The following is a 227,011-nucleotide window of genomic DNA, read 5'->3' as shown; positions in this document are numbered from 1 at the left end:
TATGTCGAAGCTGGGTTTCAGAAAAGCTGGATGGCCGTGCTGGTCGGTCTCGCGGTGGCCGCCTCGGGCATCATCTCGGCCTCGGCCGTGGCTATCGGGGCCGCGTCGTACCTTCAAACGCTTACAGGTTTAGGCATTTCAAGTCTGACAATCGGTGTAGTTCTGATCATGGGGCTGATCGCCCTATGGGGGATCACGCAGTCGGTAATGGTGGCGGCAGTCATTACCATCATAGAAATCAGCGGGCTACTTGTCGTTATTGGTTGGGGCCTGTCCCTTCCTGAGCCTCAGGGCTATGCGCTCACCCAGATGGTTCCCGGGCTGGACCCAACCGCCTGGAGAGGGATATTGGCCGCTTCGCTTCTGGCGTTTTTCGCCTTTGTCGGTTTCGAGGACATGGCGAATGTCGCTGAAGAAGTTAAAGACCCCGCCGGAACAATCCCGAAAGCGATCCTGTTGACGCTTATTCTGGCCACGGTCTTGTATCTTGGTACGTCCATGACTGTTCTGTATGTGGTGCCGATCGATGTCCTTTCGACGTCCGCCGCACCGCTGGCCCTGATTTTTACGGACGCGCCCGAGGTTATCCAGCAGGGGTTTTCGACCATTGCCATCGTAGCCACGATCAATGGTGTTCTGATCCAGATGATCATGGCATCCCGCGTGATTTACGGGCTCGCGGATCGGGATCATTTGCCTAAGTTTCTGGCTACGGTATCTCAGGTCACTCAGACGCCAACGGTAGCGACAATCATGGTCACGGCGATAATCCTGTTGCTGACCCAAACGCTTCCAATCGCCATTCTGGCCGAGCGCACGTCGCAAATTGTTCTGGGGGTCTTTGTGCTGGTCAATCTTTCACTGATCCTTTTGAAGACCCGGGCTGAAACCGATGAACCGCAGTTCCGCGTGCCTCTTGTTGTTCCCCTCTTTGGGGTGGTGACCAGTTTGTTGCTTTTTGCGTCCGCGTTTCTGTAAGCCTGTATCATTGGGTCAAGGAAATCCTGCGATGCGATTTACGTGAACATGACCACTGACCAGCCTTCTACAGGAGCGCCGCTTTCTGCATGGTGGCAAAGAACCTTTGTTGATCTGGCGCGACAGATGCGATGGTCCTACCTGCCACCGCTCATGGTCTACTTTGCCGCCGGGGTTTCTGGCCTGACATCGGTCGTCGGCGCTTTTTTTCTTAAGGACTATCTTAACCTATCCGCTTCCTTTGTAGCCGGGTTGGCGTTTTGGGCCGGGCTTCCCTGGATCTTGAAAATGCCACTGGGTCATATCGTTGATCTGTTTTGGCGGTGGAAGTCATTGCTGATCCTATTGGGGGCAACCCTGATCACCTTGTCCCTGCTCACCATGTACGGGCTTGTGGCCTTTCCCGGACATATGGTTGATGTCATACCGCTGGAACACTGGTATATCATTGCCCTGCTCTTGGCGCCTTCCGGCTATGCCATTCAGGATGTCGTCGCCGACGCGATGACGGTCGAGGCCGTTCCAAAGATCAATCCCCACGGGCAGCCGTTTTCGCCCGAGGAAACCCGTGCGCAGCATACAACAATGCAAACACTGGGCAGGATCGCCATTTTCTCGGGATTCGCAGCCGTAGCCGCGGTCAATATCTGGGTGTTCTCGGGAACCGAGGGCATGCAGAAATCAGACCGTCTTGCATTGTATGGCAACGTCTATCTGATCGCGCTTGTCATTCCCCTGTTGTCCGTCAGCGGTGTGGTTTTGCACGGTTTGATACAGCGTCAACATCTTCGCCTAGGTCATCCCCCGCATACTCCTGACGAAACCACCGAGGTCAAATGGCCAATCCTGCTGGGCGGTCTCGCCTTTGTTGTACTGAGTATCGTGTTGGGAACATCGAATTTCCAACTCGCCCAGGAAACTATTTTTGTAGTCTCACTGAGTGTGATCTTGTACCTGATGTCGCGCTTGGTGAAGGAACTGAACCCAAATCAGGCAAAGGCTCTGATTGGTACGGCGATAATCATTTTCGTGTTTCGTGCGGTTCCTTTGCCCGGGCCGGGGCTGACCTGGTTCGAAATCGACGAGTTGGGGTTTGACGAGCAGTTCCTGGCAATCCTGGCGCTTCTGACGTCCCTGCTTGCACTGGTCGGGCTCATCGTTCTGAGACCGTTTATGGCCAACCGCTCGATTGCGCAGGTCGTTATCATTCTGACCATCGCGTCGGGGGTCCTCGCCCTGCCCAACCTTGCGCTGTATTACGGCGTGCATGAATGGACATCTGCGCATACCGGCGGGATCGTAGACGCGAGGTTCATTGCAATCCTCGACACCGCAGTTGAATCCCCGCTGGGTCAAATCGCGATGGTTCCGATGCTGGCCTGGATCGCACGTAATGCTCCTGTGCATCTGAAGGCAACTTTCTTTGCCGTCATGGCGTCATTCACCAACATGGCCTTGTCGGCCAGCAGTTTGGCAACGAAATACATGAACCAGATTTTCGTGGTGTCGCGCGCGGTAACCGACCCGGAAACCGGTGTCGTCACATCGATTGCCGATTACGGCCAACTTGGACACCTGTTGATCGCCGTGGCCCTGATTTCTGTGATCGTTCCGTTGACGGTCGTATTCTTTGTTCAAAAATCGCCTTTCCAGACCAGTGATTGATCACTGGCTGACAGTTTCATTCAGCAAGGTTTTCAGGTGCAAAACCGGAACCCCGATGTTTGAACCCCCGAACTCTGGCAGGATCGCGGCGTTAATCGCGACCACCTCTCCCTTGCGGTTCAGGGCCGGCCCTCCGCTTCCTCCTGAGGTTGTTTCTGCGTCGTAAACGACTGCACCCGGGCTTGTCTGCGCCACGATTCCTCGGCTGGCGAGAGGTTGAACCTGGTTTTGCGCAGATAACCGTGCGGCGATCGTCCAGAAATTGACGGACCCGTCTTTCTCGAGCGTTTTCAGAAATTCCGGCCCCGCCTGCGCAATTAACGCTTTCAGGCCAGTAGGATACCCCAGAAGAAAGACTTCGTCACCGCTGCGAGGAAGGTCATCGGCCAGTCGTAATCCCAGCCCCTCGATACGGTTTGGATCAACCGACAAAAGCGCCAGATCAGCGGTCTCACTGAACCGGTCCAAAGTGGCCTCGATCGGGTCGGCCTGACCTGGCAGATAGGCCAGCAACCGCAGCATCTCGGCCTCAAGACCTGCGTTTTTCAGTGCCTGAGCCTTGTCGCCGGATGTCCAGGGCAAGGCAACGTGGCGGTTGGTGGCCAACCGCGGTGTACCCTCCAGCAGAAATCCGGTGCCTGTGAACTGGAACTCTGCGGGCTCACCTGTTGCCTCCGGTTCGATCCAGGGTTGACCGAAGGGTGTTTGCAACTTCTCTCCGTTTGGCCCCAACACATGGCGCAGCAGTTTACCGCTTTCGATATGACGTAATCCGTAGGCGCCCTGAATGAAAGCCACGGATTGAGTAGAGGCGGTGATAACCCGGGTGGACGCCCCCGCGCGCTGTTCAAGGGTACCCAACCGCTGCTCGGTTGATATCAGCTGGTTCTGAAAGGCATCCCTCAACGCCACAAGGTCTTCTGGAGTCAGCACATCTTCCCGCGTCTGGCTAAGCATGGCCGACACCGCTTCGATCTTGCGGGCTTCCTGTTGCAGGCTGTCGGCCAGTCTACGGTCGTTTTGATAAAGCAGGAACAGCAGACCTGCGATCAGCGCAATCGCTACAACCACCGTAATCCTGAAGAACATAGTGGTTTGAGAAACAAGCCTTCGCCCACTCTCACGCAGCGCACCCGACATTCTTTGGGCAAAGGGCCGGCGACTTGACCGCGCATAAGCATAGGCGTCACTCAGGATATCCTCGACCGTGTGACGAATGGGAAACCTCTGAGTACAAATGCGGTATCGGGAGATCGGCCCCAATTCGCCAAACTCGATCATGTCGCCGTGTTTCAGCGTTGCCGACACAATCTTGTGGCCATTGACCCAGATGTCTTGCCCCGCCAGCGCGTTGAGCACATAGCCCCCCTCGGACCACTGAAGCGTTGCGATATCTTCGTCATGGGGCGGTGTGTTGTCTTTCAGGCGCAGACCTAGAGCACGGCCTTCGCCAACAGAAACAGTCAATGCGCTGTCAACAAGCCAGGAAACCGTTCCACGGGACGGGCCGGTCAGGCTCTCCAGAAAGGCATGAACATCACCTGCGCAAGGCTCTTGGGGTGTACTCGTACCGGTCTGATCAATTTCCCGCATAGTTGGGCTCTGCTCAACAGTGATGGCGTCACTCTATCATAAGACGCCCGGAATCCTACCAATCGCGAGAGGGATGCCCAAAACCGGAAATATCCACTGGCACAAGTCAATTTGGTGGAACGTCCCGATACGACCCCCATGCCTGCCGGAGCAGGCCTTCACCGGAAATCGCCGTCTGACCTGAAAGTTCTGGAGCGGGTAGCGGGAATCGAACCCGCGCGTTCAGCTTGGGAAGCTGACAGGCTACCATTACATCATACCCGCCGCACCCCTGAGATATAACCAGAGTTCCCTGACACGCAAGCCGGATCGTTTCAGGTTGCCCGGAAAAAGTCACTCGGTCCGCGCACGAAGACTGTCGATCAGCGAGTCATCTACATCCAAAGCCTGGATGGCCGCCTCAAGCGTGCGGCTGTCCAGATGTTGCGGGTTCAGATCGACCCCGGCTGAAAACGCTTTGACAATGGCTTTCATGGCGCTGATGCGCGCGTATCTTTTGTTATTGGCCGGTATCACGTGCCACGGTGCCAGATCGGTCGACGTCCGGGCCAGCATTTCATCCACGGCGATCTCGGTAACATCCCATTTCTCGCGATTCCTGAAATCTTCGTATGTCAATTTCCAGCGCTTCAGCGGGTTTCTCAGCCGTTCAGTAAACCGCTGCATCTGTTCATCTTCAGAGATGTGGAAGAATAGCTTGACGATCCGGGCACCATCGTCGACCAGCATGCGTTCGAAATCATTGATTTCCTGATAAGCAGCGCGCCAGCGTATTTCCGGGGTCAGGTTCTCGATCCTCTCGACCAACACGCGCCCGTACCAGCTGCGGTCGAATGCGGATATTGCTCCGGACGGTGGCAAACGTTCCCAAAACCGCAGCAGGTAATGCCGGTTGAGGTAGTAGTTCCGGGGTGCCCCAATTGGCCAGACCTTAAAGCTGCGCGGGTCCAGAGCCTGGCTGATCCTGCGAATGGTTCCCCCCTTGCCTGCCGCATCCCAACCCTCGAACACCAGCACACCCTTGAGCCCGTGAAACAGATACGCTTGTTGAATCCTGGCCAGCTTGGCCTGAAGATCAATCAGTTGCTCGAAATACTCCTTTTTGCCCAACCTCTTGGTCAGATCCGCTTCTGAGAGTTTCGGGGGGTGATATTTACGCATGGTGCCACCTGATCGTTGCGTCCCGGATCAAGATATCCTGAACCCTTGCGCAAAATCGACATTGATCAGGGGCAAACGAAAAAGGCCGGGCACAGTGCCCGGCCTTTGCTGTTTTTTGTTGATGCAATCAGGCGCGGCGACGACGGCCACCGCCGCGACGACCACCGGCTGCGCCACCGGCCTCGTCAGGTGATTTGTTGAACCTGATCCACTCCCCACCATGCGGGTCGTTGTTGGTCAGCAGGTTGGCGGCGCGGATGGCCTCCATCTCCTTACCGGCGCGCGGCTTGGTGGAGCCCAGGCCGAACATCTGAACGAACGCCTCGTCATCCATGCCTTCGGGCAGGATGATGCCAGCTGCGGCAACGGCTTCTTTTTTCTCGGCAATTTTTGCCTGCGTCACTGGCAGAGCCACCGGGTTCATGATCGCCGAGGTCATGCCGGCACCCATTGCCATCGGCAGGAAGGCATTGTTGATGCCGTGTCGGTTCGGCAGACCGAACGAGATGTTGGACGCGCCACAGGTGGTGTTAACACCCAGCTCCTCGCGCAGGCGACGGACCAGAGCAAACACCTGCTGACCGGCAGTTGCCATCGCACCGATCGGCATGACCAGCGGATCAACAACGATGTCGTGCGCAGGGATGCCGAAATCAGCGGCACGTTCAACGATCTTTTTGGCCACTTCGAAACGGACATCGGGGTCTTCCGAGATGCCTGTGTCGTCGTTCGAGATTGCCACAACAGGAACATTGTATTTTTTGACCAGCGGCAGAACCAGTTCCAGGCGCTCTTCCTCACCTGTGACCGAGTTCAGCAGCGGGCGACCTTCCGCCGCCTCAAGACCCGCTTCCAGAGCACCGGGAACCGACGAGTCGATACACAGCGGAACTTCAACCAGCCCCTGCACCAGCTCAACGATCTTGCGCATAAGCGGCGGTTCGGTCTCGTTCGGGTTTGGGTTCGAGTTGTAGACGACGCCCGCATTGATATCCAGAACGGTTGCGCCCGCCATCACCTGTGCCAGCGCATCTTTCTCGACGGTCGAGAAATCGCCTGCTTCCAGTTCGGCCGCCAGCTTTTTCCGACCGGTCGGGTTGATCCGCTCGCCGATCACGCAGAACGGTTCGTCAAAGCCCAGAACGGCGGTTTTTGTTTTTGATTCTACGACTGTACGGGTCATGTCCGTTCCTTAGGAGTTTGCAGGCTGCGCCGAGGCGCCGCCATTATTGATCGCCCAGTTGGCGTTGGTTTTGATCCCGCCCAGCGGGAAGAAGTGCACGTTGGTGATGTTGAAATCCGGGTTGGCCGCCTTGTGGTTGGCCAATTCAGTCACAACATCATTCGGCTCATAGGGCAGCAGAAGCTTCGACACATCCATGGCGCGCTTTTGCAGAACTTTCAGCGACGGGCCGACGCCGCAGGCAATTGCGAACTTGATCAGGGTCTGCAGTTTGGCCGGACCGGCGATACCGATGTGGATGGGCAGGTCGATACCCGCCTCTTTCAGACTATCTGCCCAGGCGATGATCGGTTTGGCATCGAAGGCAAACTGGGTTGCCAGCGCCATCTCGGCATCCGTGGTCTCGTTGAATTTCTGTTTCCAGCGCAGGGCGTCATCGACATTCTTGGTGGACCCATCGGGATCGATGTCCTTGTTCCCCTCGGGGTGACCGGCAACATGAAGACGTGTGAACCCTGCCTTGTCGAACAGACCGGTTTCCATCAGCTGCATGGAACTGTCGAAATCGCCATGCGGCTTTGTCACGCCACCGGCCAGCAACAGCGCCTGTTCGACGCCCGCCTCGCCCTGGTACATCGAGATCCAGTTTTCCAACGTCGCCGAATCCTTGATGATCCGCGCCGGGAAGTGGGGCATGACAGGATAGCCTTCGGCTGCAATCCGCTTGGCTGTCTTGACCATATCTTCAATCGGGGTGCCTTCGATATGGGCAATGTAGACGCGTGTGCCTTCGGGCAGCAGCGCGCGGAAATCCTCGACCTTTTCGGCGGTCCGCGGCATGACCTCGATCGAATAGCCTTGCAGGAAGGCTTCGACGGTCGGGTTCACAGGGCTGTTTTCGACCACATCACGTTTCTTGAAGTTCAGCAAAGCCATTGAGGCCTCCCATTAAGATCCGGGCTTATGCCCAACCGTCATTTGCGATCAGCGCTTTAATGCGGTCCTGATCGTATTCCTTTTCCAGACGCAGGGCCTCGGCCTCGGCTACTTCTGCCGGGTCGCCATCAACCGCAAAAGGCTCGGCCTTGCGCCATTCGGCCAGATAGGCATCACTGTCCTTGGCGTTTACCTTCATGGCGGCGCGGTCGATGGCTTGCTCGAACCGTTCTTCCAATTGCCGCTTCGCGCCGCGACGGCCTTTGCCGACGATGACCTGAGCGGGAATGTCGCGCCAGTACACGATGGTGACGTCAGGCATTACTGTGATTCCTCCTAACCCGATGGGCCGGTTCTAAACTTCAATGTGGGGATGGGTCGGTCGGTTTTCGACACCCGGCGCTTTTCAAGCGACGTTTTCGCCCACGGTGGCGTGGCGGGGTTTTAACCCGTCTCGCGACGAAAACGCATACCAAAATTCTCATTGTCACTATGAGAGCGCTGCATAATGAACAAAAAGCCCCGGACGGCATGACCCGCCCGAGGCTTGATTCAGCGCGTCTTGCCAGGGTTAACCGACCAGCCCGCCGTCTAGACGAGTAACCGCAATGATGGCTGAACGTGGAACCGAGTTACCACCGTCGGGCCAGTGGCTGTTGCCGTCTTCACCGGGGTGCTGAATACCAACAAACATGGTGCGGCGATCCGGCGACCAGCTGAGCCCAGTGATCTCACACTCGTTCGGTCCAACCAGAAAACGACGGATTTCACCGGTAACCGGGTCGCCTGCCAGCATCTGGTTGTTCCCCTGCCCTTCGAAGTCGCCCTCGTTGCTGTATTTGCCGTCGGTCTGGATCCACAGCAGGCCGTTGCTGTCAAACTTCAGCCCATCGGGCGAGTTGAACATGTTGTCGGCGTTGACATTATCCGAGCCGCCATAAGCATCCTGATGCACGGTCGGGTTTCCGGCCAGTACATACAGGTCCCATTCAAACCCCGATGCGCCATGATCACCGCCTTCAGGACGCCAGCGCACGATCTGACCGTATTTGTTCGCATCGCGCGGATTCGGCCCGTTGACCGAAGTGTCGTCGCCACCGGCATTCGGTTTCACACCGCGGTTCTTGTTGTTGGTCAGGCAGCAATAGACCTCGGGCGCGTTCGGATTGGCCGCAACCCATTCCGGGCGGTCCATAGTGGTCGCGCCCACGGCCGACGCTGCCTGTCGCGTATGGATGCAGATTTCGGCCTGCGACGTCATACCAGTTGTTTCGGGGGTCAGGTCCAGCCACTCACCAGTCCCGTCGTCGTTGAACTTTGCAACCGACAACGTACCGTTCTCAAGCAGCGCATTCGTATCCACACCAGCGGCATAAACACCTTCCGAGACGAAGCGATACAGGAACTCGCCCCGTTCATCATCGCCCATGTAGACGACGACGCGACCGTCATTGTTCACAATGGCCTCGGCGTTTTCATGCTTGAACCGACCAAGCGCGGTCAGCTTGCGAAGCGTCGAGGCCGGATCGGTTGGGTCGATTTCGACAACATAGCCTGCGCGGTTCGGCTCGTTGGGGTTTTTCGAGACATCGAAACGCTCGTCAATTCCGGCCCATCCGTATCCCCAGTCTTTGGACGAAACGCCATAGCGCTGAAGTTCGGCGCTGACTTCATGGTTTTCGTCTTCAGCCGAGAAGTAGCCGTTGAAATTCTCTTCACAGGCCAAATACGTCCCCCATGGGGTCATGCCGTTGCCACAGTTGTTCCAGGTGCCCTTAGAGGTGGTGCCTGTCGGATCAGCGGCAGTTTTCAACAGATCATGGCCCGCGGCAGGGCCCGTCAGTGACATGTCTGTCTGCGGCGTGATGCGGCGGTTATACGGGCTATCCTTAACAATGCCCCACTTGCCATCGGTAGCTGCAATCTCGACCACCGTCACACCATGCGCCATCATGCCTTTGGCAACATCGTCATCCGAGGCGGCCTTGGCGTCCGGGTTGTTTCCCCAAAGGATATCGCGATTGGTGTATTCGTTGTTTACGACCAGCAGAACGTGACCCTCGTGCAGAAACACATCCTGACCGTCGGTGTTATCACCGAATGCACGTTCCTGACTGGCGGCAGTTCCACGGGTGGCCGGATCGAATTCGGGCGCATCAGACCAAAGCGGATCACCCCAGCGCACCATCACCTCGGCCTGGTAGCCCGGCGGCACGATGACGTCATCGGCAGTTGACGCCGGAATCGCCTCGAACGCAAAGCGATCTGCGGCTGCACGTACACCAGTCGGAAGCAGCGCCCCACCCAACGCCGTGAAACTTCCCATCGCCAATACGCCGCCCAGAAACCCACGACGTGATAAGGCACGCTCAACGACGCGGTCAAACTCACATACCTCTGGGCGCGGATTCACCACTTCATCGAATTCGTCAAAGGTCAGGACACGTTCATCTTTCATGGCAGGCTCCGTCTGCGGCTAATTGCGATCAAGAATCCCTCAACCGGGATCAAAGTTCAAATCGCACCTCAGTATGAACGGCGTGTGACATCCAGACTAAATTCGAAATGGAAATCGCTTGCACGTCGGCGATGCGCCGCCTAGGGTCAAATCAACTCGAAAATCGGAGGGCGTTACGATGGCGCCCAAGCGTCCCAAAGGTGCGGGCGCGTTCCCGCAAGCGGTCGAAAGCCCCGCGCCGGCAAGACCCGATCCGGATGCCCTGTATGCGGCTCTGGATTTGGGAACAAATAGTTGCCGCATGTTGATAGCCCAGCCCAAGGGCAGCGGGTTTCATGTGGTTGACAGCTTCTCCAAGTCCGTGCAGCTGGGCGCGGGTCTGGAACGCACCGGACGTCTGTCGCGGGCGTCGATGGCACGCACCGTTCAAGCGCTGCGAATCTGTCAGCAAAAGCTGAAACGGAACAAAGTGAAACGGATGCGTCTGATCGCAACCGAGGCCTGCCGCCGCGCCAAGAATTCCCGCGAATTCATCCGACAGGTCAAACGCGAAACCGGGCTGACGCTTGAAATCATCCAACCCGAAGAAGAAGCCCGTTTGGCGGTGATTTCCTGCGCCCCGCTGGTGTCCACCAAGACCGAACAGCTGTTGGTTGTCGATATTGGCGGCGGTTCGACCGAGCTGGTCTGGATCGACATTTCGTCTGTCCCTCGCCGTGACCGCCCGGCTGCGATCATGCGTTTGCATAACGGATTTCACACGGTCGACAGCCCTTTTCCGGCTGCAAAAGTCGTGGACTGGATCAGCGTGCCGCTGGGTGTTGCCACGTTGCGGGATCAGTTCAATGACGTCGAAAACGACGCCGCGCGGTTTGCGTTAATGAGCTGGTTTTTCGAAGAAAACCTGGCCGATTTCGCACCTTACAAAGATGAACAAACCCGTGAAGGTTTTCAGATCGTCGGCACCAGCGGAACTGTCACTACGGTTGCGGCATCGCATCTGGGGCTCAAGCGGTATGACCGGACCAAAGTTGACGGGCTGCGTATGACCAGTGACCAGATTGACAAAGTGATACGCGGGTATTTAGAACTCGGCCCTCATGGGCGCCGCCGGGATCCTCGGATTGGGGAAGACCGGCAGGCCCTGATCATGTCCGGCTCGGCCATTTTGCAGGCATTGTTGCGCTGTTGGCCCACTGATCGCCTTTCCGTGGCAGATCGGGGGCTGCGCGAGGGCCTGCTTTATGCACAGATGAGCGCGGACGGGGTACTGGAAGACGGACCGTTCTGATGGCGAAGACACCAACTGGCAAAAACAACTCGGGGCGCGGGCAACGTGACCTGAAGGTAAAGGTAAAAACCGCTCGTGGTCGCAAGCTGAGTTCGACCCGCTGGCTCGAACGGCAATTGAACGACCCGTATGTCAAGCGCGCCCAGACCGAAGGATACCGTGGGCGGGCCGCGTATAAGATCATGGAACTTGACGACAAGTTCCGCTTTCTCGTACCCGGAGCACGGGTTGTTGATCTGGGATGCGCACCCGGTGGCTGGTGCCAGGTTGCAGTCAAACGGGTAAACGCGCTTGGTGAAAAATCGGGGAAACGGATCGGAACGGTGCTGGGCATCGACTTACAGGAAGTCGAACCGGTTGCGGGTGCCGATACCCATGTGCTGGACTTCATGGAGGATGACGCCGACCAGAAGGTCAAGGACTGGCTGGGTGGCAAGGCGGATGTTGTAATGTCGGACATGGCCGCAGCGTCCTCGGGTCACAAGCAGACCGACCATCTGCGGATCATCGCGCTGTGTGAAACTGCGGCCCATTTCGCCTTTGACGTGCTGGAAGAAGGTGGCACATTTGTAGCTAAGGTTCTTGCTGGCGGCGCCGAGGGCGATTTGCAAAAACTTCTGAAGCAGAAATTTCAGAAAGTGGCGCATGTGAAACCGCCCGCATCCCGTTCGGACAGCTCCGAGAAATTCGTTATAGCAACCGGGTTTCGCGGCTGAACTTAATCTTCCAAACGGATACGGTTTCCGGTCAGACGTTGTTCACGCAACGACGTGGCCGCCATACCCTGCAACATCAGAGTATCCCCGTGCGAAACATATACAGGCTCGCGATTGCGCAGCTCTTCAATGCGCTGCGCCAGCGTAGCAGGGTTCGGCCCGGTTGCTTTCTGTCTTGTTGACTCAGTGGACATGCATCACCTCAATACAACAGTTCTGAAATGCTGTTAGCGTAAAATCTTGCCGTGAAGATGGAACAAATCGGGCAAGCCTGTGCCGGATCAGGGGCCCAGTTGTTGCAACAATTGCAGCAAGGCCGGGTCATCGGGCAACCTGATCAAGGCTTCGTGTAAGGCGATACGTGCGGCTTCCGGGCCGCTGTTGATCTGAGCCAGCTGTACCACCATGGGCCACGCTTCGGCGCGCTGAGGGTCCAGCGCGACAACCTCGCGAAAGGCCCGTTCGGCGGCCGGGGCGTTGCGCAGCGTCAACGCCATGCCCCCCAGAACCAGATGCGTTTCAGGGGCATCCAGCCTGTTCGAGATCGCCGCCTGCCACTCGGCCATACCCTGCCCGGCCAGACCCTGTTGCTGAGGCGTCAGAGCTTGAGGAGGGATACTCAGATACTCCTTGGCGGCGGCAATGCGAACGTTGCGAAAAGGATCAGACAAAAGTGGCTCTAACCTTTGCGCACGATCCGTAGGGCTCGCCTGACGCTGCAAGGCTGCTGCATTTGCGCGTATCAGCGGATCGTCTTCCTGCAACAGTGGCGCTGTGCGCGCGGCAACTTCGGGCGAGCCAAAAGGTTGCAGCAAATACGCCGCTGTTGCGCGCACGATAGCGGGTTGCGAGGGATCCGTTGCGACAGAAATCAAACCCTCTGGCGTATTCAACTGACCATCGGCAGCAGCTTTGAATACCGTACCAAAATGTGCGCCCCGATTGGCTGTGTCAGGAAACCACCCTTTGATCCGGCTGGCAGCCCAGACCTGATCCTTATTCTGGTGGCAATCAGTGCAGGCATCAGCCCCTAATCCCAAATCCGGTCGCGGCACGCGAAAGCTGTGATCCCGGCGACCGTCCACTCCCATATAAGTGCGTTCGATCATGTGGCAGCTTTTGCACTGGGCACCCGCGCTATCCATAACGTGATGATGGTGACTGGGGGTATCGTATTCCTGTTTCGCTAGCGTCGGGAATTCAGGGTTTGCGGCCGTGGAATGACATTGCGTGCAAATACCGTTGCCTTCGGCCTTCAACTGCGCGCTGTGTGGCTCGTGGCAGTTCATACACCCGACCCCTCGGGCATACATTTTGGATTGCAGGAATGAGCCGTAAACGTAGACCTCATCAAGTATTTGCCCGTCCGGATGATACGAACCGGGCCGCAACACAGCCAGGTTATAGGCATCATGATACGGGGTTCCCGGCAAAGGATTTCCGTTGCCGTGCGCCTCGCGCCGCGAATGACATCCGGCGCATTGCTGGATCTCGGCCTCGGTCTGGCCCTTGCCCCAGCTCATCGAAAAGCCTCTATCACTCAGACCCCCGGCAACGCCCTGCCCTTTGGTCCAATCGATATGTGCCGACCCCGGTCCATGGCAAGCTTCGCAGCCAACTCCAATCTCAGCCTGTCGGGAAGAGTATGTTCTGGATTGCGCGTCGTAGTTCTTTTCAAACCCTGTGGCGTGACATTCGGCGCAGCGCGCGTTCCAGTTCTTGTAAGGGCCCGTCCAGTGCAGCCCGTCTTCTGGCGGCAGATCCTGATCGGGGTATAAGTGATACCAGCGCTTCTGCTCGGTATCCCAGACCACATCAAAACTTTGCAACCGCCCCGGTTCGGTTTCAAACAGAAATTGTTGCAGAGGCGTAATCCCAACGACGGAATGCACATCATATGCCGTCGTCGCACCGTCTTTTTCAGTTACACGAGCTGTGAACCTGTCTGCCTGTTTAGTGAATTCAACCGTCATCCCGTTCTGCACGAACCGGGTTCCATCGAAATCGGCGACCAGATGGCCGTCGCCAACTTCCGTCCAGGCCAAGGCATGATGAGACGAAGCCCATGCCTCGGCCTCGCGTTGATGGCAGTCCGAACATTGATCCGACCCGACATATTCCAGTGACTGCGCCTGCCCTTCACTTGCGAGGGTTAAGCAAGCCGCCAGAATGGCAAATCTCATGCCATATCTCCTTCAGCGGCGTTCCGAAGGTCGATTAATGCGCCGTTGTATTCAGCGCCAAGGATCAGCATCGCAGAACACAGATACAGGAAGATCAGCGCAGCCATTGCCCCGGCCAAACCCGCATATGTGGCACTGTAGGTGGCGAACTGGCTGATATAGACTGAAAATGCCCATCCGCCAGCTGCCCACAAAACCAATGTCAGTATGACGCCGGGCAGGATCTGGGTCAGGCTGTGCCTGCGGGTTGGCAGGATTAGATGAGCCAGCAGGACGGTGCCTGCCGGAACGGCCACGGTAAACGTCCACCGCAGGCGATCTACGGACAGCCAGTCCGCTACCGGAGCTTCGGTATGCTCTGCCACCAGTTTCGTGTAGACCGGCAAGACCACCTCGACCGTTGCAATAACAAGGATTGCCGAACCGCCAAGGATAACCAGAACCAGACACAAAAGCCGGGTCTTCCAAAAAGGCCAACTGTCCTGATCGTGATAGGCCTGATTCATCGCAGCGCGAACTGCGGCAACCCCGTTGGAGGCAAAGTAGATCGCAAGTAAGCCACCCAGCGTAATCACACCCGACCCTGCCCCGGCCAGAACGGCACGCAATTCGGCCACGATAGGGTCCGCAACATCCTTGGGCCATGCCCCGAACAGCAGATCAATCAACTCATCAGTGACATAGTCCTGCGACAATGCCCCGGCCAGCGCCACGGTGAACAACACAAAGGGAAACAGGGCCATCATCAGCGACATGGCGACGTGGCTGCTCATGACAGGTCCGTTTTTCCTGACGAACCGGCGAAGTGCCAGCCACAGTGCCTGAAGCGGGCGGCCAAACGGGGGAATCGTGGGCTTTGTCATCCTGCAACCCTAACCTGCCGAAATAAAACACAGAACCCGTCATCGGTATCAAAGTGACAAATGCCGATCTGCAAACGGCTGACTGCATTGCTAAAAACGGATTGCAGGTGCAGGATTGGAAAAAGCGGGGCGATCACCAGCCTGCGTAAGAACAGATAAACAGGATACTGAATGATCCCGGATCAGGAAGATTTCACGGCTCGCCCCAGGCTAAAACTGTCTGTTGTCCGCGACACCTGCATTATCGCGACGCTGATAGTGTTGGGGCTTTATGCGGGGGCGAACTTCCTGATCCCTCTTGCCATGGCGCTGCTGGTCAACGTTCTGATCATTGCGCTGAGCGACCGCGTTACCGCGCTGACCCGTGCTCCGGTCTGGTTGGCCAATATCGCCGGAGTGACCGTGGTTCTGGTGGGATTGTTCATGATCATGTACGTGCTGGGCAGTCAGGCAACGCAGTTTGCTCGGTCCGTCAGCACCTACGAAAACCAGTTCGACGGGGCGGTTGAGCGCATAACCGGTCTTGTCGGCAACGATGTCACCACTTTCATCCGCGACAATCTGGTCAGCATCGACATGACCTATGTCGCACGCCTGTTGCTGGGCAGCGCTACGTCCCTGCTAAACCAGTTCTTTCTGATCAGCCTCTATGTCGCGTTCCTGATGGCCGAGCGTCTGGCCTTTCGCAAGAAAATTCAACTTGCGGCTGGTGACCCCCAAACCGGCGCAGATTTTGCGACCATGCTTGATGCCATATCGATCAGCCTGCAACGATATGTTGGGGTAAAGACGCTGATCAGCCTGATCACAGCGGGCATCAGCTATTTTGTATTCAGGGTTCTTGGCTTGGAATATGCGGAAACCTGGGCCGTTTTGACCTTTGCTCTGAACTTCATACCCTCGATCGGGTCGATCATAGCGGTGTTTTTCCCAGCCATGATCGCGCTTGTTCAGTTTGATACGATCGTTCCGTTTTTGATTATCTTATTTGGGTGCGGCACCCTTCAATTCCTGATCGGTAACTTCCTTGATCCGGCCATGCTGGGACGTTCGCTGAACATGTCGACATTCCTAGTTATTCTGGCATTGACCTTTTGGACAACTGTCTGGGGCCTGATCGGTGCTTTCCTGAGCGTGCCACTGACGGTCTGCATCCTGATCGTGTTCAGCCACATCCCTGCTTTACGCCCGGTCGCAATCATGATGTCTCTGGACGGCCAATTGGGCGAGGAGGACAGTCAGGCGCGTGCGAAAAACTGAACCACGGCGTGGCGTAGGCTTAAGTTCGTCGGGTACCGTACACAGCGGCCAGCCTGTCCGCGTATATTGAACCGCATGCCGGTGTCGCTACCCGAAACCTCAGGTCTGACAACTGGCTATCAATGCGCCCCGATCCAGCAGTCGAACCCGGCCATATCCCAGTTCGATTAACCCCAAATCCACAAGCCGGTGAAGGTTCCTGTGCAAAGTCGGCTGCGATACAGCAATCATCGCTGCCAGATCGTCTTGCGAAACATCAATCCAGCCTTCGGTTTTCGAGGTCCCTTCGTCCAAGTGAAGCAACCTCAAGACCAGCCGCTTCTCCGTTCCCGTCACAGCCAGATTTGCCATGATGCGCAAAGCGGTCCGCATATTCTCATGCGTCAACGCATAGAAATCCCGGATGTAGTCAGGATTGTTCTGAATCAACCGCGAGATGCTCAGGTTAGGGAAAAATAAGGCTTGAGTGGCTTGCGTCGTGACAACACTGACCAGACGCAGTGCACCAGCAAACAACGCAAGATCGCCGATCCAGAACCCAGCGCCATCGCGGTGCAAAACGAACTCCTGACCATCGTCCGCTGGGGCCGTTATCTGCACACCACCGCTGAGAATCGCGTAGATTCCATTTGCCGGATCACCGTAGTGGTACAGCGTCTCTCCCGCCTCTACCGATTTCGGTATGCCAAGGGCTGCCAAATCGGCCTGAAACTCTGACGAGCGTTCACTGAACCATCCGGTGTTTCGTAATAGCTTCAGATTATTCATTTTGTCTCACATTTGTACTTTGCGATATAATCATATGATGAGTTTCCGACGCAAGAAGTAACCTATGCTAATGGTGTTCGATTCCTGCTACCAAAGATTTTCAATATGGGAATCAACACTTTGCTGCCGCGTTGTTCATGCATTTGAACGCCGGGTGATTCATTTCCTTTGGGGTCGCCAAGATCCTCTCAGATCAGGAGCAAACCATGTTACCTCCACGTTCGCTATCCGGCACCTGGCGCAGTAACTTGCGCCGACTTGCCGTGGTAACCGCCACGTTGACACTGGCCATACCCGCCTGGGCGCAGAACCAGAAACCGAATATCCTTGTGATCTGGGGCGACGATGTTGGTCAGTCCAACATCTCGGCCTACACGCGGGGGTTGATGGGGTATCAGACACCCAATATCGACCGTATCGCCGAAGAAGGTATGATGTTCACGGATTACTACGGTGAACAGTCGTGCACGGCTGGGCGATCATCTTTCATCATGGGGCAATCCGTTTTCCGCACGGGCCTGTCCAAAGTTGGCCTGCCGGGCGCTGAGGAAGGCATGCAGATCGAAGACCCGACCATTGCGGGCCTTCTGAAAGCGGAAGGCTACGCCACGGGTCAGTTCGGAAAAAACCACCTGGGCGACCGGGATGAACATCTGCCGACAAACCACGGTTTTGACGAATTTTTTGGCAACCTCTACCATCTCAACGCCGAGGAAGAGCCGGAAAACATCGACTATCCCAATGATGCTGTTCTGCCCGATGGCAGAACCTTCCGACAAGCTTTTGGCCCGCGCGGTGTAATCAAGTCGACAGCGGGTGGTGAGATCGAGGATACCGGCCCGCTGACCAAGAAGCGTATGGAAACGGTCGACGATGAAACCGCGGCAGCTGCGATTGAATTCATCCGCAAACAAGAGGAAAGCGGCACGCCGTGGTTCGTCTGGTGGTCAGGCACCCGGATGCATTTCCGCACGCATGTTTCCGAAGAGAAATGGGCAAAGGCCAATGAAATCGTCGGCAAGCAGGTAGATGAGTATACGGCTGGCATGATCGAACATGATATGCATATTGGCGACTTCCTGACTGCGCTGGATGAGCTGGGCATCGCCGACAAGACCATCGTGTTTTACTCGACCGACAATGGTCCGCACATGAATACCTGGCCAGATGCCGCGATGACCCCGTTCTGGGGTGAAAAGAATACCCAATGGGAGGGCGCATGGCGCGTACCTGCCATGGTTCGGTGGCCCGGCAAGATTACCGAAGGTGCTGTGTCGAACGAGATCGTGCATCATATGGATTGGTTACCGACATTCCTGGCTGCAGCTGGCAACGAAACCGTGAAAGAAGATCTTCTGGAAGGTGTCACCGTGGCCGAAGTTGGCGGCGGGCGCGACTATCGCGTGCATCTGGATGGCTACAACATCTTGCCGTTGCTGACCGGCGAAACAGACAAGAGTCCGCGCAGGGAAATCTTCTATTTCACGGACGATGGTGACCTTGCGGCACTGCGCTTCGGTGATTGGAAAATCACCTTCCTGGAACAGAAGGCATGGGCAACTTTGCGCGCCTGGATGGAGCCACTGACCCCTCTGCGCGTGCCATTGATCACCAACCTGCGACGCGACCCGTACGAGCGTGGCTACCGCACATCGAACACCTACTATGACTGGATGCTCGACCGTGCCTACATGCTGGTACCTGCGCAGGCCTATGTCGCGCAGTTCCTTGAAACCTTCAAGGAATACCCACCCCGACAGGAAGCGGCGAGCTTCAGCCTCGACAAGGTGATGGAGAAGTTGACGTCACCTCCGGGCGCACCGTGAACCTGACTGTTTGATCCAAGACACAGCAAAGCCGGAGTCCCGATACCGGGGCCCCGGCCCTTCTCATTAGCGGTTGAAAATTGAGGAATAATCCGTGCGTCTATTTTTGATATTGTGCAGTGTGCTAGGAGCGACGGTCGCCATCGCTGACCCCTTGCCGTCATGGAACAATTTAGAATCTAAAGCGAAAATCGTTTCGTTTGTTGACGAGGTAACCGACCCTGCCTCAGCTCATTACGTGACGCCTGATGATCGGATCGCCGTATTCGACAATGACGGAACGCTTTGGGCCGAACAGCCGGTGTATTTTCAGTTCCTTTTCGCCATGGATCGTCTGGCCGATCTGGCCAAGCGGGACCCGTCGATCCTGACAACTCCTGCTCTGGAAGCTGCTGCAAAGGGTGATCTAGCGACCGTTCTTGAAGGCGGGCATGAGGCGCTGATCGAAGTTGTCAACGCATCGCATTCTGGCACCAGCGTCGAAGAATTTCAGGCAGCTGTTGCGCAGTGGCTGGAAACCGAACGCCACCCCAACACCGGCCTTCGTTATGACCAGATGACCTATCAGCCGATGGTCGAGTTGCTGCGTTATCTACGTGACGAAGGTTTCAAGACCTACATCGTATCCGGCGGTGGCATTCATTTCATGCGCGTCTTTGCCGAGGATGCATATGGTATCCCGCCGGAACAGATATTGGGGAGCTATGCAGACAGCACCTATAAGGTGATCGACGGCAACCCGACGATCATCAAGGCACCGGGGCTAGCCTTCATCGATGACAAGGAAGGCAAGCCGATCAATATCGAACGCACGATTGGCAGACGCCCGATTCTGGCCGCAGGCAACTCGGACGGAGATTTCGCTATGCTGGATTGGACAACGTCGGGTGATGGCCCGCGTTTGGGAATTCTGATCCACCACACGGACGCCGAACGCGAATGGGCCTATGACCGCGAAAGCCCAATAGGAAAGCTGGCAGACGGGCTGGATCAGGGTTCTGACAAGGGATGGATCATTGTCGATATGGCGCAAGACTGGTCACGCATCTACACTGGGGCAAACTGAACGGCCCGAAAGATGTAAGACCCCATGTGGACAGCGCTGGTATCTATCTTTGTATTCACGTTGTACGTGGCTGCATTTGTGTTTTCGATCCGAGCAGCACAAACCGCGCGAACACCGCAAGGTGCAGTTGGGTGGGTGGTCTTTCTGGTATCAGCACCTTTCCTGGCGGTGCCGTTGTATCTTTTTCTGGGACACCATCGCTTTCACGGATATCGCATCGCGCGCCAGAAAAGTGAGCGGGTTGTTGAAGGGATCAAAACCTTTGCCGATTACTCAAGGCCCGATCCCTCGTCTATGTCGATCAATCCGCGCCCATTCGAGTTTCTGGCGCATCTTCCTGTGTCCAGCGGAAACGGTGCCCGGCTGCTGGTTGACGGGCACGCCACATTCGACGCCATTTTCGACGCCATCGACAAGGCCAAGAACTATATCCTCATTCAGTTCTACATCATCAGAGACGACGCACTGGGCCGCAAACTGCAATCCAAGCTGATCGAGGCGACGAAACGTGGGGTTCACGTCCGTTTCATGACCGATGCAGTCGGCAGTTATGGTTTGCCGCGCGCGTATCTGGATACCATGCGTGAAGCCGGGATTGATGTCGCCGACCCTCGTCAACAACGCGGCCCGAATTTTCGGTTTCAGCTGAATTACCGAAACCACCGCAAAACCGTCATTATCGATGGCGAGACAGGCTTTATCGGTGGGCACAATGTAGGCGAGGAATATCTGGGCAAACACCCGCATTTCGGCCACTGGCGCGACACTCACATCATGATGTCCGGTCATGTCGTCCGGCAATTGCAGCTTATCTTCACCGAAGACTGGCATTGGGCACATAACGAAGACCTGATCGATGAACTTGACTGGGCGGGCAGTGAATCCGAACAGAACATGAATGCCCTGCTGGTTGCGACCGGGCCCGGAGACGAAACCGAAACTGGCGCCATGATGTTCTTTGCGGCAATCGCCGAGGCAAAAGAACGGTTGTGGATTGCGTCGCCTTACTTCGTACCCGACATCGATGTCATGACAGCCCTGCAACATGCCGCGATGCGCGGTGTGGATGTACGCATCCTTGTTCCTGACATGATCGACCATCGCCTGCCCTGGCTGGCCGCGTTTGCCTATTTCGATGAAATCCGCGACTGCGGCGTACGCGTGTTCCGCTATACCGGTGGGTTCATGCATCAAAAGGCGTTCGTTGTTGACGAGACGCTGGCCGCTGTTGGAACAACAAACCTCGACAACCGATCCTTCCGCCTCAACTTCGAAGCAATGGCGCTGTTCTTTGATGCCCGGGCTGCGCAGGCCGTCGACCAGATGCTACAACAAGATTTCGAATCTAGTTACGAACTGACCCGCAGGTTGCGTCAACAACCGGCCCACATCCGCTTTGGTGCGCCACTGGCGCGGTTGTTTGCACCGATCCTTTAGGAAAAGAACTTCTCCTGAAAAACGCGGGTCATCAATGCGACCAGATACGCGGTCGACAATCCAAACGCCAACAGCCCGGTGACCGAAGCAAACGAGCCGAAGATGCGCAGCCCTTCACCCAGAACGATGTCGCCGTATCCGAGCGTCGTAAACGTCACCAACGAGAAATAGATGGCCGAGTTCCAGTCCGGCAGCACATTCAGCAATACCCAGACGATAGCCCAAATCCAGACCTGTATGGTGTGCGTCGCGATAATGAACCCCAAGGCAACAGCAATCGGCCCCGCGGTTGCCACAAACACCCCGCGTGTGACCCATTTTTTATCCATCTTGATTATGGACATCGTGCACCAGGTCAGAAAGAGAATCTCGATCAGGATGCAAATACCCAGAAAGGTACTGCCCCAAACGATCTGATGCAGCAACGTCATGTATTCTCACCCTGAATTTCGACCATGGATTGCCTGGGCACAATGACCTTTAGAACCACAAGGCACAACCCCGCCGCCAGATGAAGTAGCCTGCGGCGAAAGGAACCGGAGTAAGGTCTGCACTGGACAGTTGGGAAGTCCAACGCACATCCTGTGCAAAAAAGGGCGCTTCATGCTGTTGATCATCGACCGAGTTCAGAAAACCTACCCCGGCGGGCGGCCCGTTCTGCGCGATGTGTCTCTGACACTGGATCAGGGACAAACGCTTGCTCTGACCGGTGAAAGCGGCAGCGGTAAGAGCACCTTGCTGAATCTGGCCGCCGCCCTGGACAGTTTCGACAGAGGCGAGATTACGCTGGATGGCACGCCCCTGTCCCCTTTGGATGATGCGGGCCGGGCCGGGTTGCGGCGCAGAAAGGTTTCGCTTGTGTTCCAGCAGTTCAACCTGATCCCATCGCTGACCGTGGGGCAAAACCTGTCCTTTCATGCCCGCCTTGCAGGTACCGAAAATGCCCAATGGTCCGGGCAATTGGCAGACCGGCTTGGGCTTTCGGATCTGCTGGACCGCTACCCCGAAAGCTTGTCGGGCGGCCAGCAGCAGCGGGTGGCCATAGGACGGGCCATGGCCGCGCGCCCGAAACTGTTGCTGGCGGACGAGCCGACAGGCAATCTTGACGAAACCGCCAGCGCCAAAGTGCTGGACCTGATGCTGTCACTTGTTTCTGATACTGGCGCGGCTTTACTACTGGTGACGCATTCCCCGCAGATCGCGGCCCGTCTGGACACGCACCTACGGCTGAGCGGCGGGTGCATCCAATGACATTGGCCGTCGTCCAGGCCCTGCTGTCCCATTGGCGGGTGCACCGGTTGCAACTGGCAACACTGCTAATCGGTATCGCCCTGGCAACTGGTTTGTGGTCCGCTGTTCAGGCCATCAATGCCGAAGCCCGCGCCAGCTATTCCCGTGCCAACGCCCAGCTGGCACTTGGGCAGTTTGACGAGTTGCGAGATCCAGCCGGTTTCATCCCCATGTCCCGCTATGTCGATCTGCGTCGCGCGGGATGGCAGGTGGCCGCCGTACTGGAAGGCCCTTATCGGGTCGCTGGACGTACGTTGCGTTTGATGGGCGTGGATATGGTGGCCTATCCCGCCTTGCCCGCAATTACCGAGGCCCAGCAAAGCGGTGCGCCGCCCGACCCGGCGGACATATTGACTGCTCCGGGCCGCCTGCTGGTTTCGACAGAATTGGAGCCCTTGTTGCGCGATCAGGACACTCTGCCCCCGGTTCTCAGTACTTCTGCGCTGCCGCCGGATGTGATCCTGACGGATATCGGCGTTGCCGAACGTCTTCTGAATCAGCCCGGTGCAATCTCGCGGCTCATTATTCTGCCCGATCAGCCGCGCGGGCTTCAGTCCCTAACCACGATCACGCCTGAGCTGGAACGTACCAGCCCTTCACAAAAGATCGACACTGCTCGGCTGACCGACAGTTTTCATTTGAACCTGTCAGCCTTTGGATTGCTGTCCTTTGCGGTCGGCCTTTTTATCGTGAACGGCACGGTCGGGCTGGCCTTTGCACAACGCAGAGGCATCATCCGTTCGCTGCGGGCACTGGGTGTCTCGATGCGATTACTGGTCTGGCTGATCCTTGCTGAACTGACTTTTCTGGCCCTGATCGGTGGGCTCGTCGGGTTGCTTTTGGGCTTCTTTCTGGCCGGAGCACTTCTGCCCGATGTCGCGGCCACGTTGCGTGGCCTTTACGGCGCACCAGTAACAGGGCAACTGACGCTGCAACTGGAATGGTTTTTGGCTGGGATTGCCATGGCAGTCTTTGGCACATTGCTGGCCAGCGGCCACGCATTGTGGCGCCTGTCGCGTATGCCCCTGCTGACAAGTTCGGGCGTTCAAGCGTGGCGGGGCGACCCCCGTGCGCGCCATCTTGCAGCGGCATTCGGATTGGTGATGATCCTGGGTGGCGGTTTGGCCTATGTCAGTTTCGGGGGGCTGATCGCCGGGTTTACCCTGTTGGCTGGCTTGCTGACCGGTGCAGCGCTGATGCTGCCTGCGCTTTTGTCAGTAGTGCTTTCATTCTGCGCCAACACAGCGCGGGGGCCTGTTGCCCAATGGGTCTGGGCGGATATGCGGGCACAACTGCCCGGATTGTCACTTGCCCTGATGGCCCTGTTGCTGGCTTTGGCGGCGAATGTCGGCGTAGGCACGATGGTGTCCAGCTTCCGGCTGACATTCGTCGGGTGGCTTGACCAGCGCCTGACGTCAGAACTCTACCTGACTGCCAGCGACGACGATCAGGGGCAGGAGATTACCGACTGGCTGCGCCCTCAGGTCGAAGCCATTCTGCCAATCCGAAATGTGGAATTGTCGCACGAAACGGGGCCTCTGTTTCTTTACGGTGTCGTGGATGATCCGGTCTATCGGCAGAACTGGCCGGTGATCACCTCAAGCCCGAATGCATGGGATGACGTCATGGCCGGACGTGCGGTTCTGATCAACGAGCAACTGGCCCGGCGTGCCGATCTCTGGCCCGGCGGTGCTTTGGCCTTATCGCGGGACCACATCCTGACCATCGCCGGGGTCTATTCGGATTATGGGAATCCTACCGGGCAAGCCATCGTATCGATGGACCAACTGAACCGGATCGCTCCGGGTACGGAGGCCCGCCGCTTTGGCATTCGTCTAAACCCCGAAAACGCAACCGAAATGGTGCAAACCTTAAGGGAACGGTTCAATCTTCCACGTCAGTCTGTCGTACAGCAAGCTGCAATGAAGGCGCAGTCGTTGTCGATATTTGAGAAGACTTTTGTCGTGACCTCGGCCTTGAATGTGCTGACCCTCGGCGTGGCAGGATTTGCCATTCTCACCAGTCTACTGACCCTGTGGACCCAGCGCCTGCCACAGATCGCACCGGTCTGGGCGCTGGGGCTAAACAGGGCGCAACTTGCAGGGCTGGAACTGTTGCGCAGCTTATTGCTGGCGGCATTGACCGCCTGTCTGGCGTTGCCACTTGGGCTTGTTCTGGCATGGGTTCTGCTGACGGTGATCAACGTTCAGGCTTTTGGTTGGCGCCTGCCGATGTTCGTCTTCCCCTGGGATTGGCTGTGGCTGTTTCTACTGACCCTTCTTGCTGCCCTGCTTGCCGCCGCCCTGCCCGCGCTACGGATGCTGCGCCTGCCACCCGCCGATCTGCTGAGAGTGTTCGCCAATGAACGTTAGGACCCTCCTGTTCCTTCTTATGTGGCTCTACCCGATACCGCTTTGGGCGCAGGGCTACGCAGGTCTCGGCGGGTCGGCCGAAGGCTTTGACGTGCCAGTAGCCGGGTATGAGTTTGATTTCCCAAGAGACTACGGCCCCCACCCGGCCTACCGCATCGAATGGTGGTATCTGACCGCCAATCTCCAAGGGGACGACGGTCTGGACTATGGCATTCAATGGACCCTGTTCCGGTCAGCCCTGAAACCCTATGACAATGACGGATGGCAAAGCCCGCAACTTTGGATGGGTCATGCTGCCGTGACGACCCCCAAGGCTCATTTCTTTTCCGAGCGATTGTCACGCGGGGGGATTGGGCAGGCGGGTGTGACAGCACAACCGTTTGAGGCCTGGATTGATGAATGGCGCATGGCCGGATCGGATTTGGACAGCCTGTCGCTGACGGCAAATGGTAAAGACTTCGGCTATGACCTTTCGCTGACTGCGCAAGGGCCATTGGTTCTTCACGGAGACGCGGGCTATTCGGTCAAATCTTCTGATGGGCAGGCAAGTTACTATTACTCGCAACCCTTCTATACAGTCCAAGGCGTGCTGCATTTGCCGGATAGTGAAGTCCGTGTAAACGGTCAGGGCTGGCTGGATCGGGAATGGTCCTCACAACCTTTGGCGACGGATCAAAGGGGCTGGGATTGGTTCTCGCTCAGTTTTGAGGACGGCGACAAACTGATGGCTTTTCGCCTGCGCGGGGATCGTGGCGATTTCACCGCGGCCACCTGGATCAATTCAGACGGCAGTACTGAAGCCATCCCCAACGGCTCAATCAGCCTCTTGCCGCTGAGTACTGATGAGGTCGCCGGACGCAATATCCCGACACACTGGCAAATCAATCTTGCGGACCGGGGCATAAATATTCAGGTCTCAGCCCTGACACCTGATGCGTGGATGGGGACCAGTTTCGAATACTGGGAAGGTCCTGTCACTGTAACCGGCAGCCATGAAGGCGTTGGCTATCTTGAGATGACAGGCTACTGAACCCACCCGATATTTGTTCACGACCAGCGACGCGATCTTTTGCGTGCTGGAAAATCAGTCAGCGAACGACATACACCGAGACGTTGGAATGCCGCACCACTCGCGCTGCATTCGGACCAAGCAGATAGTCCTTAAAATCCGGCTTATGCGCGCCGATCACAATCAGGTCGGAACCGGCACTTTCGGCGGTTTTCAGAATTTCCTGATAGGCTGTGCCTGTCGCAACGACATGGCGGATGCTTTCATTGCGCTCGGCCCCCAATGCCGAAATACACAGCGCCGTCAGCTTGGCCTGCGCCTCGGCCAACGCCTTGTCGTGAAAATCGGATTCAAAGAACCCGGACACCCAGCTTTCCCCGAAATCGGGCAACACAGTCACAACATCCAACTGTGCCCCTTCCAGATCCGCCAAATCAGCGGCTTTTTGCAGGACCGGAGCATCAATCTCACCATTGCTGATATCAATGGCACACAGAACAGAACGTGTCATGCGGGCACCCCTTGTCTGGCGGCACGGCCGCGTTGCAGGAACGCGATGAGACCCAAAAGGATCATCGCTGGGATATACACCAGCTGCTTGGGCAGCTGTTCGGACGGTAAGCTGACCGAGGCCAGGCGTACGGGTTCATCGCTATAGTAGTCAAAGATGCCCAGATCGTCGGCCACTGGCGTGCCAAACAGCGGCTCGTCAAGCTTGACCAACCCGTCCTCGGGAACCAGCAGCAGGCCCATCGCCTCGACCCGTGCGACCCCTCCTTCTTCGTCGCCCACAGTGACAACAACAGTTGTATCCACCATCTCGAGCGTATCGAAATCGGGGCCCGCGACGACCAGGCGTACATCGGTTCCCGGTGGTGTCTGACCAATGGTTTCTTCGAATGCAGCGGGTTCAACCGATTTGAACGGAGGCGAGATACGATCCATGAAAAAGTCTGGTCGAAACAAAGCAAATGCCACCAGAACGAGCGCGACACTTTCATAGATACGGCTGCGGGTCAGGAAATACCCCATCGTACCCGCCGTGAAGACCAGAATCGCTATGGTCGCGAAAACGGCCACCGTGATCCCTTCAAGCCATGTAACGTCGATCAAAAGAAGATCAGTGTTGAAGATGAACACAAAAGGCAGTGCCACAGTGCGCAGGCTGTAGAAGAACGCCGTGAAACCGGTTTTGATCGCATCACCGCCCGACACAGCAGCCGCCGCGAAGCTTGCAAGCCCAACAGGCGGTGTAACATCGGCCATAATCCCGAAGTAAAACACAAACAGGTGCACAGCGATCAACGGTACAATCAGCCCGCTTTGCGCGCCCAGTTCAACGACGACCCCGGCCATCAACGAGCTGACAACGATATAATTCGCCGTGGTCGGCAGACCCATGCCCAGAATCAGGCTGAGCAGCCCAACCATGACCAGCATAAGGATAAGATTGCCGCCTGAAAGGAACTCGACCAGGTCAGCCATTACCTGACCAACACCCGTCAAAGTCACTGTGCCGACGATCACGCCCGCAGTGGCAGTTGCCAGCGCGATACCGATCATGTTCCGTGCACCATCAATCAACCCCTGCCACAGGTCAGCGACGCCATCGACAAAGGTGTTCTTGAGATTGCTCTGCCCCCGGAAAAGAGCCTTGAGCGGTTTCTGCGTCAGCAGGATTACGAACAGCAAAGCGGTCGCCCAGAACGCCGACAGTCCCGGCGATTTCTGTTCGATCATCAGGAAGTAAACCAGAACGATGATCGGCAGCAGGTAATGCAAACCTGCCTTATAAATATCAGCGATAACAGGAAGCGTGACCTCTTTTGCATTCGGATCGTCCGGCTCAAGGTCCGGCACCTGAGCGGCCAGATAGAGCAATCCGACATAAACCGCGCAGACGATCAAGCTCAGCACCAGGCCTGCCGCAGACGGTACCCAGCTTGTTACAGCATCGACCGGGAATTGCGAGCCGTAACAAAGCCCTGCAAACACCAGGAAGAAAGCCAACATACCCACAACGGTTCGCGCCAGATGCACGTCACGGTCGCCCAAAGTCGGCATGTTTCGCTTCACAGCTTCCAAATGCACGATATAGACCAGCGCGATGTAAGAAATCGCCGCAGGGAGGAAGGCGTGGGTGATCACCTCGACATATGAGATGCCCACATATTCCACCATCAGGAAGGCAGCCGCGCCCATCACAGGTGGCATGATCTGACCGTTGACCGATGAGGCCACTTCGACCGATCCGGCCTGTTCACTGCTAAAGCCCACTCGCTTCATCAGCGGAATGGTAAATGTTCCGGTTGTCACAACGTTGGCAATCGACGAGCCCGAGATCAGGCCGGTTGCGGCAGAACCAACAACGGCCGCCTTTGCCGGACCACCGCGCAGATGCCCGAGCGCACCAAAGGCCATCTTGATGAAATAGTTCCCTGCCCCGGCCTTATCCAGCAGCGCGCCAAACAGCACGAACAGGAACACGAATTTGGTGGAAACGCCCAATGCGATGCCAAACACGCCTTCTGACGTGATCCACATGTGGCTCATCGCCTTTTTGAGACTCGCACCTTTCCAGCGGATAACTTCCGGCACCCATTCAGATGCGCCAAAGAAGACATAGGCCAAAAAGATCGTCGCGATAATTGCCATGGCCGGGCCAAGCGCGCGTCGCGCGGCCTCGAACAGTAGCACCAAGCCAAGCAACGCGACCCATTTGTCCGTATCGTCGGCCAAACCGCCCGCATTTACGATCTTGTTATAGAAAAAATAGCCATACAGCGCGACGAACGCACCGACCAAGCCCATGATCCAATCCTGAGTCGGGATAAAGCCACGCGGGCTGGACTTTAGTGCCGGATAAGCTGCAAAGGCCAGAAACAGAGCGAAGGCAAGATGGAATTGCCGCGCATTGTTTACCACACTGCCCGGCAACACGTAGTTCGCGAGCGGCGACGCCAGGATAACCTGAAAAATCGACCAGATCGCGGCTACAATCGCCAGGAAGACACCTACATTCCCGACAGGATTACGCCCGCCCGCGTCGGATGATGCGACCAGATCCTGAAGCTCTTCTTCGGAAAGCGGACGATTGGATTGAGTGTCGGAATTCATCAAATGTCTCCCCGTCGCGGCCATTTTTGACCTTCTAACTCACCTGCTTGGTACAGGCGTTGTGCAGGGCGCCCTAAAAAGCGCCCTGCTTCAGGTCTGGTTTACTGAATCCAGCCTTTTTCTTTGTAATACTTCTCGGCCCCCGGATGCAGCGGCGCCGACAGGCCGTCCGCGATCATTTCTTCGGGCTTGAGGTTGGCAAACGCCGGGTGCAGTTTTTTGAAGTCTTCGAAGTTTTCAAAGACCGAGCTGACCACCGCATATACCGCGTCGTCCGACACATCTGCCGAAGTCACAAAAGTCGCACCTACGCCAAATGTCTGGGTGTCGCCGTCAGAACCACGGTACATGCCACCGGGGATGGTTGCAGTACGGTAGAACGAATTGTCGTTGACCAGCTTGTCCACGGCTTCACCGCTGACATTCACCAGAACCGAGTCACAGGCTGTGGTGGCTTCCTGGATCGAACCAGACGGGTGACCAACGGTATAAACCATAGCATCGATCTGGTTGTCGCACAGGGCAGCCGATTGTTCAGCCGCTTTCAGCTCTGTCGCCAGTTCGAAATCATCGGTCGTCCAGCCCATTTCGCCCAGAAGAACTTCCATGGTGCCGCGCTGACCGGAACCGGGGTTCCCGATGTTCACGCGCTTGCCTTTCAGGTCTTCAAAGTTTGTGATGCCTGCATCGGCGCGGGCCACAACGGTAAAGGGCTCGGGGTGGACCGAGAAGACGGCGCGCAGATTTTCGAAAGGACCGGCCTCTTCAAATTTCGAGGTGCCGTTATACGCGTGATACTGCCAGTCGGACTGGGCAACACCGAATTCCAGCTCGCCTTCGCGAATTGTGTTGATGTTGTAGACCGAGCCACCGGTCGATTCGACCGAGCAGCGGACACCGTGTTCTTTCCGGCCTTTGTTCACCAGACGGCAGATCGCGCCACCTGTCGGATAGTAAACACCGGTCACGCCGCCGGTACCGATTGTAATGAACTCTTCGGCATAAGCCGCCGGAGCCAACATGGCTGCGGTTACAAACGCGCCGAGGCTCAATTTGCTGCTGTTTCTCATTTCAATACTCCCACATTTTTGTCTGGCAGTTGGAATTCAAATCGATCATCTGCCCATAAAACTGTGCCGATAACGATGATCGGCCCGCCTTACAGCAGGTGCAACCTGTTGAATTTTCCAGTTTCTCCCAACCCCTTTGAGGGTTCATTCAGATACTTTCAATGTCAAGGCCAGCGCCAGCCTGACTCGCATCAATCCGCATATATGAGCGCAAATTTCGAATTTTCCCCTCTGGCACACAGGAATACCCGCCAGATCGGTCTTCCTGATCTTTGCTCCCAAATTTGTTCAGGTCGGTTCAACAGCGGGTCGTATATGGTGCCATTTCGCAGGGAGAAGTTGATACCAGAGGACTGAAAGGAACCAGACCAGATCGAAAAGTAAGAATTAAGTGTGCGAACACGCAAGTGGCCCGAAAAGAAAAAACAGGAAGCAGGTTCCCCTAACTCCCTGTTTTTACTTTGGTACCCAAGGCCGGACTCGAACCGGCACGGTATCACTACCGGGGGATTTTGAATCCCCTGCGTCTACCATTCCGCCACTTGGGCCACGGACACTGGATTAGCGCCCATCAAAGGGAAGGTCCAGAGGCAAAAATCATCCAATAATCCATTTGTTTCCACTGCGATGGTTGACGGGCCGTCAGGTGCGTGGTTTGGCTTTCCCGGGTCGAGAACGGGATTTGAGTGCTAAATGTTGCGATCGCTTTATGACTGGACAATTCGTCTGGCGGAACACCCTCATGCGCTGTGGGCGCTGGCCGTAGTGGCTTTTGTCGAAAGCTCGTTCTTTCCAATCCCCCCCGACGTTCTGATGATTCCGATGATCCTTGCGCGCCCGTCGCGCGCCTGGCTGATTGCAACTGTTGCTCTGGTGGCTTCGGTTCTGGGAGGGATGCTGGGCTATGCGATTGGTGCGTTTTTCTATGAAAGTCTGGGGCAGCCCATTCTTGAATCCATGGGCAAGGCCCATGCGATGGAAGAATTCAACACCCGCTTCAACGATTTCGGGTTCTGGGCGGTCCTGGCCGCCGGAGTGACGCCTTTCCCGTACAAGGTCATCACCATCATGTCCGGCTGGACAGGAATGCCGCTTGGGACATTCATCGCAACGTCGATACTGGCACGAGCGCTCAGGTTCTTCCTTGTTGCGGCCTTGCTTTGGGGCTTTGGCGAGCCGATCCGTGAATTTATTGAAAAACGCTTGGGGCTGATGTTCACCTTGTTCATCGTCCTCCTGTTCGGCGGCTTCCTGGTGGTGAAATACCTATGACGAGACGTTCACAACTTATCGCACTGGCAAGTCTTGGGTCCCTGGCCCTTCTGCTGGCAGCTTTCGGCTTTCAATATCTGGGCGGCCTTGCCCCCTGTAAAATGTGTATCTGGCAGCGCTACCCGCATGGGGTCGCAATCGCGATTGGCGTTTTGGCGTTGGCCTTACCAAGGCTAAGTTTCCTGCCCCTCTGTGGCGCAATGGCCGCCGCCGCCACTTCGGGCATCGGGTTCTATCACGCCGGCGTTGAGCAGGGGTGGTGGGAAGGTCCGACCAGTTGCACATCCGGCAGCATCACTGGGATGTCGAATGACGATCTGTTCGATCAGATTATGTCCGCGCCTTTGGTTCGCTGCGACGATATTCCGTGGGAAATGTTCAACATCTCGATGGCTGGGTGGAATGCCATTGCCTCGGCTGTTCTGGTGCTGATCTGGCTCGCGGCGTGGAAGTCAGAGCGGGCCTAGAATTCGTCCAGCTCCGCGTCCCAATACAGAAAATCGATCCAGCTTTCGTGCAAGTGATTGGGGGGGAATTTCCGACCAACATTGCGCAGTGCTTCGGCGTCAGGCTGGCGCGGCGGCTTACGCAGGTTCATTCCTGCCTGACGCAGTGATTTCGACCCTTTGCGCAGGTTGCAAGGGCTGCACGCCGCCACAACGTTCTGCCAACTGGTCACCCCGCCAGCGGCGCGTGGCACCACATGATCAAAGGTAAGATCACCGCGACTGCCACAGTACTGGCATCGGAACTCGTCCCTCAGAAATAAATTAAAGCGCGTGAAGGCCACGCGCTTTCTGGGTTTTACATAGTCTTTCAAAACAACGACCGAAGGTATTCGGATCTGCGTACTCGGGCTGCGAACCACTTCGTCGTATTCGGCCACGATGTCGACCCGATCCAGCCAAGCGGCCTTGATCGCCTCTTGCCAGGGCCACAGGGACAACGGGTAATAAGACAGGGGGCGATAATCGGCGTTCAAAACCAATGCGGGATGATGCTTCAGCGCACCAGGCTCCCTGACAAATTCGGTCCTGAAGTCTCCGTCCATATCAGAATCGCTCCTCGCTCTGCTCTGCCTGTTTTTGACATCAGAGCGGGGAACACCCGCCCCGGCCTTAGTATAACTATATATCGTGTTAATACTCTGACAAGCCCTGATTTTCCACAATATGTCGCAAACTGGGTAATGCGAATCCGTAACAAGCGCATGACAGTTATCCACAGCTTGCGCGGGGTGCACTCTTCGGGGTATGCGCACGTCATGTCCTGGTTCATTCGCTTCAACAAACCTTATGATGTGCTGCCGCAGTTCACCGACCGCGACAATGCGGATACTCCGCGCAGTACACTGTCCGATTTCATCGATCTGCCCGGGGTTTATCCCGCCGGTCGACTGGACCGTGACAGCGAAGGTTTGATGCTGCTGACTGACCACGGCAAGTTGCAGGCGCAGATCTCGGACCCCAAGCACAAGATGGCAAAAACCTATTGGGTTCAGGTCGAAGGTATTCCGGACGAAACCGCCCTGAAAGCGCTGCGAAACGGCGTCGAGTTGAAAGACGGCCTGACCCGTCCGGCGAAGGTGCGGCAGATCGACGAGCCAGACAACCTGTGGCCCCGCACCCCGCCAATCCGCGAACGCGAGACTGTACCAGACAGTTGGATAGAACTGTCCATACGCGAGGGCAAAAACCGTCAGGTGCGTCGAATGACGGCCGCCGTGGGCCTGCCGACCCTGCGCCTGATCCGCTGCCGCATCGGTGACTGGACATTGGACGACCTGGAACCGGGCCAGTGGGACAGCCTGCCCATGCCGTCCCTGAACTCCACACCGCAACGAAAACGCGACCGTCGACCGCGCCGGTGACATACCCTGCCCTGATCTGCTAAACTCGGGTCATGAAACTAACCCCCGGAATACCGGCCCCTTCGGCGATTCTGGAAGCGTCGCTTTATGTCGATGATCTGGACGCAGCGGAACAGTTTTACGGCGAAGTACTGGGCCTGGAACGCATTCAGCGTGTCGCCGACCGCCACGTGTTTTACCGAATTGGCGGATCGGTCCTGTTGATCTTTAACCCGGAACAGACGGAACAGCCGCCCCTGAACCCGGACATGCCTGTTCCGTCCCACGGCGCCCGTGGTGCAGGACACGTGTGTCTTGTACTGACCCGAGATGAAATCGCGGTAATGCGCAAGCACCTTTTGGACTGGAATGTCCCCGTAGATGCAGAATTCGACTGGCCCGGAGGCGCACGTTCCTTGTACGTGCGCGACCCGGCCGGAAACTCAATCGAATTTGCGGAAGCCCATCTTTGGTCTTGAACCCATACAAAACGACCGTGTTCCGCTGAACTGACCTTACTGGCTAAAGGCTCAGCTTGTCGCGCATGAAGGCCAGAGCCACACTCAGCCCGTCCGGGGCGATTCCGTGCCCGGTGCCCTTCATGACATGGGCATAGACCTCTTTGAAACCGGCGGATTGCAGGGCCTCTGCCGCTTCGGGCAAGGATTGCGGCGGGACGACGTCGTCGGCATCGCCATGCACCAGCAGTACAGGCATCCGGCTGACGGTTTCGTCTGCCAGAAGGTCCGCCTCTAGCAAACGGCCTGAGAAAGCGACAATTCCGGCCACGGGGTCTTCGCGGCGGGGCGCGACATACAGGCTCATCATCGTGCCCTGGCTGAAACCAAACAGGACAACCTGTTCTGGCAACAGGTCTTCATCCACCATCAGAGCATCCAGAAAGGCGTTGAAATCCTCGACCGCCATTTCCATGCCCCTGCGCGCCTCTTCTTCGGACGACCCGTCAATCCAGGGAATCGGAAACCACTGAAAACCATTGGGCATTCCGGGGATCTGCTCGGGCGCGTCCGGGGCCACGAACAATGTGTCGGGCAGATGTTCACCCAGCGGGTCGGCCAAACCCAGCAGATCGGCACCGTTTGCGCCATAGCCGTGCACGAACACCACAACCGAGCGCGTGTCGCCCGAAACAGGCTCTTTCCGGAGCGCATTCAAAACCCGTGTCATCTGATCCCTTCTCTTTGCTTTGCAACCCGGTAATAGGCCCACAGCACCCGCGCCGCAACCGAGCGCCAGGGCGACCAGGCCTCGGCCATCTTGCGCAGTTCTTTATCCGTTGGGCGGTTGGGCAGGTCATAAAGGATGCGCGCGGCTTCTTGCAGCGCCAGATCACCAGGTGCGATCACATCAGCGCGACCAAGCGAGAACATGGCGTATATCTCCGCAGTCCAGACGCCAATGCCTGACACTTGCGTCAGCGTGGCCACAATTTCTGCATCAGAGGCATCACGTAACGCTTTGTAATCTATACGCGCTTCTGCCAGAGCCTTTGCATAGCGGATCTTCTGACGGCTTAACCCTACGGCCCGCAGATCGTCATCCGTTGCCCACATGATCTTTCGCGGACCCGTCAATTTGGCATCTTGCAGGCGTTTCCATATTGCATTGGCCGAAGCCACGCTGACTTGTTGGCTGACAATGGCACTCAGCAGTTGCGCGAACCCGTCGGGACGGCGACGTAACGGCAATGGGCCAGTCTGTTCCATTGCATAGGCCATGCGCGGACAGCTCTGGGCCAGCCAGTCGGCCCCTTCCGCCACACAATCCGGCGTTTCGATGATGCGGCCAACGGGCATCTGTTCTCCTTGCTCGGTTGTCACTGGCACGTTAGGCGCATGTGCCGCAGATGCAACCGGCTTGTGCCGCAAACACTTAGCCGATAACCATTCCGCCATGACCATGATCTCGACCCTTCCCGATGACCGTCAGGCCAAACGCAACGTTGCCGTCTTGGTGGCGGCGCAGGCCATTCTGGGCGCACAGATGCCAATGATGTTCATCGTCGGAGGGCTGGCGGGTCAGTCGCTGGCGACCAATCCCTGCCTGGCAACATTGCCCATTTCGCTGATTGTTCTGGGATCGATGCTGGCAGCCACGCCGATCTCGGCCATCATGCAAAAATGGGGGCGTCGGGTCGGGTTCCTTGTTGGCGCAACATCCGGTGCGTTGGGCGGGCTGATCGGAGCCTATGGCCTGTTTCTTGGCTCTTTCCCCGTCTTCCTTGTCGGCAGCCTGTTAACAGGCATCTACATGAGCGCCCACGGATTCTACCGGTTCGCCGCAGCGGACACCGCATCGGACGAGTTCCGCCCCAAAGCGATTTCCTATGTCATGGCTGGTGGATTGGCAGCTGCCATCATTGGCCCGCAGATCGTAAAGCTCACGTCCGAAGCCTACGTCATCCCGTTTCTGGGCACCTATCTGGCTGTTATTGGGATCAATGTTCTGGGGTCCGCCCTGTTCTTCTTCCTTGATATCCCAACACCTGCAAAACCCACCGGCACCGAGCCCAAGGGGCGGTCGCGACTGGAATTGCTGAAAACACCCCGCATCGCCGTGGCCATCATATGTGCCATGGTATCTTACGCGCTGATGAATCTTGTGATGACTTCGACGCCGTTGGCCGTGGTAGGTTGTGGTTACTCGGCCAATGACGCGGCTGACATCGTCACCAGCCACGTGCTGGCTATGTATGTGCCCAGTTTCTTTACGGGTCACCTGATCGCCCGGTTTGGCATCGAAAGGATTGTGGCGCTGGGTCTGGCAATTCTTGCAGCCGCTGGACTGGTCGCCTTGCAGGGCGTTGATTTAGGGAACTTTTTCGTCGCTCTCATTCTTCTTGGTGTTGGGTGGAACTTTGGCTTTATCGGCGCGACCACGATGCTGGCCGCATCGCATGAGCCGCAGGAGCGCGGCCGGATGCAGGGCCTCAACGACCTGCTGGTGTTTGGCGGAGTGACTATGGCCTCGCTGGCTTCGGGTGGATTGATGAACTGCTCGGGCGGTTCCCCGGTCGAAGGGTGGACAGCAGTCAATCTTGCTATGATCCCATTGCTGACACTGGCAGGCGGCGCCCTGTTGTGGCTGGTTCTGCGACCGGCCGACCCGGAACGGGCCTGATCACCAGCGCCCGCTGCCCGCAGTCCACATCAAGGACAGCCGTTGCTGTATTTCTCCCGGAACAAGATCACCGGAGGCAACACGTTCTGGGCTAGCTATTGCTTGCTTCAAAATCCGTTCGGCCAACCACCCGGAAAATAATGCTGGCCGTGCCTCGGCCGAAATCTCAGCCCGATGCGATCTGGCTTTTTGCAGGCGATTTAATGCGGTTCCGGCCAAGGCACGCACCCCTTCAGGGGTACCGTCCAAAAGCGGTATCCGCCCGCGTTGTTCCAGTTCAGGAATAGCCCTGAGCCAGTTCGCCACCCCAACCGCATATCCAAAGTCACGCAACACAGTTTCATCGGCCACCCCCAGCGCCTGGGCTGATGCAACAACCAATGAGCCCGTGCTGTGATCGATGTAGGCGTCAAAGTGCTCCTGATCCTCGAACGGATCACGATATATATCCCAACGCCTTACGGCCACATATTCATCCAAAACACCAGCCAGATGGGGCGAAAGAACCTGTGACAAGGGTGTTACTACCTCGTGCCGCCGTACGGTTGCCCCTTCAGCAATTTCCTGTAGCGCGTCACGCCACCATTGCAGCCGCATCTCGGCGATCATCGGCTCTTGCGTCACCCAGGGCGCGCGGGCAACTTCGACGTTTAACGCGTAAATCGGGAATAGGACTGCACGGTCTGCCACCGGTGCAGCCATCGCAGCGCGGAAACGATCTGGATCAGCCCGTTGCACAAGTTCCGCGCAGGCCTTGACGTCTTGGTCAAAGACCACGCTCACTCGGCTGCTGCCTTTTTCGGATCACAATCGCGCACCAGTTTCCATTGAATCGCATCCAGAAGCGCCTCGAAAGACGCATCGACTATATTCGCGCTGACGCCCACGGTGGACCAGCGCCGCCCCTGCCCGTCTTCGCTGTCGATGATGACACGCGTGACCGCTTCGGTGCCGCCTTGCGTAATCCGCACCTTGAAGTCGACCAGACGCATATCTGACAACACCTGTGAATACTGGCCCAGATCCTTGGCCAAGGCTTTGGCTAAGGCGTTCACCGGCCCCCTGTCGCTGCCTGACTCGTCCATGGATTCGCTGACAGACAGCTTCTTTTCACCATCCACTCTTACTACAACAACGGCCTCGGACAGGCTGACCATCTTGTTGTATTTGTTCTTACGCCGTTCAACGGTGACTTTGTAACGCTTGACCTCGAAGAACTCAGGCAATTGACCCAGCTCTTCCCGCGCCAGCAGTTCAAAACTGGCCTGAGCGGTGTCATAGGAATATCCATCCGCCTCGCGGGCCTTTATCTGGTCAAGGATGCGGCCAAGTGCGGGGTCACCTGCCTCAACACGCAAACCAGCCTCGGTCAAACGCTTGCGCAGGTTTGACTGACCAGCTTGGTTCGACATCGGAATGATGCGGGCGTTCCCGACGCTTGCGGGGTCCACATGCTCATATGTCGATGGGTCCTTGAGGATCGCGCTGGCGTGCAGTCCGGCCTTATGTGCAAAAGCCGACGCCCCGACATAAGCCGCCTGCTTGCTGGGCACCCGATTCAGGACATCATCCAGCATCCGGCTGATCCGGGTCAAACCAGCCAAAGCCTCACGGCTGACACCAATATCAAACTGCGACGCATAGGGTTCCTTCAACAACAGCGTCGGGATCAAAGCGGTCAGGTTCGCATTGCCGCAACGTTCGCCCAAACCATTCAATGTACCCTGAATTTGCCGTGCACCGGCCTCAACAGCAGCCAGAGAACAGGCAACGGCATTTTCGGTATCGTTATGGGTGTGAATGCCCAGCCGATCACCGGGCAGCCCGGCTGCGATCACCTCGGATACAATCCGCCCGACCTCGGACGGCAAAGCGCCACCATTTGTGTCGCACAGGACAACCCACCGCGCGCCAGCCTCAAGCGCTGCGCGACAAACATCCACGGCATATTCCGGATTGTCCTTGTAGCCGTCAAAGAAATGTTCCGCATCAAACAGCGCTTCTCGCCCCTGCGCGACGATATGCGCGACCGAGGCGCGCACGTTTTCTGTGTTCTCTTCCAGTGAAATACCAAGCGCGTGGGTGACGTGATAATCATGCGACTTGCCGACCAGACAAACAGCCTGCGTTCCCGCATTCATCACGGCTGCCAGCACATCGTCATTCTCGGCTGATCGTCCTGCGCGTTTGGTCATGCCGAACGCCGTCAACCGGGCCGCGGTCTTTGGGGCCACCTCGAAAAACGCGCTATCGGTCGGGTTGGCGCCGGGCCAACCGCCTTCGATGTAATCCACGCCCAAAGTGTCCAGCGCCTGCGCGATCTGCACTTTTTCTGCGGTCGAAAACTGCACGCCCTGCGTTTGCTGCCCATCGCGCAGGGTTGTGTCGTAGAGGTAGAGGCGTTCCTTAGTCATCAGACCTCCTCCAGCTTGGCAGCATCAAAACCAGCGCCAGGCACCAGTTCGACACTGTCCTTGCTCATTCGAACCTCAAGCCCCGCCGCAATATATGCTGCCTTCAAGCGATCAACTTCTGAGAAGTCCTTGCTTTGCATCGCGATTTCGCGTGCCTTCGCTAAACGGTCCGCATGAGAGGTCAAATCGACAGATGCGGTATCTGCCCAGTCGCTCATCTCAGGTAAAAGCAAACCCAGCAGTTGCGCACTGGCCAGCAGACCTGCGGCGTCACCGTCTGAAGCCAGACGATAAAGCTCGCTCATGGCACCTGCCGTATTCAGATCGTCACTTAGTGCTGCGATGACTTCAGGTGCCGCGCTGGCTGCGGGCTCGATGCCCGCTGTCAGCGCCCGCCACTTGCGCAGCGTCGCCTCGGCCTCACGCGCCTTTTTCTCGGTCCAGTCCATCGGCTTGCGATAGTGCGTCTGCAGAAAGACGAAGCGGATTACCTCGCCCGGCACACCCTGCTCCAACAGATCATGCACGGTAAAGAAATTGCCCAGCGATTTGGACATCTTCTTGCCCTCAACCTGCAACATCTCGTTGTGCATCCAGACCCGCGCAAACTCCCCATGCGGGTGAGCGCATTTGCTCTGGGCGATCTCGTTTTCATGATGCGGGAACATCAGGTCATTGCCACCCCCGTGGATATCAAAGCTCTCGCCCAGCAGTTCATAGCTCATGGCCGAGCATTCGATGTGCCAGCCCGGACGTCCCCGGCCCCACGGGCTGTCCCAGCCCGGCAGATCATCAGTCGAAGGCTTCCACAACACGAAATCCATCGGGTTTTTCTTGTATGGAGCCACCTCGACCCGCGCGCCCGCAATCATGTCATCGACCGACCGGCCAGACAGTTTGCCATAGCTTTCTTTCCAGCTGTCGACCGCGAACAGAACATGACCTTCGGCGGCATAGGCGTGACCCTTGGCAATCAGGTCTTCGATCATCGCGATCATCTGGGCGATATACTGGGTCGCGCGTGGCATCTGGTTGGGTTCCAACGCTCCCAACGCGCCCATGTCGTGCAAGTACCAATCGATGGTCTCGTCCGACCGCTCCTGCACCAATTGCTCAAGCGTGCCTTCTGCGCCCGCCTGTTTGCGCGCCAATGCCGTTGCGTTGATCTTGTCGTCCACGTCGGTGAAGTTGCGCACATAGGTCACGTGCTCTGTGCCATAGACATGGCGCAACACGCGGTAGAGCACATCGAACACAACCACCGGGCGGGCATTACCCAAATGGGCACGATCATAGACCGTTGGGCCACAGACATACATCCGCACGTTTTCAGGATCGATCGGTACGAAGTCTTCCTTCGTCCGCGTCCGTGTGTTGTGCAGCTTGATCGTCGTCATCGGTCGGGCTCCTAAGAAACAGTAAAGGCTTACGCGTTGGCGCGGGCTTAGCAACTTGTCTCAGGGATGAAAACGAAAGAAACCGGCCCGCTTGATAAATCAGCAGGTAATGCAGCAGATAATAATGATGCAGGTCACCGGGTTCATGGGACATCGGTTAGCATGGGATCATTCCCAAGCCAAGTGTTGAGTTTGCCATCCCCGTTCGGCACAGTGCCGAACATGGACCGAGATTTCGTCAATTCCATCTGCAAAACGCTGCCCGGCGCTGAACTGTCCGATCCCTGGGGCGGTGGCCATGACGCCTGGAAAATTGGTGGCAAAATGTTCGCCTGTATCGGGATCGCAAATGACGGTGTTTCCGTAAAAACGCCCGATATCGAAACGGCGCAGATGCTGATAGACACCGGGATCGGCGTAAAAGCCCCCTATTTCCACCGCAGCTGGGTGCGTCTTCCGTTTGACACCGGTGCAGACGAAATGCGCCATCGTTTGACTGTGTCCTATGACCTTGTCCGCGCATCATTGACCAAAAAACTTCAGGCCTCGATAGCGCCGCGAAGCTGATTGACAAACGTCCGCCGCTCTGCCCCATTCAGCGCAGAGTAACCGGGGCCCTTGTCATGGAATTGTCCAAGCGCATCACGCAGATCACCGGCGGCAGCGACGGGTGGGAGGTGTTCAATCGGGCCCGACGGATGCTGAATGAAGGGCATGCCGTGACAGAATTGACAATCGGCGAGCATGACGTTCGTACCGACCCGTCGATCCGGCACGCTATGGACCTGTCGGCCCGCAACGGTCACACCGGTTATGCCACGGTGCCCGGAACAGATTTGCTGCGCGATACGGTTGCTGCCCGGGTTCAGTCCCGCACAGGTATCCCAACGACGCGTAACAATGTACTGATCACGCCCGGTGGGCAGTCCGCCCTTTTCGCCGCGCATATGGCGGTGTGCGATCCCGGCGACACCGGGCTGTATCTGGACCCGTATTATGCCACCTACCCCGGAACGATTCGCGGTGCCGGGGCCATTGCCCGCGCTGTTCGAACCACCGCAGAAGATGCATTTCAACCGCGCGCAGATTTGATTGATGCAGCGGCGGAAGGCGCGGTTTCGCTGTTGATCAACACGCCGAACAACCCGACCGGAGTGGTGTATTCCCGTCAGTCACTTGAATCCATTGCCGATGTTTGCCAACGCCGTGACCTGTGGCTGATATCAGACGAAGTCTATGACACCCAGATCTGGGAGGGCGAGCACCTGTCTGCCCGCGCGCTGCCCGGAATGGCCGACTGTACCTTAGTGGTTGGATCAATGTCCAAATCACATGCCATGACCGGGTCCCGATGCGGGTGGATCGTTGGTCCGGAATACGTGATCCGCCACCTGATAGATCTGGCTACTCATACAACTTATGGCGTTCCGGGGTTCATTCAGGACGCGGCCAGCTTTGCACTGACCGCAGGACACGAACTTGAAAACAAGATCGCCGCGCCATTCCGTCGCCGCCGTTCATTGGCGATCGACATATTGGCGGCGCAGAACACAGTGGGGCTCGTCCCGGCGCAGGGTTCTATGTATCTGATGCTGGATATACGGGCGACCGGGCTGACGGGCGAAGGGTTTGCGAACGCCCTGCTGGACACTCATGCGATTGCCGTCATGCCGGGCGAAAGCTTTGGCAAAGCCGCAGCGGGTCACATTCGGGTTGCCATGACCGTGGATGATGAGAAATTTGTCAGTGCCTTGAGAACCCTGTGCGCGTTTTCAGCGCAGCTCGCCAAGCGACACGCGGCTGAATAGCCGCATCTAAAACCGAAATGTCGTACGCAGGTTGAAAACATTGGTGTCCAGACTGCCGCTGGATCGGGTGACATCGTCGAAATTCTGCCGCAGCGCTTCACCGCTGATAACGAAATTCTCGCCAATCGGATAGGCCAATCCGATTCCGTAAACCGCTGCCGTGTCACTGTCGATCGACGTATCAGCCCGCGCCGCGCCTACGACCACGTATCCCAGAGCGTTACCGAATTCATATCCGCCACGCAGTTTCAAGCTGGTCATGCTGTCGAGACTGCCCTGAGACTGGCCAAGGTTCAGGGACAGCCGGTTATATTCCAACTCACCGCCCAGAACGAAATTCCCAAAGTCCTGATCATAGCCCAGATGCGCACCAAAGGCCGTATCATCGCCATTCGCACCGCCCGGACCGTCGGCATCTGCAAATCCAAAACTGAAGCCTGCATACCCGCCAGTCCAATCCTCAGCCGCAACAGGGCTAGCTCCGGCGATCAATATCGCAACAACAAGGACGGAAAAAGGGTTCATAGTCGGGCTCAATGCAACACCGCTCTGGTTTCGATCAGAGGCATGACTTCAATTCAATCTGTGACCTGCTGGTCATAATTCAACTCCGCTCAGCAGACCTTGGAAGTAAGTGAATGCAGTATAACAGATTTCTTCCAAAACGTGTGAAAATCTCGGCGTTTGGTTCTCTGACCCCAAAAGCCGTGAGAATTGTCCATGTGAATAATTATCAAAGGTCGCAAATAGAACAGATTGTGTCGCCGCGTTTTGGAATGGTCGCGCAAGACGTTGAGGGGCAAAATGGCAGACGACGACTGGAAAATCAGCCTGATCAGCCGCACCATTGGGGCAGATCGCGGTCGTGCCGCACGAGGACGGCCGTAAAGGTGTGCTTGCTGACACCTTAAGACATCACTCAACGACCGGATTCTTGAAATGAACGACCAACCCCGCAATTCATCGCGCAGTGGCGGCCGCGCCGCGCGCCGTGCTGCCCGTGCAACCGCGCTGCCCGAACACCTGCGACCAGTCCGCCCCGGAATGGAAGGCGGCGTCCTGAATGTACTGACGCAGGCGCAGATCGAACGCATCCACGAAGCAGCACTGACCGCGCTTGAAACCATTGGCCTGGCGGACGCCCCGCAAAGTGGCATTGACTATCTGGTCGGTGCGGGCTGCACCTTGGGCGACGATGGCCGTATCCGTTTCCCGCGCGCCCTTGTCGAGGACACGATTGCAAAGGCGAACCGCTCGGTCACTTTGTACAGCCGGGATGGAAACACCGATCTGGAATTGTCCGGCACCAAAGTGCACTACGGTACGGCCGGAGCCGCCGTGTCCATGGTTGACGTGCACGGTCGGGAATATCGCCATTCCACCGTGCAAGATCTGCACGATGCCGCACGTATCTGCCAACAGCTTGATAACATTCACTTTGTGCAACGGCCAATGGTCTGTCGTGACATCGCCGACAACCTCGAAATGGACCTCAACACGATTTACGCCTGCTGTTCGGGGTCCTTCAAACATGTCGGGACATCCTTCACCGAGCCAAGCCACGTCGCTCCGGCGATGGAGATGATCTATATGATTGCGGGCGGTGAAGACAAATTTCGCGAGCGACCCTTCATTTCGAACTCGAACTGCTTTGTTGTTCCTCCAATGAAATTCGCAACCGAAAGCTGCGAAGTGATGGAAGCATGCATCAAGGCCGGTATGCCTGTCTTGTTGCTATCTGCCGGTATGGCCGGTGCCACAGCGCCGTCGACCATCGCCGGTGCGATCACGCAAGCAACTGCGGAATGCCTGGCGGGATTGGTTTATGTTAATGCCGTAAGTCCCGGTGCCCCGGCGATTTTTGGCACCTGGCCATTTGGTCTGGACCTGCGGACCGGTGCCATGTCGATCGGGTCAGGGGAACAGGCCCTTCTGACTGCCGGATGTGCCCAGATGCACCGGTTCTATGACCTTCCGGGCGGTGCTGCGGCTGGCGCATCGGATTCGAAACTGCCCGATATGCAGGCCGGCTGGGAACAGATGTGTTCGAATGTCATGGCAGGTCTGTCCGGTCTGAACATGGTATATGAGGCGGCCGGGATGCATGCCTCGTTGCTGGGGTTCTGCCTGGAAAGCCTGATCCTCAGCGACGATCTGATCGGACAGGCGCTACGCTGTGTACGCGGGATCGAGGTGACGGATGACACGCTGGCACTGGATCAAATGGCGGCGGTATGCATGGGCGGCCCAGGCCACTATCTGGGAACTGACGCAACGCTGAGCCGGATGCAGTCAGATTACGTCTATCCAACATTCGGAGATCGCTCCTCGCCGAAAGAGTGGGTGGAGCTTGGCAAGCCCGATCTGGTGGAAAAAGCCGTAGCCCGGAAAGAGGAAATCCTTTCCACCCCTTCCCCTGCAAGGTTCGACCCGGTTCTGGACGCCGAGATTCGGAAAAAATTCAAAATCCATCTTCCCGCCTAAGGTGATGGAAAAGGCGGCCCGAAATGGATCGGGCCGCCTGTTCACTCGATGCCTACCCGTCGCTGGGCGGCAGCAATCCTGCCTCCTGCGCGATCGCGACCTCGTCTGCATCCAACGCTCCGTCACCATTGGCATCCATGGCCGAGAAAGTGTCAGCGTTGATTTCCGGTACGACTGCCTGAATTTCCTCGATGGTCAAAAGACCATCACCGTTGGTATCGGCTGAGGATTGGGCCGAAGCAACGCCGGGCAAGCCCAGAACGGCCACGGAAAGCCCGATCAAATAATGCGATTTCATTTCAGTGCCTCCTGAAAGGTGTGTTTGTGTTTACGTCCGGACAGCGCCCAGAAGCACATGGACACCCCGGCGCGTCACGCGCTTTGGTAGAGTTTCGTGATTTCACGCCAATCTTCGCGTGTTTGCCCGAGTCGGGTTTGCGGCCCTCCGCCTGAAGAAGGCGGCAAAACCTGTATCGGCGGCTCTTGCCCGACAGGACCACCTCAATCCGGCAATGTGGCGCTTATTCGGGACGACTCGGCGGGTAAAAAGAAAGGGGGCCGAAGCCCCCTGTCAGTTTCGCCTTCCAGGCTCATTTCGTTGACCGCCCGGTGTTTTTTTGCCTGCGGCCTGGACTGCGCATGGGGCGAGCGCACCCGCCCCGTGAAAGAGTGGGAAGGAGCAAATATTCCGCCCCACCCTGTTCCCGGCCAACACGGGCATGTCGGCCGAGTGGAGAATGGTCAGTCGGTAAGTCTCAGACCTGTTCTCCGTATTCGTCGGGGTCGGTTACTTAGGGCAGCGTCCGACCCCTACGCCCCGGGGTGCCGGGGCGTTATTACTAGAACTGCTTCATTGCAATTCGAATTGTGATTTCGGAAACGCCAAAATGCTTCGACAGTTTCTTTAGATTATTTCCGTACAACCCCATTGCTGCCGCCAACGCTCCATCTCCGAAGAGCAAAACAGCGGCAAATTCGTTAGCTTCTACTTCTTGGCGCGTATCCACATAAAATGCGTATCCGGAACGATCCAAATACAATGGATCAGCAAGAGGGTCGTTATGAGTAGCGTGAAGGAAAAAGTGGCCCATCTCGTGGAGCACCGACCAACGCTGGCTTTCAACGGAATGTGCTTCATTTACTTCAATGCAATACCCGTTGTCCGAAAACGGGTCCTGCACCAAACGCCCGGCCATTCCAGCAGGTAGCCTTCTTCGCTCCACCGCGAACCCAAGACTCTCTGCAAGTTCCTTAACCGACTTCGCTTTGCCATTCACCTTGGGTGCCAAATTGAATTTTCGAAGCGCGTCTCTTACGGCTCCATTTGTAGGCAGTCGTTTAAAAAGCTCTCGTAGAGTTTTCATCGTCCTTACCTCCAGTTTCTCAGCTGCACCCGCTTGTCGCGCCGCAGGTGTTGCACTTCATGCAAGTGCCGTTACGCACCAGCGTGTAGTTTCCGCATTCGCCACAGGGGTCGCCCTCATAGCCCTGCATCTTGGCTTTGGTGCGGGCGTCCATTCCGGTTGCCACTGCCGTTTCGGTGGCAGGCGCTTCGAACACAGTTGCTGTTTCCGACATTCCGGCCACGTCGCCATAACTGCCGTTGAACATCATCAAATCCTGCGGCAGACGCTTGCGCAGATACCCGGTCGAGCTGATTTGTTTCAACACTTCCAATGACTTGGACGCCGCAGTTTCACTGATTTCCGAGACGTTGGAAACGCCTTCCTCTTCTCCGCGGCCAAGATCATCAAAGGTAGCACCCTCGGGTTTCACATGGGCGAGATCGGTACGGTCCAGATAAGACACGGCCAGTTCGCGGAAGATGTAATCCAGGATCGAGGTTGCGTTCTTGATCGAGTCGTTGCCTTGCACCATCCCTGCCGGTTCGAACTTGGTAAAGGTGAAGGCGTCGACAAACTCTTCCAGCGGCACGCCATATTGCAGGCCGACCGACACGGCGATGGCAAAGTTGTTCATCATCGCCCGGAAGCCAGCGCCTTCCTTGTGCATGTCGATGAAAATCTCGCCCAATTGACCGTCTTCAAACTCACCCGTGCGCAAGTACACCTTGTGGCCGCCAACGATTGCCTTCTGAGTATACCCCTTGCGGCGATGCGGCAGTTTCTCGCGATGGCTGCGGATGATTTCCTTGACCACAACCTTCTCGATCACCTTCTCGGCGAGAACGACGGCTTTTTCCTGTGCTGAGCCGCTTTCCAGCACCTCGGCCGCCTCGTCATCATCCTCAACCAGCGCAGCCGCAAGGGGCTGAGACAGTTTCGAGCCGTCTCGGTACAGCGCATTGGCCTTCACACCCAGCGACCAACTGAGTTCATAGGCTTTCTGGCAATCCTCGATGGTCGCGTCATTTGGCATGTTGATCGTTTTGCTGATCGCGCCCGAAATAAAGCTTTGCGCTGCGGCCATCATGGTGATGTGGCTGTCAACCCCAAGGAAACGCTTGCCTTTCTTACCGCACGGGTTGGCGCAGTCGAAGATCGCGTAGTGTTCTTCCTTCAGATGCGGTGCACCTTCCAATGTCATGGTTCCGCAGACATGGTCGTTGGCCGCATCGATATCCGCGCGGGTGAACCCCAGATGGCGCAGCAAATCGAAGGTCGGGTCATTCAGCTTTGTCGCCGGAATACCCAGAACGCCGGTACAGAAATCTTCACCCAAGGTCCACTGGTTGAACACGAACCGGATGTCAAAGGCGCTTTCCAACGCGGCGTCCACCTTGGCCAACTCGTTCGGGCCAAAGCCATGACCCGTCAGTGAGGTGTGGTTGATCCCCGGCGCGTTGCCGATGGTGCCGTGGCCGACCGCATAGGATACAATCTCTTCGATCTGCGACGAGGAATAGCCAAGCTTTTCCAGCGCAGAAGGTACCGAGCGGTTGATGATCTTGAAGTAACCGCCGCCTGCCAGCTTCTTGAACTTCACCAGCGCAAAATCGGGCTCGATTCCCGTGGTGTCGCAGTCCATCACCAGACCGATGGTGCCGGTGGGGGCAATCACAGTAGCCTGTGCGTTGCGGTAACCGTTCTGCTCGCCAAGGCTCAGCGCTTCGTCCCACGCCGACATGGCCAGATCGACCAAACGCTTGTCGGGGCAGTTACCATGGTCCAGAGGCACCGGCTTGACGGCCAGCTTCTCATACCCCTCGGTCACACCCTGCGCCGCGCGGCGATGGTTGCGGATAACGCGCAGCATATGGTCGGCATTGCGCTTGTATCCCTTGAACGGGCCAAGTTCACCGGCAATTTCAGCTGAAGTGGCATATGCCACACCGGTCATGATCGCGGTCAGGGCACCGCAGATCGCCCGGCCCTCGTCCGAGTCATAGCTGTAGCCCATGTTCATCAGCAGGCCGCCAATGTTTGCGTAACCCAGGCCCAGAGTGCGGAAGTCGTACGACAGCTGCGCGATTTCCTTTGACGGGAATTGCGCCATGGTTACCGAGATTTCCAGCGTCAGGGTCCAAAGGCGTGAGGCATGCATGTAATCGGCTGCCTTGAACTCACCATCCTTGAGGAAGGTCAGCAGGTTCATCGAGGCCAGGTTACAGGCCGTGTCATCCAGGAACATGTATTCCGAACACGGATTCGATCCGCGAATTTCACCATCTTCGGGGCATGTGTGCCATTCGTTGACAGTGTCGTGGAACTGGATACCCGGATCAGCACAGGCCCATGCAGCGTGGCCGACTTTCTCCCACAGGTCCCTCGCCTTAACCGTCTTAGCAACCTTGCCATCGGTGCGGTTGATCAGCTCCCAATCGGCGTCTTTCTCAACAGCGGTCAGAAACGCATTGGTGACGCGGATGGAGTTGTTCGAGTTCTGGCCCGAAACCGAGCTATAGGCTTCCGAGTCCCAGTCCGTGTCATATGTCGGGAATTCGATGCTGTCGTGACCCTGCTTGGCATAATCCAGCACACGCTTTACGTAAGCCTCTGGTATTGCTACCTTTTTCGCCTCGCGGATCGCCTTTTTCAACGCTTCGTTCTTGTTGGGATCATAGGCATCCTCGGCAGCACCGTCCCAAGAGCGAATGGCCTCGAAAATACCGTTCAGCATCTTCTCGTGCATCTTCGATCCGGCAACGATCGAGGCCACTTTCTGCTCTTCGATTACCTTCCATTCGATGAATTGTTCGATATCGGGGTGATCCGCATCGACAATAACCATCTTTGCTGCCCGACGGGTTGTCCCGCCTGATTTGATCGCGCCGGCGGCGCGGTCGCCGATCTTGAGAAAGCCCATCAGGCCCGAGGATTTGCCGCCACCTGACAGTGCCTCGCCTTCCGCACGCAGATGGCTGAAGTTGGTCCCGGTGCCCGAGCCGTATTTGAACAACCGTGCTTCGCGCACCCACAGATCCATGATGCCGCCTTCGTTCACCAGATCATCATCGACGGACTGGATGAAGCAGGCATGTGGCTGCGGATGTTCGTAGGCGGATTTGGATTTGGTCAGTTTGCCGGTCTTGTAGTCGACATAGTGGTGCCCTTGCGCCGGACCGTCGATTCCATAAGCCCAGTGCAGGCCAGTATTGAACCATTGCGGGCTGTTTGGGGCGGCGCGCTGAGTCGCCAGCATGTACCGCATTTCGTCGAAATAGGCGCGTGCATCCTCTTCGGTCGAAAAGTAGCCACCTTTCCACCCCCAGTATGCCCACGCACCGGCCAGCCGGTCAAAGACCTGCTTGGAGGAAATTTCGCCTTCGAATTCAGCATCTTCAGCGGGAACCGACCGCCACAGGAATTCAGGAACGTCTTTTTCCTTAACTTTGGTCAGTTTGGACGGGACACCAGCCTTGCGAAAGTACTTCTGGGCAATCACATCGCTTGCCACCTGCGACCAGGTTGACGGAACTTCGATCCCTTCCAGGCGGAACACAATGGTTCCATCGGGGTTTCGGATTTCAGATGTCGCAGACACAAAATCCAGTTCCGAATAGGCATCCTGATCTGGTTTGGTGAATTTTCTTTCAATCTTCATGTCCGCAGCCCTAGTTAAATTCCGCTTAATTTTCGGTTCACGGCACTACATTTTGAGTTGCGGAGCACCACCCGCAACGCCGACAGAAGCGCACAAAGGTACTGGTCGCTGTTTTGGACAGCGAAAAAGCCGTTACAACGGCTGCACGTTAATAGACTGTGCTTATCCGACCCTCGCCTGTTGCCGTCCCGGCTTGAACACCAGATATTGTGGCAATCTCTTCGGCTCATACAATTTGACGTATATTGCCATAGAAGGTCAACGCCCTTTTTCAGCCAAATTTGAAATCTTTTTTGTTGACCAGACCCAGACACGAGGAGTGTGAAACTCAAGGTCCGATTCCTCCACAGGCTCGCCTTCGGTAAATTTTCGGTCACAACTCGAAGTCTCAAATCGAATTACCGTTTTTACCAGCATAGTTATCTGTATTTGATCAACCAACGCCGCGCTGGTTAGGCTGTAAAGGAATCATCTTCGCCGGGTCTGTCGAACCCACGCTGAACGACCAAAGGTTCACTTCGGAATGAGAAAGGCCAAATGAATGAAGTTGCTTCGCTTTATCCCCGCGTTGGCCTGTATCGTGGCCTGCACGCCACAAGAAACGCCCACCCCGTCACGTAGCGCGCTGTTCGAAACGCAGCCTCAAAGGTTGTTTGAGGCATTTGAATCCAGTTGTTCTGGACCCGGCAAGGTATTTGAGAAAATCGGCAAACAGGCTTTTGAGTGCAGCGAATACCTGCCCCCAAAAGCGGCAGCCTATTTGATTCTGAACTATGACGGGTTTCCGCAGGACCTGCCCCAAAGTGTCATGCGCCTGACATCGTCAAAAACAGGTTCCGGCTATCGCGTCGACGCACGATCGTACTATAAAGTGCCGCAGAAAACCGGAGCAATCGTTGAGGTTCCACTGGAAAGTGACGCGCTGGATCAGGCGATCAGCTCGTTGTATCTGGCGATGGGCGGAACGCCCACATGAGAATGTGAAGGAAGTGGTCGGGGCGGCAGGATTCGAACCTACGACCCCCTGTACCCAAAACAGGTGCGCTACCAGACTGCGCCACGCCCCGGACCGTGCGCCTTCCTAACGATGACAATCTGATTTGAAAAGCCCTAACAGGGCCAAATCGCAGGACCTTGCGAAAAAATTTCGTGCTGCATCTGAGTGCCGACGCCGATAGAGTAGCGCGCGGACAATCCGGCATTGATTTCCAGCACCGCAAAAACGGCATCCCCACCTTCAATCGGTGTCAGATCGCCGGGAATCGCACGCTCATGCACGTGTGACACTGTGCCCGTACGGTCCAAAAATATCATGTCGAGCGGAATCAGTGTGTTCTTCATCCAGAACGCGACAGGTTGCGGTGGATCGAACACGAACAGCATACCGGATCGATTCGGCAACGACTCGCGAAACATCAACCCCTTTGACCGTTCCTGAGGCGTAACCGCAATTTCCACGTCAAATCGGATTGTCGCGCTGTCGTTTCGGAGAGTGATATGATCAACGCTGCACGCAGCAAACGCCCCCCCTGTCCACAGTGTGATCAGAAGTGTCCAGAATACCAGAAAACGAGTCATCGAAGTGTCAGCCGTCCAGCGCGGCTTCCCAGGCGAGAACCTGCGCCGCCATTCGGCCGCGCTTGCCATCAATTACGCGCATCGCAAGCGCCTCTCCGGGCTGGAGGTCAGCAAGCCCCGAGCGCCGCAACACTTCGATATGCAAGAACACGTCTTCACCGCGCCCAAAAACATTTGCGAACCCGAAGCCCTTGCCTTTGTCGAACCACTTCACCCGCGCGGCCTCCAGAGGGGCTTCTGCAATAGCGTCCGGATCCAACTCGGCGAAATCGGCCAACATCATCGACTCGGCGCGCGCTGGCGGGTCAATTGCAACAACCTCAACCGCCTGAACACCTCTGTCCGTGCGGTGTGTCATGATCTCGATACCCGCTCCGTCCGCGACGGAACTTTGGCCGAAATTGCGCAATACGTTCACATGCAACAGAATATCCGGGCCGCCTTCGTCAGACACAACAAAGCCGTATCCCTTGGCGGGATCGAACCATTTCACGTGTCCACGGACGCGATACATGTTGTTCAGGTCTTCTGGCACGGTTTTCCCATCGCGAATTTTAGCAGTTCGTTAAGGGTCTGTTGTTTATGGGATTGGCGGGCAAATTCAAGCTGAAAAAATCGTTTACTTTCTGCCTGTTGCATTTCACGACACGTGAACGTCATGGATTCAACCTTTCAACATGCCATGCCGATCCCGGCTCAATTCGTTTCCATCTGAACCGGTCATGCAAGCGAAATGCTCCATCAGCCCAGAACTCAATCTCTGTCGGCGTTAATCGGTACCCGCCCCAGAATGGAGGACGAGGTGGATTCGGCCCAAGTTTAGCGGTCACTTTCGCGACCTCTGCCATCAAAGCTGTCCGACTTGAAAGCGGTTGTGACTGCTTTGAAGCCCAGGCACCCAACCGGCTTTTCAATGACCTTGATGCATAATACGCATCAGCCTGGGGCCCGTTTTCACGACATACTGTACCACGAACACGAAGTTGACGCCGCAAAGATTTCCAATGCATTACAAATGCAGCTTTTTCCGACGTATCCAGCTCATTCGCTTTGACGCTTTCGTAGTTTGTATAGAATACAAATGAATCCGCTTCGATTTCTTTCAGCAAAACCATGCGTGCATTTGGCAAACCATCCGGGTCAACGGTTGCAAGCGCAATCGCATTCGGATCATTCAATTCAGTTTCTTCAGCCTCAGCTAACCACCGGGCCGCAATTTTAAACGGATCGGAGCCAGCAAAGATGCCATCACGCTCGGTCATTTCCATCCCCTGGAAAGTATTAATGACGAGCCTAAGGCGAGAACCCGCTGCGAGCAAGAGCGCACGGCCTTGATGCAGCGCTACCAATGGCATAAACCATGCCAATCTAACGCGAAGACAGGCGGAGAACCAAACATGTCAAATCAGTTGATGGCCGGCAAACGTGGCCTCATCATGGGACTGGCCAATGACAAATCAATCGCATGGGGAATCGCCCGCGCCTTGTCCGAAGCCGGAGCTGAACTTGCCTTTTCTTATCAGGGTGACGCTTTAAAAAAACGTGTGGACCCGCTGGCTGCGCAATTGGGCAGCGAAATCGTTCTGCCCTGCGACGTGAGCGATGAGGCTTCAATTGATGGGCTTTTCTCGGCGCTGGAAGAGAAATGGGGCAAGCTGGACTTTATCGTTCACGCCATCGGTTTTTCTGACAAGAACGAATTGCGTGGACGTTATGTGGATACCAGCCGGGCCAATTTCACGCTGACGATGGATGTCTCCGTCTATTCGTTCACCGCGGTTATGCAGCGCGCGGAAAAGATGATGTCCGAAGGCGGCAGTGCCATAACACTGACCTATTACGGAGCCGAGCAGGTGATGCCCCACTATAACGTGATGGGTGTTGCCAAGGCCGCTCTGGAAGCGTCGGTCAAATACCTGGCCGAGGACCTGGGCAAGGACGGTATTCGCGTGAACGCGATCTCGGCCGGCCCGATCAAAACCCTGGCTGCCAGCGGCATTGGCGATTTTCGCTACATCATGAAATGGAACGAGTACAACTCTCCGCTGCGCCGCAACGTGACCATTGACGATGTCGGCAAGTCGGCCCTGTACCTGCTGTCGGACCTCAGCAGCGGCGTCACCGGAGAGAATCTGCACGTGGATTCGGGTTACCATATTGTCGGAATGAAGGCCGTTGACGCCCCTGACGTGGAAAAAGGTTAAGAACATGAGCGCTAAGGACCGCCTGCCGCACGAAAAAGGATTTCACATCAGCTGGGACCAGATCCACCGCGACTCGCGCGCATTGGCGTGGCGTCTGGACGGGCAAGGCCCCGATGATGGCAGCTGGCGTGCTGTTGTGGCGATCACCCGTGGCGGCATGGCCCCTGCTATGATCGTCAGCCGGGAACTGGATATTCGTACCGTCGATACGGTCAGCGTCAAATCCTACCACCATCAAGCTCAGGGTGAGGCGGAAGTTCTGAAAGCACCCGATGCCAAGTTAATGGGCGACGGAACCGGAATTTTGATCATCGACGATCTTGTGGACAGCGGGAAAACCCTGGAACTGGTTCGAGAGATGTATCCGAACGCGCATTTTGCGACGGTTTATGCCAAGCCCAAGGGACGCCCTATGGTGGATACGTTCATCACCGAAGTCAGTCAGGACACATGGATCTTTTTCCCGTGGGATATGGCCCTTCAATATGTCGAGCCCTATCGGGGCACCGATTGAATTCAGATCAGTAGGCAGCACATGACGCTCAGCCGGACCGCCGCAACATTCGCGCCGCCAGTGATGGAAGCGCGCCGATGGCTCGAGGGCGTTACGTTCCCACCCGAACGCCCGCTGATCAACGTCAGCCAGGCGGCACCGGTTGACCCGCCGCCGCTGGCGTTGCGCGAGGCTATGGCCGAATTTACCGTGCGCGAAGACCATGCGCATCTTTATGGCCCTGTGCTGGGAAATAATGATCTTCGCGCAGAACTGGCTGCGCAGATCAGCGCGCATTACGCAGCAAGTGTTGAGGCATCTGAGGTTGCAATTACCTCAGGCTGCAATCAGGCGTTTTCAGCAGTGATTTCGGCCATCACCGGCGAAGGGGATGAGGTTATTCTTCCAACCCCATGGTATTTCAATCATAAAATGTGGTTGGATATGTCCGGTGTCCATGCAGTTGGCCTGAAGACCGGCGACGACTTACTGCCCGACCCTGAGCGCGCACGCGCGCTGATCACGGACAAAACACGTTCCATCGCTCTGGTCACGCCCAACAATCCCGGCGGCGTTGAATACCCGGCGGACCTTGTCCGCGCCTTCTTTGAGCTGGCGCGCGAAACCGGGATTCACCTAATCGTCGACGAAACCTACCGTGACTTCGACAGCCGCAGCGGGCCGCCACATGACCTGTTCCAACAACCAGACTGGGATCAGACGCTGATCCACCTTTATTCCTTCTCTAAGGCCTACAGGCTGACGGGTCACAGGGTCGGCGCCATTGCAACGGGCCCTTCCCTTTTGGCTGAGGTCGAAAAGTTTCTTGACACCGTTGCCATTTGCCCTGGTCAGATCGGACAGTTCGCCGCGCTGTGGGGTATGCAAAACTTGTCGCAATGGTTGGCAGGGGAACGCGACGAAATACTCGACCGTCGTGCTGCCATCCTTGAGGGTATGCCCGCGCTGGAATCCGAAGGTTGGCGCCTTTTGGGACTTGGGGCGTATTTCGCCTATCTGGAGCATCCGTTTGACATTCCGTCTGACGAGCTTGCCCGGCGTTTGGTGCGTGAAGCCGGTGTTCTGTTATTGCCCGGTACCATGTTCATGCCCGCTCACCACCCGGACGGGAAACGGCAAGTGCGCATTGCCTTCGCCAACCTCGACCGCACAGGTTTGGGCCAATTGTTCAAACGATTGCAGGGCCTGTCCTTCTAAGCTTGCCCCCCGGCGGTGTGCGTCGTATTCAAGGCAGCAACCGACAGGGCAGAACGCTGCCGTAATAACAAGAGGGCACCATGGCCGCAGGCGCTAAAAGTCTTTCGAAAACCTTTGTCTGGATTCTGATGGGCATGCTGATGCTGGGGCTTGCGGGGTTCGGCGCGGTCAACCTGAGCGGCACAGTCCGTACAGTGGCGCAAGTTGGTGATGAAAGCATCTCGATCGATGATTTTGTCCGCGAGTTGCAGCGCGAGATCCGAGCGGTTGAAACGCAATCGGGTCAGCCCCTGCAAATGTCGCAGGCACGCGATCTGGGGCTGGACCGAAACGCGCTTGCCCGCCTGACGGCCTTGGCGTCGCTGGACAACGAGGTGAGCCAGCTTGGGATTTCCATAGGGGATGAAAACCTGCAAAAAGAGATCGTGTCTGTCCCGGCCTTTCAGGGCGTAGACGGCAATTTCGACCGCGAGGCATACCGCTTTCAGCTTGAACAGGTCGGCATGACGGATTCCGAGTTCGAGTCGGACCTGCGCAAAGAATCTGCCCGTACGATCGTTCAAGGTGCGATCATGGGGGGTGTGGAAATGCCCTCAACCGTGACAGACACAATGGCCAACTATATCGGCGCCCGTCGCAGCTTTACCGTTGCGACGGCAGGGGCCGAGGCATTGGAAACCCCCATGGCCGAACCGACTGACGCGCAGATTCAGACCTTCTATGACGAAAACGCTGAACAGTTCACCCTGCCCCGTACCAAACAGCTGACTTATGCGATTCTGTCTCCGGCCATGTTGGTGGACACGGTTGAGGTTGACGAAGAATCCCTTCGCAAGCTTTTTGAAGAGCGGTCGGACGAATATAATCAACCGGAACGCCGTCTGGTCGAGCGCCTGAATTTCCCGGATGAACAAGCAGCCAACGACGCCAAGGCGCAACTTGAGGTCGGCGGAACGACCTTTGAACAACTGGTTCGCGATCGTGATCTGGAACTTTCCGATATCGATCTAGGCGACCTGACACGTGAGGATCTGGGCGAGGCCGCCGACGCCGTGTTCGCGGCAGAGCTTGACGCCGTTGTTGGCCCTCTGCCTTCGGTATTTGGCCCAGCCCTGTTCCGTGTCAACGGATCCCTGGCTGCAAACAGCGTTCCCTTTGAGGAGGCCGAACCGGCCCTGCGCGAAGAACTGGCGACAGAACGCGCCCGCCGCCTGATCGAGTCTCAGTCCGAAGACATAAACGACATGCTGGCTGGCGGTGCGACCCTGGAAGAACTGGCAAGTGAAACCGAAATGGAACTGGGTCAGATCGACTGGACCCGAGACAGCGCCGAGGACATAGCGGCCTATGACGGGTTCCGCGCGGCCGCCGAAGCCGTGCAAGAAGGAGATTTCCCTGAAATCGCATTTCTCGAAGATGGATCGATCTTTGCCTTGCGCCTGAACGACGTTCTGCCGCGTCGCCCTGAACCGCTGGAAAGCGCACGCGACCGTGTCGCCGCTGCCTGGGTACAGGCAGAGACCAACAAAGCCTTGCTGGACAAAGCAAACGCCGCACTGAGCCAACTGGCCACTGATGGTGACTTCGCTGCGACTGGCCTGCCCTTCCGCGTTGAAAACGCACTGACGCGTACCGCGTTTCTTGATGACGTCCCCGCCAGTTTCATGAATGAAGTGTTTCAGATGGAACTCGGTGAGTTGCGCGTCATTGGTGGAAATGGTGCAGCCTTGCTGGTGCGTCTGGACGAGGTTCTGCCCCCCGAGGATTCCGACGAGCTGCGCCGGTTGCGCGACGCACTGGCAACGCAGATGGATCAGGCGCTGTCGCAGAATATTTTTGACGCATACGTACGGGACGCTCAGACCCGCGCCCGCCCGGTCGTGGATCAGCAGGCGCTAAACGCCGTGCAGGCGAGCTTTTAAGCGAGACCAAGATGGCCCTGACACCCGATTTCGATACCTTCGCACGCGCCTATGAAGCGGGCGAAAACCAGGTGGTTTACACACGTCTCGCCGCCGATCTGGACACACCCGTATCGTTGATGCTCAAACTGACGGGAGCGCAGAAAGATGCGTTCATGCTGGAGTCGGTTACGGGCGGTGAGGTGCGTGGCCGCTATTCGATCATCGGCATGAAACCGGACCTGATCTGGCGCTGTCACGGTGAAACGTGCGAGTTGAACCGCTCGGCGCGGTTCGACGCCGACGCCTTTGCTGCGCAGGACGGCAATCCGATGGACAATCTGCGCGCCTTGCTGGCCGAAAGCCGTATTGAACTGCCAGACGACCTGCCTCAGGCTGCCGCCGGATTGTTTGGATATCTGGGCTATGACATGGTCCGGCTGGTCGAATACCTGCCGAACGTGAACCCCGATCCGCTGGGACTGCCAGATGCGATCATGTTGCGCCCGTCTGTTGTCGCAGTATTGGATGGCGTCAAAGGCGAGGTGACGGTGGTTTCACCCGCCTGGGCCAGCGACGGTCAATCTGCCAAATCTGCCTATGCGCAGGCGGCCGAGCGTGTGATGGATGCGGTCCGCGATCTGGAACGTGCGATGCCCGCCGAAACCCGTGATCTGGGCGACGCGCGCGAAATTGCGGCGCCGGTGTCGAACTTCACCAAATCCGGCTATTTGGAAGCGGTTGAAAAGGCCAAGGAATACATCCGTGCTGGCGATATCTTCCAGGTAGTTCCAGCGCAGCGTTGGACGCAGGAATTTCCGCTGCCGCCTTTTGCGCTTTATCGTTCGCTGCGGCGCACCAACCCCTCGCCGTTTATGTTCTACTTCAACTTCGGCGGTTTTCAGGTCGTTGGGGCCAGCCCCGAGATTCTGGTGCGGGTGTTCGGCAGCGAAGTCACCATTCGCCCGATTGCAGGCACACGTCCCCGTGGCGCGACCCCCGAGGAAGACAAAGCGAACGAGCTTGACCTGCTGGCCGATAAGAAAGAGCTAGCCGAACATCTCATGCTTCTGGACCTCGGGCGCAATGATACCGGCCGCGTGTCCAAAATCGGCACAGTTCGCCCGACCGAAGAGTTCATCATCGAACGCTACAGCCATGTGATGCACATCGTGTCGAACGTGGTGGGTGAGCTGGCGGAAGACAAAGATGCGCTGGACGCCTTCTTTGCCGGGATGCCTGCGGGCACCGTCTCGGGTGCGCCGAAAGTGCGGGCGATGGAGATCATTGACGAGCTTGAGCCGGAAAAACGCGGCGTCTATGGCGGTGGTGTTGGCTATTTCAGCGCAGGCGGTGACATGGACATGTGCATTGCCCTGCGCACGGCCATCGTGAAGGATCAGAAACTCTATATTCAGGCTGGCGGCGGTGTTGTCTATGACAGCGACCCCGAGGCCGAGTTTATGGAGACTGTCCATAAGTCAAACGCCATTCGGCGCGCGGCGGAAGATGCCGCTCGGTTCACCGGAAACGGCAACAGTTAAAAAAACAAGGGCGGCTGATCAATTGATCACCGCCCTGTTTCAAGCTGTCACTGTACCTGTTTCATCAAGACGGCCGAGATCGGCGCCATCGCTACCCGGCTGCCGCGATCCTCAAGACCCCACAGCAACAGGGCCGAGATTGTCTCGGGCCGTACCCGCCCCAGCATGACAACGGTTCCTTCCTGACCCGCCCGGAACGCGGCCTGATCCAGGAACCGGCGCATGATTCTGGGATCCTGTCGCGCCCCATCGATATCGCGGAACACTACGCTGGACGGAATGCCATTGCGAACCGCCAGCTTCTGGACAGTGTTCAGCCCATTGTCCTGTGTGATCAACCCGCGTCCGGTTCCGGCGGCAATCGCCGCGACCTGATCGGCCAGCTTGCGATTTCCTTGAATGCCGCTGTTCACGCCTTCCAGAATACCCACTGTTTCAGGCAATGTATCCAGCCATACGGACAGGGAAACTTCGGCATCCTGCGCGCTTGCTGCCTCGGGCAAGTCCGCAAGGGCCAGAACTTCGAACCCGGCCGCGCGGTGCCGTGCCATCTTTTCCGCCGCATCCGGATCAGACGGGTTTACGGCAAAGCTGATCGGGTAAGGGAAATCCTGCAACGCTTCGGCACCGAATGCGCCTTCGTCATCAATCAGAATGATCGACATCAGCGGCTTAGCTTCCGGGTTCTCGAACTTGGCGGCAAAACGTTCAATCGGTTTTTCCGCAGATGGCTGTTCGGAAATCGCCTGTTCTGCAACAGGCTCATCATCTCGTTCCGTCAACGGCAGGATACGTTTTCCGACGATCGAACTGGTACTTTCTTCCTGTTCTCCCCCGATCTGAGGCAGCGCAGCAATGCGCGGAAGCTCGCGGGGCAAGGTGTCTTCATCCCCTTCCACCGCAATCGGACTGCTTTCAAATGAATTATCAGTCGTGGCGTCATTTGTTTGTGGATCAGCCTCGACCTGTGGCAACGGATTTGGTTCGGGCTCAAGAACTGCGACCTCGGTTGTGTCGGACTCGATCGGCGGTGTGGGGGTTTCATCAATTACAACCGGCAACGACTGTTCCTGCTGAACTGCGGGCACCTGGCTGGGCTCGGGCGGCGCAGCGGGGGCTTCGGTCATGACAGACACTTCGGTCGCCACCGTTGCAGTGGGCTCGTTCGGGGCCTCAGCCGCTTTACCAACCTCGGGCTGCGGCTCGGATGACGCTTCCAGCCCGGACAGGTCGGCCAGATCTTCGCTGGCATTATCGGCGGCTTCTGGCGCACGCGGGGCCAGTTCCACCAGATCGGCATCAGAAACGTCCTCGGCAAGTTCACTAGGCGCCTCTGGTGTTTCTGAAATCGTCGGCGCTGGTGCTTCGGTCGCAACAACCGGCGTATTGACCATCGGCGTGTTGAGCGACACGACCGCACCCAAGATCAAAACAACGATCGCCCCTGCGACCATTCCTCCGAAAAATCCGCCCATATTTCCTGCCTTTCGCCTCTTTTCCCTGCCTCGCCCTGCTCTGCGCCATCTGGTGTGGCGCTCGGTCAATTGGAGGCGTCAGAAACCGTATGTCCTCTTGACGCTGCCGCCCAAGCCTGAGCATGTATGTGCGGACATTATACCGTGGCCCGGGGTTGCATCGCCAGCCCGAAATGCCCAAGCGAAGATAAGTGCCCATATGCTGCTGCTGATCGACAACTACGACTCGTTTACCTACAATTTGGTACATTATTTGGGCGAACTTGGTGCCGAAATGGTCATTCGCCGCAATGATGCGCTGGATGTACAGGAAGCAATGGCCATGAACCCGGCTGGCATCTTGCTAAGCCCCGGCCCCTGCGACCCGGATCAGGCGGGCATCTGTCTGGCTCTGACCGAAGCGGCGGCCGAGACCAAAACACCCCTTTTGGGGGTTTGTCTTGGGCATCAGACCATTGGACAGGCGTTCGGTGGCAAGGTGGTTCGGTGCCACGAAATTGTGCACGGCAAAATGGGCATCATGCACCACACCGGAAAAGGCGTCTTTGCTGGCCTTCCATCGCCCTTTGAAGCCACACGCTACCATTCGCTGGTGGTCGAGCGTGAGACGCTGCCCGACTGTCTTGAGATCACAGCCGAGCTGGAAGACGGCACGATCATGGGGCTGCAACACAAGGAACTGCCTATTCACGGTGTTCAGTTCCACCCTGAATCGATTGCTTCCGAGCATGGTCACGCCCTTCTCAAGAACTTCCTGCAAGAACTGAAAGTCCCCGCATGAGCGACGCGCTGAAACCGTTGATCGGAGCAGCCGCCGATCGTCCGCTGACCCGTAAAGAGGCCGAGACCGCCTTTGGCATCCTGTTCAACGGCGAAGCCACGCCAAGCCAGATTGGCGGGCTGTTGATGGCCATGCGTACAAGGGGGGAAACGGTTGATGAATATGCCGCGGCCGCGGCTGTGATGCGCGCCAAGTGCAATGCCGTGCGGGCGCCCGAAGGGGCGATCGACATCGTTGGCACGGGCGGAGACGGGAAAGGCACCCTGAACATCTCGACCGCGACTGCATTTGTCGTCGCAGGTGCTGGCGTGACAGTCGCAAAACACGGCAACCGCAACCTAAGCTCCAAATCCGGCGCAGCGGATGCACTGGGGCAAATGGGTATCAACGTTATGGTTGGACCACAAGTTGTTGAAAGTGCTCTGAAAGATGTCGGTATCGGTTTCATGATGGCACCGATGCATCACCCGGCTATTGCGCATGTTATGCCCTCGCGGCAGGAACTGGGAACGCGCACGATTTTCAATATCCTGGGCCCGCTGACCAACCCTGCCGGTGTCAAACGGCAACTGACGGGTGCCTTTAGCCGCGAGCTGATCCGCCCCATGGCTGAAACACTAGGCTTGCTGGGGTCAGACCGCGCGTGGCTGGTACACGGATCGGACGGGACAGACGAGTTGACGATCACCGGTATCAGCTGGGTCGCCGCTTTGGAAGATGACGTGATCAAAGAGGTCGAGCTGCACCCCGAGGATGCTGGCCTGCCTGTGCACCCTTTCGAAGACATCCTCGGCGGAACCCCTGAAGAGAACGCCATCGCATTTCGTGCGCTGCTGGACGGCGCCCCGTCCGCGTATCGTGACGCAGTGTTGCTGAACTCTGCCGCGGCATTGGTTGTCGCTGATGCGGCAAGTGATCTGCGCGAAGGTGTGGCCATGGCCGCCGAGAGCATCGACTGCGGTGAAGCCAAAAACAAAATTACGGCCTTGGCCGCCAAGACTCAGGAGGCCGCATGACCGAAACCGTTCTGGACAAGATCAAAGCCTACAAACTGGAAGAAATCGCAGCAGACAAGGCTCAGAAGTCCTTGGAAACGCTGGAAAGTGAAGCACGTGCCGCTTCGGAAACCCGCGGGTTTGCCGCAGCGCTTCAAGCTGCGTCCCGGCAAGGTTACGGCCTGATCGCTGAGGTCAAGAAAGCCAGTCCCTCCAAGGGTTTGATCCGGCTTGATTTTGATCCGCCTGCCTTGGCTAAGGCATATGAAGAAGGCGGTGCTGCGTGTTTATCCGTGCTCACCGACACGCCCAGCTTTCAGGGTGCCAAGGAATATCTGACACAAGCGCGTAACGCGACATCTCTGCCCGCTTTGCGCAAAGATTTCATTTATGACCCTTATCAGGTGGTTGAGGCACGTGCTTTGGAAGCCGACTGTATTCTGATCATCATGGCATCCGTCAGCGATGATCAGGCAGCCGAGTTGGAACAAACCGCTTTCGATTGGGAGATGGATGTTCTGATTGAGGTGCACGACGAAGCCGAGCTTGAACGCGCAGCCCAACTGAAAAGCCCATTGATTGGCATAAATAACCGCAATCTCAAAACCTTCGAGACCACTCTTGATACAACACGACGCCTGTCCAAACTGGTACCGGCAGACCGTACTATCGTGTGTGAAAGCGGGTTGGGCAACCCGGAAGATTTGCGGGATATTGCGCGCTATGGCGCCCGGTGCTTTTTGATCGGCGAAAGCCTGATGCGCCAGGACGATGTCGAAGCGGCCACCCGCCACATCCTGTCCAATCCGCTTATCCCCGGAGTGATGTGATGCCGCTGACCCATTTCGATGCTCAAGGTCAGGCGCACATGGTCGACGTCTCGGGCAAAGAGGTCACAGATCGCATAGCCGTAGCTGTAGGTCACGTGAAAATGGCGCCGGAAACCTATGGAATCATTTCAGAACAACGCGCAGCAAAGGGCGATGTTTTGGGCGTTGCCCGCCTGGCCGGTATCATGGGTGCAAAGAAGACGCCGGATCTGATCCCGCTCTGCCATCCTTTGCCAGTGACCAAGGTTGCCGTTGAACTGACCCTCGACCCGGATCTGCCGGGTGTTCAGATCGAAGCGACAGTCAAGACGTCAGGTCAAACCGGAGTTGAAATGGAGGCCCTGACCGCCGTTTCCACCGCAGCCTTGACTGTGTACGATATGACCAAAGCCGTCGACAAAGCGATGGAAATTGGCGGCATTCATGTAAGCCTCAAAGACGGCGGAAAATCAGGGCGTTACGAGGCGAAATGATTACCGTCGAAGAAGCGCGCGCCCTGCTGTTCGATCTTGTCGGCCCTCTACCTTCGGAACAGGTTCCACTGGCCCAGTCCGCGGGACGTGTTCTGTCGCACGCGGTTGTGGCAACGCGCGACCAACCTCCTTTCGCCGCATCTTCGATGGATGGCTATGCCGTCAAAGCCGACGAAGTCGAGCTTCATGCCATGTTCAAAGTGGTGGGCGAATCCGCTGCGGGTCGTCGTTTCGACGGCTCGGTGGGCCCCGGTCAGGCCGTGCGTATATTTACCGGCGCTCCGGTTCCCGATGGCGCGGATTTCGTTGTGATTCAGGAAGATACCGACCGGCGTGGCGATCTGATCACGATCACAGACCACCCCGGCCCCAAAACGAACATCCGCCCTGCCGGTGTGGATTTTATGGCAGGCACGCCCATCACGGCACCGCGTTTGATCCGCGCCGAAGACGTTGCCCTGATGGCTGCGATGAATATCGCGTGGGTCCCGGTCTCTCGAAAACCCGTCATTGCTCTGATCTCGACCGGCGACGAACTTGTTATGCCCGGCGAAGAACCGGGACCGGACCAGATTATCGCGTCTAACACGTTTGGATTGCGGGCATTACTTGAAGGGCTCGGTGCTGTGGTTCGTGTCCTTCCGATTGCACGGGACACGGTTTCATCGCTTGAGACTGCGTTTGATCTGGCGCGAGGGGCCGATCTCGTCGTGACAATTGGCGGCGCGTCGGTTGGTGACTACGACCTTGTGTCTGATGTATCGCAGGGCTTGGGGATGGATCGGTCTTTCTACAAGATCCGAATGCGCCCCGGAAAACCCCTGATGGCTGGTCGCATTGGTGGCACCGCGATGGTCGGACTTCCGGGAAACCCGGTCAGCGCGATGGTCTGTGGCTACCTGTTCCTTGCCCCGATGGTGCGCCGGATGTTGGGGCTGGAAATGGTTCTGCCGCCGTTTCGGTCTGCCCGCTTGACCGAACCACTGACAGAAAATGGCCCGCGCGAGCATTACATGCGCGCGGTTCTGGGCGAAACGGGTATCCGGGCCTGTGCAGATCAGGACAGCTCTCTCCTTAGCGTTCTGGCGCAGGCGAACGCCCTTTTGGTCCGTCCCCCGAACGATCCCGCCCGCAAGACCGGGGAAACGGTTCAGTACCTGCCGATCTGAACTTCGCCCAAATTTATTGACACAAAACGTGAACATGCGTAGAACAAAAGAAAACGCATGAGCGACGAGGTATGAGCGATGCTGACCAAGAAGCAATTGGATTTGTTGAAATTCATCCAAAAACGCGTGCAGGCGGACGGTGTTCCACCCAGTTTTGATGAAATGAAGGCCGCGCTTGATCTTCGGTCGAAATCCGGCATTCACAGGCTGATCACTGCGCTGGAAGAACGCGGCTTTATCCGTCGCCTCGCGCATCGTGCCCGCGCGATTGAAATCGTAAAGCTTCCCGAAAGCCTAGGCGGTGAACCAACTACCGGATTTTCACCCCGCGTGATCGAAGGCGACCGACCCAAAGGCCCCCGCCCGACCAATATTGAGCCGGTTGCTGTGGACGCGCTGGAATTGCCGGTGATGGGCCGGATCGCGGCGGGTGTCCCCATTGAGGCGATCAGCCACGTGTCGCATCACGTGGCGGTCCCCGGCCCCATGGTGTCCGGGAAGGGCCAGCACTATGCGCTTGAGGTTCGCGGCGACTCGATGATCGACGCGGGCATCAATGATGGGGATGTGGTTGTCATCCGCGAAACCGCGACTGCTGATAACGGTGATATCGTGGTTGCACTGGTAGAAGATCAGGAAGCAACGCTGAAACGATTTTTCCGCCGCGGCAACGCTATCGCTCTCGAAGCGGCCAACCCGGCTTATGAGACGCGCGTTCTTCCCGAAGAAATGGTCAAGGTTCAGGGTCGCCTAGTCGGTCTGATCCGGACCTATTAATCTTGCTTCAAACGACGGTCCCCGGCGGGCTTCGGGGACCAGAGCCGTTGGCCTGTCAGTTCTGCGCTGGAAGTCAGCTTTCCGTCCGACAATGACAGGCTGCCGGTTTCGCTCAGGTGATCCGGATCGAAGATGGCGCACGCGCCCGCAAGGGGCAGCGCGACCGTCGAAACAATGATCTGGTTGTGTTTGCATTCGTCGAACGCGCGCGCAGCCTTTTTGCCCGAAATATGGATGATTTCCATATCCTGATAAGGGTATCGCTGAACGGTGCTGCTATCCGGCCATCGGCCTGCTGCCGCAATCTGATCAACACCGTCACCGTCATTCTCCAGCCAGACGCTGGCGACAAACCCACTGCCTTTGCTTTTACTCAGGGCCCGACCCTGAGAGGTCATCACGCCGACCAACCCCCCGTTTTCTGCAATCAGAACATCTGGCCTGTGGCCCGAATTCCAAAGCAAAAATGAAAGAATGACGGGCCCGACCCCGTACCAACGCGCGCGCCCTTGCCACAAGGCCAGCCACAAAGCCCCAACAGCAACAAGTGGCAATACATACCAGGGCGGACTGACTACAAAACCCTGAGCACCGCCGAGATGCGACACCCAGTTTGACACCCACAGGATCCAACGCAGAGCCCAGCCCATAACGGTCAGCGGGACAGCCTCCAACCCAAATGGGGCCGCCAGTGCGGCGACAACTGCCGCAGGTACAACAACAAGGCCCATCACGGGCACGGACAGCAGATTCGCCAGCAATCCATAGTGAGACATCGTATTGAAATGCGCAGCGCCAATTGGGGCCGTGGCAAGCCCGGCCATCGCCGAGGACATAACCACGCCAGCAATCGGCTTTAACCAATTCGGGCCCGGTAACGGACCCACCTTTTGCAATGCGCCGAAGACGGCGACCAAGGCTGTCGTTGCTGCAAAGGACATCTGAAACCCCGGGCTCAGCAGCGACTCGGGCCAAAGAACCAGAACGATCAGCGCAGCAACAGAAACCGCACGCAACGAGATCGCACGCCTGTCGATCAACACGGCCCCCAGCATGACACTGACCATGACATAGGCGCGTTCGGTTGCGATATTCCCGCCGGACAACAGTAAATAAAGCGTTGCCGCGATCAGCGCGAACACAGCCGCAACTTTTCGAACAGGTAGCCTCAATGCCACGTAGGGGATCAGTGACAAACCAATGCGACAGGCCACAAAAACAAAACCCGTCAGTAACCCCATGTGAAGCCCGGAAATGGCAAGCAAATGCGCCAGGTTCGACGCGCGCAGGGACAAGAGCGTCTCTTGCCCCATACCACTGCGATCACCTGTGGTGACGGCAGCAGCAAACCCACCGATTTCTCCGGGCAGGATTTGTTTCACTCGCCGCGATATCGCCATTCGGATTGCGGTAATCCGAACACCGCCAATACCGTCTTTGGCTGGCGCAATCGTCAAAACAGGAACGCGGGTATACCCGACTGCACCCAGCCCCTGAAACCAGGCATGGCGACGAAAATCGAACCCTCCAGGTTCAACCGGGCCCTGCGGCGGCGAAAGATGCGCTGTGGTCATGATCCGTTGCCCAGGCGCAAATGGGTCTGTCGCGCCATGAACAGAAAGACGGATGCGTCGCGGCCTGCGCTCATTCGGTACGTCCCCTACGCGCACCTGATCGAGCGTCAACCGCAACGCATCCGAGGCAGACCGATCCATGGCGACGACCCTCCCCTCGACAGGGCCATAGTACCGCCAGGACAGAACCGGTTCTGCCACCATATGGGCGCGAGTACCTGCCAGTATGACACCGACCGCAATCAGCGCCCCCCCGGTCGCTAACGTTCCCACCCCCGGTGGCAGCCGGCGGCTTAAGGCAAAAAGAGCCAGGAACAAGCAAAACAGACCTGCGTATACCGGCCAGCCGGGCTCGCTCCGGGCACCGAAATAGAGACCGATCCCCGTTGCCAGCATGACTGGCGTCCACGGAAACAGGTACCCTGTCTGGTGCAGCAGCGCGGCCTCGACCCGTGCAAGAACACGCATGGTTGCCCCCGTCCTTCGGGCTCGTTAGACAGGCGTCAAACTATGCCAGATACGGTTACCAAAAGGTTAATCCTCAACATGTCCGAACAGGTCGTCACACGTTTTGCCCCCTCGCCCACAGGTTTTCTGCACATCGGTGGCGCGCGCACCGCATTGTTCAACTGGCTTTACGCCCGCGGACGTGGTGGAAAGTTCCTGCTGCGGATCGAAGACACCGACCGGGAACGCTCGACCCCCGAGGCGACCGCCGCGATCCTTCAGGGCATGGAATGGCTTGGACTGGATCATGATGGCGATGTAATCAGCCAGTTCGAAGGAGCTGCCCGGCATGCTGAAGTCGCGCACCAGCTTCTGGCCGAGGGAAAGGCATATAAATGCTTCTCGACGCAGCACGAAATTGCCGCCTTTCGGGAACAGGCACGGGCCGAGGGCAAGTCGACCCTGTTCCGCAGCCCCTGGCGTGACGCTGATCCTTCAGCACATCCCGACCTGCCATTTGTCGTTCGCATCAAGGCTCCGCAGGACGGCACAACAGTGATCCGCGATCAGGTTCAGGGCAACGTGACCATTCGCAACGACCAACTGGATGACATGGTTTTGCTGCGTTCCGACGGGACACCGGTCTACATGCTGGCGGTGGTGGTCGACGATCATGATATGGGTGTTACCCATGTCATTCGCGGCGACGATCACCTCAATAACGCGGCGCGCCAGATGATGATTTACGAGGCGATGGGCTGGGATGTTCCGGTCTGGGCCCATATTCCGCTGATCCACGGGCCAGACGGTAAGAAACTGTCCAAACGCCATGGCGCGCTTGGCGCGCAGGAATACCAGGCCATGGGCTATCCCGCCGCTGGAATGCGCAACTATCTGGCCCGCTTGGGCTGGAGTCATGGTGACGATGAATTCTTTACGGATGCACAGGCAAAGGACTGGTTTGATCTGAACGGCATCGGCAAAAGCCCTGCCCGGTTTGATCTGAAAAAATTGGAAAACCTGTGTGGTCAACACATCGCCATCTCTGATGATGCTGCGCTGCGGCGTGAAATCGAAGCGTACTTGGCCGCAGCCGCTTTACCGCCCCTGACAGATTCACAATCCAGTGATTTGGAACGTGCGATGTATTGCCTCAAGGATCGGGCACGGACTTTTCCTGAACTCCTTGAAAAGGCTCATTTTGTTCTGGCAGGTCGCCCGATTGTTCCCGACGGGAAAGCGGCAAAGGCGCTGGCATCTGTATCCGACGGTATACTGGGAGAATTGACGCCGCAGCTGCAAAATGCTAGCTGGTCTCGGAACGAACTGGAGGAGACCCTGAATTCCTTTGCCGAGTCAAAGGAGCTCACGTTCGGCAAGCTGGCTGGCCCGCTCAGGGCCGCGTTGGCTGGTCGGGCCGTCACGCCTTCGGTTTTTGACATGATGCTTGTGCTGGGACGGGATGAAACCCTGGCGCGGCTTTCAGAAGCAGCGAAGTAACCCGAATTTCATAAACGGGTAACGCTGCTCCGCTAACACCCGGACTGCGCGAAAGCGCGCAGTCGTTGCCCGCACTGCCCGAGGTTTCTTTGGCATGCGTATGAATGAAGAAGGGATAACCATGACAGACAGCAACAAAACAGCCACTCTGACCGTTCACGGCAAAGAGTATGAGTTGCCGGTTCATACCCCGACCGCCGGTCCGGATGTCATTGATATTCGAAAGCTTTACGGTCAGGCAGGTGTATTCACCTATGACCCCGGTTTCACTTCGACAGCAAGCTGCGACAGCACCATAACCTTTATCGATGGTGAAAAAGGCGAGTTGCTGCACCGCGGCTATCCAATCGACCAACTGGCCGAAAAATCGCACTTTCTTGAGGTCTGCTACCTGCTGCTCTACGGAGAGCTGCCGGTCGCAAAAGATCTGGAGAAATTCGAAACCACAATCACACGCCACACCATGCTGCATGAGCAGATGCAGTATTTCTACCGTGGTTTCCGCCGCGACGCGCACCCGATGGCCATCATGGTCGGTGTTGTCGGCGCAATGTCGGCCTTCTATCACGATTCGACCGATATCGCGGACCCGCACCAGCGCGAGGTCGCCTCGCATCGCCTGATCGCCAAAATGCCGACAATCGCAGCATGGGCTTTCAAATACCACACAGGGCAGCCTTTCGTGTATCCGCGCAACGATTTGGATTATGCGTCGAACTTCCTGCGCATGTGTTTCAGCGTTCCCGCCGAAGAATATGAGGTCAACCCGATCCTCAGCCGCGCGATGGACCGTATCTTCACGCTTCACGCGGACCACGAGCAGAATGCGTCAACGTCTACCGTGCGTTTGGCATCGTCATCGGGCGCAAATCCGTTTGCATGTATCGCCGCTGGTATTGCCTGCTTGTGGGGGCCGTCCCACGGCGGCGCCAACCAGGCATGTCTGGAAATGTTGGAAGAGATCGGTACCGTAGATCGCATTCCCGAATTCATCGCCCGTGCCAAAGACAAAAACGACCCGTTCCGCCTGATGGGCTTTGGCCACCGCGTGTACAAAAACTTTGACCCACGCGCAAAGGTGATGAAGCAGTCGGCCGACGAGGTTCTGGATCTCCTGGGCATTGAAGACAACCCGAAACTGCAGGTCGCTAAAGAGCTGGAACGCGAAGCGCTGGAAGACCCGTATTTCGCCGACAAAAAGCTGTTCCCGAACGTTGACTTCTATTCGGGTATCATCCTCGAGGCGATGGGGTTCCCGACCTCAATGTTCACACCAATCTTCGCACTTTCGCGGACTGTTGGCTGGGTAAGCCAGTGGAAAGAAATGATTGAAGATCCACAGAACAAGATCGGCCGTCCGCGTCAGCTGTATCTGGGTGAGACGCTGCGCGACTACGTAGACATCGAAAACCGCTGAGCCGTTTGAGTTCGCAATCAATCCAGAAGGCCCCGGTTAAACCGGGGTCTTTTGCTTTCGTTACTGAAGCAGCGGACGGTTCGGCGTTTGGTTTCAGAACAAGCTCATTTGATCCCCGGGTTGCGGCGGAACTGCAAACCGGTCGCATCGTAACGGAGCGGATTTGATCGAAAGCCCCAGTCTTTTGCAGGTTTTAGCAAACCTCAGGGCGATGAGCTCGGCGTATTCCCCCTCACCCCGCATCCTGTGCCCCCAGCGTGGATCATAGTCGCGCCCGCCATGCATTTCACGCAGCTTGGACATGACCTTTTCTGCACGGGCGGGTTCATGCTCTGCCAGCCAGTCCTGCCAAAGCTGAGATACTTCGCGGGGCAATCGCAACATGATCCAGCTTGCCGCATCTGCGCCCGCCTCTTTTCCAGAGTCCAACAGGTTCTCCAACTCATGATCTGTCAGCCCAGGCACAATAGGCGAGGTCATTACGCGAACCGGAACGCCCGCATCGGTCAACGCTTTGATCGTCTGCAACCGACGCGCCGGAGACGGTGCGCGAGGCTCCATCCGCCGGGACAGACCTGCATCCAGCGTGGTGAGCGATATACCAACCCGCGCCAATCCCCGGCTAGCCATGTCAGCCAGAATATCCAGATCACGCTCAATCAATGCTCCTTTGGTCACGATTGCGACCGGGTGGTTGAATTCTTGCAAGACCTCAAGGCACGACCTTGTAATCAGGCGGTTTTTTTCGATGGGCTGGTAAGGGTCGGTGTTTGTCCCGATCGCGAGCGTGGCGACCTTGTAGGACTTCGCCGACAGTTCCTTGCGCAGAACAACGCTCATGTTGGGGCGCGCAACAAGGCGGGTTTCGAAATCCAGTCCTGCGGACAAGCCCAGATAGGCGTGGCTTGGTCTGGCGAAACAATAGACACAGCCATGCTCACACCCCCGATATGGGTTGATCGAACGATCAAAAGGCAAATCAGGTGAACGGTTAAAGGTGATGGCACTGCGCGCCACCTCATCCCGCGTCTCGGTTCGCAAGGGCGGCAACTCTTCATCGATGTCCCACCCGTCATCAACAGCCTGCGTTGCAAACCGTTCAAAACGCCCGGTCGTATTGGACGTCACCCCCCTTGCTTTGATGATATGCCCGATGCTCACGGCACATGTGTTCCCTTTTTGTTCCTACCGCACGATAAGCCTGAAACGAATCCTGTGCAAGCCAGCCCCGCGAAGAAGCCGGGAAGCATTGATGAAAAATAAACAGGATAATATTGCAGACTTTTCAATCGAGCCGGTGCCATTTTTGGCATATAGGTCGGTCCCGAAACGACCAACGTCGCAATCGTCACAGTCAGAATGCGACGTTTTGGCCAAAACGGAAAAAATGCCACCACGGGCCGATGGCCCGCCCAGCACAGGGAATACCCCATGTCCGACGAAGAAGATATCGTCCTGTCCGAACTGAATGATGACGAACTGGTCGATCAGATGTTCGACGATCTCTATGACGGATTGAAAGAAGAGATCGAAGAAGGCACCAATATCCTGCTGGAACGCGGATGGACGCCGTATGACATCCTGACCAAAGCTCTGGTTGGCGGCATGACCATTGTGGGCCATGACTTCCGCGACGGCATTCTGTTCGTTCCCGAGGTTCTGCTGGCAGCCAACGCGATGAAAGGCGGTATGTCGATCCTCAAGCCGCTGCTGGCCGAAACCGGTGCTCCGCGTGTTGGCAAGATGGTCATCGGCACCGTGAAGGGTGACATCCACGATATCGGCAAGAACCTTGTGTCGATGATGATGGAAGGTGCAGGATTCGAGGTTGTAGATCTGGGAATCAACAACCCGGTCGAGAATTACCTGGAAGCACTGGAAACGGAACAGCCCGACATTCTGGGCATGTCCGCCCTGCTGACCACCACGATGCCCTACATGAAAGTCGTTATCGACACCCTGGTCGAACAGGGCGTGCGCGACGATTACATTGTTCTGGTCGGTGGCGCGCCGCTGAACGAAGAGTTCGGCAAAGCCATCGGTGCAGACGCCTACTGCCGTGACGCTGCGGTTGCAGTGGAAACCGCCAAGGATTTCGTGGGCCGCAAGCACAACCAACTGGCTGGCTAAGACCTTTAAGGTTTTTCTTAAAAGACCGCCCATTTCGGGCGGTCTTTTTCGTTTTAGCGCTCCGCCCCTTCATGAGGTGTATCGTTTATCCGTTTGTAAACGAAAGTGCGGTTAAAAAACCGAAACGTCCAAGTTTCGGGGGTTCCGTGCCGCAGTCTTTCACAGCCATTTCGTTGGGCAAACTTGCCGATATCGATATCGCCGAGGGCAACAATGTCGCCGAAAACGCCTCTGCCCTGGTTGGGCAAACCTTCGGTCACGCGGACGCGCCGTTGGCGCATAACAGCGTGACGTGGAACGTGGTTGGAAACTCCGGCTCTGCCTATGACATGAACAACATATCTGCCAATGATCGGTTTTCGATCGACGGCGGCGCGCCGCAAACCTTTGATGGCACATCAGTGTACCACGCCACCGTCACTTATTTTGACGGCACAAGTGCAAACATTACTGCCGTTGTCGCGCAGGATGTGGATGGCAACACATATTTGGTGCCTGAGTTCTCGGCCAATGCAGATCAAGCCGCTCTGGAAGCGGGGCCTATACATTCGATCACCTTCAACAGCCTTGCTGGCAATCGATATTCAGGCATGGTGTCCAGCCGTGAAGACTGGGACCTGGTCCCCTGCTTTACCTCTGGCACGCTGATCAGAACCCGCAAAGGGGAACGCCCAGTGGAAACGCTGCGCCCCGGCGACTGGGTGGAAACCCTTGATCACGGGTTTCAAACGGTGCGCTGGGTCGGGCAGCGGCGGGTTCAGGCGGTTGGCGTGTTCGCGCCGGTCCTGTTCAAGGCAGGCGCGCTTGGGAACACCCGCGATCTGCTGGTGTCGCAGCAACACAGGATGCTGATCCAGAGCTGGCGCCTGGAACTGCATACCGGCCAAAACGAAGCACTGGCCCCCGCCAAACACCTGATCAACGGACATGACATCATCCTCAAACCCGGCGGGGTCGTAACCTACATTCACATTCTGTTTGATCAGCATGAGCTGCTCTGGTCGGAAGGCTGCCTGAGCGAGAGCTTTCATCCCGGTGCCCAAAGCTGGAACGCCCTTGAACAGTCAGCCCGACAAGAGATCCTGTCCTTGTTCCCCGAGATATCAAAGCAAGGTACTGTCGCCTACGGCCCGCCCGCTCGGCCTCTGTTATCGGCATTCGAAACACGAACGTCGGCAGCCTGACACGAGATGTCGGAAGAAGGCTTGCCTGCAAGCTGTTTTCATTCTCTTGTGCTATGAGCCCATAAGGATGCCGATCCATGCCAAGCGATACGTTACCAGATGATGCAAGCCTGACGACCAAAGGCTATGACGGCGTGGAAAACGCAAGCATCCTGCTGATCGCCTGCGGGGCGCTTGCGCGCGAAATTCTGGATATCAAAACGCGCAACGGCTGGGATCACATGGCGCTGACCTGCCTGCCTGCAATCCTGCATGTTCATCCGGAACGGATCACCCAAGCAGTTGAAGACAGCGTGGCCAAACACCGCGACAGGTTCGAAAAAATCTATGTGGTTTACGCCGATTGCGGAACCGGAGGTCTGCTGCAATCCGCTTGTGAAAAACTGGGCGTCGAGATGGTAAAAGGCCCTCATTGCTATTCGTTCTTCGAAGGCAATCAGGCCTTTCAGGAACGCGGCGAGGACGAAACAACTGCCTTCTACCTGACTGATTTTCTGGCCCGCCAGTTCGACGCATTTGTCTGGAAACCACTGGGTCTGGATCGCCACCCGGAACTGCGGGACATGTATTTCGGCAATTACACCAAACTGATTTATCAGGCCCAGATCGACGATCCGAAACTGACCGAACGCGCACGGGAATGCGCGGACCGCATGGGATTGGCGTTCGAACGGCGTTTCACCGGCTACGGCGATCTGGAAACCACTTTGTCAGACTGGGCAAACCGCCCTGAGTGACCTCAGGCGTTTTCCTGCGCGACCTGGCGGATGCGTTCAATCATGGCCCGCAGACCATTGGACCGCTGCGCTGACAGATGATCGTTCAAGCCCAATCGGGCCAGTTCCGCTGCCGCATCGACCTGCGGCACCTCGGACACCGGCAGACCGTTGTATAGGGACCGAAGCACGGCGATCAGCCCGCGAACGATCAGCGCGTCACTGTCACCATCAAACTTGAACACACCTGCTTCGATCATCGGGTGCAGCCAGACCTGACTGGCGCAGCCGTGAACCTTTGTCGCCGGAACCTTCAACGCGTCATCCAAAGGCTCCATCGCCTTGCCCTGTTCGATGACATGGCGATACCGGTCTTCCCAGTCTTCGAGAAACTCGAAATCCTCGACAATGTCTTCAAAGGCAGGCGTGGCCATGGCGCAGTGATCCTTTCGTTGAAATCACAATGTGACCTATGCCGACGACCACCTGCTGTCCAGCCCCAGCTGTGGCTTTTCAACGCGAAGAATATACGCTAACCCATTGTCTGAATTCGTGTGAAAAGCAGTGGGTCTATGCAAAAGTCTCTGTTCGTTCTTATCATCGCCATGCTGACCCTGACTGCCTGCGGCAGCTGGCGCGACTCGCGGGTGAATCCGTCAAACTGGTTTGGCTCCAGCAAGTCTGTGAAGTCTGAAACACCGCCGGACCCAAATGCCGCCGATGCGTTGGTTCCCAAGGCAAGAGAGGGAAGCGGCCTGTTTTCGCGCCCAGATGCCGAAGACACCAGTGTTCCAATCGCCAAAATCGATGAGCTGCGGATCGAGCCAATACCGTCAGGCGCGATCATTTATTCCTCTGGCACCGCGCTTCGGCAGGGTGCCTATAACGCACGCTTGGTTTCGGTTAATTCAGAAGAAAACAAAGAAAAGGGAATTCTGGAATTTGTATTCCGCGTGAACTACCCCAACTCAGAGACCCCGCAAGGATCTGAACGAACAAGAATGGTGTCTGATGCCATAAATGTTTCGACTCAGGATCTTGAAGGCATTCGCCTGATCCGTGTCGTCGGGCAACAGAACACCTTGGAATCGCGGCGGCGGTAATCGCCGTTAAAGTGAGACGACCTTGACCGCCTGCCCTTTGGCCGCCAGCGCGATTTTCCCCTCGCACAGTTTCAGCGCGTCTTCACCAAAGACTTCGTAACGCCAACCTGACATCGCGGGCAATTCTCGCTCGCCCGCGGCAATCTGGTCCAACTCGGAACTTGTTGCGATCAGCTTGGCCGCAACGCCCGAACTTTCGGTTTTGGATTTCAGCAGAACCCGAAGCAAGTCGGCCAAAGCCGGGTTGACCTTCAGGTTGTCACGGGAATTGTCGATCTTCGGCAGATTTTCCTGCGGACAATTTGTGCCCTTCGTCACCGCAGCAAGAATACCTTCGGCAATCGGTCCTTTTCGCGCCTCGCGCAACAAAAGGCGCGATCCACCGAGATCGGCGATTGTCTTGGGCTTGGTCGACGCCAGTTCGATCAAGGCGTCATCCTTGAAGACCCGGTTGCGCGGTACATTATGTTCCTGCGCATACCTTTCGCGGAACTGCGCCAGCTCGCGCACAACAGCCAAGAACTTGGCCGAGTTGGTTCGCGTTTTGACCCGCTTCCACGCCTCTTCGGGGCGAATGTCATACGTGGCAGGCTGTGTCAGCGTCCGCAGCTCTTCAGCCACCCAGTGGCTGCGCATCGTCTTTTTGAGTTCCGCAGCAAGATATTCGTAGATCTTGCGAAGATGCGTCACATCCGCCAATGCATATGTTTTCTGGGCTTCCGTCAAAGGACGACGGGACCAATCGGTGAACCGCGACGTCTTGTCGACGCCCTGTTTGCAGATTTTCCGCACCAGCGTCTCATAGCCGACCTGCTCGCCAAACCCGCAGACCATTGCGGCGACCTGTGTGTCGAACAACGGGTTGGGAAAAACACCGGCCTCGACCCAGAAAATCTCAAGATCCTGACGCGCGGCGTGAAACACCTTGACCACGTTCTCGTTTCGGAAAAGCTCATACAGCGGTTCGAGAGACAGGCCATCAACCAGCGGATCAACCAGAACCGCGCTGTCTTCATCATCAGAGGGAAGCGCCAGTTGCACGAGGCACAGTTTCGAATAATAGGTCCGCTCGCGCAGAAACTCGGTATCGACTGTGATGTATGGATAGCTTGCGGCCGCCTTGCAGAAATCAGCCAGTTCTTGCGTCGTCGTCAGAGTTTTCATGCGCCGTACTAGTTTTGCTCTTGCTCTTGTGAGTGCCCGTAATTTCCCTCGCCCCCAAGCGATACCGACGACCATAGGACGATTTTCAGGCGAGTGTAAATCACCCTCGGAACCTCACTGCATGAGAACGGGTGACCTGTTGCCTTCGGCAATGCGGCGCAGCACCGCTGGATAAAGTTCATGTTCCCGGATCAGAACTTTTGAAGCCAGAGTTTCCGGGGTATCCGCTGGTTCGATATCCACCCGTGCCTGACCCAGAATTGGGCCATCATCCAGAGCCGCCGTCACCTCATGGACCGAGCAGCCATGCTCCGTATCGCCCGCTTCAATTGCGCGGGCGTGGGTATGTAACCCCTTGTATTTGGGCAGCAATGAGGGGTGGATGTTCAGCATTCGCCCCTGAAAGCGCGTTACGAAATCCGCGGTCAGGACCCGCATGAACCCGGCCAGACAGACAATATCCGGCCGCGCGTCTTCCAAAGGCTTTAGCAACTCAGCCTCAAAGGCTGCGCGATTGCCCTTGAATGGCCGGTGATCGACCACTGCGGTCGGAATGCCACGGTCCGCAGCTTTTTTCAGCCCCCCCGCCTGCGCATCGTTGGACAGGACTAAACAGGGCCGCGCCGGATGATCACCGGTCATGCTGTCGACAAGCGACACCATGTTGGACCCGCCCCCGGAAATCAGGATCGCGACGCGCTTGTGGTTCACAGCAGTTTGCCCGAATAGGCAACTCCGGGCGTTTCGGTGACCGTACCGATCCGCGACACCGTCTCGCCAGCCTCGGCCAGCAAGGTCGAAAGCTGATCGGCCTTATCTGGATCGCACACCATGATCAGACCGATGCCACAGTTGAAGGTCTTGAGCATCTCAGCTTCCGCGATACCGCCAATCTGCGCCATCCAGCTGAAAACAGACGGCAATTGCCAGCTGTCCAGATCAATCTGGGCCCCCAACCCTTCCGGCAGTACGCGCGGCAGGTTCTCGGTCAGACCGCCACCGGTGATATGGGCCAGTGCATGAACTCCACCTTCGCGGATCGCGGACAGGGCCGGTTTGACATAAAGGCGCGTTGGCGTAAGCAGCGCCTCGCCCAGCGAACCTTCACCAAAGGGGCACGGTGCATCCCAGCCCAGACCAGACAGTTCGACGAGTTTACGTACCAGTGAATACCCGTTGGAATGCACTCCGTTCGAGGCCAGACCAAGCAGCACGTCCCCCGCCTGCACTCCGGAAGGCAGGTCAGCGCCGCGTTCCATTGCCCCGACCGAAAAGCCGGCCAGATCGAAATCGCCATCAGGGTACATGCCTGGCATCTCGGCAGTTTCGCCACCAATCAGAGCGCAGCCGGATTGTGCACACCCTTCGGCAATTCCTTCAATGATCCGTGCGGCTGTATCCGTGTCCAGCTTGCCTGTCGCGAAATAGTCGAGAAAAAACAGGGGCTCGGCCCCCTGACAGATCAGGTCATTGACACACATGGCCACCAGATCGATGCCAACCCCGTCCACGACGCCGGTATCGATCGCAATTCGCAGTTTTGTACCAACCCCGTCCGTGGCACCAACCAGAATGGGATCCTGATACCCGGCAGCCTTCAGATCGAACAGTGCGCCGAAACCGCCCAGACCGCTCATCACGCCGGGGCGGTTGGTTCGCTTTGCTGCGGGCTTGATCCGGTCAACCAGAGCATTGCCCGCGTCAATATCCACGCCTGCATCGGCATAGGTGATTCCGTTCTTGCCCGCTGTCATGGCCAGTTCCTTTTGAATGCTTTGCGGGCGGGTTATTCGATTGTGGCGTTTGTTGCAACGGTCAGGCTTGACGCGGCTGTTCACCGTGATACGCAATGCGCCTAGGCGGGCCTGTAGCTCAATTGGTTAGAGCAGAGCGCTCATAACGCTTTGGTTGGGGGTTCGAGTCCCTCCGGGCCTACCAAATCACCGCCACGTGCCTTGAACACCTCGCACATCCCACTGTTTTTGTTTGCGTTTTTGAAAATAAGCATTCATCCTGACCTGTGCAACCAGTCCATATGCGGTTCGAATTCAAAGGCATTGGTTCAGTTCGCAGATTTCCAGTTTCGATTTAATCGCCGTGGGATGACAGGTCTTGCGGAATAACTCTGAAATCTTTTCGCGAGAATTGAAGCCCCTCGGCTCAGAATATCGTCATGTTGGCGCGACTTTGAACCGTTGAAGGTGTCAGTTTACCGGCCGATTATGATATCGGCGCACAATCCACCCAAGCGTTCACTTTTGGCCAGTCGCAGAGTGCCACCATGGGCGCGCGCAACGTCCGCCACGATCGCCAACCCCAAACCCACGCCACTACCCTGATTCTGATTGCGCGCTGGGTCGAGCCGCGTAAAGGGTTTGACCGCCTCTGTGCGCTGCTCTGCGGGAATTCCAGGGCCATCATCTTCAACACGGATGCGCAATGACTTGGTGTTCAGTGACAGGCTGACCTCGGCCCGGCTGCCGTAGCGCACGGAATTGCCGATGAGGTTTTCAACGGCCCGACGAACAGCCATGGGGCGCAGCATTGCCGTTCCCTGCCCCTCGACAGCGACCAGTTCGGCTTGATGCCCGGCTCGTGTCGCGTCATCTACAATCTGTCGAACAAACTCAGCCGGATTGATTTCCTCCGGCGATCCTTCGGACGCCCCGCGTGAGAATTCGAGGAATGCATCAACCAAGGACTGCATTTCCGCAACGTCCTTTAGCAAAGGTCGTGCCTCATCCTCGGGTAACATTGCCAGTCCAAGTTTCAGGCGCGTCAGAGGCGTGCGCAGGTCATGACTGACGCCGGATAACATCAGCGTCCGTTGTTCGATCTGACGTTCGATCCGTGATCGCATATCCAGAAACGCATTCCCCGCCGCGCGTACTTCGATGGCACCGCCCGGCGAGTATGGTACGCTCCGCCCTCGTCCAAACGCCTGCGCCGCATCGGCCAGCCGTGTGATAGGGCGCAACTGGTTTCTCATGTACAAAAATGAAATCGAAGTCATGATGATCGCGAAAAACAGCATCGTCACGATCAACTGATGCGGCGCCGCTGGCGACAATCTACGCCGGTCGAAGGTCAGTTCCAGCACCCCTAGATGCGAATCCAGGTACAGACGCGCTTCGCGGCTGCTTGGCAACGCAACAGCACTCAGCTCTGGCAACCTTGCGCGAAGCTCGGCCTCGACCTGCGGCGCTATGAAGTCGTACCACCGTGGACGATCTAATTTGGGAGTTTCGTTGGGGGGCAGAAATCTGGCCTGCATTTCCAGCGCCAGAAGATCCGGGCGCACTTCGGCCAAGGCCTGGTGCTGCGTCTCGGCCCTGTCCATCATGGTGGTGATCAGCATCACTTCCCTTGAGGCTGCGCGCGTCATCTGGTCAGTGACATCTTCCAGATGCTTTTGAAGAAAGGCAACTCCTACAACCAGCAGCAACGCGATCACAGGAAGAACCAGAATCAGCGCTGCTCGGGCATAAAGGCTGCGTGGCATATATGGTTTGAGCCAGTGCGTGGACATGCGCTAAACCTAGCGGGCTGCACGGACAAGAGAAAGAGCACAGAATGCAGGCACCAGACGAATTCAATCCACCCGCTGGTGTTGCGACAGAATTGCAACCGGGTCTTCGGCGCATTCTGGCCCCCAACCCGTCACCGATGACCTATCGCGGCACCAACACCTATCTGCTGGGCGATCGTGACATTGCCGTCATTGATCCCGGCCCCGCAAGCGAAGAGCATTTGAACGCGATCCTGAATGAACTGCGACCTGGCCAGAGAATCAGCCACATACTCGTCACGCACACACATCTGGATCACTCACCCTTGGCAGCACCCCTTGCTGCGCGAACAGGGGCTGCGATCTATGCGTTTGGTGGTCCCGAATCCGGTCGCAGCGCTGTTATGGCGACCCTTGCAGCGCGTGGATTGGCCGGAGGTGGCGAAGGCATCGACACCGCGTTTCGTCCGGATATCGAGGTTGCGGATGGTGAGGTCATCTTTGGCGATGACTGGCAGCTTGAGGTTATTCACACTCCGGGGCATCTGGGAAACCACATTGCCCTGGCATGGCAGGATACCTGTTTCACCGCCGACCATGTGATGGGATGGGCCAGTTCGCTGGTGTCACCACCGGACGGAGACCTGACCGATTTCATGACAGCCTGCCACCGCCTGCGCGCGCGCGACTGGTCGGTTTTTCACGCGGGCCACGGTGCGCCAATTTCAGACCCTGCCGCGCGATTGGACTGGCTGATCCGACACAGGCAAAACCGCGAAGCTCAGATTCTGACTGCCTTGGAGGATGCAGACGGAACGGCGCGGCAATTGGCCAAGCGTATCTACACCGACACACCCGCAACCCTGCTGCCAGCCGCGGAGCGGAACGTTTTTGCCCACCTCGTTGATCTGACTGGAAAAAAACAGGTGTCACCACACGGCGAACTATCTGCCACCGCAATTTTTCGCAGAGATCCTTGACGCCCGAAAAAAAATTTAAGTTCGCGTGCTTAACCTCTGGACGCCGGGAATCCGGATTGCTATACGCCCCTCAGTTCCGGCGTAGCTCAGCGGTAGAGCAGTTGACTGTTAATCAATTGGTCGTAGGTTCGATCCCTACCGCCGGAGCCAAAACTTCCCAATATTCAACCTTTTGTCAGGGTCAGAAACCACATCGGTATTCTGGGGCTTTTTCGTTGAAAAAATAATATCCGCCCTCTGGACGCCGGATACTCCGGTTGCTATACGGCGCGGACCGTTCCGGCGTAGCTCAGCGGTAGAGCAGTTGACTGTTAATCAATTGGTCGTAGGTTCGATCCCTACCGCCGGAGCCAATTCAGCCCGCTAAATCAAGTCTCATCCCACAAGGGCATCCTTGAAATCCGCACGCAGGTTGCGTTTCAGCACCTTTCCGGTTGCGTTCAGCGGCAGCGCGTCAACAAAAACAACCTTTTCCGGAATCTGCCATTTGGCAATTTTCCCTTCGAAGAAGGCCAGAAGTTCCTTTTCGCTTGGGTTTTCGCCCTCGGCCCTTACTGCAACTAGCAAGGGGCGTTCGTCCCATTTCGGATGCGGAACACCGACCACGGCGGCAGTTGCCAGTTTCGGATGCGCAACAGCGATATTTTCAAGTTCGACCGAGCTGATCCACTCCCCTCCGGACTTGATGATGTCCTTGGATCGATCCCGTATGGTCATGTAACCATCGGCGTCCAGCGTTGCGACATCGCCTGTGGCGAACCAACCGTCTTGCAACAGATCCTGATCCTGCATCAGGAAATAGCTGTCCAGTACCCAATGCCCTCGCACCATCAGATCGCCCTGCGTTTCACCGTCATGTGGCAGATCTTTGCCGTCATCATCCACGATTTTCAGTTCAACCCCAAACGGTGGCCGACCCTGACTCAGACGGATAAGGTGTTGTTCTTCAAGCGGCAGCACCAGATGTTTGGCCAATGGGTAGTTGGCCGTACCAAGTGGGCTCATCTCGCTCATTCCCCACGCATGTACCGTATCTACGTCATATTTATTCCGGAAAGTCTCCATCATCGAAGGTGGGCAAGCGGCACCTCCAATCACGGTCCGTTCGAGGCTATTCAAACTCGTCCCGCATTTGGCCGCATGCGCCAACAGTCCCTGCCAGATGGTTGGCACCCCCATGGCCAGCGTCACGCCATAGGTGTCGATCAGATTGACCAGCGCCTCGCCATGCAAATCCGGGCCGGGTAAAACCAGTCGCGATCCGGACATGGCGCAGGCATAAGGCGAGCCCCATGCATTAACGTGGAACATAGGAACGACGGGCATCACGACATCCATCGCCGAAAAGCCGATCACATCGCGCGTATTCGACGCGAAACTGTGCAGGACCGTCGATCTGTGGGAATAAAGAACCCCCTTGGGATGGCCGGTTGTACCCGACGTGTAACACAGCCCTGACGCGGTGTTTTCATCCAGTTCAGGCCAATCAAAGGCCGCATCACCGTTTTCGATCAGCTCATCATAAAATTTCAGGTCGGGTATCTTTGCTGCAGCGTCATCATTGCGGGGGCCCATCAGAACAAAATGGCGAACATCCGTCAGCGCACCGTGCAAGGTGGCAACCAGCGGGACGAAGGTTGCATCAAAGAACAACACCCGATCCTGAGCATGGTTGATGATATACGTCAGTTGTTCAGGAAAAAGCCTCGGATTGACCGTGTGACAGACATATCCCGCACCCGAGGTGGCATAATAGATCTCCAGATGCCGACGATTATTCCAGGCCAGCGTCCCGACCCTGTCCTGCGGCTCCAGACCCAGCTGCGTCAGTGCCGACGCCAAACGCCGGGCGTTCACGGCTATCTCGGACCAATTGGTTTCGGTCACCGTTCCATCCGTTTCGACCGAGATGATCTCGGTCTGACCGTGGTAACGCTGTGCGTGATCAATCAGCGACGAAATCAGCAAAGGCTGCGTCATCATCTGTCCCAGCATGGACATCCTCCCGTCATGGGCGGGGCCTTGCCTGGCCCCTGCCTGTTCTGTCTGGCACTGACAAGCAGGGGTGTCTCCCGTACCGTCAGTTCAGCCGTTTCCTAAGACGGAACCCTGCCAATCATTTAATTGTCTGACAATAGAAGAATGCAGCCCACACCGATAGCGGACTACATTCCCACCGCTTAATCCCGGTGTTTCAGCGCGTAGGCGACCAATGCTGCGGTCGACCCATCCTTGCCCTCGGCGCTTTCTTCACCGTCCACGATGGGACCAAGCGAGTTGGCCAGCTCCTTGCCCAGCTCAACCCCCCATTGGTCGAAAGAGTTGATGCCCAGCAACACGCCTTCGACAAACACCCGGTGTTCGTAAAGCGCAATAATCTGACCCAACACAAACGGTGTGAGTTTGGGGTAAATCAATGTTGTCGAGGGACGATTGCCGGGGAAAACCCGGTGCCGGGCCTGCCGGTCCAGTTCATCACCCAGATACCCCTGCTGCGTCATGCGTTGGCGCGCTTCTTCGAACGAACGGCCACGCATCAGGGCCTCGGACTGCGCCAGACAATTGGCCAAAAGCAGACGGTGGTGATGGGTCAGTTCGGGTTCATGCCCCTCGGCCGCAACCATGAATTCGCAGGGAATGACATCAGTACCCTGATGGATCAGCTGATAAAACGCGTGTTGTCCATTGGTGCCCGGCTCACCCCAGACGACAGGACCTGAAGGCATGGCGAGGGTTGAGCCATCCATCGCCACGGATTTGCCATTCGATTCCATTTCCAACTGCTGGAAATATGCGGGCAGGCGCAAAAGCCGCTGGTCATAAGGCAGCACCGCACGGCTGGTATGCCCCAGAACCTGACGATGCCAGATGCCAACCAATGCCAGCATCACAGGCATGTTTTCATCCCAGTCAGCCGAGCGGAAATGCAGGTCCATCGCCTGCCCGCCGCGTAATAACGCGTCAAATGCGTTTGAACCAACTGCAATCATGACCGGCAAGCCGACCGGACCCCAAACCGAATAACGCCCACCGACCCAATCGGCGAATCCGAAGACATGCGCCTCGGGAATACCGAAGGCTTTCGTCTTGTCCAAAGCGCTGGAAACGGCGGCAAACTGGCGCGACGGATCGCCCCCGCCTTCGGACATCCACGCGCGGGCGGTGCGTGCATTGGTCATCGTTTCGATTGTGGTGAAGGTTTTTGAGGCGACAATGACCAGCGTACGCATCGGGTCAAGCTGCCGCAACGTGTCCGCGATATGCGCCCCATCCACGTTCGAGACGTAATGCACCCGTGGTCCATCGTGATAAGGTGCCAGCGCCAAAGTGGCCATGACAGGGCCGAGGTCTGACCCGCCGATGCCGATATTGACCACATCGGTAAAGTTGCCCCCCGCCCCAGCGATAGCGCCGCCGCGCACCTCTTCCGCGAACACGCGCATCCGTTGCAGCGTATCCAGAACCTCGGGCATAACGTCCTGACCGTCCACTTCAACCGGCCCGCCATCAAGGTTGCGCAAGGCCGTGTGCAACACCGCGCGCCCTTCGGTCTCGTTGATCTTCTCGCCCGCGAACATCGCATCACGCCGAGACGCAAGACCAGCCTCTGCACACAATTGAATGAGCGCGGATCGCACCACATCATCGATCTGCGTTTTTGAATAGTCGAAAACCATATCCCCGGTTGAGGCTGAAAATACTTCGGCCCGGTTTGCATCTGCCGCAAACAGGTCAAGGATACGACGGTCACTTGTCGTCTGAGCCAGTGTTCTCAAAGCATCCAGATGCATTGCCTTACTCCGCCCAGTGTACGGTCATGCCACCAAGAACTGCGGCGATCGGTGCCTCTTCCGGTGGTAGCGACATGGCTTTTTCAAGAACGGCGCGTTTTGCCTGTCCATAGATGATCAGATGTTTCGACAGCGCCCCGTCCAGGACCGGAGCGGTCAGGGAAATTCGCGCCTCTGGCTGCGTTTCGGTCCGGGCGACGATCAACGTAGGTGCATCACTGCGCAATGCCTCGTCCAGCCCCTCCATCCCCGGAAACAATGAGGCCGTGTGCATGTCTTCGCCCATTCCCAGTACCAGCACCGACAATGGCAATACCGGCGCAATCAGCGATTCGATTTCGGGCAACGCTGCCTCAGGTTCTGAACCAGGGACATAAAGCGGAATGTATTGCGCCACTGAAGCCCGGCTGGTCAGCAACCTTTCGCGGATCAAACGTTCGTTCGAGCGGTCATGATCTGCTGGCACACAGCGTTCATCCGTCGGCAACACACGCACACGATCCCACTCAAGATCGGCAGCACACAGGCTGTCAAAAACGGGGCCCGGAGTTGTTCCCCCAGGAACGGCCATTGCAACGGTATCATGGTGCAGCAATGCGGCCTCAAGGTCGCCCGCCAGCACGTTGGCCACGTCGATGGCAAGCATTTCGCGATCAGCATATTCCTGAATTTTCATGGCTTTATCCCTTGCCAGTGACGTCCGTCACGTTTCATCAGAAGTTCGGCGTCGCCCGGCCCCGTGCTGCCGCTGTCATAAGGCTTGGGCACATCCCCACGTGCCAACCATCCGGCGATGATCGGATCGGTCCAGGCCCAGGCGGCCTCGACCTCATCCCCGCGCATGAACAGGGTCTGGTTTCCGCGGATCACGTCCATCACCAGGCGTTCATACGCATCTGGCGGGTCCTGATTTTCGGGGCCCAGGGCTTCGGCAAAGCTCATGTCCAAGGGAACGTCGATCAGTCGCATCCCCCCCTGCCCGGGTTCCTTGATCGTCACCTTCAGCGTGATCCCCTCGTTCGGCTGCAACCGGATCGACAACGTATTTGCATGGCGCCCCGCCTCTTCCCCGAATATCGAATGCGGCGCGTCCTTGAACATCACGTTGATCACCGACGAGCGCGCCACCAGACGCTTACCGGTGCGCAGGTAGAACGGCGTACCTGCCCAACGCCAATTGCTGATATGGGCCTTCAACGCCACATAGCTTTCGGTGGTTGATCGCGGATTGCCAACGCAGTCCCGGTACCCCGGCCCGTCTGGACCGACCGCAAACTGCCCCCGCACGATGTGGTGCGGTTCAACCGGATCAAGCGCCCGGATCACTTTAAGCTTTTCATCCCGAACTGCGTCAGGATCAAACTTGGCCGGAGGTTCCATCGCAATCAGGCAGAGCAGCTGCATCAAGTGGTTCTGCACCATGTCCCGCATCGCACCCGCCCGCTCATAATAGTCTTCGCGCCCTGCGACACCAACAGTTTCCGCAACCGTTATCTGGATATGGTCGACATACTGGCTGTTCCACAGCGGTTCGAACAGCATATTGCCAAACCGGACCGCCATCAGATTCTGGACGGTTTCCTTGCCCAGATAATGGTCGATACGGTAAATCTGATTTTCATCAAAATGCGCGGCCAGTGTTGCATTCAACTCCCGTGCGCTCGCCAAATCATGTCCAAACGGCTTTTCGACCACAATACGGGTTTCTTCTGTCACCAGATCATACGCCCTAACCCGCTGGGCCAATGGTCCGAACAGGCTGGGACCGACTGAGAAATAGAAAGCGCGAACCCGGTCGGGCGATAGTTTTTCACTCAGTACATCCCAACCATCCGTCGTCAGGGCATCCAGCGACACATAGTCGACCCGTTGCAGGAAATGGTTCAGGGCTTGCGAATCCTGCGCCCGTTCCGAAGCGTGCCGATGCAGCGACGCAGCTACCATGTTTCGAAAATCATCCGCCGAATGACCGGCACGCGCGGCTGCTATTATCCGGGCATCCTCGTGCCACTGACCCGCACAATACCGACGGTAAAGCGCAGGCAGGATTTTGCGCTGCGCCAGATCACCGGTGCCGCCGAAAATGATCAGATCAAATGGATCAACAGGGATGACACGTGAAACCATGAGTTGTCCTTACCCTGACACTTCCAGCATGTCCAATGTTAGCGCAACCAAAATTCAATAAATCTCGCTGTTCAAAACTCTGTCAGAACCCCTGTGCCAGACTTACCAAACCCGCGACAAAGGGCTAGATCAGTTCGACAACTTCAACGAACCGGATGTGGGAATGAAAGACAACGCCCCTCAGCTTGCCAATGTCGGCAAGTTTCAGCGTAAGCGGGTGACAGCCGATGGCCAGACCCGTGCAAAAGTTTCCCTAACCAACCCTCAGACCCTGTGGTTCAACACCGGCACGCTGTGCAATATTGAATGCGTAAACTGTTATATTGCCAGCAGCCCGACCAATGACGCACTGGTTTATATCACTGCGGACGAGGTTCGTGACTACCTGGATCAAATCAAAGCCCGCAATTGGCCGGTGCGTGAAATCGGTTTTACAGGCGGCGAGCCTTTCCTGAACCCCGAGATGATCGACATGACACGTGCCGCGCTGGAGCGTGGATACGAAGTTCTGATCCTCACCAACGCGATGGCCCCGATGATGCGCCGCAAGATGCGTGACGGGCTGCTGGCATTGCAACGGAAATTCAATGACAAGCTGACCCTGCGCGTTTCCGTCGATCATTACCGCGCAGAACTGCACGACCTTGAACGCGGCAAGGGGAGCTTTGAAAAAACCCTGACGGGTATGAAGTGGCTGCGCGATCACGGCTTTAACTTGGCTGTCGCCGGACGCACCGTTTGGGATGAGTCTGACACGGAAAGTCGCGCGGGTTATGCCGCATTCTTTACAGAGCACGGCTTTGACATTGACCCGCATAACCCGGCACAGACCGTCCTGTTTCCCGAGATGGACGAAACTGTCGAAGTACCCGAGATTACAACGGCTTGCTGGGGAGTACTGAACAAGTCACCCGACGCATTGATGTGCGCCAGCGCCCGCATGGTGGTGAAACGGAAAGGCGCTGACCGGCCCGCCGTGTTGGCCTGCACGCTGCTGCCCTACGAGCCGGAATTCGAGATGGGTCATTCTCTGGCCGAATCCGAGGCTGACGTTCACCTGAACCACCCCCATTGTGCCAAATTCTGCGTGCTGGGCGGCGCCAGTTGTTCTGGCTGATTGGGTCAGGAAGTTCCTGATTTCATTTCAGACGCATCATCAGGCACGCGCCGACCGCTTCGGTTCATTGTTTGAAGAGCATGCACCAACGGAAACTGCGCCTGCGCCTCGCTCAGTTCACACGAAACTCGCCTACCATGTTGCGCCACTCACCCGGTGCGATCATTTTGCGATGGGTGAATTTGACGGAATGCAGCGGGCCTTCGATTTCGCGCTGCCAGAAGTCGATGAATTTGAACAATTTCGGATGATCCGGCGCAAGGTCGTAATCCTGCCAGATGAACGTGTTCAAGACGTGGATATAGTCTGGCATATGATAGAAAAACTCCGCCGTCGTCAGCCCGTACCCCTTGAGCATCAATTCGGTTTCGCTTGGATTCATGCAGACCTCCTGTTTGATACAAGGCCTGTTCAAGATACCACGAAAACCTTCTAATACTTATATAACAATATGTTACTTGAGTATTACCGGGGAATTTCCCCGTAAAGGCGCTGCTTGCTTGCACCTTATGTGCCGGGTCTGATAAGATACACCCACAAGATATAGACCCAGAACAAGACACGGGCAGTTTACGTGAGCGATACGCCAGAAATTCCTGAAAACATGGATGAAACCCCGCCCGAGCGCCCAGTCTATGACGGCCCGACGGTTTCCATCGAATCCGAAATGCGCACGTCCTATCTGGACTATGCCATGTCGGTCATCGTCAGCCGCGCGATCCCTGATTTGCGCGACGGGCTGAAACCTGTTCACCGGCGTATCCTTTATGCAATGCACGAGACGGGGAACACGCACGATAAGGCGTACCGCAAATCGGCACGCCCGGTGGGCGACGTGATGGGTAAGTATCACCCGCATGGTGACAGTGCGATCTATGACGCACTGGTGCGGATGGCGCAGGATTTCTCGATGTCGCTGCCGCTGCTGGATGGTCAGGGCAACTTTGGCTCGATGGACGGCGATAACCCGGCGGCTATGCGGTATACCGAAGTGCGGATGGACAAGCCCGCCGCTTCCCTGTTGGCTGATATCGAAAAAGAAACGGTCGATTTTCAGGACAACTATGACGGCAAGGACCGGGAACCGACAGTTCTGCCGGCCCGTTTCCCGAACATGCTGGTCAATGGTGCAGGAGGTATCGCCGTGGGGATGGCGACAAACATTCCGCCGCACAACCTTGGCGAAGTGGTCGATGCGACTCTGGCGCTGATCGACGATCCCGACCTTACATCAGAACAGTTGATCGAATACGTCCCCGGCCCCGACTTTCCAACCGGCGGTGTGATGCTTGGGCGCTCAGGTGCGCGTAAGGCCTATCTGGAGGGCCGCGGCAGCGTCATCATCCGCGCCAAGACCCGGGTGGAAGAAATTCGCAAGGACCGCTATGCCATCGTTGTCGACGAGATTCCCTATCAGGTGAACAAGGCCGCGATGATCGAAAAGATCGCCGAGGCGGTTCGCGAGAAGCGGATCGAAGGCGTGGCCCATGTACAGGACGAATCCGACCGCAACGGCGTGCGCGTTGTGGTTGAGCTCAAGCGCGATGCGACGCCCGAGGTGGTGCTGAACCAGCTCTACCGCTTTTCGCCGATGCAGACCTCCTTTGGCTGCAATATGCTGGCGCTGAATGGTGGCCGCCCCGAACAGCTGACCCTGCGCCGGTTCCTGACCTCGTTCATCGACTTCCGTGAAGATGTCGTTGCCCGCCGTACGGCCTATGACCTGCGCAAGGCGCGTGAACGCAGCCACATCCTGTGTGGTCTGGCTGTGGCGGTGTCCAATGTCGATGAAGTGGTCGCAACGATCCGGTCGTCTGCAGACGCCGCCGAGGCCCGCGAAAAACTGATGACCCGCCGTTGGCCTGCCTCCGACATCGAAGGCTATTTGCGCCTGATCGATGATCCTCTGTCCAAGATGAATGACGATGGCACCTATAATCTGACCGAGGTTCAGGCCCGTGCCATTCTGGAGTTGCGCTTGCAACGCCTGACCCAACTGGGCGTCAAAGAGGTCACGGACGAGCTGGAAGAACTGGCGGCCAAGATCAAGGAATACCTTGATATTCTGTCCTCACGCGAACGGATCATGGGCATCATCGCTGATGAGCTGCGCAGCGTGCGTGAACAGTTCGCGGTCGACCGCCGCACTGAGATCGTCGACTGGTCCGGTGACATGGAAGACGAAGACCTGATCGAGCGTGAAGACATGGTCGTGACCGTCACTTCGGGCGGGTACATCAAACGCACACCGCTGGCAGATTTCCGCGCCCAGAAACGCGGTGGCAAGGGCCTGTCGGGGATGCAAACCAAGGAAGAGGATGTTGTGACCAACCTCTTCGTTGCGAACACCCATACACAGCTGCTGTTCTTCACGACGGACGGGATGGTCTACAAGCTCAAGACCTGGCGCTTGCCCCAATCCGGACGCACCGGCAAAGGTAAGGCCATCGTCAACATCCTTCCGATCCCAACTGGCGTTTCCATCGCCGCGATAATGCCCGTGGATGTACCGGACGAGGAATGGGAAAACCTCCAGATCGTCTTTGCCACCAGCGCAGGTGACGTGCGTCGTAACCGGTTGTCGGACTTCACCAATGTCCGGCGCAACGGCAAGATTGCCATGAAGCTGCCCGACGGCATTGAACTGGTGAATGCGCGCATCTGTTCGGAAGACGAAGACGTGATGCTGGTCACCAATTCCGGCCGCGCGATCCGCTTCCGGACAACTGACGTGCGTGTCTTCAACTCGCGCGAATCCACAGGTGTCCGGGGGATCAGGCTGACCAACGGTGACCGCGTCGTTTCGATGTCCGTGATCCGTCATTTCGAGGCGACACCCGAAGATCGTGTGGCCTATCTCAAGATGCGGCGTGCGGTTGCGGGGCTTACCGAAGAAGACGCTGGTGAAGACGAGGAAGCCGCAGCAAGCAGCGATTTCAGTCAGGAGAAATACGCCGAGATGTCGGCTGCCGAAAACCTTATCCTCACTATCACCGCTGGTGGTGCAGGCAAGTTGAGTTCAAGCCACGACTACCCCGTGCGCGGACGTGGCGGCATGGGCGTAGCCGCGATGGACAAGGCGATGCGCGGTGGGGATTTGGTTGCATCATTCCCGGTCGAGATCGACGATCAGATCATGCTGGCCACATCGAAAGGCCAATCTATCCGGGTGCCGGTCGATGGCATCTCTTTCCGCTCACGTTCCGCAGGTGGCGTGAAAGTGTTCAATACCGGCAAGGGCGAAGAAGTCGTCAGCGTCGCCTGGATCGCCGACCAAGCCGACGAGGAAGAATGACAGTAACCCCGGGCACCGGTTCGACGGTTCCCGGAGTTCACTTCATGTCAGGTAGGCATTGAAAAAAGCGATGGTCCGGCTCCATGCCAGATATGCCGCAGCTTCGTCATACCTGGGCGTCGTATCGTTGTGAAAACCGTGATTGACGTCCGGATAGAAGTGCACGCTGAATTTCTTTTGATTGGCTTTCAACGCCTCTGAATATGCAGGCCATCCAGCGTTGATACGCTCGTCCAGACCGGCATAGTGAATCATAAGAGGTGCTTCGATGGACGGAACATCTTCGGCTGGTGGTTGCCGACCGTAGAATGGCACCGAGGCAGCAAGGTCCGGATAGGCTACGGCCAACGCGTTGCAAACACCTCCGCCATAGCAGAAGCCGACAGCACCAACTTTGCCTGTCGAAAGTTCATGATCACGAAGGAATTCAAAGGCGGCGAAGAAATCCGCCATCAGTTTTTCCAGGTCCATCGAGCGCTGCATCTCGCGCCCTTCTTCATCAGTACCGGGATAGCCGCCAAGGGGCGACAACCCATCAGGTCCAAAAGCCAGGAAACCGGCCTTGGCCGCGCGGCGCACAACGTCCTCGATATAAGGGTTTAGACCCCGGTTCTCGTGCACGACCAACACCGCAGGCAGTTTACCTTCGGCATTTGCCGGCATCGCCATCAGGCCGCTGGTTTCGCTATGCCCATCCGGGCTGTCATATGCGACCACCATGGTTTGGATCGCGGGATCGTCCGGGGCCACCTGTTGCGCCCAGGCGTAATTGGGTTGCAACTGGTCCAGGATCATTGCGCCTGTCATTCCGGCAGCCGTGTATTTACCGGCTTTTGAGATGAACTCACGCTTGGACATCGTGCCGTGCACATATCCGTCGAATATCTCGAGGATACGCGGATCAAAATCACTGGCTTTCTTGCGGGCGTTTCCGGTCATCGTTGCCTCCCAGGCGATGGTATCGGTGCACCGATTCTAACGCCTGAGCTGCAATTCGGAAACTCACAAATCGTAGAGCGCGCCGAACTTGGTCTCGAGATAGCTTAGCAATGGGTCCGGTCCGGGCTCGATGCCGCTTGCACGGGCAATCACCTCGCGCGGTGCATAAAGGCCGCCATGCTGCTGCACATGCTCGCGCAACCAGCCGGTTGCACCGGTGGTGTCGCCGCGAGCCAGTTGCGCATCAAGATCGGGCTCTGAACCGCGCAAAGCCTGATAGAGGCACCCAGCATAGACATTGCCCAGCGAGTATGTCGGGAAGTAACCGAACAACCCAACCGACCAATGCACATCCTGCAAACAACCGTTCGAGGGCTTGTCGACCGCATAACCGAAATCTGCCTTGAACCGATCATTCCAGGCGGCTTCCAGATCGCCGACCTGCAAGTCTCCGGCCATCAGCGCGCGTTCCAGATCAAACCGCAGCATGATGTGCAGATTGTATTGAACCTCATCCGCCTCGGTGCGGATATAGCCGTTATGGACGCGGTTGACCGTCGCATAAAACGCATCCGGATCGGCAATGCCGAACTCGCCGAACGCCTCTTTCATTTGTTCGAACAACCAACCGGTAAAGGCCCGCGACCGACCCAACTGGTTTTCGTAGATCCGGCTTTGACTTTCATGCACGCCCATCGACACACCAGACCCGAGCGGTGTCAGCAGGTATTTCCTGTCGATCCCCTGTTCATAGGCGGCGTGGCCCACCTCGTGAATGGTGGAATAGAAACAATTGAACGGGTCCGTTTCGCTGGTTCGCGTGGTGATGCGGACATCAAGACCACTGCCTGAACTGAACGGGTGAACCGCCTTGTCCACGCGGCCATTGTTCAGGTCATAGCCAAAGGCGACCGCCAGTTTTTGTGTCAGACGCATCTGGGTCTGCTCATCAAAACTGCGGTTCAGGGCAGCGGGCTCGGGCCGCTCCAGCACAGCGGCGCGCAGGGCCACCAGTCGTGGGCGCATCTGGTCGAAGATATCCGCAATCTGTGCGCTGGTCGTGTAAGGCTCGTAATCTTCGACCATGGCGTCGTATACGTCGCCCCCTTGCGCCAGCGCCTCGCCTTCCTGTCGTTTCAGCGATACGACCTCTTCCAGAACCGGAAGAAAGGCCGAGACATCTTCGTCCGCGCGCGCCTGCGCCCACTTTCCCTGCGCAGCGGATGTCACACGGGCAATCGCCGTCGCCAGATCGGCAGGCACCTTCACCGCGCGATCATATGCGCGCCGGATTTCACGCATCTGCGCCTTGCCGACCTCATCCTGAGGCGCGGCCTGATCCAGCCATTCGGCAACACGAGGATCAGAACGACGTGCGTGCAGGACAGATTCGATAGCTGCCATTTCTTCGGCGCGCTGTGGCGCAGCGCCGCGCGGCATGACGGTTTCCTGGTCCCAGCCAAGCCGACCGGCGATCTGGCCCAAAGCCGAAGTTTCCCGCTGAAAGGTCATCAGTTCATTGAAAGCGGTCATAATTTCAAACTCCGCGCACAGATGTTGCGATTGGATAAGCCGTGAGGAACCGCGCGCGCAGGATCAGCGTCCAAACGATGACGGCCATAAACTGGTGGAAGATAGCGACCTGCCATGGCGCGCCGTAAACCACGGTCACGATGCCGACGACGACCTGTAACGAAAGCGCGGCGAAAGCAGCGTTGAAGGCAAAACGCGTCTGCGGATGCGCGCTGCCGCTGCCACGTCGCCAGACGACAACGGCGAAGATGAACAGCAGATACCCTGCACATCGGTGGATGAACTGTACCAGACCGGGGCTTTCAAAGAAGTTTCGCCACATCGGCTCCAACATAGTCGCATCCGGTGGAAGCAACTGCCCTCCCATCAGCGGCCAGTCGGTGTAAGACCGCCCGGCGTCGATCCCGGCGACAAGCGCGCCAATGAGTATTTGTAAAAAGGCGAAGTGCATCAGCCCTGTGGACAATGAAAACAGCCTGACCTCTTTGGCCCGGCGCGCCTGCATCAGGTCACGTTCTTCCCGGCCGAGTTCAAAGATGTACCAGGCCAGGACTCCCAGGATCACAAAAGCCAGCCCCAAATGCGTTGCCAGACGGTAACTTGCAACAGCCGTCATGCCTTCACCCTGGGTGACGCCCGAGGCCACCATCCACCAACCAACAGCGCCCTGCAGACCGCCAAGAAGACCCGGAACGATCAGCTTTCCCATCCACCCTGTCGGGATCTTGCGGGTGAGAAGAAAGGTCAGAAATCCAACGGCCCAGACCAAACCGATCATGCGGCCCAACTGACGATGGCCCCATTCCCACCAATAGATGGATTTGAAATCACCCAGTTCCATCCACTGGTTCTGGATGCGCCATTGGTCAATCTGCTTGTACTTGTCGAACTCTGCCTGCCAGTCCGCTTCGGTCATCGGCGGCAAAGCTCCGGTGATCGGGCGCCATTCGGTGATCGAGAGGCCGCTGTCAGTCAGGCGCGTCAAGCCGCCAACCGCGATCATCACAACGACCAGAGCAAACAGGATCATCAGCCAGACGCGGATCGCATTGCGCGCGCCGCCGCGCCCCCGGTCGATCATACCGGGTTGAACCGCCTGTTGTTTTTTGGTGTCCGTGACCTCTTCGAAGATGCTGCGCTTACCGCTCATGCTGTCCTCATGTCCTGATTTTGTCGCAAGCTAGGGCTTGGGTGAAGATAGGTCCAGCCTCAGCCTTTATCCTTCCAGCGGACCATCTGACGCATGATCCCGTGCAACATCTGCACATCGGCCCGTGTCATTCGCATCCGCGACCACAGGTTGCGCAGGTTAACCTTCATCCCTTCGGCCTTTTCGGGAGGGTAGAAGAACCCCGCCTCCTCCAGCCTATCCTCGTAATGCTCGACAAGTTTTTCGACCTCGATCCCAGTGGCCCAGTCACCTTTGCCCAGGTCGGTCGATTCATGCACCACATCCCCGGTCTGGCGCATCCACTCATAGGCGGTCAGCAATACGCATTGACCAAGGTTCAGCGAGGCATATTCCGGGTTCACCGGCACCGAGATGATCGCGTTGGCCTTGGCGATGTCTTCATTCTCTAGCCCCGCGCGTTCAGGGCCGAACAGAACGGTAACCTTCTCGCCTGCCGCGATCTTTCCGGCGGCAATCTTCATTGCGTGTTCTGGGCTGTAGACAGGTTTGGTCAAGCCCCGCTGACGGGCTGTCGTGGCGAAGACAAACGTGCTGTCGGCCAGCGACCCGGCCAAGTCGTCAAACAGCTGCGCCTCATCCAGCAAGCGCCCTGCGCCGCTGGACATTGCCACCGCTTTGGGGTTCGGCCAGCCGTCACGCGGGGCCACGATACGCATCCGGTCAAGCCCAAAGTTCCACATCGCCCGCGCAGCAGCACCGATGTTTTCACCCATTTGCGGGCGCACAAGCACGAAGGAAGGCTGGGGTTTGTCGCTGGGCATGGCTCACCTTAAGAAAACTTGGCCTGCTGTAATTGGCAGGCTCTTGCAGGGCAAGGCGCAGGGGCGTTATTTGCAGGCTCTGATCCATAAAAGTTTGCTTCCCAGCCGCAATCCGCTAAACCGCGCCAAAGACTGAAAGCCGAAGGACGCGCCCATGGACACCCCCGAGCAGCCGCAGATTTACCTGATCACGCCTCCGACCATCGAGTTGAGCACGTTCACGAACAAGCTGGCGACTGTGCTGGACGGGGTCGAGATTGCCTGTATCCGCCTCGCGTTGGCCGGAAGCGACGAAGATACCATCGCCCGTGCAGCGGACGCTTGTCGCGAAGTCGCCCATTCGCGCGACGTGGCCATCGTGATCTCGAACCATGTATTGCTGGCGCAGCGTTTGGGGCTGGACGGGGTGCACCTGGATGATGCTGCACGCTCGGTCCGCACCGCGCGCAAGGAACTGGGCGCCGATGCAATCGTCGGAAGCTTTTGCGGCGCGTCCAGCCATGATGGCATGACTGCTGGTGAAAACGGGGCGGATTATGTGGCTTTCGGTCCTGTCGGCTCGGCCAAACTGAGGGATGGGACCCGCGCCGAAAAGGACCTGTTCCAATGGTGGTCCGAGATGATCGAGGTTCCGGTTGTGGCCGAAGGTGGGTTGACGCCCGAATTGATCCGCGATCTGGCCCCCTGCACCGATTTCTTTGGCATCGGCGATGAGATCTGGGGCAGTGACGATCCGCTTGGCGCACTGAAAACGCTGCTGGCCGCGTTGCCTTAACCCTGCACCCAAGGCTCGACTATCCAGTAGACCCCGGCACCTGCAATCAGCATCGAGGCCAGAACCGATACCCGGCCTCGTATACGGTGTGAGCCGCCAGAAAACAAAAGCGCCAGAGCAAGCCCGGCAAGGGCCACGGCAAAAAGCGGCAGAATATTCCCGGCGCCAAAGCCCAAGATGGCCGGGGGCAGATGATCTGGCGGCACTCCGATCCCGACCAGGGCCGAGGCAATTACCAGACCTTGAAGACCGCCAATGGCGAGAACCGCCAACAAACGCCAGACCTGCAATCGCCGGGCAACCAGGTTCCACAGCGCCAGAACGATGGTCGAAGCCACCAGAACCGGGGCCTCGCTCACTTTTCCTGCATCCAATACGCCATGCAAACCCAGCCCAAGCCCGATCAGAGCGCCCGCTGACAGGAACACCAGTTGAGATACCACTGGGCGCAATTTCAAAGACAGAAACACTAGCGCCAAAACAAGAATGGATGGCTTAATTGGGTTTCGGAGAAACTGATCGACCCCTTTTGTGAAATATGTCTGCAATGTTTGTTGCGTTGTCAGAGACGCCCCGCCTTGCAAGGGGATCAGCGGGCTGGCTTCACCGGCAGCCAAATACCCGGTGTATGGGGCCGCGACATTTTGCTGTCGCAGAACGATGGGTCCGCTTTCTGACGGCCAGGTCAGACGCAGGTTTGACGCCTGATCGGGCAAAGGAGCAGTCAGCAACAGTTTGGAAACCCGCACTTTCTCCGTTTCTCCTACAACAGGAATACGCACACCTTCATAAGACAAACTCAATCGCTCTGGTGCCTCCACGATAAGATTATGTTTCCAGAGCTGAACGAACTCTCTGATCTGGGGTTCCAGCTCAGAGGAAACCAGTCGCCGCAAGGATTTGTAGTTTGGATCGTCGGAAAACGCAGCGGGCTGCGCGGGATTGTTCCCGGTTAATATGGCCTCGGCATTCCATTTCAACTCTAGAAACAAAGTGTCGGACTTGACCCAGAAATCAACGACGGTCGGCGGGGCGGATTGCGCTCTGCCGGATCCGGGATGCAAAGCTACAAGAACAAAAAAACTCAGGGCACAGGTTTTGAGGGTTCGAAAGATGGCGCGGAAAACAGGGCCATTCATACGAAAAGCTCCAACAGGAAAATCAAATCACCAATCATTGCTATCGATTGTTCCCGCGAAGGCCGCAGATCGCAAGCCCAAAGGGCATATCGGACCTGTGCACCGTAAATCTCTGATTGCGGTAACGTTCTGACTTGCATGGGCATCACCGCTGCGGCATGACGTCCTTTATGACTCAGAACAGTAATATCCTGTGTATCGGTTCGGTCCTGTGGGACGTGATCGGACGATCGGCCAGTGCCATGCGGCAAGGCTCGGACGTGCCTGGCCGGATTACCCGCCTGCCGGGTGGTGTTGCTATGAACATAGCCATGACGCTGGTGCGTTTTGGTATGACGCCAACCCTGCTGACCGCCATTGGCCGCGACCCCGAGGGCGACGAGCTGATTCATGCCTGTTCCCGCCTCGGTATGATCACGGATCACATCTATCGCTCGCAGGACCTGCCGACCGACCGATATATGGCCGTCGAAGGTGCCAACGGGTTGATCGCGGCCATTGCCGACGCGCATTCGCTGGAAGCCGCTGGCGCTAAGATACTGCGTCCGCTGATGCACGGCCCGCTTGGCTATGAAAACACGCCCTTTGAGGGGCCCATTGCGCTTGACGGCAACCTGACCCTGAACCTGCTGGAAGAAATCGCCCAAAGCCCTGCATTTGCCCGTGCCGATCTGCGTGTTGCCCCGGCCTCGCCAGGTAAGGCCGAGCGCCTGTTGCCCTTCCTGAAACATGCCCGCGCCACGCTTTATGTGAACCTCGAAGAAGCAGGAATATTGTGCCAGCGTGAATTCACCGATTCTGAATCTGCCGCAAAGGGCCTTCTGGATCGTGGCGCACTGCGCGTGCTGGTCACCGATGGCGGCAGCTCGGCCACGATCGGCAGTTCGGACGAAATTCTGACCCAAACACCCCCCTCCGTTCTGGTCACCCGTGTGACCGGCGCCGGGGATACCTTCATGGCGGCTCATATCGCCTCAGAATCCGGCGGCGCATCGAGTGATGAGGCTCTGACCCGCGCTCTGCATGCCGCAGCAACCTACGTTTCCGGAGAAACCCCACTGTGATCGACATTCAATATTCAGCCGAGGTCCGCGCTGCCAAGGACGCAGGTCATCCCATCGTTGCGCTGGAAAGCACCATCATCACCCATGGCATGCCCTACCCGCAAAACGTCGAAGTTGCGGCGCAGGTCGAACAGGACATCCGCGATGCGGGGGCGGTTCCGGCGACCATGGCGGTGATTGAAGGCAAATTGCATGTGGGGCTCGAGCCTGGCCAGTTGCAATGGCTGGGTCAGGCGCAAGGCGTTGCCAAAATCTCGCGCGCAGATATGGCGGCCTGCATCTCGACCGGTGGTACCGGAGCCACAACCGTCGCCGCCACCATGATCGCCGCGCATTATGCCGGGATCGAGGTATTTGCCACCGGCGGCATCGGGGGTGTGCATCAGGGCGCTGAAACCACGTTCGACATCTCGGCTGATCTGCACGAACTTGGCCATACACCAGTCACCGTCGTCGCAGCCGGGGCCAAGGCCATCCTTGATCTGGCCAAAACTCTTGAAGTTCTGGAAACGCTGGGGGTGCCTGTCATCGCCCATGGCCAGGATGCGTTTCCTGCCTTCTGGTCTGCAAAATCACCCTATGCTGCCCCCCTGCGCATGGACACTCCTGAGGCTATCGCCAAGGCCCATGCAACGCGTCGCGCGTTGGGCCTGCCCGGCGGGCAGCTTGTGGCGAACCCGATCCCGATCGCGGATCAGATCCCTTCCGAAATACTGGCCCCCATCATCGCCGAGGCACAGGCTGATGCAGATGCGCATCGGATCACCGGAAAAGATGTGACGCCCTATCTGCTGCAACGTATCTTTGAAAAGACCGAAGGACGTTCGCTTACCGCCAACATTGCCCTCGTGCGCAACAATGCGCGCCTTGCTGCGGCGATTGCACGGGCACTGGCAGAATAGGGATAACGCAAGCCTATTGTGCCATGGCTACCGATTGACTACCTAAATCCCGATAACCACTCGGAACCAAGATGAATACACCGTTCGACGAAGAACCGCATCATCGCCGTCCTGGCATGCTGGCACGGCTGCGCGCATCTTTCCTGACCGGCCTCGTTGTCATTGCACCGGTCTGGCTGACGGTTTGGCTGATCTGGTCGGTAGTCGGCTGGATCGACAGTGCCGTTTTGCCACTGGTGCCTCATCAGTTCCAACCGGAACAATACGTTGGTATCAACCTGCGCGGTGTGGGCGTCGTGATCTTCCTGATCTTTACCGTGATTGTAGGGTGGATCGCCAAAGGCATTCTGGGCCGGTCCCTGATCCTGTTCGCCGAAAGCGTGGTAGATCGGATGCCGGTCGTCCGCTCGATCTATTCCGGGATCAAACAAATCTCGGAAACCGTATTTGCCCAAACCGAACGCTCTTTTGAAAAGGCTTGCCTGATCCAGTACCCCCGCCGCGGGATCTGGGCCATTGGGTTCGTCTCGACAACCGCCAGGGGCGAAATCAGCAAACGCGCAGAGACCGGAGGAGAGCTGCTAAGCGTCTTTGTTCCGACCACCCCCAACCCGACCTCGGGCTTTTTGCTGTTTTTCCCGGCGGAAGACGTAATTTTGCTGGACATGACAATTGAGGATGCCGCGAAACTGGTGATCTCGGCCGGGCTCGTTTATCCTAACGAAAAAGACCCTACGCAACCACCCGAGTGATTAACCGAACATGGTCGGCAGATCGACTGTACTGGTCTGGCCCAGATCACTCTTGTGCTTGGCCAGAAAACGATCCGCTGCCGCCCGCCCCGCCTGTTTCAGCTTGTGCAAAATAACCGGGTTGGGCACGGTTTTGGTGGCAACAGACAGGCTGCTCATCAACTCGTTATCCGCAATCATATGCACCAGAACGCGGCTCATGTCCCCGGCCTTCAGCTTGCCCTCTTTCAGAAGCCGCTGAACAAAGCTGATTGCCCGCAATTCGCGAAACAGGGAGGAATTGAAGCTGATCTCGTTGATCCGGTTCTGGATCTGCTGCGGTGTGACCGGTACCGCGTCGCGCTCCAACGGGTTGATATTCACGATCACTACGTCATCCGGCAGGTCATTGTTGAACAGCGGATAGAGCGCCGGATTACCAGTATAACCGCCATCCCAGTAGGCTTCGACCCGGTTAGTATTTGGATCAAATATCTCGACTGCCTTGAACAGGGTCGGCAGGCAAGCTGAAGCCAGAATGGCATCTGTCGAGACCTCCTCGCCAGTAAAGACGCGGATTTTCCCACTTCTCACGCAGGTGGCGCACACAAACAGGCGGGGTCCCGCATCGGCGCATACTTCCGCAAAATTGAACCTGTCCACCACCGGCTCCAGCGGATTGCTGTAGAATGGACCATAGGCATAAGGCGACACCATCCGCGACCAGGCATCACCGATTGAAAACGGCACCGAATATTCCATCGCCTGCGCGATTGCGGCCGGTTCCAACCCGCGAAACCAATTGGCTATACGCATGTCTCCAATCGCACCCATACGCCTCCAAAGCCCGTCCAGCTGCGCACGCGCACCCTCACGTCCTGAATGAACCATCCCCGATTTGAACGCCGCACCGTTCAACGCACCGGCGGATGTACCGGTGATCGCGGCAACCTCGATGTCTTCCTCATCCAGCAGTCGGTCAAGCACACCCCAGGTGAACGCCCCATGCGCACCGCCGCCCTGCAAAGCCAGATTGATCCGTACCACCGCCTTCACCCTTCATCTTTTCAGAAATACTCCGGGGGTTTGGGGGCAGCGCCCCCAAGGCCAATCACAAGGCGGTCCAGCCGCCATCGACAGAAATCGTGGTTCCCGTGATCTGCGCCGCTGCGTCCGAGCACAGGAAAATGGTTGTCCCGCCCAGTTGCTCAACCGTGGCGAATTCCTTGGAAGGTTGCCGTTCCAGAAGCACGTTTTTTACAACCTCCTCGCGGCTCATATTGTATTCTTTCATCGTGTTCGGGATTTGGGCCTCAACCAGGGGTGTCAGCACATAGCCCGGGCAAATGGCGTTGCAGGTGATAGGTTCTTGCGCGGTTTCCAACGCAACGGTCTTGGTCATCCCCACCACCCCGTGCTTGGCGGCAACATAGGCTGCCTTGAATGGCGACGCCGTCAGGCCGTGGGCCGAGGCGATATTCACGATACGACCCCAACCCGCCTTGCGCATCATCGGCAGTGCGGCAGCGGTCGTGTGAAAGACCGAGTTCATGTTGATCGCAATAATCGCATCCCATTTTTCCGCCGGAAACTGATCGATCGGGGACACAAACTGAATGCCCGCGTTGTTCACAAGTATGTCGCAAGCTCCGGCCTGCTTAATCAGCGCCCGGCACTCTTCGCCTTTTGACATGTCCGCCTTGATGTAACGCGCTTTGGTTCCGGTCTCTTTGGCAATCTCAGCGGCCAGCGCGTGATCTTCGTCTCGGTCCGTAAAGGAATTCAGGACAACATCTGCTCCGGCCTTCGCCAGCTCGCGCGCGACCCCCAGACCGATGCCAGAATTAGACCCCGTGATGATTGCTGTTTTGCCGGAAAGGCTCATGACCGTTCTCCCTGAAGCGATGATTTGGTGCACAATGCCATGCTGCACCTGCAAAGAAAACGGGGAAACACAACTGCCTGAAATCCCAGCCTGACACTTCTCAAGCAGCCAAAAAAAACGCCCGCACGAAGCGGGCGTTAAGTTATTGAGGCAGGTTTCATACAGGCAAGAAACCTATCGAGCAGTGCATCCTTTATAAGCAATTCCACGCCTTCGTCCAAGCTAAAAGTTTGATAATATGAAAAATCATCACTACGGTGAATCCCAACAAAATAAGGCCAGAGCAGGATTGTTTCCAAAATGAGCCCGGATTTTCTCCGACCGTTTCGACCACTTGCGGCGGGAATCGCAAGCATTTTCATGATCTCTGTCGCCCATGCAGAATCGTCACATGGCATAGCTATGTATGGGGACCCGGCCCTACCACCGGATTTTGTGTCCCTACCCTATGCCAACCCCGATGCCCCCAAAGGAGGCAAAGTCGTTTTCGGAAATACCGGCGGCTATAACAGCCTGAACCCGTTTTTGCAAAAAGGCACCTCGCCTTGGCAATTGCCATTTTGGACCCATGAAAGTCTGATGGGGCGATCCTGGGACGAACCTTTCACACTTTACGGGCTGTTAGCCGAATCAGTTGAGACGGCGCCGGACCGGTCGTGGGTTGAATTTACCCTGCGGGAAGAGGCCCGGTTTTCTGACGGCAGCCCGGTCACGATTGACGACGTGATTTGGTCATATGAGACGCTCGGCACTCAGGGGCATCTGCGCTATCGCGGTTTTTGGGACAAAGTCGACAGGATCGAACAGACCGGCCCGCGTTCGGTTCGGATTACTTTCAACGTGCCTGATCGCGAACTTGCCCTGCTCGCAGGGATGCGTCCGATCCTGCAAAAGGCGCAGTGGCAGGACAAAGATTTTGCCGACGCCGCCTTGCAAGATGTCCCAATCGGCACCGGCCCCTATGTGATCGATAGCTACGAGGCGGGGCGCTATGTGAACCTTCGTCGCAACCCCGAATATTGGGGGCAGGATATCCCGTTCCGCCGCGGCACCATGAATCTGGACGAAATGCGGATCGAGTTCTACGGCGACGGCAGCGTCCTGTTCGAAGCCTTCAAAGCCGGTGAACTATCAGCGGTGCGTGAGTTCAACGGCGACAAATGGGACACGCAATACAGCTTCCCCGCCGTTCAGCGCGGTGATGTCATCAAGACCGAGATACCGCATGGCAAACCGTCAGGCATGACCGGGTTCGTGATGAACACCCGCAAAGCCCCGTTTAACGACTGGCGCGTTCGCGAGGCCCTGACGCTGGCCTTCAATTTCGAATTCATCAACGACACGATCACTGGTGGGACGCAGCCAAGGATCACGTCCTACTTCTCGGGCTCAGACCTGGCCATGCAGCCCGGACCGGCCCAAGGGCAGGTAAAAGCCCTGCTGGAACCCTTTGCCTCGGATCTGATCCCCGGCACGCTGGAAGGGTATGAACTGCCGAAGGGCGACGGTTCAGCCCGCAACCGCGCAAACATCCGCAAAGCCACCAAACTGCTGACCGAATCGGGCTGGACCGTTCAGGACGGGGTTTTGCGCAACACGAATGGTGACCCGTTCAAAATGACGGTCTTGCTACAGCAGGGGGATAGCGAGATGGCGTCGGTGGTCGAGATTTATTCCCGCGCGCTGGAACGACTTGGCATTCAGATCACAGCGGAACAGGTCGACAACGCGCAGTATGTCGGGCGCACCGGAGAGCTGGATTTTGATGTTACGCCTTTCCGGCGTGCTCTTTCACTGTCTCCCGGCAACGAACAGCGTTTGTATTGGGGAAGCGAGAATGCGGACACACCCGGTACACGCAACCTGATGGGCGTGGCCTCGCCCGCTGTTGATGCGATGATTGACGCCATGCTTGCCTCGGAAACACCTGAAGATTTCACCGCGGCAACCCGCGCGCTTGACCGGGTTCTGACGGCCGGTCGTTATGTCATCCCGATCTGGAGTTTTGATGTCGGGCGGATTGCCCATATCCGCGAGCTCAAGTTCCCTGAGACTGTGCCAATCTATGGCGACGGACCGCAATACATGCCGGAAGTGTGGTGGTACGACGCCGGGTAATCACTTGAACATCAGGGCAGCCGGGCTTTGCACGACACCGGCTGTTCTCCGCACGGTGTTGGCGGACCCCTTGAAAAACGCGATTCCTTCGCGCTTCCAGCACGATTGGCCCCGGAAAACCACGCCTGTCGGCGGAATTCAGCACATGGCCGTCACACTAGGGATACGTTTCGCGACAGCAGGTCGCAGCATCAGATGCAGGCCATATCGGATGCCGGATGATCCCATGAGACGCACCTTCAGCCTGCTTCGGTCAACGTTAAAAGCTGCATTGAATTGCGGTAGTTAGACATTGCCCAAAGATGGAGGTCGCCTTTGCAACCTGCGCGCCGGGAATACCCGGTTCCGCACCAAACAGGTCTCCTGATCCGCAGGTACTTTCAACAGTTTCGAGCCTGCCGCCCTGTTGCCGCAGGTATTGCAGAGGCACAATCTTGTAAAAGGAATGCCGAGACATGCTGCGACATTTTGTCATGTCTTCCCTTACGGCACCCATTACGTACCCTAAAGAGGGGGAGAGCAGTCCTAATCGCTACATAAGGAAAGCTCATACATGATGAACTGGACGGATCTGACACAAGACTGGAATGCGGCCTACGCACGTGCAAAGCGGCGTTTTCCGAATTTGCGTGACCAAGACATGATGCGCGTATCAAAAGACCGTAAAGGGTTCGAAGCCTATCTGGCAGAGCGTCACCAGTTGACCATGAACGAAGCTCATGAAGAGGTCGAAGATTTCCTGTTCACCGAAGGTCTGAACAGAGAATTCTGCCGCGCGTCGCTAAGCAAGTGATGTGACCCAAAGGATTGTCGCGTCTTCGTCGCTGACGGAGATCACGTTGTGGCCCATGCTGCCATCGTAATAGGCGCTGTCACCCCTGCGCATTTCAACCGGCTCATAGAATTCGGTATAAAGCCGGACAACACCGGTCAGAACATACATGAACTCTTCGCCATCGTGGCGCACCCAGCCGTCGAATTCGTCCATGGATCGCGCCCGAACCCGCGCACGGTAGGGCAGCATGTGCTTCTTGGTCAGGGTTTCGGCCAGCAACTCATGCTCGTAGGTCGTTGTCGCGTGGGCCGCCCCTTCGCCCATCCGGGTAATCGCCATCCGTCCGATGACCTGGTCCCGCTGCGGCGGTGTGAAAAGCTGAGGCACCGAGATTTCCAACCCAACCGCAAGCTTTTTGAGCGCGTCATAGGTAGGTGACATCTGCCCGTTCTCGATCTTGCTGAGCGTCGAACGGGCCAAACCGGCCTGACTGGCGGCCTGCTCCAGCGTCCATTTCCGCGCTTTTCGCAATTCGCGCACGCGCGCGCCAAGGTCCAGCGGTTCAACTTCGGTGTGATCGCCGGAATCGCGGGCAATTCGGATCAGGGATTTGGGATCTTGGGTGCTCATGCCATTCTCTATAGGCTTGGCCAGCCGCGCTTGCAACGCGCCAGACACCGCGTTAGCCAATGGCCATGTTATCTGTCTTCGATCAGGGGGCGCCCGCGCCCTGCCCCGCACCGTTCAATCTGGCGGCGCATGTCCTTGGCCGTGCCGATCAGGTCCCTGACAAAGTGGCGTTGTCGGTACTAATGCCCCACGGCGCGCAGGACTGGACCTATCGCGACCTGCAATCTGCCGTGTTGGGCACAGGCGCGGGGTTGCTGCAATCAGGTCTGACACCCGGCGATACCGTTCTGATGCGGCTCGGCAATACGGTGGATTTCCCGATTGCCTATCTGGGCGCGATTTCAGTGGGTATCATTCCGGTGCCGACTTCGTCGCAACTGACGGAACCCGAAACCGCCAGAATGATCGACGATCTGTCCCCGGCTGCGGTTCTTCGTGATCCCGCTGTCTCATGCGCGCCTCATCCCAGACAGATCGAGTTGGATGCATTAAAGGCCATGCGCGAAATTCCACCCGCCAGCTATGACCTGGGCGACCCCGAGCGCATGGCATATGTCGTCTACACCTCGGGAACCTCGGGCAGTCCGCGTGCCGTGGCCCACGCCCATCGGGCAATCTGGGCGCGGCAGATGATGGTTGATGGTTGGTATGGTCTGCGCGCGTCCGATCGGCTGTGTCACGCCGGAGCGTTCAACTGGACCTATACACTTGGCACCGGTCTGATGGACCCGTGGACCATCGGCGCAACCGCCTTGATCCCGGAACCGGGCACGGACATCTCCGCCCTGCCCGCTCTGCTCCGCCAGCATCGCGCAACGATCTTTGCGGCGGCACCGGGGGTCTTTCGAAAATTGGTGCAAGAGTATGAGCAAATCAGCTTACCTGACCTGCGCCACGGTTTATGCGCGGGGGAAAAGCTGTCGCGCGCACTGCACGAGAAATGGCTAAGCGCCACCGGTACGGAATTGTTCGAAGCCTATGGTATGTCCGAATGCTCGACCTTCATATCCTCCAGCCCGGCCCACCCTGCGCGCGGCGACGCATTGGGGCACCCGCAACCGGGCCGTCGCGTGGCCATTCTGGGCCCGGACGGCCCGGTGCCGCAGGGGCAAGAAGGCACCATCGCCATTCATCAGTCTGACCCTGGATTGATGCTGACCTACCTCAATGCACCGGATGAAGTTGAAATCCGGATGCAAGGCGAATGGTTCCTGACCGGAGATCAAGGGGCAATGGCTGTGGACGGCCAGATCAGTTATCTGGGCCGGGACGACGACATGATGAATGCCGGAGGCTACCGCGTATCCCCGGTCGAGGTCGAAGCCGCCCTGTCCCGTTTTCCCGGTATCACGCAGGTCGGCGCGGCCGCGGTCGAGGTCAAACCGGACACATTTGTGATAGCAGCCTTCTATACCGGCCCGGAAAAGCTGGACGATGCGGCCCTGCGCGCCTATGTCGAGGCCAATCTGGCACGTTATAAACAACCGCGCGCCTTCATCCACCTGTCTGCGCTGCCCACCGGCGGCAACGGCAAACTCCTGCGCCGGGCGTTGCCGGCCTATTTCGAGGCACCAGCCACATGACCCAGACCGTCAAGCTCGACATCCTGTCTGATCCGATCTGCCCGTGGTGCTATATCGGCAAAACGCATCTGGACAAAGCATTGGCCAATGTGCCCCAGCACCCTTTTGTCATCGAATGGCATCCGTTTCAGTTGAACCCTGATATGCCGGACGCAGGTATGGATCGTCGCGAATATCTGGAACGCAAGTTCGGTGGCAAGGACGGTGCCCTACGTGCTTATGCGCCCGTGGTTGAACACGCTGAAAACGCCGGTCTGAAGATCGACTTCGAAGGCATGAAACGCACACCCAATACTCTGGATGCACATCGCCTGATCCATTGGGCCGGGATCGAAGGCAAACAGAATGCTGTCGTCGATGCGCTGTTCGATGCCTACTTCGTTCAGGCCCGCGATATCGGCGACCCCGAGGTCCTGTCCGACATCGCAGACAGTGCCGGAATGGATGCTGCGGTGGTCATGAAGCTGCTGAAATCCGACGCTGATCGCGAGGATATTCGCAACCGCGATACTCATTCTCGTGAAATGGGCGTCAGCTCGGTCCCGACCTACATAGTTGCCAATCAACATGCCGTTCCGGGTGCTCAACCGCCTGAAATGTGGGAGAAAGTGATCAGTGAGATTATATCTCAACTTGACACTTATCCTGCAGAATAGCACAGAGGTCTGTGCGAATTTCCAGTCTGGTCTAACCTGACCCGCCATGATAGCGCGAACAGGTTAGGAGTGCTTCATGGCCAACCGCATGTCGAAGGCGGAATTCATTGCGCTGATCGCAATGATGTTCGCCACTATCGCGTTTTCGATCGATTCAATGCTGCCCGCCCTGCCCGAAATCGGCGCGCAGCTCAGCCCTGATGACGTCAATCGCGCCCAACTGATCCTGACGTCCTTCGTTCTGGGAATGGGCATCGGTACATTCTTTACCGGCCCGCTATCGGATGCGCTGGGGCGTAAGCCGGTGATGTTTTGCGGAGCGCTTTTGTACATTGCGGCTTCGGCTGTTGCCTGGGCCAGTTCTTCGCTGGAACTGGTACTGATTGCGCGTGTTGTGCAGGGTCTGGGCGCTGCCGGGCCACGTGTCGTGGCGATGGCCATCACGCGTGACTTGTATTCGGGCCGGGAAATGGCACGCATCATCTCGATTGCCATGATGATCTTTACGTTGGTACCAGCAGCGGCTCCGATGCTGGGCGCTGGTGTTATCGTTCTCTTCGGTTGGCGCGGGATCTTCGTGTCCTTCATCCTGTTTGCTCTGATCGTCGTGTTGTGGATGAGCACACGACTTCCCGAATCTCTGGCTGTCGAGGACCGCCGCCCCTTCCGTCTGCATCTGATGATTGCGGCTGTGAACGAAATGTTTGCGCATCCCACTGTGCGTTTGTCTATCTTCGTGCAAACCTTGTGCATGGGGACCTTGTTCACCATGCTGACTATGGTGCAACCGGTCTATGATGTGGTCCATGATCGGGCCGACAGCTTTCCCTTCTGGTTCGGATTTGTCGCCCTGATGTCAGGTTCGGCCAGCCTTTTGAACGCAGCTTTGGTGGTGCGCGTCGGGATGCGCCGGATGGTCACATTCGCCTTCGGCGCGCAGATAGCCATCACGTCTGTCGTCATCATCCTGAACATGGCGAACCTTTCGCCCGCGATGTCATTTGCCCTGTTTGTCTTCTGGCAGACGATGGTCTTTTTCATGGCTGGTGTAACCATCGGCAATCTGAATGCCATTGCCATGGAACCCATGGGCCACATCGCGGGCATGGCCGCGTCGGTTGTCGGGTCGATTTCAACCGTACTGGCCGCGGCAATCGCCGCGCCGATCGGGCTTCTGTTCAACGGGTCCATCGCGCCTTTGACAATTGGCATCCTGAGTATGTGCGTTCTGGCGTTTGGCCTGATGATCCACATGGGTCGCATCGAAGAACGGCTGCCAGCCTGACCTGTGAATCGCGGGTGAAACACGCTATCCTACCCAGAACTTAAGGGGAGGAACTGCGATGTGCGATTACTACGATCTGGGCAGCTATTCCTGCGCGATTTCCACATCCAGTCCCGAAGCTCAGCTGTGGTTTGACCGTGGCCTAAACTGGACATACGGTTACAATCACGAAGAGGCGCTGGTCTGTTTTCAACGCGCGGCCGAGCATGATCCGAATTGCGCGATGGCCTATTGGGGTGTCGCGTATGCCGCCGGACCAAACTACAACCTCCCGTGGGACCTGCTGGATGAGAGAGGTCGGGAAGAAGCGTTGGCACGGTCTTACGACGCGATGCAGAAAGCCCTTGGTCTGCTGGCAAGGTGCACTGCCGTCGAACAGGCCCTGATTCAGGCCCTACCTGCGCGTTACCCGCAACGTAGTCCGGTGGAGGACATGCACCAATGGGACCACGGTTTTGCCGACGCGATGCGCACGGCATTTGCGGCACACCCGGACCACCTCGACTTGCGTACCATTTATGTCGAAGCGCTGCTGAACCTGACACCATGGCAGATGTGGGATCTGAAAACGGGCCAACCCGCCCAGGGCGCGGCAACGAAGGAAGCGCAGGATGCGCTTGAATGGGCCATGGCAAACGATCCGTCTGCGATGTCTCACCCAGGCCTGCTGCACCTCTATGTTCATCTGATGGAAATGTCTCCAACACCAGAGAAAGCCCTGAAAGCAGGGGATGTCCTGCGCACATTGGTTCCGGATGCAGGCCACTTGGTACATATGCCGACGCATATCGATGTGCTTTGCGGACACTATCACAACGTTGTACACTGGAACGAAAAAGCCTCGGAAGCCGACCTGAAATATTACGAGCGCGAAGGCGCGTTCAACATCTACACAGGCTATCGCCAGCACAATTATCACTTTGCCATCTACGGTGCGCTTTTTCTTGGACAGATCGAACCCGCCCTACGTGCAAATCAGGGATTGTGGGATACAACGCCCGAAGAATTGCTGCGCGTCGAAAGTCCCCCGATGGCCGATTACTTCGAAAGCTACATGTCCATGGGCCCTCACATCCTGATCCGGTTTGGCCGCTGGGACGAGGCTAAGACACTGAAACTGCCCTCAGATCCTGACCTGTTCCGCACTCTGACCGCCACAACGCACTACGCGCGCGCCATCGCTCATGCAGCAACCGGTGATATCGCCAATGCCGAGGCCGAAGAAAATCTGTTCCTTGCTGCCAAGGAATGCGTTCCGGAAACACGCAGGCTGCACAACAACCGTGTGATTGACCTGCTGGAAATTGCGCGGGAAATGCTGCGCGGTGAGATCGAGTACCGCAAGGGCAACTTTGAAATCGCTTTTGCCCATCTGCGCCGCTCGGTCGAGTTGGACGATACCTTGCCCTATGACGAACCCTGGGGATGGATGCAGCCGACCCGCCACGCGCTTGGGGCGCTTCTTTTCGAACAAGGACGGCTGTCCGAAGCTGAAAACGTCTATCGTGAAGATCTGGGTTTGGGCGGCACGCTAAGTCGCGCCTCGATACATCCTGACAACGTATGGAGTTTGAAGGGCCTTTACGATTGCCTCAAGGCACGCAGCGAACAGGTCGAAGTCCTGCAGATCAAACAGCGGCTCGACCAGGCGTTGGCCCGCGCCGACCGAATGGTAGCTGCGTCCTGCTTCTGTGCGCAGGCGGCAATGCGTAGCTAAAATGTCTTGATCGTGCTGACACACGATGCCTCCGGCGGGGATATTTTTAGCCAGATGAAGCAGGGATCCGCTTCTTCATCTGGCCGTAAATATCCCGGGGGAGATGCGCGGAACGCGCAGCGGGGGCAGAGCCCCCTCCCACATCTCAACCTGCTTTAACCTTTTTCTGCGCGGCGACCACTTTTTCAGCAAGATCGCGGGCAATTGCAAAAGCCCCTTTAATCTTGTCGCTGTCTTTTTTCCAGTCCCGGCGCACGACGATCTTGTTGTCTTTGACCTTGGCCATACCGCGTTGATTTTGAATGAACTCAACCAGTCCCTGCGGCGAAGCGAATTTGTCATTGTGAAACTGGATGGTCGCGCCTTTCGGTCCGCCGTCGAGCTTTGCGATCCCTGCGCGTTTACACATGGCCTTGATCCGCACAACCAGCATCAAGGTATTCACCTCCTTCGGCAATTTGCCAAAACGGTCAATCAATTCCGCAGCAAAGCCTTCCAGTTCGACCTTTGTCGACAGCGATGACAGGCGGCGATAGAGCCCCAGGCGCACATCCAGATCTGGCACATAGTTCTCGGGGATCAGAACCGGCACACCCAGATTGATCTGCGGGGCCCATTGATCGTCTGCATCCGACAGCCCCTCCATCTCGCCGGCTTTGATCTTGGCAATCGCCTCTTCCAGCATGGATTGGTAAAGCTCATAGCCGACATCGCGCATCTGGCCGGATTGTTCTTCACCCAACAGGTTGCCCGCACCACGTATGTCCAGATCCTGCGAGGCCAAAGTAAAGCCGGCACCCAACGTGTCCAGCGAGCCCAGAACACGCAGGCGTTTTTCGGCGGCAGCAGTCAGTTTCTGGCGCGGTTTGGTGGTCAGGTAAGCATAAGCACGGGTTTTCGAGCGCCCAACGCGCCCCCGGATCTGATAGAGCTGGGCAAGGCCAAACATGTCCGCACGGTGCACGACCATCGTGTTTGCGGTCGGGATGTCCAACCCGCTTTCGACGATTGTTGTGGCCAGCAGCACATCGTACTTGCCGTCATAAAACGCGTTCATCCGATCATCGAGCTCACCCGCTGCCATCTGGCCATGGGCAACCACGTAAGTGAGCTCAGGCAGTTGATCTTTCAGAAATTCTTCGATCTCAGGCAGGTCCGAGATGCGCGGTACAACATAGAAACTTTGCCCCCCACGATAGTGTTCACGCAGCAGCGCTTCTCGGATTGTGACTGCATCAAACTCGCTGACATAGGTGCGGATTGCCAGTCGGTCGATTGGAGGTGTTCCGATAATCGACAGGTCGCGCACGCCGGTCAACGACAGTTGCAGCGTTCGCGGGATCGGTGTCGCGGTCAGGGTCAGCACGTGAATGTCTGAGCGCAGCTGTTTCAGCCGTTCCTTATGACCCACGCCAAAATGCTGTTCCTCGTCAATGATCAGAAGCCCCAGATTGTTGAACCGTATGTTCTTGGCCAAAAGCGCGTGCGTTCCGATCACGATGTCCACTGTCCCGCGGGCCAGCCCGTCACGGGTTTTTTGGGCTTCTTTCGCCGAAACAAAGCGTGACAATTGCCGCACCTCCAGCGGGAACCCCCGAAAGCGTTCCCTGAAACTCGCGGCATGCTGGCGGGCCAGCAGGGTGGTGGGCGCTACAACCGCAACCTGAACGCCCGACATGGCTGCGACAAATGCGGCACGCATGGCAACCTCGGTCTTGCCAAAGCCGACGTCACCGCAGATCAGACGATCCATTGGTGCGCCGGAATGGATATCTTCCATTACATCCGAGATCGCCCGCAACTGGTCTTCGGTTTCCTGATACGGGAATCGCGCGCTGAATTCCTCCCACGCGTGGGGCGGCGGATCCATGACCGGGGCTTTGCGCAGCGCGCGTTCAGCGGCGATGAGGATCAGCTTATCGGCCATCTCGCGGATGCGCTCTTTCAGCTTGGCCTTCTTTGCCTGCCACGCGCCGCCGCCCAAACGGTCCAGCAGACCTTCGTCATGTCCGTATTTCGACAGCAATTCTATGTTTTCGACCGGCAGGTACAGCTTTGCCCGCTCGGCATATTCCAGCAACAGGCATTCATGGGCAGCACCGGCTGCGGTGACGACCTCCATGCCCATGTAACGACCTATGCCGTGATCCACGTGTACAACCAGATCACCGGGGCTGAGCGATTGGGTTTCGGTCAGAAAGTTCTCGGCCTTGCGGCGTTTTTTGGGCTGACGGATCAGCCTGTCGCCCAGCACATCCTGTTCAGCGATCACCGCTAAATCAGGAGTTTCGAACCCATGCTCCAACGCCCAGACGGCAAGGTGCAAGCCGCGTTTTCCAATGCGGGTGCCATTGGCCACATGTATCGCCTCGGCCAACCCTTCGTCTTCGATCAGGCCGGTCAGGCGTTCCCGCGCGCCATCGGAATATGAGGCGATCAGCACCGGTCCTTTGTCGAGCTTTGCAGTGATGTGACTGGCCAAAGCACCGAACAAGCTGATGCTTTCCTGCTGGCGTTCCGGTGCAAAGTTGCGTCCGATACGTCCGCCCGCGTCTATGACACCGGGGCCAGAGGCTTGCGGCAGCGGGCTGAACTGCAAAACCCGACGATCCGCGACCGCCGCCTCCCAGGCGGTATCGTCAAGATACAACAACCCCGGAGGTGTGGGTTTATAGACCGTGTCCATACGGGATCGGTTTTCCAGCGCCAGTCGCCGGGTTTCGTACTGATCGGCAATCGTATCCCAACGCGCCAGACGCGCGGGCGTCACCTGATCATCGACAGTGATCACCGCATCCGGCAAATAGTCGAATAACGTCTCAAGTTTTTCGTGGAAGAACGGCAGCCAATGTTCGATCCCCTGATGTTTGCGGCCCGCGCTTACGGCCTCATACAATGGGTCATCTGTACCGGCGGCACCAAACTCGATGCGATAGTTCTGACGGAACCGGGTTATGGCGGCCTCGTCCAGGATGACTTCGGACACCGGTGCAAGTTCAACGATGTCCAGCTTTTCGGTTGTTCGCTGGGACGCCGGATCAAAGCGTCGCGCACCGTCCAGAACGTCACCGAACAGGTCCAGCCGAACCGGGCCCGTCTCTCCCGGAGGGAAGATGTCGATAATGCCGCCACGGATGGCGTAATCGCCGGGTTCCATCACCGTTGGACTTTGTGTGAACCCCATACGCACCAGAAAGTTTCGCAGAGCGGTTTCATCTATGCGATGGCCAACTCGGGCAGTAAACGCCGCCTCTCGCAAAACCTCTCGTGCCGGGACGCGTTGGGTCGCGGCGTTCAGCGTGGTCAGCAATACATACTGTTGGGGCATCTGGTGAACCAGCGCCGCCAGTGTGGCGACGCGCGCCGCCGAGATATCCGCATTGGGCGAGACCCGATCATAAGGAAGGCAATCCCAGCCCGGAAACACAAAGACAGGCATCTGAGGCGCAAAGAACGCCAGTGCGGAACGCATCGCTTCCATCCGCTTGTCATCGCGTGCGACATGGGCCACCGGCCCCTTGCTGCGGGCAATCTCGTTCAGCACCAGCTGCGCGTCAAACCCTTCGGGGGCGCCGCCAACTGTCACGTGGTTCGGAGCCTTCATCGCCTCGCCTTTCAGAATCTTCTATCCCAGAACGCCAATCGAAAGGTTCTGATACATGCCCCAGAACGAAGTGACCAGTATCGAGATCATGCCAATGATCTGGGTATACAGTCGGCAGCGGGAAATTGTTTTTGAGACAGTTTCAAGCGTCAATTCCTGCCGCCGAAGACGCCTTGCATGCACGATATTGATCAAAAGCACCAAGGTCATTGGGAACAAAAGTAAAAACAGGGCCTGCGCGAATTCGACGTCATAATAGAACCCAAGCGTGGCCATCCCGGTAAACAGAAAACACCCAAACGCCAAAAGGATGGTGCCAGACATCTCGACAATCAGCAGAATCCGATTTGTATGGATGCGAACGATGTCGAGCAGATCGGTTTCGACCTGACCTCCGATCCGGCGGGCACGGACAACCAGATCATATGGGATGCCCATCACCCAGTGGCTGGCCGACGACCAGAGTACCGCCAGTACGATCCAGAACCACAGATTCGAAAAGCTGCGCATGTCGATGAGTTCAAAGATCGAAGAGTACCAGTCCAAACCCAACCCTTTATTCACACTACTCAGGGGGGTTCCATCTAGGCGCGCGTCCATTGATACCCTTGAGACCTTTGTGAATTCATGCCACCCAATGCACGAATGTTCAAGGAGAACGCGCCATGAAACCGACCATTGCCCCATTTCCCATGACCCGCTTTCGCCGCGCCCGTCAATCACAGGCAATTCGTGCGCTGGTGCGTGAGAACACTCTGACAACGGATGACCTGATCTGGCCGGTTTTCGTACGCGATGGCGAAGGCATTGAAGAGCCCGTGCCCTCGATGCCTGGTGTGGTTCGCAGATCGGTTGACCTGATTGCCAAAGCGGCGGTCGAGGCCAAGGCCCTTGGGATTCCTGCGATTTGCATCTTTCCCTACACCGACCCGGCACTGAAAACCGAAGACTGCGCCGAGGCATGGAACCCCGACAACCTGTCAAACCGGGCCATCCGGGCAATCAAGGCAGCGGCTCCGGACATTGCCGTAATGACGGATGTGGCGCTTGACCCGTATAACATCAACGGTCACGACGGATATGTCGTTGACGGCGAAATCGTCAACGACCAGACCGTCGAGGCACTGGTAAAGATGACGCTGGCACAGGCCGACGCCGGTGCGGATATCATCGGCCCGTCGGACATGATGGATGGCCGGATCGGGGAAATGCGTCGCGCGCTGGAAGGTGCAGGCTATCACAACGTGATGATCCTCAGCTATGCCGCAAAATATGCCAGTGCGTTTTACGGACCCTTCCGCGACGCGGTCGGCGCATCGGGGGCCCTGACGGGCGACAAGAAGACATACCAGATGGACCCTGCAAACTCGGACGAGGCTTTGCGCCTGATCGAACGCGATCTGACCGAAGGCGCGGATATGGTGATGATCAAGCCGGGCATGCCTTATCTGGATATCTGCCGCCGCGTGAAAGACAGTTTCGGTGCGCCGACATATGCCTATCAGGTATCGGGCGAATACGCGATGATCCAGGCCGCAGCCCAGAACGGCTGGATCGATGGCGAGAAGGTGATGCTGGAAAGCCTTCTGGCCTTCAAACGCGCCGGTTGCGATGGAATTCTGACCTATTTCTCTCCTCAGGTTGCGCGCATCCTGCAGGGATAAAGCCCGCAAGTTTCGCGATATTTCGCCGATAAGATTGCCCGATCGGGCAGCTTTCCCGTGACACATCGCCCTGATCGGCGTATCCTTGCCGCCAAGACCGGGATCACCCGGCATATCAGGCACAGTTACAGAGATATAAAACCATGAGCAGTTCCAACTCCCCCCGACTGAATCGTCGCGGCTTTGCCTTGGGCATGGCAGGTCTGAGCTTGACCGCCGCCTGCGGCAACGGTGTCGGCAATTCCAACGCAGCAACAATCGACGCCCGTGTCGACGCCACCCTGACCGAGATGTACAGCCGCTATCCCAATACGGTTGAGATTGCGAACAAGGCCAACGGCATGCTGGTCATGCCGCTGATTACCGAAGCCGGTTTCGTGTTCGGTGGCGGTTACGGTCGCGGCGCGCTGCGCATCAACGGTGCAACAGTTGACTTTTACTCGGCCGTCAAGGGCACGGCCGGGCTACAGATCGGTGCGCAGCAATATGCGCATGTTCTGTTTTTCATGACCGAAGACGCCCTGAACGACTTCCGTCGCTCCAGTGGTTGGACAGCCGGAGCGGATATTGGCTATGTGGTCAGCGATCAGGGCGATTCCCTGTCGACAGACACAACGACACTGCGCACGCCCGTTCTGGCTGCCATCTTCGGACAGGCTGGGCTTCAGATCGGTGCGACCGTGGAAGGCACGAAATATACCCGCATTATTCCATAATTCGGGCTTCCCACTTCTTCTGACAAACCCCATCACGGCGGAATGCTGCGGTGGGGTGTTTGTTTTCATCCTTTCCGCACAGGTTCTTGCCGCGTTCCTCTTTCGGTTGGACCCGCCATCCACTAATCTCCGCGCAACCTTCATGTACTAGAATTTGGGGCAGTAATGGGTCTTGTTTTCCGCTGGCTGGTGCGCATCGTGTCGGGTCTGATCATGCTGATCCTCGCTGCAATGGGCCTTGTCTATTTTCTGGCCAGCCAATCCCTGCCGGATTATGACCAGACGCTCGAAGTCAACGGGTTGACCGCTCCGGTCGAGATCGTGCGCGACACCGCCAATGTGCCGCACATTCTGGCCCAAAATGACCCGGATGTGTTTTTCGGTCTTGGATATGCCCACGCGCAGGATCGGTTGTGGCAGATGACGGTCATGCGCCGCACTGCACAGGGTCGCTTGTCCGAGATCTTTGGACCGCGCACCCTGCGCGTTGACAAGCTGCTGCGCCGGTTGGATCTGTACGGCCTTGCCCATCGCTCGGTTGAGGTACAGGACGACTATACTAAGGCCGCCCTTCGTGCTTATGCGGCCGGGGTCAACGCACGCCTGACCGAGATCAACGACGAGGCATTGGGGCGCGGCGCGCCTGAAATGTTCCTGTTCAATGCCCCCGTCTCACCCTGGCAACCGGGCGACAGTATTGCCGTGATCAAACTTATGGCACTGCAACTGTCCGGTCACCTGACAGACGAGGTTCTGCGCGCGCGTACGTCTTTGATGCTGAGCAATCCTGACAGACTGGCAGACATTCTGCCCGATGTTCCCGGCCCCGGCATTGCTGCGCTGCCTGAATACGCTTCGCTGTTTCCCAACCTTCCGCGCTATGCCGCTGGTACGAGTTTTCCTGAAACGCCTCTGTCACCCCTTCCCAAACGCGGGCTGGCGGGGGCATCAAACGCCTGGACTGCTGCGCCTTCGCGCTCGGCAAGCGGTGGGACGTTGCTGGCCAACGACCCACATCTGGGCTTCACAGCACCCGGCGTGTGGTATCTGGCGCATCTTGGTCTGGCAAAGGGAAGCGTCATTGGGGCCTCGATCCCAGGTATTCCCGCAATCATGACCGGCCGCAGTGACCGGTTGGGTTGGGGGGTGACGTCATCCTATCTTGACGATCAGGACATTCATATTGAGCAGCTGAACCCGGAAAACCCCGAAGAATACCTGACCCCGGATGGCTATAAGGAATTCCAGACCCGTCCTTCGATCATTGAAATCAAAGGGGAAGCTCCGGTTACACTGACGCTGCGCTGGACTGAAAACGGGCCAGTGTTGCCCGGTACGGATTACAAGCTGGAAACCATCACACCGCCGGGCCATGTTGCGTCTTTGTCCTGGACGGCGCTCAGCCCGCAAGACACTTCGATGACGGCGTCCATGGCCCTGATGAACGCGGACAACGTGCAGGACGCCGTAACCGTGGCCCGGCAATTCATTGCGCCCTCGCAAAACCTGTCACTGGTCGACAAAACGACAATAGGGATGAAACTGATTGGCGCCATGCCCCGGCGTGATCTGCAAAACCAAAGCCGCGGACGCATTCCGACACCCGGCTGGATCGAAGCAAACCGCTGGCAAGGCCGCCTGCCCTACGCCAACAACCCGGAATTCGTGGCCCCAGCCGGTGGCGTTCTGGGCAACACCAACAACAAGATCATCGACCGCCCGTTCCCGGATCATGTGTCCTACGAGTGGGGTGACACTCAGCGCGTACATCGCTGGGAACGCCTGATGCAATCGCGTGAGGTGCATACCCGCGACAGTTTCATTGAGGCGCAACTGGATACGGTCAGTTTCACCGCGCGCTCTCTGCTGCCGCTGATCGGTGCTGACCTTTGGTACACCGGTGCCTCGGCCCCTGAAGGGACGCCCGAACGACAGCGCCAGATTGCGCTGTCGCTGCTGGCGGACTGGAACGGCGAGATGAACGAGCACCTGCCCGAACCGCTGATCTATGCAGCCTGGGTGCGGGCGCTTCAGATCCGCCTGATTTCGGACGAGCTTGGGCCGCTGGCCAGCGAATTCAAACATGTCGAGCCCCTGTTCATCGAACGGGTCTATCGTGACATTGATGGCGCCGGTGTCTGGTGCGATGTACGACAAAGCGCGCCGGTTGAAACCTGCACCGAAATGGCTCGACTTGCGCTGGATGATGCGCTGATCTGGATCACTGAACGTTACGGTAGCGCACTGGAATCCTTACGCTGGGGTGATGCCCATCAGGCAACCCACGATCACCCGGTTCTGGGGAACGTGCCGATACTTCGGTATTTTGTGAACATTCGCCAATCGACCAGTGGCGGTGACAACACCTTGCTGCGCGGGCGCACGTCGGGCGAAGGGCTCGACCCGTTTCAGAACGTGCACGGGGCGGGGTATCGCGGTGTGTATGACTTTGCTGATCCCAACAGTTCGGTCTTTATCACGGCTACCGGCCAATCGGGCCATTTCCTGTCGCGCTATTACGACGATCAGGCGCAGCTGTGGCGGCGTGGCGAGTATATTCCCATGTCGCTGGACCTTGACCTTGCCCGCGCCGCTGCTGTCGGAGTGACCAATCTGATCCCACGTTAAGCATCAGGGTTTCGGCGACTCCCCGCCCCTTTTTGTCCGGACCGTGGACGCCATGCGGCAGTTTCGCCTACCATCACCGGGCGAACTGTTTCGGACCAGGGGGAAACTATGGCCAGCATTCGGGATACTCTGAACAACCTTGCCCGGGATTACGCAATTGCCTGGAGTTCAGGTGACGCAGATGCCGTCGCCAGCTTTTTCGCGCTGGACGGACGGATTACAATCAACAGAGGTGACCCGATCGAAGGGCGCGCAGCGATTGCCGATATGGCCCGGGGTTTCTACGCCGATTTTCCTGATCTGGAGGTGCGATGCGACATGATGCGATGGGCCGGATCTCATGCCCTATTTGTCTGGACGCTGGAAGGGCACCACTCACAGACTGGTAATCATGTCGTTGCGCGCGGTTGGGAAGAATGGGAATTGACACCCGACAATCTAGTTCAGTCATCCTTGGGTTGGTTCGACCCTGATGACTATCAGCGACAGATAGACGGGCGATAATCTAGTCCAGACGGTCGCTTGCGGTTTCAATTGTGTAACTTCGCGGTATTCCCTGTGTAATCAGAAACCACTCGGATGCCTTCGTCCGCTGCTGATGCGCATCAAAGGCCTGCTGATTCACAAAAACCTCTGAAACAGTGAACCGTCCGGGTGTGATCTGATCCTCGACAACGTCGAACGACAGGCAACCCTCTTCCGCCTTTGTGAGGGCAATATGCGTGGGCAGAGCGGCGCGCACATCTTCAAGGCGGTCCGCCGGGACATCAATAAATCCGGTCAGGAATACTCTTTGATCCATTGTATCAGCCATCTTCCGCAATTTCACTGTATCTATAGTGTGTCGAATTGGGCGGCCTGCTTATCTGTCCAAAGGACCGTGATACGGAACCCTTCTTCGGTCTGCTCTTCGGATTGTACAACATCCTGCCGGAACAACCACGCCCGCTTGTTCCCTTCCGCAAAGGTCAGGTTCAGAACAACCTCGTGCCGGGCCCCTTGCAGAATTGCTGCAATCTCGGACAGTAAAGGGGTCACGCCTTCGCCGGTAACTGCCGAAATGGCAAATATGGCCGGATCGCGATCCGCCCTCGCCAACACCGCGTCTTTTTCTTCCGTGCTCAGCAAGTCAGTCTTGTTCCAAACCTCAAGTCGGGGGCGTTCTTCGTCGACACCAAGCGAGGTCAGGATTGCTTCGACATCCTGCGCCTGTGCTTCGGTTTCTTCATGGCTGATATCGCGCACGTGAACAATCAGATCAGCACCCAACACCTCTTCAAGCGTGGCCCGAAAAGACGCCACAAGCTCGGTCGGCAGGTTCGAGATAAAACCCACCGTATCCGACAGGATCACTTCCGGGCCATCGGGCAGTTGCACGCGGCGCATGGTAGGGTCCAGCGTGGCAAACAGCATGTCCTTGGCCAACACTTCGGCCCCGGTCAGCCGATTGAACAGAGTAGATTTCCCGGCATTGGTATATCCAACCAACGCAACGATTGGATATGGCACCTTGGCCCGCGCGGCACGGTGCAACGTGCGGGTCTTGACCACTTTCTGCAGTTGGCGACGCAAACGCACCAGTTGTTCGTCAATGGCGCGGCGGTCGGCTTCGATCTGGGTCTCGCCGGGTCCGCCGACAAATCCCAAACCGCCACGCTGACGTTCAAGGTGGGTCCAGGCCCGCACCAGCCGTGTCCGCTGATAGCTGAGCGCAGCCATTTCGACCTGCAACACCCCTTCACGGGTACGTGCGCGGTCGCTGAAAATCTCAAGGATCAGCCCGGTCCGGTCGAGGATCTTGACCTTCCATGCCTTTTCCAGATTGCGCTGCTGAACCGGTGTTACCGGTCCATCGATCAGAACCAGCTCAACCTCGTTTTCACGAAGCCGCTCACCCAGTTCTTCGATCTTGCCACTGCCAAACAAATAGCCGGGTTGGGCGCGTTGCAGGCGTACGATTTCAGACCCGATCACATCCAGATCGGGCAAAGCGGCGGCCAGCGCAACCGCCTCGGCCAGCGCGGGTTCGGGAACGCGGCGCTGTTCATCTGATTTGATTTCGGGATGCAGCACCCAGGCCCGGGTGCGCGTCCGGTCATGTTCCATCAAGAGGCGTCTTCGCCCTCATACAGGTTGATCGGCTGTGATGGCATGATGGTTGAAATCGCGTGCTTGTACACCAGCTGCGACTGTCCGTCGCGGCGCAACAATACACAGAAATTGTCGAACCAGGTGATCACACCCTGCAATTTCACGCCATTGATCAGGAAAATTGTAACCGGAACCTTAGCTTTCCGTACATTGTTCAGGAAAGCATCCTGAAGATTCTGTCTGTCCGAAGCCATATTATGATAATCTCGCCATTGTTCTTGCTACGCGTTGCGGACCAACGCGCTCCCTCCCGGTGAGTATGGAGTGCCGCGGTAAGATATTCCAGACGAAAAATTAAGCACTAAAGACGACGGGATCCAACCGGTTCAATCCCGCCACAGCGAAGGGGTGATCAGGGCGATGATCGCAAGCGTCTCGAGCCGGCCAATGACCATCGCCGCGCACAGCGTCAGCTTGGCCCCTGCGGACAGGTCGATCAACCGGATTGGAACATCAGTGGCCAATTCAATCAGCGGACCCGTCGTGCTGAGCGTTGCGACGCTGAGCACCATGGCCTGTTCGAACCCAGCCCCCATTGCGGCCAGCAAAAGGTTGAACACCGCCAGTGTCAGCGCAAAGAGCATCAGAAAGATCCAGGCGATAAACGCGCCGTCCCTTTGAATGCGTCGGTTGCCACCTCCAACCCCGCTGACGGATGAGGGATAGATCAACCGGTCGATCTCGCGCGCACCGTTCAAGTACAGGGCAAAAACCCGCAGCAGTTTCACGCCGCCAGCCGTGGTCGCAACCCCTCCACCGATCAGGGCCAGCCCCATCAGCAACAATCCGGGCGTTCCCAGACCAGATAATTGCTGCGCATCATCCCAGTTTGCGCTTTCAAACCCGGCGGTTGTCAGAAAGGCCAGAACGGTGAACAGCATACCCCAAATGACCTGCAATGCCTGTAAAGGCTCGATTTGCCCACCGATTTCCGTAACACCAGCAATAACGCGAAAGAACAATAACGCCGCAACGGCCAGAACAATCATCAGGCCAATGCGAAACTCCGGGTCCGTATCCAGTCGGGAATAACCGGATGTCGCCGTGTCGGTCGAAAATGTCAGGCGCGAAAGGGCAAAGAATAGGAACAAAAACAAGATCGCCTCACCCGTGAAGCCCGCCTGCGCGCCTTCCATGCCGCCCACCGGAGAAATTCCGGACGTCGCCATGACCGACATTGCGTGGCAAACGGCTGTCAGTCCGGTTTCGCCTGCGATCAGAAGAAGGATCCAGATCACAGCCGTCAACCCGGCATAGACCGGGGTCAGTCCCTTTGCCACACGGATCAGTCGACCGCGCGGATCAACGCGTTCGCTTTGCGCAACACCCGATACCGGGCGACCCGGCTGACCGCGGGCCGTGACCTCGAACCCACCCAGCGACAAAGGCGCAAGGATTGCCGCGGCGGCAATCCACATCAGCAAACCGCCCATCCATCCAACCAAGGCGCGCCACAGGTGCAGCGGGGCCGTCAGGCGGTCTGGATCCGGAAACAGATCCGCCCCCGTGGTTGTCAGGGCACTGACCATGTCAAAATAGGCGTTCAGGAATGTGGTCGTTCCCAGCGCATCGTGAAATGGAATCGCAAGAAAGACAGGCAGAATGGTGAAACATGCAAGCATCACCGCCAATTGTCCCAAAGTTCCGCGCCTTGGCACACGGTTGGACGAGGCCAGTGCGACACTGACGACCAGAAACAACCCTATGATACCGGAGTACAAAAACGACCGCGATGTATCGTGATCATCCAGCGCCAGCGCGTAAACTGCCGGAATCCACATGGCCAGTGACGCAATAGCCCAGATCAGAAGAAACAGCGGCAACCGCCGCAATAGCCCGATCTGTTGTATCCCCGCATGCGCCATCAGAAGAAATCGATTGAAACCTGCATCAGGCGTTCGACCTCAGGCACGTCGTTGGCCATGGCAAAGATCGCGACGACATCCTTTTCATCGATCCTGAGGCTGCCCGTCGGTCGCATAACCTCATCTCCTTTGCGCACGGCCCCCACCAGTACGCCCTCGGGAAAATCGATATCGCGCAGCTTTTGACCCGCCATGGGAGAGGTTGAAAGAACCTCAGCCTCGATCACTTCGGCCTCAGCATCTCCGATCGAGTAGACCTGTCGCACCCGGCCATGACGGATGTGGCGCAAGATCGAACTGACGGTGGTTGCCCGCGGATTGATATACGCATCAATCCCCAAAGGTCCCATCAGGGCCACCATACTGGGATCATTGATCAAAGCGATCGCCAGGGCACAACCCTCGGCCTTGGCGCGTACAGCGGCCAGCATGTTCGTGCGGTCGTCATCCGTAACCGCCAGCATTGCATCCGCTCTGTCGATACCGGCTTCGCTCAACAAACTGGCATCAAGGCCATCACCGTGCAGCACAATCGTTCGTTCCAGCGCCTCGGCGGCGATCTCGGCGCATCGGCGATCCCGCTCGACGATTTTGGCGCGCACGCGGCTTTTTTGTTCTTCCAGAGTTCGCGCCACTTCAAGCCCGACATTGCCCCCGCCCACGATCACCACACGATCCTGACGCTTTTGGGTCTTGCCAAACACCTCCATAGTGCGATCCACGTCTTTTACATTGGTAAAGACGTAGCATTCGTCGCCCACAAACAGCTGATCCTCGGATTCTGGTGCAAACAGCGTGCCATCGCGACGCACCCCCACTACGATCGAACTGAGCGTTGAGAACAAATCGGTCAGTTGCCGCAAAGGTGTGTTCACGATCGGGCAGTCTTCATCCACGCGAATACCCAAAAGCTGCGCCTTGCCGTCCATGAAAATCTCGGTGTCAAAGGCGGACGGGGCCGACAGGCGGCGCATCGCAGCAGCGGCAACTTCGCGTTCGGGGCTGATCACCACATCAATCGGCAGATGATCGCGCCGGTAAAGGTCCGAGTGGATCGCCTCAAGATATGATTTCGACCGCAGTCGCGCGATCTTGCGCTGGATCGAAAAGACCGAATGCGCCATCTGGCAGGTGACCATGTTCACCTCATCCGAATGGGTCGCAGCGATGATCATGTCCGCATCGCGCGCGCCTGCCCTTTCAAGCACATCGGGGTAACTTGCAAACCCGGCGATCCCCTGCACATCCAGCGTTTCGGTCGCCCGCCGTACCAGATCGGGATTGTTGTCGACAATGGTGACGTCGTTCAATTCACCCGAAAGGTGCCGCGCAATCTGCCAACCGACCTGACCCGCGCCGCAAATAATGACCTTCATGTTTCTGGCCCTTCTGCCTGAAAGGATTGAATGACAGATGGCCCCAAAGCGGTCAATTGAATTGTCATCGCCGATCAGCTGCGGCAAGATAAGCATATGAAAACGCTGTTTCCTATGCTCGTGCCTCTGATGGTGCTGTCCTCGTGCGGGCCGCTCTCGCTTTACTATCGCGAGGGTGAAACCGTATCACGTCTGCAAAAAGAGACCACCCAGTGCCAGCTTAGGGCGGTTAAAGAGGTGCCGGTTGCCAATCAGATCCGCCAAAGCCCGCCGACTTATTGGCCCGGGCGCACATATTGTGACGGCAGAGGTCGTTGCTATCAATCCCCAGGCTGGTGGCAACCCGGCAGGGTATATACCGTCGATGTGAACCAGGGCCTGCGAAACACGGTCGAGGCGCAATGCATGGCCGAAAAGGGATTTCGCCCTGTCAGCTTGCCGCCCTGCAAGCAAAATGTGAAATCGCGAGTGCCACTGGCGCGAACAACGACGTTGCCGCCCCTCAACAGTGCCTCATGTTTTGTGAAGTTCGATGACGGGTCGTTTCAGATCATCACACCGGGGCAATCCGGATAAGAAGAACCACGGTACCGCGCGATTGATCATTCCAGTCCGGTTGAAGCGCGTTTGCGCCGCGCGGCAAGCCACAGATGAAGCGCCATGGCAACAGCATAGAACCCGACCACGGCAATCAACATGCCCGCTTCACTAGTACGCCACAGTATTGCAAGCAAAACAGGTGTGCCCAAAAGGTTACCCGCATTCCCCATCTGCGCCATGGCACCATAGCTCAGCGCCTGGTTTTCGGGTGTCGAGTTCAACTGCGGCACCGCCGCAAAGCTGCCGCCCTGAACAAGCCCCAGCACCGCAAAAAGCGCAACGCAGACAACGGGCAACGGGGCACCAAGAAACAGGGCGCCTATCGTAAGGATAGACAGCCCGAAACCGAGGTTAATAACAAAAACACCAGAACAAACGCTCAGCAAAACCGGGACGGTAAGCCAGGAAATCACGATCCCGGCCAACGGCATCAGACCAGCAATCATCGCACTGACATCGTCCGGCAATCTTCCCGGAAGAATGGCCAGCAACGAGACAAAGGTCAGCGTGTAAAAGAACCACCCGAGCGCCGGAGCGGACACAAACGCAGAGCGATAGGTCTGTACGTGTATGTCAATCAGTATTCGCACGCTCCAAAAGGGATTGTTTACCAAATCCGATGCACTGTTGGGACGGAAAGATACGATCAGGACGGCGATCAGAAACATCAGCGCGCCATGGGTAGCAAAATAAACCGGCAGCCCGACCTGAGCGATCAAGGGAAGCCCAAGCCATGCGTTCAGGGCAAAGGCGACACCAAAGAAACTGCTCCACAAAACCATTGCCGCGTTGCGCCATTTTCCAATCGTGATTTGCGCAATCAGTGTTGGTGCTGCGACAACGATAGCCAGATGAGAGACCCCTTCGACAACGCGGCTGACCAGCATCAGGCCCAAACCGGGGATACTGGCCTGAAACAGGGACACCGCCCCGCCAAGGGTCAAGCCAAACATCAGCAACCGGACAGGCCCAACCCGCCCGGCTATCGCGCCGGACAATGCACCAAGAATCGCGCCAATCAGGCTGATGACTGACAAAAGCCAGCCAATCTTGTCCGCGTGCGCAGGATAGAGGGCTGCGACCTGAGCAAAAGGAACCGCAATCTTGGCGAATTGGGTCGCCGCACCTAGCCCGGCAAGCCAAAGCAACAAAACCTGTAACAAGATGCGTAATGGATGGGGCATAAGCCGGTTCTACTGCACCCGACCGCACAGGAATACGCATAAATTATGCGCGTCCCGACCGTGCCCCACTGACCAGCCGGACCGGCGTTCCATCCGACAGGTACAACCGTTCCCAGGTGATCTGTCCGGCACTGATCCGGATACGGTCGTGCCGCGCTTCGGAGGTTACAAACGACTTGGGGTTGGGCGCTTGCAAATCCCACCATCCCTCGTCCTGTAGCTCGGCCTCAGCCTGACGGATTTCGTCCGTCGCAAATTGCCAGAGGGACACGCCAAGCAGTGCCCGTTGGGTGGTTTTCCAGTCCCGCGCCCGCCTGCGGGAATAGGCCAGGCACAGGTGGCTGGCCTCCTCAACCAGATGGATGCAGTCTGCCGAGTTCACGACAAGCCGTCTTAGCGCGTTGTCATCCGCCCTGAAAGGAGCCAGCGCAGCAAACACCGAGTGTTGTTGATCAGGCGTTGGAAGCTGAACCCCGTTCTCCCATCTGGAAACCGTGGTCTGATCGACCTGCAGAACCTCGGCCAGCGCAGCTTGTTTCAATCCGATCGACCGTCGAAGTCGCTTTAACCGCCTGCCAAAAGCCGGGTAGCCTTCGACGAACCGGCCAGACAGATCAGAGTTCACCGTTCTCGCCATCAGTTCCTCACATCCGTCTGCCCGTGAACTATGCCCCCAGACTCACTCTGCCGGTTCGGGTTCGTCGATTTGCGCGACCCGCGCACCAGATTTGTTCGAGGTCACAACACCCAGCGACTTTAACTTGCGATGCAGCGCACTGCGTTCCATGCCGACAAAGCTGGCGGTGCGGCTGATATTGCCGCCAAAGCGGTTGATCTGGGTCAGCAGATATTCCCGCTCGAACGCTTCGCGGGCCTCGCGCAGCGGCAAAGTGGCCAGCGCACCCGACAAGACAACGCGGCCCGACTCTTCGGCCTTGTCTTCTTCATTGGGCAGCTCGCGCGCCTCAATCGGGCCGGTGCCGTCGCCCAGAATCAAAACACGTTCGATCAGGTTCTTCAACTGGCGCACGTTACCCGGCCAGGTCATTGTCTGCAGCAAAGCGACCGCCTCGTCCGACAGCTCCCGCATAGGCAACCCTTGGGTTTCGTTGCACATTTCGATGAAGTGCTGGGCCAGTACCGGTATATCCTCGCGCCGGTCCTCGAGTGAGGGAACGGAGATCGGAACCACATTCAGACGGTGATACAGCTCTTCCCGGAAACGCTCGGCGGCGATTTCATCATCCAGATCCTTGTTGGTCGATGAGATCACCCGAAGATCCACGCGCACCTTGTCCGAGCCACCCACGCGCTGGAATTGCTGATCCACCAGCACCCGCAGGATTTTGGACTGTGTGCCCAAAGGCATGTCGGAAACTTCATCAAAATAGACCACGCCGCCATGGGCTTCTTCCAGCAATCCGGATTCCACACCGCGTTCGGCCGATTCCCGGCCAAACAGAACTTCTTCCACACGCTCAGGCTCAATCCCGGCACAGTTGACGGTCACGAACGGAGCGTTCGCACGGTTGGAGTGGGCATGGATATAACGCGCAGCAATTTCCTTGCCCGAACCCGCAGGTCCACGCAGCATGACGCGACCGTTTGATTTGGTCACCTTGTCCAACTGCCCCTGCATGGCCCGGAACGACGCGGATTTGCCGATCATGTCCGAGTTGTTGACCTCTTTCCGCTTCAGCGACGCGTTCTCGCGCCGCAGACGAGACGTCTCCATCGCGCGGCGGATCACCACCATCAACTGGTCAATGTTAAACGGTTTCTCGATAAAGTCGTAAGCACCCTGTTTGATAGCCGCTACAGCGATTTCGATATTGCCGTGGCCCGAAATAATCACCACCGGCACATCCGGGTTATCGCGCTTTACCGTCTTGAGGATATCAATCCCGTCCATGCGGCTGTCTTTCAGCCAGATATCCAGGATCAACAGACCCGGCGGTTCGGAATTGATCGACGCCATGCACTCGTCCGAGTTGGCTGCCAGCCGGGTTGAATAGCCTTCGTCCTCCAGAATGTCGGACACCAGCTCGCGAATATCGCGCTCGTCATCTACGATCAGAATGTCGCTCATCTTTGGCCTGCTTTCAGTTTGTTGGTTCTAATTGCCTGCTTCTGCGGCGCAACGGTTGGGGACATACTTGCCCCAGGCAAACGGATCACAGCCATTGCGCCAAAATGGTCCTGTCCGTCAAATACGGGCGCGTCCTCAAGGGTCAGCGCGCCGCCATGCTCTTCTATGATTTTCTTGACGATCGGAAGACCCAACCCGGTCCCTTCGTCGCGTGTCGTTACATAAGGTTCAAACAAACGCGCCCGGTCTTCCGGCAGACCTATCCCATTGTCTGCAATGGTGATGATTGTACCCGCATCATCGCTTGAAACCGCCACCTTGATCTGCGGCACCAGGTTTTCCGGGGCCCCTTTTTCTTTCAGAGTTGCAATGGCTTCTCCGGCATTCTTAATCAGGTTCGTCAACGCTTGATTAAGCATGGTCGCATCTACATCCGCCATGATCGGCTGCTGCGGCAGGTCGGCATCAATCTGTACGTCCGGCTGTCCCGCCTGTTGCAAAAGTACGGCTTCGCGCACCAGTTCGACAAGGTCTTCCTCCCGTCGAACGGGCTCGGGCATCCGCGCGAACTTGGAAAACTCATCCACGATACGCCGCAGGTCATTGGTTTGCCGCACGATGACGCCGGTCATCGATTCAAGGCTGCCGCTGTCTTCCTCATCCAGTTTGCGGGCGAACTTGCGCTTGATGCGCTCTGCGCTGAGCTGGATCGGCGTCAATGGGTTCTTGATTTCATGTGCAATGCGGCGGGCCACGTCACCCCACGCCGCCATTCGCTGCGCGCTGACCAGATCGGTTACATCGTCAAAGGCAACCACATAACCTTCCAGCCCGCCATCCTCTCCACGACGGATAGCCATGCGAACCAGCAGGTTTTCAAGCTGCCCCTTACGTGTGACCTTAACCTCACCCTGAACAGCTTCTTGCCCGCTGTCCTTGAGGCTCTCAAACAAAGGCAGAAACTCGGGAACCGCAATGCCGATAGCCAGGTGTTCTTCGCCCCGCGACCAGTCCAGCAAGCGTTCAGCCGAACGGTTGACGAAGGTAACGCATCCATCGGGATCCACGCCGACAACACCGGACGTGACCGAACTGAGCACGGAATCAAACAGGCGACGCCTGCTTTCGATTTGCTGGGTGTTTTCCAGCAGCGTGTCCCGCTGCCCCTTGAGTTGTCGGGTCATCTGGTTGAAATATCGGCCCAACATCGCGATTTCGTCGTCGCTGGCCTCTTCGATCACCTGAACGCTCAAGTCTCCGGCGCCGACCCGCTGCGCCGCCGTGGTCAAACGTCCTACCGGGCGCGACAGGCGTTCGGCAAACCACATCCCCAGCGACATCGCAGCCAGGATCAGGATCAGCGCAAAGCCGAGATACAGCAGGCCGAACTCGAACAGTACCCTGCCCCGTTCACTCTCTAATTGTTGATAAAACTGTGCCGTTTCCTTGGTGTCATCCAGCAGTGTCAACAACTGCCCATCCACCTCGCGGCTGACATACAGGTAACGGTCCAGATAAGCGGTAAGCGGCACCAGCGCACGGAATTCATTATTCGGCCAGTCGGCAATGATCAGCAGCCCCTTATCTGCCGCTTCGGTCATCTGTTCCGCTGTAGGCGCCTCGTAGTTGAACAGATAGGATCGATCCCCGCGCGACCGGATTTCGCCCGTGCCGTCGATGACATAGGCCTCGCGCAATCCGCGCTGAATCCGGGCCTGCCCCTGCGCCAGAACCTCGCGGAGTTCGGCATCAGAAATGTAGAACTCCACCGAACGTGCATTGTTCAGGAACCGCGCCAGAACCGTAGCGTCCTGCGTCAGACCGCTGCGATGTTCCTGCTCATAAGCCTCTGCTGCTGTCAGGGAAGACCCGACAACCTGGCGCACGCGATCCGAAAACCAGCCTTCCAGGCCGATATTCACGGTCAGGCCGGCAAAAATGGCGACCGTAACGGTCGGAACCAGCGCAAGCAGCGTAAACGCCCCAATCAGGCGCAAATGCAGGCGCGAGCCCGCCGACTTGGCCCGTCTGGCCGCAATCAGGCTGCCCAACTGACTGAGCACCAAAGCCGCAACGACCAAAACATAGACAAGATCGGCCAGCAGAATCAGCCGCAATGTCGGCGCGGTCGCACCTAGGTCAAAGGGACCAATGACAAGATATGTGGCAAGCGCCAGAACAGGCCCCAAGAGGACCAGCCCAAAGGTGCCGAAGTTGCGCAGTTTCCGTGATTTACGCCATCGACCAATCGATGGGATCATCCCGCTCTGTGCTCGGGTTGCCACCGTCTGCCCTCATCCTGATGTGCCGCATGTGCGGCTTACCGCCATATATCGTGATCTTTTCCCGACAGATGCCGGGATGCCACGGTTTGTGTGGCGATATTACATCAGTTTGCGGCGCCGTGTCACCTGTATATCGAGATCTGTAATCTTTTTTCGCAGCGTATTTCGGTTAATCCCAAGTAAATCAGCACATTTTGCCTGGTTCCCACCAGTTGCATCCAGTGCGATTTCGATCAGCGGGGCCTCAACCTCACGCAAAATCCGCTGATAGAGGCCCGGTGGCGGCAATATATTGCCGTGCAGATCGAAATACCGTCGCAGGTGACGCTCGACCGAGGTTGAAAGCTTCTCGCGTTCGCCGCCGCTCAGAACCGGTGCAGCTTCGGGCTGGCTGCCCAACACCATTTCCACCTCGGCCTTTGAAATCTCATCTGCCCGACTGGTCAGCCCCAAACGGCGAACGGCGTTTTCCAGTTGCCGCACATTCCCCGGCCATGAATAGCGCCGCACCAACTCAACCGCTTCCGGGCTGAGCCACCGCTTGTTGCCATTTTCCTTCTCCTCCCGGGCCAGAAAATGTTCGGCCAGCAGCGGTATATCGTCGACCCTTTCGCGCAATGAGGGCACGTGAATCGTCGCCCCGCACAAACGATAGTACAGGTCCTGACGGATACGGCCGTTTTCCATCCCATCGGTCAAGTTTGTCTGGCTGGTCGCCATGAAACGCGGAACATGATCACCGGGCGTATCCATCATACGCACCACGCGGGCTTGAATTTCATCGCCGATATCCGCGATTTCATCTATCAGCAGCGTACCGCCACGCACCCGCGCCATCACGCGGGCCGGGCCCTCCAGATCGCTTAGGTCGGCTGCGGTGACTGTGACAAATGGTAATGTACGCCGATCCGAAAAGTCGTGAATTGCCCGGGCAATCAGCGACTTACCCGTTCCGCTTTCACCCGAAATCATAACCGGCAGGTCGGTGTTCATCACGCGTGCGACCAACCGATACAAAGCCTGCATGACTGGCGTGCGGCCGACCAGAGGCAGCTCATCCGGGCGTTCACCACCTGCCTGTATGGGTTCCGGCTGTGCGCGCTGCTTCTGATCCAGCGCCCGCGCCGTGCGTTTCATCAAATCCGGCAGGTCAAACGGTTTGGGCAGATAGTCATATGCGTCGGCCTCAGCCGCCTGAATTGCGGTCATGATCGTGTTTTGCGCGGAAATCACGATAACCGGCAATCCAGGGCGATCTTTTGCTATCTTCGGCAGCATCTCCAGCCCGTTGCCATCGGGCATGACAACGTCCGAGATCACCACGTCGCCTTTGCCTTCGCCGACCCAACGCATCAGGGTGGTCAGCGAAGATGTTGCGTGCACCTTGCATCCGGCCCGCGTCAGCGCCTGAGTCAGAACGGTGCGGATTGTGCGATCGTCATCCGCAACCAGTACGGTGCCATCCATCAGGTGCTCTCCTTCTTGTGTTCGGTTGCATCTCGCGGCGCGCGGCGCAGCGACAGTTTGAATACGGTGCGGCCGGGCACGGAGTCGGCGGAAATCCAGCCGTCATGGTCGGAAACGATCTTGCTGACCAGCGCCAGCCCCAGACCAGTGCCGTTTTCCTTGCCCGACACGAACGGGTCAAAGATATCACCACGGATATCCTCGGGCAGGCCCGGACCGTCATCGATGATCTCGATCTGCAACGGCAGGGAATGACCCGATCCGTCGCTTCGGCGCAGGCGGAAGGAATGTTCGAAATAAGTGCGCAGACGGATCGTACCACCCTGCGGCCCCGCAGCCTCGGATGCGTTTTTCAGCAGGTTCAGAACCACCTGAAGAAACTGGTCCGGATCGCCATAGGCCAGCGGCAATGAAGGATCGTAATCCTCGATGATTGTCATATCCGCGCCAAATCCCAGCAGCGCGGACCGCCTTGCACGGTCCAGCACATCGTGGATGTTGACCGGCCTGAGGTCCGGTTTCTGCAAGTTGCCGAATTGCTCGACCTGCTCCAGAAGCTTCACGATCCTGCGGCTTTCGGCCACAATAAGGTCTGTAAGTTCAAGATCCTGTGACGAAATGTTCATGCTCAGCAGTTGCGCTGCACCGGTAATCCCTGCCAACGGGTTCTTAATCTCGTGCGCCAGCATCTCGGCCATGCCAATCGCCGACTGCGCCGCTGACTTGACCGTGTTGCCCAAGGTCATCCTGCCCGCCAGTTCACGAGGAGATATGATCATGATCATCGACCCCGGATGGCCGACCAGAGGCGCGATCTGCAACGCACATTGCAACGGCGCACGGTTCCCTGAACCCGCATCCACATCGTTTACGAACAGTGGCGTGCCTTGCGAGCGGGCGCGCAGGAATGCTTCCTCCAGCGGTGCGTCAACGGCGATCTGGTCCCATACCGGATGCCCGATTACCGACCGGCGCGAGGCATTCAAAAACCCCTCGCCCGCCGAATTCACATCTGCGATGCGGTCGTTTTCGTCAATAATGAAGGCCGGAACCGGCAATGAGTTCCAGATGTTGGCGTTGGAATTCATGCTGCCACCTCGCCCGTTTCGGCAAGTGCGTCCCCAAGCAGACGCAGGACATCATCCGTGCTGCGCGACGTCAGAACAGCCCGCCGCAGCGGCGCAGGGGTTGCGGCCTGATCCATATACCATCCCAGATGCTTGCGGGCGACACGCAGGCCCAGATCGGCATCGTAAAATCCCAGCATCGCCTGATAATGCGTGCGCACCATGTCGATAAGGTCATTCCCGACCGGAATATCCGGCGCATCCGCCCCGTAAAGGTCGTGACTGATCTGCGCCAGAAGCCAGGGTTTACCCTGTGCGCCACGCCCGACCATGACCCCATCTGCACCAGATTGTTCCAAAGCGGTTCTTGCGGCTGCTGTGTCTACAATATCTCCGTTCGCAATAACCGGAATCGACACAGCCTGTTTCACGGCCCGGATCGCGCTCCAGTCAGCGCGCCCCTTGTAGAACTGGCATCGCGTGCGTCCGTGGATCGTAACCATCTGAACGCCTGCCTCTTGTGCACGGCGCGCAACCTCGGGCGCATTCAGCAGGGTGTCATCCCACCCCAGACGGGTTTTCAATGTCACCGGAACGTCAACTGCACTGACAACGGCCTCGATCAGCCTCAGTGCGTGGTCCGGTGTTTTCAGCAGGGCCGAACCGGAATACCCATTTGTCACCTTCTTGGCGGGACACCCCATGTTGATGTCGATCACCCGCGCGCCCCGATCAGCAACCTGACGGGCGGCCTCGGCCATCCAATGCGCCTCGCGCCCTGCCAGTTGCACCGCCGTGTTTTCCACATCTGCAGACAGTTCGGCGCGCTCCCGCACTCCGGGTTTGGCCTGCACCATTTCCTGACTGGCGACCATTTCGCTGACGACCATGCCGGCGCCAAAGCGCATAACCAGATCCCGAAACGGGCGATCCGTGATTCCGGCCATCGGGGCCAGCAAAACCGGCGGTGTTACGAGTTTGTCAGCGAAGCGCAAAGTCAACGTGCTTAATCCTTGGGCAGTTGCAGTTCTGATATCGAATTCTACGCATATGAACAACAAAACGACGCGCAACAAGCCTGCAAAACCATCAAATGCCTATTTTTTAATCACAAGACCATAGGTGATTGCCTCTGCAATCACCGCCGCCTAAACAAACGCAACAAAATGGAGGGCGCCCGGCATGACCACAGCTGCCATCATAGTCGCCGCAGGCCGCGGCTTACGCGCCGGGGGCGACGTCCCAAAACAGTGGCGCAGCCTTGCAGGCCGCCGCGTGGCAGACTGGACAATCGATCGGTTCCGCGGACAGGTCGCCCATATCGTTCTGGTCTTATCCGACGAAGACACTCTGGCCTGGGAGGAGTTTCGTGGCACCGATCTGATCCTCGCCACGGGCGGCACGGATCGCGCGGGTTCTGTGCGCAACGGTTTGAAGGCCCTGGCGCACCTCGACGTGAAGCGCGTCCTGATTCATGACGTTGCCAGACCCTGCGTTTCGTCGCGCACCATTCAGGACGTCTTGAACGCATTGGATGCACATCAGGCCGCCGCCCCCGGACTGACGGTGACTGACGCCTTGTGGATAGGACAAGACGGGGCCGTGACTGGCACACAAGACCGCAGCAACCTGTTTGCGGCGCAAACACCGCAAGGCTTTCACTATGACACCATCACCGCCGCCCATGCGGCGCATCCGGGCGGTGCTGCTGATGATGTTGAGGTTGCACGCGCGGCGGGGGTAGATGTCTGCATCGTACCGGGCGATGCGGACAACCTGAAGATCACCCGCCCCGAGGATTTTGCCCGGGCGGAACGTATCATGGGAATGGATATGGATGTAAGACTTGGCAACGGCTATGACGTGCACCGATTTGGCGACGGGGATCATGTGGTCCTTTGCGGTGTGAAGGTTCCCCATGATCGCGGGTTGCAGGGGCATTCGGATGCGGATGTCGGGATGCATGCTGTAACCGACGCGATTTATGGCGCATTGGCGCAAGGGGATATCGGACAGCATTTTCCGCCCTCGGATCCGCAATGGAAAGGGGCCGCCAGCGAGATCTTTCTGCGTCACGCGGTCGAACTGGCTGGACAGATGGGGTATCGCATCTCGAACGTGGATTGTACGCTGGTCTGTGAATACCCGAAGATTGGCCCTCACGCCGCTGTTATGCGCGAAGAAATGTCCAAAATCATGGGCTTGCGTGCCGATCAGGTCTCGATCAAGGCCACCACGTCCGAGCGTCTGGGCTTCACCGGTCGCAGTGAAGGCATCGCATCGATTGCGACGGCCTGTCTGGTGAAATCATGAACGCGGCGCAGTTGATTGGCACCGTTGGCGGCGTCGGATATATACGCCCTGCCCCCGGCACCTGGGGTTCGCTGGCCGCGCTGCCGATGGCTTGGGTCCTGCACACGCTGGGCGGATTCCCATTGCTGGCAATCGCAACGCTCGTGGTGTTCGCAGGCGGCCTGTGGGCCACGCGCGTGATGACCGACGGCCAGGACGATCACGACCCGTCGGAAATCGTCATCGATGAGGTCGCGGGCCAGTTCATTGCCCTCTGGGCGATCTCATATCCGTCCTGGGCGCATGGGATCGACATTACCGCCCTCTGGCCCGGCTGGGTTGCCGGGTTCGCTCTGTTCCGCCTGTTCGACATCACCAAACCCGGCCCCGTCGGTTGGGCAGATCGTCGCGGCGATCCTATGGGAGTGATGCTGGACGACGTGATTGCGGGTATTTTCGCAGCCGTTGGCGTGATGGTTCTGGCTGGCATCACGCACGGGGTTCTGGGCCTATGAACGTGCCCGACCTGCTGAACCGCGCCAAAGCGCAGGGCGTTATGATCGCCACTGCGGAAAGCTGCACCGGCGGTATGGTCGCTGCGGCCCTGACGGATATACCCGGCAGCTCGGCCGTCGTGGATCGGGGTTTTGTTACCTATACCAACGGGGCCAAGCAGGACATGCTGGGTGTGCTGGCAGAAACCCTGCAGGCTTTCGGCGCAGTGTCCGAGCAGGTCGCTCGCGAAATGGCCGAAGGCGCATTGCGCAACTCACAAGCGCAGCTTGCCGTCGCGATTACCGGCATTGCCGGGCCGGGCGGGTCTGAATTCAAACCCGAAGGGCGCGTATGTTTCGGACTGGCCAGAGAAGGCCGGGAAACCCGAACAGAAACGATTGAGTTTGGCGCGCAAGGGCGGGATGCGGTGCGCCGCGCCGCGCGGGATCATGCGCTGGCGTTGCTTCTGACCGGGCTTTCATAACGCGCACCTTTTTTAGGCATTATCTGCCCATAGCCGCCAAAACTGTCATCACTTGAACAAAAGGCGACAAAATAGGCGACCAATTCGGGTATTGCCTCTTTTTTCCTCACCTGCCCTCCGCTTCAAGGCTCTGCACATACACTCACTCGATCCCGGGCGTTGTCAGATGACCTGCCCGGGAAACCATGCAGGGAAAAGGAGAGCGGCCCATGAATGGAGCCGATACAGCCTGGATCATAGTTGCTACAGCACTGGTCCTTTTCATGACATTACCGGGTCTGGCCTTGTTTTACGGCGGGCTTGTACGTGCCCGAAACGTGCTCAGCGTTTTTATGCATTGCTTTGCCATTGCCTGTTTGATGAGCATTCTGTGGCTGGTGGCCGGGTACTCCATCGCCTTTGGACCCGGTGAAAGTGGGCTTTGGGGTGGTTTGGGCAAGGCTTTCCTCAACGGTGTTGATGTGAACAGCCTTGCTGGCACTCTCCCAGAAATCCTGTTCTTTGCCTTTCAGATGACCTTTGCCATCATCACCCCGGCCCTGATCGTGGGCGCATATGTTGAACGGGTGGGCTTTGGCTTTGTGCTCACCTTCTCGGCGCTGTGGATGCTGCTGTGCTATGCGCCGGTGGTTCACTGGATCTGGGGCGGTGGAATGCTGTCCGATGGTGGTATTTTGGGTGACATTGGCGTGCGTGATTTCGCTGGCGGTATCGTGGTGCACGAAACCGCTGGTCTGGCAGCCCTGATCATCGCCGTCATCCTTGGCCCGCGCCGAAACCGAACGACCCCGCCGCATAATCCCGGCTATGTCATGGTCGGCGCCGCGATGCTGTGGGTCGGCTGGTTCGGCTTCAATGGCGGTTCGCAACTGGCCGCGGACGGTGGCGCTGCGATGGCGATGACCGTTACCCACCTGTCCGCCGCAACTGCGTCACTGACATGGGCGCTTTGGGAACGCATCCGCTTTGGCAAAGCCTCGATGGTGGGTCTTGTCACCGGGACAATTGCAGGTCTGGCCTCGATCACGCCCGCTTCGGGTTTTGTGGGTCCGGTTCAGGCCCTCATCATCGGTGCTGTCGCGGGCATTCTGTGTCAGGAAGCCGTCAGTCTAGTGCGCAACAAGCTGAATATCGACGATACATTGGACGTGTTCGCGGTACATGGCGTCGGAGGCATCTTCGGCACCATCATGATCGCCCTGTTCGGCCTTGGCACATGGACCGCACAGTTGGGCGGGCTGGTTATCGTGGGTGTCTTTGCGGCAGCTGTCACGTTTGTGTTGGTCAAACTGGTTGCACTGATCACACCACTTCGCGTAAACGCCGAGACCGAGACAAATGGCCTCGACCTCTCGGTACATGGTGAGCGGGCCTATGACATGAGCAGCTAAGCCCACCTTGGCTGCCTATCGCCCGCAAGGGCAAAAGCGGACCTGTCATGGGTCCGCTTTTCTTGTTTTGGCGCCTTGTCCACCTACGTCACACCCAAAGTACCCTAAACCTTCAGGGCAAATGATCAGCCCGTCGCAGGATGCGCATTGGTTCCCTTCGGAATTACGATCCGGCATTCCAGACCGCCAAGCGAGCTGGATGCACCCAGATCAAGTCGACTGTCATAGGCCTTTAACAAATCAACCGCGATGGCCAGCCCAAGGCCGCTGCCCGAAACAGAGGTATCCAGCCTCCCCCCCGATCGCAGCGCCTCGCGGTGAGCGTCCTGAGGAATTCCCGGACCATCGTCGTCAATCACAATTTCGATCCCGTTCGAGGTTCTCATGGCCGTCACGCGGACCTTATGTTTGCACCATTTGACCGCGTTATCCAGCAGGTTGCCCAAAACTTCTTCGATATCCTGCGCGTCCATACGCACCCAAAGACCCGGGTCGCGCTCAATTTTCAATGACTTTCCATCGCGCTCGGCCATGGTCGTGAACAGCCGCGCCAGTCGATCAATCGAATGAGACAGATCAGTACGAGAATGGGTCAAATCTGCAGTGTTCAGCGCCCGCATTCTGGCCAAAGACCGGCCCAGTTGCGCGTCAATACGGTCGAGAGCTTCCACAGCAGTATCCGTAGAACCTCCCGCTTCGGACAACAGCACCAGTTCATTGCGCATGATCGCAGTAGGTGTTTTCAGGGCATGAGCCAAATCTGCCGCCTGACGACGTGATCCTGATACGATTTCCCGATTTCGGCGCAAGAGCTGGTTCAAATCCTCGACCAGAGGAGACACCTCTTCTGGATAATCGCTTGGTCTAAGGTCTTCGTCCCGATCCCAACGGTGCGCCACATCCGTCCGCAGCTTTCTGAGTGGCGTCAGGATGATTGACGTCAGAAGTAGCGATCCAACGACACCGATCAGACCGACCAGCGCAAAAACCGGAAGCAGGTTTTGTTGTGCAGCGCGACGTTCCGCGACAAGCTGGGCCTGACTTTCGGCAACGCTTACCCCCCAGACCGTACCATCCTCATAAGTAATTTTCTGAAAGGCTCCTCGTAAAGCTTCGCTTTCCGGACCGGGCGTGTTCCAAAGCGTCGTTACATCAGGGTTCCCAGGGGGTTCGGCAATGACTTCGTCGAACAGGGAAGCCGAGGTAAAGATCTCGCCTTCGCTGTTGCTGACTTGCCAGTATCTGCCGGAATACGGTGTGCCATAGGCTGGATCGAACATCAGATCCCGCAGCGCATCCGGATCATGGGTCGTAACGCTCAACCCAACGACCAGTTGCGTGTGACGATCAAGTAGTGCGGTATCAAACCTGTCTGAAACGCGGGCATTGATGAACGAGAACACGGCCAGCGTACCAACACCCACTGAAAGGGCACCCGACGCGATCCCCCCCAGTAGAGCCCGTTGACGCAGGGATAACATCAGGCAGAGTCGATCATGTATCCGCGGCCCCGAATCGTTGTGATCAGATCAGGGCCAAGTTTTTTGCGCAGACGGGTTATGAAGACGGCAATGGTGTTCGAGTCCCTGTCTCCATCGTATTCGTAGATATGTTCCGACAACTCGGTCCTTGAGATCATACGCCCAACATTATGGGCCAGATATGTAAGAACAGCCAACTCCTGCGCGGTCAGGTCGATGGGCACGCCATCCGCCGTTACACGCCCGTTGCGGGTATCCAGCACAACATTTCCCATTTCGACGACGGGATTCAACTGACCGCTCTGCCGCCGCAGTATGGCACGGACCCGCGCTGCCAGTTCGGGCATATGGAATGGCTTGGTCATGTAGTCGTCCGCGCCTGCGTCCAATCCGTCGACCCTTTCGCTCCAGCCATCGCGGGCCGTGAGGATCAGCACCGGGGTCTTGATGCCCGCGCTGCGCCATTCCCGCAGAACTGAAATGCCATCGCGTTCCGGCAATCCAATATCGAGGATGATCATGTCATAGGGTTCTGTTGCACCCAGATGCAAAGCTTCCAGGCCGCTGTTCACAATGTCCACGACCCGACCTTCAGCGTTCAACAGTTTCTTGATCTGCTCGCAAAGGTGCGGTTCGTCTTCTGCCAGTAAAACTCTCATACTTGGGAATTATAGGCGTGCGAATGGCAGTTTAACCATTACTTTTTACCACCCCCGTTGCCGCCGCCGTTTCCGCCACCGTTACCACCCGAGTTGCCACCACCGTTACCACCGGAGTTGCCGCCACCGTTACCTCCGGAATTGCCGCCACCATTGCCGCGACCGCCACCGCTGTTCCCACGGTTGCCGCTTTGACCACCATTTGCGTTAGCAGAAGACTTGCCTTGAGATTTCGCATTGGCCGAGTTTCCGGGCGCAGATTTGGCCGCTTCTGAGATTTGTTTGCCGATCTTGGACCCGTTGGAAACGACAACGCCGGTTTTTGCGTTAACAATAACACTGACAATCTTCCCGTTCGGTTTTTTAACCAGCACGCGGTAGTAAACTTTGTCGGCCTGAAAAGCTCGCGCATCAATGGGCGTACCGCCAAAGACCTGTTCGACCCCTTTGATGACTTTCTGCAACCGGATTGCGTTGCCCGAGGTTGTTGCTTTGCGCAGTTCTGCCTGCTTCAGCTCACGAACGGCTGCATTGCCTTCTCCGGGCTGGAGAACGGCAACAAGAAACAAGATGGTTAAGAGCTTTCTCATCTTCAGCACTCTTTACTGCGCAACCACCTTAACAATCTATCGATTTCAACATGAACTGGCGATGAACGAACAGTTCGGCGTGGGTTCAATGATGATGGGTTTAGATAGCACCTGTCAGATATTGATTCCGGCAAGCGTTTTCTGTGTGTGCAAAGCGCGAAACACACTGCCGGCCCAAATGAAACCCGCGTTCGACCTACGAGGACCGCTATGAAAACCAATTTGACCGGCGTGCTGAAGGCCTCCGCTCTCGCAATCGCAATGTTGGGCTCCACCGCAATTGTGGCGGCAGTTGCCCTTCCTGATGTGGCCTATGCCAAAGACGGTAATGGCAACGGTGGGGGCAATGGTGGCGGTAAAGGAAACGGCGGCGGTAAAGGAAACAGCGACGGCGCCGGAAATGGCAAAGGCGGCGGTAATGGGGCGGCTAAAAGTGGTGGTTCAAAATCCGCCGGTAAGTCGGGGCGCACTACCTCTGGCGCAAAGGGTTCGAAGTCAAAATCTTCGAAGGGAAAATCGTTCTCTTTGAAAGAATTGTTTACCGGTAAGAAGTCCAAGAAAACTCAGACCAAGACCGCACCGTCAGCGCACGCGACAAAATCCAAGGTTCAAGTCGAGGAAACGGACCTGACCGATTCCCACAAGAAAGGGAACAAACTGGCTGCCGCGCTGGGCGTCCACCCTTCGGAACTGGGCGCACTGAACGCAGCCAACGCAAGTGAGAAGGCCCTTCAGAACGCTGCTCCGAATTCGCGCGTCGGTCGCATTGCAACCTATCGCGACACGGTTTTGGCTGGCGACAGCATCCGAGCTGAGCTTGCCGAAAAACAAGACCTTCTGGATGATATGACCCCGCCGGAGCGCTCCAGCGCTGAAATCAATGACGACCTTGAGGATGCGCTGGCCGATGTTCAGGAAAAGCAGGACATCGTCGATGATCTCGAACAGCAACTGGCAGATGCGGGAGGCACCAATCCTGATATCGAGGACGCACTTCAGGACGCAAACGATGATCTGCAAGCTTCCAAAGATGCCGCTGACAGCCTGAATGCCGAAAAACAGGCTGCCTTGGAGTACGAGGAAGCCGTGCAAGACGTCGAAGACCTGGCAGACGCCGTTGAGCAGCAGTCACTCGATGAGCGCGCAGCATTGGAAGACGCTGCGAACAAACCCGTCACCGACGAGGTCGAGGCTGCTGTAAAGGCAATGCTCGGATTGGATAGCTAATAGCTTTTGCCTTCATTCTCATGAAGTGGGCAGAAGACCGGGCCAGCTAAGTGATTACCAGCCGTTTGGCTGGCCCGACTTTCTCATTAAGATCCTGACCGCCAGGTTGTATTGCGCTTATGCCCGACGCAAGTTGGCAAAGGTTACTGAGAAAAAATTTAGCCCGCTCCAATTCGGAGCGGGCTTTATCTTTCCCTGATCAAGTTGATCCGGAAATCCATCGGACGTCTGATTTTCAGAAGTCCCGGTTCGCCTCTTCTAGTCGCTTGTTATTTACGATTTCTGTCAGTGCATTTTCGATAGGAGGGAAGCGACTGCTGCTCGAATTTGTATTACTTGAAACTTCGCCGTTCATGACGGGATTATGGGGTTGCATTGTCGCACATGCATACGGCGCAACCTCAATAGCAGTCTTGATCATGCTGTTCCCCTTCCATTCAACCGGACGTGGTTTGCCCGGCCTGTGCGATCAGTATGCCCCGAGCCAGTTGAACACTCAGAGAATACATTGTTCACATTATGTTAATGTTGTCGCGAAATCATGAACAACGACTAAGTAGCTAACAAAACAGGATATTTTTTCGTCAACAGATACAATCAAACTGGAAGAGCATAAAAATCTGACGCGCTCTCCCCACTCCGTAGGGTTGTTTCCTCCCCACGAAAGCGGCAGTTGGTCATGGCGAACGAGTCAGATTCCCTACATTGCTATAGAGAGCAAAATTGCGGCCGAAATTTAGAAACTTACAAGACAGCCGACGAAATTGCGACTAAGTTCAGCAGTTGTTCGACCGTCATGGAACAACAATGGGTAGGACCATGACGACAGATGGATCCTTAAAAGATCAAGAAAAGGTCTTCAGACCGTCCTGATAGCAATCCATTCGGTTCGCTAACCCGCGATCTGAGCAAAACCCCTGTCAGCATCAACGCTTCGGTTCAATAGATGCAAAAGCTCGACCTGGCTCGTCGCCCCTGTTTTGGAAAATATGGAACTTAGGTGCGAGCGAACTGTTGTCGGGCCAATGGACAGAGTCTCCGAAATCGTCTTCACTGTCATTCCCTCTTTCATCATCGCACATACCCGAAACTCGCATCTGCTGAGGTCGGCCGGATTATGTGGATCAAGGATCGGAACAAAGCGATTGTTGCTGTTGAACTTGGACCGGTGACTCCGAAGAACCTCGGAGTTGGCAGCAACTGTTCCAGGCAAGCGTTTGCTCCAGCCAGACGATAATGTTGGAGCCAGCGCACTTATCAGATCAAGTTCGAAGGTCTGCGGGTGAATACTGTAGTGAAGCTCAATGTAATCAACCTGCGCCCCGGTTACGTCCAGCGGAATCAGGATAACCTCCACCAGCCCCTCAGGCCTTTGGGGCCGACAATGGGAGATTGGTGATGCGTCGGATAACACCAAGTCTGATAGTTTCCAGACTGAACCCGGCCTTGCCGTTGATATACATTCTCCAATAACCAACTCTGCCTGCGTTTGCGGCTGTGAAGGCCAGATTTTCCCCTGCTGGACACAACAGCGCGCAATATGCTTTGCCTTCCAATCCTTTTTCTGCATTCTGACAATTAGAACCGCATCAGCATTTGCCAGGCGCATTAAACAATTTACGGATCGAGACACGGAGCCATTACCGCATAGGGCCTGAGTCCACTCCACTACAAAGTCCAGACTCTCCCTCGCCTGAGCGCTCTTTAAAAAACTCACACTCATAACAATTAACCATTCAACTAAACAGACCGACCAAACAAACAGGTTCGGGTTACTACAACAAATTTGTGTTCCTTTCGAAGTCACAGCAACCGGAATTATCGGCTTGTCTGCGCGGGAAGTTTTCAAACAAAGGCTTTTAAGAAACTTTATATATCTGTTTTTAATATGCTTTTCTAAGTCTTGTCATCACTGAACCGCACGATGCCAATCCGCAAACGCCAGACCGGTCAGTAAAAATCAACCACCATCCCGCTCACAATTGCGACCCGGCTCAATTCATTGTTTCCGAAAAAGGGCGATTCGCTGAACGTTAATACGTTGTTAACGCAGGGTTAAATGTATTCGCCCAAAAGGGTGATTTTCTTCAATTGATTCAACCAAAAGGTGTATTTCAATTACCTTTGAAGGAAGGCACGCATTTCCCCCGTTCCTATTCTGATTCCCGAGCTAATGCATTTTCGCCTGGCTTGCGCTCAAGAATACGGAGCGCTGATAACGTCTAACCTATTTGGGGGAAATAATGACTAAATTCATGAAGAAGTTTGTTAAGAATGAAAGCGGTGCAGCAATTGTCGAATATGGCCTGGCTCTTTTGGTCGTGGCGTCGATTGCAGTTGGCGCATTCTCGTATCTGGGCACCACTACCAACACAAACGTGACTGGTGCATGCGCTGCTCTGGGTAGCGCGACCTGCTGACCCAAACACACTTACCAAAATACAGAGCTCTGTGCCGCCGCGCCACTGTTGCGGCGCAGAGTTCACCGCCAGGAATTTCGCGAAAACAAGACGACCGAAGTTCCATATTTCAGAACGTAATTGTTGGAGAGAGTGATGCGTATCAGGCCAATCATTTCTACACTGTTTGGAATTGCGATAGCGTCCGGTTCCGTTTACCTGGCGAAAGATCACATTCAGTTTAAGACAAGCACTGCCGGTGTCTCGCCAGATGCCGATCTGGTTGAGATCTACGTGGCCCGATCAGAAATCGCGTTTGGTCAAACGATCGAAGCGCACGACGTCACAATTCACCCCTGGCCGCGCGAGGCGCTCCCGGCCGGAGTTTTCACGGACATTGATGTACTTGTTCCAAACAATCGCCGTCAGCTGCGGCGCGCCAAGGGCCGGTTCTATCCCGGCGAAGTAATGCTTCTTTCCAAGGTTTCGAACTTTGGAGAAAAAGTCACCCTTGTTCAGAAGTTGGGTGAAAACACACGCGCCATGGCGATCGAGGTCGATGCTGTAACAGCCGTGGGCGGTTTTGTTACCCCAGGCGATCACGTTGATATCGTCTTGACCCAAGGTGCCAAGCAGGACCTGCGCGCGGTCACCATCTTGCAGAATATTCGCGTCATTGGCGTGGACCAGCAGTCGGAAGAATTAAGCGATCAGCCGGAGGTCGCCCGCACGATTACGGTGGAAGTGACCCCGCAGCAAGGTCAACGTCTGGCCCTGGCTCAAAAGGCCGGAACCCTGAGCCTGACACTGCGCACCCTGGACAGCGTCGAGGATGAACCCATGGAGATGGTTCGCCTGCGCGATCTGTTGCAGGAGGAAGGACCGGTAGAAAAGGTGGATATTCAACCCACTGTAAAGCTGCGCCGGGGAACCGAGACTGAGGTTGTGACCATCCAGCGGCAACAGGAAGAAGCGGAACAGGCAACAGAAACTGCGCCCGCCGCCGAATTGCAACCTGATACCCAAAAAGATGCGCAGCTTGCGCCGGCGTCCGCGACTCCGCGCGTCAAACCCCGCATTCGCCCAATCAAAGTCAGTCAGACACCCGGTCAATAAGTTCAGCCATGCCAACTCGCGCTATCATATCCGCATTCGCCCAAGAGGAGAACGGCACCGTCGCGATCCTGTGGGGCACTGCTTTGGTCGCATTCCTTGGGTTCTTTGCAATCACACTGGACGTTGGCCGGTTGAATTCGACACATGCAGAGCTTCAGTCATTCGCCGACAACGTAGCTTTGGCCGCAGCGGGAGAGTTGGACGGCCAACCGGACGCGATTACGCGAGCCACAAATGCAGCAGCAAATCTTGTCAGCGACAGCCAGACATTCGCAAACGGGGCGACCACGCTTTCAGGATCTTCGGATTATACCCTCCTGTTTCACTCGGCGCTTCCGGCATCGGATCTGACCCCGCTTGGCGCAGATATTACAACCGATCCACGAAAGGCCAGGTTCGCGCAGATCGTGTTGACACCTAAATCCCTGACGATGAGCCTGGCTTCGGCGCTGGACAAAATGCTTGGTGGGGCTGGGTTTTCTGCTGCCAGCGTTTCAGCCGAGGCAGTGGCCGGATACTCGAAAGCGGCGTGCGATATCTCACCCCTAATGTTCTGCCTGCCCCCGAATTGGGAATCCACTTTGACCGTAGGCGACCAGATATTGCTGCGCAGTGGCGGCAACGGAACGGCTTGGGGTCCGGGCAATTTCGGCTTTATTGATCTGGCGAATTTCCAAGACAGCTCGGGTGTATGTGCCGACGAAGGGGGCAATAAGCTGGCCTGTCTGATCGCGGCGCAAAGCCAGATCACCCAATGTGTTCTGACCAATGGTCTGAACACCGAACCCGGCCAGAAAAACGGCATTACCAACGCTGCATTCAACGTCCGCTTTGACATCTACCGCTCGGTTCTCAACGGTGAGAAGAACAATATCGATTTCGCGCCCGCACCAAATGTGATCAAGGGGATTGAAAGCAACGGTGGCGGCGCTTGCATTCAGGGTAATGAACAGACGACCCCTGATACAACAGGTTTGGGGCGCGACCTGTGCATGACGGCGGGCACCTGCGGTGGAAACAACCGTTTCGGTGACGGCAACTGGGATCGAACCGGGTACCTTAATCGAAACCACGATCTGGCAGATGGGATTGCCGACGGCATCGGCAGCGACACACATCTGCCCGCGCTGTCCGGGTCGGATACCGTTTTCGCAGGAACGCGGTACGGAATGTATCTGAGGGAAATAGCCTACGGAAATTCAAACCCACACGCGCCGCCGAACGCAAGCTCCATTCTGGACCCTTCGCTTGCTGAAACCGGCCGCCCGATGTGTTCCAGCCAGATGTCCGAAGACCCGGCGCGGCGCGTTGTTACGGCTGCTGGTGTTGATTGCGCGCAAAACCCGGTATCCGGTTCGACCACCGGAGTTCCAGTCACAAAATTTGTTGCCGTGTTCCTGACTGAACCGGTGGGTGATGACGGCGGCTCGCCCCCCAGTTTCGACATCCACGGAGAGGTCGTCGGTTTCCCCGATGTGACCGGTGTTGGCAGCGGCGGCAACGGGTTCGGCGGCATCTTTCGCGACGTCGTACAGTTGTATCGATAGGGGCAGAGTGTTCATGTGTATTCGCCTCAGATCCCCTTTCAAACGCTTCGCCAAAAACGAAGATGGTGCGATCCTTGTCGAGTTTGGCCTTGTCATGCCGATTATGCTGCTGCTGTTGGCGGTGACATTGGAATCCGCACGCCTCATGTGGTCGTACCAGTCGGTCATTGCCGGGGTCCGTGATGCCAGCCGTTATATGTCGCGCGTCACGCCCTCGGATATCTGTTCGTCTGGCGGAACTGTCGCGGGGCTCAGCACAACTCTGAAAGGGATTGTCGAGCGTGACATTCATGGCAACAGCCTGTTTCCACCCAGTATAACCGTCAACTCAGTAACGCCCAGCTTGTCCTGCGTGTCGGGCACGTATCGCATAAACCCGGCACCCGTCGGTCAGGTAAGCGCCAATATCACCGTTCAGTTTCCGCTGGGGGGCATTCTGAAGCTTTTCGGCAGCGGCGCGTCATCGATAACCACCGACGTCGCTGACACATCGCGGATATTTGGCCAATGACACGGTTGCGAAATAACCGCGCCATCTTGCGCCAGGTCGCGGACCAGATGCTGCGCGACCAAAATGGTGGGGTTCTTGTTGAGTTTGCCTTGGTTGTGTCCCTGTTTTCCTTCCTGTTCCTGGCATTGCTGGACTTTGGCCGGCTATCATACAGCGGAGTGAACGCGCAAAAAGCCGCACAGTTGGCGGCGCGCATCGCTGTGGTGCGCCCTGCGGCCTGTCCGGGTGTGCCACAAACCCACACGCGGGGAACATCCGCGTTGTCCCCTCGCTTTGGCACCCCATGCAGTGCGTCGGCTGGCGTATGTGCCGACCCCGTAACGCCAGCTTGTGTGGGTGACGCCACCAACACCACAGCATCTGAAATCTGGGGGCGCATCAACCCGTTGCTGCCCCCCGGCACGACGATTGACGCCTTGCAGTTTTCCTATGACTTCAATTCCAATCTGGGCTTCCTGGGTGGCCCTTACACACCCATGGTCACGGTTGAGCTGAACCTGAATGATTTTCAGTTCGTGTCGCCGCTGGCCGCGCTTGCAAATGCCGCGGGCGCGACCAGCAGCACAATTCCTTCAACAGCCGGGTTTTCCAATTTCAGCGTTTCGCTGCCTGCCGAAGACCTGGCATCAGGAGAGTCAGGTTAATGGTTAAGAACGTTTCCAATCTCAATTCACATTCCGTCATGCTTGTATCTGAAAGCGAAACCGTCGCTCAGGTGGTCGCCAATGCCTTTCCCGCCGGTCAAAATAACGAAATCTCAGAGAATGCGGGTTCGTTCAAAGCGTTGAACGGCACGGCGCGCAATCTGGCATTCAAGCATGACCTGGTTATTTTTGAAATCGACCCCTGCGACGCGGGCGAGGTTCTGGCTGTCAAAGACCTGCTGACCCATCGACAAGACGACACCTTGTTTGTTGCGCTGACGCAGAATGACGTTTCGATCTCGGTCGCCCGCGAGTTGCGGAAAATCGGCATCGACGAGGTTCTGCCCCTGTCCATTGACGAGGATGGGCTGAAAGCCGCAGTAGCAGAAAAAATCTCCTCCCGTTCACTTCCGCAAGGGTACATTCAAAATGGCCCCTCTGCCCTTGGCACGGTGATCCCGGTTGCAAAATCCCGCGGTGGGATCGGAGCGTCGACGGTCGCCGTAAACCTTGCCTGCTCGCTGGCGGGCGGAAAAGGATCATTCCTTAGGAAAAAGGCGAAAAGCCGCGTCGCGCTTCTGGATTTCGATCTGCAATTTGGAAACGCGAACGTGTTTCTGGATCTTGAAGATAATGGAGGATGCCTCCAGCTCATCGAAAACCAGGAAGAGCCGGATGATCATTTCCTGACATCAATCCTTCAGAACCACACGCTCGGCATGGATGTGTTGTGCGCGCCCGCGCCGTTGGTTCCGCTTCAGTCCATACGACCGGGCTTGATCGAAGGGATGCTCGACCTGCTTCAGCGCCGGTACGATTATGTTGTCATCGACCTGCCCTGTGCCGTTGTGGAATGGGTCGAACCCATTTTCAAACGCGCGAACCAACTGGCGCTGGTTACTGACACGACGGTTCCATGCGTTCGCCAGACCCGGCGCCTGATCGATTTCTATCGCGAGGCGAACGTGGCCCTGCCCGTCGAGGTTGTCGTGAACCGCGAACGGAAGACGCTGATCAAACCCGCACACGTTCGCGAGGCCGAAAAAGTGCTGGAAACGAAACTGAAGCACTGGCTGCCGGACAATCCCAAGATTGCGCGAAACGCGGTCGATCTGGGACGACCGATTGTGGACATGAAGCCGCATTCGGATCTTGGCAAGGCCCTGACGAAACTGGCTGCGTCCATGTCCGAAGGCACCCGGCCAGCCACACAAAAAACTGCATAATGGGAGATCGCCGTGTTTAACGAGTACAAATCACGCCGGGCCGCGTCCAAGTCGAACGTGTTGGTTCTGGAACGGCCGATCGAGGTGCCAAAGTCCAAAGCAACACCAGAGCCGGTGGACGTTGACCTGCAAGCACATCTAGAGCTTAAAAGCCGCCTGCACAGTGAGCTTCTCGACCGTCTGAACCTGTCAGTGATCGACAAGGTCGAACGGTCCGAACTGAAACGTCAGATCGCCGCGCTGGTCACAGGGCTGATCGAGGCCGAACGCCTTCATTTACGGTCCGAGGCATTTACGGCCCTTGTTGATGAGCTCATTCACGAAGTGATGGGTCTGGGCCCGCTGGAACCCCTTTTGGAAGACCCGACCATCAACGACATTCTCGTCAACTCTTATGATCAGGTCTATGTGGAACGATTTGGCCTGCTGGAGCAATCCTCCGTGCGCTTTCGCGACGAACGCCATCTGCTTCGGATCATTGACAAGATCGTCAGCCGGGTCGGCCGCCGTATTGATGAATCCCAGCCATGGGTCGATGCGCGTCTGGAAGACGGAAGCCGGGTCAACGCGATTATCCGCCCGTGTTCAGTTGATGGGCCGGCGCTGTCGATCCGCAAATTCTCGCGCAATCCTCTGACCATCGACAAGTTGGTCCAGCGGGACAGCATGAACGAACAGGCAGCCAAGCTTCTGGCCGCGCTGGTCGAAGCCAGGCTGAACATTCTGATTTCTGGCGGCACCGGTTCGGGCAAGACAACAATGCTGAACGCCGTTTCATCCTATATCGACGGCAAGCAGCGTATCGTGACAATCGAAGATGCGGCCGAACTTCAGTTGCAGCAAAGCCATGTCGTCCGCTTGGAAACCCGTCCCCCCAACTCGGAAGGTCAAGGGGTGATTACGCAGCGGGATCTGGTGCGCAACGCGCTCAGGATGCGGCCTGACCGCATTATTGTCGGCGAGGTCCGTGGTGCCGAATGCTTTGACATGCTTCAGGCCATGAATACGGGGCATGACGGCTCCATGACGACCGTACATGCGAATTCGGCCCGCGATGCGCTCAGCCGGGTCGAACAGATGGTGACGATGCTGGGGGCGGACCTGCCCGTCAGAACCATCCGGTCTCAAATCGCCTCGGCCATTCAGATCGTCCTGCAACTCAGCCGTCTGAGCGACGGGACACGCAGGGTCGTCAGTATTTCCGAAATCACGGGCATGGAAGACGATACGATCACGATGCAGGACATCTTTGTCTTCAAGCGCCGTGGCAAGTCTGAAAACGGCGACGTTCTGGGAGAGTTCCTGCCAACCGGAATACGGCCAAAATGCTTCGACCAGCTGGTGGCGGCGGGTGTCGATGTGGACACCAACATGTTTATTCATGGGGTGACGACATCATGATTGACCTTCAGCCCAACATACTGAACATCCTGATCTATATTTCGATTTTTCTGGGTATTCTGCTTGCCTACGAAGGCGTTCACCAGCTTCTGGCGCGCAAGGAAACGCATGGCGAAGCCAGAAACCGCCGCATGAAACTGATCCAGAACGGGGCTTCGACGGATCAGGTGTTGCAGCTGCTTCGCGATCCCGCAATGCTGGCTGCTGGTGAAAAAGCCGGGCTGATTACGCGGTTTCGTCGTCTGATTGTGCAAGCCGGTTTGGCGGTCAACCCGGTTTGGGTGGTTCTCGCCGTCTCCCTTCTGGTTTTGATGATCTTTTTCGGGGCCTCCCGGTTCCTTGCACCGGAACTGGCAGTCATTCTGAGCGCTGTGTTCGGCCTCATCGGCCCGGTTATCGTGCTGGTCGCCATGAAAGACGCCCGCGCGAAGAAACTGACGAAACAACTGCCAGACGCGTTAGACCTGATGGCCCGGGGGCTGAAGGTGGGGCATCCCGTTGCAGTGACGGTTGGAAACGTTGCCTCTGATCTGCCGGATCCGATCGGGTCAGAGTTTGGCATCATCAAAGACCAGATCAACTATGGTGATGACGTCGCGACCGCCTTTCACGACTTTGCGCACCGCGTCGGAACAGAGGATGCAAAATACCTTGCTGTAAGTATCGGCATTCAGCATGGAACTGGCGGCAACCTGTCCCGCGTTCTAAGCATTCTGTCCCAGACCATCCGGGACCGGCACACGATGCAAAAGAAGATCAAGGCAATTTCCGCCGAAGGTCGCCTGAGCAGCCTTATCCTCACGATTTTGCCGGTCATCATTTATCTTTCGATCGAGGTCTCCTCCCCAACATTTTACGGCGACGTACGCAGCGATCCGCTGTTTCCGTATTTCGCCCAGGTGATCATTGGCCTGACAATTGCCCAGGGTTTCATCCTGAAGCGGCTGGTTAAATTCAGATTCTAAGGGGAATTGGGATATGGATATATTTCAGGACATTCTAAACGATCCGCGCATCACACCGCAGTTGATCCTGTTGGTCGGAATTGCCCTTAGTGTTTTCTTTGTCGTCATGGGCCTTTCCGGATTTACGGCAAGTGAAAACACGGCAGCACGCCGTATGCGCGTTGGGTCGGTTTCACAAGGGCATGGGCAGGATTTTGACCTTATCCAGGGTGACAATAGCGACCCGCACGGGCTGCTGAAGGCCTTCGTCCCGTCGTCAAAACGCGAACGCTCCAGGATCGGGAAGCTGTTGAAACAGGCCGGGATTCGGCAAAAGCACGCCATTCGCACCTATTATACCTTTCGGGTCGTCCTAGGATTTGTGTTGCCTGCCGCGTTCGTCGCAACCATGGCATTGCCGATCGAAACGCAAGTTCAGTTAGGGATCGCCGACCTTTTGCAGGGTGTTACCTGGATAAACACAATGCAGATCGTGACGGCACTGATGGTCCTGGGCTTTTATGGCCCGGCACTGTGGTTGCGGCGCCGCATAAAGAAACGCCGCCAGGCCATCGAACACAGCCTGCCGAACGCGCTCGACCTGTTGCAAGTCGCTATCGAGGCCGGGCTGGGCTTTGACGCGGCGATGATCCGGGTCTCGCATGAAATGGCCAAGGCAGCTCCGGAAATCTCGCAGGAGTTTTCGGTTCTTCAACTGGAGTTGCAAGCAGGCAAAGAACGTCAGGCCGCCTTTCTGGACATGGCGAACCGGGTCGGTATCGACGAGATGAACTCGTTCGCGAACGCCTTTTTGCAATCCAACCAGTACGGCACCAGCATATCCGCATCGTTACGCCGCTTCGCCACTGACATGCGGCTTGACCGAGAGCTTCGCGCCCAGGAAAAGGCAAACCGTCTGCCTGTGCAGATGTCTGCTGTGATGGCCATGTGCATGATGCCTGTCCTGTTGCTGATTTGTCTGGCACCAATGCTGATCCGGTGGGTCAACATGTTCGGGCAAGGGTAACGCAGCGACAATGGTGTTCGCATAGCTGACTACCCGGAAACAGCGGACCTTAGGGGGGTCCGCTTTTCTTTTGTTCCAACAGCTCTCGACTCCGGGCCAAGGGTCGGGCTATCAGCCCGAAACATCATTTCATCGCCGAGGTCCCGCCATGATCCCCAGTTCTTTTCCCGATAGCACTGAAATCGCTCGCCTGACGGCCCGGATGCTGCTGGAGATCAAGGCCGTCCACTTCAACGCGCGCGAGCCGTTCACGCTGGCAAGTGGCCTTCCCAGCCCGACCTATATCGATTGCCGCAAGCTGATCTCCTACCCGCGAATTCGTTCCACGCTGATGGATTTTCTGACCGTTACGGTGATGCGGGACGCAGGTTTTGAAGCCTTTGACAACATTGCGGGCGGCGAAACTGCGGGCATCCCCTTTGCCGCGATGGTGGCCGAACGTATGGCATTGCCGATGACCTACGTGCGCAAAAAACCCAAAGGGTACGGGCGCAACGCCCGTATTGAAGGCGCAATGAGCGAAAGTGAACGTGTGCTGCTGGTCGAGGACCTGACCACCGATGGCGGTTCGAAACTGTCCTTCGTCGATGCAATTCGCGAAACTGGTGCCACCTGCGGGCATACGGCTGTGATCTTCTACTACGGCATCTTCCCCGAAACCGAGAAGACGCTGGGCGACCATGGTGTAAAGCTGCATCACCTTTGCACGTGGTGGGATGTTCTGGCCGAGGCCAAGGCGCAAAAAGCCTTTGATCAGGAAACACTTGACGGGGTCGAGGCGTTTCTGAACGATCCGCGAGGCTGGCAGGACGCGCGAAAATCGTGATTTTCAGCCTGTGGATGGCTTGGGGATAGTTGATTTTCGAATCGCATCAAAGCGCGCCTATCTAGTCAAGATATCCAGCCAACACACCAAATGTTGCGGTAACGCTGCGCCCGTGTAAAACTAGGGCTAAGTTATCCCCATTGGGGTGGGCAGTTATCCCAAGGCGGGGGGCAGTTATACCAACTTACCCCCATTCATTTGCAGATAGCTTGAACCGGGGTGTGGCGTGTAGAACCTCGGAACGGGCAGCGGGGACATGATGAACGAGATCAGCAGTATCGAGCAGGCAGCGGCGCATATTCAGAACGCCGAAACCATGCCGCATTCCATTGAGGCTGAACAGCAGCTTCTGGGTGCAATTCTGACGAATAACGACCTTTACGACCGGGTCGCTTCGATCATTGGGTCCGAGCATTTCTATGACCCGGTTCATGCCCGCATCTATGAGGTCGCCGCCGCACGCATTGCAAAGAACGCGCTGGCCTCGCCTGTGACGCTGAAATCCTTCATGGCCGAGGATGAGGGCCTGAAGGAACTGGGCGGGCCAGCTTATCTGGTCAAGCTTGCCGGCGCGTCGATTAGTGCCTTTGCGGTACATGACTACGCCCAGATGATCTATGACCTCGCCATCCGGCGCGAGTTGATCCGCTTGGGCCGCGACATCTCCGACAAGGCCGCGCGGGTCGATGTAGCCAGCGAACCGAAAGAACAAATCGTCGAGGCCGAACAACAGCTTTATCAGCTTTCCGAGCAGGGCCAGACCGAACAGGGGTTTCAGTCCTTCCTCAAGGCGGTCACAGAAGCCGTCAATGTCACCAACGAAGCCTACCAACGCGGTGGCGGCATGGCTGGGATCTCGACCGGTCTGGTCGATCTCGACAAACAACTGGGTGGTCTTCACCCCTCGGACCTGATCATTCTCGCAGGTCGTCCGTCGATGGGGAAAACCTCGCTGGCGACCAACGTGGCCTTCAACGTGGCCAAAGCATACAAACGCGGTTTGAAACCGGATGGTTCCGAAGGCGCAATTGACGGCGGGGTCGTCGGATTTTTCTCACTTGGGCTGAGCGCTGAACAGCTGGCCGGGCGCGTTCTGGCCGAGGCGTCCGAAATCTCTAGCCACAAGATCCGTCAGGGCGACATGACCGAGGCCGAATTCCGCCGTTTCGTTGATGCGGCCAAAGAACTTGAAGCCTGCCCGCTTTTTATCGACGACACGCCCGCCCTTCCGATTTCTCAGCTTGCCGCACGCGCGCGACGGTTGAAACGCACACATGGGCTGGACCTGCTGGTGATCGACTATCTGCAACTGTGCCGCGGCATGTCCGACAACCGGGTTAACGAGATTGCCGAGATTTCAATGGGCATGAAAGCAATCGCCAAAGAACTGAACATTCCGGTGATTGCCCTGTCGCAGCTTTCCCGCCAGGTCGAAAACCGCGACGACAAACGTCCGCAACTTTCTGATCTGCGTGAATCAGGCTCGATCGAACAGGACGCCGATGTTGTGATGTTCGTGTTCCGCGAGGAATACTACAAAGAACGTGAAAAACCCGGCGATCACGAGCTTGAGAAGATGGAAGAATGGAAACAGGCCATGGAACGCCTGCACGGCAAGGCCGAGATTATCGTTGGCAAACAGCGCCACGGTCCAATCGGCACGGTCGAGCTATCGTTCGAGGCGCAATTCACCCGGTTCGGTAATCTTGTCAAACCTTGGCAGCAGGGTGGTGAAATCGAAGGTTATTGATCGCGAAAAGGACAGCCTTACTTGGGTTTTCCTGACTTTCTGTGATTGGTGACAAAGCAAAAAAGGTTCTGTGAACCTTTCGCGCGATTCAGGATCTGGTGCGCGAACCGAGAGTGGGGTCCGCCCGCCTATTCACTGACAGTTTGAACCTTGCACTCACCAAAGCGCCGGATTGTTCAACGCGGAAACACATAGCGACGGGCCGCTGAGTGGCGCAAGCGCCTGACCATCCAGCGACTGCCCCAGCCAGCCATGCGGATGGCTCAGCTTTAGCGGCGGTTGTGCAGTGGCCTCAGAAATCTGCTCAAAACCTGTTTTTCGATAGTAAGCGGGATCACCATAGGTGAGTGCCACGTTCACGCCTGATGCCCGCAGGCAATCCAGACCATAGGCAATCAAAGCCTGTCCAACCCCGGCTTTTTGCCTGTCTGTTCGGACAGCCATAGGCGACAGGATAAATACCCGGCGCGCATCCTGTGGAAACAGCATTCGGGAAAAGATGGCGCAGCCAAGCAGCACCTGATCGCGTCGCGCGGTGCACACCATCAGGTCCTGTGGTGGGGTGGTATCGATCATCTCTTGCACGAAAGCTTCGATAATCGCCCCCTCGTCCGGGCCTTCCGACGCCGAAAATACTTCTGCGAAAAACCGGGCTGTTTCGGACGGATCTGGCGTTTGATCGGTATAAAAATCCATGATTTCCTCGGGATATGCCGCAGCACCGTTTATTGCAGCGATGGGACGATCTTGTTCTCAACATCACTTTAACACCTATGTGAAGACAATCCCGAAAACGGCTTAATACAGCAGTAAGTCGCCAAAATGTCTGCTTTTTTGGGTGTTTTCCGCCGTATCTGTCGCTTGGTGGGCGCAATCTGTCGCGGAAAAAGCCCTTTCCCTCTTGACCTTGGACGGCGCAATGTCATGAACAGTCCCATGAGTACTGCACGTTTGACGATCAATCTTCAGGCCCTCGCCAGAAACTGGCGGGCACTCGACGCGAAAACCGGGGTCGAAACCGGCGCCGTGGTCAAGGCAGATGCCTATGGGCTGGGCGCAGGACCTGTCAGCGACACGTTGGCAGAAGAAGGTGTTCGCAAGTTTTTCGTGGCCGCCGCAGAAGAAGGCGCAACCGTTCGCGAGGCAGTTGGCCCCGGCCCGGTGATTTTCGTTTTTTCGGGACATATGGAAGGCGATGCCGACCTGCTGCGCGGCAACGACCTGATACCACTGATCAACTCGCCGGAACAGTTTCAACGCCACACAGAGGCCCTGCCCGACCACCCGTTTGGTATCCAACTGGACAGTGGCATGAACAGGCTTGGTCTTGAACCTGCTGACTGGGCTGAGTTGCGTTCCAAGGCCGAAGCCTTGAACCCGGCGTTCATCATGTCTCATCTGGCCTGCTCGGACGAGCCGGACCACCCGATGAACCAGCAACAACTGAAAACCTTCCGCGACATGACTGATGGGGTCGCCGCGCCGCGTTCTCTGGCGGCGACGGGCGGGATGCTTTTGGGGCCTGAGTTTCATTTTGATTTCTGCCGCCCGGGCATCGGCCTTTACGGCGGCATGCCCTTTGCCGGTGCAAAACCCGTTGTAACCGTCGACCTTCCTGTCATTCAGGTGCGCAAGTTGGCCGTGGGCGAGACCGTGGGTTATGGAAACACCTGGGTGGCGCGCCGGCCGTCCCGGATCGCCACCGTTGCTGCCGGCTATGCAGATGGCCTGCATCGCGCTATTGGCGGCGGCATCGACACATTTGCGGGCGACCAACCCTGCCCGGTTGTTGGACGAATCTCGATGGATCTGATCACCGTGGACGTCACAGACCTGCCGAAAGACCCGGAGCGTCTGCGCATTCTCAACGGTCACCAAACCGTTGATGATCTGGCCGAGGCCGCTGGTACAATTGGCTATGAAATCCTGACATCAATGGGCAATCGCTATTCGCGGGGCTACGTGGAATGAACCCAATCAGCGCGCTGGGGGGGCTGGGCCGTACCGTGCTGGGCCTGCTTGCGGCTTTTGGCCGGGTGGCCCTGTTCGCGCTCGATGCAGCGTCGCATATCCTGCGCCCACCCTTCTATCCGCGTGAATTCGGGATGGCCCTGCTGAATATCGGCTGGCTGTCTCTGCCCGTCGTCGGCCTGACCGCCATTTTCACCGGCGGCGCGCTGGCCTTACAAATCTATGCAGGCGGTGCACGGTTTAACGCCGAGGCTGTCGTGCCCCAGATCGTCGCCATCGGCATGGTGCGCGAACTTGGCCCGGTTCTGGTCGGCCTGATGATCGCCGCGCGCGTGACGTCGTCCATCGCGGCCGAGATCGCCACGATGAAAGTGACCGAACAAATCGACGCTCTGGTCACGCTGTCGACCCATCCGATGAAATACCTTACTGCTCCACGTGTGCTGGCCGCGCTGATCACCGTGCCTGCACTGGTCGCCGTAGGTGACGTTATCGGGATTGCGGGCGGGTACACTGTCGCTACGCAGAATCTGGGCTTCAACCCGGCGGCGTATCTGAAAAACACGGTCGATTTCCTTGAGATGCGCGACATTGTATCGTCTCTGGTCAAAGGCGCGGCCTTTGGCGTGATCGCGGCTATCATGGGTTGCTATTACGGCATGAACTCGGGCCGCGGCGCACAGGGTGTCGGTCGCGCTACCAAAGGGTCGGTCGAGGCCGCAGCTGTGTTGATCCTCGCCGCAAACTTTGTTCTCACAGGGGTGTTCTTCTCGCTATGATCCGGATGGAGAACGTACATAAAGCCTTTGGCGACAACCGTGTGTTGCAAGGCATGAACCTTGAGATTCCCAAAGGCACCTCAATGGTGATCATTGGCGGCTCGGGCACCGGCAAGTCGGTGGCATTGAAGTGCATTCTGGGTTTGATCCACCCTGACAGTGGCGTGATCTACGTGGACGGCAAAGATGCACAATCCGGTGACAGGGATGCGTTTCTGGCCAGGTTTGGAATGTTGTTTCAGGGCGGTGCGCTGTTCGACTCGCTGACCGTCTGGCAGAACGTCGCCTTCCGCCTGCTGCGCGGCTCGCTGAAACGTCCAACCGAGGAAGCGCGCGAGATCGCCATCGAAAAACTGCGCCGCGTGGGCCTGAAATCCGACGTGGCCGACCGTTTTCCGGCAGAACTGTCAGGCGGGATGCAAAAACGCGTGGGCCTTGCCCGCGCCATCGCCGCCGAGCCTGAGATTATCTTTTTTGACGAACCCACCACCGGCCTCGACCCGATCATGTCCGGCGTCATCAACGACCTGATCCGCGAGATCGTAACTGAGATGGGCGCCACCGCGATGACCATCACCCACGACATGAGCTCCGTCCGCGCGATTGCTGACAACGTGGCCATGCTGCACGGAGGGGTGATCCAGTGGACCGGCCCGGTCAGCCAGATGGATGCCTCAGGTGATCCCTATGTGGAGCAGTTCATCAGCGGGAGCGCTGAGGGGCCGATTGAGGCGGTGCGTTGATAGCAGTGATGCTGGACAAATAAATCAAAAATCATCGACGGAAATCTGACAGTTTTGCGTTAAACCAGCGCAACGTTAAAGTTTGTCGGAGCTTCCCCATGCCTACTTCGTATTCTCGCGCGCAAATCGCCCTTCACTGGGTCATTTTCGTTCTGATCGCAATTCAATTTCTCTTTCACGAGCCGATGTCTGAAGCCTGGGATCAATTCGAACGCGGATTGCCTGTCTCTTTTCAAGCACCAGTTGCTCTTCATGTATTCGGAGGATTGCTTGTCCTTGCGCTCGCGATTTGGCGGATTGCACTACGTCTGACCCGCGGCGCGCCGCCGCTACCGGAAAAAGAAACAGCCGCGATGAAGCTCGCCGCACATATCACGCACTTCTCACTCTATGCGTTGATGGTGCTGGTGCCCGCCTCAGGTGCCTTGGCCTGGTTTGGTGGGATAGCAGCGTCCGCCGAAGTGCATGAGATCCTGAAAACGCTAATGCTTGTTCTGATTGTCTTGCATTTTCTGGCTGCCTTGTTCCATCAGTTCATTCTCAAAACCAACCTGATGGCTCGTATGAAGCGCGCAGGATAAGCTTTTGAACAAGCATCCTTGAACCCACGATCCAACACCGTAATGTCAGGCGGTCACACTTAATAGCGTTGGCCGCCATGATATTGCGTTTCGCAACACTGTCACTTTTGGTTTTCTACCCCGTCGCGTGGTTCGCCCCGCTGATGCGCGCGGGGTTCCTGCCGATCTTTGGCCTTAGCGAAATCAGCGTCATCACCGGCCTCCAGTCGCTTTGGAAATCCGACATCTTCCTTGCGCTGGTCGTCACCATCTTTGCCCTCTTCGCGCCCTACATCAAAACCATTGGCACCGCGCTGATACAGTGGAACCTGCTAGATGCCCGTGTGCAGCCTGCGCTGAGTATCCTAGGCAAGCTGGCGATGGCGGATATCTTCCTGATCGCGCTTTACATCACATTGGCCAAGGGCATCTCTTACGCCACTGTTGAGACCGCATGGGGTCTCTACCTGTTCACGGCCTGCATCCTTGCCTCCATCGCTTTGGGCATTCTCACCGAACGCCACTGCAAATCCATCGCTCGGACATAGGGCGCTGACGACGAGGAAAGCCCAGCAAGGGCTTGAAGAACCGCCCGTCCTCGGGCACCAAGACGTCATGGCAAAACCAACCTTCTCCTGCTCCGCCTGCGGCGCATCCCACTCCCGCTGGTCGGGCCGCTGCGACGGATGCGGCGAGTGGAACTCGATCATCCAGGACGTACCTCTGTCGGCAGGCCCAGCCAAGAAATCGCTGGGCTCGAAACGCGGGCGGTCGATGACGCTCACCGACCTGTCGACCGAGGAAACCCCGCCACCCCGCACACTCTGCGGAGTGGAAGAGTTGGACCGGGTGCTTGGTGGCGGGCTTGTTCCCGCATCTGCCCTGTTGGTGGGCGGCGACCCCGGCATCGGTAAATCCACCCTGCTGCTGCAAGCGGCCGCCCGCTTTGCCCGTGCTGGCGTCAAGACAATCTATGTCTCGGGTGAAGAAGCCAGTGCGCAGGTTCGCATGCGGGCGCGCCGCCTTGGGCTGGAAAATGCGCCGGTGCAACTTGCTGCCGAAACCAACCTGCGCGACATTCTTACCACGCTTGAAGCCGAGAAACCCGGTCTGGCGATCATCGACTCGATCCAGACCATGTGGGCCGACAATGTCGACAGCGCGCCGGGGTCCGTGTCGCAAGTCCGGGCGGCTGCTCATGAACTGACCGCCTTTGCGAAACGGCACGGCGTGTCGATCATCATGGTCGGACACGTCACCAAGGAAGGCCAGATCGCAGGCCCCCGTGTTGTCGAACACATGGTCGATACGGTGCTGTATTTCGAGGGCGAGCGCGGCCACCAGTTTCGTATCCTGCGGGCGGTCAAGAACCGCTTTGGTCCCGCCGACGAAATTGGCGTGTTCGAGATGACAGGCAAAGGGCTGTCGCAGGTCACCAACCCCTCGGCCTTGTTCCTGTCCGAACGCGGTACGCCCAGCCCTGGCTCTGCGGTCTTTGCCGGGATTGAGGGCACACGGCCCGTTTTGGTCGAATTGCAGGCCCTTGTCGCCCCGTCCCCCCATTCGCAACCACGCCGGACAGTGGTGGGCTGGGACAGCGGGCGGCTGGCGATGATCCTTGCCGTGCTCGAAGCGCGTTGCGGCATTCCCTTTGCCGGTCTCGACGTCTATCTGAACGTGGCCGGCGGGTTGAAAGTCAGTGAACCCGCCGCCGATCTGGCCGTTGCTGCTGCATTGCTGAGCGCACGCGAAGACACGGCCCTGCCCTCAGACACCGTCGTTTTCGGGGAAATCTCGCTATCCGGGGCACTTAGACCGGCTCCGCAGACAGAAAACAGGTTGAAAGAAGCACAAAAACTTGGTTTCACAGCGGCAATAGCTCCGGCAGGTGGCAAAACCGGTACTGTGGCAGGTCTGACACTCACCCGACCCTCAGATTTGGTGGGGTTTGTTGGCGAAACCTTCGGAGCAGGTTAAAGTCGCGCCTTGAGGGGCAGAAGAAGAACAGGCGAGGGCCATGGAAGGTTTTACAATAATCGACGGGGTGGTTGCCCTGATCATCGTGCTGTCAGGCTTGCTGGCCTACTCGCGTGGGTTCATGCGCGAAGTTCTGGCCATCGCGGGTTGGGTTGCGGCGGCCGTTCTGGCGTTCATCTTCGCCCCGCAGGCTGTACCTCTGGTCAAGGAAATCCCGGTCGTCGGAGATTTCCTGCGTGACAGTTGCGAACTGTCCGTGATCACCGGGTTTGCAGCGGTCTTTGCGGTGGCGCTGATCGTGGTCAGTATCTTCACACCGCTGTTTTCATCACTGGTCCAGCGCTCGGCCCTTGGCGGTCTGGATCAGGCTCTGGGGCTGTTCTTCGGCATCGCTCGTGGCATTCTTCTGGTTGCGATCGCATTCTTCGTTTACGACACCGTGATGACCGGCCAGTCTTACACAATTGTTGATGAAAGCCGGTCGGCCAAGGTGTTTGAACAGTTCAGCGGCCAGATTGAGGAACAAAACCCCGAGGCGGCTCTGGGGTGGGTTACGACTCAGTATGAACAGCTGGTCGCCAGTTGCACGGCAGGAAACGCTGAACCGGCAACAACTGCACCTTCCAACGGCTGATAGAGGCAGATCACCAATTCATGAAAGCCCGGCCCTGCCGGGCTTTTTTGTTGCAGATCAGACAAACCCCTCGCCACCGCACACGGTACAGCGGATTGTTTTCAAACCAAAGCACCCGTCACATCGACTGAAGATCGGTTTTCCAAAGATATCTCTGCTTTTGGCGATCTCACCCGCTCCGTTACAGATCTGGCACGATGCGCGCCCCAATCCTCGGCACCGATGGCACCGCTGCCTGATCCGTTCCTGGTTCTTGTGAGGAGGTTTATGCTGCCACATTCAGGTCCCCCCGAGGTGCTGAGTTTTAGCAGTTAATGTATGCAATCAAATGCATGACAGCACATATGTTTGCGCATGTCACCATCTTCGTTTTTCTACGTCGACATACGCAAACTTGGCCTGCGGCATTTGGCTATTGTGATCCTTTGATGACAGCCACGCCAATAGGCATTATGTGGGGGCCAACCTGCCACGGAATCGGAGCCACCCATCTTGTACTTTCTGTATGAATGCGCGCTGATCGCAGTGATGGTCGCCCTAACGGCGTCTTGTTCCTGTGTAGCGAACATTTCCGCGCTGAAGATGCAGAAAGTTCGGTGCCGAACTGCGGTCAATCCTCGAATGATATCGTCATAGAAGTTGGAGCCCCTTGAATGTGTGGGATTTTAGGAATCGCAAGCCGGACACATGATGTCTTTGCTGAGATCTATGACGGGTTGCTGATGTTACAGCACCGGGGTCAGGATGCCTCTGGGATCGTGACCTACAACGGCGAATTCTTCCGGGAAAAGAAAGCCAATGGTTTGGTCAAGGACGTGTTCAACGCCCAGGATGCTGAAACCCTTCTGGGTCATGTCGGCATGGGGCATGTTCGTTATCCCACGGCCGGATCACTCAGCGCGGCTGAAGCGCAACCTTTCTTCGTGAACGCACCCTACGGTATCTATCTTGTTCACAACGGCAACATCACCAACACAGCGGAACAGCGCGAGAAGGTGACCGGGAAATACAGCCGCCACCTGCGCACCACATCGGATTCGGAAATCCTGCTGAACGTGCTGGCCGACAAAGTGGCTGACGCCATCAAGGTGAACGGCAATTCGGACCCGATCCGAAACATCTTTGCCGGTGTGAAGATGACGATGGAGCGGGTTCAGGGCGCCTATTCAGTCATCTGTCTGGTGGCAGGTGTTGGCATGCTGGCGTTCCGCGACCCATTTGGCATTCGGCCCCTTTCGGTCGCAAAACGCAATGTCGACGGTCAGGGGGACGATTATGCCTTTGCTTCGGAAGACGTAGCCTTTGGTATCAACAGTTTTGAAAAGCTGCGCGATCTGCGCCCGGGCGAGGCCATCCTGATCGACCTGAAAGGCAACATGCACGAGTTTCAGGCGGTCGAAGGCAAGCTGACGCCCTGTATCTTCGAGTATGTGTATCTGGCGCGCCCGGATTCACTGCTGGACGGTGTCTCGGTTTATAAAACCCAGATGCGTATGGGACAGACGCTGGCGAAACAAATTCAGGACTCCGGCCTGGAAATCGACCGGATCATTCCCGTACCCGACAGCGCCCGCCCCGTGGCACTGGAAGCGGCAAAAATCACCGGCATCCCCTATCGCGAGGGGTTGGTGAAGAACCGCTATGTCGGGCGTACCTTCATCATGCCGGGCCAGGCCGAGCGACAGAAATCCGTCCGCCGCAAGCTGAACGCCGTTCCGCTGGAATTCGAAGGCCACAGCGTTCTGTTGATCGACGATTCCATCGTGCGCGGCAACACCATCAAAAAGATCGTTCAGATGTGCCGCGATGCCGGGGCCAAGAAGGTTTATGTGGCCAGCGCCTCGCCGCCGGTCAAATACCCCAATGTCTATGGCATAGACATGCCGACCAAGGCCGAGCTGATCGCAAATGGCAAAGAGATCGAAGAGATCCGTGAAGAGCTGGGCGCCGATGCACTGTTCTATCAGCATCTGGAGGACCTGATCTGGGCGGCCCAGGAAGGAAACCCGGACATCCAGGGATTTGATTGTTCCTGCTTTGATGGCAATTACATTACAGGCAGCGTTAGCGCGGATTACCTGGACAGTCTGGAAAACAGCAGCCGTGTCAGCCAGAAACGCGCGGATATGCAGGTTCCGGGCGGGTCGTGGAATGCGGCTAAACTCGCCTCAGGCTGAAAGACTCCGCCCACCGAGTGCACGTCCAGCTTCTATTCAGACCGCGAATCAATCCGTTCGGCATGCAGATAGGACAACCCTATTCAGGGTGGCTCGCATCTATACTGTTCCACCGATGAGTGGAAATCTGCCACAACCCGGCGGCGATTCTTGCACGATCACAGGGACTAACAAATGGGTCGCTACGTCGTGAAGCGTGGAGTCTGTGTGGGTCTTTTGCTCACCTGATCGTTTTGATATCGGGCGGCAACCACTCACTCGAAATAAGGGGTTCGGAACTCATGCCGGGCCACGGACCATGTCAAACACCAATGTCAAAAGCGCGGCCACACAGCAGGGCGCGTTAAACAAGAACTCTGTTTCTGTTCTGGGGGTGTTCGGGCCCAAAACCGAACTGCACGCCTTGGTACGCCTGTCATCGGGCCGCGTGAAAGAGGTTGAACCCGGAAGCCGTGTCGCCTCGGGTACGGTGATAGCAATCGACGAACAGGGCATCATGCTGCGACAAAGCGGCCAGACCAAGCGGATCGCCATTCCCGGAAGCTAATCGCGACTTGACGCCCCTCGCGCAGGGGTTCAAACCGCAGCCATGACCGATCAGACAAAAATCGCCCTTATCACCGGGGCCTCTCGCGGGTTGGGCGCTGCGCTGGCCGAAGCGCTGGCACCTGAATACCATATCGTCGCCGTCGCCCGGACCACCGGCGGGCTGGAAGAGCTGGACGATCGTATCAAGGCGAAGGGCGGGTCAGCCACTCTGGCCCCCATGGACATCACCGATCCAAACGCCATGGCGACCCTGTGTCGTGGCATCCATGACCGTTGGGGCAAGGTTGACCTGTGGATGCACACAGCCATCCACACATCAGCACTGACGCCAGTGCATTTTGTTGACCCCAAGGAATGGGCCAAGGCGATCAACACAAATGCAAACGCGACCTCGGTTCTGATCCCCTATGTCTCACCCCTTCTGGGCGAGAGTGGCCATGCGGTGTTTTTTGACGATCCGAAAGCTGGCGAGAAGTTTTATGGCATCTACGGTGCCACCAAGGCCGCGCAGATGGCTCTGGCCCGCAGTTGGGCCGTCGAAACCGAACGCACCGGTCCTCGGGTTTCGGTTGTCGAACCCGCGCCGATGCCCACGGCCGTCCGTGCGCGTTTTCATCCCGGGGAAGACCGGAGCGTGTTGAACAGCACCAAGGATGAAGCTGCGCGGATTCTGGCACTGCTTTAGGAAATGGCCCTGACGGGCCATGCCTCTGGCGGGGATATTTGCAGCCAGGTGAAGCCTGGATCAGGCGATATGCACGCCGTTGCGCCCAGCCAGATCGACGAAGAATTGCCAGGCGACACGGCCAGAGCGCGACCCGCGCGTGGCTTGCCACTCAATTGCCTCGGCGCGCAAGATCTCTGCATCAACAGAAACGCCATAGGCGGCGCAATAGCGGTCGATCATCGCAAGATACTCGTCCTGATCACAGGGATGGAACCCAAGCCACAGGCCGAAGCGATCCGACAGCGAGACTTTTTCTTCGACCGCCTCGGAAGGATTGATGGCGCTGGAGCGTTCGTTTTCGATCATATCCCGCGGCATCAGATGGCGACGGTTTGAAGTGGCATAGAAGACCACATTCTCTGGCCTGCCTTCAATACCACCATCCAGAACAGCCTTGAGAGATTTGTAGTGCTGGTCATCGTGGCTGAACGACAGGTCATCGCAAAACAGTATGAACCTGTAGGGCGCTGCGCGCAGATGGTTCAGCAACCGCGCCACCGTTCCCATATCCTCGCGCTGCAATTCGACCAGCTTTAGATCGACGTAATCAGCGCTCAGTGAGCCGTGCACGGCCTTTACAAGGCTCGACTTTCCCATCCCCCGAGCCCCCCAGAGCAGCGCATTATTTGCCTTGTACCCTGCTGCAAACCGGCGCGTATTGTCCATCAATGTGTCGCGAGAGCGATTGATGCCGACCAGGAGATCCAGATCGACCCGGTTGACTTGCGTAACAGGTTCCAGTCGTTCCGGTTCGACATGCCACACAAATGCTGGAGCAACGGCAAAATCAGGCGCCACCAAAGGAGCCGGTGCCATGCGTTCCAACGCCTCGGCGATACGGTTCAGGGCTTGGTCGTCCATGTGGGCCTCCGGTTTTGTCTTGAGGGGTTCAAAGCACGTTCCAATTGGCACAACAAGAGTTTCCAATGGAAAAGGCGCGCCATTGGATGGCGCGCCCTTTTGGTTTCGTCGGCAGACTTACTTGTCGTCTTCGAACTCCTGCATCAGGTCATCATCCGCTTCCGCTTCATCATCGTAGTAACCGTCAGCGCGCAACTGGTCCTCGCGTTTCTTTTCAACTCGCGCGACCAGGAAGATCGAAATCTCGTACAGACCGTACACCACCACAAACAGTATGATCTGCGTAATGACATCCGGTGGTGTGACGACTGCGGCCAGAACCAGAATGCCGACCACCGCATATTTCCGAACAGCGCCCAGCCCCTCGGCACTGACCAGTCCTGCCTTCCCCATAAGAGTCAGGAGAACCGGCAACTGGAAACACAATCCAAAGGCCACGATGAACTTGATCGTCAGGTTCAGATATTCCTGGGCTGAGCCCTGGAACACCACACTCAGCGGTGCCGCGTTGACCCCGTCGGCCACGGCTTCACCCTCAGCCCCGAATTGCTGGAACCCGAGAAAAAAGTCATAGGCCAGAGGCGTGACGACGTAGAAGGCAAAGCTTGCGCCCAGGAGAAACATAAAGGGCGAAGCCAGCATGAAAGGCAGGAACGCGTTTTTCTCGGACTTGTAGAGGCCCGGTGCTACAAAGCGCCACATCTGCATCCCGATATAGGGAAATGCCAGAATGAACCCACCCAATAGGGAAACCTTGATCGCAACAAAGAACCCTTCCTGTGGCGAGATGAAGATCAGGCTACAATCCTGCCCGCGCTCAGCCAGAACGTCACACAGGGGATTGGTCAGGAAATTAAAGATCGGCGTCGCCACTGAAAAACAGATGATCATACCGACCAGAAACGCCACAACGCTATGGATCAGCCGTGTGCGCAGTTCGGCCAGATGTTCGATCAACGGGGCCGAAGAATCGTCAATCTCGTCGGTTTTGCTCATGTCTTGCTTTCAGTGTTCAGCGCGGCTTCGGCCTCTTCTGCCTTGGCCAGCGCATCGGCTGCTTCTTTGGCCTTGCGCTCGGCGGTGGCCCGGGCGGCTGACGCCTGAACCTTTTTGGCCTGCTCGGCCCGCTCGGCCGCCAGTTTCCCTGTTTCGCTGTCAGGATCGAACTTTGTGGGATCGATGCTTTTCGCCATCTCCTGCGCGGCTTGCTTGACACCGTCCATGGCCGATCCCACAGGGTTCACGGCAGCGTTGAGACCTTTCTTGATCTCATTCACCCCTGCCTGATCGGCGGCTTCGTTCATGGCGCTGCTGAACTCGCGCGCCATTCCGCGTGCCTTGCCGACAAAACGTCCGACATTGCGGAACAGCACCGGCAGGTCCTTTGGCCCCACAACGATCAGGGCAACGATGCCGATGACCAGAAGCTCGGTCCAGCCCAGATCAAACATCTGCGCTTACGCCTTGTCTTTCTCGGCTTCAGGTGTGACGTCCTTGGCCAGCTCAGAAGCGTCCTTTTCCAGCTCTTCCGAACCGTCCTTGACGCCCTTCTTGAACGCGGTGATGCCTTTGCCAACTTCGCCCATCAGCGAACTGATCTTGCCGCGCCCGAACAGAACCAGAACCACAACGGCGATCAGCAGCAGGCCAGGAAGGCCGATATTGTTGAGCATGTCTTCTCTCCTTTTTCGTCGGCACGTTTGCGCGCCGGGAACATGAACTGACTCAGTCTTTACGCCTCGATCGCTGGTCTCAAAAGGGATCTGCAACGGGTTGCGGGCAAAATTTGTGGAAAACGCGTGAAACCTAAGGGGTCGCAATTTTCAACTGACAGGTTTATGTCAGTTGTTATCCGTTAGGGCTTTGGCATCGAAACAAGGTCAATGGAGAATTAAATGACCCACGTTGCTGAAATCGTCACCTTCACGCTGGCCAATGGCACCACGCCGGAAGAGTTCGTGAAACTCAGTCAGGCTTCTGAGGCCTTTGTGCGCAGCGCGCCGGGCTTCGCCCATCGGCAGCTTAGCCAGGGCGAAGATGGTCGCTGGACCGATTATGTTGTCTGGACAGATTTGAAAGCGGCAGAGGACGCCGCTGCGCAGTTTCCGCAACAGGAATGTGCGGCAGGCATGATGGCGGTCATCAATCCCGATAGTATCCAGATGCGTCACGAGAAAGTCCTATGGAACATGACTGCCTAAACGCAGTCAGAACGGCGTGTCATGCGCCGCACTGACCGACTGTTCGATATCATCCAGATCCTGCGCGATGGCAAACTGCACCGCGCGCAGGACATTGCGGACCGGCTTGAAGTGTCGGTCCGCACCATCTATCGCGACATGGATACGCTTGTTGCCTCGGGCGTTCCGGTCGAGGGAGAGCGCGGTGTCGGCTACATGGTGCGCGAGCAGATCACCCTGCCCCCGTTGAACCTGACCACAGCCGAGCTTGAGGCGTTGAATCTTGGCATGGCCATCGTGGCCGAGGCCGCGGATACTGACCTGAAGGCTGCCGCACAGTCGCTTGCCGACAAGATCGACGCTGTTTTGCCAACGCAGGTCGTGGCCGAGGCGGACAGCTGGAAATTCGCGGTCTACCCATTTGCCGATGCCGCAAGGGGCCTTGCCCATATGGCCCCGATCCGTGCAGCCATCAAATCACGTCAGAAACTTCACCTGTCCTATCGCCGCATTGACGGCGTTTTGACCGAACGCACCATCCGCCCGCTCCATATGGAATACTGGGGGCGGGTCTGGACCCTTACCGCCTGGTGCGAGCTGCGCAATGGATTTCGTGTCTTTCGCATCGACCTGATCGAAGCAGTTTCACCCCTTCCGGAGATCTTCGCCGACGAACCCGGAAAACGCCTGAGTGATTATGACCCGTACGCCTGACAGGCTTCATCTTTTCAGAAATACTCTCGCCGAAGGCATGGCCCGGTACGGGCCATCCAGCTTCACTTCAGATAGGGCTCGGGGTCCACGGACTCGAACCCTTTGCGGACTTCGAAATGCACATAGGCATTGTCGCCGCCCCGCAGTTGAGCCAGCTTCTGGCCACGGCGTACCTTATCGCCTTTCTTGACAGTGATCTTGTCGACATTTGCATAGACAGTCAGAAGATCGTTGTTGTGCTTGACCACAATGATCGGCACCTGATCCGCGTCCGCTGTGATCGCCGCGACAGTACCAGCCTCGGCAGCTGTGACCGACGTACCCGGAGCGGCAGCGATGTCGATGCCCTCATTCTTGCCCTTGTCATAGCCGCGAATGATAGTGCCGCCAACCGGCAGGGACAGCGCGGATGTGCGCGTATTGGTTGGCGCTTCGGCGGTCACGTCGGGGGCCTCGGCCAAAGGCGCAACTTTTTCATCCGGCAAGGGCTGCGTAGCGCTGGGTGGCGTCGGCGTCGGTGATCCCTGTCCCGGTTCCGTCACCTCCGTGGCGGGAACGGGCGCGGCACTAGCCGCATTTTTCCTGGGCGCTGGCTGGTTCTTGACCGGAATCAACAAGTACTGACCTTCACGCACGGTAAAATCAGATCCCAGCCCGTTCCATTCCGCCAGAGATTCAACCGGCACCTGGTAGAGGCGCGAGATTGTATAGGCCGTCTCACCCCGCTTGACCTTGTGCCTGACCGGCTCCGGCCCAGCTGACACCGGCGCGGGTGTTGGTGCCGGTTTCGCGGGTTCCAGTGTTGTGGTCTGAACCGAACCCGACGACGGCACCTGATCAATTGCAGACCCGGCAACCGACGCGATGTCCACACCGCTGCCAGCACCAACAGTGCGTGGCAGTGCAAGAACCTCACCCTCTCTTAGCGTGTCCGTTGTCTGAAGGCCGTTGAAACGCGAAAGCTCGCCCTCGGGCAGGCCAACCCGCGCTGCCACGTCCCGCACCGTATCGCCGCGGCGCGCCACGACCACCTGGTAGTTCGGATAGGTAATGACACCCCTGCTGTCTGGTGCCGGGCGGGATGCCGTCGCGGATTGCGCTGCATTGGTGGTCGAAAATCCACCGATCTGCCCGCGAAGGTCATAATCCAGAGGCCCCTCGCACCCGGCCAGAATGGCCAGAGCGGCCACCCCGGTCGCACAGCGGCGCATTGCTGATTTGGATACTGCTCTCATAATTCTGTCCTCAACGCCTGCCCCTGTTACCCGGAGTTCCGGCGACCAATTCTTTAAGCCTATTACGCCTCGTCCTTTCCAAGCCCCTCCAGAAGGGGCACGAAACGGACAGACGTTAATTCGTCATAGTCCAGACCATCTTCGGTGCGCGTCACTTTGATCAACTGCTGCACCGCGTCCGACTGGCCCACGGGTAAAACCATAATACCCCCGATTTTCAGCTGCGCCAAGAGCGGGCCCGGAGGATCCTCAGCCGCGGCTGTGACAATGATCCGGTCAAAAGGGGCTTGTTCCGGCAGGCCAAATGACCCATCCGACAACATCGAAGTGATATTCGTCAGGCCCAGGTCGGCAAACAGCTTGCTTGTTTCGCTCACCAACCGCCTGTGGCGTTCCACTGTGTAGACCCGGCGGGCCAGTTTGGACAGTATAGCTGCCTGATAACCCGAACCTGTCCCAATCTCGAGCACCGTGTCCCGGGGCCTCACGTTCAGGGCCTGCGTCATCAGACCAACGACCGAGGGTTGACTGATCGTCTGGCCGCAGGAAATCGGCAGCGGCATGTCCTCGTAAGCGCGCCCTGCGAACAGGCCGGTGACAAAGCGACCGCGGTCCACCTGCTCCATCGCAGCCAACACGCGCGCATCCGTGACCCCCCGTTTGCGCAGGGCAAACAGGAATTGCATTACAGTTTCAGGGTCCAGTCCGCTCATTCGACCGCCTTCAATGCCTCCAGCATGTCATGTGCAGTCAGGTCAGCGCGCATCGGCGTGACCGAGATATAGCCTTCCAGATTAACAGCCGCATCCGTTCCGGGTGCGGTCGGATTGTGCTGATAGCCGCCCTTGATCCACAGGAACCTCCGCCCCGAAGGCGAACTGTGCGGTTCGACCGAAAAACGCGTATCGCGCCGAAACCCCTGCGCCGCAATCCGCGTGCCCAGAACATCGTCTGCCGGAACCGGTGGGAAATTCACATTGTAGAACAGCCGATAGTCACCCTGTTCTGCCGGAGTTGCGTCCAGAATCCGGCGCACCAGATCTGCACCATACCGGGCGGCCGCCTCAAACGGGTCGTCTAGGCCCAGGTTGCGAGGGCCAAAATATTGCGACAGGGCAATCGCTGGGACGCCCTGCAATGCCGCTTCCATCGCGCCGCCGATCGTACCGGAATACAACGTGTTTTCAGCCGAGTTGTTGCCCCTGTTCACGCCGGACAGAACCAGATCGGGAGGGGTATCCAACATGACGTCGTGGAGCCCTGCCAAAACACAATCGGCAGGCGATCCTTCGGCTGCAAAGCGCCGCTCGCCCAGCTTGGCGACCATCATCGGGTGGGTATAGCTGATGCAGTGCCCTACCCCGGACTGTTCAAACGCGGGCGCGACCACCCAGACCTCTCCATCCGGTCCGGCCAGCTCAGCCGCAATCGCCTCAAGCGTGATCAAGCCCGGGGCATTGATCCCGTCGTCATTGGTCAGAAGAATTCGCATGTGCCCGATTTACCCCCGCGTTTGGCTCTTGATAGACCCGGGCCTGCGTTGCGGCAAGCGACGTGGCCCCGCAATCTGAGGATTTCGCGCACCACTTGGGCGGAAATCGAAGGATCAGCGCCTGGTCTCGGGAAAAACGAAACATCTGTCGCGGCGGATGGTCAGCCACATCACCCGGCCCGGGTTGGGGACAAACACGTTCGGAACCGTCGCCCTCAGGATCGAACCATCATAGTCCATGCGGAACTCCACCAGGCTTTCATTGCCCAGAAATCGCGCACGTTCAACGACACCACGGGCTGCCACACCATCTGTTGGTGTCGGCAATGGCCCCTTGCCGTTGCGGTCAAAGTCCAGCTTGATGTGCTGAGGGCGAAAAACGATCTCGACATCCGTACCATTCGGAATGCCCGGCGCCAGGAACTGACCAAAGGGCGTGTCCGCCAATGCGCCATTCACTTGCGCTCGCAAAACGTTGACATCACTGAAAAACGCCACCGCTGCCTTGTCTGCGGGACGCGTATAGACGTTATAGGGCGCGCCCTGTTGCACGATCTTGCCACGCCGCATCAGGGCGATCTCGTCGGCCATGCGCATCGCTTCTTCAGGCTCGTGCGTGACCAGCAATACGGCGGCATCTTCTTCCTTGAGAATGGCCAGCGTTTCGTCACGGATACCATCACGCAAACGGTTGTCGAGGCCCGAAAACGGCTCGTCCATCAGCATGATGCGGGGGCGCGGCGCCAGGGCACGCGCCAACGCCACGCGTTGTTGCTCGCCACCTGATAGTTGATGCGGAAAACCATCGATGAACCGCATCAGGTCGACCTTCTGCAACAACTCCTCGACCCGGGCGCGTTTTTCGTCCTTGTTGCCCTTAAGGCCGAAGGCTACGTTTTTGGCCACGCTCAGATGTGGGAACAGTGCAAAGTCCTGAAACATCAGTCCGATCTCGCGCCGTTCCGGAGGCACCCGGAACACGGTGTCGCAGATCAGCTTGCCATCAACATAAATCTCACCCGAGTCCTGCATCTCGACACCGGCGATCATGCGCAACGTAGTGGATTTCCCGCAGCCCGACGGCCCCAGCAGACAAGTCACCTTGCCTGCCTGAACGGTCAGCGAAACATCATCCACAACAACCCGCCCCTCAAACCGACGGATAATGTTGCGAATTTCCAGACGCGGTGGAATTGCGTTACCTGTCACCGATGGACCCCGTTGCCTTTCCCGATCAAATCCATCGGGCTTGAGCGGGGATAGCAACCCCGCCCCTCAGGTGCAAGGGATCAGCAACACCCGCCAGAAGCGACAGATGCACCCACGGCTTCAAAAGGGCTTTCGCCACCACAGCCTTCGAAAATGCCATAATGGGTCGAAAAATCGCCGACAAAGTCAAAGTGACGGGCAAATCGGGTGTCTTTCAGCATCATCCAGGTGTTGCCGCAGACCGGAAACACCTTGCCGGATTCGATAACGTGATGGTCATCCAGAACAAATTCATGCGGTGCGTTCGGCACGGTTCCCTTGTAGATCACGGCTTGCCCATAATCTTCACAAGCCGGTTCCAATGCGGGCAGTTTGAACAGTCGGTATGTCGCGGACAGGAACTTCAACGGCGCAACACGCTCTTCCAATACCGGATTTTCGATCGTCAGCGGACGGTGCGTCACACGGCGCGGGTCGCCGAAACCGGCCGTTCGAGCCATTGACAGGAAATCATTCCAATAAAGCGCGCCGGACAGGCACTCGCCATAAAGTACTTCGTCTTCGGCCATCGCCTGCGGAATACGGCGGTCAGCATAGACATCCGAGAAATACATCTCGCCGCCCTCTTTCAACAACCGATGCGCGCCGCGCAGAACCGCATTCTTATCCGTGGCCAGGTTGATTACGCAGTTCGAGACGATGATATCGAACGATCCGGGTTCCAGATCAAGCTCATCCAGTTTTTCGATATAGCCGTGATGGAACTCCACATTGCTGCGGGCATATCCAAATGCTTCGGCGTGATACTCCTGATGCGCGCGGGCGACGTCCAGTTGTTCGGGCGTCATGTCGACACCCACCACCCGGCCCGTCTCGCCGACCATGGCGGACAAGGCATATACATCCCGCCCGGCCCCACACCCCAGATCAAGGATCGACATGCCTTCCAGATCAAGTGGGGCAATCAGACCGCAACCATAGTAGCGTGTCAGTACGTCGTCATGAATCTTTGAAAGGATCTTTTTGACATGACCGGGCATGTCGTCAGGCGTGCAGCATGCATTGGTCTGCAAGTCAGCACTGCTTTGCAGGACTTCACCATAATAGTTCTGCACCGATTCATGTTTCATCGCGCTTTTCCCTCGCAAATGGTCATGTCCGAGCTAAAGCAGCCGCCGGGTGTTCGCAATCCGGCGAAGGCGCTTTTGACGAAAGCGTGAGTGGTCCTGCGCGGTATTACCCAAGCAGGTCGAAGTCCACGCCCGCGCGAATTTTGCCATTCACCTGAACCTCAAGCCGGTGTGCGCCGGGAACCAACTTGAATGTTGTGGCGTCGCCCTTCAACTTGTGGCGTTTTTCCAACGTCAGTTTCCCGTTCTTCAAAGCCGCCTGCTTCAACTTGTGCACCTTGGCTGAGATTTTCCCGCCAGGTCTTTGAAAATGAATGACATAGTCAACCAGAACTGGCAGATCTCCAAACCCGTTCAAAGTGACCGAAAAGGCCAGAGCGTCCCCAATCCGAGCTTCGGAGGTCAGGTTGACTGCGACCTCGATTTCCGCTTCCGGGTCATAGCCTAACATCTTCATCGCTTCAGGATGCCCCGCTTTCACAAGCCCGCGCAGGGTGTGTGACGTCATCCAGTCCAGCTCGTCCTGATTCTGATGACCCTGGCTGCGCCACGCCGTCAGGCGATCCAATACCAGATCCGGGTCTTTCTTGGTGATGTCATTCAGGTGATTGGATACGGACCGGGTGACATACCGCGTCGAATCCATGTGCAACTTGTCCAGCAACGGCAGCGGGTCCTGCAAACCCAATGCGACCGCCTGCCCCCATGGCAATCGGGGGCGCGTCCCTTCGCTGACCAGCCTGCGCACATGGTAACTGTCATGAGAGCACCAGTCCTGCATCCGCCGCAACACCCGGTCCGGGTCATGGTTCAGGAACGGACGGATTGCCCATTCCATGGAAAACCTCTGTGTCAGTTCCTCCATCACGTCTAAAGCCAGATCAACATGCTCAAGACCTATGGTCGCTACCCACTCACCGACCGGCGCAAAGATGAAATCGCCAAAATCGTCATCCGTTTTCGTCGGATCCAAAGGTGCGGGCAAGGCGCGCAGGATCGTCGGGGCAACAGCAGGCAAGTCACCGGGCACCGCCTGTTGCAGACAAGTGGCGATCCAGATGATCCGATCCTTCAGCTCTAGATCCAGCAATCGCGACATGACCGCAGATCGGAATGCCGGGGCATCAAATTCTGCATGAGACTCGGAAAACAAACCACTGAGATAATTTACTTTCTCAGCGTTGAACATCTGATCTTTCAACGAAAACCCTTGCGCCATGGTCACATCGTCAAATTGGTTGCGCCGCCATCCAGCAGAATGTTCTGACCAACGATGAACCCCGCATGTTGAGAGCACAGGAACGCGCAGGCTGCCCCGAATTCCTGCCGCGTTCCATAGCGTCGCGCGGGAATGGTTGCCGAACGGTTTGCGCGTGCGTCTTCGATCGAGATGCCTTGCTGTGAAGCCACACCGCTGTCAAGCGCATCTGCACGATCCGTCGCGTGAATGCCGGGCAGCAGGTTGTTGATGGTCACGCCATGCGGTGCAACCTGGCGTGAAGTTCCCGCGACATATCCGGTCAAACCCGTGCGGGCTGCATTCGAAAGCCCCAGCACCGCAATTGGCGCGCGCACAGATTGCGAGGTGACGTTCACAACCCGGCCCCAACCTTTGTCCATCATTCCGGGAAGCAGCGCCTTCATGAACGCAATGGGGGTCAACATATTGGCATCCAGCGCCTTGATGAAATCATCACGCCCCCAATCCGACCATAAACCCGGCGGCGGGCCGCCGGCATTTGTCACAAGAATATCAACGCCCTGCGCTGCTTCGATCACCTGCGCCTGCCCTTCCGCAGTCGTCACGTCGCACGCGACTGTTTGTACCTCGACACCTTGCTCTGACCTGAGGCGTGCTGCCTCGCTCTCCAAAGCGTCCGAACCACGCGCATTCATCACAAGATTTACGCCAGCCTCAGCCAAAGCCTCGGCACAGCCCAAACCCAGCCCTTTGCTGCTGGCACAGACCAGCGCGCGCTTTCCTTTTAGTCCAAGGTCCATCGGATCCTCCCTGTCAGTCATTGCCGCATGTCTAGCATCGGCCAGACAGGGAAGACCAGAAACGGCTTGGGATCAGTAGAAGAACTCTTCGCGTACGATCTTGCCATCTGCGACGTGATAGACACCCACTTCACGCATATCAAAGGCTTCGCCGGTTTCCTTCACCTTACCCTGCACTTCGAAAATCACCGCAAAGCGGTCCTCGCCGTGCACAAACGGGTCGCTGACCGAAGCGCCAGAAACCTCGTGGGCTCCTTCCCACCATTCATGTTTGCCACGGATCGCGTCACGCCCTTGTACTTCGCGCCCCATGCCTGAGTAATCGACTGCTTCGACCGAAACCGCGTCTGGCGCATACAATTTCTCAAGGTTTTCCTTGGCGCGGTCCTCACGGCAGCCGGCCACCAATTCATTGGCAATCTCTTTCAAATCCATCGAATTACTCCATTATTTGTTCACTATATGTTCTTATAGCCACAAGGCCGTGATTCGAACCAGCCCCTTTGTCTTGCCTCGGCAGGATTCCCCGCCTATACGCGCGGTCATGCTTGATACCTCGAACCAACCTGCCCTGCCGCCCGAGATTGCCCGTCGCCGGACATTCGCCATCATCTCGCACCCGGATGCGGGCAAAACGACGCTGACTGAAAAGTTCCTGCTGTACGGGGGCGCCATTCAGATGGCCGGTCAGGTGCGCGCCAAGGGCGAGGCACGGCGGACACGCTCGGACTTCATGCAGATGGAGAAAGATCGCGGAATCTCGGTTTCCGCATCGGCCATGTCGTTCGACTATGGCAATTTCCGGTTCAATCTTGTTGACACGCCCGGCCACAGCGATTTCTCGGAAGATACCTACCGCACGCTGACGGCCGTGGATGCGGCCGTGATGGTGATCGACGGCGCGAAGGGTGTCGAAAGCCAGACGCAAAAACTGTTCGAGGTCTGCCGCCTGCGCGATCTGCCGATCCTGACCTTCTGTAACAAGATGGACCGCGAAAGCCGCGATACGTTTGAGATCATCGACGAAATCCAGGAGATGCTGGCCATCGACGTCACCCCCGCCGCATGGCCGATTGGCGTAGGTCGTGATTTCATCGGCTGCTACGACATGCTGCGCGACCGGCTGGAGCTGATGGACCGCGCCGACCGGAACAAGGTGGCAGAGAGCATCGAGATTAACGGGCTTGATGACCCGAAACTCGCAGAGCACGTACCCGAACATCTGCTGGAAAAGCTGCTGGAAGAGGTTGAGATGGCGCGCGAGTTGCTGCCCGCGCTGAACCCGCAGGCGGTGCTTGAAGGGCACATGACCCCGATCTGGTTCGGCTCGGCCATCAATTCGTTCGGCGTCAAGGAACTGATGGAAGGCATCGGCGCTTACGGCCCGCAGCCGCAAGTGCAATCAGCCGAACCCCGCCAGATTTCGCCGGATGAAAAGAAGGTCGCAGGCTTTGTTTTCAAGGTGCAGGCCAATATGGACCCCAAGCACCGTGACAGGGTGGCGTTTGTGCGCATGGCCTCCGGCCATTTCAAGCGCGGCATGAAGCTGACCCATGTACGGTCGAAAAAGCCGATGGCGATTTCAAACCCGGTGCTGTTTCTGGCATCTGACCGGGAACTGGCAGAAGAGGCCTGGGCCGGAGATATCATCGGCATTCCCAACCACGGCCAGCTGCGCATCGGTGACACGCTGACCGAAGGCGAGGCGCTGCGCGTCACCGGCATCCCCTCTTTCGCGCCGGAACTGCTGCAAGGCGTCCGCGCGGGCGATCCGATGAAGGCCAAGCATCTGGAAAAAGCCCTGATGCAGTTTGCCGAGGAAGGCGCGGCAAAGGTGTTCAAACCTTCGATTGGCTCGGGCTTTATCGTCGGCGTTGTCGGTGCGTTGCAGTTCGAAGTGCTCGCCAGCCGGATCGAGATGGAATACGGCCTGCCCGTGCGTTTCGAGGCGTCTCAGTTCACCTCGGCCCGCTGGGTCAGTGGTGACAAGGCCGAGGTCGAAAAGTTTGTGAATGCAAACAAGCAGCACATCGCGCACGACCATGACGGCGACATTGTCTATCTGACCCGGCTGCAATGGGACATCGACCGGGTGGTTCGGGACTATCCCGCCCTGAACCTGACCGCCACCAAAGAGATGATGGTGTGATCCAACTCACTGATTGCACAGCCGAGTCTGCCTGTGCAATTCTGCGCGCATGAGCAAGGATGAACTGACTTTCCCCGGCGGTCTGCCCGACATGCTGGACAGGTATGAAAACCGGCGCAGCCCGTTTCAGTTCGGCACCACCTCGTTGCCTGACCTTGACATCGACCTCATTGAACTGGCCGGTCGTGCATTGCCCGAAAGTGCGACTGTGCCCCCGCCAAAGCCTAATACAAGCTGGGATCGCAAGCGCGCTCAGATAGCGCGGGAATTTGTCGGAAATTCAGAACTTGCTTTCCTGAATGCCCAGTTGATCTCGAACCTGCGAAAGCGGTCCTTCCCGCGCCACGCCCCGCTTCTGTTTTGCCGCCTTTGGGACGAACAGTCGGACCACCTTCTGTCCACGCTTGATCTGCGGTGGCTGGTCTCGTCGGTTCAGACCTTTGCGGACCACGGCCAAACTGCAACCCAGCGCGAGGTTGGTCATGCGTTGCGCATGTTGTTCGGCATGATGAAGCTTTATGAGTTCGAGAGGCGCTTTTCGCAGCTGCCCCCGGCAACACCATTTCCGTATCAAAAACTGAAACACGTCCCGCTGCCCTATCAGATGAAAGGGTTTTCCCTTGGAAGTGGCGGACTGGACGTCAATCTGATTGCTCCGGTCTGGACCAAAGCCCTAAGCGACACCACCATCGCGCCACTGGTCGATCACTTGATGACCGAGCTCAACAGTGATCCCGGCGGTGTCTTTCGCCGCCTGAAACTCATGCGCGAAGCGCGCGCGCAGCGCACATGACCACATGGGGTGTCGTGTCGATGGTCAGGGGACCGACCGAAGACGTCCTTCGGTTCGTAGCCTATCACCTCGATCTGGGTGCCGAGACCATCTATATCTATCTGGATGAGCCGAACCAGCGCACGTTCGAGGCGCTGAAGGCACATCCCAGTGTTTGCGTGCAGGTTTGCGATGATGCCTATTGGCAAAAGCTAAAACGCACACGACCGGACAAGCACCAGGTTCGCCAATCGGTCAACGCCACCTATGCCTATCGTGAAACGCACCTGGATTGGCTGGCCCATATCGATGTTGACGAGTTTCTGTGGTCGCCGACCCCAATCTCGGATGTGTTGCGCGATATCGGGGACAAGGTTAACGCCGCCCGGGTCCGCCCAATCGAGGCGCTGGCAGGCGGCGAAGACCTGTACAAGGCGCATGTTCCACAAAGCCCGGCCCGAACACAGCTGATTGAGATGCTTTATCCCAACTATGGGGCTTTCGTCCTTGGCGGGTTCCTCAGCCATGTACAGGGCAAGTTGTTTGCGCGCACGGGATTGAAACGTCTGAGTTTTCGTATCCACAACCTGTTTCAGAACGGGAAATTGCTGCCGTGTAAATACGAACTTGCGCAGGTCGATCTATGCCACCGCCACGCGCCGGACTGGGATCACTGGATTGCACATTATCCGTTCCGCTTGGATCGCGGCTCGTATCAGGCTGGCATGGCCCCGAATGCCCCGCGCGAGATGGGGGGGCTGAACAAGAATGAATTGCTCAGCTGGATTGAAAGCGAACACGGCGAGGACGGGCTGCGCGCGTTCTTCAACGAGATGAGCGGCGCTGACCCAGAAGTCCGCGCCCGGCTGGAGCAGAAAGGGCTGATCCGCCACCGCGTGTTGAATCTGGACGGGAAATTGGCGAAACACTTTCCCGGAAGTTGCTGAATTGTTGCGCAAAACTCGAACCTGTCTCGATGAAACCCTGATGCAGCGGTCTTCATTTGACCCCGACCAACGTTTTTGTTATGTCCGCGTCCAAGCCGAAATGTCGCATCACGCGCATGGCCATCCGGGCCCGGCACATCTTATACGCGCGGGCCAGGTCAAGTGTCCGCATTCAACCGGACTTACATGACAAAGTTTAACGAACTGAACCTGAACCCGAAGGTCCTCAAAGCCATTGAGGAAGCCGGATACGAAACCCCAACTCCGATCCAGGCAGGTGCGATTCCGCCCGCATTGGAAGGACGCGATGTTTTGGGCATAGCTCAGACAGGCACGGGTAAAACCGCCAGCTTTACGCTGCCAATGATCACACTGCTGGCCCGTGGCCGGGCGCGTGCCCGTATGCCACGTTCGTTGGTTTTGTGCCCGACGCGGGAACTGGCCGCTCAGGTGGCCGAGAATTTCGACACCTATACCAAACACCTGAAACTGACCAAAGCGCTGTTGATCGGTGGTGTCAGCTTCAAAGAGCAAGAAGCCCTGATTGACCGTGGCGTCGACGTTCTGATCGCCACGCCGGGCCGTCTGCTGGATCATTTCGAGCGCGGCAAGCTGTTGCTGACCGGCGTGCAGATCATGGTGGTGGATGAAGCGGACCGTATGCTCGACATGGGGTTCATCCCCGATATCGAACGCATCTTCTCACTAACACCTTTCACCCGTCAGACCCTGTTCTTCTCAGCCACCATGGCATCCGAGATCGAGCGGATAACCGACACGTTCCTGTCGGCCCCTGCCCGGGTCGAAGTTGCCCGTCAGGCGACCGCATCCGAGACCATCGAACAGGGCGTGGTCATGTTCAAAGGCGGCCGTCGGGACCGCGAAGCCAGCAACAAACGCAAGGTTCTGCGTGCGCTGATCGATGCTGAAGGCGACAAATGCACAAATGCGATCATCTTCTGCAACCGCAAGACTGACGTGGATATCTGCACAAAATCCCTGAAAAAACACGGCTACAACGCGGCCGCCATCCATGGCGATCTGGACCAGTCGCAGCGGATGAAAACACTGGACGGTTTCCGTGAGGGATCATTGCGCCTGCTGGTCGCCTCAGACGTGGCTGCGCGTGGCCTGGATGTGCCAGCCGTCAGCCATGTGTTCAATTTCGACGTCCCCGGCCACCCCGAGGATTATGTGCACCGCATTGGCCGCACCGGTCGCGCCGGGCGTGAAGGCAAGGCCATCACAATCTGTTCGGGACGCGACGAAAAAGCACTGGTTGCGATCGAAAAGCTGATCCAGAAAGACATCCCGCGCTTAGACAACCCGGTCCAGGAAGACCCTAGACCCGAACAGCCAAAACCTGAGAAAAAGGCCAAAGCCCCCGAGAGCCCGAAAGAGGGCAAAAAAGTTCGCGAGCCTAAGGGGCGCAGTCGTGGACGCAAGGAAGACACCGGCCCGGCCGTCGTGGGCATGGGAGATCACCTACCCAGTTTCATCGCGCTCAGCTTCGACGAACGTCGCGCCAGCTAGATTGCTAGCACAAGTGCTAAAATCGAAAACCCAAGCAACATCATCCCGGCGATTTCGCGCCGGGTGATTGTTTCTCGGAAGAACAGGATCGACGCCATCAGGCTAAAGATCAGCTCTACCTGCCCCAACGCTTTGACATAAGCCGCATTCTGCAAGGTGAAGGCCCAGAACCAGCAAAACGAGCCACCGAGGCTGGTCAGGCCGACAAATACCCCGGTCTTTCGCGTTTGCCAGACTGCGTGCAGTTCGGCCCGGTCGCGCCACAGCAGCCATATCCCCATGCCGGTAAACTGGAATGTCACCACTGCGGCCAACGTTACCAGCGCCCGGAACCACGCATCGATATCGCCCAGTTGCAGCGACGCCCCACGATAGCTGACAGCAGAAAACGCAAACAAAACACCTGATCCAAGCCCCAATTGCGAGGCCCGATTGGTCAGATGGCGCCACCAGGGGCCGTCCCCACCGGGTGTTTTTGACAACAAAAGCACAGCCATCAACCCCAACAGGATCGCGATCAACGCGCCGCGCGAAACACTGTCCCCCAGGATCAGGAAGCCAACTATCGCAGTCTGGATCACTTCGGTTTTCTTGAAGGTAATTCCAACGGCAAAATTGCGTTGTTTGAACAGCGCCACCACGCAGATCGTGGCAAGGATTTGCGCTGTCCCGCCGATGACCGCGTAAAGCCAGAACAAACTGCTGAGCCGGGGCATACTCGCCCCAGTTATTTGCAACGCAGCACATAGCCCGATAACAGCCAAAGGCATGGAATAGGCAAACCGCGCAAAAGTGGCACCTGCGGCGGACAATTTCACGCTGGCCAGCGACTTTTGCAGCATGAAACGCACAGTCTGGAAACTGGCGGCAGCAATTGTGACAGGGATCCAGAGACTCATGCCACCCGTTGTGTCGTCAAATCAAGACTTTGGCCAGAGCGGATGTGGCACAGGGTCTTTTGCGCGAAAGAAATACTGCCGGAAAATCTGTGCATAGGACCGGTAAACATAAGCCTCATTGCAAGCCAAATACCTGTCCTTTCCGTCCCTGTACAACGTTGGCAGGCGATACCATGGTGCAGTCGGATTCATATGATGAACGACGTGCAGGTTATTGTTCAGAAACAGGAAAGCCAAAGGCCCGCGATCTTCGATGATTACCGTGCGGGCGCGGGATTTTTCATGTGCACGATGTTCCAGAAACGTACGGATCTTCAAAAGCGACAACCCCAGATAGGCCGCGATCAGATAGGCCCAAACCGGCATGGCCGATTGCGCAACAACCCACAGCACCACTACCGCGCCGGGCAGATGCACAGCCCATGCCAGCAGGATCGCCCTGTCCCCGCGCATAAATCCGCGCCATTCGTCCCGCATAAACAGAACCTGACCAAGGACGGGTCCCAGCACCATCCGCCCCAACAGCGTGTTGTTCAGGCTCAGGATCCTCTGCGCAAGCCGGGGCAATCCCGACCAGATATGCGGATCCAGATAATTCGATTCCGGGTCGTCATAGGGGTCCGTCAAGGTGGCATCCTGATGATGCGCCAGATGCAGGTCCCGAAAGCGGTTATACGGAATGGCCAATGTCAACGGCAGTGCCATCAACGCCTCATTCAGCCATTTGGCACGAAAAGGGTGCCCGTGCAGGGCCTCATGCGTCAGTGACGAATGCAAAGCCGCAACAACACCCAGAGCAGGGATAGCCAACCACAAGGATGTGTTTGCCATCCAGAACAGACCGGCAAGCCACGCAGCATAACACAAGACGATCAGGAAAAACGTGCCCCATTCGGGCGATTTGGGTGTCGTAGGGTCAGCCATTTCGGCCCCACGAAATGTTTGCCCAAATTCTTTCGTAAATCACGTACATCGTCAGGCCGATGGCCGTGTTCACCAGCGCCAGCGCCCCTCCTACAGCGGCCGAGCCTGTTGCCAACAGGCCCACCATTGTCATGATCGCCAACCCCATCGCATTCCAAACGATCGCTTTCACGACTGATCTTCGCCGCGTTTCCATTCCGAACCCCGTTTTTTTCTTACTCAAAGCGTTACATCCGGACCCCGGCATTGAAAATTCTGAATATGATTAACAAAACTCATCAATTGTGATAAAAATCATGTCATGCAGGAAAATATCGACAAGCGCGACCGTGCCGCGCAATTTCGTCTCCGCCTCGCCCGCGCGATGGAAGAGCGTCATGTCAGCCAAAGTGCCCTTGCGCGCAATATTGGCGTTGACCGCTCGACCGTTTCCCAATTGCTGACAGATCATGGCGCGCGGTTGCCCAACGCACATGTTGTTGGCGGATGTGCAGCGGCGCTCGGCGTTTCGGCCGACTGGTTGCTGAGCCTATCTGACAGGCCGGAAAGCGCGGCTGAGCTTCTGGCTAACTCGCTGACCTTTACCGAGGCCCCACGCGCCCTTGTCGATGAACGTATCTTCGAGTGGCATCAGGAGGCCGCCGGGTACAAAATCCGCTATGTCCCGGCCACCCTGCCCGACATGCTCAAGACGCGTTCGATACTGGAATGGGAATACGCCCCGCATCTGGGCCGGACCGCTGACCAAGCCATCGGCGCGTCGGCGGATCGTCTGGCATGGATGCGCAGCGCCCAGTCAGACTATGAGATCGCCATGCCGTTGTTCGAAATCGAAAGCTTTGCAAGCGCCACTGGGTATTATCAGGGTCTCAGCCCCGAGGTTCGGCTGGAACAGATCGATCACCTGTTGGCGCTGTGCGAACAGCTCTATCCGCGGATGCGTATCTATCTGTTTGACGCAAAACGGCTTTATTCCGCACCCGTGACGATTTTCGGCCCGCTGCTTTGTGTATTTTACGCAGGAAGTCACTATATGGCCTTCCGCGACCGGGATCGGATCGAGACATTCTCACGCCATTTCGACACACTGGTACGCGAGGCCGACGTGGCCGCCCGGGACTTTCCAAACCATCTGCGTCGCCTCAGAACGGCGGTTTCCCGCGACTGGTGATGCAGCGCCATCCAACCTGTGCTATTCTACTGTGGCGCGAACCATAAGGCATTCCGAACACAGACGGAGGAGCACAGGAATGGATGCAATTCAAACCGCTCAATACGCACGTGCACTTTTTGCCGCCCATGGAGACCAAGCCGAGGCCGAAGCCGCGCAAAAAATGCGCGACTGCGAAGCTGCCGGAAACCGGCAAGAAGCCCAGGACTGGCAGGCAGTCCGTCAGACCATCCGCCAGATCCGTGGTCCAAACCAGGGCTGAGTTACAATTTCGGGTCCGGGTTGACCGTGTGGCCATCCACCGCAATCACCTGACCTGAAACCAGACGTGCCGCATCTGAGGCAAGGAAGACTGCCATATTGGCGACATCCTGCGCTTCGACGAAGCGCCCCATTGAGGTGCCCGAGGCATAGCCCCGATAGACCTCATCACGGGTCATGCCCTTGGCTGCGGCCTCGCGGGTCAGGACGCCCTCCATCCGAGGGCCTTCAACTGCGCCCGGACAAATGGCATTGGCACGGATGCCATAGGGCCCCAGCTCCATCGCCAGTGTTTTCATCAACCCGATGACCGCCCATTTTGCCGACGCATAGGGCGCCCGGAACGGGTAGCCATACTGCCCAGCTGTCGACGAGGTCAGAATGATGCTGCCCGCCCGCGCCGTTTTCATCAGCGGCGCTGCATATTTTGCCGCCAGAAAAGCACCGTCCAGATTGACCGCGACACAAGAACGCCACGCGTCCAGATCAATATTCTCAATGTCATTTGTCGGGCCGGCAATACCGGCATTGGCGCAGAGCACATCCAACCCGCCTGTCGAACGGACGGCGTCAAATACCGCGCGCATGTCAGCCTCGTCCGCAACATCGGCTCGGTGCCCGGTCCAATGTTCGGGCAAAGTATCCAACGCCGCCTGATCGATATCAGTAACCCGGACGTCATAGCCAACCGCGTCAAACGCCTCGGCCATGGCCCGGCCGACGCCTGACGCGCCAGCCGTCACCAGAACCCGGCGCGTCATGAAGGCTTCCTGATCGCTGCGCCTGCGCCCTCGGGATAAGGCAATCCGGCCTGAGCCTCTGCAACCCGCGCCATAGCCGCTTCGATTTCAGCAGATGGCGCGCTGGGGCGGCGGGTTTCCAGGCTGACATGCAGCAGAAAACTTTCACCCGTGGCCAGCAGCTTGTCGCCCTCGTACATGCTGTGGAACACGTGCAGTTTCTTGCCTTGCCCCAACAGCATCTGCGTGCGCACGTCGATTTTTGCACTGGCATGAGCTTCATCCACATAGCGAATGTGGTTCTCCGCCGTGAAATAGCTGCCACCCGAGGCGATGTAATCCGCATCGCATCCGATGATTTCCATGAACCGATCGGTGGCGGCGGCAAAGGCCTCCAGATATTTCGCTTCGTTCATGTGGCCGTTGTAATCCGTCCAGTCCAGGGGAACAGCCCGCGACAGGGTCAGGATGGGCTGGCTCAGATCCGCTTGATCCAGCGTCGGCAGCGCTCCGGGTTTCAACCGTGCATCATGTTGGTTCAGCACCGCACCCGCGCCGTAATTCTGCGCCTTGAGGGCCCGCATCATGCCAACAAGATTGTTGTCGCGAATACGCTCCAGCTCTCGGATCGAATGCATCCCGGATTGTGCGTCAGATTGACTGGCGATCAAATCGACCAGTTCGTCAGTGAACTCGGGAACATCCATCAGCTTGGTCCACGGCCATTTCAAGGCAGGTCCGAACTGCGCCATGAAATGCCGCATCCCCGCCTCGCCACCGGCCACGCGGTAGGTTTCGAACAGACCCATCTGCGCCCAGCGGATGCCGAAACCCATACGGATGGCCTCGTCAATCTCTTCGGTCGTCGCAATGCCATCCTTGACCAGCCAAAGCGCCTCGCGCCAGACAGCTTCCAGGAACCGGTCGGCAATATGCGCATCGATCTCTTTCTTGACGTGTAGCGGGAAAAACCCAAGCGATTTCAACAGGTCCTGGGCCTGTTTGATCATCTCGGCCGGGTTCTTGTCCGTTGGTACAAGCTCGATCAAAGGCAGCAGGTAAACCGGGTTGAAGGGGTGAGTCACCACGATCTGCTCGGGGCGCAGCGCTCCGTCCTGAAGTTCGGACGGCTTGAACCCACTGGTCGAGGATCCGATGACCGCGCCCGGATCGCAAGCCTCCTGCAAGCCTTTGTAAACCTTCAGTTTCAAATCCAGACGTTCCGGCACACTCTCCTGTATCCAACGCGCACCCTTAACCGCTTCGGCCATGTCGCTGTGAAAGCTCAGCACACCCTCGGCTGGCAACGGAACGTCACTCAGCCCCGGCAAGGACCGTCTTGCGTTGTCCAGCACCTCGCCAATCTTGCGTTCCGCCTCGGGGTCAGGGTCAAACACCCGCACATCCCAGCCATTGAGCAGGAACCGCGCGGCCCATCCACCACCGATAACTCCGCCCCCAATAATTGCTGCCGTTTTCATGATTTCCCACCTACTGGCTGCGCATGTTTCATCTTTTTAGAAATATTCCGGGGGCTTGGGGGCTGGCCCCCAAAACCCGCGTGTCCATTATTTTGCAACAGGTGCCTGCTTGGTCAGCCCCAGCTTCGCACGGACTTCGTCAGGGCCGATCACGCGCGCGCCCATATTCTCGATGATGGATCCCGCACGTTCCACCAGTTGCCAGTTCTCGGCCATTACGCCCTTGTCCAGCCAAAGGTTGTCCTCAAGCCCCACGCGCACATTGCCGCCCGCGAGAACCGAAGCCGCGACAAACGGCATCTCGTTCCGTCCCAGTGAAAACGCGCTGAAGGTCCAGTCATCCGGCACGTTGTTTACCATCGCCATAAAGGTATTCAGATCATCCGGCGCACCCCACGGTACCCCCATGCACAGCTGGACCAAAGCGTTTGGTGCCAGAATCCCTTCCTTCACCAGTTGCTTTGCAAACCACAGGTGGCCGGTGTCAAAGGCTTCGATTTCGGGCTTCACACCCAGATCAGTCATCATCTTGCCCATGGCGCGCAATGCACCGGGCGTATTCGTCATAACATAATCGGCCTCGGCAAAGTTCATTGTGCCGCAGTCCAAGGTGCATATTTCGGGCAAGCATTCGGCAATATGCGCCACGCGTTCCGAAGCGCCAACCATGTCGGTGCCCTCGGCCACAGGAAACGGGTTTTCAACACCGCCGAATACGATATCGCCACCCATCCCTGCGGTCAGATTCAAAACAGCGTCCACATCAGCGTCACGGATGCGGTCTGTCACCTCACGGTACAAATCCAGCCTGCGGCTTGGCGCACCGGTCTCGGGGTCGCGCACGTGGCAGTGAACCACTGCCGCCCCGGCCTTGGCTGCAGCGATTGCGCTGTCGGCGATCTGCTGTGGTGACCGCGGCACATGCGGGCTGCGGTCCTGCGTTCCACCCGAGCCGGTTACGGCACAGGTGATAAAGACTTCGCGGTTCATTTCCAAAGGCATGGTGTTTTCCCCAGCTTATACCGGCTTGTGCCAAGGGTTTTCCCCAGGCTTTTCCCCGGATTCCGATTTGCGTTCTGACCCGACTCTGGCGCAGCTTTGGAAAACCCACTTGGCAATATGCGAATCAAACTTGATGAAATCCGCAAAAAACATACTGCAACCGGAACACCGCGCCCTGAAAACAGCGGTGCTTGTGCTGGACGAATGCAACACGCTCAGCTTTGCCTCTGCGGTGGATCCGATGCGGGCCGCGAACCGTCTGGCAGACCGCCCGGCCTTTGATTGGGACTATGTGACCGCGACGCCAGAACCCGCAATGCTGACAAGTGCGTTGCAAGTGCCCGGTATTCCACTGGCCCGGCTGCAATCCTGCGACCTGATGATCGTGGTCGCCGGGTTCCAACTGGCCCGCCACGCCACCCCCAGCCTTCTGGCTGGTCTGCGCCGCATCGCCGGCACCGGCGCAACGATGGCAGGCATTGATGGCGGTCCCTGGCTTCTGGCCGAAGCCGGGCTACTGGACGGCCACCTGGCAACAACCCATTGGGAAGACCTCGAAAATTTCGCCACCCGGTTTCCCGAAGTTGATGTGCGCACCGACCGCTTCACCGTTTCGGGCAACCGCCTGACTTCGGGTGGCGCAATTCCGGCTGTCGAGATGATGCTGCACATCATCGCCGCCCGTCACGGCGCGAGTTTCGCCGCGCGTGTTGCGGGCCTGTTCCTTTACGATGGCGCTCCGGACCCTGGAAAACCGCAAAGCCGCACAGGCGCGCCACATCGCCACACAGCACTGACCGCAAAGGCCAACTCAATGATGCAGGCGTCACTGGATGATCCCCTGCCGCTGGCCTATATCGCAGATCGCCTAGGCACCAGCCCGCGGACGCTGCAACAACAATTCCGCCTGCGCCTGAACACGACGCCGCAGGACCACTATCTGCAACTGCGCCTGGCCGAGGCCCGTCGTCTGGTCACCGACACTGATATGCCATTGATGGATGTGGCGCTCGCCACCGGCTTTGCCTCACAATCCAGCTTTGCCCGCGCTTTCCGCACCGCCCACGGTCAATCGGCCCGCGACCTGAGACACGAACGCGCGCATCCCACCCATCACTGACCGGATCCACCTTCATCTGGCCAAAAATATCCCGGGGGCGTCGCCAAAGGCGACGGGGGCAGAGCCCCTAAAACGGCATCGGGTGCGCCCGATGCGCCCTGCTGATCTCGGCCAACACATCCTTGGGTAATTCAAGATCCACGCCCGCCAGAATATGATCCAGCTGTGCAACGGTCGTGGCCCCGAAGATTGACGACATCATGAACGGGCGCGTCCGGCACCACGCCAGTGCCATATGCACCGGATCCAGACCATGCCGCGCGGCGATGTCCAGATAAGCTGCAACCGCCTCGAAAACACGACCGGATTTCCGGCCTCCCATCTCGGGCACAAAGGACATACGCGATCCGTCGGGGACGCAGTCATTTTGATACTTCCCGGTCAAAAATCCTGCTGCCAAAGGGGAAAACGCCATCAGCCCAACATCTTCATGCACACTCAACTCACCCAGGTCGGTGTCGAAATGGCGGCACAGCAATGAATATTCGTTCTGCACAGATGCCACACGCGGCGCCCCCATCTGTTCGGCCAGCCGCAGCCATTGCGCGGTTCCCCAAGCACTTTCATTCGACAGGCCAAAGGCACGGATATTGCCCTTGTCCACCTGAGCCTGCAGTGCCTCAAGGCATTCCTGCATGTTGCTCAGCACTTCGTCTGTGTATTCGCCAGACGGCGCATAATCCCAATTCTGCCGAAACATATAGCTGCCCCGATTGGGCCAGTGGAACTGGTAGAGGTCGATGTACCCGGTCTGCAATCGTCGCAAAGACCCCTCAATCGCTTCGGGTATGGTGCGGGCGGTGATCGGCGCACCATCACGGACAAAGGACAGCCCCGCGCCGGAATGCTTGGTCGCCAGAACATAATCACCCCGGCGGGTAGGATTGGCGGCATTCCAGTTTCCCAAAATCTCTTCGGTGCGCCCGATCGTTTCCTTCGCGACAGGGTTCACCGGGTACATTTCGGCCGCGTCGACAAAGTTGATCCCCGCGTCCAGCGCCATATCCATCTGCCGGTGCGCATCCGTTTCAGATGTTTGAGAGCCAAATGTCATCGTGCCAAGGCACAGATCGCTCACCATAATTCCGGTACGGCCCAAAGGCTTCTTCTGCATCGTCGTATCTCCTGAAAATTGCGGGCCGGTCAGGCTTCGGCCTTTTTCTCCCACCGCCCGGACTCCTCCGACCAGTATTGTGCGGAACATCCGGCATCCGTCAGCGCTTTCCACTGCCCGCGCGCGTGTTGTACAGCCATGTCGTCATTGCCATCGAACAGGATACAAACCCGTTCCAGCGCGGCGACTTCTTCCGCCTCGACCGGCGCTCCATCCACGGCCATGATGCAGGTCGCGCCATTTCCCGCCACGGCGCTGGTGGTCAGCAGGATCGGCTGGTCCGCGTCATGCGGACCGCCTGCGCGACCATGGGGCACGAACCCGTCCTCGGGTCCCAGCCAAAGTTTTTCATCCAGCCAGTCCATCCGTGCAGGGTCAGTACCCCGCACGGCTATCCGCCACCCGGCTTGCCGCGCCTTGTCCAGCAGCGCAGGCAAGGTGTGCTCCAGCGGCTGGCGGGTCAGGTGGTAGAAATAGACAGCGCCCATATGCCTACTCGAAATTGTCCTGCACAAACCGGCTCAGTGCGCGTACGCCCCAGCCGGTGGCGCCTTTGGGCGCATAAGATGTCTCGTCGGCAACCGAGGCGACCCCCGCAATATCCAGGTGAATCCACGGCGTTTCCTCTTTCACGAAACGCTGCAGGAATTGCGCGGCGGTGACTGAACCCGCGGGACGACCGCCCACGTTTTTCATGTCGGCAATGCGCGATTTCAGCAATTTGTCATAGGCATCGCCCAATGGCATCCGCCAGGCGCCTTCATCCTCGGCCTTGGCTGATTTCAGAAAGGCATCGCAGAATGTGTCATTGTTCGAAAAGACACCAGCATTCTCATGGCCCAACCCGATAATGATCGCACCGGTCAAAGTTGCCAAGTCGATCATGCCGACCGGCTTGAACCGTTCCTGCGCGTACCACATCACGTCACACAGAACCAGACGGCCCTCGGCGTCGGTGTTGATGATCTCGACCGTATCACCTTTCATAGACCTGACCACATCACCCGGACGGGTGGCGTTACCTGATGGCATATTCTCGACCAGACCAACCAGCGCCACGACATTGGCTTTTGCCTTGCGCTTGGCCAGCGCGCGCATGGTGCCCGCAACAACGCCGGCGCCGCCCATGTCCATGGTCATCTCTTCCATGCCAGCAGCGGGTTTGAGCGAAATACCACCCGTGTCGAACACCACGCCCTTTCCGACCAGTGCCAAAGGCGCGTCATCCTTGGCCCCGCCATTCCACTGCATCACCACCACTTTCGAAGGGCTGTCCGAGCCCTGCCCGACGCTTAGCAACGTGCGCATTCCCAGCTCGGCCAGCTTGTCTTCGTCCAGTACTTCGACCTCAAGACCCAGCCCCTGCATCTCAACCAGGCGGTCCGCGAATTCGGTGGTGGTCAAAACATTTGCCGGTTCATTGGTCAGATCGCGCGTCATCCGAACCCCGTCAGCAATTGCATAGAGAGGTGCGAATTCTGCCTCGGCCTCAGCAGGCTTTGAGTGGCTGATTGTCACTGTGCCAGCATTCTGGCTTTCCTTGGTTTTATGCGCGTCGAATTCATAGCTGCGCAGAACAATCCCCAGTGCCAGATCCTCGACGCGCGCGTGATTGCCAACCATCACCAGCATGTCCTTTCCGCCCGCCAGTTTGGCAAGGGCTGCACCTGCCTTGCGGGCTTCGCCGACCTCAGGGCGACGTGGCAGAACCAGAACATCCAGCGCCTCTGCCGCCATTCCTGTGGGCCATGCCATCGAGATGACGTCCCCTGTCTTCGACTTTCTGAAACTCTCGCTTTCAACAAGCCGCGCCAACCCGCCCTTCGTCAGACGGTTGGCTCTGCGGGCTGCCGGGCCCATCTTACCGTCGTCCGGAATGATGATGGCGACGCGCCCTCCGGCCTGCGCCATAGCCTCCAGGTCAAATTCCTGAAAACGGATCGGTATCAGACTGCTCATTGTACACTCCTCGAATTCTGTTCCCCAAGACCTAGCCCGCGGGGCACGCATTGACCAGATAGCAGTTTTCCCCGCCTTTCAATTGCATTAAGGTCCCGAAAAAATGACCGGCAGGCTCGGGGGAGAAAGACGTGGTACGAGAGGGCAGGCATACGCCGTCGCGCACAGCATTGCGCAGGCGCGATATCGGCCCGACGCCCCGCACTACAGGCGCAGCGGGGTCGCGCCTATGATCCTGGACCGTTATTTTGCCCGCCGGTTTCTGCAAAGCTTCATGGTCATCGGAGGTATTTTCCTGACCTTGATGATTCTCATCGATCTGATCGAACAGATTCGCCGCTTTGACGATTTCGACCTGTCTTTTGCCCAGCTGCTCCACCTCACACTGCTGAATACACCGGCCGCCATCAGCGAAATGCTGCCTTTGCTGGTCATCCTGTCCACCATCGCGCTGTTCGTTGGGCTGGCACGTACGTCCGAACTTGTGGTGACCCGTGCAACTGGCCGCTCGGGCATCCGCGCTTTGGTCGCCCCTGTCCTGTTGTCGCTGATCATCGGCGCTCTGGCCGTTGCACTGTTGAATCCCATCGCGGCGGCCACATCCGAAGAGTTCCGCCGCTTGTCGGATTCATACCGAAACAACGGCAGTTCGGCCCTTTCGATCAGCAGCGAGGGCCTGTGGCTGCGCCAGTCTGCCGAGAATGGGCAGGCCGTTATCCACGCCCGGGCAACATCGAACCAAGACAAGCTGCGGCTGGACGGTGTTACCGTCATCACCTTTGGGCGGGATGGCAAACCAACCCAGCAAATTGTTGCGGATCGGGCAGAGTTGGAAGACGGGAACTGGGTTCTGTATCAGGCAAAAACCTGGGCCTTGCAGGATGGGCAAAACCCCGAATCCAACTCGGTTGCACACGAGCGTCTGGAGCTGCCGACCTCGCTGACCCGACAGCGGATCATGGATACGTTTGGGCAACAGGATTCGGTTTCAGTTTATGACCTGCCCCAGTTGATCAGCGACCTTCGCGAGGCGGGGTTTTCGACCAAACAATATGAGGTCTGGCTGCAGGTACAGCTGGCCCGGCCTTTCTTTCTGATCTCGATGGTTCTGATCGGGGCCGCGTTTACCATGCGCCACGTTCGGTTCGGCGGTACTGGGATCGCCGTCCTGACAGCCGTCCTGCTTGGATTTGCCATCTATTTCGTGCGCAATTTCGCGCAAATCCTCGGGGAAAACGGACAATTGCCCATCTATATCGCTGCCTGGGCACCGCCCTTTGCCGCAATTCTGCTGTCTCTTGGTCTGCTACTGCATGCGGAGGACGGCTGATGCGGCATATCGTTCCTGTATTGCTCACCAGTGCACTGGCTTTGTCCGTACCGGCGGGAACTGCAGCACAGACATCCCAAGGCCGGCCACAACCACAGGGCACACAAGCGCAACAAGAGCCTGCCTTGCTGGTGGCCGACAAGGTATTCATCACGCCTGAGCGCAAACTTGTGGCTGAAGGCAATGTCGAAGCCTTTCAGGGCGACACCAAGTTGTCCGCCCATCGTATCACGTATGACCGCGAGACTGGCGAGCTGATATTGGAAGGCCCCATTCGTATCGATCAGGGTGGTCAAACCACGCTGTTGGCGGATTCAGGGCAACTGGACAGCGGAATTCAGAACGGACTGCTGATCGGTGCACGCATGGTGTTTGAACAGCAGGTACAGATCGCCTCGGTTCAGGCGAAACGGGCCGCAGGACGTTATACACAATTCAGCAAGGTTTCAGCCACATCCTGTCATGTCTGCACCGACGGCAGGCCGCCTCTGTGGCAGATCAGGGCGCGCAAAGTCACGCATGATCAACTGGAACGGCAACTATATTTCGAAGGCGCGCAGCTTCGGGTCCTGGATTATCCGGTATTCTACTTTCCCTATCTGCGCTTGCCCGACCCAACGCTAGAGAGGGCAACCGGCTTTCTGGTTCCTTCGATCCGCAGCACCTCGCAATTGGGCACTGGCGTTCAGGTTCCGTATTTCTTCAAACTTGGCGATCACAAGGACCTGACACTTACGCCTTACATCTCAGCCAAGACGACAACTCTGGGATACCGCTATCGTCAGGCCTTTGTGAACGGACGCATTCAGGTGGAAGGCGCTTATACACGGGATGATGTGCAACCCGATCAGGATCGCGGCTACCTGTTTGCCACCGGCTGGTTCAATCTGAAGAACGATTTCCGTCTGACCTTCAATCTGGAAACTACATCCGACGATGCCTATCTGGCCGATTACGGCTTGCCGGATCTGGACCGCTTGCGCAGCGAAATCGCACTGGAGCGGATCAAGCGCGATAGTGCGTTCAAAACCGGCCTGATCTACTACAAAACACTACGGGACAGCGAAAATCAGGACGAAATCCCGTCCCGCGTCTTCGACCTCAACTATGAAAAACGCTATTTTCCCAGCACGCTGGGGGGCGAGGTTCGGCTGGCTTTCATCGGTCATGCGCACGAACGCACCAGCGATACAGATGTTCTTGGTCGCGACATGGCACGGGCCACCTTCGACGCCGAATGGCTACGCAGCTGGACTTTCTCATCGGGGCTGCGGGTCGATACAACGCTGGGGGCGTCGGTTGACACTTTCAACGTTCGCCACGACAGCAACTACCCCGACAACGTGACCCGATCTACGCCGCGCGCGGCTTTGACTCTCCGGTATCCAATGACCCGGCGCGAGGAATCGGGGGCTGTTCAGTTCCTCGAACCGATTGCGCAGTTCGGATGGACACATGTATCGGACACCGATGTTCCGAATGATGAAAGCACTTTTCAGGAATTCGATCAGGGCAACCTTCTGTCCCTCTCGCGGTTCCCTGCTGAAGATCAGCGCGAGAACAGTGCCACTGGTGTGGTTGGCCTGAACTGGGCCCGGTATGGCGCGGGTGGCTGGCAGGCCCAGGCGACTGTGGGCCAAGTGTTTCGGGCCGACGCCGATCCAAACTTCACGCTGACATCGGGATTGCAGGGCACATCGTCGGATTTGCTGGTAGCCGGGCAGATCAGCACGGCCAATGGCTGGTCACTTGCCGGACGCGGTCTGATCGACGGGGATTTCAGCTTTGTCAAAGCCGAACTGCGCGGCGCATGGGCATCCGAAAATGCCGGCCTGTCTGGTAGCTATATCTGGCAGGAACCGGACCCGGCGGAAAACATCACCGAAGAAATCTCGGAAATTCTGCTTCTCGGACGCTACCAGGTCGATCAGAACTGGCTGACCAATGCTCTGGCGCGCTACGATCTGGCTGAGTCGGAACCGATCCGGTTGGGTCTGGGTGTGACCTATCAGAACGAATGCGTTCGGGTTAACATGTCCGTAAGTCGGCGCTTTACTTCAACATCCACTATTGAGCCTTCGACAGAATTCGGCTTTACCCTTTCTCTGACAGGGTACGCCCTTGAAGGCGGTGGCAAGACATACAAGAGAACATGCAGTTGATATCAGGTTTCTCCAGGTTTCTCCGTTCCGGTTGGCTTAAACCGGTCACACCGGCACTGGTTGCCGCAGTTTTTGCAATCGCGCCTCTTCAGGGAAGCGCGCAAAGCCTGTTCTCACCCGCGATCCGCGTCAATCAGGATATTGTCACCTGGTACGAGCTTGAACAGCGCCTGCAATTCCTGAATGTTCTGGGTTTGCCCGGTGGTAACGAAGCTGACGTCAGGGATGCCCTGATTGATGAAAAACTGCGCAGGCAGGTCATGCGCAGCGCCGGCGTACAAGCGACGCCCGAGGCCGTTCAGCTGGGCATCGACGAATTCGCCTCGCGCGGACAATTGTCATCCGAACAATTCCTGAAACTTCTCGGCGACGCGGGCGTCGACCCTGAAACGGTCCGGGATTATGTCGCGGATCAACTGGCATGGCGCGACTACATCAGCTCGCGCTATCTGTCGCAGGCGCGCCCGACCGAGGATGAGATTGATCGCGCGCTGGGCCAGACGGGCGGTGGCGGATTGCAGGTCCTGCTGTCCGAAATCATTATCCCGGTAAACCCGCAAACGGTTGCCCAGACCGAGCTGTTGGCCGAAGAAATCTCGCGCCTTGAAGGGCAGGACGCGTTTTCTGCTGCCGCCGCTCAGTATTCCGCAGCCGCAACACGGGGTCAGGGTGGACGTCTGGAGTGGCTGAACATCTCGAACCTGCCCCCGGCGCTTCAACCTGTCATCCTGGGGCTTCAGACCGGTGAGATCACCGACCCGATCACCCTGCCGAACGCGGTTGCCCTGTTTCAGATGCGGGGCTTGCGCGAAGTCGCAACCGGCGCTCCGCGCATTTCAAAGTTGGATTATGCCGCCTATTACCTGCCTGGCGGGCGCAGCGCCGAAACCCTTTCGCGGGCCGCGAAGTTGAAAGAAGAAATCGACACTTGTGATGATCTCTATGGCATTGCCAAGGATCAGCCCGCCGAAGTTCTGGACCGGGTCGAAGCCGCACCTTCCGAGGTGCCCGGTGATATTGCCGTGGAACTGGCCAAGCTGGACCGGAACGAAGCGTCGGCGACTCTGACCCGCAACAATGGTCAGACGCTTGTGTTTCTGATGCTGTGCAACCGCACGCGGGATCTGGGCGAAGACACCTCTCGGGGCGATGTCGCCAACGCGCTGGCGCAGCAACGTCTTCAGGCCTTTGCGGCCAGTCTGGTGGAGCAGCTGCGGGCTGACGCTGTCATTACTCAGGAATGATACGGCCCGTCGCGCTCAGCTGCGGCGAACCGGCCGGTATCGGCCCGGAAATCGCGGCCAAGGCGTGGGCTGAACTGCGCGATGCCTGCCCGTTCTTCTATATCGGGGACGCCAGCCACCTGCCAGCAGGCACACCCGTTGCTAAAATCGAACACCCAAGTCAGGTTGCTGAAGCCTGTGGCCGGGCCCTGCCCGTTCTTCAGATGGATTTTCCCGCCGCGAACGTATTCGGCCAGCCGAATCCGGCCAACGCGCCATCGGTGGTTGATGCCATCGAAACCGGTACCGAACTGGTACAGACCGGTGAGGCCGCAGCGCTTTGCACCGCACCGATCAACAAGAAAGCCCTGATTGACGGCGCAGGGTTCACCTTTCCTGGCCATACCGAGTTTCTGGCAGCCCTTTCCGGAACCCGCCGGGTAGTCATGATGCTGGCCAGCGAGCAGTTGCGCGTCGTTCCCGCGACGATTCACATTCCATTGTCACAAGTTCCCGCGGCACTTACCCCTGATCTTCTGCGCGAAACGATTGAAATCACTGCACGCGGTTTGCGTGATCAGTTCGGTATCGCGCATCCCCGGATCGCAGTTGCAGGCCTGAACCCGCATGCAGGTGAAGGCGGCAAGATGGGCACAGAGGAGCTCGACTGGATTGCTCCGATGCTGGCTGATCTGAACCCCGAGGACGCGACGATTACAGGCCCCCACCCTGCGGATACGCTGTTTCACGCAGCCGCCCGCGCCCGCTATGACGCCGCCATCGCCATGTATCACGATCAGGCCCTGATCCCGATCAAGACGCTGGATTTCGACCGGGGCGTGAATGTCACCCTTGGCCTGCCGTTCATCCGTACCTCACCCGACCACGGAACAGCACTGGACATCGCGGGGAAAGGCATCGCCAACCCCTCCAGCCTTATCGAAGCCCTGAAACTTGCCCAACGCATGGTAAAAAGCTCTTGATCCTTCACCTGGCTGAAAATATCCCCGCCGGAGGCACAAAAATCTCGGGCACAGCCCCTTTCACAGGCGCCAAGGTATTCCGATCATGAGCGCTATAGACACGCTTCCCCCTCTGCGCGAGGTCATCGCAACCCACCAGCTTTCGGCGCGCAAATCGCTGGGGCAGAATTTCCTGTTGGATCTGAACCTGACTGCCAAGATCGCCCGACAAGCCGGCGATTTGTCAGAATGCGATGTGCTTGAAATCGGCCCCGGTCCCGGTGGGTTGACACGAGGCCTGCTGTCCGAAGGCGCGCGCAAGGTCGTGGCCGTCGAAAAAGATACACGGTGCATTGCCGCCCTGAACGACATCGCCGCCGCGTATCCGGGTCGGCTTGAGGTGATCAACGGCGACGCACTGGAGATCAACCCGCTTGAATATCTGACACCGCCAATCCGCGTCGCCGCCAACCTGCCCTACAATGTCGGCACCGAGCTGCTGGTGCGTTGGCTGACACCGCCCGAATGGCCCCCATTCTGGCAGAGCCTGACGCTGATGTTCCAACGCGAAGTGGCCGAGCGTATTGTTGCCCAACCCGGCAGCAAAGCCTATGGACGCCTTGCCATCCTTGCCCAATGGCGGGCAGAGGCACGTATCGCCATGTTGCTTCCCCCCGGGGCCTTCACTCCGCCGCCCAAGGTTTCAAGCGCCGTGGTCCACCTGACCGCCTTGCCCGAGCCACGCTATCCCGCCGATGCCGCCACCCTGTCGCGCGTCGTGGCTGCCGCCTTCAACCAACGCCGCAAGATGCTGCGCGCCTCACTCAAAGGCATTGCCTCGGATATCGAAGACCGCCTTCTGGCCGCAGGTATCAAGCCCACGGACCGTGCCGAGCAAGTCCCGCTGGAAGCGTTCTGCGCTTTGGCGCGCGAAGTTAAGAAAACCTGATCAAACGAAAAAGCCCCGAGTTAAACCTCGGGGCTTGGTTCTTTTGACATCGGCTTTATTCTGCCGCCTCCGGTGCGTCCCCCGTGTCGGCAGGAGCATCCTCTTTTGCCTCGGGCGCAGCTTTGGGCTTCCGGGCGCGTGGCTTACGCGCGGGTTTTTCCTTGCGCGGAGCCTCTTCCGGTGTTTCAGCCGCCGGGGTTTCTTTGTTTTCCGGGGTCTCCACCAGACCGCTATCGGGCTCTGAAACTTGCTGAGACAGGTCCATTACATCAGGCTGCGGTGCTTCGGCCGGATCAGCCTGGCGGGTCGCTTCGCGTTCCTGACGTTCGGCACGTTCACGGTCGCGCTCGGCCTGGCGTTCGCGGTTCTGGCGCTCCTGCTCTTCACGGCGCGCGTCAATCTCGCGCTGCGCTTCGCTCAGCATCCGCAGGTAGTGTTCCGCGTGTTGCTGGAAGTTTTCTGCCGCCACGCGGTCATTCGACAGCTGAGCGTCACGTGCCAACTGGTTGTATTTGTCAATAATCTGCTGCGGCGTGCCACGGACCTTGCCTTCGGGACCCGAGCTGTCAAAAACCCGGTTTACGACGTTGCCGCCAGAAGGACGATTGCGGTTATTCTTGGCCCGCGAACGGGGTTTGGAAGATCTCATCTTACTTTACGTCAGCCTTATCAATGCGCTGTCGCTCAACCCGTGTTTTGCACTGCTCTAAGGCGTTTGCCGTGACGGGAAGTCGACTTTTTGGGCTTGGCGTCAGGGGTGCGCTGCAACAGCGTCAACCTCGCCGACTAATCCTGAGTAAGCATGTCCTGACGGCGCAGACAAGAGGAATCTCGGATTTTCACCAGCTTTTTTCTACAGGTAGGCGTTTTTTGCCGCAAACCCGCCGCTCATCCCGGCATTCTTGCGCCGACGACACGATGGCGACCGTCCAGATCGGGGATTACCCGGACGTCCACCAACCCGGCGGCATCGAACAAGGCTGACACTTTTGCCGCCTGCGTCGGGCCGATTTCGACAAGAATTCGCCCGCCCGGCAACAGAAAATCCGGGGTCGCCGCCGCGATCCGACGATACGCGCCCAACCCGTCCCCCTCATCCGTCAGGGCCATGCGCGGCTCGTGCTCACGCACTTCGGGCGACAGTTCTTCCATCTCACACACTGAGATATACGGAGGGTTGGAAACAATCAGGTCGAATTTGTCTTCAATGTTTTCGAACCAGTTTGATCGAAGGATCTCAATCCGCGTCTCTACCTGATGCTGAACCGCATTGGCACTGGCTTGCAGGCAGGCGGCTTCGCTCAGATCAACACCCACGCCCGTGGCACTGCTGCGTTCGGCCAGAAGGGTTATCAGGATACATCCCGAGCCCAGCCCTAGGTCGAGGACATGATCAAATGGTTCGCTCAACGCCGCTTCGATCAAGGCTTCAGTTTCCGGGCGCGGATCAAGGACATCCCGGCTGACGCGGAACCTGCGGCCGTAAAACTCCCGCTCACCCAACAGATGCGACACCGGAACCCGAATGGCACGCAAGGAGATCAGCTGATCATAACGCTCGGCAATTTCAGGCTGTAATTCTTCCGGGGCAATCAATGTCACACGGCTGGCTTCAATCCGTGCAGCATGGGCCAGCAACAGACGCGCGTCGCGTGCCGGATCGTCCACACCGGCCGCACGCAGACGCGCTGTCGCCGCCACCATCGCCTGTGCCGCTGTTTGCAGACCTGTCATTGTGCCATCTCGGCCAACAGCCGGGCCTGATCATCCGCCGTCAACGCATCAATCACCTCGTCCAGATCACCCTGCATCACCTGATCCAGCTTATATAGCGTCAGGTTGATCCGGTGGTCGGTCATGCGCCCCTGCGGGAAGTTATAAGTACGAATGCGTTCCGAGCGATCCCCCGAGCCAACCTGACTGGCACGATCTGCCGAGCGTTCACTGTCAATCCGCTGCCGCTCCAGATCGTACAAGCGCGTCTTCAGAACCTGCATGGCGATCTCGCGGTTGCGATGCTGGGACTTCTCGGAACTTGTCACCACCAATCCCGTCGGAAGATGCGTGATCCGCACAGCCGAGTCAGTCGTGTTCACGTGCTGTCCGCCCGCGCCCGAGCTTCGCATCGTATCGATTCGGATATCATTGGCGTCGATCTGGATGTCTACATCCTCGGCCTCGGGCAGAACCGCCACAGTCGCCGCCGAGGTGTGAATGCGCCCGCCGCTTTCGGTTTCGGGCACGCGTTGCACCCGATGGACGCCGGATTCGTACTTCAGTCGCGCAAAGACGTTGTCGCCTTTGATATGGGCTACTACTTCCTTGATGCCGCCCAGATCCGAGGCCTGCTCTTCGATAATCTCGAATTTCCAGCCACGCGCCTCGGCGTATCGCTGATACATGCGCAATAGATCACTCGCGAACAAAGCGGCCTCGTCCCCGCCGGTGCCAGGGCGAATTTCCAGCATCGCTGGACGGGCATCTGCCGCATCCTTTGGCAACAATGCCAGTTGGAGCGCGTTTTCCGCCTTGGGGATGCGAGCCTGCAACTCGGGGATTTCCTCCTCGGCAAGCTCTTTCATGTCCGGGTCAGTCAGCATCGCCTGCGCCTCGGCCAGATCTCCCACCAGCTGTCGCCAGGCCATGATCTGATCGACGACAGGCTTGAGGTCGGAATATTCTTTGGCCAGCGCCGCAATATCACCACCCGACGCGCCATCGGCCATGGCAGCTTCGAGGTACTGAAAACGCTGGGTGATCTGTTCAAGACGTTCTTCGGGGATCATCCCGGCGGTGTCTCTCATCCGGGGGCTTTGGTCAAGGGCAACGTCATGCTAAGCTTGCGGCCATGAAACGGGTTTTAATTACTCTGCTGCTGACAACGACGCCTGCATTCGCGGATTACATCGGCCCTGATGGCAAGACGCGGGATTGCTATTGCACTGACACATCCGGGTCTCGCATCGAACTGGGTGAGATGATCTGCCTTCAGGTCGACGGACGCATGTTCACGGCGCAATGCCAGATGTCCCTGAACGTTCCCATGTGGCGTGAGGTTCAGGAGGGGTGTTTGTCGTCTGGGTTACACTCGGACTGGCCAAATTTGGATACACCGCCAGATGGTGACAACGCTCTCTGAGCGCTACAAGTCTTCCCACTTGCTCAAATTGTATGCCCTGCGTTGGAACAGTCTGAGTGCGACTGTTAGCAAAGTAAGTGGTACGGCGGCCAACGCTGCAAAGCCAAATATATTGGGAAGGCAAAAGTTCTCACCAAGTATGACAGTTACCCCGGCCTGAACCGAAGCAACTATCAAGGTCAACAAGACAAACACAGCAACATTGGTTAATGGCGAAGCCCAATACAGAAAGGGTCTTGGTTCAAAGCCAAGGGCTTTCAATCGTTCAAGCTCAGACTCAATTCTTATGTGCTGCTTAACACCGGCCTGCTCAATTTCAGCCAATGCATTATGGAACTTTTTCTCATAGTCATTCATACGTCCAATTTAGGAACTTTCCCCTTGATTTCAATCTATTGAAGTGCAGTCAACCACCCATCGACCCGCGTCCTGTTCACCCCGAAATCCTTGCGACCAAACCGCAAGCGGCCGTGAATGCGCAGGGTGTCTCCGTCCTGCTGAGCCGTGGTGTAGTCGGGAAAGCCGATCCATTTCGTGCGGGTGATATAGGTGATCATGCCCTCGCTGACCGAGCCGGCCAATACTGTAGTGCGCGGCGTGGCTTGGGCAACCTTGTCAAGACGCTGCAACCCGTCGGGGCCGGTTTCAACAACGCGCAACACACCACCCGGCAAGTTCTGGCTTTCGGTCGAAACCAAAGTGACGTGCCACCGCGCAGGGTCTGACGGTGCCAGCCGGACATAGGCGCCCGCCCCAACCACAAGCGCAATCACTGCCCACAAAGCCATCTTTTTCATCCCGCTCCATCCCTTTTGTGAACCCTAAGCGGAACAAAACCGGCGGCAAGACATTCCACCGCGTCTTACCGCGACGTCACACCCGGAAGGATGCACAGCATCTCATAGATCAGATTGGCTGCTGTCAGTGCTGTGTTGCCCGATGGATCATAAGGGGGTGAGACTTCGACCAGATCGCATCCCACCACGTTTACCCCATGCAGGGCATGGATCAGTTGCAGCGCTTGCGGTGTCGAAAGACCCGCGATTTCCGGCGTGCCGGTGCCCGGAGCGTATGCGGGATCAAGGCTGTCGATGTCGTACGAGATGTAAACCGGGTGGTCCCCAATGATCTTGCGAACCTGCGATCCGATCTGGGTCAGGTTCTGCTGCCACAGCTCCCATGCGGGGAACTGGCGGAAGCCCCAGTCCTTGGCCTCGGTAAAATCCGAGGCTGCATAACCCGAGCCGCGAATGCCGATCTGGAACGTCTTGTCGGGAACAATCAGCCCCTCTTCATATGCACGACGGAAAACGGTGCCGTGGGTTTCGCGTTCACCGAACATCTCGTCATTCACATCGGCATGAGCGTCCACATGCACCAGCGCCACGGGCCCGTGTATTGCCTTGATGGCTCGCAGGATCGGCAGGGTGATCGAATGATCGCCCCCCATGGCCATCGGGATCACGCCTTTCGCCAAAATGGCGTCATAGCTTTCCTTGATGATCCTGAGGCTGTCTGCAAGCGAGAAGGTGTTGATCGCCAGATCCCCAATATCGGCTATCTGCAAACTGTCGAACGGGGCCGCTCTGGTGGCCATGTTATAGGGCCGGATCATCGCGCTTTCGCCGCGGATCTGCTTGGGGCCAAAGCGCGTGCCCGACCGCCACGACGTGCCGATATCCATCGGCACCCCCAGCACCGCCACATCCAACCCCTCAAGCGAGGAGGCCTGCGGCAGGCGCATGAATGTGTTCGGCCCGGAAAACCGGGCCAGATCATTCCCGCTAAGTGGTTGGTTGAATTCGGTCATGTGCGTAATGGTCCCGTCCCTGTTCGTCACTTGATCCAGCACATACCTTAAGCATGGCTAACTGTTGGTTAACGTGAACCCTTGCGGGTTTACCCATCTGCTTTATCCAGCTTGTTCCACCCCAACAGGCAAATGATCTGCGTCGCCACATGGGCCCCAGCAATCGCTGTCGCACCTGAGGTGTCAAAGGGCGGCGATACTTCGACAACGTCCCCGCCCTTGATATTGATCCCGGCAATGTCGCGCAGGATGATTTGCGCCTGAATCGAGCTTAATCCACCCCAGACTGGCGTGCCCGTACCAGGGGCAAAAGCCGGGTCAAGACCGTCGATGTCAAAGCTGAGGTAAACGGGGCTGTCACCAAGAATGTTCTTGATCTTCTCTGCCACAGCAGCTGGTCCCGATTCATAAACCTCGCGCGCATCGATGATGTTCACGCCCAGCGTATCCTCGTTCGTCGTGCGAATACCCACCTGGACCGAGCGTTTCGGATCGACAATGCCCGACTTTACAGCCTTGTAGAACATTGTCCCGTGATCCACGCGGGACATGTCGTCGTCGGCCCATGTGTCGGTATGCGCATCGAATTGCAGCAGGGACATTGGCCCGAATTTCTCGGCATAGGCCTTGAGGATCGGAAAGCTGATATAGTGATCGCCACCCAGCGCGACCGACGCCACATCAGCAGCCAGAATGGTTCGGATGTGGTCGGTCAGCGTGTCAGGAAAGGCCGGGATATTGGCATAATCATAAGCCATATCGCCATAATCCACGATCGCCAGTTCACTCAGCGCATCAAAGGGCCAGCCATAAGGCGCATCGGGCGACTGAAGTGCGCTGGCTTCACGGATCGCCCGAGGGCCAAGGCGCGTGCCGGGCCGGTTTGTAACCGCCTGATCAAACGGCACGCCAGTAACGGCGATGTCCACTCCCTTCAGGTTCTTGGTGTAAAGCCGCCGCAGAAAAGACGTCGCCCCGCCGAACGTATTTTCATAAGACAACCCCTTGAGGTCCGGATTAGTGAATGCCTCATCCACCTGGTTTCTTGCGTCTTCCAGTGCCATGTCTTCTGTAGTCCCTTTCCCGAACCTTTATCAGCTCAACGGCTGCGCTTTTTCCACGATCCGCGCGAAAAACGACGCGCCCACCGGTGCGATTTCGTCGTTAAAGTTGTATTTCGGATGATGCAGCCCTGCGCCTTCGCCCTGCCCTAGGAACAAATAAGCACCGGGGCGCTTTTGCAGCATGTACGAGAAATCCTCGGCCCCCATCTCGCGCCCGGTATTGCCGGTGACCCGGTCGTCACCGGATATTTCACGCGCCACCTCGGTCGCAAAGCCCGCCTTTTCGGCATCATTGATGGTGGCTGGGTAATCGACATTGTATTCCAATCGCGCCTCGACCCCATAGGATTTGGCTTGTCCTTCGACAATCTCGGCCATGCGCCGCATCACCATCTGCTGGACGTTCGGATCGAACGTTCGAACGGTACCGTTGATATAGGCCGTATCCGGGATAACGTTGTTGACCGTGCCGGTGTGGATTTGCGTGACCGAAACGACAAGATCATCCAGCGCATAATGGTTGCGGCTGACAATGGTCTGAATGGCCTGCGCAATCCCACAGGCCGCCATAACCGGATCACGGGTTTCATGCGGCATCGCACCGTGGCCGCCGACACCCTGAATATGCACTTCGAATGTATCGACAGCCGCCATGATCGGCCCCGGCGTTGTATAGAATGTCCCTTCGGCAAATCCCGGCGCGTTGTGCAGCGCGTAGACCTGCGAGATGTCGAACCGGTCCATGATGCCTTCTTCGACCATCACACCAGCACCACCGCCATCTTCCTCGGCGGGTTGAAAGATCAGCGCCACGCGACCGCTGAAATTTCGCGTCTCGGCCAGATAACGTGCCGCGCCCAGTAGCATGGTAGTATGCCCGTCATGGCCGCAGGCATGCATCTTTCCGGGGTTCTGAGAGGCATAGTCAACGCCCGTTTCCTCGGTAATTGGCAACGCATCCATATCAGCGCGCAGGCCAATCGTCGGCCCGTCGCCCTGCCCGTTGATGATCGCGACCATCCCGGTCTTTGCGATCCCCTCATGCAACTCATCAACCCCGAACTCACGCAGACGTTCGGCCACAAAGGCTGCCGTTTCATGGCATTCGAATTCCAACTCGGGGATGGTATGCAGATACTGGCGCCATCTGGTCATGTCGGCAGAGAAATCGGCAATTCGGTTGACGACGGGCATCTGGGGTGGACTCCTGATCGGGACTGCGGAATGGATGCATCTGACACCGGAATGAAAGGGTTCGCAATGGCTGAAAATCCTCTGATCCATGACAGCAATGCAGGTATCGAACGGCTGCTGGAAATCATGCGCCGCCTGCGCGATCCGCAATCCGGCTGCCCGTGGGATATCGAACAGGATTTCGCAACCATCGCCCCCTATACCATCGAAGAGGCCTATGAGGTCGCGGACGCCATCGAACGCGAAGCCTTTGACGAGCTTAAGGGAGAGCTGGGGGATTTGCTTTTTCAATCCGTATTTCACGCCCAAATGGCAGAAGAAGCAGGACATTTCACTTTTCAGGACGTGGTGCGCACCATGTCCGACAAGATGGTCAGCCGCCATCCGCATGTGTTTGGCGATGAATCCCGTGACAAGTCGGCCGACCAGCAAACCAAAGATTGGGAGGCCATCAAAGCCGCCGAGCGGGCGGGCAAAGAACAAAAAGGTGCACTGGACGGTGTGGCCGCAAACCTGCCCGCACTACTGCGCGCGCATAAGCTCCAAAAACGTGCCGCTCGGGTGGGGTTCGACTGGCCTGACGCCAGCCATGTTCTGGCCAAGATCACCGAAGAAGCCGCCGAACTGGAAGAGGCGCGCGACAAAATGGATGCCGACGCGCTGGAAGACGAGTTCGGCGATCTGCTGTTCGTGATGGTCAATCTGGGCCGTCATCTTGGCATCGAACCCGAAGCCGCCCTGCGTCGCACCAATGCCAAGTTCACCCGTCGCTTTGAAAAGGTCGAAGCCCGGCTGGCCGAACGGGGCAAGACCCCCACGCAAAGCGATCTGGCCGAGATGGATGCGCTTTGGGACGAGGTCAAAACGGAAGAGCATCGCGCCAACGGCAAACTCCCGCCGGCGGATGCACTGGCGGCGACCAGAAACGGGTAGACAAGCGATCCGACACTTGCGAGTGTCCCACCTTCACGACCCCCGGAGACGCCAATGCCCCCTCGCAAGATCATCATCGACACCGATCCCGGACAGGATGACGCCGTCGCCATACTGTTGGCGCTGGCCAGCCCGGACGAGATCGAGGTTCTGGGTATCACGGCCGTCGCGGGTAACGTCCCACTCGCCCTTACGGCCAAGAACGCCCGAATCGTTTGTGAATTGGCCGGACGTACGGATGTGCCGGTTTATGCGGGCTGCGACAAACCGCTGAACCGCCCGCTTGTAACCGCAGAACATGTGCACGGAAAAACCGGGCTGGATGGCCCGGTCCTGCCGGATCCGCAGATGCCCTTGGCTGAAGGTCACGCTGTGGACTTCATCATCGACACCCTGCGCTCTGAAGAATCTGGGACGGTGACCCTGTGTCCACTGGGGCCGCTGACAAACATCGCGACTGCATTTCGCAAAGCCCCCGATATTATCGACCGCGTGCAGGAAATCGTCTTGATGGGTGGGGCATATTTCGAAGTCGGCAACATCACCCCCACCGCTGAATTCAACATCTATGTCGACCCAGAAGCTGCTGATATCGTTTTTAAATCCGGAAGGCCAATCGTTGTCATGCCATTGGATGTCACACACAAAGCGCTGGTGACCAAATCACGAAACGACGCGTTCCGCGCATTGGACAGCAAGGTTGGACATGCCGTGGCCGAGATGACGGATTTCTTTGAACGCTTCGACAAAGAGAAATACGGCAGCGCAGGCGCCCCCCTGCACGACCCTTGCGTCACCGCCTATCTGATCCGCCCCGAGCTGTTTTCGGGTCGCCACCTGAATGTCGAGATTGAAACAGGGTCCGACCTGACCCTGGGCATGACCGTTGCGGATTGGTGGGGTGTCACCAACCGCGCACCAAATGCGTTGTTCATGGGGGAAATCGACGCTGACGGCTTTTTCACCTTGCTGACAGAAAGGCTGGCCAGATTATGAGCGCCGCCCTCCGCCTTGCGCGCCCCGAAGATCTGGATCGCCTTATGACGCTGGTCACCGCCTTTCATACAGAGGCCGGGCTGACACAGGACGCCGACAAGACACGCAATGCCCTCGCCCCCATGCTGGATGGCATCCCTCATGGCTGTGTCTATCTGATCGGACCCGGGCGCGCGCCTTTGGGATATATCATCCTGACCTTTGGCTGGTCAGTCGAGTTCGGCGGCATGGACGGTTTCGTGGACGAGATCTATATACGCCCCGCCGTTCGGGGCCGCGGCATTGCCACCGAGGTTCTTTTGGACCTGCCCAAAGCTCTTGCCGGGGCAGGCCTGATGGCTCTTCATCTGGAAGTCGACCGAAACAATGAATCTGCCCAAAAGCTCTATCTGCGCACCGGGTTCAGACAACGTGACAGGTATATGCTGATGAGCAAGGTACTTTAGCGCGACTCGCCGCGGAAGATATTTGCCGGATTCATGTCCTGAACCGGGTCATTCGACGAAACCTGTTCTCCGGTTATCGGATACGTTCCCGGACCCGCGCAGGCGGACAATACTGTGATGGACGTTGTGGCGATTATCAGAAGGAATTTGGATACAGACATCGTAGTCTCCTTTCTGCAATGAAGACAAACTACGGCATTCGGTGTGGACGTGATAAGTAACAAGTTCACACATAAGAATAGATAAGCCACATTTTTATTGTCAAAAACCTCCAAAACAGACGGATATATCCCTGAAAACTCTAACTTTTCTCAGGCCCGCGCGTGTCATTCTCAAATAGCGGCATCTCGAAAAAAAGCAGGTGGTCACGTGCGATTTCAGGAGTTTGGTAATAGGCGTCGCGCAGGTGAAAGCCCAAAGACAGGTATAACCGAGTCGCCGCTTCCAGGGGTTTGCCGGTGTCCATTCGAATATAGTCGAACCCAAGATCTCGACACATTTCGATCAGCGAAAGCATGATGGCACAGCCTGCGCCGGTCCCCCTTGCTGCGTCAGTTACAAATACGCGTTTGATTTCAGCCACACCAGGCTCGTACGTGTGAAACATGCCGCAGCCGACCGGTTCCCCATGCAGTAATGCCAGTTTGATCCCACCGTTCGGCGGCGTGTGTTCCGCGTCGATGTTGTCCATTACACGGGTGTATTTTTCGCTTGGGTAGAAGGCCTGAACGATTTGGGCGGTTCTTTCATCCAGTGCCAGCAGGAAATCCCTGTAATCCCGACACAAACGCCGAACCGCTTCAAACTGGTCCGGCGTTTCCGGTTCGATGATGTTCAGCACAATGCGACCCCCGGATTAAACCCAGGGGCCAGCCTAGCACCACGCGCGTTATTTGCGAAGGATCGACGCGCCCGCGTATTCCGCAACCTCGCCCAGTGATTCCTCGATGCGGATCAACTGGTTGTATTTGGCCAACCGGTCCGACCGCGCCAGCGAGCCAGTTTTGATCTGACCGCAATTGGTCGCCACCGCCAGATCAGCAATGGTGGCATCCTCGGTCTCGCCCGAACGGTGCGACATCACGTTTGTGTAACGCGCACGGTGCGCCATATCGACGGCGCGCAGGGTTTCAGTCAGCGATCCGATCTGGTTCACCTTGACCAGCATCGAGTTCGCGCAGCCGCGCTTGATGCCTTCGGCCAAGCGCGCTGGATTGGTCACAAACAGGTCGTCGCCCACCAGCTGCACCTTGTCGCCGATGGCGTCGGTCAAGGCTTTCCAGCCGTCCCAGTCATCCTCGGACATGCCGTCTTCGATCGAGATGATCGGATAGTCATTGACCAGCGCCGCCAGATAGGCTGCGTTTTCTTCGGATGTCAGGGTGATCCCCTCGCCCGCCAGAACGTATTTACCATCCTTGTAATACTCGGTCGCCGCGCAATCCAAGGCCAGGTGGATTTCTTCGCCGGGTTTGTAGCCCGCCTTTTCGATGGATTTCAGGATGAAGTCCAGCGCCTCGCGGGTGCTGGCGATGTTGGGGGCAAATCCGCCCTCATCGCCCACGCCCGTGGCCAGCCCCGCGGAAGACAGTTCTTTCTTCAGCGTATGGAACACTTCGGACCCCATTCGCACGGCCTCGCGGATATTCGCGGCCGAGGTTGGCATGATCATGAATTCCTGAATGTCGATCGGGTTGTCGGCGTGTTCGCCGCCATTGATGATATTCATCATCGGCACCGGCAGTACGCGGGCCGAGGTGCCGCCGACGTAGCGATAAAGGGGCTGCGTGGTGAAATCGGCTGCTGCCTTTGCTGTGGCCAACGAGACGCCCAGAATGGCGTTGGCACCCAGACGGCCTTTGTTATTGGTTCCGTCCAGTTCAATCATCGCCTGATCGATGGCCACTTGTTCTGTCGCGTCAAAGCCCACCAATTCCTCGGCGATCTCACCATTCACGGCGGCCACGGCTTCCAGAACCCCTTTGCCCATATAGCGGGATTTGTCGCCGTCGCGTTTTTCAACGGCTTCATGTGCGCCGGTGGACGCACCGGACGGTACGGCGGCGCGGCCCATGGTGCCGTCCTCCAGAATCACGTCGACCTCGACTGTCGGGTTGCCCCGGCTGTCCAGAATTTCGCGCGCGTGGATGTCAATAATGGTGCTCATGAGGTCTGTCCCTATGGCTGCAGTCGGTTGCACGCGTCATAACAGCAACCGGCCAAAAGTAAACCGGTTCCGTTATCGCTAACACGCATATTTACCGACCTTTAGGGCTAACAGTTTGCTGTTTGCGCCAACAGGTTCACGCCGGGACCAGATTGCGCGCCAAACGTCGCTCGCGGATAAAGGTGTACAGGCCAGATCCGATGATGAGGCTCGCCCCTGCCATTGTCAGCGCGTCAGGGCGTTCCCCGAACATCAGCATTCCGGCAAGGATCGAAAACACCAGACGCGTGTAACGGAATGGCATCATGGCCGAAGCCTCGCCAACCCGCATGGCCGTGACGATGCCGTAATACCCTAGAACACCAAAACCGATCGCCCCCAGGTACGGACCTGCCTGGTCGCTTTGTACCGGCACGAAGGGTGTTCCTGAAATAACCATCAACAGCAACCCGGCCAGCGCCACTGCGATATACGCCTGCATCGCCACAACGGATGAAGCCACCCGAACATCCAGCTTGCGGGTTATCAGATCACGCGCCGCAATCGCAAACACGGTCAGAACGACAAACAGTGAATCTGGCTGAAACCCTTCCAATCCGGGGCGAATGATCATCAGAACACCGACAAAGCCGACACCAATGGCGCTCCAGCGGCGCCAGCCGACCTGCTCTCCCAGAAACAGGGCCGCGCCCATGGTCACGGCAAGCGGCATGGCTTGAAACACGGCGGCGACAGTGGACAGATCGATCAGCGACAGCGCGGTGACAAAGGTCACGGCACCGAATCCTTCTGTCCCTGCGCGTAGCATCGGCAGCAGTTTCCACGCCACGGGATCGAAGATGCGTTTGCGGGTGACCACCGACATCACCGCAAAGACAAGCCCGCAGAACACACCCAGACACACCATGATCTGACCGGTCGGCACAGCGCCCGACAGGAACTTGATGAACATATCCTCAAGCGAAAAGGCCGCCATCGAGCCGATCAGCAAAAGGATGCCGTTTACGTTATTCATGCGCGCGTCCACAGGAAAAGGGTACTTGGGGTGCAGTGTCCGGGCACATGAACCGCAACCGGCGACGTCTGGCAAGCCAATTCCCGAAACGTTCAATGAATTAACGTGGTGGGGCCGTTCGCGATTTGTGATGGATCACTCCTGCTTGAGCGGTACGCCGTACAGTTCCAGCCGATGCCCTTTCAGCTTGTACCCAAGCTTGGCGGCGATCTTTTCCTGCAGGGCTTCGATCTCGGGATCGACAAATTCGATGACCTCGCCCGACTGCATGTCGATCAGGTGATCGTGGTGATCGCGCTCGGCATCCTCGTAACGGGCCCGCCCATCGCCGAACTCCAGACGCTCCAGAATACCGGCCTCTTCGAACAGTTTGACCGTACGATACACCGTCGCAATCGAGATGCCTGTGTCGATGGCAGAAGCACGCGCGTACAGTTCTTCGACATCCGGATGGTCGTCGCTTTGTTCCAATACCTGCGCGATGATCCTTCTTTGACCGGTCATGCGCAGACCTTTGGCCTCACAACGTCCAATAATCGTTTCCGACATGATGCCCCTCAGAATTGCTCGGGTGTCTGTCTTAGTATGTCTGCGCACTTTGCGCCACAGGGATTTCTTCTTTTCCGTTGAAGTTAAGCCACGCGCGCCAAATCAGCCCAAACCGGCAAATGATCCGATGCGATATGTGCGGGGCGCGCGTCATGGACACCATGCGCAGTGGCCCTGACGCCCGCGCCCAGCGCGATCCGATCCAGCGCGCCCAGCGGCTGCGCGGCGGGAAAACTTGGCTTGGGGGGCAGGAAACGCATTTCGGGTGCCAGGTGATCCAGAATCGGCTGTCGGGACCATTCGTTGAAATCCCCCGCCCAGACAGTCGGCATCTGCTCCAGCTCTTTATCAAACCGCCTGATATGCGAGATCTGCTGACGTCGCGATGCGGGCAACAGCCCCAGATGCATACCCATCACCCGCAACGGCCCGATAGGGGTATCAAATTCGACACGGACCGCGCCGCGCGGTTCAAGCCCGGGCAATTCGTGATGTCCGGTCCGCCGGACCGAAAGGCCCTCGCCACGCCAGATCACCGCGTTGCCATGCCAGCCCAGACTGCCGGCACCGCCCAGATCGACGATCTGCCAACCGGCTTCATCCAGCATGAAATGCGGCAGGGCCGCCGGGCGCGGCGGCAGACGTTTGTCGGCCTCCTGCAACACAACGATATCGGCCTGCATATGTTCGATGACCTGCAAAATGCGCTGCGGCTGGCGCCGGAAATCCAGCCCGAGGCATTTCTGAATGTTATAGCTGGCAATGCGAAGGGTGGAAGATGACTGCATATAGATCTGACCAGTGGGCTTGACCCAAAGTGACACGCCTGCCGCCGGACGCAACCCTTCAGTTTCACTTCGCAGCAACGGCAACCGGGGAAGTCGCCTTGGAATGGTATTTCGCTTAAAAACCCGGCACGTGACGCGGCCAGAAACAAATGGGTTTCCCCTCATTTCATCCGGGAGCGGCAGGACGGAAGTGCCGCAGTTTCAGCGCATCCAACACCGATTTAGACCGGACAAAACAATTCGCCCCTCCCCGCGAAACCATACCGCACCGAGCGACTACCAGAGATGTTTGACCGTCACGTACCACAGAACGTGGCGTGCACGACCTCGTTATCGGTCGGGGGCCGTTTCAGATCGTCCGCATCTGCCTGATCGTCGTAAGGCCGCGCGAGGACGGCGTTCAGCCGATGGAACGGCTGGTAATCCCCCGCCACCGCTGATTGGATCATCTGCTCGACACGGTGATTGCGCGGAAAAAAGGCTGGGTTCGCTGCGGTCATCACGTCATGCGGTGACGCCTCACGTACCAAGCGAGCACGCCAGCCCTCTGCCCAGCTGTCAAAGGCCTGCGGGTCGATAAACTGGTCGCGCGCGGTATCTTTGCCCAGCGCACGGAAGGTGTTGGTGAAATCAGCCTGCCCCTCGGCCATGCGTTTTAGCAGATCGGTGATCAGCGCCCGATCGCCTTCCTCAGCGGTCGTCAGTCCGACCTTTGCCCGGAACCGGACCAACCAGTTCTGTTGCAGCAGGTCTGGCATGGCATGCACGATCTCGGTCGCCTCCTCAACAGCGGCGTCCTTGTTGTCCATCTGCTGGATCAAAGAGGTTGCCAGCTGCGCCAGATTCCAGACAGCAATATCTGGCTGGTTGGAATAGGCATAACGGCCCATCCGATCTATCGAGCTGTAGACCGTATTGGGGTGATAAACGTCCATGAAGGCACAGGGGCCATAATCGATGGTCTCACCCGCGATCGAGCAATTGTCGGTGTTCATGACCCCATGGATAAAGCCCACGCTCATCCACCAAGCGATCAGGCGGGCCTGCGCATCCCGAACGGCCCGCAGCAGGCCCATTGGCCCTTCGACGCCGGGATAGTGGCGCGCGATGGCGTAGTCTGTCAGGCACCGCAGATTGTCCAACTGCCCCCGCGCGGCAAAGACCTGAAAGGTACCTACTCGCAAATGGCTGGTTGCAACCCGGGTGAGCACCGCACCGGGCATCGGACCCTCCCGGAACACGGTTTCACCGGTCTCTACCGCCGCCAGTGCGCGTGTTGTGGGGATGCCCAGCGCGTGCATCGCCTCGGACACCACGTATTCGCGCAGAACCGGACCCAGCCACGCCCTGCCGTCGCCCCTACGTGAAAACGGCGTCGGGCCCGAGCCTTTCAGCTGAACATCCCGCCGCACGCCATCCGTTCCGACAGTTTCACCCAACAGCACCGCGCGCCCGTCCCCAAGCTGTGGGTTGTACTGGCCAAACTGATGCCCGGAATAAAGCTGCGCGATGGGGTCCGCACCATCGGGGATGTGATTACCTGCAAAGGCTTCCGCCATCTCTTGCACGTCGCCCGGATGGACCTGCAACAGCCGTGCCAGATCATCATTGAACGCGATCAACTTGGGCGCGCGTACAGGCACCGGATTCTGTCGCGCAAAAAACGCGTCCGGCAGGCGGGCATATGAGTTATCGAATGGAATGGTCAGTGTCATGCGGCATACATATTCCCCGTGCGCACGAATACCATAGCGGATCACACCTTGCCGTGCATAATTGCGCCAAACACACGGGGGCCACATGACCGCACAAGAGATCATCGACCGCCTGAACCTGCAACCTCACCCCGAGGGCGGCTGGTACGCGGAAACCTGGCGCGCCGAGAACAAGGGCCGCCCGACCGGCACCTGTATCTACTTCTTGCTGCAGGCGGGGGAAAGCAGCCACTGGCACCGGGTCGACGCGACCGAGATCTGGCTCTACCACGCGGGCGCGCCATTAATCCTGTCCTTGAGCGCAACAGACAAGGGCCCGGCGGTTGACCATGTGCTGTCACTCGATTTGTCTCGGGGCGCACCGCAACTGATTGTTCCCACCGGCCATTGGCAGGCCGCGCGCAGCACCGGTGATTACACGCTGGTCAGTTGTACAGTGTCTCCCGGATTTCAATTCGATGGGTTCCAACTGGCAGAACCTGGGTTTGATATCCCTCGGGGATAGGCTGGTCTGGGGATGCTCTGAAAAGGTGAGTTTACAGAAAGTTACACATTTATCATTCTGTAAACGCTACCGCAGGTATCGGAGCATCGGGTGATTGCGAAACACATCTTTCTGGTCCTTCTGCTTCTGTTCGCAAACACCGGTCTTGCAAACGCCGAGATCGCCTGTGCAGAATCCCCCCTTTCATCCGAATTGGCGCTGCCCGATCTGGAGGAGGAAGTCGCAACCGAACACAAAGAACCTGCCGCGACTGTCGAACCTGCGGTGCTGATCTCGAAACGCCCTGCGCTGCGCCCTTGCAAGTTCCGCCAGTTTGAAGTGGGTCGCCAGCGTATGCGTGACCGCGGGGCGGTCTGTGGTGACTGGACCATCTTGGGCGAAACCCGCGCGTCTTTGGCTGGAAAAGCGCAAGGTTGCGGCATCGCCAACCCGGTCCGGATTTACAGAATTTCGGACATTGCGCTCAGCCAGTTCTCGCTGATGGACTGTCAGACAGCCGTTACGCTGAAAACGTGGATCGAAAACGTCGCCAAACCCGCCTTCGCCGAACTGGGTGGTGGGCTCAAGGGGATGCGCGTTGTTGGCCACTATGCCTGCAAGACGCAGAACAACCAGCCCTATGCGCGCATCTCCGAACATGCGCGAGGTCGGGCCATCGATATCTCGACCTTCGTGTTGCAGGACGGAACGCAGATCACCGTTCAGAACGGATGGAGCGACACCGATCAAAGCACCGTGTTACGAGAGTTGCACAGCGGAGCCTGTGGCCTGTTTGGAACTGTTCTTGGTCCTGATGCTGACCGGTATCACAAAGGGCATTTTCACTTCGACACAGCCCGTCGCAGTGGCAAGCCTGTGTGTCGATAACGCGTTAGCCGTTACCTGGATGTAGCCTCAACCCACCGGTTGAGCGTTCACTGTACTGACCATACCGCCGCCTACCAGCGCTTTCACCCCGGTTGTTCCGGGGCACGAGGTTGGCAATCCCCGCGCCACGCGCACGGCCAGATAGGCAAAAGCCTGCGCCTCGAGCATATCGCCGTCCAGCCCCACGGCCTCGACCGGTTCGACAGGGCAGTCGAGAGATACGCGCAGCATCTCCATCAACACCGGATTGCGCCGTCCACCGCCTGTAACCAGCACGCAAGACGGCGGTTGCGGACAGTGTTCCATCCCCTGCACCACCCCCGCTGCGCACATCCCGGTCAGGGTCGCCACCGCGTCAGCGTCACCCAGTTCTTTCACCAGGTCGATCATCTCAGAGAAATCATTCCGGTCCAGCGACTTGGGCGGCATGCGTGCGAAGAAAGGCTCAGCCAGGAACAGCTCCAGCGCACCCATTTCGACGGTGCCATTGCGCGCAACCGCACCATCCCGGTCCATCGGCTGCCCCAGCCGGGCCTGCATCAGGTCATCGACCGGTGCATTCGCCGGCCCCGTATCAAAGGCAAGCAGCGCCCCCGGCGCCTCGGGACCATCAAAGCTTGGGTCCACATAGGTCAGATTACCAACACCGCCCAGGTTCAGAAAGCACAACGGGCGGTCCGCGCCAAACCACTTGGCGCAAGCAAAGTGAAAAAACGGCGCCAGCGGAGCACCCTCGCCCCCCATCGCCACGTCATCGCTTCGGAAGTCCCAAACCACCGGGCGCCCCAAAGCCTGCGCCAGACCAAGACCATCGCCCACCTGCAATGTCCCGCGCCCGCGCGGTTCATGCGCCAGCGTCTGGCCGTGAAAGCCGATCAGATCCACGTCTTCGAACTCGGACAGCGCCTCGGCATGGGCAAAGGTCACCATCTCAGCTGCCGCATCGACTTGCGGGCCGTGCCATTGCCCCAAAGCCGCCCGCAGAATTTCGCGTTCGGCTTCGGTATAGGCGCGATAACCGCTTTTCCCGAATCCAGCGATGGAATGCCCGTCGGTTTCCACCACCGCAGCGTCCACCCCGTCCAGCGACGTACCGGACATCGCGCCCAATGCCCGAACCATTCCGTGTTTCTTGATGGTTTGGCCCAAGCCTGCCTCCTGATCTGGCAATGTTTCCGCCGTGCCCGGGGTTTCCGGACTTCACCTCTGGGTTGCAGCTTGGTCAAGGTGCTTTTGTTATGCCGCCTTGGCAAGCCTTCTGATTGGGCGCGTCGGTTTTTTTCCGACGTCGCGCTTCAGGATCAACACCCCGGCCATCAAGGTGCGCGCGCATATCACGGCACGCGGTTTTAGAGTGAAAAGGTGGCTTTTCCTCATCCGCAGCGCCGCCTATACAGTGCCCCGCAACACAAACCCCGAGGGCACGATATGACCTACCACCCCAAATCGGATTTCATCGCCACGATGATCGAGCGCGGCTTCCTCGCCGACTGCACCGATTATCAGGGCCTTGACGACGCGCTGATCAGTGGGTGCAAGCCGGCCTATATCGGCTTTGATGCAACGGCCAAGTCGTTGCATGTGGGCAGTCTGATTCAGATCATGATGCTGCGCTGGTTCCAGAAGACCGGTCATCAGCCGATCACCCTTATGGGCGGCGGCACCACCAAGGTGGGCGATCCCTCGTTCCGCGCGGATGAACGCCCCCTGCTGGGACCCGAACAGATTGACGAAAACATCGCGGGCATCAAGAAAGTGTTCGCGGCCTATATCGATTACGACACTGATGCCGAAAACAAGGCGCTGATGTTGAACAATGCTGAATGGCTGGATGATCTGAACTACCTCGATTTCCTGCGCGACATCGGGCGGCATTTTTCGGTCAACCGGATGCTCAGCTTTGAATCGGTGAAATCCCGGCTGGATCGCGAACAGTCGCTGTCGTTTCTCGAGTTCAACTACATGATCCTGCAAGCCTATGACTTTCTGGAGCTGAACCGCCGCTATGGCTGTGTTCTGCAAATGGGCGGCAGCGACCAGTGGGGCAACATTGTCAACGGTATCGACCTGACCCGCCGGGTGCTGGATCACGAGATCTACGGCCTTACCTCACCCCTGCTGACCACCAGCGACGGCAAGAAGATGGGCAAATCGCAGGATGGCGCGGTCTGGCTGAACGCCGAGATGCGCTCGCCCTATGAATTCTGGCAGTTCTGGCGCAACACCACCGATGCGGATGTCGGGCGGTTCCTGAAGCTCTATACCGAATTGCCGGTGGATGAATGTGACCGTCTTGGCGCGCTTGCCGGGTCCGAGATCAATGAGGCCAAAATCCGCCTCGCCAATGAGGTGACAGCCCTTCTCCACGGGGCGCAAGCTGCGGCAACGGCCGAAGCCACGGCCCGTGAAGTGTTCGAAAAAGGTGGCGTTGGAGACGATCTGCCCACCCTGACCCTCAGCGCGGATGAACTGGGCGACGGCATGTCCATCGTCCAGATCATTGTCAAATCAGGCCTGGCCAAATCCGGCAAAGAGGCCAAGCGCCTGATTGCCGAAAACGGGGCCAAACTGGACGACGCTCCGCTGACGGATGCGGGTTTGATGATCGATGCGGGCGCATTGTCATCCCCGATCAAGCTGAGTGCAGGCAAGAAACGCCACGCATTGGTGCAACTGGGCTGACGCCCCTTTCACCTTTGATTGCAAAGCAGGAAACGGCCACCCGATTGGGTGGCCGTATCTATTTTGGAATGGGCAAAGCTACTGACGTCCCTTTCCGCGACCGGGCCGGTCGCTTTCGCCCTCGTCGTCATTGGCGTTGTTTCCGCGACCCGGACTGCTGCCCTCGCCGCCGTTGCCGCCGCCATTGTTACCCTTATCGCCACCTTTGCCGCCGCCGTTATGGCCCTTTCCGCCGCCGTTATTGCCTTTGCCACCGCCGGGTTCACCGTCGCCACCACCGGGTTCCCCGCCACCGCCGCCGGGCTCTCCACCGCCACCGCCGGGTTCTCCGCCACCACCGCCGGGCTCTCCACCGCCACCGCCGGGTTCTCCGCCACCACCGCCGGGCTCTCCGTCACCGCCGCCGGGCTGTCCACCGCCACCACCGGGTTCTTGGCCGCCGTTGTCAGGTTCTCCGCCACCACCGAGGCCGTCTGGACCAGCCGCGTTCGCAAATCCCGCCCCGCCGGGTTCTGAACCGCGACTTTCACCCCGATTCTCTGCCAGACCGGACTGGCTTGCCGTTGGCACATCTGTCAGCAAAGCGGCCAGGCCCGGGCATTGCGCCCCGGTAACGCGCAGCGTTGTCTCAAAATCCGGTCGCTTCTGAAGTCTGTCCAGAAAGCTCGGGGTCACCTGAACACAATCGCAAAAACCGGCATAGTCGCCTGCATTCGCAAGATTTCGAGCCGTTTTCCAGTTACACGTTTCCGGCGCTGCAACAGCACTGCCGGCAACCACAATCCCAAAGACAGGTGCAGCCAGAACAGCGCCCAGTGTTTGTTTCATACCATTTACCATATCGGAACCTCCTGACGAAAAAACACGCAATGGCTGTGATTACTTCGTTCACGAACAGGCGCGTTTTCGTGAAGCGCGGATTAAGATGCCTTAAAGATGCGTATTGACCCGGCGGCGGTCAGTCCGCCCCGCCCCTTTAGGCGTTCAGGCTCAAAGATGTGGACACCGCCCCTGCAAAGCAGTTATTGAACAATTGTTCATATCCCAGGGAGGAGTTCCGATGCACCTGTCCACCACAGCCGCTCTTGTCACCGGCGGCGCATCCGGTCTGGGTGAAGCCACCGCCCGTCACTTTGCCGCGCAGGGCGCGCAAGTCACTATTCTGGACCGTGACGCGGACCGTGGCGCTCAAGTCGCCTCCGAAATCGGCGGATATTTTGCGCTGACGGATGTAACCGACGAAACCTCGGTCGCAGCTGCCGTGCGCCACGGCATGGACAAGATGGGCAAGATCACCGCGACTGTGAATTGCGCGGGTATCGCTTATGGAATCAAGACAGTCGGCAAGGATGGGCCCCACCCGCTGGACGCGTTCCAGCGTACGATCGACATCAATCTTGTCGGCACATTCAACGTCTCAAGGCTGGCCGCTGCCGAGATGGCAAAGAATGAACCCGAACCGGACGGGGGGCGCGGTGTGATCATCAACACTGCATCTATTGCCGCATTCGACGGCCAAAAGGGACAGGCGGCATACGCTGCATCGAAAGGCGGGGTTGTTGGCATGACCCTGCCAATGGCCCGCGATCTGGCCTCGACCGGGATTCGCGTCATGACCATTGCGCCGGGTATCTTTATGACCCCGATGCTGGCGGGCCTTCCCGAAGACGTGCAGAAACAACTGGCCGCCGACGTCCCGAACCCGGCCCGCCTGGGCGACCCTAAGGAATACGGGCGGCTGGCCGGTTTCATCGTTGAAATGGGCTACCTGAACGGCGAGGTCATCCGCATCGACGGCGCTCTGCGGATGCGGTAAGACAGCCCCATGTCGGAGCGCCAGAAAATGCAGTCCGGGCAGTGGTATTGCTGTCTCGATCCTGAGTTGGACGATCTGCGCGCGCGGGCACGACGGGCTGTTCACGCTCACAACACCTGTCCGCCCGACACACGCGGCGCGATGGCCCCGGAACTACACGCGCTGCTGGGCCATGTCGGCGAGGACTGTTTTCTCGAAGCCCCTTTTCACTGCGCGTATGGAATGAACATCCATCTGGGCAGCCGGGTTTTCTTCAATGCCGGATGCGTGGTTCTGGACACGGCCCTCGTTCGGGTCGGCGACGACACGATGTTTGGCCCCAATGTTCAGATTTACTGCGCCCATCATGCCAAAGACCCGGCTGATCGGGCACAAGGGTTGGAAATCGGCCTGCCCGTCACCATCGGCAGGCAGGTTTGGGTTGGCGGCGGAGCGATCCTGTTGCCCGGCATTACCATAGGCGACTACGCCACAATCGGCGCAGGCAGCGTCGTCACCAAAGACGTCCCCGCCAGAGAAACCGTGGCAGGTAATCCGGCAAAACGTCTGACGCGCTAAGCACTTTCAGCCTTCTCTTCGAGCGTCAGCCATTCCTCTTCAGCAGCCGAGAGTTTCTCCTGCCGCTCAACCAGCGCCTCGGTCGCTTTTTGGAACTTCACCGGCTCACGCGTGAACAGCCCGGGGTCGGACATCAGCTCTTCCAGCTTGGCAATCTCGGCCTCAAGGCGCGCGATCTCGGCAGGCAGTTTCTCCAGCCGGTGCTTTTCCGAGAAGGACAGGCCGGATTTCGGCCTTTCTTCCTGCTTGATCTTTGGCTTTGAAGCTTTTGCTTTTTCTACGCTTTTTTGGATCACGTCGCCACGCTGCGCGATGTAATCCGACCAGCCGCCAGCATAGACTGTCGCCCGTCCGTTCCCTTCCATCGCGATGGTGGTTGTCGCCACGCGGTCCAGAAAATCCCGGTCATGGCTCACCAGCAGAACGGTGCCGTCATAATCATCCAAAAGCTCTTGCAGCAGGTCCAGCGTCTCGACATCCAGATCGTTGGTCGGTTCGTCCAGCACCAGAAGGTTCGAGGGTTTCGCCATCAGTTTGGCCAGTAACAACCGGGCTTTTTCCCCACCCGACAGGGATTTGACGGCTGCTCGGGCCTGCCGTTCGTCAAACAGAAATTCCTTGAGATACCCTACAACATGTTTGGGCTGCCCGCCCACCATTACCTGATCGGCCTTGCCCGACACCCGCATTTCCGGATCGCCGGTCAGACTGTCCCACAGGCTCATCTCGGGGTCCAGTTGGGCACGGGTCTGATCGAACACCGCGATTTCAAGGTTCGTCCCCAAGGAAACCGAGCCCTCGTCCGACTCCACCTGCCCCAGCAGCATCTTCAGCAACGTTGTTTTGCCAACACCGTTCGGCCCGACAAAGGCCACCCGGTCGCCGCGCTGTACCAGCAGATCAAAGTTCCGAACGATCTGCTTGTCGCCAAACCCTTTGGCCAGCGCCCTGGCCTCAATCACTTTACGGCCTGATTTTGGCCCGGCCTCCAATGCCATTGCAGCCGAACCCTGACGTTTGATCTGCGCCGCCTTTTCGGCCCGCAACGCCTGCAAGGCCCGCACCCGGCCTTGATTACGTTTGCGTCGGGCGCTAATGCCCTCAACCGCCCATTTCGCTTCTGACTTAATCAGGCGGTTCAGCTTGTGGCGTTGCTGGTCTTCTTCCTCCCATACCTTGTCCCGCCAGGCCTCAAAGGCTTCAAAGCCCTGTTCCTGTCGCCGAACAGCCCCCCGGTCGATCCAAAGTGTTGCCCGCGTCAGCGCCCTTAGAAAGGCCCTGTCATGCGAGATCAGCACAAAGGCCGCTCGGGTCGCGCCAAGTTCGCGTTCCAGCCACGCGATGGCTTCGATATCCAGATGGTTGGTCGGCTCGTCCAGCAACATCAGATCCGGTGCTTCGGCCATCAGCTTGGCCAGCGCAGCCCGCCGCCTCTCTCCGCCCGAAGCCGTCTCAACTGCCCGTGAAGGATCGAACTTCAACCCTTCACCGGCCCGTTCAACCTTGTAAAGTTCTCCCGGCTCCAACCCGCTGGAGGCGTAATCCCCCAACGTGGCAAAGCCTTCCATTGTCGGATCTTGCTCCATATAGCCAACGGATTTTCCGGGCGGCACGACAATCTCGCCCCGATCCGCCTCGACCAGACCGGCCATCACTTTCATCAGCGTGGATTTTCCGGACCCGTTTCGCCCCACCAGCGCAACACGATCACCGGGTTGAACCACCAGATCCAGTTCGGAAAACACCGGGTCACCCCCGAAAGTCAGGGAAATGCCGGACATCTGCAACAAAGGAATTCTCGCCATGTGCGCCAGCTAAACCGGCTGACACATTGCGTCAACGCCCCGTCTTCACCTTTTCAAAAATACTCAATCTACCCGGCCACCGCCCGCAACAGACGTTTGCGTGCCGGGGGGATCGCACCGATTTCCACCCCTGTGAAAACGTGCAGCGTGTTCATGTGGCGATCCACCACTGCATGATCGCTGACCCAACCGCCCATCATCAGATAGGTCCGCAACAAGGGTGGCATCCGCAGCATTGCCTTTTTCACATCCGGTCTGCGCCGCAGACGCGCGGCAAAACGAAACACATCCGGAGCCTTCACGCGCGGCAACCAACGTTTCGGGCCCAGATGGCGGTGTTTGAGCATCGCAAACGCATCCAGATACTGCTCAGTTGCGGTTCCGGCAAAAGAGGAACATCCAAACAGCATCTCGACGTTGTTCCGGTCAACGTAGGCCGTCATTGCCCCCCAGGCTATACGCAGGATGTCGGGGTCGCTGTGATCGGGATGGATACAAAATCGTCCCATTTCAACCATCCGGCCTTCGAAGCCTTCGAGCGAGGTCAGGTCGTAGAACTGTGCCGAATAACTTCGCCCGATCTCGCCGCCACTATCCATGGTCAGCATCCGAAAGCAGCAGACCAGCCGGTCTGCCGAGCGCATATCCTCGATCAGGATATGGCTACAGCGTGCATCAAACTCGTCGCAGTCCGGTTGCTCTGTGCCAAAAGCCAAGGTCCGCAATGCCTGAGCTGTTCTGATATCCTCGGGCGATTGCGCCAGTCTGGCGCGATAGCGCCCCTTGCTTAACAAAACTGCCGTTGCCACGGTCGCGTCCTCCACGGTTGCCGACCCTCAGGCGTCGGTACGACACCGTTAGCACAAGACATGTGACTGCCCTGTGACTACCGCAAGGTTTTGGCGCAAATTAGTTGGCGCCCGGAATGTTGGCCGGATTGAAGTTGCCGATATTGCCCAGCAGCTGACGCAGGAAGCCTTTGTCCTGAACGTTGGAATCGGTAACGCGGCGCTCCAGAGCAATCACATTCCCGTCTTCAAGACCAAAGCGTTCGATATTTCTGACAACACCGCGCTGATCAAAACTGATGGCAACCAGTTCGCGCGATACCACCTCGGGCCGTTTCGGACCGTAGTGGCGCACGCGAGAGCGGACGTAGTAATAGCCCGAATCCCGAACCACGCCGGATGCGCCCGGCGCGCCGATGGCCTCTTGCACGCTGTCCCGCGTGTCTACGCCCACTTTGATTTCCGCCAGTTCCTCGGCCGGTGGCACATAGCCGTGATTCTTGAAGACAGCCGTACAAGCTCCGGTCGCAGCCAGACAGGCAACAAACACAAGCGATTTCGCAGCTGGTTTCAACCGGTTCACTACCTTCAACATCTGCACCCTCTTGCCTTGGCCTTCTTCGGCTTCTATCCGATTACATAAACCGCTGCCACGGTTCAACACATAGAAAGGCTCACGAATGAGCAACGCGACATCATTTCGGGTGTCTGACCTGCCGCAGAACGCCCCGACACGGTTCGATCTGCGCCCTGCAACCACCGTGCTTGAGCAAATCAGGCAAGACCTTGGGCTGCTGGGGCTGCGCAAGCTCAGCTTTTCGGGCGACCTGCGGGCGCAGGGCAAACGGGACTGGGTTCTAAACGGCAAACTCGGCGCAACTGTCACCCAACCTTGCGTGGTGACGCTGGAACCGGTGACGACAAGGATCGACATTCCAGTGCACCGGACATTTCTTGCGGATTGGGCAGACCCTGATGATCCAGAGTTCGAAATCCCGGAAGATGACGAATCTGAACCTTTGGGACCGGAAATTGATCCGGCCCTTGTCATGATCGAGGCCCTGTCTCTGGCTTTGCCACAATATCCACGGAAAGACGGCGCGGAACTGGGTCAGGCTGCCTACACAGAACCGGGCAAACAGGCGATGACGGATGACGATGCCAAACCCTTTGCGGGATTGGCAGGATTGCGCGATGTGCTAAAAAAAGACGAGTGACAGGTGCCGGATTTCCTGTCATAGCAGGCGGTCAGAAAAATCGCTTGAACATGCCGAGAATCGCAGTATTTTCGCGCGCTCATCGGATTTTGGGTTGGACATTGCGGGGCTCGTCGCCTAAACGCGCGTCAAACCACGATAAACGAACTACGAAACCCGGGTCGGCAGCGAATCTGCGGCCCCCAGTCAGACAAAGGTTGAGACCATGGCCGTCCAACAGAACAAAGTTTCCAAGTCGCGTCGCAACAACCGCCGCGCACACGACGCTCTGGTTGCTGCAAACCCGAACGAATGCCCGAACTGCGGCGAGCTGAAACGCCCGCACCACGTTTGTGCATCTTGCGGCCACTATGACGATCGCGAAGTCGTCGCACAGGCCGACGAAATCGATCTGGACGAAGACGCAGCCTAAGCCTGATCGAGCGCAGGCCAAGGCATGAACGATCAGCCCACGCACGCCGGACGGATCACCATCTCGGTTGACGCAATGGGAGGGGACGCAGGCCCCGCTGTCGTCGTTGCAGGTCTGGCGAAATCGGCTGGCAAGAACCCGAATATCGGGTTCCTGCTGCACGGGCCCGAACAGGTATTGCGCAAGCTGGTTGCCAAACGACGTGTCCTTGAAGGGCGCGTCGTTTTTCGTGATTGCCCCGACGTTGTCACGATGGAGGACAAGCCCAGCCAGGTTGTGCGCAACGGCAAGCAGACCTCGATGTGGTCCGCGCTGGAAGCGGTTCGTCAGGGCGAAGCCCATGGCGCTGTGTCCTGCGGCAACACCGGTGCCCTGATGGCCCTGTCAATGATGCGCCTGCGCAAATTGCCGGGTGTCAACCGCCCCGCAATCGCGATCCTGTGGCCTTCGCGCAACCCGCAGGGGTTCAATGTGATGCTGGACGTGGGCGCCGATGTGCGCGCCGACGCCAAGGACTTGCTGCAATTCGCCCTGATGGGCGCGTCTTATGCGCGCAACGGCATGGCCCTGAACCGACCCCGGATTGGGCTGCTGAACGTTGGCACAGAAGAGCATAAAGGCCGCGCGGAACTGAAAGAAGCACACGCCTTGATCTCGGATTTCGCGGAACAGGCGAATTTCGAATTTGTTGGCTTTGTCGAAGGCAGCGACATTCCCGGTGACAAGGCAGATGTCATTGTTACCGATGGGTTTACCGGCAATGTCGCGATAAAAACGGGTGAAGGCACCGCCAGCCTGATCGGAGATCTTCTGCGTGAGGCGTTCAAATACTCTCCGTTGTCCCGATTGGCTTCGGTCTTGGCCATCACGTCGCTACAGCGCCTGAAAAAGCGCATTGATCCGCGGCGCGTAAACGGTGGCGTGTTTCTGGGTCTGAACGGGACAGTTATTAAATCCCATGGCGGGGCAGATGCGACCGGAGTGTCGGCGGCGATCAAACTGGCCTTTACCCTGGCACAGTCCGGCTTTGCCGAAAAATTAGCTGCGCGGGTTGCATCCACGGCCCAGCTTGCACAAGATGCCGCGCAAGCTGCGCCGCAGACCGATAAATAACAAAAAAGGCAGTACCTCAAAAATGGCAGGCCGTTCAGTTGTAGTAGGTGTCGGGCATTATTTGCCGGAACGTATTGTTCCAAATTCCGAGTTCGAGAAAACGCTGGACACGACGGATGAGTGGATCAGAACCCGGTCGGGGATCGAACGCCGTCACTTTGCCGCCGATGACGAAACGACGTCGGACCTGGCCACCAAAGCTGCCGAGGCTGCGCTGGCCGATGCGGGCCTGACAGCGGATGATATCGACGCGATTGTCCTGGCGACCTCGACCGCGGACCTGACCTTTCCTTCTGCCGCGA

At 57.6% G+C, this 227,011-nt stretch carries 217 protein-coding genes and 6 tRNA genes (2 of these 223 cut by a window edge); 111 read left to right on the top strand and 112 right to left on the bottom strand.

All coding sequences use genetic code 11. The annotated features are described in order from the left end of the window. Together ACR0DY_RS01390 and ACR0DY_RS01385 are read left to right on the top strand one after the other, a co-directional pair. Positions 1-978 carry the 3' portion of an APC family permease gene (locus ACR0DY_RS01390; RefSeq protein WP_480485584.1) on the top strand. The gene continues 243 nt to the left of window position 1, outside the view, so only the last 978 of its 1,221 coding nucleotides appear in the window; the start codon falls outside the window, past its left edge; it ends in the stop codon at positions 976-978. Positions 979-1,026: 48 nt separating this feature from the next. Next, positions 1,027-2,643, top strand: a complete 1,617-nt coding sequence (locus tag ACR0DY_RS01385; protein WP_480538237.1) for an MFS transporter — start codon at positions 1,027-1,029, stop codon at positions 2,641-2,643. Here ACR0DY_RS01385 and ACR0DY_RS01380 read toward each other — a convergent pair whose 3' ends face one another. The 7 genes from ACR0DY_RS01380 to ACR0DY_RS01350 all read right to left on the bottom strand — a co-directional run bounded on the left by ACR0DY_RS01380 (position 2,644) and on the right by ACR0DY_RS01350 (position 9,974). After that, positions 2,644-4,236, bottom strand: a complete 1,593-nt coding sequence (locus tag ACR0DY_RS01380) for a trypsin-like peptidase domain-containing protein (protein WP_480897697.1) — start codon at positions 4,234-4,236, stop codon at positions 2,644-2,646. It lies immediately after the preceding gene. 190 nt (positions 4,237-4,426) lie between these two features. Then, a tRNA-Gly gene (locus tag ACR0DY_RS01375) sits at positions 4,427-4,500 on the bottom strand. 69 nt (positions 4,501-4,569) lie between these two features. Beyond that, the gene (locus tag ACR0DY_RS01370) at positions 4,570-5,397 is read right to left on the bottom strand and encodes a polyphosphate kinase 2 family protein (protein ID WP_480480841.1); all 828 of its coding nucleotides are present in this window, start codon (positions 5,395-5,397) and stop codon (positions 4,570-4,572) included. 127 nt (positions 5,398-5,524) lie between these two features. Continuing rightward, positions 5,525-6,580, bottom strand: coding sequence for a methyltetrahydrofolate cobalamin methyltransferase (locus tag ACR0DY_RS01365; RefSeq protein WP_480545562.1), 1,056 nt, complete (start codon positions 6,578-6,580; stop codon positions 5,525-5,527). 9 nt (positions 6,581-6,589) lie between these two features. Beyond that, positions 6,590-7,516 carry a methylenetetrahydrofolate reductase gene (locus ACR0DY_RS01360; RefSeq protein WP_480545561.1) on the bottom strand — a complete coding sequence of 309 codons (927 nt, stop codon included), beginning with the start codon at positions 7,514-7,516 and terminating at the stop codon, positions 6,590-6,592. A gap of 25 nt (positions 7,517-7,541) precedes the next feature. Continuing rightward, positions 7,542-7,838 (bottom strand): virulence factor, encoded by a 297-nt coding sequence (locus ACR0DY_RS01355; RefSeq protein ID WP_209503861.1) that lies wholly within the window; start codon positions 7,836-7,838, stop codon positions 7,542-7,544. A gap of 249 nt (positions 7,839-8,087) precedes the next feature. Further along, positions 8,088-9,974 carry a PhoX family protein gene (locus ACR0DY_RS01350; protein ID WP_480545560.1) on the bottom strand — a complete coding sequence of 629 codons (1,887 nt, stop codon included), beginning with the start codon at positions 9,972-9,974 and terminating at the stop codon, positions 8,088-8,090. 178 nt (positions 9,975-10,152) lie between these two features. Between ACR0DY_RS01350 and ACR0DY_RS01345 the strand changes: the two genes are divergently transcribed. Next, positions 10,153-11,265 (top strand): Ppx/GppA phosphatase family protein, encoded by a 1,113-nt coding sequence (locus ACR0DY_RS01345; protein WP_267365936.1) that lies wholly within the window; start codon positions 10,153-10,155, stop codon positions 11,263-11,265. Then, on the top strand, positions 11,265-11,981 hold the full coding sequence (locus ACR0DY_RS01340) for an RlmE family RNA methyltransferase (RefSeq protein ID WP_267365935.1): 717 nt from the start codon (positions 11,265-11,267) through the stop codon (positions 11,979-11,981). The genes ACR0DY_RS01345 and ACR0DY_RS01340 overlap by 1 nt, the downstream gene beginning before the upstream one ends. A 2-nt stretch (positions 11,982-11,983) precedes the next feature. On the opposite strand, the gene ACR0DY_RS01335 is transcribed toward ACR0DY_RS01340, so the two are convergent. The 3 genes from ACR0DY_RS01335 to ACR0DY_RS01325 form a co-directional block, all read right to left on the bottom strand. After that, positions 11,984-12,175, bottom strand: coding sequence for a hypothetical protein (locus ACR0DY_RS01335; RefSeq protein ID WP_480480831.1), 192 nt, complete (start codon positions 12,173-12,175; stop codon positions 11,984-11,986). A gap of 87 nt (positions 12,176-12,262) precedes the next feature. Further along, a complete protein-coding gene (locus ACR0DY_RS01330; RefSeq protein ID WP_480897694.1) occupies positions 12,263-14,164 on the bottom strand; it encodes a multiheme c-type cytochrome in 1,902 nt (633 codons plus the stop codon). Next, positions 14,161-15,027, bottom strand: a complete 867-nt coding sequence (locus tag ACR0DY_RS01325; protein ID WP_480472895.1) for a YihY/virulence factor BrkB family protein — start codon at positions 15,025-15,027, stop codon at positions 14,161-14,163. The genes ACR0DY_RS01330 and ACR0DY_RS01325 overlap by 4 nt, the downstream gene beginning before the upstream one ends. 171 nt (positions 15,028-15,198) lie before the next feature. Between ACR0DY_RS01325 and ACR0DY_RS01320 the strand changes: the two genes are divergently transcribed. Next, positions 15,199-16,287, top strand: a complete 1,089-nt coding sequence (locus ACR0DY_RS01320; protein ID WP_480480827.1) for an AI-2E family transporter — start codon at positions 15,199-15,201, stop codon at positions 16,285-16,287. A 99-nt stretch (positions 16,288-16,386) separates the two neighbouring features. On the opposite strand, the gene ACR0DY_RS01315 is transcribed toward ACR0DY_RS01320, so the two are convergent. Next, on the bottom strand, positions 16,387-17,055 hold the full coding sequence (locus ACR0DY_RS01315; RefSeq protein ID WP_480480825.1) for a Crp/Fnr family transcriptional regulator: 669 nt from the start codon (positions 17,053-17,055) through the stop codon (positions 16,387-16,389). Between the two features lie 206 nt (positions 17,056-17,261). Here ACR0DY_RS01315 and ACR0DY_RS01310 point away from each other — a divergent pair, with 206 nt between their 5' ends. The 3 genes from ACR0DY_RS01310 to cls all read left to right on the top strand — a co-directional run bounded on the left by ACR0DY_RS01310 (position 17,262) and on the right by cls (position 21,384). Continuing rightward, positions 17,262-18,881: an arylsulfatase gene (locus tag ACR0DY_RS01310; RefSeq protein ID WP_480480823.1), complete on the top strand. Its 1,620-nt coding sequence runs from the start codon at positions 17,262-17,264 to the stop codon at positions 18,879-18,881. A 94-nt stretch (positions 18,882-18,975) separates the two neighbouring features. Then, positions 18,976-19,947: an HAD family hydrolase gene (locus ACR0DY_RS01305; RefSeq protein WP_480480821.1), complete on the top strand. Its 972-nt coding sequence runs from the start codon at positions 18,976-18,978 to the stop codon at positions 19,945-19,947. A gap of 24 nt (positions 19,948-19,971) precedes the next feature. Continuing rightward, the gene (gene cls, locus ACR0DY_RS01300) at positions 19,972-21,384 is read left to right on the top strand and encodes a cardiolipin synthase (protein WP_480480819.1); all 1,413 of its coding nucleotides are present in this window, start codon (positions 19,972-19,974) and stop codon (positions 21,382-21,384) included. Here the strand turns inward: cls and ACR0DY_RS01295 are convergent. Beyond that, positions 21,381-21,815 (bottom strand): ion channel, encoded by a 435-nt coding sequence (locus tag ACR0DY_RS01295; RefSeq protein WP_480472907.1) that lies wholly within the window; start codon positions 21,813-21,815, stop codon positions 21,381-21,383. The two genes, cls and ACR0DY_RS01295, sit on opposite strands and share 4 nt — an antisense overlap. A 172-nt stretch (positions 21,816-21,987) precedes the next feature. Between ACR0DY_RS01295 and ACR0DY_RS01290 the strand changes: the two genes are divergently transcribed. Genes ACR0DY_RS01290 through ACR0DY_RS01280 form a run of 3 tightly spaced genes read left to right on the top strand, consistent with a single transcriptional unit; the run spans position 21,988 to position 26,076 of the window. Beyond that, positions 21,988-22,635 (top strand): ABC transporter ATP-binding protein, encoded by a 648-nt coding sequence (locus ACR0DY_RS01290; protein WP_480545559.1) that lies wholly within the window; start codon positions 21,988-21,990, stop codon positions 22,633-22,635. Then, complete coding sequence (locus ACR0DY_RS01285) at positions 22,632-25,046, top strand: FtsX-like permease family protein (RefSeq protein WP_480545558.1); 2,415 nt, start codon at positions 22,632-22,634, stop codon at positions 25,044-25,046. Before ACR0DY_RS01290 ends, ACR0DY_RS01285 begins: the two co-directional genes overlap by 4 nt. Beyond that, positions 25,036-26,076 carry a lipocalin-like domain-containing protein gene (locus ACR0DY_RS01280; protein WP_480545557.1) on the top strand — a complete coding sequence of 347 codons (1,041 nt, stop codon included), beginning with the start codon at positions 25,036-25,038 and terminating at the stop codon, positions 26,074-26,076. The genes ACR0DY_RS01285 and ACR0DY_RS01280 overlap by 11 nt, the downstream gene beginning before the upstream one ends. Before the next feature lie 58 nt (positions 26,077-26,134). Here ACR0DY_RS01280 and ACR0DY_RS01275 read toward each other — a convergent pair whose 3' ends face one another. The 4 genes from ACR0DY_RS01275 to ACR0DY_RS01260 all read right to left on the bottom strand — a co-directional run bounded on the left by ACR0DY_RS01275 (position 26,135) and on the right by ACR0DY_RS01260 (position 30,790). Beyond that, complete coding sequence (locus ACR0DY_RS01275) at positions 26,135-26,566, bottom strand: universal stress protein (RefSeq protein ID WP_480545556.1); 432 nt, start codon at positions 26,564-26,566, stop codon at positions 26,135-26,137. After that, positions 26,563-29,172: a TRAP transporter permease gene (locus ACR0DY_RS01270; RefSeq protein ID WP_480545555.1), complete on the bottom strand. Its 2,610-nt coding sequence runs from the start codon at positions 29,170-29,172 to the stop codon at positions 26,563-26,565. Before ACR0DY_RS01270 ends, ACR0DY_RS01275 begins: the two co-directional genes overlap by 4 nt. Positions 29,173-29,273: 101 nt before the next feature. Next, a complete protein-coding gene (locus ACR0DY_RS01265) occupies positions 29,274-30,242 on the bottom strand; it encodes a TAXI family TRAP transporter solute-binding subunit (protein WP_267364467.1) in 969 nt (322 codons plus the stop codon). Between the two features lie 462 nt (positions 30,243-30,704). Next, positions 30,705-30,790, bottom strand: a tRNA-Leu gene (locus tag ACR0DY_RS01260). Positions 30,791-30,935: 145 nt separating this feature from the next. Between ACR0DY_RS01260 and ACR0DY_RS01255 the strand changes: the two genes are divergently transcribed. Both ACR0DY_RS01255 and ACR0DY_RS01250 read left to right on the top strand, forming a co-directional pair. After that, positions 30,936-31,514 (top strand): YqaA family protein, encoded by a 579-nt coding sequence (locus tag ACR0DY_RS01255; protein WP_480472921.1) that lies wholly within the window; start codon positions 30,936-30,938, stop codon positions 31,512-31,514. Further along, a complete protein-coding gene (locus ACR0DY_RS01250) occupies positions 31,511-31,981 on the top strand; it encodes a disulfide bond formation protein B (RefSeq protein WP_480537932.1) in 471 nt (156 codons plus the stop codon). The genes ACR0DY_RS01255 and ACR0DY_RS01250 overlap by 4 nt, the downstream gene beginning before the upstream one ends. Here ACR0DY_RS01250 and ACR0DY_RS01245 read toward each other — a convergent pair. Further along, positions 31,978-32,565, bottom strand: coding sequence for an HNH endonuclease (locus ACR0DY_RS01245; protein ID WP_480485548.1), 588 nt, complete (start codon positions 32,563-32,565; stop codon positions 31,978-31,980). The two genes, ACR0DY_RS01250 and ACR0DY_RS01245, sit on opposite strands and share 4 nt — an antisense overlap. Before the next feature lie 213 nt (positions 32,566-32,778). Between ACR0DY_RS01245 and ACR0DY_RS01240 the strand changes: the two genes are divergently transcribed. Continuing rightward, positions 32,779-33,384 (top strand): rRNA large subunit pseudouridine synthase E, encoded by a 606-nt coding sequence (locus ACR0DY_RS01240; RefSeq protein WP_480557910.1) that lies wholly within the window; start codon positions 32,779-32,781, stop codon positions 33,382-33,384. A 32-nt stretch (positions 33,385-33,416) separates the two neighbouring features. Beyond that, a complete protein-coding gene (locus tag ACR0DY_RS01235; RefSeq protein ID WP_480564639.1) occupies positions 33,417-33,842 on the top strand; it encodes a VOC family protein in 426 nt (141 codons plus the stop codon). A gap of 43 nt (positions 33,843-33,885) precedes the next feature. On the opposite strand, the gene ACR0DY_RS01230 is transcribed toward ACR0DY_RS01235, so the two are convergent. Both ACR0DY_RS01230 and ACR0DY_RS01225 read right to left on the bottom strand, forming a co-directional pair. Beyond that, complete coding sequence (locus ACR0DY_RS01230; RefSeq protein WP_267364470.1) at positions 33,886-34,551, bottom strand: alpha/beta hydrolase; 666 nt, start codon at positions 34,549-34,551, stop codon at positions 33,886-33,888. After that, entirely contained in the window at positions 34,548-35,180 is a 633-nt protein-coding gene (locus ACR0DY_RS01225; RefSeq protein WP_480564636.1) for a DNA-3-methyladenine glycosylase family protein, read from the bottom strand. The genes ACR0DY_RS01230 and ACR0DY_RS01225 overlap by 4 nt, the downstream gene beginning before the upstream one ends. Positions 35,181-35,277: 97 nt before the next feature. On the opposite strand from ACR0DY_RS01225, the gene ACR0DY_RS01220 reads away from it, so the two are divergent. Beyond that, positions 35,278-36,504, top strand: coding sequence for an MFS transporter (locus ACR0DY_RS01220; RefSeq protein WP_480480803.1), 1,227 nt, complete (start codon positions 35,278-35,280; stop codon positions 36,502-36,504). Here the strand turns inward: ACR0DY_RS01220 and ACR0DY_RS01215 are convergent, their stop codons facing one another. The 3 genes from ACR0DY_RS01215 to cysS are packed head-to-tail and all read right to left on the bottom strand — an operon-like array spanning position 36,505 to position 40,315. After that, complete coding sequence (locus tag ACR0DY_RS01215; protein ID WP_480481667.1) at positions 36,505-37,281, bottom strand: squalene/phytoene synthase family protein; 777 nt, start codon at positions 37,279-37,281, stop codon at positions 36,505-36,507. Positions 37,282-37,283: 2 nt separating this feature from the next. After that, a complete protein-coding gene (gene cimA / locus ACR0DY_RS01210) occupies positions 37,284-38,918 on the bottom strand; it encodes a citramalate synthase (protein ID WP_267364474.1) in 1,635 nt (544 codons plus the stop codon). Beyond that, positions 38,918-40,315: a cysteine--tRNA ligase gene (gene cysS / locus ACR0DY_RS01205; RefSeq protein WP_480480801.1), complete on the bottom strand. Its 1,398-nt coding sequence runs from the start codon at positions 40,313-40,315 to the stop codon at positions 38,918-38,920. Before cysS ends, cimA begins: the two co-directional genes overlap by 1 nt. Before the next feature lie 222 nt (positions 40,316-40,537). Here cysS and ACR0DY_RS01200 point away from each other — a divergent pair, with 222 nt between their 5' ends. Both ACR0DY_RS01200 and ACR0DY_RS01195 read left to right on the top strand, forming a co-directional pair. Next, on the top strand, positions 40,538-40,882 hold the full coding sequence (locus ACR0DY_RS01200; RefSeq protein ID WP_480472937.1) for an MmcQ/YjbR family DNA-binding protein: 345 nt from the start codon (positions 40,538-40,540) through the stop codon (positions 40,880-40,882). A gap of 56 nt (positions 40,883-40,938) precedes the next feature. After that, positions 40,939-42,123, top strand: a complete 1,185-nt coding sequence (locus ACR0DY_RS01195) for a pyridoxal phosphate-dependent aminotransferase (RefSeq protein ID WP_480480799.1) — start codon at positions 40,939-40,941, stop codon at positions 42,121-42,123. Between the two features lie 6 nt (positions 42,124-42,129). Here ACR0DY_RS01195 and ACR0DY_RS01190 read toward each other — a convergent pair whose 3' ends face one another. Then, entirely contained in the window at positions 42,130-42,648 is a 519-nt protein-coding gene (locus tag ACR0DY_RS01190) for an outer membrane protein (RefSeq protein ID WP_480480797.1), read from the bottom strand. A gap of 414 nt (positions 42,649-43,062) precedes the next feature. On the opposite strand from ACR0DY_RS01190, the gene ACR0DY_RS01185 reads away from it, so the two are divergent. Next, complete coding sequence (locus ACR0DY_RS01185) at positions 43,063-44,607, top strand: trimethylamine methyltransferase family protein (RefSeq protein WP_480480795.1); 1,545 nt, start codon at positions 43,063-43,065, stop codon at positions 44,605-44,607. 52 nt (positions 44,608-44,659) lie between these two features. On the opposite strand, the gene ACR0DY_RS01180 is transcribed toward ACR0DY_RS01185, so the two are convergent. The 3 genes from ACR0DY_RS01180 to ACR0DY_RS01170 form a co-directional block, all read right to left on the bottom strand. After that, a complete protein-coding gene (locus tag ACR0DY_RS01180) occupies positions 44,660-44,905 on the bottom strand; it encodes an EF-hand domain-containing protein (RefSeq protein ID WP_480472945.1) in 246 nt (81 codons plus the stop codon). Between the two features lie 541 nt (positions 44,906-45,446). Then, on the bottom strand, positions 45,447-45,971 hold the full coding sequence (locus tag ACR0DY_RS01175) for an ImmA/IrrE family metallo-endopeptidase (RefSeq protein ID WP_267365350.1): 525 nt from the start codon (positions 45,969-45,971) through the stop codon (positions 45,447-45,449). Positions 45,972-45,990: 19 nt separating this feature from the next. Beyond that, complete coding sequence (locus ACR0DY_RS01170) at positions 45,991-49,611, bottom strand: vitamin B12-dependent ribonucleotide reductase (RefSeq protein WP_480897690.1); 3,621 nt, start codon at positions 49,609-49,611, stop codon at positions 45,991-45,993. A gap of 541 nt (positions 49,612-50,152) precedes the next feature. On the opposite strand from ACR0DY_RS01170, the gene ACR0DY_RS01165 reads away from it, so the two are divergent. After that, entirely contained in the window at positions 50,153-50,587 is a 435-nt protein-coding gene (locus ACR0DY_RS01165; RefSeq protein WP_480545550.1) for a hypothetical protein, read from the top strand. 14 nt (positions 50,588-50,601) lie between these two features. Here the strand turns inward: ACR0DY_RS01165 and ACR0DY_RS01160 are convergent. The 4 genes from ACR0DY_RS01160 to pdxH all read right to left on the bottom strand — a co-directional run bounded on the left by ACR0DY_RS01160 (position 50,602) and on the right by pdxH (position 52,451). Next, positions 50,602-50,678, bottom strand: a tRNA-Pro gene (locus ACR0DY_RS01160). Positions 50,679-50,721: 43 nt separating this feature from the next. Continuing rightward, a complete protein-coding gene (locus tag ACR0DY_RS01155; RefSeq protein WP_480545549.1) occupies positions 50,722-51,189 on the bottom strand; it encodes a DUF192 domain-containing protein in 468 nt (155 codons plus the stop codon). A 7-nt stretch (positions 51,190-51,196) separates the two neighbouring features. After that, positions 51,197-51,703 carry a cold-shock protein gene (locus ACR0DY_RS01150; RefSeq protein ID WP_245220458.1) on the bottom strand — a complete coding sequence of 169 codons (507 nt, stop codon included), beginning with the start codon at positions 51,701-51,703 and terminating at the stop codon, positions 51,197-51,199. Positions 51,704-51,845: 142 nt separating this feature from the next. Further along, positions 51,846-52,451 (bottom strand): pyridoxamine 5'-phosphate oxidase, encoded by a 606-nt coding sequence (gene pdxH / locus ACR0DY_RS01145; protein ID WP_480480787.1) that lies wholly within the window; start codon positions 52,449-52,451, stop codon positions 51,846-51,848. 135 nt (positions 52,452-52,586) lie between these two features. Here pdxH and fabI point away from each other — a divergent pair, with 135 nt between their 5' ends. The 5 genes from fabI (at position 52,587) to trpE (ending at position 58,549) form a co-directional block, all read left to right on the top strand. After that, entirely contained in the window at positions 52,587-53,393 is an 807-nt protein-coding gene (gene fabI, locus ACR0DY_RS01140) for an enoyl-ACP reductase FabI (RefSeq protein ID WP_267365343.1), read from the top strand. 4 nt (positions 53,394-53,397) lie between these two features. Beyond that, complete coding sequence (gene gpt / locus ACR0DY_RS01135; RefSeq protein ID WP_267365342.1) at positions 53,398-53,907, top strand: xanthine phosphoribosyltransferase; 510 nt, start codon at positions 53,398-53,400, stop codon at positions 53,905-53,907. Positions 53,908-53,928: 21 nt separating this feature from the next. Beyond that, positions 53,929-55,104 (top strand): aminotransferase, encoded by a 1,176-nt coding sequence (locus tag ACR0DY_RS01130; protein WP_480485529.1) that lies wholly within the window; start codon positions 53,929-53,931, stop codon positions 55,102-55,104. Positions 55,105-55,184: 80 nt separating this feature from the next. Then, positions 55,185-57,026 (top strand): peptidyl-prolyl cis-trans isomerase, encoded by a 1,842-nt coding sequence (locus ACR0DY_RS01125; protein ID WP_480545548.1) that lies wholly within the window; start codon positions 55,185-55,187, stop codon positions 57,024-57,026. Between the two features lie 11 nt (positions 57,027-57,037). Continuing rightward, positions 57,038-58,549 carry an anthranilate synthase component I gene (gene trpE / locus ACR0DY_RS01120; protein ID WP_480545547.1) on the top strand — a complete coding sequence of 504 codons (1,512 nt, stop codon included), beginning with the start codon at positions 57,038-57,040 and terminating at the stop codon, positions 58,547-58,549. Between the two features lie 47 nt (positions 58,550-58,596). Here the strand turns inward: trpE and ACR0DY_RS01115 are convergent, their stop codons facing one another. Next, positions 58,597-60,024: a divergent polysaccharide deacetylase family protein gene (locus ACR0DY_RS01115; protein ID WP_480485525.1), complete on the bottom strand. Its 1,428-nt coding sequence runs from the start codon at positions 60,022-60,024 to the stop codon at positions 58,597-58,599. Between the two features lie 199 nt (positions 60,025-60,223). Here ACR0DY_RS01115 and ACR0DY_RS01110 point away from each other — a divergent pair, with 199 nt between their 5' ends. From ACR0DY_RS01110 to lexA, 6 genes are all read left to right on the top strand, one after another. Beyond that, a complete protein-coding gene (locus ACR0DY_RS01110) occupies positions 60,224-60,805 on the top strand; it encodes an anthranilate synthase component II (protein ID WP_480472961.1) in 582 nt (193 codons plus the stop codon). Then, the gene (gene trpD, locus ACR0DY_RS01105) at positions 60,802-61,821 is read left to right on the top strand and encodes an anthranilate phosphoribosyltransferase (protein WP_480897687.1); all 1,020 of its coding nucleotides are present in this window, start codon (positions 60,802-60,804) and stop codon (positions 61,819-61,821) included. The genes ACR0DY_RS01110 and trpD overlap by 4 nt, the downstream gene beginning before the upstream one ends. Then, the gene (gene trpC, locus ACR0DY_RS01100; protein ID WP_480480774.1) at positions 61,818-62,630 is read left to right on the top strand and encodes an indole-3-glycerol phosphate synthase TrpC; all 813 of its coding nucleotides are present in this window, start codon (positions 61,818-61,820) and stop codon (positions 62,628-62,630) included. Before trpD ends, trpC begins: the two co-directional genes overlap by 4 nt. After that, on the top strand, positions 62,630-63,103 hold the full coding sequence (gene moaC / locus ACR0DY_RS01095; protein ID WP_267364518.1) for a cyclic pyranopterin monophosphate synthase MoaC: 474 nt from the start codon (positions 62,630-62,632) through the stop codon (positions 63,101-63,103). The genes trpC and moaC overlap by 1 nt, the downstream gene beginning before the upstream one ends. Continuing rightward, complete coding sequence (locus tag ACR0DY_RS01090) at positions 63,100-64,272, top strand: molybdopterin molybdotransferase MoeA (RefSeq protein ID WP_480480772.1); 1,173 nt, start codon at positions 63,100-63,102, stop codon at positions 64,270-64,272. Before moaC ends, ACR0DY_RS01090 begins: the two co-directional genes overlap by 4 nt. A gap of 78 nt (positions 64,273-64,350) precedes the next feature. Then, positions 64,351-65,049: a transcriptional repressor LexA gene (gene lexA / locus ACR0DY_RS01085; protein WP_480480770.1), complete on the top strand. Its 699-nt coding sequence runs from the start codon at positions 64,351-64,353 to the stop codon at positions 65,047-65,049. Here lexA and ACR0DY_RS01080 read toward each other — a convergent pair. After that, the gene (locus ACR0DY_RS01080; RefSeq protein WP_480480768.1) at positions 65,046-67,091 is read right to left on the bottom strand and encodes a ComEC/Rec2 family competence protein; all 2,046 of its coding nucleotides are present in this window, start codon (positions 67,089-67,091) and stop codon (positions 65,046-65,048) included. The genes lexA and ACR0DY_RS01080 overlap by 4 nt on opposite strands. A 78-nt stretch (positions 67,092-67,169) precedes the next feature. On the opposite strand from ACR0DY_RS01080, the gene gltX reads away from it, so the two are divergent. Next, entirely contained in the window at positions 67,170-68,570 is a 1,401-nt protein-coding gene (gltX, locus tag ACR0DY_RS01075) for a glutamate--tRNA ligase (RefSeq protein ID WP_480481665.1), read from the top strand. Positions 68,571-68,691: 121 nt separating this feature from the next. Next, complete coding sequence (gltA, locus tag ACR0DY_RS01070; protein ID WP_480480766.1) at positions 68,692-69,987, top strand: citrate synthase; 1,296 nt, start codon at positions 68,692-68,694, stop codon at positions 69,985-69,987. A gap of 93 nt (positions 69,988-70,080) precedes the next feature. Here gltA and ACR0DY_RS01065 read toward each other — a convergent pair whose 3' ends face one another. Beyond that, positions 70,081-71,148: a PA0069 family radical SAM protein gene (locus ACR0DY_RS01065; RefSeq protein WP_480480764.1), complete on the bottom strand. Its 1,068-nt coding sequence runs from the start codon at positions 71,146-71,148 to the stop codon at positions 70,081-70,083. A gap of 270 nt (positions 71,149-71,418) precedes the next feature. On the opposite strand from ACR0DY_RS01065, the gene ACR0DY_RS01060 reads away from it, so the two are divergent. From ACR0DY_RS01060 to ACR0DY_RS01050, 3 genes are all read left to right on the top strand, one after another. Further along, positions 71,419-72,117, top strand: a complete 699-nt coding sequence (locus tag ACR0DY_RS01060; protein ID WP_209503809.1) for a corrinoid protein — start codon at positions 71,419-71,421, stop codon at positions 72,115-72,117. 146 nt (positions 72,118-72,263) lie between these two features. Beyond that, entirely contained in the window at positions 72,264-73,301 is a 1,038-nt protein-coding gene (locus tag ACR0DY_RS01055; protein ID WP_480480762.1) for a Hint domain-containing protein, read from the top strand. Positions 73,302-73,378: 77 nt separating this feature from the next. After that, positions 73,379-74,038 carry a DUF1638 domain-containing protein gene (locus tag ACR0DY_RS01050; protein WP_480480760.1) on the top strand — a complete coding sequence of 220 codons (660 nt, stop codon included), beginning with the start codon at positions 73,379-73,381 and terminating at the stop codon, positions 74,036-74,038. 2 nt (positions 74,039-74,040) lie between these two features. On the opposite strand, the gene ACR0DY_RS01045 is transcribed toward ACR0DY_RS01050, so the two are convergent. After that, complete coding sequence (locus ACR0DY_RS01045) at positions 74,041-74,451, bottom strand: SufE family protein (protein ID WP_267367543.1); 411 nt, start codon at positions 74,449-74,451, stop codon at positions 74,041-74,043. A 138-nt stretch (positions 74,452-74,589) separates the two neighbouring features. Here ACR0DY_RS01045 and ACR0DY_RS01040 point away from each other — a divergent pair, with 138 nt between their 5' ends. Then, positions 74,590-75,120 carry a hypothetical protein gene (locus ACR0DY_RS01040; protein ID WP_480480758.1) on the top strand — a complete coding sequence of 177 codons (531 nt, stop codon included), beginning with the start codon at positions 74,590-74,592 and terminating at the stop codon, positions 75,118-75,120. A gap of 6 nt (positions 75,121-75,126) precedes the next feature. On the opposite strand, the gene rnd is transcribed toward ACR0DY_RS01040, so the two are convergent. The 3 genes from rnd to purM form a co-directional block, all read right to left on the bottom strand. Next, a complete protein-coding gene (rnd, locus tag ACR0DY_RS01035) occupies positions 75,127-76,284 on the bottom strand; it encodes a ribonuclease D (RefSeq protein WP_480480756.1) in 1,158 nt (385 codons plus the stop codon). A 114-nt stretch (positions 76,285-76,398) separates the two neighbouring features. Continuing rightward, positions 76,399-76,995: a phosphoribosylglycinamide formyltransferase gene (gene purN, locus ACR0DY_RS01030; protein ID WP_480480754.1), complete on the bottom strand. Its 597-nt coding sequence runs from the start codon at positions 76,993-76,995 to the stop codon at positions 76,399-76,401. Then, entirely contained in the window at positions 76,992-78,038 is a 1,047-nt protein-coding gene (gene purM, locus ACR0DY_RS01025; RefSeq protein WP_480480752.1) for a phosphoribosylformylglycinamidine cyclo-ligase, read from the bottom strand. Before purM ends, purN begins: the two co-directional genes overlap by 4 nt. A gap of 107 nt (positions 78,039-78,145) precedes the next feature. Here purM and ACR0DY_RS01020 point away from each other — a divergent pair. Further along, positions 78,146-78,222 (top strand) — tRNA-Ile (locus ACR0DY_RS01020). Positions 78,223-78,493: 271 nt separating this feature from the next. Here the strand turns inward: ACR0DY_RS01020 and ACR0DY_RS01015 are convergent. Beyond that, a complete protein-coding gene (locus ACR0DY_RS01015) occupies positions 78,494-79,813 on the bottom strand; it encodes an ATP-binding protein (RefSeq protein WP_480545545.1) in 1,320 nt (439 codons plus the stop codon). A 44-nt stretch (positions 79,814-79,857) separates the two neighbouring features. Between ACR0DY_RS01015 and ACR0DY_RS01010 the strand changes: the two genes are divergently transcribed. The 3 genes from ACR0DY_RS01010 (at position 79,858) to ACR0DY_RS01000 (ending at position 81,125) form a co-directional block, all read left to right on the top strand. Continuing rightward, on the top strand, positions 79,858-80,772 hold the full coding sequence (locus ACR0DY_RS01010; protein ID WP_480485516.1) for an MBL fold metallo-hydrolase: 915 nt from the start codon (positions 79,858-79,860) through the stop codon (positions 80,770-80,772). Positions 80,773-80,847: 75 nt separating this feature from the next. Next, positions 80,848-80,922, top strand: a tRNA-Asn gene (locus ACR0DY_RS01005). A gap of 128 nt (positions 80,923-81,050) precedes the next feature. Next, a tRNA-Asn gene (locus tag ACR0DY_RS01000) sits at positions 81,051-81,125 on the top strand. A 22-nt stretch (positions 81,126-81,147) separates the two neighbouring features. Here the strand turns inward: ACR0DY_RS01000 and ACR0DY_RS00995 are convergent. From ACR0DY_RS00995 to zwf, 4 genes are all read right to left on the bottom strand, one after another. Continuing rightward, positions 81,148-82,767 carry a long-chain-fatty-acid--CoA ligase gene (locus ACR0DY_RS00995; RefSeq protein WP_480545544.1) on the bottom strand — a complete coding sequence of 540 codons (1,620 nt, stop codon included), beginning with the start codon at positions 82,765-82,767 and terminating at the stop codon, positions 81,148-81,150. 185 nt (positions 82,768-82,952) lie between these two features. Beyond that, positions 82,953-84,563 carry a glucose-6-phosphate isomerase gene (gene pgi / locus ACR0DY_RS00990; protein ID WP_480545543.1) on the bottom strand — a complete coding sequence of 537 codons (1,611 nt, stop codon included), beginning with the start codon at positions 84,561-84,563 and terminating at the stop codon, positions 82,953-82,955. A gap of 4 nt (positions 84,564-84,567) precedes the next feature. After that, a complete protein-coding gene (gene pgl, locus ACR0DY_RS00985; RefSeq protein WP_480505019.1) occupies positions 84,568-85,239 on the bottom strand; it encodes a 6-phosphogluconolactonase in 672 nt (223 codons plus the stop codon). Continuing rightward, on the bottom strand, positions 85,236-86,690 hold the full coding sequence (gene zwf / locus ACR0DY_RS00980; protein ID WP_480480740.1) for a glucose-6-phosphate dehydrogenase: 1,455 nt from the start codon (positions 86,688-86,690) through the stop codon (positions 85,236-85,238). The genes pgl and zwf overlap by 4 nt, the downstream gene beginning before the upstream one ends. Before the next feature lie 163 nt (positions 86,691-86,853). Between zwf and ACR0DY_RS00975 the strand changes: the two genes are divergently transcribed. After that, entirely contained in the window at positions 86,854-87,807 is a 954-nt protein-coding gene (locus ACR0DY_RS00975; RefSeq protein WP_480897684.1) for a radical SAM protein, read from the top strand. 112 nt (positions 87,808-87,919) lie between these two features. On the opposite strand, the gene ACR0DY_RS00970 is transcribed toward ACR0DY_RS00975, so the two are convergent. Beyond that, positions 87,920-88,189, bottom strand: a complete 270-nt coding sequence (locus tag ACR0DY_RS00970) for an usg protein (RefSeq protein WP_267366492.1) — start codon at positions 88,187-88,189, stop codon at positions 87,920-87,922. Positions 88,190-88,381: 192 nt separating this feature from the next. Here ACR0DY_RS00970 and gyrA point away from each other — a divergent pair, with 192 nt between their 5' ends. Further along, positions 88,382-91,102, top strand: coding sequence for a DNA gyrase subunit A (gene gyrA, locus ACR0DY_RS00965; RefSeq protein ID WP_480537974.1), 2,721 nt, complete (start codon positions 88,382-88,384; stop codon positions 91,100-91,102). 42 nt (positions 91,103-91,144) lie between these two features. Here gyrA and yghX read toward each other — a convergent pair whose 3' ends face one another. The 4 genes from yghX to ACR0DY_RS00945 form a co-directional block, all read right to left on the bottom strand. Next, positions 91,145-92,041: a YghX family hydrolase gene (yghX, locus tag ACR0DY_RS00960; protein ID WP_480545540.1), complete on the bottom strand. Its 897-nt coding sequence runs from the start codon at positions 92,039-92,041 to the stop codon at positions 91,145-91,147. A gap of 63 nt (positions 92,042-92,104) precedes the next feature. Then, entirely contained in the window at positions 92,105-93,574 is a 1,470-nt protein-coding gene (locus ACR0DY_RS00955; protein WP_480545539.1) for a carboxypeptidase M32, read from the bottom strand. A 4-nt stretch (positions 93,575-93,578) separates the two neighbouring features. Further along, entirely contained in the window at positions 93,579-94,724 is a 1,146-nt protein-coding gene (ctaA, locus tag ACR0DY_RS00950; RefSeq protein ID WP_480480730.1) for a heme A synthase, read from the bottom strand. Positions 94,725-94,783: 59 nt separating this feature from the next. Continuing rightward, positions 94,784-95,527, bottom strand: a complete 744-nt coding sequence (locus tag ACR0DY_RS00945; protein ID WP_480480728.1) for an RNA methyltransferase — start codon at positions 95,525-95,527, stop codon at positions 94,784-94,786. 154 nt (positions 95,528-95,681) lie between these two features. Here ACR0DY_RS00945 and ACR0DY_RS00940 point away from each other — a divergent pair, with 154 nt between their 5' ends. After that, positions 95,682-96,302: a thiamine phosphate synthase gene (locus tag ACR0DY_RS00940; protein WP_267366340.1), complete on the top strand. Its 621-nt coding sequence runs from the start codon at positions 95,682-95,684 to the stop codon at positions 96,300-96,302. Here the strand turns inward: ACR0DY_RS00940 and ACR0DY_RS00935 are convergent. Further along, positions 96,299-97,441, bottom strand: a complete 1,143-nt coding sequence (locus tag ACR0DY_RS00935) for a HupE/UreJ family protein (RefSeq protein ID WP_480545535.1) — start codon at positions 97,439-97,441, stop codon at positions 96,299-96,301. The two genes, ACR0DY_RS00940 and ACR0DY_RS00935, sit on opposite strands and share 4 nt — an antisense overlap. A 170-nt stretch (positions 97,442-97,611) precedes the next feature. Between ACR0DY_RS00935 and ACR0DY_RS00930 the strand changes: the two genes are divergently transcribed. The 3 genes from ACR0DY_RS00930 (at position 97,612) to ACR0DY_RS00920 (ending at position 100,159) form a co-directional block, all read left to right on the top strand. Continuing rightward, positions 97,612-98,505 (top strand): PfkB family carbohydrate kinase, encoded by an 894-nt coding sequence (locus ACR0DY_RS00930; RefSeq protein WP_267365241.1) that lies wholly within the window; start codon positions 97,612-97,614, stop codon positions 98,503-98,505. Further along, positions 98,502-99,407, top strand: coding sequence for a pseudouridine-5'-phosphate glycosidase (locus ACR0DY_RS00925; RefSeq protein WP_480545533.1), 906 nt, complete (start codon positions 98,502-98,504; stop codon positions 99,405-99,407). Before ACR0DY_RS00930 ends, ACR0DY_RS00925 begins: the two co-directional genes overlap by 4 nt. 71 nt (positions 99,408-99,478) lie before the next feature. After that, the gene (locus tag ACR0DY_RS00920) at positions 99,479-100,159 is read left to right on the top strand and encodes a DUF502 domain-containing protein (RefSeq protein WP_267365243.1); all 681 of its coding nucleotides are present in this window, start codon (positions 99,479-99,481) and stop codon (positions 100,157-100,159) included. Here ACR0DY_RS00920 and ACR0DY_RS00915 read toward each other — a convergent pair whose 3' ends face one another. Both ACR0DY_RS00915 and ACR0DY_RS00910 read right to left on the bottom strand, forming a co-directional pair. Then, the gene (locus tag ACR0DY_RS00915; RefSeq protein WP_480481663.1) at positions 100,160-101,185 is read right to left on the bottom strand and encodes a patatin-like phospholipase family protein; all 1,026 of its coding nucleotides are present in this window, start codon (positions 101,183-101,185) and stop codon (positions 100,160-100,162) included. Between the two features lie 64 nt (positions 101,186-101,249). Next, positions 101,250-102,023, bottom strand: coding sequence for a 3-hydroxybutyrate dehydrogenase (locus ACR0DY_RS00910; protein WP_480480719.1), 774 nt, complete (start codon positions 102,021-102,023; stop codon positions 101,250-101,252). Between the two features lie 300 nt (positions 102,024-102,323). On the opposite strand from ACR0DY_RS00910, the gene ACR0DY_RS00905 reads away from it, so the two are divergent. Beyond that, positions 102,324-104,141, top strand: a complete 1,818-nt coding sequence (locus tag ACR0DY_RS00905; protein ID WP_480545531.1) for an extracellular solute-binding protein — start codon at positions 102,324-102,326, stop codon at positions 104,139-104,141. Between the two features lie 553 nt (positions 104,142-104,694). After that, positions 104,695-104,934 carry a hypothetical protein gene (locus tag ACR0DY_RS00900; RefSeq protein ID WP_209503780.1) on the top strand — a complete coding sequence of 80 codons (240 nt, stop codon included), beginning with the start codon at positions 104,695-104,697 and terminating at the stop codon, positions 104,932-104,934. On the opposite strand, the gene ACR0DY_RS00895 is transcribed toward ACR0DY_RS00900, so the two are convergent. Next, entirely contained in the window at positions 104,923-105,546 is a 624-nt protein-coding gene (locus ACR0DY_RS00895; RefSeq protein WP_209503779.1) for a helix-turn-helix domain-containing protein, read from the bottom strand. The two genes, ACR0DY_RS00900 and ACR0DY_RS00895, sit on opposite strands and share 12 nt — an antisense overlap. 65 nt (positions 105,547-105,611) lie before the next feature. On the opposite strand from ACR0DY_RS00895, the gene ACR0DY_RS00890 reads away from it, so the two are divergent. The 4 genes from ACR0DY_RS00890 to ACR0DY_RS00875 all read left to right on the top strand — a co-directional run bounded on the left by ACR0DY_RS00890 (position 105,612) and on the right by ACR0DY_RS00875 (position 110,787). Beyond that, positions 105,612-107,129: a class I adenylate-forming enzyme family protein gene (locus ACR0DY_RS00890; protein WP_480545529.1), complete on the top strand. Its 1,518-nt coding sequence runs from the start codon at positions 105,612-105,614 to the stop codon at positions 107,127-107,129. Further along, the gene (locus tag ACR0DY_RS00885) at positions 107,126-107,785 is read left to right on the top strand and encodes a DsbA family oxidoreductase (protein WP_480897681.1); all 660 of its coding nucleotides are present in this window, start codon (positions 107,126-107,128) and stop codon (positions 107,783-107,785) included. Before ACR0DY_RS00890 ends, ACR0DY_RS00885 begins: the two co-directional genes overlap by 4 nt. A gap of 76 nt (positions 107,786-107,861) precedes the next feature. After that, positions 107,862-109,070, top strand: coding sequence for a multidrug effflux MFS transporter (locus ACR0DY_RS00880; protein WP_480480711.1), 1,209 nt, complete (start codon positions 107,862-107,864; stop codon positions 109,068-109,070). A gap of 58 nt (positions 109,071-109,128) precedes the next feature. Next, positions 109,129-110,787 carry a hypothetical protein gene (locus ACR0DY_RS00875; protein WP_480480709.1) on the top strand — a complete coding sequence of 553 codons (1,659 nt, stop codon included), beginning with the start codon at positions 109,129-109,131 and terminating at the stop codon, positions 110,785-110,787. A 145-nt stretch (positions 110,788-110,932) separates the two neighbouring features. On the opposite strand, the gene mfd is transcribed toward ACR0DY_RS00875, so the two are convergent. Both mfd and ACR0DY_RS00865 read right to left on the bottom strand, forming a co-directional pair. Further along, the gene (gene mfd, locus ACR0DY_RS00870; protein ID WP_480480707.1) at positions 110,933-114,391 is read right to left on the bottom strand and encodes a transcription-repair coupling factor; all 3,459 of its coding nucleotides are present in this window, start codon (positions 114,389-114,391) and stop codon (positions 110,933-110,935) included. Positions 114,392-114,412: 21 nt separating this feature from the next. Next, complete coding sequence (locus ACR0DY_RS00865) at positions 114,413-114,937, bottom strand: component of SufBCD complex (RefSeq protein ID WP_480481661.1); 525 nt, start codon at positions 114,935-114,937, stop codon at positions 114,413-114,415. Between the two features lie 119 nt (positions 114,938-115,056). On the opposite strand from ACR0DY_RS00865, the gene hemB reads away from it, so the two are divergent. The 4 genes from hemB (at position 115,057) to ACR0DY_RS00845 (ending at position 119,903) form a co-directional block, all read left to right on the top strand. Then, on the top strand, positions 115,057-116,055 hold the full coding sequence (gene hemB / locus ACR0DY_RS00860; protein WP_480480705.1) for a porphobilinogen synthase: 999 nt from the start codon (positions 115,057-115,059) through the stop codon (positions 116,053-116,055). 143 nt (positions 116,056-116,198) lie between these two features. Then, the gene (locus ACR0DY_RS00855) at positions 116,199-116,771 is read left to right on the top strand and encodes a lipid-binding SYLF domain-containing protein (protein WP_480480703.1); all 573 of its coding nucleotides are present in this window, start codon (positions 116,199-116,201) and stop codon (positions 116,769-116,771) included. A 165-nt stretch (positions 116,772-116,936) separates the two neighbouring features. Continuing rightward, a complete protein-coding gene (locus ACR0DY_RS00850; protein WP_480480701.1) occupies positions 116,937-119,399 on the top strand; it encodes a penicillin acylase family protein in 2,463 nt (820 codons plus the stop codon). Positions 119,400-119,507: 108 nt separating this feature from the next. Further along, complete coding sequence (locus tag ACR0DY_RS00845) at positions 119,508-119,903, top strand: nuclear transport factor 2 family protein (RefSeq protein WP_480480699.1); 396 nt, start codon at positions 119,508-119,510, stop codon at positions 119,901-119,903. 1 nt (position 119,904) lies between these two features. On the opposite strand, the gene ACR0DY_RS00840 is transcribed toward ACR0DY_RS00845, so the two are convergent. From ACR0DY_RS00840 to trkA, 5 genes are all read right to left on the bottom strand, one after another. Then, a complete protein-coding gene (locus tag ACR0DY_RS00840) occupies positions 119,905-120,213 on the bottom strand; it encodes a putative quinol monooxygenase (RefSeq protein ID WP_480480697.1) in 309 nt (102 codons plus the stop codon). 20 nt (positions 120,214-120,233) lie between these two features. Next, complete coding sequence (gene hflX / locus ACR0DY_RS00835; RefSeq protein WP_480545525.1) at positions 120,234-121,505, bottom strand: GTPase HflX; 1,272 nt, start codon at positions 121,503-121,505, stop codon at positions 120,234-120,236. After that, positions 121,505-121,744 carry an RNA chaperone Hfq gene (gene hfq, locus ACR0DY_RS00830; RefSeq protein ID WP_005982826.1) on the bottom strand — a complete coding sequence of 80 codons (240 nt, stop codon included), beginning with the start codon at positions 121,742-121,744 and terminating at the stop codon, positions 121,505-121,507. Before hfq ends, hflX begins: the two co-directional genes overlap by 1 nt. 132 nt (positions 121,745-121,876) lie before the next feature. Beyond that, complete coding sequence (locus tag ACR0DY_RS00825; RefSeq protein WP_480480693.1) at positions 121,877-123,415, bottom strand: TrkH family potassium uptake protein; 1,539 nt, start codon at positions 123,413-123,415, stop codon at positions 121,877-121,879. Next, positions 123,415-124,791, bottom strand: coding sequence for a Trk system potassium transporter TrkA (trkA, locus tag ACR0DY_RS00820; RefSeq protein WP_480545523.1), 1,377 nt, complete (start codon positions 124,789-124,791; stop codon positions 123,415-123,417). Before trkA ends, ACR0DY_RS00825 begins: the two co-directional genes overlap by 1 nt. A 96-nt stretch (positions 124,792-124,887) precedes the next feature. Here trkA and ACR0DY_RS00815 point away from each other — a divergent pair, with 96 nt between their 5' ends. Then, the gene (locus tag ACR0DY_RS00815; protein WP_480480691.1) at positions 124,888-125,367 is read left to right on the top strand and encodes a hypothetical protein; all 480 of its coding nucleotides are present in this window, start codon (positions 124,888-124,890) and stop codon (positions 125,365-125,367) included. Between the two features lie 26 nt (positions 125,368-125,393). Here the strand turns inward: ACR0DY_RS00815 and ACR0DY_RS00810 are convergent, their stop codons facing one another. From ACR0DY_RS00810 to dusB, 7 genes are all read right to left on the bottom strand, one after another. Then, a complete protein-coding gene (locus ACR0DY_RS00810; protein ID WP_480480689.1) occupies positions 125,394-126,575 on the bottom strand; it encodes an MFS transporter in 1,182 nt (393 codons plus the stop codon). Positions 126,576-126,618: 43 nt separating this feature from the next. Continuing rightward, on the bottom strand, positions 126,619-127,212 hold the full coding sequence (locus tag ACR0DY_RS00805) for a helix-turn-helix transcriptional regulator (protein ID WP_480485476.1): 594 nt from the start codon (positions 127,210-127,212) through the stop codon (positions 126,619-126,621). A gap of 42 nt (positions 127,213-127,254) precedes the next feature. Then, positions 127,255-128,664 carry a nitrogen assimilation response regulator NtrX gene (ntrX, locus tag ACR0DY_RS00800; protein WP_480480685.1) on the bottom strand — a complete coding sequence of 470 codons (1,410 nt, stop codon included), beginning with the start codon at positions 128,662-128,664 and terminating at the stop codon, positions 127,255-127,257. Next, entirely contained in the window at positions 128,661-130,925 is a 2,265-nt protein-coding gene (locus ACR0DY_RS00795; protein WP_480545810.1) for a sensor histidine kinase NtrY-like, read from the bottom strand. The genes ntrX and ACR0DY_RS00795 overlap by 4 nt, the downstream gene beginning before the upstream one ends. Positions 130,926-131,048: 123 nt before the next feature. After that, positions 131,049-132,416 carry a response regulator gene (locus ACR0DY_RS00790; RefSeq protein ID WP_480480683.1) on the bottom strand — a complete coding sequence of 456 codons (1,368 nt, stop codon included), beginning with the start codon at positions 132,414-132,416 and terminating at the stop codon, positions 131,049-131,051. Beyond that, on the bottom strand, positions 132,416-133,504 hold the full coding sequence (locus ACR0DY_RS00785) for a two-component system sensor histidine kinase NtrB (RefSeq protein WP_209503761.1): 1,089 nt from the start codon (positions 133,502-133,504) through the stop codon (positions 132,416-132,418). Before ACR0DY_RS00785 ends, ACR0DY_RS00790 begins: the two co-directional genes overlap by 1 nt. Next, entirely contained in the window at positions 133,501-134,484 is a 984-nt protein-coding gene (gene dusB, locus ACR0DY_RS00780) for a tRNA dihydrouridine synthase DusB (RefSeq protein WP_480545521.1), read from the bottom strand. The genes ACR0DY_RS00785 and dusB overlap by 4 nt, the downstream gene beginning before the upstream one ends. Before the next feature lie 181 nt (positions 134,485-134,665). Here dusB and ACR0DY_RS00775 point away from each other — a divergent pair, with 181 nt between their 5' ends. From ACR0DY_RS00775 to ACR0DY_RS00760, 4 genes are all read left to right on the top strand, one after another. Then, the gene (locus tag ACR0DY_RS00775) at positions 134,666-135,796 is read left to right on the top strand and encodes a bifunctional 2-C-methyl-D-erythritol 4-phosphate cytidylyltransferase/2-C-methyl-D-erythritol 2,4-cyclodiphosphate synthase (RefSeq protein ID WP_480545519.1); all 1,131 of its coding nucleotides are present in this window, start codon (positions 134,666-134,668) and stop codon (positions 135,794-135,796) included. Next, a complete protein-coding gene (locus ACR0DY_RS00770) occupies positions 135,793-136,290 on the top strand; it encodes a phosphatidylglycerophosphatase A family protein (RefSeq protein ID WP_480480677.1) in 498 nt (165 codons plus the stop codon). The genes ACR0DY_RS00775 and ACR0DY_RS00770 overlap by 4 nt, the downstream gene beginning before the upstream one ends. Then, entirely contained in the window at positions 136,287-136,754 is a 468-nt protein-coding gene (locus ACR0DY_RS00765) for a CinA family protein (RefSeq protein ID WP_480480675.1), read from the top strand. Before ACR0DY_RS00770 ends, ACR0DY_RS00765 begins: the two co-directional genes overlap by 4 nt. Before the next feature lie 209 nt (positions 136,755-136,963). Beyond that, complete coding sequence (locus tag ACR0DY_RS00760) at positions 136,964-138,145, top strand: ammonium transporter (RefSeq protein WP_480480673.1); 1,182 nt, start codon at positions 136,964-136,966, stop codon at positions 138,143-138,145. 125 nt (positions 138,146-138,270) lie between these two features. On the opposite strand, the gene ACR0DY_RS00755 is transcribed toward ACR0DY_RS00760, so the two are convergent. From ACR0DY_RS00755 to ACR0DY_RS00745, 3 genes are read right to left on the bottom strand one after another with little or no spacing between them, the layout of a single operon-like run. Further along, positions 138,271-139,626 (bottom strand): sensor histidine kinase, encoded by a 1,356-nt coding sequence (locus ACR0DY_RS00755; protein WP_480545517.1) that lies wholly within the window; start codon positions 139,624-139,626, stop codon positions 138,271-138,273. Beyond that, positions 139,626-140,285 (bottom strand): response regulator transcription factor, encoded by a 660-nt coding sequence (locus ACR0DY_RS00750; RefSeq protein ID WP_209503754.1) that lies wholly within the window; start codon positions 140,283-140,285, stop codon positions 139,626-139,628. Before ACR0DY_RS00750 ends, ACR0DY_RS00755 begins: the two co-directional genes overlap by 1 nt. A 38-nt stretch (positions 140,286-140,323) precedes the next feature. Further along, positions 140,324-140,875, bottom strand: a complete 552-nt coding sequence (locus tag ACR0DY_RS00745) for a PepSY domain-containing protein (protein WP_480897677.1) — start codon at positions 140,873-140,875, stop codon at positions 140,324-140,326. A 222-nt stretch (positions 140,876-141,097) separates the two neighbouring features. Between ACR0DY_RS00745 and ACR0DY_RS00740 the strand changes: the two genes are divergently transcribed. Then, positions 141,098-142,102: a hypothetical protein gene (locus ACR0DY_RS00740; protein WP_480897675.1), complete on the top strand. Its 1,005-nt coding sequence runs from the start codon at positions 141,098-141,100 to the stop codon at positions 142,100-142,102. Positions 142,103-142,337: 235 nt separating this feature from the next. On the opposite strand, the gene ACR0DY_RS00735 is transcribed toward ACR0DY_RS00740, so the two are convergent. Both ACR0DY_RS00735 and ACR0DY_RS00730 read right to left on the bottom strand, forming a co-directional pair. Then, entirely contained in the window at positions 142,338-142,523 is a 186-nt protein-coding gene (locus ACR0DY_RS00735; RefSeq protein WP_480473092.1) for a hypothetical protein, read from the bottom strand. A 471-nt stretch (positions 142,524-142,994) separates the two neighbouring features. Next, positions 142,995-143,459: a helix-turn-helix transcriptional regulator gene (locus ACR0DY_RS00730; RefSeq protein ID WP_480480665.1), complete on the bottom strand. Its 465-nt coding sequence runs from the start codon at positions 143,457-143,459 to the stop codon at positions 142,995-142,997. Positions 143,460-144,357: 898 nt separating this feature from the next. On the opposite strand from ACR0DY_RS00730, the gene ACR0DY_RS00725 reads away from it, so the two are divergent. The 11 genes from ACR0DY_RS00725 (at position 144,358) to ACR0DY_RS00675 (ending at position 155,493) form a co-directional block, all read left to right on the top strand. Next, complete coding sequence (locus tag ACR0DY_RS00725; protein ID WP_267367933.1) at positions 144,358-144,522, top strand: Flp family type IVb pilin; 165 nt, start codon at positions 144,358-144,360, stop codon at positions 144,520-144,522. 135 nt (positions 144,523-144,657) lie between these two features. Continuing rightward, the gene (gene cpaB / locus ACR0DY_RS00720) at positions 144,658-145,617 is read left to right on the top strand and encodes a Flp pilus assembly protein CpaB (RefSeq protein WP_480480662.1); all 960 of its coding nucleotides are present in this window, start codon (positions 144,658-144,660) and stop codon (positions 145,615-145,617) included. Positions 145,618-145,625: 8 nt separating this feature from the next. Further along, the gene (locus tag ACR0DY_RS00715) at positions 145,626-147,164 is read left to right on the top strand and encodes a pilus assembly protein TadG-related protein (protein WP_480480660.1); all 1,539 of its coding nucleotides are present in this window, start codon (positions 145,626-145,628) and stop codon (positions 147,162-147,164) included. 13 nt (positions 147,165-147,177) lie between these two features. After that, the gene (locus ACR0DY_RS00710) at positions 147,178-147,675 is read left to right on the top strand and encodes a TadE/TadG family type IV pilus assembly protein (RefSeq protein WP_480480658.1); all 498 of its coding nucleotides are present in this window, start codon (positions 147,178-147,180) and stop codon (positions 147,673-147,675) included. Continuing rightward, entirely contained in the window at positions 147,672-148,319 is a 648-nt protein-coding gene (locus ACR0DY_RS00705; protein WP_480480656.1) for a TadE/TadG family type IV pilus assembly protein, read from the top strand. Before ACR0DY_RS00710 ends, ACR0DY_RS00705 begins: the two co-directional genes overlap by 4 nt. Further along, complete coding sequence (locus ACR0DY_RS00700) at positions 148,319-149,545, top strand: CpaE/TadZ family protein (RefSeq protein ID WP_480480654.1); 1,227 nt, start codon at positions 148,319-148,321, stop codon at positions 149,543-149,545. Before ACR0DY_RS00705 ends, ACR0DY_RS00700 begins: the two co-directional genes overlap by 1 nt. A 12-nt stretch (positions 149,546-149,557) precedes the next feature. Continuing rightward, complete coding sequence (locus tag ACR0DY_RS00695) at positions 149,558-150,946, top strand: TadA family conjugal transfer-associated ATPase (protein WP_480480651.1); 1,389 nt, start codon at positions 149,558-149,560, stop codon at positions 150,944-150,946. After that, positions 150,943-151,911 carry a type II secretion system F family protein gene (locus tag ACR0DY_RS00690; RefSeq protein WP_480545515.1) on the top strand — a complete coding sequence of 323 codons (969 nt, stop codon included), beginning with the start codon at positions 150,943-150,945 and terminating at the stop codon, positions 151,909-151,911. The genes ACR0DY_RS00695 and ACR0DY_RS00690 overlap by 4 nt, the downstream gene beginning before the upstream one ends. Positions 151,912-151,924: 13 nt before the next feature. Next, complete coding sequence (locus ACR0DY_RS00685; protein WP_480538002.1) at positions 151,925-152,917, top strand: type II secretion system F family protein; 993 nt, start codon at positions 151,925-151,927, stop codon at positions 152,915-152,917. 148 nt (positions 152,918-153,065) lie between these two features. Beyond that, positions 153,066-153,743 carry an orotate phosphoribosyltransferase gene (locus ACR0DY_RS00680; RefSeq protein ID WP_480480645.1) on the top strand — a complete coding sequence of 226 codons (678 nt, stop codon included), beginning with the start codon at positions 153,066-153,068 and terminating at the stop codon, positions 153,741-153,743. Between the two features lie 259 nt (positions 153,744-154,002). After that, positions 154,003-155,493, top strand: a complete 1,491-nt coding sequence (locus tag ACR0DY_RS00675; protein ID WP_480897793.1) for a replicative DNA helicase — start codon at positions 154,003-154,005, stop codon at positions 155,491-155,493. Between the two features lie 156 nt (positions 155,494-155,649). Here the strand turns inward: ACR0DY_RS00675 and ACR0DY_RS00670 are convergent, their stop codons facing one another. Next, positions 155,650-156,189: a GNAT family N-acetyltransferase gene (locus ACR0DY_RS00670; protein ID WP_480545513.1), complete on the bottom strand. Its 540-nt coding sequence runs from the start codon at positions 156,187-156,189 to the stop codon at positions 155,650-155,652. 240 nt (positions 156,190-156,429) lie between these two features. On the opposite strand from ACR0DY_RS00670, the gene alr reads away from it, so the two are divergent. The 10 genes from alr to ACR0DY_RS00620 all read left to right on the top strand — a co-directional run bounded on the left by alr (position 156,430) and on the right by ACR0DY_RS00620 (position 165,568). Beyond that, positions 156,430-157,464, top strand: a complete 1,035-nt coding sequence (alr, locus tag ACR0DY_RS00665) for an alanine racemase (RefSeq protein WP_480545511.1) — start codon at positions 156,430-156,432, stop codon at positions 157,462-157,464. Further along, positions 157,461-158,243, top strand: a complete 783-nt coding sequence (locus tag ACR0DY_RS00660) for an MlaE family ABC transporter permease (protein ID WP_480480639.1) — start codon at positions 157,461-157,463, stop codon at positions 158,241-158,243. Before alr ends, ACR0DY_RS00660 begins: the two co-directional genes overlap by 4 nt. Then, entirely contained in the window at positions 158,240-158,986 is a 747-nt protein-coding gene (locus ACR0DY_RS00655) for an ABC transporter ATP-binding protein (RefSeq protein ID WP_480485443.1), read from the top strand. The genes ACR0DY_RS00660 and ACR0DY_RS00655 overlap by 4 nt, the downstream gene beginning before the upstream one ends. Before the next feature lie 98 nt (positions 158,987-159,084). Then, the gene (locus ACR0DY_RS00650) at positions 159,085-159,567 is read left to right on the top strand and encodes a cytochrome b (protein ID WP_267364177.1); all 483 of its coding nucleotides are present in this window, start codon (positions 159,085-159,087) and stop codon (positions 159,565-159,567) included. Between the two features lie 77 nt (positions 159,568-159,644). Continuing rightward, on the top strand, positions 159,645-160,094 hold the full coding sequence (locus ACR0DY_RS00645) for a paraquat-inducible protein A (protein ID WP_480545509.1): 450 nt from the start codon (positions 159,645-159,647) through the stop codon (positions 160,092-160,094). A gap of 67 nt (positions 160,095-160,161) precedes the next feature. After that, positions 160,162-161,523 carry a DNA repair protein RadA gene (gene radA / locus ACR0DY_RS00640; RefSeq protein ID WP_480480631.1) on the top strand — a complete coding sequence of 454 codons (1,362 nt, stop codon included), beginning with the start codon at positions 160,162-160,164 and terminating at the stop codon, positions 161,521-161,523. 40 nt (positions 161,524-161,563) lie between these two features. After that, the gene (locus ACR0DY_RS00635) at positions 161,564-162,157 is read left to right on the top strand and encodes a CvpA family protein (protein WP_267364181.1); all 594 of its coding nucleotides are present in this window, start codon (positions 161,564-161,566) and stop codon (positions 162,155-162,157) included. A gap of 653 nt (positions 162,158-162,810) precedes the next feature. Next, positions 162,811-164,334 carry an amidophosphoribosyltransferase gene (purF, locus tag ACR0DY_RS00630; RefSeq protein ID WP_480480629.1) on the top strand — a complete coding sequence of 508 codons (1,524 nt, stop codon included), beginning with the start codon at positions 162,811-162,813 and terminating at the stop codon, positions 164,332-164,334. Positions 164,335-164,632: 298 nt separating this feature from the next. Continuing rightward, positions 164,633-164,881, top strand: a complete 249-nt coding sequence (locus tag ACR0DY_RS00625; protein ID WP_209503732.1) for a hypothetical protein — start codon at positions 164,633-164,635, stop codon at positions 164,879-164,881. A 42-nt stretch (positions 164,882-164,923) separates the two neighbouring features. Further along, the gene (locus ACR0DY_RS00620) at positions 164,924-165,568 is read left to right on the top strand and encodes an SDR family NAD(P)-dependent oxidoreductase (RefSeq protein ID WP_267364183.1); all 645 of its coding nucleotides are present in this window, start codon (positions 164,924-164,926) and stop codon (positions 165,566-165,568) included. A gap of 60 nt (positions 165,569-165,628) precedes the next feature. Here ACR0DY_RS00620 and ACR0DY_RS00615 read toward each other — a convergent pair whose 3' ends face one another. The 4 genes from ACR0DY_RS00615 to ACR0DY_RS00600 all read right to left on the bottom strand — a co-directional run bounded on the left by ACR0DY_RS00615 (position 165,629) and on the right by ACR0DY_RS00600 (position 168,144). After that, the gene (locus ACR0DY_RS00615) at positions 165,629-166,471 is read right to left on the bottom strand and encodes an ATP-binding protein (RefSeq protein ID WP_480545507.1); all 843 of its coding nucleotides are present in this window, start codon (positions 166,469-166,471) and stop codon (positions 165,629-165,631) included. A 117-nt stretch (positions 166,472-166,588) separates the two neighbouring features. Continuing rightward, positions 166,589-167,467 carry a twin-arginine translocase subunit TatC gene (gene tatC, locus ACR0DY_RS00610; RefSeq protein WP_480480624.1) on the bottom strand — a complete coding sequence of 293 codons (879 nt, stop codon included), beginning with the start codon at positions 167,465-167,467 and terminating at the stop codon, positions 166,589-166,591. Continuing rightward, entirely contained in the window at positions 167,464-167,922 is a 459-nt protein-coding gene (gene tatB, locus ACR0DY_RS00605) for a Sec-independent protein translocase protein TatB (RefSeq protein WP_267364187.1), read from the bottom strand. The genes tatC and tatB overlap by 4 nt, the downstream gene beginning before the upstream one ends. A 6-nt stretch (positions 167,923-167,928) precedes the next feature. Continuing rightward, positions 167,929-168,144 (bottom strand): twin-arginine translocase TatA/TatE family subunit, encoded by a 216-nt coding sequence (locus ACR0DY_RS00600; protein WP_480473142.1) that lies wholly within the window; start codon positions 168,142-168,144, stop codon positions 167,929-167,931. A 222-nt stretch (positions 168,145-168,366) separates the two neighbouring features. Between ACR0DY_RS00600 and ACR0DY_RS00595 the strand changes: the two genes are divergently transcribed. Together ACR0DY_RS00595 and ACR0DY_RS00590 are read left to right on the top strand one after the other, a co-directional pair. Next, entirely contained in the window at positions 168,367-168,672 is a 306-nt protein-coding gene (locus ACR0DY_RS00595; RefSeq protein ID WP_267364188.1) for a hypothetical protein, read from the top strand. Positions 168,673-168,693: 21 nt separating this feature from the next. After that, positions 168,694-169,365, top strand: coding sequence for a helix-turn-helix transcriptional regulator (locus tag ACR0DY_RS00590; RefSeq protein WP_480480622.1), 672 nt, complete (start codon positions 168,694-168,696; stop codon positions 169,363-169,365). A 62-nt stretch (positions 169,366-169,427) separates the two neighbouring features. On the opposite strand, the gene ACR0DY_RS00585 is transcribed toward ACR0DY_RS00590, so the two are convergent. From ACR0DY_RS00585 to ACR0DY_RS00550, 8 genes are all read right to left on the bottom strand, one after another. Continuing rightward, a complete protein-coding gene (locus ACR0DY_RS00585; RefSeq protein WP_480480620.1) occupies positions 169,428-170,600 on the bottom strand; it encodes a peptidoglycan DD-metalloendopeptidase family protein in 1,173 nt (390 codons plus the stop codon). A gap of 62 nt (positions 170,601-170,662) precedes the next feature. Then, positions 170,663-171,313 (bottom strand): protein-L-isoaspartate(D-aspartate) O-methyltransferase, encoded by a 651-nt coding sequence (locus ACR0DY_RS00580; protein ID WP_209503723.1) that lies wholly within the window; start codon positions 171,311-171,313, stop codon positions 170,663-170,665. Further along, positions 171,310-172,092, bottom strand: a complete 783-nt coding sequence (gene surE, locus ACR0DY_RS00575; protein ID WP_267364192.1) for a 5'/3'-nucleotidase SurE — start codon at positions 172,090-172,092, stop codon at positions 171,310-171,312. Before surE ends, ACR0DY_RS00580 begins: the two co-directional genes overlap by 4 nt. Positions 172,093-172,206: 114 nt before the next feature. Beyond that, the gene (locus ACR0DY_RS00570) at positions 172,207-173,274 is read right to left on the bottom strand and encodes an ABC transporter ATP-binding protein (RefSeq protein ID WP_480486463.1); all 1,068 of its coding nucleotides are present in this window, start codon (positions 173,272-173,274) and stop codon (positions 172,207-172,209) included. 107 nt (positions 173,275-173,381) lie between these two features. Further along, entirely contained in the window at positions 173,382-174,431 is a 1,050-nt protein-coding gene (locus ACR0DY_RS00565; protein WP_480485428.1) for a methyltransferase domain-containing protein, read from the bottom strand. Between the two features lie 106 nt (positions 174,432-174,537). Further along, positions 174,538-175,650, bottom strand: a complete 1,113-nt coding sequence (locus ACR0DY_RS00560; protein WP_480538010.1) for a hypothetical protein — start codon at positions 175,648-175,650, stop codon at positions 174,538-174,540. Positions 175,651-175,652: 2 nt separating this feature from the next. Then, positions 175,653-176,432, bottom strand: a complete 780-nt coding sequence (locus ACR0DY_RS00555; RefSeq protein ID WP_480485424.1) for an SDR family oxidoreductase — start codon at positions 176,430-176,432, stop codon at positions 175,653-175,655. A gap of 72 nt (positions 176,433-176,504) precedes the next feature. Next, entirely contained in the window at positions 176,505-176,867 is a 363-nt protein-coding gene (locus ACR0DY_RS00550) for a SnoaL-like domain-containing protein (RefSeq protein ID WP_480480611.1), read from the bottom strand. Positions 176,868-176,976: 109 nt separating this feature from the next. Between ACR0DY_RS00550 and ACR0DY_RS00545 the strand changes: the two genes are divergently transcribed. The 4 genes from ACR0DY_RS00545 (at position 176,977) to ACR0DY_RS00530 (ending at position 181,833) form a co-directional block, all read left to right on the top strand. Next, positions 176,977-178,581: a peptide chain release factor 3 gene (locus tag ACR0DY_RS00545; RefSeq protein ID WP_209503717.1), complete on the top strand. Its 1,605-nt coding sequence runs from the start codon at positions 176,977-176,979 to the stop codon at positions 178,579-178,581. A gap of 49 nt (positions 178,582-178,630) precedes the next feature. After that, complete coding sequence (locus ACR0DY_RS00540) at positions 178,631-179,374, top strand: hypothetical protein (RefSeq protein WP_480480609.1); 744 nt, start codon at positions 178,631-178,633, stop codon at positions 179,372-179,374. After that, a complete protein-coding gene (locus ACR0DY_RS00535; RefSeq protein WP_480545505.1) occupies positions 179,371-180,300 on the top strand; it encodes a glycosyltransferase family 2 protein in 930 nt (309 codons plus the stop codon). The genes ACR0DY_RS00540 and ACR0DY_RS00535 overlap by 4 nt, the downstream gene beginning before the upstream one ends. Before the next feature lie 186 nt (positions 180,301-180,486). Continuing rightward, a complete protein-coding gene (locus ACR0DY_RS00530; protein WP_480897671.1) occupies positions 180,487-181,833 on the top strand; it encodes a DEAD/DEAH box helicase in 1,347 nt (448 codons plus the stop codon). Here the strand turns inward: ACR0DY_RS00530 and ACR0DY_RS00525 are convergent. Genes ACR0DY_RS00525 through ACR0DY_RS00515 form a run of 3 tightly spaced genes read right to left on the bottom strand, consistent with a single transcriptional unit; the run spans position 181,830 to position 183,852 of the window. After that, on the bottom strand, positions 181,830-182,732 hold the full coding sequence (locus ACR0DY_RS00525) for an EamA family transporter (RefSeq protein ID WP_480545501.1): 903 nt from the start codon (positions 182,730-182,732) through the stop codon (positions 181,830-181,832). The two genes, ACR0DY_RS00530 and ACR0DY_RS00525, sit on opposite strands and share 4 nt — an antisense overlap. A 21-nt stretch (positions 182,733-182,753) precedes the next feature. Further along, positions 182,754-183,656 carry a fatty acid desaturase gene (locus ACR0DY_RS00520; protein ID WP_480545499.1) on the bottom strand — a complete coding sequence of 301 codons (903 nt, stop codon included), beginning with the start codon at positions 183,654-183,656 and terminating at the stop codon, positions 182,754-182,756. After that, positions 183,649-183,852 carry a DUF2061 domain-containing protein gene (locus tag ACR0DY_RS00515; protein WP_267366130.1) on the bottom strand — a complete coding sequence of 68 codons (204 nt, stop codon included), beginning with the start codon at positions 183,850-183,852 and terminating at the stop codon, positions 183,649-183,651. The genes ACR0DY_RS00520 and ACR0DY_RS00515 overlap by 8 nt, the downstream gene beginning before the upstream one ends. A 105-nt stretch (positions 183,853-183,957) precedes the next feature. Here ACR0DY_RS00515 and ACR0DY_RS00510 point away from each other — a divergent pair, with 105 nt between their 5' ends. Together ACR0DY_RS00510 and ACR0DY_RS00505 are read left to right on the top strand one after the other, a co-directional pair. Continuing rightward, positions 183,958-184,827 (top strand): helix-turn-helix domain-containing protein, encoded by an 870-nt coding sequence (locus ACR0DY_RS00510; RefSeq protein ID WP_480485412.1) that lies wholly within the window; start codon positions 183,958-183,960, stop codon positions 184,825-184,827. A 79-nt stretch (positions 184,828-184,906) separates the two neighbouring features. Next, positions 184,907-185,089: a hypothetical protein gene (locus ACR0DY_RS00505; protein WP_267366128.1), complete on the top strand. Its 183-nt coding sequence runs from the start codon at positions 184,907-184,909 to the stop codon at positions 185,087-185,089. Position 185,090: 1 nt separating this feature from the next. On the opposite strand, the gene ACR0DY_RS00500 is transcribed toward ACR0DY_RS00505, so the two are convergent. The 3 genes from ACR0DY_RS00500 to bcoG all read right to left on the bottom strand — a co-directional run bounded on the left by ACR0DY_RS00500 (position 185,091) and on the right by bcoG (position 188,311). Next, entirely contained in the window at positions 185,091-185,849 is a 759-nt protein-coding gene (locus tag ACR0DY_RS00500) for an SDR family oxidoreductase (RefSeq protein WP_480485410.1), read from the bottom strand. Then, entirely contained in the window at positions 185,846-187,312 is a 1,467-nt protein-coding gene (locus ACR0DY_RS00495; RefSeq protein WP_480897792.1) for a carnitine 3-dehydrogenase, read from the bottom strand. Before ACR0DY_RS00495 ends, ACR0DY_RS00500 begins: the two co-directional genes overlap by 4 nt. A gap of 84 nt (positions 187,313-187,396) precedes the next feature. Beyond that, a complete protein-coding gene (gene bcoG / locus ACR0DY_RS00490) occupies positions 187,397-188,311 on the bottom strand; it encodes a 3-dehydrocarnitine:acetyl-CoA trimethylamine transferase BcoG (protein WP_209503708.1) in 915 nt (304 codons plus the stop codon). Between the two features lie 133 nt (positions 188,312-188,444). On the opposite strand from bcoG, the gene ACR0DY_RS00485 reads away from it, so the two are divergent. Then, positions 188,445-189,431, top strand: coding sequence for a GlxA family transcriptional regulator (locus tag ACR0DY_RS00485; protein WP_480485408.1), 987 nt, complete (start codon positions 188,445-188,447; stop codon positions 189,429-189,431). Between the two features lie 67 nt (positions 189,432-189,498). On the opposite strand, the gene ACR0DY_RS00480 is transcribed toward ACR0DY_RS00485, so the two are convergent. The 3 genes from ACR0DY_RS00480 to ACR0DY_RS00470 are packed head-to-tail and all read right to left on the bottom strand — an operon-like array spanning position 189,499 to position 192,504. Then, positions 189,499-190,545 carry an aldo/keto reductase gene (locus ACR0DY_RS00480; protein WP_480545497.1) on the bottom strand — a complete coding sequence of 349 codons (1,047 nt, stop codon included), beginning with the start codon at positions 190,543-190,545 and terminating at the stop codon, positions 189,499-189,501. Between the two features lie 29 nt (positions 190,546-190,574). Next, the gene (locus ACR0DY_RS00475; RefSeq protein WP_480493034.1) at positions 190,575-191,033 is read right to left on the bottom strand and encodes a DNA polymerase III subunit chi; all 459 of its coding nucleotides are present in this window, start codon (positions 191,031-191,033) and stop codon (positions 190,575-190,577) included. Between the two features lie 4 nt (positions 191,034-191,037). Beyond that, positions 191,038-192,504 (bottom strand): leucyl aminopeptidase, encoded by a 1,467-nt coding sequence (locus ACR0DY_RS00470; protein ID WP_480545495.1) that lies wholly within the window; start codon positions 192,502-192,504, stop codon positions 191,038-191,040. A gap of 229 nt (positions 192,505-192,733) precedes the next feature. Here ACR0DY_RS00470 and lptG point away from each other — a divergent pair, with 229 nt between their 5' ends. The 5 genes from lptG to rsmA all read left to right on the top strand — a co-directional run bounded on the left by lptG (position 192,734) and on the right by rsmA (position 199,130). Further along, the gene (gene lptG / locus ACR0DY_RS00465; RefSeq protein WP_480545493.1) at positions 192,734-193,834 is read left to right on the top strand and encodes an LPS export ABC transporter permease LptG; all 1,101 of its coding nucleotides are present in this window, start codon (positions 192,734-192,736) and stop codon (positions 193,832-193,834) included. Beyond that, on the top strand, positions 193,834-195,996 hold the full coding sequence (locus ACR0DY_RS00460; protein WP_480545491.1) for an LPS-assembly protein LptD: 2,163 nt from the start codon (positions 193,834-193,836) through the stop codon (positions 195,994-195,996). Before lptG ends, ACR0DY_RS00460 begins: the two co-directional genes overlap by 1 nt. After that, positions 195,987-197,240, top strand: a complete 1,254-nt coding sequence (locus ACR0DY_RS00455) for a peptidylprolyl isomerase (protein ID WP_480480584.1) — start codon at positions 195,987-195,989, stop codon at positions 197,238-197,240. Before ACR0DY_RS00460 ends, ACR0DY_RS00455 begins: the two co-directional genes overlap by 10 nt. After that, complete coding sequence (gene pdxA, locus ACR0DY_RS00450; RefSeq protein WP_480480582.1) at positions 197,237-198,202, top strand: 4-hydroxythreonine-4-phosphate dehydrogenase PdxA; 966 nt, start codon at positions 197,237-197,239, stop codon at positions 198,200-198,202. Before ACR0DY_RS00455 ends, pdxA begins: the two co-directional genes overlap by 4 nt. An 85-nt stretch (positions 198,203-198,287) precedes the next feature. Beyond that, the gene (gene rsmA, locus ACR0DY_RS00445; RefSeq protein WP_480897668.1) at positions 198,288-199,130 is read left to right on the top strand and encodes a 16S rRNA (adenine(1518)-N(6)/adenine(1519)-N(6))-dimethyltransferase RsmA; all 843 of its coding nucleotides are present in this window, start codon (positions 198,288-198,290) and stop codon (positions 199,128-199,130) included. 55 nt (positions 199,131-199,185) lie between these two features. On the opposite strand, the gene ACR0DY_RS00440 is transcribed toward rsmA, so the two are convergent. The 3 genes from ACR0DY_RS00440 to prfA all read right to left on the bottom strand — a co-directional run bounded on the left by ACR0DY_RS00440 (position 199,186) and on the right by prfA (position 201,916). Then, a complete protein-coding gene (locus ACR0DY_RS00440; RefSeq protein WP_267364566.1) occupies positions 199,186-199,779 on the bottom strand; it encodes a DUF4167 domain-containing protein in 594 nt (197 codons plus the stop codon). 239 nt (positions 199,780-200,018) lie between these two features. Continuing rightward, positions 200,019-200,864, bottom strand: a complete 846-nt coding sequence (gene prmC / locus ACR0DY_RS00435; protein ID WP_480545489.1) for a peptide chain release factor N(5)-glutamine methyltransferase — start codon at positions 200,862-200,864, stop codon at positions 200,019-200,021. After that, the gene (gene prfA, locus ACR0DY_RS00430) at positions 200,861-201,916 is read right to left on the bottom strand and encodes a peptide chain release factor 1 (RefSeq protein ID WP_480481653.1); all 1,056 of its coding nucleotides are present in this window, start codon (positions 201,914-201,916) and stop codon (positions 200,861-200,863) included. The genes prmC and prfA overlap by 4 nt, the downstream gene beginning before the upstream one ends. A gap of 62 nt (positions 201,917-201,978) precedes the next feature. Here prfA and ACR0DY_RS00425 point away from each other — a divergent pair, with 62 nt between their 5' ends. Then, positions 201,979-202,269 carry a hypothetical protein gene (locus ACR0DY_RS00425; protein WP_480473197.1) on the top strand — a complete coding sequence of 97 codons (291 nt, stop codon included), beginning with the start codon at positions 201,979-201,981 and terminating at the stop codon, positions 202,267-202,269. A gap of 3 nt (positions 202,270-202,272) precedes the next feature. On the opposite strand, the gene ACR0DY_RS00420 is transcribed toward ACR0DY_RS00425, so the two are convergent. The 5 genes from ACR0DY_RS00420 to ACR0DY_RS00400 all read right to left on the bottom strand — a co-directional run bounded on the left by ACR0DY_RS00420 (position 202,273) and on the right by ACR0DY_RS00400 (position 206,337). Further along, positions 202,273-202,626: a DUF6404 family protein gene (locus ACR0DY_RS00420; protein WP_480545487.1), complete on the bottom strand. Its 354-nt coding sequence runs from the start codon at positions 202,624-202,626 to the stop codon at positions 202,273-202,275. A 35-nt stretch (positions 202,627-202,661) separates the two neighbouring features. Continuing rightward, positions 202,662-203,066, bottom strand: a complete 405-nt coding sequence (locus ACR0DY_RS00415) for a DUF1499 domain-containing protein (protein ID WP_480545485.1) — start codon at positions 203,064-203,066, stop codon at positions 202,662-202,664. A gap of 65 nt (positions 203,067-203,131) precedes the next feature. Beyond that, positions 203,132-204,079 carry an agmatinase gene (speB, locus tag ACR0DY_RS00410; RefSeq protein ID WP_480504872.1) on the bottom strand — a complete coding sequence of 316 codons (948 nt, stop codon included), beginning with the start codon at positions 204,077-204,079 and terminating at the stop codon, positions 203,132-203,134. 89 nt (positions 204,080-204,168) lie between these two features. After that, positions 204,169-205,143 (bottom strand): agmatinase, encoded by a 975-nt coding sequence (gene speB, locus ACR0DY_RS00405; RefSeq protein WP_480480570.1) that lies wholly within the window; start codon positions 205,141-205,143, stop codon positions 204,169-204,171. A 30-nt stretch (positions 205,144-205,173) separates the two neighbouring features. Then, on the bottom strand, positions 205,174-206,337 hold the full coding sequence (locus ACR0DY_RS00400; RefSeq protein WP_209503692.1) for a M20 aminoacylase family protein: 1,164 nt from the start codon (positions 206,335-206,337) through the stop codon (positions 205,174-205,176). A gap of 66 nt (positions 206,338-206,403) precedes the next feature. On the opposite strand from ACR0DY_RS00400, the gene mazG reads away from it, so the two are divergent. The 3 genes from mazG to ACR0DY_RS00385 are packed head-to-tail and all read left to right on the top strand — an operon-like array spanning position 206,404 to position 208,712. Further along, positions 206,404-207,270: a nucleoside triphosphate pyrophosphohydrolase gene (gene mazG / locus ACR0DY_RS00395; protein ID WP_480538247.1), complete on the top strand. Its 867-nt coding sequence runs from the start codon at positions 206,404-206,406 to the stop codon at positions 207,268-207,270. Between the two features lie 54 nt (positions 207,271-207,324). Then, positions 207,325-208,266, top strand: a complete 942-nt coding sequence (locus ACR0DY_RS00390) for a nucleoside hydrolase (RefSeq protein ID WP_480897665.1) — start codon at positions 207,325-207,327, stop codon at positions 208,264-208,266. Continuing rightward, complete coding sequence (locus ACR0DY_RS00385; protein WP_480480566.1) at positions 208,263-208,712, top strand: GNAT family N-acetyltransferase; 450 nt, start codon at positions 208,263-208,265, stop codon at positions 208,710-208,712. The genes ACR0DY_RS00390 and ACR0DY_RS00385 overlap by 4 nt, the downstream gene beginning before the upstream one ends. Here ACR0DY_RS00385 and ACR0DY_RS00380 read toward each other — a convergent pair. The 7 genes from ACR0DY_RS00380 to ACR0DY_RS00350 all read right to left on the bottom strand — a co-directional run bounded on the left by ACR0DY_RS00380 (position 208,709) and on the right by ACR0DY_RS00350 (position 214,946). Further along, complete coding sequence (locus tag ACR0DY_RS00380) at positions 208,709-208,873, bottom strand: hypothetical protein (RefSeq protein ID WP_480480564.1); 165 nt, start codon at positions 208,871-208,873, stop codon at positions 208,709-208,711. The genes ACR0DY_RS00385 and ACR0DY_RS00380 overlap by 4 nt on opposite strands. Positions 208,874-209,013: 140 nt before the next feature. Continuing rightward, on the bottom strand, positions 209,014-209,553 hold the full coding sequence (locus tag ACR0DY_RS00375; protein ID WP_480545483.1) for a GNAT family N-acetyltransferase: 540 nt from the start codon (positions 209,551-209,553) through the stop codon (positions 209,014-209,016). Between the two features lie 48 nt (positions 209,554-209,601). Continuing rightward, positions 209,602-210,879 carry a phosphopyruvate hydratase gene (gene eno / locus ACR0DY_RS00370; RefSeq protein WP_480480560.1) on the bottom strand — a complete coding sequence of 426 codons (1,278 nt, stop codon included), beginning with the start codon at positions 210,877-210,879 and terminating at the stop codon, positions 209,602-209,604. 136 nt (positions 210,880-211,015) lie between these two features. Continuing rightward, on the bottom strand, positions 211,016-211,894 hold the full coding sequence (locus tag ACR0DY_RS00365; protein ID WP_480480558.1) for a DMT family transporter: 879 nt from the start codon (positions 211,892-211,894) through the stop codon (positions 211,016-211,018). 135 nt (positions 211,895-212,029) lie between these two features. After that, positions 212,030-212,443: a Fur family transcriptional regulator gene (locus ACR0DY_RS00360; protein ID WP_209503686.1), complete on the bottom strand. Its 414-nt coding sequence runs from the start codon at positions 212,441-212,443 to the stop codon at positions 212,030-212,032. Between the two features lie 83 nt (positions 212,444-212,526). Then, on the bottom strand, positions 212,527-213,231 hold the full coding sequence (locus tag ACR0DY_RS00355; protein WP_480481649.1) for an endonuclease/exonuclease/phosphatase family protein: 705 nt from the start codon (positions 213,229-213,231) through the stop codon (positions 212,527-212,529). A 296-nt stretch (positions 213,232-213,527) separates the two neighbouring features. Then, complete coding sequence (locus ACR0DY_RS00350; protein ID WP_480897664.1) at positions 213,528-214,946, bottom strand: protein adenylyltransferase SelO; 1,419 nt, start codon at positions 214,944-214,946, stop codon at positions 213,528-213,530. 85 nt (positions 214,947-215,031) lie between these two features. On the opposite strand from ACR0DY_RS00350, the gene ACR0DY_RS00345 reads away from it, so the two are divergent. Both ACR0DY_RS00345 and ACR0DY_RS00340 read left to right on the top strand, forming a co-directional pair. Next, positions 215,032-215,451 (top strand): cupin domain-containing protein, encoded by a 420-nt coding sequence (locus ACR0DY_RS00345; RefSeq protein WP_480564409.1) that lies wholly within the window; start codon positions 215,032-215,034, stop codon positions 215,449-215,451. Positions 215,452-215,541: 90 nt separating this feature from the next. Next, entirely contained in the window at positions 215,542-216,318 is a 777-nt protein-coding gene (locus ACR0DY_RS00340; protein WP_480897662.1) for an extensin-like domain-containing protein, read from the top strand. Between the two features lie 27 nt (positions 216,319-216,345). Here ACR0DY_RS00340 and ACR0DY_RS00335 read toward each other — a convergent pair whose 3' ends face one another. Further along, positions 216,346-217,419 (bottom strand): anhydro-N-acetylmuramic acid kinase, encoded by a 1,074-nt coding sequence (locus ACR0DY_RS00335; RefSeq protein ID WP_480545807.1) that lies wholly within the window; start codon positions 217,417-217,419, stop codon positions 216,346-216,348. 327 nt (positions 217,420-217,746) lie between these two features. On the opposite strand from ACR0DY_RS00335, the gene tyrS reads away from it, so the two are divergent. Continuing rightward, positions 217,747-219,000: a tyrosine--tRNA ligase gene (gene tyrS, locus ACR0DY_RS00330; protein WP_267363943.1), complete on the top strand. Its 1,254-nt coding sequence runs from the start codon at positions 217,747-217,749 to the stop codon at positions 218,998-219,000. 78 nt (positions 219,001-219,078) lie between these two features. On the opposite strand, the gene ACR0DY_RS00325 is transcribed toward tyrS, so the two are convergent. Further along, entirely contained in the window at positions 219,079-219,828 is a 750-nt protein-coding gene (locus tag ACR0DY_RS00325) for a hypothetical protein (RefSeq protein WP_480480548.1), read from the bottom strand. A gap of 232 nt (positions 219,829-220,060) precedes the next feature. On the opposite strand from ACR0DY_RS00325, the gene ACR0DY_RS00320 reads away from it, so the two are divergent. Together ACR0DY_RS00320 and ACR0DY_RS00315 are read left to right on the top strand one after the other, a co-directional pair. Continuing rightward, positions 220,061-220,816: a 3-hydroxyacyl-CoA dehydrogenase gene (locus tag ACR0DY_RS00320; RefSeq protein ID WP_480545475.1), complete on the top strand. Its 756-nt coding sequence runs from the start codon at positions 220,061-220,063 to the stop codon at positions 220,814-220,816. Between the two features lie 9 nt (positions 220,817-220,825). Continuing rightward, on the top strand, positions 220,826-221,374 hold the full coding sequence (locus tag ACR0DY_RS00315) for a sugar O-acetyltransferase (protein ID WP_480545473.1): 549 nt from the start codon (positions 220,826-220,828) through the stop codon (positions 221,372-221,374). Here ACR0DY_RS00315 and ACR0DY_RS00310 read toward each other — a convergent pair. The 3 genes from ACR0DY_RS00310 to ACR0DY_RS00300 form a co-directional block, all read right to left on the bottom strand. Continuing rightward, positions 221,371-223,179: an ABC-F family ATP-binding cassette domain-containing protein gene (locus ACR0DY_RS00310; RefSeq protein ID WP_480545471.1), complete on the bottom strand. Its 1,809-nt coding sequence runs from the start codon at positions 223,177-223,179 to the stop codon at positions 221,371-221,373. The two genes, ACR0DY_RS00315 and ACR0DY_RS00310, sit on opposite strands and share 4 nt — an antisense overlap. 68 nt (positions 223,180-223,247) lie before the next feature. Next, positions 223,248-223,988, bottom strand: coding sequence for a GNAT family N-acetyltransferase (locus ACR0DY_RS00305; RefSeq protein WP_480545469.1), 741 nt, complete (start codon positions 223,986-223,988; stop codon positions 223,248-223,250). 100 nt (positions 223,989-224,088) lie between these two features. Continuing rightward, on the bottom strand, positions 224,089-224,562 hold the full coding sequence (locus ACR0DY_RS00300) for an outer membrane protein assembly factor BamE (RefSeq protein ID WP_480545467.1): 474 nt from the start codon (positions 224,560-224,562) through the stop codon (positions 224,089-224,091). Positions 224,563-224,647: 85 nt separating this feature from the next. Here ACR0DY_RS00300 and ACR0DY_RS00295 point away from each other — a divergent pair, with 85 nt between their 5' ends. From ACR0DY_RS00295 to ACR0DY_RS00280, 4 genes are all read left to right on the top strand, one after another. Then, positions 224,648-225,184 (top strand): YceD family protein, encoded by a 537-nt coding sequence (locus ACR0DY_RS00295; protein WP_480545465.1) that lies wholly within the window; start codon positions 224,648-224,650, stop codon positions 225,182-225,184. 205 nt (positions 225,185-225,389) lie between these two features. After that, complete coding sequence (gene rpmF / locus ACR0DY_RS00290; RefSeq protein ID WP_008756996.1) at positions 225,390-225,596, top strand: 50S ribosomal protein L32; 207 nt, start codon at positions 225,390-225,392, stop codon at positions 225,594-225,596. A 24-nt stretch (positions 225,597-225,620) separates the two neighbouring features. After that, positions 225,621-226,709, top strand: coding sequence for a phosphate acyltransferase PlsX (gene plsX / locus ACR0DY_RS00285; RefSeq protein ID WP_480480536.1), 1,089 nt, complete (start codon positions 225,621-225,623; stop codon positions 226,707-226,709). 22 nt (positions 226,710-226,731) lie between these two features. Next, positions 226,732-227,011, top strand: the start of a protein-coding gene (locus tag ACR0DY_RS00280; RefSeq protein WP_480480534.1) for a beta-ketoacyl-ACP synthase III. The gene runs 692 nt beyond the window's last position; the window shows 280 of its 972 coding nt (coding positions 1-280); it begins with the start codon at positions 226,732-226,734; its stop codon lies beyond the right edge, outside the window.

This window comes from Ruegeria sp. O6, from assembly GCF_056535045.1.
Note: the sequence above shows the minus strand (reverse complement) of the source record. Positions and strands in the feature narration are given on the sequence as shown.

What these genes read in the sequence shown, in the direction of transcription:
- ACR0DY_RS00345 (WP_480564409.1), top strand. Translation starts at nt 215,032, where the DNA reads ATGACCGCACAAGAGATCATCGACCGCCTGAACCTGCAACCTCACCCC.
- mazG (WP_480538247.1), top strand. Translation starts at nt 206,404, where the DNA reads ATGGCTGAAAATCCTCTGATCCATGACAGCAATGCAGGTATCGAACGG.
- ACR0DY_RS00700 (WP_480480654.1), top strand. Translation starts at nt 148,319, where the DNA reads ATGGTTAAGAACGTTTCCAATCTCAATTCACATTCCGTCATGCTTGTA.
- ACR0DY_RS01040 (WP_480480758.1), top strand. Translation starts at nt 74,590, where the DNA reads ATGCAAAAGTCTCTGTTCGTTCTTATCATCGCCATGCTGACCCTGACT.
- ACR0DY_RS01225 (WP_480564636.1), bottom strand. Translation starts at nt 35,180, where the DNA reads ATGCCCGTTGGCCGCATCATCGAAACGCCGGATTGTGTGGCGGAAGGG.
- ACR0DY_RS01365 (WP_480545562.1), bottom strand. Translation starts at nt 6,580, where the DNA reads ATGACCCGTACAGTCGTAGAATCAAAAACAAAAACCGCCGTTCTGGGC.
- ACR0DY_RS00995 (WP_480545544.1), bottom strand. Translation starts at nt 82,767, where the DNA reads ATGCTGGGACAGATGATGACGCAGCCTTTGCTGATTTCGTCGCTGATT.
- pgi (WP_480545543.1), bottom strand. Translation starts at nt 84,563, where the DNA reads ATGCATCTGGATGCTTTGAGAACACTGGCTCAGACGACAAGTGACCGT.
- ACR0DY_RS00535 (WP_480545505.1), top strand. Translation starts at nt 179,371, where the DNA reads ATGACCACATGGGGTGTCGTGTCGATGGTCAGGGGACCGACCGAAGAC.
- ACR0DY_RS00680 (WP_480480645.1), top strand. Translation starts at nt 153,066, where the DNA reads ATGATCCCCAGTTCTTTTCCCGATAGCACTGAAATCGCTCGCCTGACG.
- ACR0DY_RS00710 (WP_480480658.1), top strand. Translation starts at nt 147,178, where the DNA reads ATGTGTATTCGCCTCAGATCCCCTTTCAAACGCTTCGCCAAAAACGAA.
- ACR0DY_RS00775 (WP_480545519.1), top strand. Translation starts at nt 134,666, where the DNA reads ATGACCACAGCTGCCATCATAGTCGCCGCAGGCCGCGGCTTACGCGCC.
- ACR0DY_RS01110 (WP_480472961.1), top strand. Translation starts at nt 60,224, where the DNA reads ATGCTGCTGCTGATCGACAACTACGACTCGTTTACCTACAATTTGGTA.
- ACR0DY_RS00810 (WP_480480689.1), bottom strand. Translation starts at nt 126,575, where the DNA reads ATGCCCCATCCATTACGCATCTTGTTACAGGTTTTGTTGCTTTGGCTT.
- rsmA (WP_480897668.1), top strand. Translation starts at nt 198,288, where the DNA reads ATGAGCGCTATAGACACGCTTCCCCCTCTGCGCGAGGTCATCGCAACC.
- ACR0DY_RS00790 (WP_480480683.1), bottom strand. Translation starts at nt 132,416, where the DNA reads ATGGATGGCACCGTACTGGTTGCGGATGACGATCGCACAATCCGCACC.
- ACR0DY_RS01050 (WP_480480760.1), top strand. Translation starts at nt 73,379, where the DNA reads ATGCCAAGCGATACGTTACCAGATGATGCAAGCCTGACGACCAAAGGC.
- ACR0DY_RS00580 (WP_209503723.1), bottom strand. Translation starts at nt 171,313, where the DNA reads ATGAGCGGACTGGACCCTGAAACTGTAATGCAATTCCTGTTTGCCCTG.
- ACR0DY_RS00350 (WP_480897664.1), bottom strand. Translation starts at nt 214,946, where the DNA reads ATGACACTGACCATTCCATTCGATAACTCATATGCCCGCCTGCCGGAC.
- pdxH (WP_480480787.1), bottom strand. Translation starts at nt 52,451, where the DNA reads ATGACCGAGCGTGATGGCATCTTTGCTGGCTCCGATCCGTTTAAAATT.
- trpE (WP_480545547.1), top strand. Translation starts at nt 57,038, where the DNA reads ATGGCCCTGACACCCGATTTCGATACCTTCGCACGCGCCTATGAAGCG.
- fabI (WP_267365343.1), top strand. Translation starts at nt 52,587, where the DNA reads ATGTCAAATCAGTTGATGGCCGGCAAACGTGGCCTCATCATGGGACTG.
- ACR0DY_RS00555 (WP_480485424.1), bottom strand. Translation starts at nt 176,432, where the DNA reads ATGGACCTTGGACTAAAAGGAAAGCGCGCGCTGGTCTGTGCCAGCAGC.
- ACR0DY_RS00380 (WP_480480564.1), bottom strand. Translation starts at nt 208,873, where the DNA reads ATGTCTGTATCCAAATTCCTTCTGATAATCGCCACAACGTCCATCACA.
- ACR0DY_RS01060 (WP_209503809.1), top strand. Translation starts at nt 71,419, where the DNA reads ATGTCCGACGAAGAAGATATCGTCCTGTCCGAACTGAATGATGACGAA.
- ACR0DY_RS00875 (WP_480480709.1), top strand. Translation starts at nt 109,129, where the DNA reads ATGTGCGATTACTACGATCTGGGCAGCTATTCCTGCGCGATTTCCACA.
- tatC (WP_480480624.1), bottom strand. Translation starts at nt 167,467, where the DNA reads ATGAGCAAAACCGACGAGATTGACGATTCTTCGGCCCCGTTGATCGAA.
- purF (WP_480480629.1), top strand. Translation starts at nt 162,811, where the DNA reads ATGTGTGGGATTTTAGGAATCGCAAGCCGGACACATGATGTCTTTGCT.
- ACR0DY_RS00920 (WP_267365243.1), top strand. Translation starts at nt 99,479, where the DNA reads ATGAATACACCGTTCGACGAAGAACCGCATCATCGCCGTCCTGGCATG.
- ACR0DY_RS00880 (WP_480480711.1), top strand. Translation starts at nt 107,862, where the DNA reads ATGGCCAACCGCATGTCGAAGGCGGAATTCATTGCGCTGATCGCAATG.
- ACR0DY_RS00715 (WP_480480660.1), top strand. Translation starts at nt 145,626, where the DNA reads ATGCCAACTCGCGCTATCATATCCGCATTCGCCCAAGAGGAGAACGGC.
- ACR0DY_RS00900 (WP_209503780.1), top strand. Translation starts at nt 104,695, where the DNA reads ATGATGAACTGGACGGATCTGACACAAGACTGGAATGCGGCCTACGCA.
- ACR0DY_RS00315 (WP_480545473.1), top strand. Translation starts at nt 220,826, where the DNA reads ATGTCGGAGCGCCAGAAAATGCAGTCCGGGCAGTGGTATTGCTGTCTC.
- ACR0DY_RS01090 (WP_480480772.1), top strand. Translation starts at nt 63,100, where the DNA reads ATGATTACCGTCGAAGAAGCGCGCGCCCTGCTGTTCGATCTTGTCGGC.
- ACR0DY_RS00515 (WP_267366130.1), bottom strand. Translation starts at nt 183,852, where the DNA reads ATGGAAACGCGGCGAAGATCAGTCGTGAAAGCGATCGTTTGGAATGCG.
- ACR0DY_RS00500 (WP_480485410.1), bottom strand. Translation starts at nt 185,849, where the DNA reads ATGACGCGCCGGGTTCTGGTGACGGCTGGCGCGTCAGGCGTCGGCCGG.
- ACR0DY_RS00845 (WP_480480699.1), top strand. Translation starts at nt 119,508, where the DNA reads ATGGCCAGCATTCGGGATACTCTGAACAACCTTGCCCGGGATTACGCA.
- ACR0DY_RS00550 (WP_480480611.1), bottom strand. Translation starts at nt 176,867, where the DNA reads ATGGATTTGAAAGAGATTGCCAATGAATTGGTGGCCGGCTGCCGTGAG.
- ACR0DY_RS01195 (WP_480480799.1), top strand. Translation starts at nt 40,939, where the DNA reads ATGGAATTGTCCAAGCGCATCACGCAGATCACCGGCGGCAGCGACGGG.
- ACR0DY_RS00620 (WP_267364183.1), top strand. Translation starts at nt 164,924, where the DNA reads ATGACCGATCAGACAAAAATCGCCCTTATCACCGGGGCCTCTCGCGGG.
- tyrS (WP_267363943.1), top strand. Translation starts at nt 217,747, where the DNA reads ATGACCTACCACCCCAAATCGGATTTCATCGCCACGATGATCGAGCGC.
- ACR0DY_RS00560 (WP_480538010.1), bottom strand. Translation starts at nt 175,650, where the DNA reads ATGGCGCAAGGGTTTTCGTTGAAAGATCAGATGTTCAACGCTGAGAAA.
- ACR0DY_RS00805 (WP_480485476.1), bottom strand. Translation starts at nt 127,212, where the DNA reads ATGGCGAGAACGGTGAACTCTGATCTGTCTGGCCGGTTCGTCGAAGGC.
- ACR0DY_RS01230 (WP_267364470.1), bottom strand. Translation starts at nt 34,551, where the DNA reads ATGACACGGGTTTTGAATGCGCTCCGGAAAGAGCCTGTTTCGGGCGAC.
- ACR0DY_RS00530 (WP_480897671.1), top strand. Translation starts at nt 180,487, where the DNA reads ATGACAAAGTTTAACGAACTGAACCTGAACCCGAAGGTCCTCAAAGCC.
- cysS (WP_480480801.1), bottom strand. Translation starts at nt 40,315, where the DNA reads ATGACGACGATCAAGCTGCACAACACACGGACGCGGACGAAGGAAGAC.
- ACR0DY_RS00520 (WP_480545499.1), bottom strand. Translation starts at nt 183,656, where the DNA reads ATGGCTGACCCTACGACACCCAAATCGCCCGAATGGGGCACGTTTTTC.
- plsX (WP_480480536.1), top strand. Translation starts at nt 225,621, where the DNA reads ATGAACGATCAGCCCACGCACGCCGGACGGATCACCATCTCGGTTGAC.
- trpC (WP_480480774.1), top strand. Translation starts at nt 61,818, where the DNA reads ATGACCGAAACCGTTCTGGACAAGATCAAAGCCTACAAACTGGAAGAA.
- ACR0DY_RS00335 (WP_480545807.1), bottom strand. Translation starts at nt 217,419, where the DNA reads ATGTCCGGTACGTCGCTGGACGGGGTGGACGCTGCGGTGGTGGAAACC.
- ACR0DY_RS00475 (WP_480493034.1), bottom strand. Translation starts at nt 191,033, where the DNA reads ATGGGCGCTGTCTATTTCTACCACCTGACCCGCCAGCCGCTGGAGCAC.
- lexA (WP_480480770.1), top strand. Translation starts at nt 64,351, where the DNA reads ATGCTGACCAAGAAGCAATTGGATTTGTTGAAATTCATCCAAAAACGC.
- ACR0DY_RS00825 (WP_480480693.1), bottom strand. Translation starts at nt 123,415, where the DNA reads ATGGCGCATGCGGGGATACAACAGATCGGGCTATTGCGGCGGTTGCCG.
- ACR0DY_RS00785 (WP_209503761.1), bottom strand. Translation starts at nt 133,504, where the DNA reads ATGAATTCCAACGCCAACATCTGGAACTCATTGCCGGTTCCGGCCTTC.
- ACR0DY_RS01185 (WP_480480795.1), top strand. Translation starts at nt 43,063, where the DNA reads ATGAACGACCAACCCCGCAATTCATCGCGCAGTGGCGGCCGCGCCGCG.
- ACR0DY_RS01385 (WP_480538237.1), top strand. Translation starts at nt 1,027, where the DNA reads ATGACCACTGACCAGCCTTCTACAGGAGCGCCGCTTTCTGCATGGTGG.
- gltA (WP_480480766.1), top strand. Translation starts at nt 68,692, where the DNA reads ATGACAGACAGCAACAAAACAGCCACTCTGACCGTTCACGGCAAAGAG.
- ACR0DY_RS01315 (WP_480480825.1), bottom strand. Translation starts at nt 17,055, where the DNA reads ATGAATAATCTGAAGCTATTACGAAACACCGGATGGTTCAGTGAACGC.
- ACR0DY_RS00485 (WP_480485408.1), top strand. Translation starts at nt 188,445, where the DNA reads ATGAAATCCGCAAAAAACATACTGCAACCGGAACACCGCGCCCTGAAA.
- ACR0DY_RS00645 (WP_480545509.1), top strand. Translation starts at nt 159,645, where the DNA reads ATGATATTGCGTTTCGCAACACTGTCACTTTTGGTTTTCTACCCCGTC.
- ACR0DY_RS01125 (WP_480545548.1), top strand. Translation starts at nt 55,185, where the DNA reads ATGGCCGCAGGCGCTAAAAGTCTTTCGAAAACCTTTGTCTGGATTCTG.
- purM (WP_480480752.1), bottom strand. Translation starts at nt 78,038, where the DNA reads ATGACAGCGGGCAAGAACGGAATCACCTATGCCGATGCAGGCGTGGAT.
- ACR0DY_RS00840 (WP_480480697.1), bottom strand. Translation starts at nt 120,213, where the DNA reads ATGGCTGATACAATGGATCAAAGAGTATTCCTGACCGGATTTATTGAT.
- ACR0DY_RS00425 (WP_480473197.1), top strand. Translation starts at nt 201,979, where the DNA reads ATGAAACGGGTTTTAATTACTCTGCTGCTGACAACGACGCCTGCATTC.
- ACR0DY_RS01010 (WP_480485516.1), top strand. Translation starts at nt 79,858, where the DNA reads ATGCAGGCACCAGACGAATTCAATCCACCCGCTGGTGTTGCGACAGAA.
- ACR0DY_RS00360 (WP_209503686.1), bottom strand. Translation starts at nt 212,443, where the DNA reads ATGTCGGAAACGATTATTGGACGTTGTGAGGCCAAAGGTCTGCGCATG.
- ACR0DY_RS01015 (WP_480545545.1), bottom strand. Translation starts at nt 79,813, where the DNA reads ATGTCCACGCACTGGCTCAAACCATATATGCCACGCAGCCTTTATGCC.
- pdxA (WP_480480582.1), top strand. Translation starts at nt 197,237, where the DNA reads ATGATACGGCCCGTCGCGCTCAGCTGCGGCGAACCGGCCGGTATCGGC.
- ACR0DY_RS01255 (WP_480472921.1), top strand. Translation starts at nt 30,936, where the DNA reads ATGTTGCGATCGCTTTATGACTGGACAATTCGTCTGGCGGAACACCCT.
- surE (WP_267364192.1), bottom strand. Translation starts at nt 172,092, where the DNA reads ATGCGAATTCTTCTGACCAATGACGACGGGATCAATGCCCCGGGCTTG.
- ACR0DY_RS01345 (WP_267365936.1), top strand. Translation starts at nt 10,153, where the DNA reads ATGGCGCCCAAGCGTCCCAAAGGTGCGGGCGCGTTCCCGCAAGCGGTC.
- speB (WP_480504872.1), bottom strand. Translation starts at nt 204,079, where the DNA reads ATGACCGAATTCAACCAACCACTTAGCGGGAATGATCTGGCCCGGTTT.
- ACR0DY_RS00295 (WP_480545465.1), top strand. Translation starts at nt 224,648, where the DNA reads ATGAGCAACGCGACATCATTTCGGGTGTCTGACCTGCCGCAGAACGCC.
- ACR0DY_RS00590 (WP_480480622.1), top strand. Translation starts at nt 168,694, where the DNA reads ATGCGCCGCACTGACCGACTGTTCGATATCATCCAGATCCTGCGCGAT.
- ACR0DY_RS00615 (WP_480545507.1), bottom strand. Translation starts at nt 166,471, where the DNA reads ATGGACGACCAAGCCCTGAACCGTATCGCCGAGGCGTTGGAACGCATG.
- ACR0DY_RS00325 (WP_480480548.1), bottom strand. Translation starts at nt 219,828, where the DNA reads ATGAAACAAACACTGGGCGCTGTTCTGGCTGCACCTGTCTTTGGGATT.
- ACR0DY_RS01330 (WP_480897694.1), bottom strand. Translation starts at nt 14,164, where the DNA reads ATGAGATTTGCCATTCTGGCGGCTTGCTTAACCCTCGCAAGTGAAGGG.
- trpD (WP_480897687.1), top strand. Translation starts at nt 60,802, where the DNA reads ATGAGCGACGCGCTGAAACCGTTGATCGGAGCAGCCGCCGATCGTCCG.
- ACR0DY_RS00705 (WP_480480656.1), top strand. Translation starts at nt 147,672, where the DNA reads ATGACACGGTTGCGAAATAACCGCGCCATCTTGCGCCAGGTCGCGGAC.
- ACR0DY_RS00755 (WP_480545517.1), bottom strand. Translation starts at nt 139,626, where the DNA reads ATGTTATCCCTGCGTCAACGGGCTCTACTGGGGGGGATCGCGTCGGGT.
- ACR0DY_RS00585 (WP_480480620.1), bottom strand. Translation starts at nt 170,600, where the DNA reads ATGAGAGCAGTATCCAAATCAGCAATGCGCCGCTGTGCGACCGGGGTG.
- ACR0DY_RS00510 (WP_480485412.1), top strand. Translation starts at nt 183,958, where the DNA reads ATGCAGGAAAATATCGACAAGCGCGACCGTGCCGCGCAATTTCGTCTC.
- ACR0DY_RS00885 (WP_480897681.1), top strand. Translation starts at nt 107,126, where the DNA reads ATGACCCAGACCGTCAAGCTCGACATCCTGTCTGATCCGATCTGCCCG.
- ACR0DY_RS00675 (WP_480897793.1), top strand. Translation starts at nt 154,003, where the DNA reads ATGAACGAGATCAGCAGTATCGAGCAGGCAGCGGCGCATATTCAGAAC.
- ACR0DY_RS00890 (WP_480545529.1), top strand. Translation starts at nt 105,612, where the DNA reads ATGTTATCTGTCTTCGATCAGGGGGCGCCCGCGCCCTGCCCCGCACCG.
- ACR0DY_RS01290 (WP_480545559.1), top strand. Translation starts at nt 21,988, where the DNA reads ATGCTGTTGATCATCGACCGAGTTCAGAAAACCTACCCCGGCGGGCGG.
- ACR0DY_RS01285 (WP_480545558.1), top strand. Translation starts at nt 22,632, where the DNA reads ATGACATTGGCCGTCGTCCAGGCCCTGCTGTCCCATTGGCGGGTGCAC.
- moaC (WP_267364518.1), top strand. Translation starts at nt 62,630, where the DNA reads ATGCCGCTGACCCATTTCGATGCTCAAGGTCAGGCGCACATGGTCGAC.
- ACR0DY_RS00385 (WP_480480566.1), top strand. Translation starts at nt 208,263, where the DNA reads ATGAGCGCCGCCCTCCGCCTTGCGCGCCCCGAAGATCTGGATCGCCTT.
- ACR0DY_RS00600 (WP_480473142.1), bottom strand. Translation starts at nt 168,144, where the DNA reads ATGCTCAACAATATCGGCCTTCCTGGCCTGCTGCTGATCGCCGTTGTG.
- ACR0DY_RS01250 (WP_480537932.1), top strand. Translation starts at nt 31,511, where the DNA reads ATGACGAGACGTTCACAACTTATCGCACTGGCAAGTCTTGGGTCCCTG.
- ACR0DY_RS00850 (WP_480480701.1), top strand. Translation starts at nt 116,937, where the DNA reads ATGGGTCTTGTTTTCCGCTGGCTGGTGCGCATCGTGTCGGGTCTGATC.
- bcoG (WP_209503708.1), bottom strand. Translation starts at nt 188,311, where the DNA reads ATGCCTTTGGAAATGAACCGCGAAGTCTTTATCACCTGTGCCGTAACC.
- ACR0DY_RS00745 (WP_480897677.1), bottom strand. Translation starts at nt 140,875, where the DNA reads ATGAGAAAGCTCTTAACCATCTTGTTTCTTGTTGCCGTTCTCCAGCCC.
- radA (WP_480480631.1), top strand. Translation starts at nt 160,162, where the DNA reads ATGGCAAAACCAACCTTCTCCTGCTCCGCCTGCGGCGCATCCCACTCC.
- ACR0DY_RS01270 (WP_480545555.1), bottom strand. Translation starts at nt 29,172, where the DNA reads ATGAATTCCGACACTCAATCCAATCGTCCGCTTTCCGAAGAAGAGCTT.
- ACR0DY_RS00930 (WP_267365241.1), top strand. Translation starts at nt 97,612, where the DNA reads ATGACTCAGAACAGTAATATCCTGTGTATCGGTTCGGTCCTGTGGGAC.
- ACR0DY_RS00545 (WP_209503717.1), top strand. Translation starts at nt 176,977, where the DNA reads ATGCTTGATACCTCGAACCAACCTGCCCTGCCGCCCGAGATTGCCCGT.
- trkA (WP_480545523.1), bottom strand. Translation starts at nt 124,791, where the DNA reads ATGAAGGTCATTATTTGCGGCGCGGGTCAGGTCGGTTGGCAGATTGCG.
- ACR0DY_RS00400 (WP_209503692.1), bottom strand. Translation starts at nt 206,337, where the DNA reads ATGCCCGTCGTCAACCGAATTGCCGATTTCTCTGCCGACATGACCAGA.
- ACR0DY_RS00670 (WP_480545513.1), bottom strand. Translation starts at nt 156,189, where the DNA reads ATGGATTTTTATACCGATCAAACGCCAGATCCGTCCGAAACAGCCCGG.
- ACR0DY_RS00470 (WP_480545495.1), bottom strand. Translation starts at nt 192,504, where the DNA reads ATGAGCAGTCTGATACCGATCCGTTTTCAGGAATTTGACCTGGAGGCT.
- ACR0DY_RS00955 (WP_480545539.1), bottom strand. Translation starts at nt 93,574, where the DNA reads ATGACCGCTTTCAATGAACTGATGACCTTTCAGCGGGAAACTTCGGCT.
- ACR0DY_RS01310 (WP_480480823.1), top strand. Translation starts at nt 17,262, where the DNA reads ATGTTACCTCCACGTTCGCTATCCGGCACCTGGCGCAGTAACTTGCGC.
- ACR0DY_RS00895 (WP_209503779.1), bottom strand. Translation starts at nt 105,546, where the DNA reads ATGAGCACCCAAGATCCCAAATCCCTGATCCGAATTGCCCGCGATTCC.
- ACR0DY_RS00970 (WP_267366492.1), bottom strand. Translation starts at nt 88,189, where the DNA reads ATGAATCCAAGCGAAACCGAATTGATGCTCAAGGGGTACGGGCTGACG.
- hfq (WP_005982826.1), bottom strand. Translation starts at nt 121,744, where the DNA reads ATGGCTTCGGACAGACAGAATCTTCAGGATGCTTTCCTGAACAATGTA.
- ACR0DY_RS01380 (WP_480897697.1), bottom strand. Translation starts at nt 4,236, where the DNA reads ATGCGGGAAATTGATCAGACCGGTACGAGTACACCCCAAGAGCCTTGC.
- ACR0DY_RS01265 (WP_267364467.1), bottom strand. Translation starts at nt 30,242, where the DNA reads ATGAGAAACAGCAGCAAATTGAGCCTCGGCGCGTTTGTAACCGCAGCC.
- ACR0DY_RS00595 (WP_267364188.1), top strand. Translation starts at nt 168,367, where the DNA reads ATGACCCACGTTGCTGAAATCGTCACCTTCACGCTGGCCAATGGCACC.
- ACR0DY_RS00420 (WP_480545487.1), bottom strand. Translation starts at nt 202,626, where the DNA reads ATGAATGACTATGAGAAAAAGTTCCATAATGCATTGGCTGAAATTGAG.
- ACR0DY_RS00540 (WP_480480609.1), top strand. Translation starts at nt 178,631, where the DNA reads ATGAGCAAGGATGAACTGACTTTCCCCGGCGGTCTGCCCGACATGCTG.
- ACR0DY_RS00905 (WP_480545531.1), top strand. Translation starts at nt 102,324, where the DNA reads ATGAGCCCGGATTTTCTCCGACCGTTTCGACCACTTGCGGCGGGAATC.
- cls (WP_480480819.1), top strand. Translation starts at nt 19,972, where the DNA reads ATGTGGACAGCGCTGGTATCTATCTTTGTATTCACGTTGTACGTGGCT.
- speB (WP_480480570.1), bottom strand. Translation starts at nt 205,143, where the DNA reads ATGGCACTGGAAGACGCAAGAAACCAGGTGGATGAGGCATTCACTAAT.
- ACR0DY_RS00655 (WP_480485443.1), top strand. Translation starts at nt 158,240, where the DNA reads ATGATCCGGATGGAGAACGTACATAAAGCCTTTGGCGACAACCGTGTG.
- ACR0DY_RS01190 (WP_480480797.1), bottom strand. Translation starts at nt 42,648, where the DNA reads ATGAACCCTTTTTCCGTCCTTGTTGTTGCGATATTGATCGCCGGAGCT.
- hflX (WP_480545525.1), bottom strand. Translation starts at nt 121,505, where the DNA reads ATGGAACATGACCGGACGCGCACCCGGGCCTGGGTGCTGCATCCCGAA.
- ACR0DY_RS00685 (WP_480538002.1), top strand. Translation starts at nt 151,925, where the DNA reads ATGGATATATTTCAGGACATTCTAAACGATCCGCGCATCACACCGCAG.
- ACR0DY_RS01280 (WP_480545557.1), top strand. Translation starts at nt 25,036, where the DNA reads ATGAACGTTAGGACCCTCCTGTTCCTTCTTATGTGGCTCTACCCGATA.
- ACR0DY_RS01200 (WP_480472937.1), top strand. Translation starts at nt 40,538, where the DNA reads ATGGACCGAGATTTCGTCAATTCCATCTGCAAAACGCTGCCCGGCGCT.
- ACR0DY_RS01165 (WP_480545550.1), top strand. Translation starts at nt 50,153, where the DNA reads ATGAAGTTGCTTCGCTTTATCCCCGCGTTGGCCTGTATCGTGGCCTGC.
- ACR0DY_RS01155 (WP_480545549.1), bottom strand. Translation starts at nt 51,189, where the DNA reads ATGACTCGTTTTCTGGTATTCTGGACACTTCTGATCACACTGTGGACA.
- eno (WP_480480560.1), bottom strand. Translation starts at nt 210,879, where the DNA reads ATGAGCACCATTATTGACATCCACGCGCGCGAAATTCTGGACAGCCGG.
- ACR0DY_RS00690 (WP_480545515.1), top strand. Translation starts at nt 150,943, where the DNA reads ATGATTGACCTTCAGCCCAACATACTGAACATCCTGATCTATATTTCG.
- alr (WP_480545511.1), top strand. Translation starts at nt 156,430, where the DNA reads ATGAGTACTGCACGTTTGACGATCAATCTTCAGGCCCTCGCCAGAAAC.
- ACR0DY_RS00770 (WP_480480677.1), top strand. Translation starts at nt 135,793, where the DNA reads ATGAACGCGGCGCAGTTGATTGGCACCGTTGGCGGCGTCGGATATATA.
- ACR0DY_RS01335 (WP_480480831.1), bottom strand. Translation starts at nt 12,175, where the DNA reads ATGTCCACTGAGTCAACAAGACAGAAAGCAACCGGGCCGAACCCTGCT.
- cimA (WP_267364474.1), bottom strand. Translation starts at nt 38,918, where the DNA reads ATGACTAAGGAACGCCTCTACCTCTACGACACAACCCTGCGCGATGGG.
- ACR0DY_RS00855 (WP_480480703.1), top strand. Translation starts at nt 116,199, where the DNA reads ATGAGCAGTTCCAACTCCCCCCGACTGAATCGTCGCGGCTTTGCCTTG.
- ACR0DY_RS00625 (WP_209503732.1), top strand. Translation starts at nt 164,633, where the DNA reads ATGTCAAACACCAATGTCAAAAGCGCGGCCACACAGCAGGGCGCGTTA.
- ACR0DY_RS00480 (WP_480545497.1), bottom strand. Translation starts at nt 190,545, where the DNA reads ATGCAGAAGAAGCCTTTGGGCCGTACCGGAATTATGGTGAGCGATCTG.
- ACR0DY_RS00975 (WP_480897684.1), top strand. Translation starts at nt 86,854, where the DNA reads ATGAAAGACAACGCCCCTCAGCTTGCCAATGTCGGCAAGTTTCAGCGT.
- ACR0DY_RS00660 (WP_480480639.1), top strand. Translation starts at nt 157,461, where the DNA reads ATGAACCCAATCAGCGCGCTGGGGGGGCTGGGCCGTACCGTGCTGGGC.
- ACR0DY_RS01325 (WP_480472895.1), bottom strand. Translation starts at nt 15,027, where the DNA reads ATGACAAAGCCCACGATTCCCCCGTTTGGCCGCCCGCTTCAGGCACTG.
- ctaA (WP_480480730.1), bottom strand. Translation starts at nt 94,724, where the DNA reads ATGAGCGGTAAGCGCAGCATCTTCGAAGAGGTCACGGACACCAAAAAA.
- ACR0DY_RS01240 (WP_480557910.1), top strand. Translation starts at nt 32,779, where the DNA reads ATGTCCTGGTTCATTCGCTTCAACAAACCTTATGATGTGCTGCCGCAG.
- ACR0DY_RS00415 (WP_480545485.1), bottom strand. Translation starts at nt 203,066, where the DNA reads ATGAAAAAGATGGCTTTGTGGGCAGTGATTGCGCTTGTGGTTGGGGCG.
- ACR0DY_RS00455 (WP_480480584.1), top strand. Translation starts at nt 195,987, where the DNA reads ATGCAGTTGATATCAGGTTTCTCCAGGTTTCTCCGTTCCGGTTGGCTT.
- ACR0DY_RS01320 (WP_480480827.1), top strand. Translation starts at nt 15,199, where the DNA reads ATGATCCCGGATCAGGAAGATTTCACGGCTCGCCCCAGGCTAAAACTG.
- ntrX (WP_480480685.1), bottom strand. Translation starts at nt 128,664, where the DNA reads ATGAGCGACATTCTGATCGTAGATGACGAGCGCGATATTCGCGAGCTG.
- ACR0DY_RS00365 (WP_480480558.1), bottom strand. Translation starts at nt 211,894, where the DNA reads ATGAATAACGTAAACGGCATCCTTTTGCTGATCGGCTCGATGGCGGCC.
- ACR0DY_RS01295 (WP_480472907.1), bottom strand. Translation starts at nt 21,815, where the DNA reads ATGACGTTGCTGCATCAGATCGTTTGGGGCAGTACCTTTCTGGGTATT.
- ACR0DY_RS00320 (WP_480545475.1), top strand. Translation starts at nt 220,061, where the DNA reads ATGCACCTGTCCACCACAGCCGCTCTTGTCACCGGCGGCGCATCCGGT.
- rnd (WP_480480756.1), bottom strand. Translation starts at nt 76,284, where the DNA reads ATGAAAACTCTGACGACGACGCAAGAACTGGCTGATTTCTGCAAGGCG.
- cpaB (WP_480480662.1), top strand. Translation starts at nt 144,658, where the DNA reads ATGCGTATCAGGCCAATCATTTCTACACTGTTTGGAATTGCGATAGCG.
- ACR0DY_RS00815 (WP_480480691.1), top strand. Translation starts at nt 124,888, where the DNA reads ATGAAAACGCTGTTTCCTATGCTCGTGCCTCTGATGGTGCTGTCCTCG.
- gltX (WP_480481665.1), top strand. Translation starts at nt 67,170, where the DNA reads ATGTCCGAACAGGTCGTCACACGTTTTGCCCCCTCGCCCACAGGTTTT.
- pgl (WP_480505019.1), bottom strand. Translation starts at nt 85,239, where the DNA reads ATGAAAATTCAGGAATATGCTGATCGCGAAATGCTTGCCATCGACGTG.
- gpt (WP_267365342.1), top strand. Translation starts at nt 53,398, where the DNA reads ATGAGCGCTAAGGACCGCCTGCCGCACGAAAAAGGATTTCACATCAGC.
- prmC (WP_480545489.1), bottom strand. Translation starts at nt 200,864, where the DNA reads ATGACAGGTCTGCAAACAGCGGCACAGGCGATGGTGGCGGCGACAGCG.
- ACR0DY_RS01370 (WP_480480841.1), bottom strand. Translation starts at nt 5,397, where the DNA reads ATGCGTAAATATCACCCCCCGAAACTCTCAGAAGCGGATCTGACCAAG.
- ACR0DY_RS00310 (WP_480545471.1), bottom strand. Translation starts at nt 223,179, where the DNA reads ATGGCGAGAATTCCTTTGTTGCAGATGTCCGGCATTTCCCTGACTTTC.
- tatB (WP_267364187.1), bottom strand. Translation starts at nt 167,922, where the DNA reads ATGTTTGATCTGGGCTGGACCGAGCTTCTGGTCATCGGCATCGTTGCC.
- mfd (WP_480480707.1), bottom strand. Translation starts at nt 114,391, where the DNA reads ATGAAGGCTCCGAACCACGTGACAGTTGGCGGCGCCCCCGAAGGGTTT.
- ACR0DY_RS01340 (WP_267365935.1), top strand. Translation starts at nt 11,265, where the DNA reads ATGGCGAAGACACCAACTGGCAAAAACAACTCGGGGCGCGGGCAACGT.
- ACR0DY_RS01180 (WP_480472945.1), bottom strand. Translation starts at nt 44,905, where the DNA reads ATGAAATCGCATTATTTGATCGGGCTTTCCGTGGCCGTTCTGGGCTTG.
- ACR0DY_RS00945 (WP_480480728.1), bottom strand. Translation starts at nt 95,527, where the DNA reads ATGCCCAGCGACAAACCCCAGCCTTCCTTCGTGCTTGTGCGCCCGCAA.
- ACR0DY_RS00760 (WP_480480673.1), top strand. Translation starts at nt 136,964, where the DNA reads ATGAATGGAGCCGATACAGCCTGGATCATAGTTGCTACAGCACTGGTC.
- ACR0DY_RS01175 (WP_267365350.1), bottom strand. Translation starts at nt 45,971, where the DNA reads ATGAAAACTCTACGAGAGCTTTTTAAACGACTGCCTACAAATGGAGCC.
- ACR0DY_RS01275 (WP_480545556.1), bottom strand. Translation starts at nt 26,566, where the DNA reads ATGACACGTTCTGTTCTGTGTGCCATTGATATCAGCAATGGTGAGATT.
- ACR0DY_RS00565 (WP_480485428.1), bottom strand. Translation starts at nt 174,431, where the DNA reads ATGAAACATGAATCGGTGCAGAACTATTATGGTGAAGTCCTGCAAAGC.
- ACR0DY_RS00940 (WP_267366340.1), top strand. Translation starts at nt 95,682, where the DNA reads ATGGACACCCCCGAGCAGCCGCAGATTTACCTGATCACGCCTCCGACC.
- ACR0DY_RS00795 (WP_480545810.1), bottom strand. Translation starts at nt 130,925, where the DNA reads ATGATCCCATCGATTGGTCGATGGCGTAAATCACGGAAACTGCGCAAC.
- ACR0DY_RS00650 (WP_267364177.1), top strand. Translation starts at nt 159,085, where the DNA reads ATGCCTACTTCGTATTCTCGCGCGCAAATCGCCCTTCACTGGGTCATT.
- ACR0DY_RS01360 (WP_480545561.1), bottom strand. Translation starts at nt 7,516, where the DNA reads ATGGCTTTGCTGAACTTCAAGAAACGTGATGTGGTCGAAAACAGCCCT.
- ACR0DY_RS01150 (WP_245220458.1), bottom strand. Translation starts at nt 51,703, where the DNA reads ATGTATCGCGTCCGTGGACACGTGAAATGGTTCGATCCCGCCAAGGGA.
- ACR0DY_RS01115 (WP_480485525.1), bottom strand. Translation starts at nt 60,024, where the DNA reads ATGGGCGGATTTTTCGGAGGAATGGTCGCAGGGGCGATCGTTGTTTTG.
- ACR0DY_RS00355 (WP_480481649.1), bottom strand. Translation starts at nt 213,231, where the DNA reads ATGCAGTCATCTTCCACCCTTCGCATTGCCAGCTATAACATTCAGAAA.
- ACR0DY_RS00505 (WP_267366128.1), top strand. Translation starts at nt 184,907, where the DNA reads ATGGATGCAATTCAAACCGCTCAATACGCACGTGCACTTTTTGCCGCC.
- yghX (WP_480545540.1), bottom strand. Translation starts at nt 92,041, where the DNA reads ATGACCGGAAACGCCCGCAAGAAAGCCAGTGATTTTGATCCGCGTATC.
- ACR0DY_RS00300 (WP_480545467.1), bottom strand. Translation starts at nt 224,562, where the DNA reads ATGTTGAAGGTAGTGAACCGGTTGAAACCAGCTGCGAAATCGCTTGTG.
- lptG (WP_480545493.1), top strand. Translation starts at nt 192,734, where the DNA reads ATGATCCTGGACCGTTATTTTGCCCGCCGGTTTCTGCAAAGCTTCATG.
- ACR0DY_RS01355 (WP_209503861.1), bottom strand. Translation starts at nt 7,838, where the DNA reads ATGCCTGACGTCACCATCGTGTACTGGCGCGACATTCCCGCTCAGGTC.
- ACR0DY_RS01220 (WP_480480803.1), top strand. Translation starts at nt 35,278, where the DNA reads ATGACCATGATCTCGACCCTTCCCGATGACCGTCAGGCCAAACGCAAC.
- ACR0DY_RS00390 (WP_480897665.1), top strand. Translation starts at nt 207,325, where the DNA reads ATGCCCCCTCGCAAGATCATCATCGACACCGATCCCGGACAGGATGAC.
- ACR0DY_RS01245 (WP_480485548.1), bottom strand. Translation starts at nt 32,565, where the DNA reads ATGGACGGAGACTTCAGGACCGAATTTGTCAGGGAGCCTGGTGCGCTG.
- ACR0DY_RS00525 (WP_480545501.1), bottom strand. Translation starts at nt 182,732, where the DNA reads ATGAGTCTCTGGATCCCTGTCACAATTGCTGCCGCCAGTTTCCAGACT.
- ACR0DY_RS01235 (WP_480564639.1), top strand. Translation starts at nt 33,417, where the DNA reads ATGAAACTAACCCCCGGAATACCGGCCCCTTCGGCGATTCTGGAAGCG.
- zwf (WP_480480740.1), bottom strand. Translation starts at nt 86,690, where the DNA reads ATGGTTTCACGTGTCATCCCTGTTGATCCATTTGATCTGATCATTTTC.
- ACR0DY_RS00935 (WP_480545535.1), bottom strand. Translation starts at nt 97,441, where the DNA reads ATGAATGGCCCTGTTTTCCGCGCCATCTTTCGAACCCTCAAAACCTGT.
- ACR0DY_RS00725 (WP_267367933.1), top strand. Translation starts at nt 144,358, where the DNA reads ATGAAGAAGTTTGTTAAGAATGAAAGCGGTGCAGCAATTGTCGAATAT.
- ACR0DY_RS01350 (WP_480545560.1), bottom strand. Translation starts at nt 9,974, where the DNA reads ATGAAAGATGAACGTGTCCTGACCTTTGACGAATTCGATGAAGTGGTG.
- hemB (WP_480480705.1), top strand. Translation starts at nt 115,057, where the DNA reads ATGAAACCGACCATTGCCCCATTTCCCATGACCCGCTTTCGCCGCGCC.
- ACR0DY_RS00910 (WP_480480719.1), bottom strand. Translation starts at nt 102,023, where the DNA reads ATGAGCCTTTCCGGCAAAACAGCAATCATCACGGGGTCTAATTCTGGC.
- ACR0DY_RS01170 (WP_480897690.1), bottom strand. Translation starts at nt 49,611, where the DNA reads ATGAAGATTGAAAGAAAATTCACCAAACCAGATCAGGATGCCTATTCG.
- prfA (WP_480481653.1), bottom strand. Translation starts at nt 201,916, where the DNA reads ATGATCCCCGAAGAACGTCTTGAACAGATCACCCAGCGTTTTCAGTAC.
- ACR0DY_RS01130 (WP_480485529.1), top strand. Translation starts at nt 53,929, where the DNA reads ATGACGCTCAGCCGGACCGCCGCAACATTCGCGCCGCCAGTGATGGAA.
- ACR0DY_RS00765 (WP_480480675.1), top strand. Translation starts at nt 136,287, where the DNA reads ATGAACGTGCCCGACCTGCTGAACCGCGCCAAAGCGCAGGGCGTTATG.
- ACR0DY_RS00635 (WP_267364181.1), top strand. Translation starts at nt 161,564, where the DNA reads ATGGAAGGTTTTACAATAATCGACGGGGTGGTTGCCCTGATCATCGTG.
- ACR0DY_RS00460 (WP_480545491.1), top strand. Translation starts at nt 193,834, where the DNA reads ATGCGGCATATCGTTCCTGTATTGCTCACCAGTGCACTGGCTTTGTCC.
- rpmF (WP_008756996.1), top strand. Translation starts at nt 225,390, where the DNA reads ATGGCCGTCCAACAGAACAAAGTTTCCAAGTCGCGTCGCAACAACCGC.
- ACR0DY_RS00735 (WP_480473092.1), bottom strand. Translation starts at nt 142,523, where the DNA reads ATGATCAAGACTGCTATTGAGGTTGCGCCGTATGCATGTGCGACAATG.
- ACR0DY_RS01080 (WP_480480768.1), bottom strand. Translation starts at nt 67,091, where the DNA reads ATGCGTGTTCTTGCACGGGTCGAGGCCGCGCTGCTGCACCAGACAGGG.
- ACR0DY_RS00750 (WP_209503754.1), bottom strand. Translation starts at nt 140,285, where the DNA reads ATGAGAGTTTTACTGGCAGAAGACGAACCGCACCTTTGCGAGCAGATC.
- ACR0DY_RS00440 (WP_267364566.1), bottom strand. Translation starts at nt 199,779, where the DNA reads ATGAGATCTTCCAAACCCCGTTCGCGGGCCAAGAATAACCGCAATCGT.
- ACR0DY_RS01045 (WP_267367543.1), bottom strand. Translation starts at nt 74,451, where the DNA reads ATGGCCACGCCTGCCTTTGAAGACATTGTCGAGGATTTCGAGTTTCTC.